The organism is Flavobacterium sp. B330r, from assembly GCF_056824325.1.
The window spans coordinates 5,421,113-5,651,798 of sequence record NZ_CP124860.1 but is presented as its reverse complement, the minus strand read 5'-3'; the positions used below and the strand labels follow the sequence as shown (position 1 = coordinate 5,651,798).

Annotated in this window: 164 protein-coding genes, 1 tRNA gene and 1 pseudogene (2 of these 166 cut by a window edge); 69 read left to right on the top strand and 97 right to left on the bottom strand. The window is 35.0% G+C overall.

What is annotated here, in order from left to right; all coding sequences use genetic code 11:
• The 11 genes from QLQ95_RS24550 to QLQ95_RS24500 all read left to right on the top strand — a co-directional run.
• A protein-coding gene (locus tag QLQ95_RS24550; RefSeq protein ID WP_482502071.1) for a fibronectin type III domain-containing protein crosses the window boundary here: on the top strand, window positions 1-1,261 show its end. The gene continues 4,208 nt to the left of window position 1, outside the view; the window shows 1,261 of its 5,469 coding nt (coding positions 4,209-5,469); its start codon lies beyond the left edge, outside the window; the stop codon is at window positions 1,259-1,261.
• A gap of 1 nt (window position 1,262) precedes the next feature.
• The gene (locus QLQ95_RS24545) at window positions 1,263-2,276 is read left to right on the top strand and encodes a hypothetical protein (protein ID WP_428239407.1); all 1,014 of its coding nucleotides are present in this window, start codon (window positions 1,263-1,265) and stop codon (window positions 2,274-2,276) included.
• A 756-nt stretch (window positions 2,277-3,032) separates the two neighbouring features.
• Window positions 3,033-3,869, top strand: a complete 837-nt coding sequence (locus QLQ95_RS24540) for a hypothetical protein (protein ID WP_482502069.1) — start codon at window positions 3,033-3,035, stop codon at window positions 3,867-3,869.
• A gap of 31 nt (window positions 3,870-3,900) precedes the next feature.
• Window positions 3,901-5,193: an IPT/TIG domain-containing protein gene (locus QLQ95_RS24535; RefSeq protein ID WP_482502067.1), complete on the top strand. Its 1,293-nt coding sequence runs from the start codon at window positions 3,901-3,903 to the stop codon at window positions 5,191-5,193.
• A gap of 80 nt (window positions 5,194-5,273) precedes the next feature.
• Entirely contained in the window at window positions 5,274-6,617 is a 1,344-nt protein-coding gene (locus QLQ95_RS24530; RefSeq protein ID WP_482502066.1) for a PKD domain-containing protein, read from the top strand.
• A gap of 7 nt (window positions 6,618-6,624) precedes the next feature.
• A complete protein-coding gene (locus tag QLQ95_RS24525) occupies window positions 6,625-9,081 on the top strand; it encodes a TonB-dependent receptor (RefSeq protein ID WP_482502065.1) in 2,457 nt (818 codons plus the stop codon).
• 90 nt (window positions 9,082-9,171) lie between these two features.
• Window positions 9,172-13,872 (top strand): hypothetical protein, encoded by a 4,701-nt coding sequence (locus QLQ95_RS24520; RefSeq protein ID WP_482502064.1) that lies wholly within the window; start codon window positions 9,172-9,174, stop codon window positions 13,870-13,872.
• A 151-nt stretch (window positions 13,873-14,023) separates the two neighbouring features.
• Window positions 14,024-15,421 carry a DHA2 family efflux MFS transporter permease subunit gene (locus QLQ95_RS24515; protein WP_482502063.1) on the top strand — a complete coding sequence of 466 codons (1,398 nt, stop codon included), beginning with the start codon at window positions 14,024-14,026 and terminating at the stop codon, window positions 15,419-15,421.
• Between the two features lie 119 nt (window positions 15,422-15,540).
• Complete coding sequence (locus QLQ95_RS24510; RefSeq protein ID WP_095931578.1) at window positions 15,541-16,119, top strand: Crp/Fnr family transcriptional regulator; 579 nt, start codon at window positions 15,541-15,543, stop codon at window positions 16,117-16,119.
• Between the two features lie 162 nt (window positions 16,120-16,281).
• Window positions 16,282-17,139 (top strand): SDR family oxidoreductase, encoded by an 858-nt coding sequence (locus tag QLQ95_RS24505; RefSeq protein WP_482502062.1) that lies wholly within the window; start codon window positions 16,282-16,284, stop codon window positions 17,137-17,139.
• A gap of 48 nt (window positions 17,140-17,187) precedes the next feature.
• On the top strand, window positions 17,188-18,195 hold the full coding sequence (locus tag QLQ95_RS24500; protein ID WP_482502061.1) for a VOC family protein: 1,008 nt from the start codon (window positions 17,188-17,190) through the stop codon (window positions 18,193-18,195).
• A 64-nt stretch (window positions 18,196-18,259) separates the two neighbouring features.
• Here the strand turns inward: QLQ95_RS24500 and QLQ95_RS24495 are convergent, their stop codons facing one another.
• The 5 genes from QLQ95_RS24495 to QLQ95_RS24475 all read right to left on the bottom strand — a co-directional run bounded on the left by QLQ95_RS24495 (window position 18,260) and on the right by QLQ95_RS24475 (window position 22,770).
• The gene (locus QLQ95_RS24495) at window positions 18,260-19,051 is read right to left on the bottom strand and encodes an SDR family NAD(P)-dependent oxidoreductase (RefSeq protein ID WP_482502060.1); all 792 of its coding nucleotides are present in this window, start codon (window positions 19,049-19,051) and stop codon (window positions 18,260-18,262) included.
• A gap of 50 nt (window positions 19,052-19,101) precedes the next feature.
• Window positions 19,102-19,683, bottom strand: a complete 582-nt coding sequence (locus QLQ95_RS24490) for a TetR/AcrR family transcriptional regulator (RefSeq protein ID WP_482502059.1) — start codon at window positions 19,681-19,683, stop codon at window positions 19,102-19,104.
• A 75-nt stretch (window positions 19,684-19,758) separates the two neighbouring features.
• Entirely contained in the window at window positions 19,759-20,745 is a 987-nt protein-coding gene (locus QLQ95_RS24485; RefSeq protein WP_482502058.1) for an SDR family NAD(P)-dependent oxidoreductase, read from the bottom strand.
• A 310-nt stretch (window positions 20,746-21,055) separates the two neighbouring features.
• Entirely contained in the window at window positions 21,056-21,880 is an 825-nt protein-coding gene (locus QLQ95_RS24480) for a hypothetical protein (RefSeq protein ID WP_482502057.1), read from the bottom strand.
• A gap of 89 nt (window positions 21,881-21,969) precedes the next feature.
• Complete coding sequence (locus QLQ95_RS24475; protein WP_482502056.1) at window positions 21,970-22,770, bottom strand: helix-turn-helix domain-containing protein; 801 nt, start codon at window positions 22,768-22,770, stop codon at window positions 21,970-21,972.
• Between the two features lie 826 nt (window positions 22,771-23,596).
• On the opposite strand from QLQ95_RS24475, the gene QLQ95_RS24470 reads away from it, so the two are divergent.
• From QLQ95_RS24470 to QLQ95_RS24425, 10 genes are all read left to right on the top strand, one after another.
• Window positions 23,597-24,514, top strand: a complete 918-nt coding sequence (locus QLQ95_RS24470) for a PorP/SprF family type IX secretion system membrane protein (protein ID WP_320491997.1) — start codon at window positions 23,597-23,599, stop codon at window positions 24,512-24,514.
• 12 nt (window positions 24,515-24,526) lie between these two features.
• On the top strand, window positions 24,527-26,470 hold the full coding sequence (locus QLQ95_RS24465; RefSeq protein ID WP_482502055.1) for an OmpA family protein: 1,944 nt from the start codon (window positions 24,527-24,529) through the stop codon (window positions 26,468-26,470).
• 628 nt (window positions 26,471-27,098) lie between these two features.
• Window positions 27,099-32,933 carry a collagen-like domain-containing protein gene (locus QLQ95_RS24460; RefSeq protein ID WP_482502054.1) on the top strand — a complete coding sequence of 1,945 codons (5,835 nt, stop codon included), beginning with the start codon at window positions 27,099-27,101 and terminating at the stop codon, window positions 32,931-32,933.
• Window positions 32,934-33,015: 82 nt separating this feature from the next.
• On the top strand, window positions 33,016-35,439 hold the full coding sequence (locus QLQ95_RS24455; protein WP_482502053.1) for a hypothetical protein: 2,424 nt from the start codon (window positions 33,016-33,018) through the stop codon (window positions 35,437-35,439).
• 86 nt (window positions 35,440-35,525) lie between these two features.
• Window positions 35,526-36,944 carry a DUF5106 domain-containing protein gene (locus QLQ95_RS24450; protein ID WP_482502052.1) on the top strand — a complete coding sequence of 473 codons (1,419 nt, stop codon included), beginning with the start codon at window positions 35,526-35,528 and terminating at the stop codon, window positions 36,942-36,944.
• Between the two features lie 123 nt (window positions 36,945-37,067).
• A complete protein-coding gene (locus QLQ95_RS24445; protein ID WP_482502051.1) occupies window positions 37,068-37,658 on the top strand; it encodes a hypothetical protein in 591 nt (196 codons plus the stop codon).
• 24 nt (window positions 37,659-37,682) lie between these two features.
• Window positions 37,683-38,435 (top strand): thioredoxin family protein, encoded by a 753-nt coding sequence (locus QLQ95_RS24440; RefSeq protein ID WP_482502050.1) that lies wholly within the window; start codon window positions 37,683-37,685, stop codon window positions 38,433-38,435.
• A gap of 292 nt (window positions 38,436-38,727) precedes the next feature.
• Complete coding sequence (locus QLQ95_RS24435; protein ID WP_482502049.1) at window positions 38,728-40,038, top strand: T9SS type B sorting domain-containing protein; 1,311 nt, start codon at window positions 38,728-38,730, stop codon at window positions 40,036-40,038.
• A gap of 19 nt (window positions 40,039-40,057) precedes the next feature.
• Window positions 40,058-40,975 (top strand): PorP/SprF family type IX secretion system membrane protein, encoded by a 918-nt coding sequence (locus QLQ95_RS24430; RefSeq protein ID WP_320495871.1) that lies wholly within the window; start codon window positions 40,058-40,060, stop codon window positions 40,973-40,975.
• Window positions 40,976-40,997: 22 nt separating this feature from the next.
• Window positions 40,998-42,974 carry an OmpA family protein gene (locus tag QLQ95_RS24425; RefSeq protein WP_482502048.1) on the top strand — a complete coding sequence of 659 codons (1,977 nt, stop codon included), beginning with the start codon at window positions 40,998-41,000 and terminating at the stop codon, window positions 42,972-42,974.
• Between the two features lie 67 nt (window positions 42,975-43,041).
• Here QLQ95_RS24425 and QLQ95_RS24420 read toward each other — a convergent pair whose 3' ends face one another.
• The 4 genes from QLQ95_RS24420 to QLQ95_RS24405 all read right to left on the bottom strand — a co-directional run bounded on the left by QLQ95_RS24420 (window position 43,042) and on the right by QLQ95_RS24405 (window position 47,987).
• Window positions 43,042-44,055 carry a helix-turn-helix domain-containing protein gene (locus QLQ95_RS24420; RefSeq protein ID WP_482502047.1) on the bottom strand — a complete coding sequence of 338 codons (1,014 nt, stop codon included), beginning with the start codon at window positions 44,053-44,055 and terminating at the stop codon, window positions 43,042-43,044.
• Between the two features lie 34 nt (window positions 44,056-44,089).
• Complete coding sequence (locus tag QLQ95_RS24415; protein WP_482502046.1) at window positions 44,090-45,070, bottom strand: helix-turn-helix domain-containing protein; 981 nt, start codon at window positions 45,068-45,070, stop codon at window positions 44,090-44,092.
• A 490-nt stretch (window positions 45,071-45,560) separates the two neighbouring features.
• A complete protein-coding gene (locus QLQ95_RS24410) occupies window positions 45,561-46,889 on the bottom strand; it encodes a sigma-54-dependent transcriptional regulator (RefSeq protein ID WP_320495865.1) in 1,329 nt (442 codons plus the stop codon).
• 6 nt (window positions 46,890-46,895) lie between these two features.
• Window positions 46,896-47,987, bottom strand: coding sequence for a sensor histidine kinase (locus QLQ95_RS24405; RefSeq protein ID WP_482502045.1), 1,092 nt, complete (start codon window positions 47,985-47,987; stop codon window positions 46,896-46,898).
• Between the two features lie 692 nt (window positions 47,988-48,679).
• On the opposite strand from QLQ95_RS24405, the gene QLQ95_RS24400 reads away from it, so the two are divergent.
• The 5 genes from QLQ95_RS24400 to QLQ95_RS24380 all read left to right on the top strand — a co-directional run bounded on the left by QLQ95_RS24400 (window position 48,680) and on the right by QLQ95_RS24380 (window position 60,118).
• A complete protein-coding gene (locus QLQ95_RS24400; protein ID WP_482502044.1) occupies window positions 48,680-53,716 on the top strand; it encodes a beta strand repeat-containing protein in 5,037 nt (1,678 codons plus the stop codon).
• A gap of 66 nt (window positions 53,717-53,782) precedes the next feature.
• Window positions 53,783-56,212: a hypothetical protein gene (locus QLQ95_RS24395; RefSeq protein ID WP_320494834.1), complete on the top strand. Its 2,430-nt coding sequence runs from the start codon at window positions 53,783-53,785 to the stop codon at window positions 56,210-56,212.
• Window positions 56,213-56,360: 148 nt separating this feature from the next.
• Window positions 56,361-57,719 carry a thioredoxin family protein gene (locus QLQ95_RS24390; RefSeq protein ID WP_482502043.1) on the top strand — a complete coding sequence of 453 codons (1,359 nt, stop codon included), beginning with the start codon at window positions 56,361-56,363 and terminating at the stop codon, window positions 57,717-57,719.
• Between the two features lie 79 nt (window positions 57,720-57,798).
• On the top strand, window positions 57,799-59,046 hold the full coding sequence (locus QLQ95_RS24385; protein WP_320494832.1) for a T9SS type B sorting domain-containing protein: 1,248 nt from the start codon (window positions 57,799-57,801) through the stop codon (window positions 59,044-59,046).
• A 154-nt stretch (window positions 59,047-59,200) separates the two neighbouring features.
• Window positions 59,201-60,118, top strand: a complete 918-nt coding sequence (locus tag QLQ95_RS24380; protein WP_482502042.1) for a PorP/SprF family type IX secretion system membrane protein — start codon at window positions 59,201-59,203, stop codon at window positions 60,116-60,118.
• Window positions 60,119-60,357: 239 nt separating this feature from the next.
• On the opposite strand, the gene hxlA is transcribed toward QLQ95_RS24380, so the two are convergent.
• The 3 genes from hxlA to QLQ95_RS24365 form a co-directional block, all read right to left on the bottom strand.
• On the bottom strand, window positions 60,358-60,999 hold the full coding sequence (hxlA, locus tag QLQ95_RS24375) for a 3-hexulose-6-phosphate synthase (protein ID WP_095931786.1): 642 nt from the start codon (window positions 60,997-60,999) through the stop codon (window positions 60,358-60,360).
• 34 nt (window positions 61,000-61,033) lie between these two features.
• The gene (gene hxlB, locus QLQ95_RS24370; RefSeq protein ID WP_095931787.1) at window positions 61,034-61,600 is read right to left on the bottom strand and encodes a 6-phospho-3-hexuloisomerase; all 567 of its coding nucleotides are present in this window, start codon (window positions 61,598-61,600) and stop codon (window positions 61,034-61,036) included.
• 624 nt (window positions 61,601-62,224) lie between these two features.
• Window positions 62,225-63,103, bottom strand: coding sequence for a helix-turn-helix domain-containing protein (locus QLQ95_RS24365; protein WP_428237096.1), 879 nt, complete (start codon window positions 63,101-63,103; stop codon window positions 62,225-62,227).
• Window positions 63,104-63,503: 400 nt separating this feature from the next.
• On the opposite strand from QLQ95_RS24365, the gene QLQ95_RS24360 reads away from it, so the two are divergent.
• Window positions 63,504-64,244 (top strand): trypsin-like serine protease, encoded by a 741-nt coding sequence (locus QLQ95_RS24360; RefSeq protein WP_428237097.1) that lies wholly within the window; start codon window positions 63,504-63,506, stop codon window positions 64,242-64,244.
• 63 nt (window positions 64,245-64,307) lie between these two features.
• Here QLQ95_RS24360 and QLQ95_RS24355 read toward each other — a convergent pair whose 3' ends face one another.
• Window positions 64,308-65,564: an MFS transporter gene (locus QLQ95_RS24355; RefSeq protein WP_095931790.1), complete on the bottom strand. Its 1,257-nt coding sequence runs from the start codon at window positions 65,562-65,564 to the stop codon at window positions 64,308-64,310.
• Between the two features lie 222 nt (window positions 65,565-65,786).
• Complete coding sequence (locus QLQ95_RS24350; protein ID WP_482502041.1) at window positions 65,787-68,414, bottom strand: glycoside hydrolase family 3 C-terminal domain-containing protein; 2,628 nt, start codon at window positions 68,412-68,414, stop codon at window positions 65,787-65,789.
• 765 nt (window positions 68,415-69,179) lie between these two features.
• Here QLQ95_RS24350 and QLQ95_RS24345 point away from each other — a divergent pair.
• The 8 genes from QLQ95_RS24345 (at window position 69,180) to QLQ95_RS24310 (ending at window position 85,227) form a co-directional block, all read left to right on the top strand.
• Window positions 69,180-70,910: a glycoside hydrolase family 43 protein gene (locus tag QLQ95_RS24345; RefSeq protein ID WP_482502040.1), complete on the top strand. Its 1,731-nt coding sequence runs from the start codon at window positions 69,180-69,182 to the stop codon at window positions 70,908-70,910.
• A 182-nt stretch (window positions 70,911-71,092) separates the two neighbouring features.
• Window positions 71,093-73,810, top strand: a complete 2,718-nt coding sequence (locus tag QLQ95_RS24340; RefSeq protein ID WP_482502039.1) for an alpha/beta hydrolase-fold protein — start codon at window positions 71,093-71,095, stop codon at window positions 73,808-73,810.
• A gap of 49 nt (window positions 73,811-73,859) precedes the next feature.
• The gene (locus tag QLQ95_RS24335) at window positions 73,860-75,440 is read left to right on the top strand and encodes a glycoside hydrolase family 43 protein (RefSeq protein WP_482502038.1); all 1,581 of its coding nucleotides are present in this window, start codon (window positions 73,860-73,862) and stop codon (window positions 75,438-75,440) included.
• Window positions 75,441-75,510: 70 nt separating this feature from the next.
• Complete coding sequence (locus QLQ95_RS24330) at window positions 75,511-77,454, top strand: glycoside hydrolase family 97 protein (RefSeq protein WP_482502037.1); 1,944 nt, start codon at window positions 75,511-75,513, stop codon at window positions 77,452-77,454.
• A 782-nt stretch (window positions 77,455-78,236) separates the two neighbouring features.
• Window positions 78,237-81,245 carry a SusC/RagA family TonB-linked outer membrane protein gene (locus QLQ95_RS24325; RefSeq protein ID WP_095931820.1) on the top strand — a complete coding sequence of 1,003 codons (3,009 nt, stop codon included), beginning with the start codon at window positions 78,237-78,239 and terminating at the stop codon, window positions 81,243-81,245.
• 13 nt (window positions 81,246-81,258) lie between these two features.
• Window positions 81,259-82,752, top strand: coding sequence for a RagB/SusD family nutrient uptake outer membrane protein (locus QLQ95_RS24320; protein WP_482502036.1), 1,494 nt, complete (start codon window positions 81,259-81,261; stop codon window positions 82,750-82,752).
• 129 nt (window positions 82,753-82,881) lie between these two features.
• On the top strand, window positions 82,882-83,844 hold the full coding sequence (locus QLQ95_RS24315; RefSeq protein WP_320494817.1) for a glycoside hydrolase family 43 protein: 963 nt from the start codon (window positions 82,882-82,884) through the stop codon (window positions 83,842-83,844).
• A gap of 87 nt (window positions 83,845-83,931) precedes the next feature.
• Window positions 83,932-85,227, top strand: coding sequence for a family 8 glycosyl hydrolase (locus QLQ95_RS24310; RefSeq protein ID WP_482502035.1), 1,296 nt, complete (start codon window positions 83,932-83,934; stop codon window positions 85,225-85,227).
• A gap of 138 nt (window positions 85,228-85,365) precedes the next feature.
• Here QLQ95_RS24310 and QLQ95_RS24305 read toward each other — a convergent pair whose 3' ends face one another.
• The 7 genes from QLQ95_RS24305 to QLQ95_RS24275 form a co-directional block, all read right to left on the bottom strand.
• Entirely contained in the window at window positions 85,366-87,177 is a 1,812-nt protein-coding gene (locus QLQ95_RS24305; protein ID WP_482502034.1) for a hypothetical protein, read from the bottom strand.
• A complete protein-coding gene (locus QLQ95_RS24300; protein ID WP_482502033.1) occupies window positions 87,170-92,935 on the bottom strand; it encodes a hypothetical protein in 5,766 nt (1,921 codons plus the stop codon). The genes QLQ95_RS24305 and QLQ95_RS24300 overlap by 8 nt, the downstream gene beginning before the upstream one ends.
• Before the next feature lie 8 nt (window positions 92,936-92,943).
• Window positions 92,944-96,351 carry a hypothetical protein gene (locus QLQ95_RS24295; RefSeq protein ID WP_482502032.1) on the bottom strand — a complete coding sequence of 1,136 codons (3,408 nt, stop codon included), beginning with the start codon at window positions 96,349-96,351 and terminating at the stop codon, window positions 92,944-92,946.
• On the bottom strand, window positions 96,348-99,398 hold the full coding sequence (locus QLQ95_RS24290; RefSeq protein ID WP_482502031.1) for a DUF6603 domain-containing protein: 3,051 nt from the start codon (window positions 99,396-99,398) through the stop codon (window positions 96,348-96,350). The genes QLQ95_RS24295 and QLQ95_RS24290 overlap by 4 nt, the downstream gene beginning before the upstream one ends.
• A 366-nt stretch (window positions 99,399-99,764) precedes the next feature.
• On the bottom strand, window positions 99,765-100,781 hold the full coding sequence (locus QLQ95_RS24285) for a M64 family metallopeptidase (protein ID WP_482502030.1): 1,017 nt from the start codon (window positions 100,779-100,781) through the stop codon (window positions 99,765-99,767).
• 766 nt (window positions 100,782-101,547) lie between these two features.
• Complete coding sequence (locus QLQ95_RS24280; protein ID WP_482502029.1) at window positions 101,548-101,871, bottom strand: nuclear transport factor 2 family protein; 324 nt, start codon at window positions 101,869-101,871, stop codon at window positions 101,548-101,550.
• 22 nt (window positions 101,872-101,893) lie between these two features.
• Window positions 101,894-102,676 (bottom strand): SDR family oxidoreductase, encoded by a 783-nt coding sequence (locus QLQ95_RS24275; RefSeq protein ID WP_482502028.1) that lies wholly within the window; start codon window positions 102,674-102,676, stop codon window positions 101,894-101,896.
• 135 nt (window positions 102,677-102,811) lie between these two features.
• On the opposite strand from QLQ95_RS24275, the gene QLQ95_RS24270 reads away from it, so the two are divergent.
• Window positions 102,812-103,177: a winged helix-turn-helix transcriptional regulator gene (locus tag QLQ95_RS24270; RefSeq protein WP_482502027.1), complete on the top strand. Its 366-nt coding sequence runs from the start codon at window positions 102,812-102,814 to the stop codon at window positions 103,175-103,177.
• A 150-nt stretch (window positions 103,178-103,327) separates the two neighbouring features.
• On the opposite strand, the gene QLQ95_RS24265 is transcribed toward QLQ95_RS24270, so the two are convergent.
• The 10 genes from QLQ95_RS24265 to QLQ95_RS24220 all read right to left on the bottom strand — a co-directional run bounded on the left by QLQ95_RS24265 (window position 103,328) and on the right by QLQ95_RS24220 (window position 111,026).
• Complete coding sequence (locus tag QLQ95_RS24265; RefSeq protein ID WP_095931660.1) at window positions 103,328-103,612, bottom strand: hypothetical protein; 285 nt, start codon at window positions 103,610-103,612, stop codon at window positions 103,328-103,330.
• 74 nt (window positions 103,613-103,686) lie between these two features.
• Window positions 103,687-104,082 (bottom strand): hypothetical protein, encoded by a 396-nt coding sequence (locus QLQ95_RS24260; RefSeq protein ID WP_482502026.1) that lies wholly within the window; start codon window positions 104,080-104,082, stop codon window positions 103,687-103,689.
• A gap of 116 nt (window positions 104,083-104,198) precedes the next feature.
• Window positions 104,199-104,753 carry a YceI family protein gene (locus QLQ95_RS24255; protein ID WP_482502025.1) on the bottom strand — a complete coding sequence of 185 codons (555 nt, stop codon included), beginning with the start codon at window positions 104,751-104,753 and terminating at the stop codon, window positions 104,199-104,201.
• 5 nt (window positions 104,754-104,758) lie between these two features.
• Window positions 104,759-105,172 carry a hypothetical protein gene (locus QLQ95_RS24250; RefSeq protein ID WP_095931657.1) on the bottom strand — a complete coding sequence of 138 codons (414 nt, stop codon included), beginning with the start codon at window positions 105,170-105,172 and terminating at the stop codon, window positions 104,759-104,761.
• 19 nt (window positions 105,173-105,191) lie between these two features.
• Window positions 105,192-106,034, bottom strand: coding sequence for a DUF5777 family beta-barrel protein (locus tag QLQ95_RS24245; protein ID WP_095931656.1), 843 nt, complete (start codon window positions 106,032-106,034; stop codon window positions 105,192-105,194).
• 23 nt (window positions 106,035-106,057) lie between these two features.
• Window positions 106,058-106,450: an OB-fold protein gene (locus QLQ95_RS24240; protein ID WP_095931655.1), complete on the bottom strand. Its 393-nt coding sequence runs from the start codon at window positions 106,448-106,450 to the stop codon at window positions 106,058-106,060.
• A 29-nt stretch (window positions 106,451-106,479) separates the two neighbouring features.
• Window positions 106,480-106,884 (bottom strand): winged helix-turn-helix transcriptional regulator, encoded by a 405-nt coding sequence (locus QLQ95_RS24235; protein ID WP_095931654.1) that lies wholly within the window; start codon window positions 106,882-106,884, stop codon window positions 106,480-106,482.
• Between the two features lie 141 nt (window positions 106,885-107,025).
• Window positions 107,026-109,476 (bottom strand): TonB-dependent receptor, encoded by a 2,451-nt coding sequence (locus QLQ95_RS24230; protein ID WP_482502024.1) that lies wholly within the window; start codon window positions 109,474-109,476, stop codon window positions 107,026-107,028.
• Window positions 109,477-109,560: 84 nt separating this feature from the next.
• Window positions 109,561-110,460 carry a FecR family protein gene (locus QLQ95_RS24225; protein ID WP_095931652.1) on the bottom strand — a complete coding sequence of 300 codons (900 nt, stop codon included), beginning with the start codon at window positions 110,458-110,460 and terminating at the stop codon, window positions 109,561-109,563.
• 50 nt (window positions 110,461-110,510) lie between these two features.
• Window positions 110,511-111,026: an RNA polymerase sigma factor gene (locus QLQ95_RS24220; protein WP_095931651.1), complete on the bottom strand. Its 516-nt coding sequence runs from the start codon at window positions 111,024-111,026 to the stop codon at window positions 110,511-110,513.
• Window positions 111,027-111,223: 197 nt separating this feature from the next.
• Here QLQ95_RS24220 and QLQ95_RS24215 point away from each other — a divergent pair, with 197 nt between their 5' ends.
• Window positions 111,224-112,246 (top strand): hypothetical protein, encoded by a 1,023-nt coding sequence (locus tag QLQ95_RS24215; RefSeq protein ID WP_482502023.1) that lies wholly within the window; start codon window positions 111,224-111,226, stop codon window positions 112,244-112,246.
• Between the two features lie 134 nt (window positions 112,247-112,380).
• Here the strand turns inward: QLQ95_RS24215 and QLQ95_RS24210 are convergent, their stop codons facing one another.
• The 15 genes from QLQ95_RS24210 to QLQ95_RS24140 all read right to left on the bottom strand — a co-directional run bounded on the left by QLQ95_RS24210 (window position 112,381) and on the right by QLQ95_RS24140 (window position 139,699).
• Window positions 112,381-113,487 carry a PepSY-associated TM helix domain-containing protein gene (locus QLQ95_RS24210; RefSeq protein ID WP_482502022.1) on the bottom strand — a complete coding sequence of 369 codons (1,107 nt, stop codon included), beginning with the start codon at window positions 113,485-113,487 and terminating at the stop codon, window positions 112,381-112,383.
• 43 nt (window positions 113,488-113,530) lie between these two features.
• Window positions 113,531-115,975 carry a TonB-dependent siderophore receptor gene (locus tag QLQ95_RS24205; protein ID WP_482502021.1) on the bottom strand — a complete coding sequence of 815 codons (2,445 nt, stop codon included), beginning with the start codon at window positions 115,973-115,975 and terminating at the stop codon, window positions 113,531-113,533.
• A gap of 759 nt (window positions 115,976-116,734) precedes the next feature.
• Window positions 116,735-117,529, bottom strand: coding sequence for a gluconate 5-dehydrogenase (locus tag QLQ95_RS24200; RefSeq protein WP_320494806.1), 795 nt, complete (start codon window positions 117,527-117,529; stop codon window positions 116,735-116,737).
• A 30-nt stretch (window positions 117,530-117,559) separates the two neighbouring features.
• Window positions 117,560-118,690, bottom strand: a complete 1,131-nt coding sequence (locus QLQ95_RS24195) for a DUF4861 family protein (RefSeq protein ID WP_482502020.1) — start codon at window positions 118,688-118,690, stop codon at window positions 117,560-117,562.
• Window positions 118,691-118,899: 209 nt separating this feature from the next.
• The gene (locus QLQ95_RS24190; RefSeq protein ID WP_320494804.1) at window positions 118,900-122,940 is read right to left on the bottom strand and encodes a hybrid sensor histidine kinase/response regulator transcription factor; all 4,041 of its coding nucleotides are present in this window, start codon (window positions 122,938-122,940) and stop codon (window positions 118,900-118,902) included.
• Window positions 122,941-123,037: 97 nt separating this feature from the next.
• Window positions 123,038-125,713 carry a DUF4962 domain-containing protein gene (locus QLQ95_RS24185; RefSeq protein WP_482502019.1) on the bottom strand — a complete coding sequence of 892 codons (2,676 nt, stop codon included), beginning with the start codon at window positions 125,711-125,713 and terminating at the stop codon, window positions 123,038-123,040.
• 19 nt (window positions 125,714-125,732) lie between these two features.
• Entirely contained in the window at window positions 125,733-127,109 is a 1,377-nt protein-coding gene (locus tag QLQ95_RS24180; RefSeq protein WP_482502018.1) for a sulfatase family protein, read from the bottom strand.
• A gap of 267 nt (window positions 127,110-127,376) precedes the next feature.
• Window positions 127,377-128,144, bottom strand: a complete 768-nt coding sequence (locus QLQ95_RS24175) for a hypothetical protein (RefSeq protein ID WP_320494801.1) — start codon at window positions 128,142-128,144, stop codon at window positions 127,377-127,379.
• A gap of 41 nt (window positions 128,145-128,185) precedes the next feature.
• Window positions 128,186-129,151 (bottom strand): ROK family protein, encoded by a 966-nt coding sequence (locus QLQ95_RS24170; protein ID WP_482502017.1) that lies wholly within the window; start codon window positions 129,149-129,151, stop codon window positions 128,186-128,188.
• 131 nt (window positions 129,152-129,282) lie between these two features.
• Complete coding sequence (locus QLQ95_RS24165; protein WP_482502016.1) at window positions 129,283-129,537, bottom strand: hypothetical protein; 255 nt, start codon at window positions 129,535-129,537, stop codon at window positions 129,283-129,285.
• A gap of 97 nt (window positions 129,538-129,634) precedes the next feature.
• Window positions 129,635-131,521: a RagB/SusD family nutrient uptake outer membrane protein gene (locus QLQ95_RS24160; protein ID WP_320494798.1), complete on the bottom strand. Its 1,887-nt coding sequence runs from the start codon at window positions 131,519-131,521 to the stop codon at window positions 129,635-129,637.
• 15 nt (window positions 131,522-131,536) lie between these two features.
• Window positions 131,537-134,689 carry a SusC/RagA family TonB-linked outer membrane protein gene (locus tag QLQ95_RS24155; RefSeq protein ID WP_482502015.1) on the bottom strand — a complete coding sequence of 1,051 codons (3,153 nt, stop codon included), beginning with the start codon at window positions 134,687-134,689 and terminating at the stop codon, window positions 131,537-131,539.
• Between the two features lie 756 nt (window positions 134,690-135,445).
• The gene (locus tag QLQ95_RS24150; RefSeq protein WP_482502014.1) at window positions 135,446-136,255 is read right to left on the bottom strand and encodes a heparin lyase I family protein; all 810 of its coding nucleotides are present in this window, start codon (window positions 136,253-136,255) and stop codon (window positions 135,446-135,448) included.
• Between the two features lie 144 nt (window positions 136,256-136,399).
• The gene (gene hepC / locus QLQ95_RS24145) at window positions 136,400-138,382 is read right to left on the bottom strand and encodes a heparin-sulfate lyase HepC (protein WP_482502013.1); all 1,983 of its coding nucleotides are present in this window, start codon (window positions 138,380-138,382) and stop codon (window positions 136,400-136,402) included.
• A 111-nt stretch (window positions 138,383-138,493) separates the two neighbouring features.
• A complete protein-coding gene (locus QLQ95_RS24140; RefSeq protein ID WP_482502012.1) occupies window positions 138,494-139,699 on the bottom strand; it encodes a glycoside hydrolase family 88 protein in 1,206 nt (401 codons plus the stop codon).
• A gap of 1,049 nt (window positions 139,700-140,748) precedes the next feature.
• Here QLQ95_RS24140 and QLQ95_RS24135 point away from each other — a divergent pair.
• On the top strand, window positions 140,749-142,905 hold the full coding sequence (locus QLQ95_RS24135) for an alpha-galactosidase (RefSeq protein ID WP_482502011.1): 2,157 nt from the start codon (window positions 140,749-140,751) through the stop codon (window positions 142,903-142,905).
• An 855-nt stretch (window positions 142,906-143,760) separates the two neighbouring features.
• On the opposite strand, the gene QLQ95_RS24130 is transcribed toward QLQ95_RS24135, so the two are convergent.
• Window positions 143,761-144,039, bottom strand: a complete 279-nt coding sequence (locus QLQ95_RS24130; RefSeq protein WP_113679293.1) for a type II toxin-antitoxin system RelE/ParE family toxin — start codon at window positions 144,037-144,039, stop codon at window positions 143,761-143,763.
• On the bottom strand, window positions 144,032-144,277 hold the full coding sequence (locus QLQ95_RS24125; protein ID WP_482502010.1) for a ribbon-helix-helix domain-containing protein: 246 nt from the start codon (window positions 144,275-144,277) through the stop codon (window positions 144,032-144,034). The genes QLQ95_RS24130 and QLQ95_RS24125 overlap by 8 nt, the downstream gene beginning before the upstream one ends.
• A 140-nt stretch (window positions 144,278-144,417) precedes the next feature.
• On the opposite strand from QLQ95_RS24125, the gene QLQ95_RS24120 reads away from it, so the two are divergent.
• Window positions 144,418-145,083: an IS6 family transposase gene (locus QLQ95_RS24120; RefSeq protein WP_482502009.1), complete on the top strand. Its 666-nt coding sequence runs from the start codon at window positions 144,418-144,420 to the stop codon at window positions 145,081-145,083.
• Between the two features lie 211 nt (window positions 145,084-145,294).
• Here the strand turns inward: QLQ95_RS24120 and QLQ95_RS24115 are convergent, their stop codons facing one another.
• The 6 genes from QLQ95_RS24115 to QLQ95_RS24090 all read right to left on the bottom strand — a co-directional run bounded on the left by QLQ95_RS24115 (window position 145,295) and on the right by QLQ95_RS24090 (window position 150,561).
• A complete protein-coding gene (locus QLQ95_RS24115) occupies window positions 145,295-145,723 on the bottom strand; it encodes a nuclear transport factor 2 family protein (RefSeq protein ID WP_482502008.1) in 429 nt (142 codons plus the stop codon).
• A 290-nt stretch (window positions 145,724-146,013) separates the two neighbouring features.
• Entirely contained in the window at window positions 146,014-146,595 is a 582-nt protein-coding gene (locus tag QLQ95_RS24110) for a Crp/Fnr family transcriptional regulator (RefSeq protein ID WP_482502007.1), read from the bottom strand.
• 47 nt (window positions 146,596-146,642) lie between these two features.
• Window positions 146,643-147,089: a nuclear transport factor 2 family protein gene (locus QLQ95_RS24105; RefSeq protein ID WP_482502006.1), complete on the bottom strand. Its 447-nt coding sequence runs from the start codon at window positions 147,087-147,089 to the stop codon at window positions 146,643-146,645.
• A gap of 11 nt (window positions 147,090-147,100) precedes the next feature.
• Window positions 147,101-147,940 (bottom strand): MBL fold metallo-hydrolase, encoded by an 840-nt coding sequence (locus QLQ95_RS24100; RefSeq protein WP_482502005.1) that lies wholly within the window; start codon window positions 147,938-147,940, stop codon window positions 147,101-147,103.
• A gap of 139 nt (window positions 147,941-148,079) precedes the next feature.
• Window positions 148,080-148,661, bottom strand: a complete 582-nt coding sequence (locus QLQ95_RS24095; RefSeq protein WP_482504073.1) for a Crp/Fnr family transcriptional regulator — start codon at window positions 148,659-148,661, stop codon at window positions 148,080-148,082.
• 391 nt (window positions 148,662-149,052) lie between these two features.
• Window positions 149,053-150,561, bottom strand: a complete 1,509-nt coding sequence (locus QLQ95_RS24090; RefSeq protein ID WP_482502004.1) for a PAS domain-containing sensor histidine kinase — start codon at window positions 150,559-150,561, stop codon at window positions 149,053-149,055.
• A 263-nt stretch (window positions 150,562-150,824) separates the two neighbouring features.
• Here QLQ95_RS24090 and QLQ95_RS24085 point away from each other — a divergent pair, with 263 nt between their 5' ends.
• The 7 genes from QLQ95_RS24085 (at window position 150,825) to QLQ95_RS24055 (ending at window position 157,083) form a co-directional block, all read left to right on the top strand.
• The gene (locus tag QLQ95_RS24085) at window positions 150,825-151,016 is read left to right on the top strand and encodes a cold-shock protein (protein ID WP_482502003.1); all 192 of its coding nucleotides are present in this window, start codon (window positions 150,825-150,827) and stop codon (window positions 151,014-151,016) included.
• Between the two features lie 1,058 nt (window positions 151,017-152,074).
• Complete coding sequence (locus QLQ95_RS24080) at window positions 152,075-152,650, top strand: porin family protein (RefSeq protein WP_482502002.1); 576 nt, start codon at window positions 152,075-152,077, stop codon at window positions 152,648-152,650.
• Between the two features lie 111 nt (window positions 152,651-152,761).
• Window positions 152,762-153,847, top strand: coding sequence for a sensor histidine kinase (locus tag QLQ95_RS24075; RefSeq protein ID WP_482502001.1), 1,086 nt, complete (start codon window positions 152,762-152,764; stop codon window positions 153,845-153,847).
• Window positions 153,828-154,595, top strand: a complete 768-nt coding sequence (locus QLQ95_RS24070) for a LytR/AlgR family response regulator transcription factor (RefSeq protein WP_482502000.1) — start codon at window positions 153,828-153,830, stop codon at window positions 154,593-154,595. The genes QLQ95_RS24075 and QLQ95_RS24070 overlap by 20 nt, the downstream gene beginning before the upstream one ends.
• A 34-nt stretch (window positions 154,596-154,629) precedes the next feature.
• Window positions 154,630-155,712, top strand: a complete 1,083-nt coding sequence (locus QLQ95_RS24065; protein WP_482501999.1) for an adenylate/guanylate cyclase domain-containing protein — start codon at window positions 154,630-154,632, stop codon at window positions 155,710-155,712.
• Window positions 155,713-155,904: 192 nt separating this feature from the next.
• On the top strand, window positions 155,905-156,354 hold the full coding sequence (locus QLQ95_RS24060) for a DUF2141 domain-containing protein (protein ID WP_482501998.1): 450 nt from the start codon (window positions 155,905-155,907) through the stop codon (window positions 156,352-156,354).
• Window positions 156,355-156,393: 39 nt separating this feature from the next.
• Window positions 156,394-157,083, top strand: a complete 690-nt coding sequence (locus QLQ95_RS24055; protein WP_482501997.1) for a DUF4397 domain-containing protein — start codon at window positions 156,394-156,396, stop codon at window positions 157,081-157,083.
• A gap of 497 nt (window positions 157,084-157,580) precedes the next feature.
• Here QLQ95_RS24055 and QLQ95_RS24050 read toward each other — a convergent pair whose 3' ends face one another.
• The 9 genes and pseudogenes from QLQ95_RS24050 to QLQ95_RS24010 all read right to left on the bottom strand — a co-directional run bounded on the left by QLQ95_RS24050 (window position 157,581) and on the right by QLQ95_RS24010 (window position 164,353).
• Window positions 157,581-158,753, bottom strand: coding sequence for an MFS transporter (locus QLQ95_RS24050; protein WP_482501996.1), 1,173 nt, complete (start codon window positions 158,751-158,753; stop codon window positions 157,581-157,583).
• 305 nt (window positions 158,754-159,058) lie between these two features.
• Window positions 159,059-159,640, bottom strand: coding sequence for a TetR/AcrR family transcriptional regulator (locus QLQ95_RS24045; RefSeq protein WP_482501995.1), 582 nt, complete (start codon window positions 159,638-159,640; stop codon window positions 159,059-159,061).
• Between the two features lie 247 nt (window positions 159,641-159,887).
• Entirely contained in the window at window positions 159,888-160,760 is an 873-nt protein-coding gene (locus QLQ95_RS24040) for an IS3 family transposase (protein WP_482501994.1), read from the bottom strand.
• Window positions 160,757-161,047, bottom strand: a complete 291-nt coding sequence (locus tag QLQ95_RS24035; protein WP_482501993.1) for a transposase — start codon at window positions 161,045-161,047, stop codon at window positions 160,757-160,759. The genes QLQ95_RS24040 and QLQ95_RS24035 overlap by 4 nt, the downstream gene beginning before the upstream one ends.
• Window positions 161,048-161,348: 301 nt before the next feature.
• A tRNA-Tyr gene (locus QLQ95_RS24030) sits at window positions 161,349-161,429 on the bottom strand.
• Window positions 161,430-161,867: 438 nt separating this feature from the next.
• Window positions 161,868-162,254: pseudogene (locus QLQ95_RS24025) on the bottom strand (TlpA family protein disulfide reductase); the annotation flags it as partial.
• A gap of 18 nt (window positions 162,255-162,272) precedes the next feature.
• Complete coding sequence (locus tag QLQ95_RS24020) at window positions 162,273-163,034, bottom strand: DUF4369 domain-containing protein (protein ID WP_095931646.1); 762 nt, start codon at window positions 163,032-163,034, stop codon at window positions 162,273-162,275.
• A gap of 262 nt (window positions 163,035-163,296) precedes the next feature.
• The gene (locus QLQ95_RS24015; protein ID WP_095931645.1) at window positions 163,297-163,737 is read right to left on the bottom strand and encodes a KTSC domain-containing protein; all 441 of its coding nucleotides are present in this window, start codon (window positions 163,735-163,737) and stop codon (window positions 163,297-163,299) included.
• Between the two features lie 370 nt (window positions 163,738-164,107).
• On the bottom strand, window positions 164,108-164,353 hold the full coding sequence (locus QLQ95_RS24010; RefSeq protein ID WP_095931666.1) for a hypothetical protein: 246 nt from the start codon (window positions 164,351-164,353) through the stop codon (window positions 164,108-164,110).
• An 87-nt stretch (window positions 164,354-164,440) separates the two neighbouring features.
• Between QLQ95_RS24010 and QLQ95_RS24005 the strand changes: the two genes are divergently transcribed.
• The 9 genes from QLQ95_RS24005 to QLQ95_RS23965 all read left to right on the top strand — a co-directional run bounded on the left by QLQ95_RS24005 (window position 164,441) and on the right by QLQ95_RS23965 (window position 173,121).
• Window positions 164,441-164,983 carry a hypothetical protein gene (locus QLQ95_RS24005; RefSeq protein ID WP_482501992.1) on the top strand — a complete coding sequence of 181 codons (543 nt, stop codon included), beginning with the start codon at window positions 164,441-164,443 and terminating at the stop codon, window positions 164,981-164,983.
• Complete coding sequence (locus QLQ95_RS24000) at window positions 164,983-165,129, top strand: hypothetical protein (protein WP_095931643.1); 147 nt, start codon at window positions 164,983-164,985, stop codon at window positions 165,127-165,129. The genes QLQ95_RS24005 and QLQ95_RS24000 overlap by 1 nt, the downstream gene beginning before the upstream one ends.
• A gap of 109 nt (window positions 165,130-165,238) precedes the next feature.
• A complete protein-coding gene (locus QLQ95_RS23995) occupies window positions 165,239-165,472 on the top strand; it encodes a hypothetical protein (protein WP_095931642.1) in 234 nt (77 codons plus the stop codon).
• Entirely contained in the window at window positions 165,444-165,842 is a 399-nt protein-coding gene (locus tag QLQ95_RS23990; protein WP_482501991.1) for a YchJ family protein, read from the top strand. Before QLQ95_RS23995 ends, QLQ95_RS23990 begins: the two co-directional genes overlap by 29 nt.
• 106 nt (window positions 165,843-165,948) lie before the next feature.
• Window positions 165,949-167,067, top strand: a complete 1,119-nt coding sequence (locus tag QLQ95_RS23985; RefSeq protein WP_320494708.1) for a vWA domain-containing protein — start codon at window positions 165,949-165,951, stop codon at window positions 167,065-167,067.
• Between the two features lie 192 nt (window positions 167,068-167,259).
• Window positions 167,260-168,723, top strand: coding sequence for an AAA family ATPase (locus tag QLQ95_RS23980; protein WP_482501990.1), 1,464 nt, complete (start codon window positions 167,260-167,262; stop codon window positions 168,721-168,723).
• Window positions 168,724-168,998: 275 nt separating this feature from the next.
• On the top strand, window positions 168,999-169,853 hold the full coding sequence (locus QLQ95_RS23975; protein ID WP_095931638.1) for an EamA family transporter: 855 nt from the start codon (window positions 168,999-169,001) through the stop codon (window positions 169,851-169,853).
• A gap of 454 nt (window positions 169,854-170,307) precedes the next feature.
• Complete coding sequence (locus tag QLQ95_RS23970) at window positions 170,308-171,594, top strand: Glu/Leu/Phe/Val family dehydrogenase (protein WP_172426956.1); 1,287 nt, start codon at window positions 170,308-170,310, stop codon at window positions 171,592-171,594.
• 303 nt (window positions 171,595-171,897) lie between these two features.
• Window positions 171,898-173,121, top strand: coding sequence for a sterol desaturase family protein (locus QLQ95_RS23965; protein WP_095931636.1), 1,224 nt, complete (start codon window positions 171,898-171,900; stop codon window positions 173,119-173,121).
• A gap of 271 nt (window positions 173,122-173,392) precedes the next feature.
• On the opposite strand, the gene QLQ95_RS23960 is transcribed toward QLQ95_RS23965, so the two are convergent.
• Entirely contained in the window at window positions 173,393-174,991 is a 1,599-nt protein-coding gene (locus QLQ95_RS23960) for a DUF6377 domain-containing protein (RefSeq protein ID WP_482501989.1), read from the bottom strand.
• Between the two features lie 482 nt (window positions 174,992-175,473).
• On the opposite strand from QLQ95_RS23960, the gene QLQ95_RS23955 reads away from it, so the two are divergent.
• The 6 genes from QLQ95_RS23955 (at window position 175,474) to QLQ95_RS23930 (ending at window position 185,250) form a co-directional block, all read left to right on the top strand.
• Window positions 175,474-175,995 (top strand): DUF5004 domain-containing protein, encoded by a 522-nt coding sequence (locus QLQ95_RS23955; RefSeq protein ID WP_095931634.1) that lies wholly within the window; start codon window positions 175,474-175,476, stop codon window positions 175,993-175,995.
• 8 nt (window positions 175,996-176,003) lie between these two features.
• Entirely contained in the window at window positions 176,004-177,086 is a 1,083-nt protein-coding gene (locus tag QLQ95_RS23950) for a hypothetical protein (protein WP_428238462.1), read from the top strand.
• A gap of 27 nt (window positions 177,087-177,113) precedes the next feature.
• On the top strand, window positions 177,114-180,128 hold the full coding sequence (locus QLQ95_RS23945) for a SusC/RagA family TonB-linked outer membrane protein (RefSeq protein WP_482501988.1): 3,015 nt from the start codon (window positions 177,114-177,116) through the stop codon (window positions 180,126-180,128).
• Between the two features lie 28 nt (window positions 180,129-180,156).
• Window positions 180,157-181,668, top strand: coding sequence for a RagB/SusD family nutrient uptake outer membrane protein (locus QLQ95_RS23940; RefSeq protein ID WP_482501987.1), 1,512 nt, complete (start codon window positions 180,157-180,159; stop codon window positions 181,666-181,668).
• 293 nt (window positions 181,669-181,961) lie between these two features.
• Window positions 181,962-183,206, top strand: coding sequence for a glycoside hydrolase family 99 protein (locus QLQ95_RS23935; RefSeq protein WP_320494703.1), 1,245 nt, complete (start codon window positions 181,962-181,964; stop codon window positions 183,204-183,206).
• A gap of 25 nt (window positions 183,207-183,231) precedes the next feature.
• Entirely contained in the window at window positions 183,232-185,250 is a 2,019-nt protein-coding gene (locus QLQ95_RS23930) for a glycoside hydrolase family 97 protein (protein ID WP_482501986.1), read from the top strand.
• 529 nt (window positions 185,251-185,779) lie between these two features.
• Here QLQ95_RS23930 and QLQ95_RS23925 read toward each other — a convergent pair.
• The gene (locus QLQ95_RS23925; RefSeq protein WP_095931665.1) at window positions 185,780-186,691 is read right to left on the bottom strand and encodes a hypothetical protein; all 912 of its coding nucleotides are present in this window, start codon (window positions 186,689-186,691) and stop codon (window positions 185,780-185,782) included.
• Window positions 186,692-186,865: 174 nt separating this feature from the next.
• Between QLQ95_RS23925 and QLQ95_RS23920 the strand changes: the two genes are divergently transcribed.
• The 3 genes from QLQ95_RS23920 (at window position 186,866) to QLQ95_RS23910 (ending at window position 190,172) form a co-directional block, all read left to right on the top strand.
• On the top strand, window positions 186,866-187,342 hold the full coding sequence (locus QLQ95_RS23920; RefSeq protein ID WP_095931628.1) for a MarR family winged helix-turn-helix transcriptional regulator: 477 nt from the start codon (window positions 186,866-186,868) through the stop codon (window positions 187,340-187,342).
• Window positions 187,343-187,402: 60 nt separating this feature from the next.
• Window positions 187,403-188,824, top strand: a complete 1,422-nt coding sequence (locus QLQ95_RS23915; RefSeq protein ID WP_482501985.1) for an MATE family efflux transporter — start codon at window positions 187,403-187,405, stop codon at window positions 188,822-188,824.
• A gap of 181 nt (window positions 188,825-189,005) precedes the next feature.
• Window positions 189,006-190,172, top strand: a complete 1,167-nt coding sequence (locus tag QLQ95_RS23910) for a hypothetical protein (protein WP_482501984.1) — start codon at window positions 189,006-189,008, stop codon at window positions 190,170-190,172.
• Between the two features lie 204 nt (window positions 190,173-190,376).
• On the opposite strand, the gene QLQ95_RS23905 is transcribed toward QLQ95_RS23910, so the two are convergent.
• Window positions 190,377-190,811, bottom strand: a complete 435-nt coding sequence (locus QLQ95_RS23905; protein WP_428238454.1) for a DUF6526 family protein — start codon at window positions 190,809-190,811, stop codon at window positions 190,377-190,379.
• A gap of 300 nt (window positions 190,812-191,111) precedes the next feature.
• On the bottom strand, window positions 191,112-191,597 hold the full coding sequence (locus QLQ95_RS23900; RefSeq protein WP_428238453.1) for a DNA-deoxyinosine glycosylase: 486 nt from the start codon (window positions 191,595-191,597) through the stop codon (window positions 191,112-191,114).
• Between the two features lie 161 nt (window positions 191,598-191,758).
• Here QLQ95_RS23900 and QLQ95_RS23895 point away from each other — a divergent pair, with 161 nt between their 5' ends.
• Entirely contained in the window at window positions 191,759-192,784 is a 1,026-nt protein-coding gene (locus QLQ95_RS23895) for a helix-turn-helix domain-containing protein (RefSeq protein ID WP_320494694.1), read from the top strand.
• A gap of 459 nt (window positions 192,785-193,243) precedes the next feature.
• Window positions 193,244-194,197 (top strand): bifunctional helix-turn-helix transcriptional regulator/GNAT family N-acetyltransferase, encoded by a 954-nt coding sequence (locus QLQ95_RS23890; protein WP_320494693.1) that lies wholly within the window; start codon window positions 193,244-193,246, stop codon window positions 194,195-194,197.
• 76 nt (window positions 194,198-194,273) lie between these two features.
• On the opposite strand, the gene QLQ95_RS23885 is transcribed toward QLQ95_RS23890, so the two are convergent.
• The 8 genes from QLQ95_RS23885 to QLQ95_RS23850 all read right to left on the bottom strand — a co-directional run bounded on the left by QLQ95_RS23885 (window position 194,274) and on the right by QLQ95_RS23850 (window position 204,906).
• Window positions 194,274-195,473, bottom strand: coding sequence for an NAD(P)/FAD-dependent oxidoreductase (locus QLQ95_RS23885; RefSeq protein ID WP_482501983.1), 1,200 nt, complete (start codon window positions 195,471-195,473; stop codon window positions 194,274-194,276).
• The gene (locus tag QLQ95_RS23880; protein ID WP_482501982.1) at window positions 195,470-195,985 is read right to left on the bottom strand and encodes a low affinity iron permease family protein; all 516 of its coding nucleotides are present in this window, start codon (window positions 195,983-195,985) and stop codon (window positions 195,470-195,472) included. The genes QLQ95_RS23885 and QLQ95_RS23880 overlap by 4 nt, the downstream gene beginning before the upstream one ends.
• A gap of 2 nt (window positions 195,986-195,987) precedes the next feature.
• On the bottom strand, window positions 195,988-198,807 hold the full coding sequence (locus QLQ95_RS23875; RefSeq protein ID WP_482501981.1) for an AsmA family protein: 2,820 nt from the start codon (window positions 198,805-198,807) through the stop codon (window positions 195,988-195,990).
• A gap of 169 nt (window positions 198,808-198,976) precedes the next feature.
• A complete protein-coding gene (locus tag QLQ95_RS23870) occupies window positions 198,977-199,771 on the bottom strand; it encodes an MlaD family protein (RefSeq protein ID WP_482501980.1) in 795 nt (264 codons plus the stop codon).
• A gap of 23 nt (window positions 199,772-199,794) precedes the next feature.
• Entirely contained in the window at window positions 199,795-200,571 is a 777-nt protein-coding gene (locus QLQ95_RS23865; protein WP_371611641.1) for an ABC transporter ATP-binding protein, read from the bottom strand.
• Between the two features lie 4 nt (window positions 200,572-200,575).
• Window positions 200,576-201,334, bottom strand: a complete 759-nt coding sequence (locus QLQ95_RS23860; RefSeq protein ID WP_095931616.1) for an MlaE family ABC transporter permease — start codon at window positions 201,332-201,334, stop codon at window positions 200,576-200,578.
• 265 nt (window positions 201,335-201,599) lie between these two features.
• Window positions 201,600-203,870 (bottom strand): glycosyltransferase, encoded by a 2,271-nt coding sequence (locus QLQ95_RS23855; protein ID WP_482501979.1) that lies wholly within the window; start codon window positions 203,868-203,870, stop codon window positions 201,600-201,602.
• Window positions 203,851-204,906, bottom strand: coding sequence for a glycoside hydrolase family 130 protein (locus tag QLQ95_RS23850; RefSeq protein ID WP_482501978.1), 1,056 nt, complete (start codon window positions 204,904-204,906; stop codon window positions 203,851-203,853). Before QLQ95_RS23850 ends, QLQ95_RS23855 begins: the two co-directional genes overlap by 20 nt.
• Window positions 204,907-205,179: 273 nt before the next feature.
• On the opposite strand from QLQ95_RS23850, the gene QLQ95_RS23845 reads away from it, so the two are divergent.
• Window positions 205,180-205,341 carry a DUF1328 family protein gene (locus QLQ95_RS23845; protein WP_008467744.1) on the top strand — a complete coding sequence of 54 codons (162 nt, stop codon included), beginning with the start codon at window positions 205,180-205,182 and terminating at the stop codon, window positions 205,339-205,341.
• Window positions 205,342-205,424: 83 nt separating this feature from the next.
• On the opposite strand, the gene QLQ95_RS23840 is transcribed toward QLQ95_RS23845, so the two are convergent.
• The 12 genes from QLQ95_RS23840 to QLQ95_RS23785 all read right to left on the bottom strand — a co-directional run bounded on the left by QLQ95_RS23840 (window position 205,425) and on the right by QLQ95_RS23785 (window position 218,262).
• Window positions 205,425-205,892: a DUF1440 domain-containing protein gene (locus QLQ95_RS23840; RefSeq protein WP_095931613.1), complete on the bottom strand. Its 468-nt coding sequence runs from the start codon at window positions 205,890-205,892 to the stop codon at window positions 205,425-205,427.
• Window positions 205,893-205,921: 29 nt separating this feature from the next.
• Window positions 205,922-206,428: a DinB family protein gene (locus QLQ95_RS23835; protein ID WP_482501977.1), complete on the bottom strand. Its 507-nt coding sequence runs from the start codon at window positions 206,426-206,428 to the stop codon at window positions 205,922-205,924.
• A 181-nt stretch (window positions 206,429-206,609) separates the two neighbouring features.
• The gene (locus QLQ95_RS23830; protein WP_095931611.1) at window positions 206,610-206,819 is read right to left on the bottom strand and encodes a hypothetical protein; all 210 of its coding nucleotides are present in this window, start codon (window positions 206,817-206,819) and stop codon (window positions 206,610-206,612) included.
• Window positions 206,820-206,832: 13 nt separating this feature from the next.
• Window positions 206,833-207,213, bottom strand: coding sequence for a DoxX family protein (locus QLQ95_RS23825; RefSeq protein ID WP_095931610.1), 381 nt, complete (start codon window positions 207,211-207,213; stop codon window positions 206,833-206,835).
• 496 nt (window positions 207,214-207,709) lie between these two features.
• Window positions 207,710-208,441 carry a GNAT family N-acetyltransferase gene (locus QLQ95_RS23820; RefSeq protein WP_482501976.1) on the bottom strand — a complete coding sequence of 244 codons (732 nt, stop codon included), beginning with the start codon at window positions 208,439-208,441 and terminating at the stop codon, window positions 207,710-207,712.
• Between the two features lie 74 nt (window positions 208,442-208,515).
• Window positions 208,516-209,121 (bottom strand): Crp/Fnr family transcriptional regulator, encoded by a 606-nt coding sequence (locus QLQ95_RS23815; RefSeq protein ID WP_482501975.1) that lies wholly within the window; start codon window positions 209,119-209,121, stop codon window positions 208,516-208,518.
• A 227-nt stretch (window positions 209,122-209,348) separates the two neighbouring features.
• Window positions 209,349-209,810: a hypothetical protein gene (locus tag QLQ95_RS23810; RefSeq protein WP_482501974.1), complete on the bottom strand. Its 462-nt coding sequence runs from the start codon at window positions 209,808-209,810 to the stop codon at window positions 209,349-209,351.
• A gap of 408 nt (window positions 209,811-210,218) precedes the next feature.
• The gene (locus QLQ95_RS23805; protein WP_095931606.1) at window positions 210,219-211,637 is read right to left on the bottom strand and encodes a TolC family protein; all 1,419 of its coding nucleotides are present in this window, start codon (window positions 211,635-211,637) and stop codon (window positions 210,219-210,221) included.
• A gap of 128 nt (window positions 211,638-211,765) precedes the next feature.
• Complete coding sequence (locus QLQ95_RS23800; protein WP_320494673.1) at window positions 211,766-214,930, bottom strand: efflux RND transporter permease subunit; 3,165 nt, start codon at window positions 214,928-214,930, stop codon at window positions 211,766-211,768.
• A 12-nt stretch (window positions 214,931-214,942) separates the two neighbouring features.
• Window positions 214,943-216,160 carry an efflux RND transporter periplasmic adaptor subunit gene (locus tag QLQ95_RS23795; RefSeq protein ID WP_320494672.1) on the bottom strand — a complete coding sequence of 406 codons (1,218 nt, stop codon included), beginning with the start codon at window positions 216,158-216,160 and terminating at the stop codon, window positions 214,943-214,945.
• Between the two features lie 249 nt (window positions 216,161-216,409).
• A complete protein-coding gene (locus tag QLQ95_RS23790; RefSeq protein WP_068842436.1) occupies window positions 216,410-217,003 on the bottom strand; it encodes a TetR/AcrR family transcriptional regulator in 594 nt (197 codons plus the stop codon).
• Between the two features lie 332 nt (window positions 217,004-217,335).
• Window positions 217,336-218,262: an SMP-30/gluconolactonase/LRE family protein gene (locus QLQ95_RS23785; protein WP_482501973.1), complete on the bottom strand. Its 927-nt coding sequence runs from the start codon at window positions 218,260-218,262 to the stop codon at window positions 217,336-217,338.
• Window positions 218,263-218,450: 188 nt separating this feature from the next.
• On the opposite strand from QLQ95_RS23785, the gene QLQ95_RS23780 reads away from it, so the two are divergent.
• Window positions 218,451-218,885, top strand: coding sequence for a cupin domain-containing protein (locus tag QLQ95_RS23780; RefSeq protein ID WP_320495846.1), 435 nt, complete (start codon window positions 218,451-218,453; stop codon window positions 218,883-218,885).
• Window positions 218,886-218,967: 82 nt separating this feature from the next.
• Here the strand turns inward: QLQ95_RS23780 and QLQ95_RS23775 are convergent, their stop codons facing one another.
• The 10 genes from QLQ95_RS23775 to QLQ95_RS23730 all read right to left on the bottom strand — a co-directional run bounded on the left by QLQ95_RS23775 (window position 218,968) and on the right by QLQ95_RS23730 (window position 229,835).
• Entirely contained in the window at window positions 218,968-219,312 is a 345-nt protein-coding gene (locus QLQ95_RS23775; RefSeq protein ID WP_482501972.1) for a cupin domain-containing protein, read from the bottom strand.
• A 20-nt stretch (window positions 219,313-219,332) separates the two neighbouring features.
• Window positions 219,333-219,755 (bottom strand): DoxX family protein, encoded by a 423-nt coding sequence (locus tag QLQ95_RS23770; RefSeq protein WP_482501971.1) that lies wholly within the window; start codon window positions 219,753-219,755, stop codon window positions 219,333-219,335.
• A 302-nt stretch (window positions 219,756-220,057) separates the two neighbouring features.
• On the bottom strand, window positions 220,058-220,852 hold the full coding sequence (locus QLQ95_RS23765) for a helix-turn-helix domain-containing protein (RefSeq protein ID WP_482501970.1): 795 nt from the start codon (window positions 220,850-220,852) through the stop codon (window positions 220,058-220,060).
• Between the two features lie 73 nt (window positions 220,853-220,925).
• The gene (locus QLQ95_RS23760; RefSeq protein ID WP_141248179.1) at window positions 220,926-221,261 is read right to left on the bottom strand and encodes a hypothetical protein; all 336 of its coding nucleotides are present in this window, start codon (window positions 221,259-221,261) and stop codon (window positions 220,926-220,928) included.
• Window positions 221,262-221,545: 284 nt separating this feature from the next.
• Window positions 221,546-221,968 carry a hypothetical protein gene (locus QLQ95_RS23755; RefSeq protein WP_482501969.1) on the bottom strand — a complete coding sequence of 141 codons (423 nt, stop codon included), beginning with the start codon at window positions 221,966-221,968 and terminating at the stop codon, window positions 221,546-221,548.
• A gap of 198 nt (window positions 221,969-222,166) precedes the next feature.
• Window positions 222,167-225,271 carry an efflux RND transporter permease subunit gene (locus QLQ95_RS23750; protein ID WP_482501968.1) on the bottom strand — a complete coding sequence of 1,035 codons (3,105 nt, stop codon included), beginning with the start codon at window positions 225,269-225,271 and terminating at the stop codon, window positions 222,167-222,169.
• 33 nt (window positions 225,272-225,304) lie between these two features.
• A complete protein-coding gene (locus QLQ95_RS23745; protein ID WP_482501967.1) occupies window positions 225,305-226,393 on the bottom strand; it encodes an efflux RND transporter periplasmic adaptor subunit in 1,089 nt (362 codons plus the stop codon).
• A gap of 25 nt (window positions 226,394-226,418) precedes the next feature.
• A complete protein-coding gene (locus QLQ95_RS23740; protein ID WP_482501966.1) occupies window positions 226,419-227,705 on the bottom strand; it encodes a TolC family protein in 1,287 nt (428 codons plus the stop codon).
• Window positions 227,706-227,802: 97 nt separating this feature from the next.
• Window positions 227,803-229,161, bottom strand: a complete 1,359-nt coding sequence (locus QLQ95_RS23735; RefSeq protein ID WP_482501965.1) for a sensor histidine kinase — start codon at window positions 229,159-229,161, stop codon at window positions 227,803-227,805.
• A complete protein-coding gene (locus QLQ95_RS23730; RefSeq protein ID WP_095931593.1) occupies window positions 229,158-229,835 on the bottom strand; it encodes a response regulator transcription factor in 678 nt (225 codons plus the stop codon). The genes QLQ95_RS23735 and QLQ95_RS23730 overlap by 4 nt, the downstream gene beginning before the upstream one ends.
• A 460-nt stretch (window positions 229,836-230,295) precedes the next feature.
• On the opposite strand from QLQ95_RS23730, the gene QLQ95_RS23725 reads away from it, so the two are divergent.
• Window positions 230,296-230,686, top strand: partial view of a type 1 glutamine amidotransferase domain-containing protein gene (locus QLQ95_RS23725; RefSeq protein WP_482501964.1) — the 5' portion only. The gene runs 158 nt beyond the window's last position; only the first 391 of its 549 coding nucleotides appear in the window; the start codon lies at window positions 230,296-230,298; the stop codon falls past the right edge of the window.

The window sequence follows — 230,686 nt, the reverse complement described above, 5'->3', positions numbered from 1 at the left end:
TAGGTTTGTTAAAGGAATGTCAGGAAAAGTCGGTGTTGTAATAAAAAATGCTACTAGCGACGTTATAACCCAATTAGATAATGGATTATTCAGATTAAAAGTTATTGTTAATAATACTGAACTGCCAACTCTGGAGATGTCATTTGAAGATGTTAATAGATTAGTATTAGCGGGAGCAGATGGAATTGATTATCCAATAAATGGTGTTAACCAGCGTATAAAACTAAGTGTAAGTCCAGGTTCAATGGGTTCTCCGAATCTTAGTACATACTCTGCGCAAATTTTTGGAGCTGCTAATGAACAATTATTAAAACGTCTTACTGATTTAGGTGTTGATCCTTCAAGATTAGAGAAAGTTATAACTGTATTAGGTAAAACAGTACAAAATGGAGAGAAATTAGCTCTAATGTTAGAGAAAGCTCCATTTAAAGATGACATTTATAAAATAAGAGCTTTTTTAAATGATTTAGAAGCTAGCACAGATTTACAGGATTTTGTAAAAAGAGGAGAGGATATTACGAAAGAATGGGACGTATTAGAGTCATACAGTATTTTTTCTCCAAAAAGTAAATTGTTTACGCAAAGTGGAGCTATTTTGAAACAATTAAAATCAGTTTTAAATAAAGGACATATTAGTGCAGATGATTTAAAAACAATACTTAATGTTAATAGTGGATTAGGAAAAAGAGCTACCGATTTGGTAAGCTTCCTTGATGATTTAGACTTTTTTGCATTATATAAAAAACAGGGAGGATTTGATGCAGTAATATCAGGTTTGAAAGCGAATTGGTTTAACGGAGCAGGAGCAGATGGTGCCAATTGGGTAATAGCACTATTGCGCAAGGAAGGCAAATTAGTTTTTGTTCCTGAAAAAACTAATTTTGAAGTTGTAGAGAATATTTTAGGAAACAAACGTAGATATGATGCTGTTGTAGATGATGCTGTATCAATTGGAGGTAGGAGTAGAAAAAAATACTTTGAGTTTAAGTCATATAGTAAAGTACCTCCTACTGATTTTGCTAAACAATTTTTGAATGATTTAAATAATGCTGATATTATAGATCTAAAACAATTACAATGGATGTTTGATGCAGCTAAAAATCCACCAGATTTTGTAACAAATATGAAAAATGCTATTGATAATTTGCCATTGACAGATGATATAGCTAAAAAATTCTTAAAGGATGTGGAAAATCCAACAGTATCTAAATTAAAAAAGTATTTAAAGGAAGATTTCGATGAAATATTTAAATTGAAGTAATATGAAAATAGTAGATAAAATTTATAATGTAAATAATGAGATCTGGGATATTAGTAACAATGTAATAATCAATAAAGATAGAAGTCTGGTAAATCTTAGTACAAAAAAAGTATTACCGTATGATGAGAATATTAAAAGATGTTTCTATAGTAATAATTTTTTATTCTTGTTAAGAGATAAAGACATCTCTATACTAGATGAAAACCTAAATTTATTAAAACAAATAAATCAAAATGCTGCAGTGGGTATAAGTGTTTTTGATAAGGACAACTATGCGGTTTGGTTTGAAAATGAAGAAGATGATGAATATTTTGATTTATATGTTAATGCTGAATTAGTAGGGAAAGGAGATTTTTTTTACGGTAAGTTTTTAAATAAACACTACAGTTACAGGTTAAAAGGTAGGAAAGATTTTCAATATTTTAGATTAACGGATTTACTAGATACAAAAACGTATTTTGAATTTAAATGCGAGCTAGGATACGAGCTAGTTTCAGATTTTTACATGTGGCAAGAGACTTTAGTTTTTATGTATTTTAAAGATTCTGATTTGAAGCTAGAGCAGCGAGATATAAAAACAGGTAGCGTGATTTGGAAAACAGATATCAAGGATTCATCGTTTGTTTTCGATAATACAAGAGGTTTAATGGTTAGCATATGGGGTAATAGTAGTAGGAATCCAGAGAGTGAAGACTATTATCAAATTATAGATATAGAAAAACAAACAGTAGAAATAGGAATTCCTCAAAAGAATTTTGATTTTATAAATGTAGAAAGTCATATGGGATCTGCCTTGTATAAAAATAAGCTCTATTTCTCGGAGAATCCTTTTTCTTATGCAAATGAAGAACCAAAACCTGTTTATGTAGGCTGTTTTGATATTGAAACTAAGATAGTTGATTTTTTGCAGGCAATTCCTGAAATGGCAGGGAGTCAGATAGCCCAAATCGTTTGTAATGACGAAAAATTGTATGTAAGAAGCTCTAATGGAGATTTAATAGTTTATGAGATTTAAAATGTTGACAAAATATAACGTTTTTATTTTTAGGTGTTTGTGGGTAAATGCTAACCATAAAACGTTTTATAGTTAGAGAGAGGGAATATCCTAATTATGACAACTACGACAAAACAGATTATGTGGAGTTTTATTATTGTCAAGAGAACTAAAAGTGTCTTGTTGGATTAATATAATGCTGAATTTGAAATACTGGAATTACTAAGAAATGAGACTAAAAAGTAAAAAGGATTTACTATTCTTTATTGATAACCCCATTAAATTATTTAATAAAGAAATCTATGTGGCAATTCATGCAGAAAGTAAATTCTTTAGATGAAGGTTTATTTGATTTTATTAAAATAGAATAGTTATGTACAGTAATGCAATTAAAATAGAAAAAGTGTCAAATTTCTTTCTAGATAATCAATTTAAATTATATTGGAAAGAAGGAGGCTTATTTTGATACAGAAAATTTTGAAGTTATATGGTTTGAAGCGCCATTAGAAGAAAGAAAGCATTTGTTTTTTACAGACGTTCCACAGGTCAACAATGAAGTACTAGGGGTTATGGATAGTGAAAATAATTTAAGGGTTTATGAAAGAAATTAAATCTGTTTTCTAATAATGCAAGCTCCTGCTAGTGCGAGCATGTTGCTCGTGAACGCAAAGGATATTTAAAATATAAAACGCCCATTGAAGACAAGAAAAAGCAGATTATATCCAACATTAATTAAAAATAAAAATAAAAACAAAAAATAAAAACAAAAACTAACAAATGAAAAAAAATCTTTTAACCCTAATAGTAATTCTAATTAGCATTGGTGGTTTTGCGCAAAAATTAAAAATTGATAAAGGAGAACTAAAACTAGACGAAAAAACAATAGGTTTTGTAGAAGGTAAAAAACCGCTTTTTACCATTTTTAGTTTAGATAAAAGTTATTCAATTACGGCAGAACTAAAGAAAGCTCCAAACGAAGATTCTATGGTATTGCCATGGATTGAAATTAAAGATGAAGCGACGGGGAAATCAAACGAATTAGAATTTAAGAACAAAAGCAGAAAATTCAGTGCCTTCAATTACGACCGTAGTATAGTCTATGAATTATTGGATAGAGGTATGGTAGGGGTAGAAGGTTTAAACAAAGAAGCAATTGAAAGTTTTATCAATGGTGAATCAGCAGGTATAGCCGCAAAGCGTTTGGGCGTTCAAGGCGAAATAGATAATGCTGGTAAAATTGCAGATACTTATCAGTTAGCGATCGATGATTATGGTACAATTTTTAGCGTTAAGGCACAAAATAAAGATATAGACGATAAAAGAATTGGGTTTATCAAAATGACATCGCCTTCTCAAAATGGAGATTTGAAATATGAAGTAATGGACCTAGATAATAATTTAGTAGGAACTTGGTTTGCCAGAGGCGGTATGTTCTCAGGATATGAAAAACTATTAAATCAGGAAGTCATTACATTCAACGGGAAAGTCTTCAAAGCGACTTTCGACAATAGAGGAAACCCTACAGGTTACAAAATGAGCAAAGATATAACAGCAATAAATATCGTGAGAGTTTTGGTTGGAAATGGATATACTTTAGGAAGTCAGTCTAAATAGAATTTTAAAAAAAATGTATAAAATAATTAAAATGAAAAAAACAGTCTTATTAGCCGCAGTATTGCAACTTTTTATGGTACTAGGCAGCTGTAGCTCAGATTCAGATAGTCCTTCAACTCCTGAACCGCCAATTGTTGTAATAAAAGCTGCAAAAGTAACATCATTCTCTAAAAACTTTGGAGAAGCAGGAGAAACCATTACAATCTATGGTGAAAATTTTTCTGATAAGATAACAGATATTAAAATTGCCTTTGATGGAGTTTCTGCTACAGTTGTTTCATCAACAGCTACTGAGATTGTATTCAAACTGCCGTCAACTGAAAAATTAGTTCCACAATTGTCTTTAACAATTGAGAATAGAACCATTACAAATGAAGTTAAGAATGCTTATCAAGGAAATATAGGCGTTTTACCTAAATCATCTACTACTGATTGGTTTACAATGGACAACGTTCTAAAAAATGAGAATAAAGTCTATAGTGTTCAAGTCGTTAGCGATAAAATAATGTACTATTCTATGGCAGACTACGGAGGAAGCGGAGTTTACAGAACTCTTGATGGAGGTATTACTTTTGTAGAATGGGGAAGAACTGGTTTTTCTGGAGCTTTTTCGGCTACTAAAAATGATGAAGGCTGGGCAGATACAGCATTTGGAATTCAAAAGGTACCAGTTGGAGGTTCTTCAACAATGGAATTTATCAGCGCAACAACAAAGGGTATTTATTACTCTGTTTATGTTGATGATGATATGAAAAAGGGAACTATAATTACTTCATACGGAGATGTTTATAGCACAGCTGATGGAGTTGAGTTTTCACAAGTCTATGATGCTCATTTTATTGATAAAGGTTTTGATTCAGGATCTATAATCAAATCTGATGAAATTGACAATGATCATATTTGGGCTATTGGTATGAAAGAAGTGGCAAATATATATTATCCTTTTATTTTATTTAAAAATAATGAAACTGAGGGGTGGAAGGAACATTATTTTGCAAGTGAACCAAATACTATAGCGGCAGAAGTATCTTTTGCAGATAAGGCAAATGGTTATTTTTTAATTAATAACTCTACCATTTACAAAACTACAGATGGCGGTGATACTTGGACTAAAATTTATAGTGGAGAGAAATTCACAAAATTGGTATTTAAAGATGCTAATACGGGTTGGGCAGTTTTAGAAAACAAAATTTACAAAACAGTAGATGGAGCTAAAACATGGACGCTTGATTATACAAATACGCAAGCTATCAAATCAATTGGCTATAAAAACAATATTGTTTGGGCTATTTCTATAGATAAAATTATCAAGCGTTATCTATAATTTTTAATCAATAGAATTCAAAATATAGAATAAAAAGCACTGCAGTTTTTTAATAGCTGCAGTGTTTTAAAATGCACTGAATGAAAAAAACTTTACTCTTATTCTTACTTTTCGTTATTACTTCTTGTTATCAGGAAACTGCTATAGTTATAGAAGGTGAGTTCACGACTTCGTATGTTGATCAGGATGAATCTATACCCGTTATTATTAAAATTGATAATAATATAACGGGTGCAGATACTTATGAATGGACATTTGAGGGCGGAAATCCTTCTGTTTCAAATTCTAAAAATCCAGGCGAGATTTTATACAGCAAGCAGGGAACTTATACCATCAAAGTAACAGCAAAAAATGTAGATGGTGAGAGTCGAGAATTTACTCAAACTGTTGTAATAAAAGAAGGAATTAATATTGAGTTTACGCATGAAATTGTAAAAAGCAATTACTCTCCTGTTGAGGTAATTTTAAAGAATGCTACTATTGGAGAAGGCTTGACTTTTAATTGGGAATTTCAAGACGGTTCGCTAGCTTCTTTTTCAGGGAAAACCCCTCCAAATGTTGTCTTTACAACTCCTGGAGAACACATAATAACTTTGACTGTATCAAATGGTTTTGAATCTGAAAAACAGACTAAAACCATTACTGTTGCTCCGTATTTGGTAAGTTTGTTTACCTATGAGCCAAAGTTTGAAGACGACGATTACGAAGCTCCTGTAACAATTAATTTTACAAACAAATCTGTCAGCGCAACCCATTACAAATGGACATTTGAAGGCGGGAATCCAGCTGTTTCTACAGAAGAGAATCCAACTGTTGTTTTTACAAGTGCAGGCGTTCATGAAGTTATTTTAGAAGCTTTTAATGATAAAACAAGTCAGATTTTCAAATCGACTATTACAGTTCTGCCCGATACAAACCTGCGAACATTTGCTAATATAAAATTAGGAATTAACACGGCACATAACGGCAATAATATTGGCGCAATGTTCTCGACAGTTATACGCGAAGTATATAAGGCAAACGAAATTAACGATGAGAATAGCAGTCTAGTAGATATCGTATTTCAAGGTTTAAACAGCAACTTTTCATACAACAGATTCATCTCTCCAGATCAGGCTAATAACTATGGGTTTTTAGCATTAAAAAATGCGCAAAGCACCATTTTTGTAAATTCTCAAAGCTTATGCAATTGTGGTTTAAATTTTACCGAAGCACAATTCGACAGTATGGTAAATGACACGCCTATAAAAACATTAAACATAAGTTATAGCGCTGGAGGAGCACAGGAATTTGGATTTGCTTATCCGAGAATCGTTTTATTTAAAACACAAGACGGCAGAAAAGGCGCCATTAAAATAAAAGAAATGGTAAAGAACGGTGCAAGTTCTTATATTTTATGCGACATCAAAGTTCAAAAACAATAACCGCTAAATGAAGATAAAGAATAATAAAATCTTGTTTTGGTTATGTATTGTTTTGGCCTGTTGTTTTTGCAGGAAAGGATATGCACAGGATGTAGATTTGGAGAATTTTTATAAACCTAATTTTAAGGTAACAGGGAATATTAATGCCAATATGATGTACTACAATTCAAATATGGAAAATTCACGTGAACCTTTCACTTATCTGTTTTCAGGGAGTTTGAATATTAGTGCTTTTAATTTTAGCGTTCCGTTGTTTTATAGTTTTACCAATCAAGGAGATAATTTAGGATATACTGCTCCATTTGATTTTAACAGATTAAGCATTATGCCTAAATACAAATGGGTAAAGGCTTATATTGGAAATGTGAGTATGACATTTTCACCTTATACATTAAGTGGTTATCCATTTAAAGGAGTCGGATTAGAACTGACGCCAAACAGTCCGTTTAAAGTGTCGTTAATGGGAGGACAGCTCCTTAAAGCCGTTTCGGCAGAAAATGCTTCAGGCGGAATTCCGATTTATCAGCGTTTTGGTTATGGAGCAAAAGTAGGTTTTGAGAAAGCGCAATATAAATTAGGTTGGATTGGTTTTTATGCCAAAGACGATGCCAGTTCATTAAACATGGTAAATGATAAAGGAGTTACACCAAAAGAAAACTTTGTAAACAGTTTGATTTTTAGCACTTCGGTAGTGAGAAATTTAAATTTAAATGTCGAGTATGCCTTATCTGTATTAACAGATGATACTAGAAATGAAAGTCTTTCGGGAGGAGCTTTTCGAGATAAGATATTTTCTGGTAAAGAAAGTACAAGTTATATGAACGCTTTCAATGTTAATTTCGATTATAATATTCAGAAAAGTACTGTCGGATTAACGTACGAGCGCATTGATCCTAATTACAATACCCTTGGAGCATTATATTTTAATAATGATTTAGAAAACATCGCGTTGCGTTTTGCGAGACCTTTTTATCAAGATAGAATTACAGTTTCGACCAGTTTAGGATTTCAAAAAGACGATTTAGAAAAAATAAAAAAACAAGATACAAAACGTGTTGTAGGGTCTATTAACATGAATTATAGAGTTACAGATCAAATCAATATTACGGGTAGTTATTCTAATTTTTCTACGTATACCAATAAAAAATTAGATCAGTTTGAACTGATAAATAATCCAAATGTTGTGCAGGCAGACACTTTAGATTACAGACAATTGTCTCAAAATGCTAATGTCAATATGTCTTATGCTTTCGGAAAAAAAAGAAATCAAAATTTAAACTTTAATTATAGTATTGCAGGTCAGGCCAACGAACAAGGAGGCGTGATTAGAAAAGGTCAGGCAAGCACGGTTCAAAATTATAACTTGGCGCATACGGTTAGTTTTCTTGCAACGAAAGTCTCTTTAAACAGTTCGCTTAATTATACCAAAAATGAAGTGAGCCGAAACAATAATTCATCTATGGGAGCTTCGGTTGGAGCTTCAAAAAAACTATTCAAAGACAAGCTAAATACAAACCTTGGATTTCTTTATAATAATTCGCAAGGAAATATGAATTCAAGCTCTGTATTTGGAATCAAGTTTAACAATAGTTACGTAATGTATCAAAGGCATAATTTTGGTTTAAACGTTATTTCGATGTTTAGAAGCAGCACGAATACTGACAAATTTAATGACTTAACGGCTACTTTAAATTACACCTGTTCGTTGGATAAAATAAAGCTTCCTGCCAAAAAAGAGCCTAAAAAAGAAAAAGAAGAGGTTTTAAATCCTATTCTAAAAATAAAGCATAAAGACAAAACGTACGAAGGAACGAGAGACGAAATTATACAGCAACTTCAGGATATGCAGACAGCGCTTCGTCCAATGCCAAAAGAAGATTCAGAAGAATTACAGCATCTGTTAACGCTTACCACTTTGACTCCAGATGATGATAGTTTCAAAGAAAAAGCATTGAATTATTTAAAAGCATACGACCTAAATAATGACATCTTAAATAAATACGACAATTACATTCATGAAACTGTAAAAAGTTTACAAGAAGAAATGGCTCGTAAAGACGAAGGATATGAGAATGATTATGTGATGGCTTTAGGAAGAGTAAACAAGCATAAAATGCATGGTGTAGATGAAAAAGACGTGACAGATAAAGTGAGTTATAATTCATATTTAAAACTGGTAGACAGAAAAAATAAAAAATTACAGCCTTTATTAGTTCATCGATGGATGCTTAATGAGATTGGAATACTTTCAAATACACCTGTAGATCAGCTTCGCGAAAATGAAAACCTTTCTGCTTTTAATAAAGAAGAGCTAGGGGATTTCTTTAAAATGATGAAAGAGAAAAAAGCAGATGCAGTAATAATCGAAGAAATAAAAATCAAACTAATTCCATTCTATCATGATTTAGCAGTTAAAAATGTTAAAGACGGAGAAGTCGATTTTAAGTTTTTAAAGAATAATTAATAGTCAAATAAACTCTTTTGCTGTTCGAAAGAGTAAAATATAAAAGAAGTCGGTATGCTTTATTTTTCAAAAAAACAGAATGATTTGCTTATGAAAAAAAATTACAAAATACATTTTGCGACACTGCTTATCTTGCTTTCGGTTGTTTTTTCTTATGGGCAGGAAATTCAGCCACCAAAAGAATTAAGTGCAGCTTCAAGTTCGATACAAAAGATCGAAGCCGCTGATCGTTGGGTAGATAAGTTTTCAAATCAAGATTTGGTAGAACTGCCTATTGGTATTCGTAATACGGTAAATAATATTCAATATTCTATCGGAATTACAAAAGCTACTTTTACGCCAGAGTATACAACGCTGACGGTTTTCTGTAGAGTAGATATTCCTCAGAAAGATAAAAAAACCGGACAGCCCATGCAGCTTTTCTTTGGAGCAGATAATGTTAAATTATCGCATCAAGGAGGTATTATGGGCGAAGCCAAATTGGTATTGCTAGGCAATGTTGATATTCCGTTTAATGAGGATAAATGGCAGGTTTCTTTGTACGGAGGTTTCGAAATGGCGACAGGAAACGTAAACGACCTAACGTATGTAAAGATCGATTGTGATGGTTTTAAAGAAATGAAGATTTCTGGCGCTGTTGAGTTTTCTAGAGATCTAATTTTGCCAATCGATCCGTTGACCAAAACGGTTGATGAAGCAAAAACTACAGTTCCAAAAACGTATTATAACGGAAAAACGGTTGCAATACCCAATAGAGTTAGAGGAGAATTTAGTTTTACAGCAGGTAGTTGGAATGATATTTTATTAAATGTAAGTCTTCAACCTTTTGTATTAAAAGACAAACGAAACGGAAAAGATTTTGATGGTAATTTCCAGTTTTTGGTAAGCAATGCAGTATTAGATTTAAGTGATTTAAAAAATGATCCTGTAGTTGTTTTTCCAGAGTATTATGCCAAAAATTCGCTTTTGGTTCCAAGTCAAGAATCGTGGAAGGGAGTTTTTGTCCAGACTTTTGATGTAGGTCTGCCCAAGGAATTTCAAACAACAGATACGGCATCAAGTAAAGAAAGACTTCATGTAGGCGCACAAAATCTTATTATAGATAAATTTGGAGTTTCGGGAACTTTCTATGCAGATAATGTTTTTCCTTTAGATCGAGGAATAACCAGTCAGGAAAAATCATGGGCTTATTCCTTAGACCATATTGATGTAACTATTGCGGCAAATACTTTTGTAAAAGCAAATTTAAAAGGACAGATTCTTTTACCCATTAGTAAAGCCACACCAGAGAAAAAAGAAACGACTACAACTCCTGCAACAAATGCGACAGCGAATACAGGAACGGCTGGCGCAACAGGAACCGATTCTGCTAAACCAAAACAAACCAATAGGGCTGGTTTAGAATACAACGGATTTATTTCTATGGAAGAGCAACAATTGGTTGTGATAACCAAAGATTCCATAGCTTTTGATATCTGGAAAGCAAAAGCATTATTGCTGCCCAATAGTTCTGTCGAGTTAAAATTAGTCAATGGGCGATTTTTGCCTAAAGCCAATCTAAACGGTTCGGTTTCTTTTGGAACCAATAAAGGAGCAACAGACGATAAAGATGTAGAAGGTAAGAAAACAGTAGACTTTAAAGGAATTACGTTTGAGAACCTGCAATTACAGACTGTTTCGCCTATTATTTCTGTTAGAAATATGGGATACAAAGGGACCGTTGGTTTTGGTAATTTCCCTGTTTCTATCGGAAACATTAACGTAGCCATTAATGGAGATGATTCCCGAATTGATTTTGATTTAGGAATTAATTTAATGGAAAGTATTGGAGCAGGAGCAACCGCAAGAATTGGAATAAAGGGTAAGATGTACGATGATGGGTATAGGCAAAGAAGCCGATACGCTGGTTTGGATCTTTCGGCTATCCATATAGATTGTAAGTTCAGCGGATTAACCATTAAAGGAGGGCTTATTCTAATGGAAAAAGACCCTGTATATGGAGATGGATTTAATGCAGATGTTGAAGTCGACGTTGTGGATGTTGTTAATGTAAAAGCAAAAGCAATTTTCGGACGTACTACTTTTAGATATTGGTATTTTGATGGAGCGGTTAAGTTTCCTCCAACACCAGGTGTTCCTTTTATGATTACAGGTTTTGGTGGAGGAGCCTATTACAAAATGCATCGAAATCAAGATATTGCTATTGGCGAATTTTCTCCTTCGGGACTAAGTTATACGCCAGACGAGAAAATAAGTTTAGGAATTAAGGCTTTAATCTATTTTCACGTAGGAGCAGAAACCATTTGCGATGGCGAAGCCGGATTTGAAATGGCATTTAACTCAAAAGGAGGAATAAACAGATTAGCTATTTTCGGTAAAGCCAATGTCATGGCTAAAATTCCAGGACTTAAAAATGTTACCGATTTAATGGGTAAAGTAGCTTCAAATGTTACCGCTAAGAAAAGCTTTTTAGGAATTACAGAAAATGATCTTAAAGGTTCTTTTGCGAGCAAATATATTCCAGAAGCTAAAGAAGCAATTCCAGGAGATTTGTCGGCAGCAGTAGGAATAAAAATGGCAGCAGCTGTCGAATTTGATTTTGAAAACAAATCGATGCACGCCACTACTGATGTATATATTAATACACCAGGAAATTTCCTTTCGGGAACTGGAGAAGGAGGAAGAGCCGTTTGGGGAGTTTTCCATAAAGATCCAAAAGATTGGTACATGTACATGGGAACACCAAAAGACCGATGCGGAATTAAAATTGGAGTTGCAGGTATGTATTTGCAAACGACAAGTTATTTTATGGCAGGAACGGTACTTCCGGGCAGTCCGGCGCCACCTCCACAAGTAGCTCAAATTTTGGGTGTAGAATTAAAAGAACTGGATTATATGCGTAACGAAAATGAATTGGCAAATGGAGGTGGTTTAGCCTTTGGAGCCAGTCTAGATTTCGATACAGGAGATTTAAGTTTCTTACTTTTTTACGCCCGTTTTCAGGCAGGAATGGGATTCGATATTATGCTTAAAGATTATCAGGAAGCTAGATGTTCCAACACAGGAAGCCGTGTAGGTATAAATGGTTGGTATGCCAACGGACAATCTTATGCTTATCTGCAAGGAGAACTTGGAATTAGAATTAAATTATCTTTCTTAAAACTAAAGGTTCCAATTATTTCTGGAGGAGCCGCAGTTTTATTACAAGCGAAATTACCAAATCCAGTTTGGATGCGCGGGTATGTGGCAGGAAATATGAATATTTTAGGAGGACTGATAAAAGGAAAATTCAGATTTAAATTTGAATTAGGCGAAGAATGCCAATTTGAAAATGCATCGCCACTAGGAGGTATTAAATTAATCACCGATGTGACTCCAAAACAAAGCTCTACAGATGTAGACGTTTTTGCTGTGCCACAAGCTGCATTTTCAATGAAAGTAAATGAAGCTTTTGTAATTCCTGAAGACGCAGGCGATGTGACTTATAAAGTTATATTAGAAAAATTCAAAGTATTTGATGGAACCAAAGAAATTCCAGGAGTTTTTGAATGGAGTAGTATGAAAGACAGAGTTAATTTTGTTTCAACAGATATTCTTCCTCCTCATAAAGAATTGAAAGTTCAAGTTGAGGTTAGTTTCCAAAAAATGGTAAATGGCGTATTCCAGCCTATAAAAGTAGACGGAAAAGTGGCCACAGAATTTGAAGAAAGAATATTTACAACAGGAGGCGCGCCAAACCATATTCCGCTTACCAATATTAAATACTCTTATCCAGTTGTAGATCAAAAGTATTTCCTTGAAGAAGAATATTCAAAAGGATATATCCAACTGAAGCGTGGTCAGGATTATTTGTTTGAAGATTCTAATTGGGAGACCAGTATTAAGATGGCGCAAGACGGAACTTCTAACTCAAAAGCAGTGGCATTTAACTATGATACTACTTCAAATGAAGTATATTATAACTTGCCCAATATCGATCAGGATAAGAAATATAATTTCTCTATCGTTAGTAATTTAAAGCAGAATACAACAAGAAATACGACATCGAATACAAAGACAAATACGATTAGTGATGAGGGTAATGATATACAAATAAAAGAAAATCAAGCCGATGCCATATCTAAAGCGGAGGGAAGCATTGATCGTTTAAACTATTCATTCAATACGAGTAAATACAAGACTTTTGCTTCTAAAATGAATGCAATTAATACTCAAAGCTACGATTTTGGAATTTTGTTTTCAGATGTTATTTATTTAACCAATGGTATTTCAAGTCAAGAGGCTTTTGACCTAGTAGAGCTTAGAGGAGTAACTTACAGTGACAATAAACCTGTAGTAACAGCAGAATCTAAATTAAATGATCAATATTATACAACAGACATTTATCCTTATTTGTATAAAGATTATCCTTTAAATGGTATTTTCTCAATAAAAAATAGAGATACTAGCGAATTTGGAGTTGTTCCTGCAAAGGCAATTCCGTTAAATGCTTCTTATATGACAAATTTAGAAAACGATGTTAATCAGTCTTGGACTAGAGCTAACTTCCCGTTTAGATACAATTTGCCATTTGTCTATAAGGAAGATTGGATCGATTTGAACAATCAAATAGTGAACAACTACATTAACGGAGAACCAGGTGTTGTGGCGCTTGCTCAGCGATTTATTAGTAGTTCTTACCAATTCATGCGATATGGAAATTATGAAATAGTAATGAAGTATAATCTGCCAGGAAATAAACAGGCAAATGAGTTTGTTTATAAGTATAAAAACATCAATACTTTTAGGTAAATTCTATAAAGGACTATAAGTGACTTTAAAAACCCGTTTGAAAATTCTCAAACGGGTTTTTATTTTAGACAACCAGATTTAACATTTAGGAGCGCTTTTTTTTATTAATTTACATAATCATACAAATCGAGCTTTTATCTAAAACTAAAAGATGCTGAATAATAAAGAAGAAAAGAAAGAACAAAACGCAGTATATATGCTCCCTTGGGTAACGGCAATTGCAATGTTTATGCAATCCTTAGATGGTACAATTCTTAATACTTCGCTGCCTTCAATAGCTAAAAACATGGGATATTCGGCCACCGAAATGGATTCGGTTATTGTAACCTACACACTCACATTAGCAATGTTTATTCCGCTTTCCGGATGGCTGGCAGATAAGTTTGGCACCAGAACCATGTTTATGATTGCCGTGTTTCTGTTTATCATGGGATCTTTGTTTTGCGCTCTTTCAGTTGATTTGAATACGCTTAACATGGCACGTGTTTTACAAGCGGTTGGTGCTTCCATGATGGTGCCAATTGCCCGATTGGCTATTTTGTATCAATACCCCAAAAACGAACTGCTTAAGACAATGAACTTTATAACCTTATTCGGATTGTTAGGAATGGTTGCGGGTCCAAGTTTAGGAGGTTTTCTCTCAGATAATTTCAGCTGGCATTGGATTTTTCTAATAAACATTCCCATTGGCCTCATCGGAATTTCGATGGCGTATCGCATTATGCCTAACTTTAAGCACGCAGTAGGAAGATTCGATTTTAGAGGATTGGTTTATTTCAGTTTGGCACTAATTTCTATCACTTTGGTTTTAGAACTTATTGGAAACGGACGACCACACATGATTGTGATTCTAAGTTTATTGATTCTCTTCGGACTGCTTTCGCTCTTTTATTATATTCATTATAAAAAAACTGAAAAACCCATAATCGATCTGCATCTTCTAAATATTAGAACCTTAAAAATAGGATTGATGGGAAGTTTAATTACCAGACTTGGAATTGGCGGACTGCCATTGCTTTTACCGCTTATGCTACAAACCAGTTTTGGTTACTCGGCATCGGTATCAGGATTATTGCTGTTGCCGTCTGCCTTGTCAAATGTTGCTGTTAAGCCTTTTATGGTAAATATTATAAAGTTTTTTGGCTACAGAACAGTACTGATAAGCAACACCATTTTGCTAGGAATTGTTTTAATTATTCTCGGATTTGTAACGAAAGAAACACCAATTGGATACTATATTTTACTGATGATATTCTACGGAATTTTCACCTCTATACAAATGTCTGCCATGAATACGATTACGCTTTCAGATTTAGATCAAGATACAGCGAGTGGCGGAAATACAATGTTGGTTATTATGCAACAGCTTTCAGTAAGTTTTGGAGTTTCTGTGGCGAGTCTTGCGCTTTCTTTATTTCAGGACGGAATTTTCAATTTAGACGCTTCAAAAGCATTTCAATATACTTTTATTGCATTGGCTGTTTTTACCATCTTTTCAAGCTTTACTTTTTCAAAATTAAGTAAAACAGATGGAGGAGGATATATGTAATTTTATTTTGCATAAATAAGTTTTTGAATTCAAAAAAATAACAACTTATCTAATCAATCTGACTTGTTTTGGATTAAGTTATTTGTTCTTCAAATGGCTTTTGTATAATTTTACATACTATGTATGAAATATTCCAAAAGTATCTAGAAGAAAAAACTGAACTGACTCCCACAGAATCGGAACGTATTCAATCATTTGCTATAATTAAAAAACTTCGTAAAAGACAATATCTGCTTCAAGAAGGAGATGTCTGGAAATACGATGCTTTTATTACAAAAGGCTGTGTTAGAACTTATACCGTTGATGAAAAAGGCAGTGAGCATGTAAATAGTTTCAGTATCGAAAATTGGTGGACAGGAGACCGCGAGAGTTTAATGATGCAGCAACCGTCTCGTTTTAATATCGATGCCATTGAAGATACCGAGCTTGTTCTTTTTACGCATGAGAATTTTGAATTGCTGTGCAGAGAAATTCCAGCATTTAATAATATGGTAAATGCTATTCTGCAAAGAAGTTTTATTGCTGCTCAAAATAGAATTCAGGCCTCACTTACTTTAACGGCCGAAGAAAAGTATTTAAACTTTATAAGCAAGTATCCAGGTTTTGCTTCGAGAATTCCTCAAACCATGATTGCTTCATATTTGGGTATGACACCAGAAACGTTAAGCCGTATTCGAAAACAAACCGCAAAGAAATAAATATACAAGGAGCTTTTAAAGCTCCTTTTTTTATGCCTTCTTCCAACTCTTGATCTATATCAAGTTTTTACTTATTTCTAATCAATGTGCAGGTTTTGCATTCATCGCAACTTTGTAATGTTCAAAAGAAACAAACATTATAAACATTTAAATATTGAAATCATGTCAAAAACAATTTTCATTACAGGAACAAGTACAGGCTTTGGAAAATTAACAGCTGTAACATTAGCAAACGCAGGTCATTCCGTAATTGCAGGAATGCGAAATACCAATGATAAAAATGCCGCTGTTGCGAAAGAATTGGAAGCAATAGAAAACATTGAAGTAGTAGATATCGATGTTACAGATGATGAATCAGTTACTAAAGCAATCGAAAAAGTATTGATTAAATACGGAAAAATTGACGTTTTAATCAATAATGCGGCGGTAAGCGGTTTTGGTTTGCTTGAAGGATATTCTATCGATCAGGTTCGTAAAATGTTTGATGTAAACGTTTACAGCGTACTTCGCATGTATCAGGCAGTGCTTCCTTCTATGAGAAAAGAAAGAAACGGACTCGTAATTAACATTACAACCGGAGCAAGCGCACACACACTTCCATTTATGGTTCCGTACATCGCATCAAAACTGGTGGTTGAAAGTTTTACAGAAGGATTGCAAGACGAACTTGCTGATTATGGAATTGAAAACGTAAGCATACAGCCTGGAGTTTATCCGACAGAAATGAATAACGGATCTAAAGCGGGTATTCATGCTGATAAAACACAAATTATAGAAGAATATGGAGATGCAGCAACCGAAAAATTCAACGCCTTAGGCACAGCATTATTTGGAAAAATGGCTCAGTTTGATATGAATCTGCAAACCATTGCTGATGGTATTCTAGAATTGTTAAGTATGAAAAAAGGGGAGAGACCGCTTCGTTTTCCGCTAGACGCGATTGCTCAAGGAACCGATAAAGAATTTATAGAAGCCCGCGCCAATATTAAAGCAAAATGGGTAGCAGCTTACACCAATTAATTTTCTTTTAAAACACATTTTAATAATTTACTTAGATTCAAAATAAACATGAAAACAATGCATATAAAATCAAATAAAAAAGTCCAAACTTCAGCAGCAGCAATGCTTAATTTATTAATACTCTTTTCTGCTTCAGAAAAAACAGCTGCACAAACTAGTGCAGGAATCGTCGGAATAGATCATGTCGGAATCAATGTTCCTGATCTTAATAAAGCCGTTACATTTTTTAATGATGTTTTGGGTTTTGCACCCGTAACTCAATTAGGACCAATTCCGCTTGACGCTGATTGGAAAAAACTAAATCACATTAACCCAAATACTGGAGCCGTTACCATAAAGATGATCAATGCAGGAAATGGAGCAAGTATAGAAGTGTTTGAGTATGCAGACAATAAAGGAAGCAAAACACACCCCAGTACAGATGATATTGGAGCATCTCATATTGCATTTTATGTAAAAGATATTAATGCATCTGTACAGTATTTAAAAAGTAAAGGCGTAAAAATAATAGGAGAACCTTTTACAATGCCTTCTGGTGATACAGCGGGAGAAACTTGGGTTTATTTTGAAACGCCCTGGGGATCTAAAATGGAATTGGTTTCGTATCCTAATGGAAAAGGTTATGAAAAAACGAATCCCAAAACGATATTATGGTCTCCAAAAAATGAAGCAGTGAAAAAAGTCCCTGCAGATGACTTCGATTCTAAAAAGAACACGGCAATAGTAGAAAACCATCTTAAAATCTGGAATGAAAAAGTGGAGGTGAAACGTAAAGCTTTATTAAATCAAGTGTATGCGACTAATGTAGAAATGGTCGACCGTCATTTTATTGCTGAAGGAATTGAGGATATCAGTAAATTTATTGTAGAGCTTCAAACTAAAAATCCTGATTTTAGATTTACAGCCAAATCTGTAGAAACCAATCATAATATAGTTCGTTTGTATTGGCAGTTTGGTTCAAAAACAAAACCATCTGTAGTAAGCGGTATGGACTTGTTTGTTATTGAAAATGGTAAAGTTCAGAAACTGTATGTTTTTGTTGATCAAAAAGAATAACTTTTAAATTGATTTTGAAAGTTTTAAAAAGCCAGACAATAAGTTCTGGCTTTTTAAATTTCTATTAAATGGTTTTTAAAACACCACCATCTGCTCTTAGAGAAGCTCCATTTGTTGCCAAAGAAAGAGGACTTGCAAGATAAGTGGCAAGCGATGCAATTTCAGTTGGATTTATAAAACGCTGCAATAAAGAATGCGGATTGGTTTGCTGTACAATGCTATTTTTCATTTGTTCCACTTCGATATTCTGCAGAGATGCTATGTGTTCTATAACAGCCGCAACTCCGTCAGAATAAGTTGGTCCGCCTAGAATGGTATTTACGGTTACCTCTGTTCCAATGGTTAGTTTAGATAAGCCATTACTCACAGCAGTCATTGCGGCTTTAGTCATTCCATAATGAATCATATTTCCGGGAATATTTACACCAGATTCACTGCTTATAAAAATAATTCTTCCTGATTTTTTCTCCAGCATCTGTGGTAGAAGTTTCTTAGAAAGACGAACAGAACTCATCACATTAATTTCAAATATTTTATGCCAATCTTCATCTTCAATTTCTTCGAAGTTTTTTAGATCAAATTGGCCAACATTATTAATTAGAATATCGATGTTATTTAATTGGCCAAGTAGCGCGTCTATTTCCTCTTTTTTGCTAAAATCTGCTGCAATTCCAGATATTTTACAGTTTGGAAATTCGGTTTTCAATTTTTGTACCGCCAGATTTGTTTTTTCTTCACCTCTTCCGTTAATAATTACTTCTGCTTTTTCATTTAATAATTGTTGTGCAATTGCAAAACCAATTCCTTGAGTTGATCCGCTGATGAAAGCTTTTTTGCCTTCTAATTTTAAATCCATTTTTTTATTATTTATTTTTGTAATGATTGATACATAAATAGTCAAAAAAATTAGCTGATGACAGCTAATTGCATTTCGATTTGATCTCTTAATATTTTCTTGTCAGGATACATTCTGCGGAGCGTATTAAGTCCGCACCAAAACGTGATGAGGTATTTTCCTAGAATATCAGGAGAAGTTTTAGATTGTATGTTTCCTTTTATTTGTTCAGTTTTTATGGTTGCTGTAAACATCTGTTCGACTTCTTTTAAAATCTGTACAGCATTTGCTTCTAGGTCTTCATCTATATAAGTCATTTCGACGACTGTATTAGCGATAATACATCCTTTAAAATGTTCATTTGTGTCAGCTTCTGCAATACTTCTAAAAAAATCTTTAATTAATTCTAAAGGCGAATTACTTCTAGCAAGTTCATTTTTAAAAGCATCAAAAGCTAGTCTGCGTTCTTCAATAGCTTTTTTAAAGACTTCTTTTTTTCCGCCTTTAAAAGTATTGTAGAAGCTTCCGGCTCCAGCTCCAGTTGCTTTTTGTAAATCACTTAAAGAGGTTGCACTATAACCTTTCTGCCAAAAAACTTCCTGAGCCTTTTTTATGATATTAGAATCTTCATAGATTGTGGGTCTGCCTCTCATTTTATTTTATTTTGTAATGATCGATACAAAATTATATAAAAATAATTATTCAGCCAATTTTTTTAATGTAATCCTTTAAGAAGATTTTTTAAGAACTAAAAACAACGCAGCTGCGATGCCTAATCCCATAATTGCGGTTTTGGCAAAATTAGAATCTGTTTTGGAAGGAATATTTCCGTAGACTCTTAAGGGTTCTTTTGAATTGGTAAGCACATTTCCAGGATTGCTCTCCTTATTTTGATTCAGTTTCATTTTTAAGCGGAGTGCTGTCGATGCGGTATTGCTAATTAATTTTGGAAATAATTTATAGGTATTAGTAATTGCCGCCGCTTTAAAATCAGGAAACAAATCTTTTTTAGGATGTTTGGCCAAATAAACCATTTTGGCAGCAGTTTCGCGTGGATCGGAAGCAATAAAAGGAATTTTTATATCAAAACCCGAATACTTAGCAGAATGAAGATTTCCCGTAGAATTTTGTAACTGAGGATACAGATTGCAAACATGAATATGTCTGTGGTTAGAGATTTCTCCCTGCAAACATTCCATCATGCCTTTAATACCGAATTTAGATGCAGAATATACGGCGCTGTAAGGAGCGGGCATAAAGCCACCAATTGATACATTATTAATTAAAATACCGTGATTCTGATTTTTAAAAATTTTGATTGCGTTGTAAGCTCCATGCATGTATCCGAATAAATTGGTTTTTATAACCTGCTGGTGAATTTCTAACGGAATTTCTTCAAACTTTCCGCTTGCCATCACTCCGGCATTATTGATCCAGATATCGATTTTACCGCTCATAGCGAGGGCTTCTGCGGCAACTTTCTCTACATCTTCAGCTATAGACGTATCTGCCGAAACACCCACAACAGGAACATTTAATGCTCGGCAAAATTCTACAACTTCATTAATACCTTTCCAACCTCTTGCTGCTAAGACTAAATTGCATCCTTCATGAGCAAAAGCTTCTGCAGCTGCACGGCCGACACCACTGCTAGCGCCTGTTATAACAACCGTTTTTCCTTTTAGATCATTGGTATATTTTTCTGCATTTTTCATATCCTAAATATTAAGTGCGTAAAAGCGCATTTTTACTGCGGTGAGTTAATCAAATTGCTTTTTTAGACAAGATAATAATGCGCTTTTCGTTTGTTCTGCTTGAACTATTTTTTAAGATATATTTTTTCTCAGATGTTCTTGTACTGAATATTCTATTTTTTTGATTTAAAAAAAGCATAGCAAGTAATTTAGCAACGAAATAGCTTTTCCGTCTAATTGAAATATAAAATTAGAGTAAAACTATTCGGGCGCTGTTATATAATTACGCTTGCTAATTGCTTAATTAAGAGATTGTAAGAAGTTTTTTGATTTATCTAATCCTTACAAATTTTAGATTGTCGGTTTTGGTTGTAATAGTTAGATCCGCTTTGTGCAAGATATATTTCCCTTTTAGATAGTTTTTTGTTTTCTGCTGCGAGTTATTGTTAGTTTTTAAAGTTAAAGAATCTTTTGTAAAGGAGTATTCTCCATTTACAATGCTATCTAGTCGATCTGTTTTATTAATTTGAAAATTATTCATCATTTCAAAATGCAACCTTTCTTTAGTTTGAAGATTTTCCCAAGTTCCGTAAAAATCGTCTTGTGACATGTATTTGGTTTTCATAATACTAAACATAATAAAGAGACCAATGAATACAGCAGGAATATAAACGAATTTTATTACGCTAATCTTGTTCATCCATTTGGGTCTGTCACTGTTTTGAAACAATGGAGGTTCTTCTAAAAAGTATTTTAGAAAAACTTTATAATCAGAAAATAGTACAAACAATGCCATTAGGGTTAATGTTATCGCAATCTCTTTTGCATTAATATCATAAGCAAAATCGGTTAGAAGAATATTAACCATAAAAGTTAGGAAAAGAATAATCCCTATTCTTGTCGTTTTTCTAAAAAAGAGAAGGAACGAGCTTATAATTTGAGTAACGGCAATAACAATTGGATACCAATTGCAGTAGCCATAATAAAACCAAGTAAGGCGAAAACCATCTAGAGAACCAATAGGCATATCGTACACGCTTGGCTGTGAAACGAATTGGGTTTTTAATATTTTACCGTAAGCATATAAGATTATAATGGTAGCTAGAAAGTATCTGCAAAAGGTGTGTAAAAAAAGATGGATTTTTTGCCAGTTCATATTTTTTGGGATTTTTTTGTTTTACATTATTTGGTACGGGGTAAAAGTATAGTATCCCAAAATCGCAGAATTGTACAAATGGAAACTGTTTAGACAAACAGCCAAATATTTTCTTTTTCTGTATCTATATTTTTGAAAAATATTTGTGGATTCCTGTTTGTGAGCTCTTTAAAGTTTCGAATAAAATGAGATTGATCGTAAAAATCATATTGAGACAACTCAGAAAAATTCTTGCTTTGCTTCTGTTTAAGAATTGAGTTTCTAAAACGATGAATTTTTCGGTACTCTGAAGGCGATTTGCCAATATGTTTTGTAAAAAGCTTATTCAAATATTGCCTGCTCATTTGATGTTTGAGAGCGATTTCTTCAATCTTTTCATCACTTTCAATATCGGTAAGTATTTTTTCAATTAAAGAAAAATCTTTGACTTGTAATTTAGAAAGCAGATAATCTTCAAGCTCCTGACTTTGTTTGTCTTTGGCCAAATTGAAAATTTCAATCATTTTAGCATTAAAGTCGGGCATAAAAGTAAAATCTAAAATAGTGCCTTCTGAAAAAATACTTTTTGAATCTGATAAAAACTGACTTATTCCTAATGGTTTAAAGTAAATCGTAACTTCATTTATAAGCTCTTTGTAATGAATTTTAATGGGTTTGGTATAACGAGAAACTACACAAGTCATGATATTTTTATCTGGCGATGATTTTATAATGACTTCGTTATTTTGTATTTCAACATCTAGATCTTCATTGGTGGTTAGAATGCAGAAATTATTAGGGAAAGTGAGATATTGTACAGAGCCCGAATTTTTATTTTTTGAAATAAAGTAATATCCTTCAATATATTTTTTTAAAATTTCATTTTTAGGCTGATAAAAATCCAGATTCATTTGTTCTCTTTGAGGTAATTGGTAAAGGTTTATTCTTTTGGAATAATATTGACAAAACTAAAGTAGCAAATTAAAACTTTGCGCTATCGTTGTCTGTTCTTTTTTTTTAAATATAAAATTTGACAAAATAATACGAGCTTTAAACTCTTCCAAAATGGAAATGCATTTATCAATTTGCACTATCGATAATTGGACACAAAAAGGGTTTCTTTTATGATCATAAATGGTAATGAAAAATTCGGATTCAGAAGAGCACATTATGGCAGTATGCAATTATCATTTTTGCAAACTTTTTTTTTTTGCATTTGTTTGTTTTGAGTGTAATAAAAAAGACTTATTAAATAATAAAAACAACGTTAAAATGTTGGTTTTCAATATATTTTATATATTTTTGTAAGGCATTTAGTATTTATTGGTGTTTTTAAAATATTGGAATTGCTTTTTTGACAGCCTGCTTATTATGCGAGATGCTTTTTTTCGCTATTTATAGTATTACAATTTTCTAAATAGTATAGAATTTAGCCAGCTAGTGCATATTAAAAACAATTGCAACATTTTTTTTCTTGCCCCGTTTTTTTTAGTATTCCTATTTTGAATCTGCTATCAGCCAGACCCTATAACAGCCTTACGATTAAAGCAGTGCACTTTAATATTCTCTACCGCATTTTTTCTCTCTGAAATTTAATTTTTAAAGACGGTTGCCCAAATTGGTCTTAAATGCTGATTTACATCTGCGATCTTAATAATTCGATTATTCCAGTAAAAATTTTATGGAGGCATCAGTTTTTGTAAGTTGACTGTCGTGTCCTTAAGTAAAATATAAAATATGAGTAAAAATATACTTTTCTGTATTGGTCTATTATCACATTATATTGTTTATGCACAGCAAGATGCGCAGTACACACAGTATATGTACAATACAATAGCCATAAATCCTGCCTATGCAGGTTCCCGTGGAGTATTCAGTGTATTTGGCCTTTACCGCACCCAATGGGTTGGTCTTGATGGAGCGCCAGAGACAAGCAGTTTCTCAATCAATACACCAATAAACAATAGCAGATTAGGCATTGGAGCTTCATTGGTCAATGATAAAATTGGCCCTACAAATGAAAACAACATCTCCGTGGATCTGTCTTACACCATTCAGACCTCTGCAGATTTTAAGCTGTCATTTGGCATCAAAGGAACGGCAAACATCTTCAATTTGGATGTAAACAAATTAAATCCTGCAGATCAGGGCGATCCCCAGTTTCAGGATTTAAACAGCAAATTCTCTCCAAACGTTGGAGCTGGAGTCTACTGGCATTCTGACAAAGCATATATTGGTCTGTCTGTTCCTAACTTTATTGAAACAAACCGTTACGACGATAATGATGTTGCAATTTATAAAGACAGAATCAATTACTACTTAATTGGAGGCTACGTATTCGATCTTGACAAATATCAGTATATAAAATTTAAACCCGCCATTTTAACCAAAATGGTTCAAGGGGCACCATTGCAAGTAGATGTATCTGCGAATTTTATGTTCTACGATAAATTTATGATTGGTGCAGCTTACAGATGGAGCGCTTCATTAAGTGCTATGGTTGGGTTTCAGATCACAGACGGACTTTACTTAGGGTATGGCTATGATCGGGAAACCACCAAATTGAACAATTACAATTCAGGCTCGCACGAGATCTTCCTGCGCTATGAATTCTTCTCAAACAAAGGCAAAATGACAACCCCTCGTTTCTTCTAAAAATAAGGCATCATGAAAAACTATACACTACTTTTCGCTGCAATCATAGGCGCTTTTTCATTCGGCAGCCATGCCCAGCAGGCAAAAATAAATGCTGCAGACAAAAAATATGACAGCTACGCCTATGTCGATGCAATAAAGACTTATGAAAAAGTTGCGGCCAAAGGCTACAAATCTGAAGACATGTTTAAAAAACTGGGAAATGCCTATTATTTCAATTCAGATTTCCAGAACGCGGCAAAATGGTACGGCGAATTATTTGCCATGAATCCAAATCCCGAGCCGGAATACTTTTTTAGATACGCACAATCTTTAAAATCAGCTGGAGATATCGCCAAAGCCAATAGGCTTTTGGAAGAATTCAATGCCGTATCAAAAAATGACAGCAGAGGAAAGCTCTACAGAGAAGACATGAACTATCTCGACCAGATTAAAGCAAATTCTGGGAGGTACCAGATAGAAGACGCTGGCATCAACAGCCAATACTCCGATTACGGGTCGTTTGTGTACAACAGCAAAATCTACTTTGCATCTGCACGGGATACGGGAAATTTTGTACAGCGCAAACACAAATGGACAGGAGAATATTTCACCAATATTTATAATGCTGATCTGGATCCCGCAACTGGGACCACATCAAAAGTAAATAAGTTTAAATCGGCTATTAATACCAAATTTCACGAAGCTTCTCCTGTTTTCACCAAAGACGGAAAAACAGTCTATTTTACCAGAAACAACTATATTGACGGCAAGAAAGGCAAGGACGAAAGCAGGGTCACTTTAATCAAGCTTTATAAAGCAGAACTGGGAAAAGACGGCAAATGGACTAATATTGCGGAACTTCCATTCAACAGCAATAATTACAGCACAGGCCATCCGGCTTTGAGCCCAGACGAAAAAACGCTGTATTTTGCTTCCGATATGCCGGGATCTTTTGGAGAGTCTGATCTGTATAAAGTAACTATAAATTCAAATGGCGGGTTTGGGCCTCCGCAAAATCTCGGAAACGCGATTAATACGGAAGGAAAAGAAACGTATCCTTACTTAACTTCTGAAAACGAGATTTATTTTGCGTCTGACGGGCATCCGGGTCTCGGAGGATTGGATGTTTTTGTGGCCAATATTGACAATAGCGGAAAAGTAAGCAACATTCAGAATGTCGGGGCAGATGTCAATTCTCCAAAAGATGACTTTGCGTATATTATTGATCCTGAAACGAGAAGAGGGTTTTTCACTTCCAATAAAGATGGAGGACAGGGTTCTGATGATATCTACAGGTTCTTAGAAACCAGAAGGCTAAAATGCATCCAACAGCTATACGGAATAATATCGGATGCCGAAACAGGACTTGCGCTTCCAGGAGCAAAAGTCACTCTGTATGATGACCAGATGAACCTTAAAAACTCTGCCACTGCAGACGGTTCCGGAATGTACACTTTTGATGTGGAATGCGGAAAAACCTATTTCGTAAGGGCAGAAAAGCCAGAATTTGCTACAAAAGAAGTAAATATAACTATAGACAAAACAAGCGGCAAGACCAATCTGCCGATTGCGCTTGAAAAATCAACCTGCAAGGTTACTGTGGGCGATGATTTGGGAAAATGCTTCGGAATCAAAATGATCTACTTTGATTTGGACAAGTCTAACATTAGAACCGAAGCGGCGTTGGATCTGGAAAAAATACTCGTTGTTTTAAACGATAATCCAAGCATGAAGCTGGATATCCGCTCGCATACAGACAGCAGAGCTTCTCACCAGTACAACGAAGCCTTATCTGACCGAAGAGCAAAATCGACCATTCAGTGGCTGATTAAAAACGGAATAGCGCCTAACCGATTAACCGGAAAAGGATATGGCGAAACAGAGCTTGTAAACAAATGTGCAGACGGTGTTCCATGCACAGAAGAAGAACATCAGGCAAACAGACGAAGCGAATTTATTATAACGGCTTTATAACTTTTCCATCGCCAATCGTACATTCATATAAGAGATAAAACTCCTATCATTTTTACGAAAATAAAAATGATCAATACCTCGAATGCAGACAAATGGTATTAGAAATAACTGTTTGTCAAGCATTGGCTTCAGAATCTATTTTGACTGTCTGATTCCAAGCATTTATTTTCTTAATGTTTTTTGAAAGAATTAGAAAAGTATATGCCGAAAACAGAAAAATAAATCTTGACTGTATTTAGAGTCAGGATTTTTTTTTATAAAAAAATGAAATACCCCTCAATCCAAGTTTAAAATTAAATTCCTCTTCCAATATTATCCAACTACTACATTTCCCAATCCCAATCCCATTCCTCACCTCTCATTCTCCATTTCTCAATTCATTAATAGCACATTATCTAATTATCACATTTCTAGTTCAATCATGAAAATTTCGAGGTAAGAAATTATGTCTTAAAATACAACTTTAAAAACTTCTAGTGGTAAAGCTTCAGTACAAATAAATAGATATTTGCACTGTGTTAATGACGCTTAGATACTGTAAATGATGAACTTATAAAAATACATCGCTTCTGTCTTAGATTTCATTACAACATGATAAAAAAATAGTAACCATTAATGATTAAATCATATGAAGAATAGATTACTTCCTTTACTATTTGTTTTGGGTAGTTATTCAGCCTACTCTCAGGTAGTTGTGGGTAAGAAAGATCCAACATCTATTTCAGCACAGTTAGAAGTATTTGCTAATAACCGAGGAGTATTAATTCCGCGTGTCGAATTATTAAGTTCTACGGATACTGTGACAATGGAAAAAGGAAATGTTAACAGTTTACTGGTTTTTAATACTGCGACTGCGGCAGACATTAAACCAGGTTATTACTATTGGTATATAGACAGATGGTGTAGAATTGCCATTTCTGGAGAAGCTGCTGGTATGGCAGGAGGTAATGGAGCTCCAGGTAATAAAGGAGAAGCAGGATATCCTGGTAAAGATGTAAGTATTTATACAGATAAAGATTCGGGCATCATTTATGTACAAAATGCGGATGGTACATGGACATCAATCAACGGTAAAAACGGAATCGATGGTAAAAATGGTATCGCAGGAGGAAACGGTCTGCCTGGTGATGCTGGTCTTGACGGAACAATCCAGATGTATGTTGATTATAAAACAGGAATTGTTTATGTAAGAGATCCAAAAGATAATACAAAATGGGTTCCATTAAATGGGAAAGAAGGAATTCCTGGAGTTCCTGGAAAACCAGGTGATGCAGGTTCTATTACTACACTTGATGCAATTGTAAAAGATTCTGAGGGTAATATTTATGCATATGTTGGAACCGATAATACAGTTGCTGGCCGAGATAAAGAATGGGCTGATAAGTCTTCAAACTGGGTAAAAATTAACGGTTTAAATGGTGCAACGGGAATTGCAGGAGCAACTGGAGCACCAGGAACAGCAGGATCAATTACCACGCTTGATGCTATTGTAAAAGATTCAAATGGCAATATCTATGCTTATGTGGGGACAGATAAAACGGTTGCTGGCCGAGATAAAGAATGGGCTGATAAGTCTTCAAACTGGGTAAAAATCAATGGTTTAAATGGCGCAACAGGAATTAAAGGGGATCCAGGTGACCCAGGAGTTCAAATTCCTACAGATACTTATGTTCTTGTAAATGAAAATGGTATTGTTTTTATCAAGGATCCTGCAACAGGAAAATGGATTTCTGTTAATGGTAAAAATGGAAACAATGGACAAGATGGAATGATAGGTATTAAAGGAGACCCAGGAGATCCTGGAGTTTCAATTCCAGAGGAAGCAACAATACTTGTAAATGATAAAGGCATTGTATATATCTTAAAGCCAGGGTCTAATCCAAAAGAATGGATTAAATTGACTGGAGATAAAGGGGAAACGGGAGCGGACGGTAAGTCGGCATTCGAGATCTGGAAAGAGCTTCCTGGAAACGACGGAAAAGACATGAACGAGTATGTTGCAGGCCTTAAAGGGGAAACGGGAGCGGACGGTAAGTCGGCATTCGAGATCTGGAAAGAGCTTCCTGGAAACGACGGAAAAGACATGAACGAATATGTTCAGGGCTTGAAAGGGGATACGGGAGCGGACGGTAAGTCGGCATTCGAGATCTGGAAAGAGCTTCCTGGAAACGACGGAAAAGACATGAACGAATATGTTCAGGGCTTGAAAGGAGACACGGGAGCGGACGGTAAGTCGGCGTTCGAGATCTGGAAAGAGCTTCCTGGAAACGACGGAAAAGACATGAACGAATATGTTCAGGGCTTGAAAGGGGATACGGGAGCGGACGGTAAGTCGGCGTTCGAGATCTGGAAAGAGCTTCCTGGCAATGACGGAAAAGACATGAACGAATATGTTCAGGGCTTGAAAGGAGACACGGGAGCGGACGGTAAGTCGGCATTCGAGATCTGGAAAGAGCTTCCTGGAAACGACGGAAAAGACATGAACGAATATGTTCAGGGCTTGAAAGGGGATACGGGAGCGGACGGTAAGTCGGCATTCGAGATCTGGAAAGAGCTTCCTGGAAACGACGGAAAAGACATGAACGAATATGTTCAGGGCTTGAAAGGAGACACGGGAGCGGACGGTAAGTCGGCGTTCGAGATCTGGAAAGAGCTTCCTGGAAACGACGGAAAAGACATGAACGAATATGTTCAGGGCTTGAAAGGGGATACGGGAGCGGACGGTAAGTCGGCGTTCGAGATCTGGAAAGAGCTTCCTGGAAACGACGGAAAAGACATGAACGAGTATGTTGCAGGTCTTAAAGGAGACACGGGAGCGGACGGTAAGTCGGCGTTCGAGATCTGGAAAGAGCTTCCTGGCAATGACGGAAAAGACATGAACGAATATGTTCAGGGCTTGAAAGGAGACACGGGAGCGGACGGTAAGTCGGCATTCGAGATCTGGAAAGAGCTTCCTGGAAACGACGGAAAAGACATGAACGAGTATGTTGCAGGTCTTAAAGGAGACACGGGAGCGGACGGTAAGTCGGCGTTCGAGATCTGGAAAGAGCTTCCTGGAAACGACGGAAAAGACATGAACGAGTATGTTGCAGGCCTTAAAGGAGACACGGGAGCGGACGGTAAGTCGGCGTTCGAGATCTGGAAAGAGCTTCCTGGCAATGACGGAAAAGACATGAACGAATATGTTCAGGGCTTGAAAGGAGACACGGGAGCGGACGGTAAGTCGGCATTCGAGATCTGGAAAGAGCTTCCTGGAAACGACGGAAAAGACATGAACGAGTATGTTGCAGGTCTTAAAGGAGACACGGGAGCGGACGGTAAGTCGGCGTTCGAGATCTGGAAAGAGCTTCCTGGAAACGACGGAAAAGACATGAACGAGTATGTTGCAGGTCTTAAAGGAGACACGGGAGCGGACGGTAAGTCGGCGTTCGAGATCTGGAAAGAGCTTCCTGGAAACGACGGAAAAGACATGAACGAATATGTTCAGGGCTTGAAAGGGGATACGGGAGCGGACGGTAAGTCGGCGTTCGAGATCTGGAAAGAGCTTCCTGGAAACGACGGAAAAGACATGAACGAGTATGTTGCAGGTCTTAAAGGAGACACGGGAGCGGACGGTAAGTCGGCGTTCGAGATCTGGAAAGAGCTTCCTGGCAATGACGGAAAAGACATGAACGAATATGTTCAGGGCTTGAAAGGGGATACGGGAGCGGACGGTAAGTCGGCATTCGAGATCTGGAAAGAGCTTCCTGGAAACGACGGAAAAGACATGAACGAATATGTTCAGGGCTTGAAAGGGGATACGGGAGCGGACGGTAAGTCGGCATTCGAGATCTGGAAAGAGCTTCCTGGAAACGACGGAAAAGACATGAACGAATATGTTCAGGGCTTGAAAGGAGACACGGGAGCGGACGGTAAGTCGGCGTTCGAGATCTGGAAAGAGCTTCCTGGAAACGACGGAAAAGACATGAACGAATATGTTCAGGGCTTGAAAGGGGATACGGGAGCGGACGGTAAGTCGGCGTTCGAGATCTGGAAAGAGCTTCCTGGAAACGACGGAAAAGACATGAACGAGTATGTTGCAGGTCTTAAAGGAGACACGGGAGCGGACGGTAAGTCGGCGTTCGAGATCTGGAAAGAGCTTCCTGGAAACGACGGAAAAGACATGAACGAGTATGTTGCAGGCCTTAAAGGGGACACGGGAGCGGACGGTAAGTCGGCGTTCGAGATCTGGAAAGAGCTTCCTGGCAATGACGGAAAAGACATGAACGAATATGTTCAGGGCTTGAAAGGAGACACGGGAGCGGACGGTAAGTCGGCGTTCGAGATCTGGAAAGAGCTTCCTGGAAACGACGGAAAAGACATGAACGAATATGTTCAGGGCTTGAAAGGGGATACGGGAGCGGACGGTAAGTCGGCGTTCGAGATCTGGAAAGAGCTTCCTGGAAACGACGGAAAAGACATGAACGAGTATGTTGCAGGTCTTAAAGGAGACACGGGAGCGGACGGTAAGTCGGCGTTCGAGATCTGGAAAGAGCTTCCTGGCAACGACGGAAAAGACATGAACGATTACATCGCAGGTCTTAAAGGAGACACGGGAGCGGACGGTAAGTCGGCATTCGAAATCTGGAAAGAGCTTCCTGGAAACGACGGAAAAGACATGAACGAGTATGTTGCAGGTCTTAAAGGAGACACGGGAGCGGACGGTAAGTCGGCGTTCGAGATCTGGAAAGAGCTTCCTGGCAATGACGGAAAAGACATGAACGAATATGTTCAGGGCTTGAAAGGGGATACGGGAGCGGACGGTAAGTCGGCGTTCGAGATCTGGAAAGAGCTTCCTGGAAACGACGGAAAAGACATGAACGAGTATGTTGCAGGCCTTAAAGGAGACACGGGAGCGGACGGTAAGTCGGCGTTCGAGATCTGGAAAGAGCTTCCTGGAAACGACGGAAAAGACATGAACGAATATGTTCAGGGCTTGAAAGGGGATACGGGAGCGGACGGTAAGTCGGCGTTCGAGATCTGGAAAGAGCTTCCTGGAAACGACGGAAAAGACATGAACGAGTATGTTGCAGGCCTTAAAGGGGACACGGGAGCGGACGGTAAGTCGGCGTTCGAGATCTGGAAAGAGCTTCCTGGAAACGACGGAAAAGACATGAACGAGTATGTTGCAGGTCTTAAAGGAGACACGGGAGCGGACGGTAAGTCGGCGTTCGAGATCTGGAAAGAGCTTCCTGGAAACGACGGAAAAGACATGAACGAATATGTTCAGGGCCTTAAAGGAGACACGGGAGCGGACGGTAAGTCGGCGTTCGAGATCTGGAAAGAGCTTCCTGGAAACGACGGAAAAGACATGAACGAATATGTTCAGGGCTTGAAAGGAGACACGGGAGCAGACGGAAAATCAGCGTTCGAGATCTGGAAAGAGCTTCCTGGAAACGACGGAAAAGACATGAACGAGTATGTTGCAGGCCTTAAAGGGGACACGGGAGCGGACGGTAAGTCGGCGTTCGAGATCTGGAAAGAGCTTCCTGGAAACGACGGAAAAGACATGAACGAGTATGTTGCAGGCCTTAAAGGAGACACGGGAGCGGACGGTAAGTCGGCATTCGAGATCTGGAAAGAGCTTCCTGGAAACGACGGAAAAGACATAAACGAGTATGTTGCAGGCCTTAAAGGAGATACAGGAACAGATGGCGTAATTTCATTTGTACCAGTGGTAACTACAGGACATGACATTGCTACTTATACAGATGTATCAGGAAATCCAGCTTCACTTAAAGAAACAGTAACGTCATTAAGCTATGTTGAAGCATCAAAATCTTTAATTTATAAGAATGAAAATGGTGTTGAAAATAGCCTTACTATGACTGATTTAGTGGGTGATGCAGAAACGCTAACAACATTAGCGCATAATCCTACTGCAAAAACACTGAATTACACTGCAGAAAATAAAGTTGTATCTACGATAAACCTTAAAGATATTACTACTACAACTTCAGATAAAGTTTTAGCAGTAACAGGTTTAGGAGCAACATTTACTGATGCTACTGTAAATATAGTGCCATCAGAAGTTGAAGGTGACGTATTAACGACAATTAAAGATGAACAAGGTGCAATAAATGTAGAATGGAAAGCACCAGCTAAAAACAATGTTATGGGAATTCATGTGACAAGTGACGATTATACGTTAACGCCAGATGATTACACTATTATTGCCAGAAAACTGACGAAAGATATTACAATTACTCTTCCAGTAGCATCAGAAAATAAAGGAAGAATATTGGTGATGAGTCAGTTAACAACTTCTTACACAGTTAAATTCAATACAAGTGTAATATACTCTGACGATTCAAGTTTATCTTACATAGCAGCTAGTGCATTTGGAGGTGAGACTAATGGTAGTTTGAAAATTACCTTGCAATCAGATGGTACTGATTGGTACGTAATAACATCTACATTATAATATTTAATAGTATAAAAACCGGTCATGCAAATGACCGGTATTTAATACTTCTTAATTAGAAATTTTAATAAAAATTACAACAATGAAAAGAATATTATTTACATTGCTAATGGCCTTTACTTTAATGCAGTCTTTTGCGCAGGTAAATGAGTCAGTAGTTATTGGAGGCTCGCAAAAAGGAGACCCCAATGCAACCTTAGAAGTTCTGTCTAAAAACGGTACGAAAGGTTTTATGCCACCTAAATTCACATCGGCCCAAATGACAACATTACAGCCAGCATTAGGAATTATAAATAAAGGTCTAACAGTATTTAATACAGATGAAAATTGTCTGCAGACCTGGAAAGGTAATGCTTGGTCAGAATGTGACGCAATTTCCTTAGCAAAGTTTACTTTCGATTGCTCTACTGCAACAATTATTAAAGGAAATTACTATGCAGGTGTACCTACTGGTACCAACAACTATATTGAAATTACAGCAACTGTGCTTAAGCCTGGTACTTATACTTTTTATACGGAAACAATAAATGGTGTACGATTCTCTTATACAGGAATTGTAGCAACAATGCCAACAGGACCAATAAAAATTCAGATTCCGGCATTTGGCACACCAATAGATGTTAGCCCGGGTGTTGCTTATAAGGTTTATGATCAGACAGGGAAAGAGGTGTGTAACGCTTCTAATTTTACTATACCAGTAACAGAAAATAATGCAGATTTTAACATTTCTTGTGATAACACACAGGCAGTCGGTACATTTACAGAAAACCAGCCTGTAAATCCAGTTACAAATGGAGTAAGTCTTCAATTAGATGTAACTGAATCAGGTTTTTATTCTTTGCACACTGATAAAGTAGGTGCTAATGGTTCAGATGAGGGCATGTGGTTTGAAGGTACAGGTTATGTATCAACTTCCTCTGCAGCTCGTATAACATTAACAGCAAAAGGTACTCCACAGTGGGGAGCAGATGGGAAACTTACTTTTACATTATATGATAAACATAATGTGGCTGTGGGATGTACTTTTACTGTTAGTTTGCAAAGTGTTAAAGGAGGTTTTACTCCTGATTGTACAGTAACAGGTACTTTAGTAAACGGGGTATTTGTAGAAACAAAAGCAGCATCTGCTTCAAACTATATCACATTAAAAGTTAATGTTACAAAACCTGGGCCTTGGAAAATTACTACAGATACAGTAAAAGGAGTATTTTTTAACGGTGTAGGTACATTTGATGAAACAGGACCAGACGAAATAACTTTAGTATCAAATGGTACTGCAGAAGCAGGAAGTGTTGGGTTATATACTTTTAAATTACTCGATGCTGCAAACAAAAATGCAGTTTTATGTACGCCAGCATCAAAAATCGAAATTCAGGCTAATCAGGCAACAATGGTTTGTAATATGCCATACGCTGTAATTAGCAGTACTATGAAAGTGAATACTACAGTTTCAGGAGCATCTGCAACGATTGCGATCCCGGTTGAGTTTTCTTCAACAGGACCTTATAATATTACTGCAACCTCTGCGGGCGTAACAATTAAGGCTTCTGGTACTATAACACAAATCGCTAGTCCTACAACTATTAACTTTCAGGCTATTGGCAAACCAAATCAGGCAAATAATGTTGATGGTATAGTTTTTACCTTAACGGATGCTCTAGGGACTTCTTGTCCTAGAAATATAATCATTATACCAACTAAGGGAAGTACGAAAGATTATCCTGCAAATACCTGCAAAGATGCTATGGCTGATAATGGAGGAGCAGGAATAGCGCCAAATGGAGAGTATTGGATAAAACCAACAAAATATACGGGTACAGCTATGAAAACGTTATGTGATATGACAAATGGTCAAACAATGGTATGGTCATATTCGGAGCAAACAGCAAAAAATATTTATATGACTAGTTCAGGAATTCCCGCTACTTATAGTTTTGATAGCGATATGCCAATTAATGATGTTAATTATGCAACCGAAACTATTAAGTATGAGAATTTTAGAATGTCAAAAACTGCTATGGCAGCAATTGGTGTAGATAATGGTACATTAAGCAGTTTAACTTCCACTGGTACAACTGCTAATACCAAATGGAGATTTAGAGTGGTGTCTACACTTGCTAACGCTTCAAAAATTGATGATGCAAATGCGCAAAATAATTATATTGAATACAATCCATATAATGGGTATGCATTTACTTCTAGTAATGGTCGTACTAATGGTTATCATTATTATACAGGTAAATTAAATGGTAAAGCAATCAGTTATTCTCCAGCTAGATATGATGGATTAAGTGCTAATACTTATTTTTATGGGGCTCCTACACACGAAACAATTTATGGATATACAGGAGCACCTTCTGGACAGCCAAATTATTTTGGAGGTTTTGGAACATCAGCAGAGGTAAGCGGACACTTCTTTAATTGTAACAACGGTCAGGTGACTTGCGGTACTGCAAATTTAGTTGTGAGCCCTGCGAATAAAGTAATTCAGGTATTCATTTTCTAATTGTAGGAAAATTGAAACTAAATTAATAAATTTACTGTCCTTGGATTCATTCAAGGGCAGTTTGTTTTTTTAAACAACTCTTTAGTATGAAAAAGTTTTACGTGAATATAATTTGGATTACAGTTCTTTTATTAACGCAAAATATTTTTGCACAGCGAACTATTACTTTAGAAACTGAGGGATTGGTTAAAGGAGATAGCTGTGCGCTGTATGGTTACAAAAATGGAATGCCAATAATTTTGCAAATGGCAGCTGTTAGTGAAGCCGGAAAAATAATTGTTACAGATACAAGTGCTGTAGTAACAGAGGGTATCTATATGTTAATACTGCCACCGGCTATAATTAAAGATGCTATACCGCTTTTACTCTCTAAAGAAGAAGAAAAAAGCCTTAGTATTCGATTTTATCAACACAATCAAACTCCTGTTTTTAAAAACAGCGATCAAAATAATGCTTATGTAGCATATGTGCAGGCTGCACAAAAGTTCTACGGTATACAACACAATCTTGAAGAAGAATTTTTAAACACAACGGATACTATACAAAGAAGAAAAATAAGAAATAAAGCACTTACAGAGCAACAGGTTTTATATGATTATGGCAGGCGAATTGCGAGTGCGTACAAAGGGTTACTAATTGACAAATTAATTAATTGTATCAACACACCACCCATTCCTGACATGGCTTGGAACGGAGAACACCTGATGTATACGATTCAAGAAGAAAAATATCAGAAAGCTGTAAGTTTTGTGCAGCAGCATTATTGGCAAGGAGTAGATTTTCGGGATGACACATTGATTAATACTCCTTATTTATCTGGTAAAATGACGCAGTATATGAGTCTTTTTAATTTAAAAGATAAAAAGAATATTACCTTGGCCATAGACAACATACTTGAGAAAGCAGCAGTAAATTCGAAAATGTATCATGTTATTGAAGAAGCATTGTTAAATCTTTATTTGACAAAAAACAGCAGTTTATTTGATGAAGAACTAGGAATTCGTATTCTTAAGAATGAGCAGAACCAATCTTTTACTCCTGATTGGAGAAAAGTCATTATAATTTCCCGAATTTCATTTATTGAAAAAAATAAAGTAGGAACAATTGCGACAGATATTCGATTAGAAGATCAAAATGGCAAAAAAATAACGCTGCTTAGCAATAAATCAAAATACACAATATTGTATTTTTTTAATCCGGATTGCTCCCATTGTATGGAAGTAACTCCTATCGTAAAAGAATGGTTGAGTAAAGATGCACCTAAGGATGTTTCATTAACAGCAGTTTATGTAGATAATGATGAGAAAGAATGGCGTAAATATTTAAAAGAAAACACTTTTCCAAAAAATTGGCAGAATCTCTGGGGTAGCACTGATTTTGTAAAAATTAGAACACAATATTGGATAGATAATATTCCCTCAATTTATCTTTTAGATGAAAACAAAAAAGTAATATTAAAAGATGTAAATTATAAACAGTTGATTAATTATTTTTCGAAAGAATAATTTTTTATTATTTGAAAATTCTATGATAAGAAAGAATATAACTGTTTTTGAATCAATTTAGGACTAAATAGATATATAGTTATGCGAACATTTCAAGTCATTATAATAATCGCTTTATGAATTGTGTTTCTCCCTGTAAGTAAGGCGCAATCAGCAATAGTAATAGAAAGCGAACAGCTTAAAGAAGGAAGTGTTTTTGTCTTTTACCGCTCTGTAAATGGTGCTTTAACAAAAGGAGATACTATTACTGCTAAAGCGCAGGGGCATTTAGAGCTGGTTTCTCAAATTCCATTTTTGCAGGGGCAATATTTTTTAGAAACCCCAAAAGAAGTTCACAAAGGGCTTATAGAACTGCTGATCGAAAAAAATGTGAATGATAAAATGACTGTTTCTATTGACTCGACATACAATAACGTTTTGTTTAAGGATAACCCAATAAATGGAGTTTATTCCGCTTATTCGGGGTCAATAAGAAATACAGAAGACCAGATTCAAAAATTATACAACAAAGGAACAGCAGCAAATATTACTGCTGCAGGCAAGGAACAAATCGATATTGAGATAAAAGGGCTGCAGAAACGGCAGCGCGATTTAGAGATAAGTTTGATAAATAGATACCCCAATACACTTTTGAGTACTATAATAGCAGCTAATATACTGCCTTTAATACCAGGCAGTATATTAGATAATTATAAGGCTGATCCTGATGCATAAATTTATAAAGAAACAACAGGATTTTTGCGTGAAAATTATTGGAAAGAGGTAGATTTTCAGAGTGGTATTTTGTTGAATACACAATTGCTGCCTTCAAAGACAAAAAAATATATTTCTTTTTTTGATAAAAATGATCCGCAGCTGGCTGCTGCTGTTACAGAGTTATTAGACAAAAGCGCTGTAAATCCTTTGGTTTACCAAGTAATCTCGGATGCTCTTTATAATAGTTTTAATGCAACTTCCTATAATAATAATGACGAAGATATTGCAGTTTTGATCCTGAAAAATGCCAAAGAGCAGATTTTTATTCCAGATTGGAAGAAGCAATCTATAGAACAGCAGATTTTAATTCATCAAAAGAATAAGGTAGGTTCAAAAGCAGCAAACTTAATATTAAAAGATGGAGCTGATGTAAAGTATGCACTTAATGATATCAAATCAAAATATACTATTTTGTTTTTCTATGACCCTGAGTGTTCACATTGTACTGAGTTGATGCCACAAATGAAAGGATGGTTTTATACAGACGGTCCTAAAGATGGAAAAGTAGCAGCCATTTATATCAATCAAAACGAACAAGAATGGAGAAAATATGTAAAAGAAAATACCTATCCTCCTAAATGGTTAAATTTATGGGATAAGAATGGGGAAAATAAACTACAGGAAAAATATTGGATACAAAGCCTACCGACCATTTATGTCCTGGATGAAAATAAAAATGTGATTTTAAAAAATGCCGGGTTTAAGCAATTAGTAAATTATTTCGATAAGAAGTAATGAGGTTTAAAGATTTGATTTTTTTGCAATCTAGATAATATAGAAAAACGAGGAAGCATTTACTTCCTCGTTTTTTGTTGCGCAAAAATTAATCAAAATGCTAGGCCATAAAAAAATCTATTTTAAAAAACAAAACACTTTGTAATACATGCTGTTATGTTTTTTTTCGATTAAATTCTCTATCAGTAAAATGACCTTATTTTAATACAACAAAGGCTTTTACGGGATAAGTGATTTTGGGTATTGATCTAATTTTGTCGTGTTATTTAATATAATCTGTAAAGTAAATAAAATGATGAAAAAAAATACTAATTTATATAGAATACCAGAAAAAAAAGACCCTGTAAAGGATCAAAAAAACAAAAGCGCTTTTTTGTATTATGCTAGTTTTTTTGCTATTGTATCTTCTTCAGGATATGCACAAGTTGTTAATTCCGGCGATGTGAAAATTGCTCCTAATACCATCATGGCTGTTTATATGGATTATGAAAATGCGCCAACGGGAGATTTTGTAAATGATGGAAACCTATATATTTTTCAAAACTGGAAGAATGACGGTTTAGTTACTTATACAGACAGTCAAAACGGTTCTACATTTTTTAATGGTTCAGACGATCAGTTTATAGAAGGAACTCAGGTTTCTAATTTTAAAAATACTTTTTTTGAAAATGTATCTTCTCTAGTGCCTTTTCATTTATCTGGTAAGATAGCTGTAGGAGGTAATTCAGAATTTAAAAAAGGCGTTGTACTTGCTGGTGATTATGGCGGTAAAGTAATTTTTAGAGAAAAAGCAACTCATACACTCACGAGCGATCTAAGTTTTGTAGACGGCCAGGTAGAAAAAGATGGTCTTGCTGCATTTGAATTCCCAGTTGGAGCAGGAAATTATTTTAGACCTTCTTATCATGCTGCAGGCACTAATGAAGGGGATATTTACACAACACAATACTTTAATAAGAATTCCAACCTTATCCATTCTCACGATCAGAGAGATGAAAAAATCCTAGAGATAAATAAGAATGAATATTGGGAAATAACTAAAGATCAGGGCGCAAACAAAATTATCTTGAGTTTAACAATGGATAATCGCACAACACCTGCAGAATACTTTAATGAAAGCGATACGTATCAGGTGGTAATAACACGCTGGGACAGCGCATCTGGTAAATGGATAAACGAAGGAGGAGATATTAGTGCTCCTCTAGCAGGAAAGCCTTATGAGAAATTATTAACAGCACAGGTAAGCGGCTACGGGCTTTTTACTATGGCTTTGGTAAAGAAACCAACACCAGAACCAGAAGATGTTGTTATATATAATGCAATTTCACCAAATGATGATGGTTTAAATGACAGCTTTGTGATCAAAGGAATTGATAGATTCCCTGATAACCAAGTGGAGATTTACAACAGATGGGGAGTTAAAGTTTATGATGCTAAGTCTTACAATGAAACCGATAACATGTTTAGAGGATATTCTGACGGACGTGCAACGATAAAGAGGGGCGATAAACTTCCAACAGGAACATATTTCTACATACTGAAATATAATACTGGTAACAAAGTAAAAGAGAGAACAGGTTATTTATATATCAATAACCAATAATTAAAAGAAGTAAGAACTAATGAAAAAGATTTCATATCTATTAATCTTGTTGTTTGTAGGGATTTTAGAAGTTTCTGCGCAACAGCAGTCGCAGTATACACAATACATGTATAATACGATGACAATAAATCCAGGTTATACGGGAACCCGCGGTATACCAAGCATATTTGGGTTGTATAGAACACAGTGGGTAGGACTGGACGGAGCTCCAAAAACAGCCAATTTTTCTATTGAATCTCCTATAACAGAAAACGGACAAGGTTTAGGGTTGTCTGTAATCAGTGATAAAATTGGACCATCACAAGAAACAACCGTAACGGCAAGTTATTCTTATCCAATACAACTTTCAGGAGATACGTTTTTGTCTTTGGGTATTAGCGCATCAGGCAATTTTATGCAGGTTGACTATAATAAGCTAAATGTATTGAATCCGGAAGATCCATATTTGTCAGGAAACTTAACTAAAAATTCTCCAAATTTTGGAGCAGGGGCTTACTTCCATTCAGAAAAATGGTATGCAGGTTTATCAGTGCCAATGATTTTGGAAACCAAATTCTATGATGACGTAAAAGTATCTGTGGCTTCTCAAAAAATGCACTTTTATGCAATGGGAGGTTATGTATTTGATTTAAATGATAATCTAAAATTCAAGCCGGCTGCAATGGTAAAGATGGTTAGCGGTGCGCCATTGGCAGTTGATTTGTCTGCAAACTTTTTATTCAATGAAAAATTAACTTTAGGAGCAGCCTACAGATGGGATGCAGCCGTAAGTGCTATGGCAGGATTTCAGGTAACATCAGGTTTGAATATTGGATACGCTTACGATTACGATACGCAGAAAATAGGAAACTACAATTCAGGGTCTCACGAAATTTTCCTTCGTTTCGACTTATTTTCTGGAACCAAATACAGATTGGTTACACCAAGATTCTTTTAATAACCAAAAACTAGGATAAAAAATGATATCTAATAAGATGAGAACTGTACTAACCGCAATTTGTATTTGCTTAATTCAAATAGGAGTGGTAAAGGCACAGGATAAAAAAATTGAAAAAGCAAATGAAACTTATAATAAGTTTGCTTTTATTGAGGCGGCCAAGCTGTATAAAAATCTGGTTGATAAAGGAAATTCTTCTTTAGAAGTTTATACAAAATTAGGTAACAGCTATTATTTTAACGGACAATATCCCGAAGCGGCAGAAGCTTATTCAAAAGTTTTTAATTCTGGACAATCTGTAGATCCAGAGTTTTATTTTAGATATGCTCAGGCTCTTAACAATACAAAAAAATACAATGAAGCGAGTGCTGTTGTAAAAAAATATTATGCTGTAACGGGTAAAAAGGACGGTAGTGAAAATTGGAAAGAGCAAAAATTAATGGCTGATATTCAAAAAGAGTCAGGACGTTATAGCTTTAAGCCTGTTACTATCAATACACCAGTTTCTGAGTTTGGAACTGCTTTTGATGGGAAAGATAAAGTAATATTTGCATCAGCAAAAGATACTGGAGTAGTAATCAAAAGAAAGCACAGCTGGAATGAAAAGTCATTTATGAAATTGTACTCGGCTAATATTACTGCAGATGGAGGATTAGAAGATGCGGCATTAATTAAAGGAGATGTAAATACCAAATACCATCAGAGTAGTGCAGCAGTAACAAAAGATGGTAAATACATGTATTTTACAAGAAACAATTTTATTGATGGAAAATTAGGAGCAGATAAAAATGGGACTAATTTTCTAAAAATATATGTTGCAGAAAATGTAAAGGGAGAGTGGAAAAATGTAAAAGAATTGCCTTATCCAATAAATAGTGACGGTTTTTCTTCAGCGCATCCAGCACTTAGCCCAGATGAATCGCAGCTGTATTTTGTATCTGATCGCAACAATAGTTTTGGCAACTCAGATTTGTATGTGGTAAGTTTAAAAAAAGGGAGCCTAGTAAGCAATGACGTTACTAGACTAAGTGATGAAATTAACACACCAGGACGCGAAACTTATCCTTATATGGATGGAAAAGGTGTTTTATATTTTGCTTCAGACGGTCATCCTGGATTAGGTGGACTTGATGTATTTGCTGCAATGAAAGACAGTGAAGGAAAATACCATGTCGTAAATCTGGGAGATGGAGTAAATACAAGTTCGGATGATTTTGCTTATGCTATTAATAATGAAAATAAAAAAGGTTATTTCTCTTCAAATAGAGCAGGGAATGATGACATTTATAGTTTCACAGAAAATAAACCTGTAATTTTTGATTTTGATATTAGATCACTGATTTTTGGAACAATTACAGAAAACGGTAAACCAGTTACTGGTTTTAATGTTCAAGTGTTTAATTCAAATGATGAAAGTATTGGAACAACTACAACTGACAATGAAGGGAATTACAAAATTGCTGTAGATCCATATCAAAATTACAGAGCATTGTATACAAAAACTTCTTATGCTGATAAAACAGAAAATACAGAACAATTAAAACCTTTAGAGAAAAAAGAAATTAGTTTCGAAATCACTAAAGAAATGGAAGTTGTTGTTGATGGTGAAAAAGTAAAAATTAAAGACGGAGATGATTTAACAGATAAATTGAAATTAAATCCTATTTATTTTGACTTGAATGGTTACAACATAAGACAATCATCTAAGAAAGAATTGAATAAAGTAGTAGCTTTAATGAAAGATCGTCCAAACATATCTATTAAAGTTAATTCATATACAGATAGTAGAGGAAGAGATGAATTTAATATGAAACTATCTGAGAATAGAGCGAAAGCTACAGTTGATTATATCGTTAATTCAGGTATTGAACAAGAAAGGATAAGTGGAGAAGGATTTGGAGAAACACATTTACTAAACCATTGTTCTAATGGCGTGATTTGTTCAGAGAAAGAACATGAATTAAATAGACGTTCAGAGTTTATTATAAACTTTAAATAATTTTCTTCTTTAAAAAAAGCTGTTGGTTAATAGAAATATTACCAGCAGCTTTTTTAATACTATTTTTTTAAGATTCATTTTTTATTGGGTCTAGGTGTTTTTTTACAAAATCATCAGTGGGTTTTCTTTTGAGCTGTTCAAAATATTTAGTGCAAAAATAGCTGAGTTTGGTATAATTAAGTTCATACATAACTGCAGTTAGAGTAGTATATTCTCCACTTCTAAGGAGCTTTTGGGCAAGATTTATTTTTTCTTCTATAAATAAATTTTTTGGCGTATTGTTGTAACGCGTTTTAAAAAGACTTTTGTATTTAGAAGCCGACATTCCTGCCATACTTGCTAAGAAAGTTAAGGAAGGAAATGGTCCGTATAAATTATTTAATAAATAGTTCTTCGTCTTCTCAATTGCCTCGTTTTCAATTTCGGTAAGAGGCACGCTTTTATTTTTTGTTTCGTAAAATTTATTAAAAAAATTGCCTAATATTTTTAAGGAAATACCTTTTATAAAAGAATCAAAAGCTAAGTCACGAACTGATTTCTGTTTTATAGATTGAATTAACAATATACTATTGCTGTCAATATTGCCATAGTGGTAGAATGTTTTTTTGTTTGTTTTGCTTTTTACAAAATAATTTTCTTTTTTTTCAAACTCCTGAATAAAATCATGCAAGAGTTTTTTGTCAATTAACAATCTTAAAGCAATTGTTCGTTCATTCACAGAAGGCTTGAAAGAACTTTCGATTTCATTGTCAAGTATCGCAAGATCCAATTGATTAAAAGAGCCTATTTCATAATCAATATTATTAATCTTAATAAGATTGATGTGCTCGCTTAAATCAAAATGAAAAATGAAAATTTCATTGTTAGATTTTTGCCGTGTTAGTTTGATAGGCACTTTTGCTGTTAAATCGGCATACACGACTGAAATACCCTCCATTACTTGAGAAAAATAAAAAAAGCCTTTGCCTATATCTTTGGGTACAATAATCAGTTTATCATCTAATAGCTCTATACCCAATTGTTTCACTAAATCATATTGCCATTCTGGAGTTAAAGTGTAGGAATGCGTAAATTTTCTCATAGACTATTTATTACGATTAATTATTGGCACTCCTTTACAATTGTTTGTAAAATGCTTTAGGAGACAACCCAAAATGTTCTTTAAATTTTGATGCGAAATAAGAGTTATTAGTAAAATTTAGTTCATCTGAAATCTGAGAAATCGTCAGCTGTTTGTTTTCAAGAAGTTCTTTACCAAGTAATAATTTGTTTTCCATGAAAAAAACATTGGCCGTATTTCCTGTTATTTTCTTAAATAAGGTTTTAAATTTTGATTCAGACATATTAGCCATCTTGGCCATCTGTGTTATACTTGGAAAATGATCTCTAATATGCTCAATTAAGTACATTTGTATCGCAATAATATGCTCTAAGTCTTCTTTGTTAACGGTTTGTGCGATGATTTTTTTTGTAGCTAATTTTTTTAGGTAATTTGAAATTAATAAATGGACAGTGCCTTTTAAATGCAGATCGAAAATAGATCCCCCAACTGGCAGCTTTCTCAAATCATTTAAAATATGATAGCTTTCGCTGGTCATTCTGTCAAACCGAATTATCGTATTTTCTTTTGGATCAAGGAGAGAGTCGATATTCTGAATTGCAATACCATTCTTTTGAGTAAAAGCCTTTAACATGCTTTTTTTGATAAAAAAACATAAGGCAAAAGTTTTACTCCCTTTCTTGACATTATATTCTGAGTCCAACGATCCATCAATAACCGCTAGATTGTAATTCCATCTGCCGACATTGTACATAAAGTGGTCTGTGTTTACGGTAGCTTCCCCTTCTGTTAAGTTGTAATAAAATCCAACAAAATCTTGATTCAAATTTTGTTGTATTAACTGGTAGTTTCTTTTATATTCTACATTGATGTAATAGGCTAGAATACCATCGCCACAGTCTAAAAAATATCGTGTTCCCGTTTGGGAATCCTCAGGGAGTCTGATAAAGTTACCTTCAATTTTTCCTCCAATTTGTGCAGTATAATGCTCTACCCAAGAAAGATCTGCATCGTAATAATGTTTAATTATTTTCATGGAAATGTGGATTTGTGTTATAAAGTTAAGATTTTTTAAGAAATTAAATGTCTTTTTTGTTTTATAAGTTATTGATGATTAGTGATGTTGTAATTGTTAATAACTTGTAAAACACCAAGCAGTATGCGGTAAAATTTGCAATTAGCCAATCTGTTTTACAACGCTGTTTGGTTCTTTATTTCTAATAAAAACACTGCACTTATAATTTTTGGAAGTACTAAAGATATAAACTTGAATTTACTGGAGAATCTATTCTCAATTTCTTTAACATGCTGGCAATATGTAATCGAAATGAAGTTTAATATTGGTTTCACCTTAGACTGTTTTTTAATTAATTTGATTTATTTTAATACATTTTAGGCTTTTTGGGGCAAACAGTATGCCTCTTTTTATATTAATTTGTAAATCAGTAAATTGTATTATCGTTAGTTTTAAAACGTTTAAATTGCCTAGGGTAGATTATGAACGGGTGAGGAGTATGTACCCGTTTTTAAAGAACTTTTTGGGTTAAAGTCTTTCTGTCAATTTGCAGGATTTGTGCTGCTTTTGTTTTGTTATTATTTACGGCGGCTAAGACTTTTAATATTTGCTCTTTTTCATATTCTTTTAAAGACTTAAAAACTGTATCTGAAGAATGGATATGATATTTTAAATTTTCTGGAATATGATCCAAAGTGATCGTATCATCGCTCATAATAACCAATCTATGAATCACATTTTCAAGTTCTCTTATATTTCCTGGCCAATTGTATCTCATTAGAATTTCAATTGCTTTTTCATTTATTTGAACGTTTAATTTATTATATTCATGAGAGTACTTTTCTATAAAAAGATGAATTAATGTCAATAAATCTTCTTTTCGATCTCGTAAAGGAACAGTTCTAATAGAAATAACATTTATTCTATAATATAAATCTTCTCTGAAAGTACCTTTTACAACCATATCTTCCAGATTGCTGTTTGTGGCACATAAAATCCTTACGTCTATTTTTTCTGGTTTTGTTGCGCCAACTCGTAGAATTTCTTTTTCCTGAATAACGCGCAATAGTTTAATCTGTACAGACAAAGGAGCGTCTCCAATTTCATCTAAAAAAATAGTGCCTCCGGAGGCAGATTGAAATAAGCCTACTCGGTTTTCTGAAGCTCCTGTAAAAGAACCTTTTATATGTCCAAATAATTCAGATTCTATTAGGTTTTCGTGTATTCCTCCGCAGTTTACTACAATAAAGGGCTGGTCTGCAAGTTTGCTGGTAAAATGGATCGCTCTTGCAATCATTTCTTTTCCAGTACCGCTTTCTCCTTCTATAAGAACATTTGCCTTTGTATCTTTTACGCGTTTTATTATTTCAATTAAATCTCTAAAATGACTCGAATTTCCATGGAGACCTGCGTACGATTTTTCATTATTTAGGTCTGGAAAATTAGTTGAAATTTTAGAAATACTCGCCCCTTTCTTAAGTGAATCTAAAATGGTTTTATGAAGTTCTTCACTTGTAAAAGGTTTTGTTAAATAATCTAATGCGCCCGATTTCATTGCGTTTACAACATTATACACAGATGGAATTCCAGATATTACAAGCTTTGGTATTGCTGGAAAGTGCTCTTCTGCATATTTTAATAGTTCAATTCCGTTTATATTGGGCATATTGAGGTCGCTGATCAGTAAGTGTATATCTGAGCTTTTTAAGACTTCAATAGCTTCATTTACAGAAGAGGCTTTGTAAGTTCGATAATGGAAAGATTTTAATTGTCTTTGAATTAAATCCAGCATATCATTATTGTCGTCGACAACCAGTATATTCTCTTTTTTAAAAGTCATTTTGTTTTAAGATAAAGGGATGCGAATGATAAAAATCGATCCATTTGGAAAATTGTTTTGAAGAGTAATCTCTCCATTGTGATTTTTTATGATGCCATGAACGACGCTTAAACCAAGTCCGCAGCCATAATTGACAGGTTTGGTTGAAAAAAAAGGTTCAAATATTTTTTCTTTTATAGCATCTGGAATCCCTGTTCCTTGATCCTCTATTTTTAGATAAAGATTAGTTTCGTCATGATCTACTATTATCTTAATAGTGCTTTTTTCTGGCGACGCATAAATAGCATTTATAAGCAGATTAAATAATACTTGGGTAATTTGAACCGAATCGACCTTTGCTATTATAGTGTCATCCTCAAAGATCAATTCATGTTTAATTGCTTTTTTCTGAAAATTAGATTTTAGAAAAGACAAGGCAAAAACGATAATAGGCTTTAATTCTTGTAATTCTAATTTTTGAGGCATTTCGCAAGAAAAGAACATGAGTTTTTTGACAATCTCCCGAGAATAAATAACCGAATTAATAACAATATCAATATCCGCACTAATTTCTGGATCGGAATTTTGCTCTTTTATAAGTTCTGCAAAACCTAAAATATTACCTAATGGGGTATTTAGCTCATGTGCTATTCCTGCAGTCATTTCGCCAAGCAAGGAAAGACGTTCCATATGTTCTATGGTTCTTCTTAATAGTGCTTTTCTTTCCAGTGTCTGAAACTTTTCAATATAATTTCCGATTTCTATTGCAATAGTATCTAGAAGTTTCTGTTCATCTTCATTAAAATCATCCTGTGTATATTTTGCAGAGGGATAATGAACTTTAATATATCCAGGATTCATATCCTTGATTTTTAGTGCGCTACATTGAAAAATGCTAGAGTTTTTTTTCTCAGATGTTGAAAGATGGTAATCTAAAATATGAATTTCTACGACGGCATCAAGATTGTAACGCCACGCCTTTTTTGTGCTAAAAATAATCTCATAGAGCGTTTGAATATGTATAGAGTTAGATTTGGAAATAATCTTAGAAATTTCATAAAGACAAGTAAGTTCTTTAATTTTTTCTTTAAGATTTTCTTCTGTAAACTGTAAATTCATTGTAAGAAATTATTTGTTTTTTATTGTAAAATGGTCCCAAAAATAAATAAATATTTTTGACTATATAATAAAAGAAAGTTAATTGTTAATTGTTTGAAAATAAGGTAGATGATGTTTTGATTATGGTCTTATAGTATTACTTTTTTAACTTTTAAGGGTATGTTTTGACGATACTTTTTTGTAAAAAAAAATACAAATGTTCAAAAGGAAAAAGATTAGAATTTAAAATGCAGGAATGTATTATTTTGATAATCTAAAAAAATGAATAATACTGGTTTCAAATATTTTTGTTGTAAAGAAATAATTTGAAAACAAAATACTCGATGGCTAATATTTTTTTTTATGATGTTATAAGATTTGAAGATTATCAACAACAGAAAAATAGAGTAGAAAAACCATAAATATATATATAGGTTTTTTTCTATTAAAAAAAAATAAAAATTTAACAGTCAGCATATTAGTATTTTACTACCTTTATAATTCTTTTAATTAAAGAGGAATAGTTTTACAAAATCATTGGTTTCTAATCAGCTCTAAAATTCCTCATTTAATTTATTTCAAGCCATTTGAATCAAATACATATCGCTAGATAGATTTGTCCATTTTACCCCATGTCTTTATTATTCTCAAATTATTTGCCTTAAATCTTTTATTTCTATTATAAATAAATTGATAACCCTAATGTTTGACTTATGAAGAATAAATTACTCTCATTAATTTTATTTTTAGGTAGTTATGCAGCTTATTCTCAGGTTGGTATTGGAACTCTAATGCCAAATACTTCTTCACAATTAGAAGTTGTCGCTGCTGATAAAGGTGTGTTAATTCCTAGAGTTAATTTAAAAAACTCTACAGACGGTACTACAATTGCTAATGGCAATGTAAATAGTTTATTAGTCTTTAATGCAGCAACAATTTCAGATATTACACCAGGATATTACTATTGGTATGATAATAAATGGAATAGAATTGTAATATCAAGCGAAGTAGCCTCAAATCCTGGAACAGTTATTTTCAATCCTATTAATCAACAATTTACTTACATTGATTCTTCAGGAAATTCGCAAGTTATCGATATAAGTGCAATCGTAAAAGCAAATGAGACAGTAACCTCACTTGTGAATAATGGCGCTGGTTCTTATACCTATACTAACGAAGCGGGTACAGCTGTGAATATAGACATTGTTGGTGATGTTACAACTAATTTCAGCACAATTGTAAACAATCCAGCCGTAACAAATATCATTCAGGATATCGTCAACAAAACAGAAGGGAATGTTACTTTTGACTCTACCACAAACCAGTTTAGTTATGTTGATGCTTCGGGGAATACGCAAATTATCGATATAAGTGCAATCGTGAAAGCAAATGAGACGGTCACCACACTTGTTAATAATGGCGCTGGCTCTTATACCTATACCAACGAAGCGGGTACAGCTGTGAATATAGACATTGTTGGCGATGTTACAACTAATTTCAGCACAATTGTAAACAATCCAGCCGTAACAAATATCATTCAGGATATCGTCAACAAAACAGAAGGGAATGTCACTTTTGACTCTACAACAAACCAGTTTAGTTATGTTGATGCTTCGGGGAATACGCAAGTTATCGATATAAGCACAATCGTGAAAGCAAATGAGACAGTCACCACACTTGTTAATAATGGCGCTGGCTCTTATACCTATACCAACGAAGCGGGTACAGCTGTGAATATAGATATTGTTGGCGATGTTACAACTAATTTCAGCACTATTGTAAACAATCCGGCTGTCACAAATATCATTCAGGATATCGTCAACAAAACAGAAGGGAATGTCACTTTTGACTCTACAACAAACCAGTTTAGTTATGTTGATGCTTCGGGGAATACGCAAATTATAGATATAAGTACTATTGTAAAAGCTAATGAAACAATAACTACTTTGGATAAAGATGCGGCAAATAATGGTCAATATACGTATACAAGCGAAAATGCCACTACAACTACAATTGATATAGTGGGTGATGTAATAAACAATGCAAGTACGATCTTAAATAATTCTACTTTTATTACTCAATTGACTAATATTATCAAAACAAATGAAACGCTAACAAGTCTGACATATGATGGTGTAGCGAATACTTTAACTTATATAGATGAAAAATCTACGCCATACACCATTAATTTATTGGATTTAGTAGGTGACGCAGAAACCCAAACAACATTAGTTTACGATCAAACAGCAAAAACCTTAACATATAATGGTGAAAGTGGAACTCCAACAGTAATTAATTTGGTTGATTTAGTTGGTGATGCAGAAACAGTTACAACAATAACTCCTATTGTAACAACAGGAAATAGTATAGCTACATACAATAACGAAGCAGGAACATCAATTGATATTAAAGAAACAGTGACAACTCAAAGTCAAGATCCAGCAACGGGAGCGATAACTTTTACTAATGAAACTGGGACAGCCCTAACATCAAATGTCATTAGTTCTGATTCTGCTAATATAATTACTGCTGGTAGCGATGGAGGTGCTTTATTGACTCCTACAGCAATTACAAATTTAACGACAGTTTCTAATGCTTCAGCGGTAAATAATTTAACTACAACAGTAAATGGAATAACCAGTACAGGTGCTCCAATCATTAACAGCAACGAAACGGCATTAACGGGTGCAACTTTAACTACAACTGTAAATGGAGTTGCCAGTACTGCATTAGATTTGACTCCAGCTATTACAGCTGGTACAACCAATGCTCTGAGTCTGGCAGGCAATACTTTGACCTCAAATGTAAATGGAGTTTCTACAACTTCAGATGCTGTTAGCGGTGTTTCAAATGCTTCAGCCATAAATACTGCAACAGTAACAGTAAATGGAATAACCAGTACAGGTGCTCCAATCATTAACAGCAACGAAACGGCATTAACGGGTGCAACTTTAACTACAACTGTAAATGGAGTTGCCAGTACTGCATTAGACTTAACTCCGGCAATTACAGCTGGTACAACCAATACTCTGAGTCTGGCGGGCAATACTCTGACCTCTAATGTAAATGGGGTTTCTGCAACTTCAGATGCTGTAAGCGGTGTTTCTAATACATCGGCAGTAAATGATTTAACTACAACAGTAAATGGAGTAGCAGGAACTGCTGTGCCAATTATCAACAGCAACGAGACCTCGTTGACAGGAGCAACTTTAACTACAACTGTAAATGGAGTTGCAAGTACTGCACTAGATTTGACTCCAGCTATTACAGCTGGTACAACCAATACTCTGAGTCTGGCGGGCAATACTCTAACCTCTAATGTAAATGGGGTTTCTACAGCTTCAGATGCTGTAAGCGGTGTTTCAAATGCTTCAGCCATAAATACTGCAACAGTAACAGTAAATGGAATAACCAGTACAGGTGCTCCAATCATTAACAGCAATGAAACTTCATTAACGGGTGCAACTTTAACGACAACTGTAAATGGAATTGCCAGTACTGCACTAGATTTGACTCCCGCAATTAAAGCAAGTGAAACCATAACAACCATAACTCCAATTGTTAATTCAGGGAGTGTAATTGCTACATATACTAATGAAGCAGGCGGACCCTCTGTTGATATTCAACAAACAGTAACAAAACAAACTCAGGATATAGGGACAGGGATTATAAACTTTATCAATGAAGAAGGCTTATCTGTTGATTCACATGTTATAAGTGCAGATCCAGATAATATAATTACTGTTGGATCTGATGGAGGAGCTTTATTAACTCCAACTACATTAACAGCCGCAACTACGAATACTTTGACTGCAACAAATGGAGAACTTATCTCTACAGTAAACGGAGTAGCAACAACTCCTGCTGTTCCTGTATTAATCACTGCAGATAACGGATTAACATCTACAAACGGTAATGTGCAATTGGGTGGAAATCTTATTGTTCCCACTACAATTAGTACAGACTTTGCAAATACGCTAGCCATAACGGGTTTAATGCATGGAAACCCCATGGATGAAATTTTAGTTACCGATCCGGGTGGTGGAATTATTAGAACTATTAAACCTGTTGAGCTAAACATGAATGATTGGAGCATTAATGGAAATATGGGAATACAGTCTCAATTTAATTTCTTGGGTACTCTTGATGATGCTAATTTAGTTTTTAAAAGAAATAACACCCCAGCTGGAAGAATTGAGACAGACAATACCGCTTTTGGAGTTAATGCATTAAATACTGTTTCCACAGGAGTTCGAAATGTTGCCATAGGAACATCTGTACTTTCCGTCAATACTATAGGGGAATCTAATACTGCGTTAGGAAATTACGCCCTATTTAGCAATACAACAGGATCTAATAATACAGCATCTGGAACCTTTGCTTTATCTGTTAATACAACGGGTAATTTTAACACCGCAACTGGGCTTCTTGCCATGCAGGAAAATGCTACAGGAAATCATAATACTACAGTAGGGTATGCTGCACTTGCAAGTAATCAAACAGGAAGTAATAATACAGCAGTAGGTTCTGTTGCAGGTGGTATTGGCGGATTTAATGGATCAAACAATACATTTATTGGTAATAATTCTAATCCAACAAATGGTAACCCTGTAAATAATTCGACAGCTATTGGAAATAATTCAAAAGTAGCTACGAGCAATAGTTTGGTTTTAGGAGGTATTGCAGCCGATGCTGTAAATGTTGGAATAGGTATTGATGCCCCAACAAACACTTTACACGTAAAACCCTTAACTGGTATAAATCCTGTTCGCTTCGAAGGTTTGCAACCAAGTATTTCAGGAACTGATAATATTGTCGTAGCAGATGCAACTGGCATATTAAGAACGGTAACGCCAAGTTCATTAATTCCCGCTACTACTGTTTCAAACTCATCAGCATTAAATAGCTTGAGTACCACAGTAAATGGAGTAACAGGAACCTCAGTAAATATTATAAACAGTAATACTACATCACTTACAGGAGCTAGTTTGACTACAACAGTAAACGGAATAGCTAGTACTCCACTAGACTTAACTCCTGCCATTAAGGCTAATGAAACTATAACAACAGTAAATCCAATTGTAACTACTGGAAACATTATCGCGACCTATATCAATGAGGCAGGGGGTACACCTGTTGAAGTGAAAGAAACAGTTACGACATTAAGTTATAACAGTACTTTAAATACCTTGAATTATGTAGGTGAAGGTACCTCTACTGCTATAGACTTAGTTGATTTAGTTAATAATACGATTGTAAAGTCAGATATAACTACTACAACTCCTGCTACAGTTTTAGCGGTAACAGGTACAGGAGCATCTTTGGCTGCAGCGACGGTTGATATAGTTCCTTCAACTATTGAAGGTGATGTGTTAACAACGACGGCGACAGGCGTAGAATGGAAAGCTCCTGCTAAACCAAATGTTTTAGGCATTAAAATTACTTCTGGAGATTACACATTAGTTGATGATGACTATACAATTATTGCCAAAAATTTAACGAGTGACATTACGCTTACACTTCCAGATGCTACAACAAACACAGGCAGGATCTTAGTATTTAACCAAAATACAGTATCATCAGGAGGAACAGCTGTGGTAGTTAATTTTAATGTTCCAGTAGTGTATTCTGATACAGCTTCTTATCCATACATTGCATCAAGTGTGTTTGGCGGAGCTACAGGTGGAAGCTTAAAAATTACTTTGCAGTCAGACGGAACAAATTGGTATGTAATAAATTATACAATGTAATAATTATACATAATCAATATAAAATATTATATCAAAGCTTATTAAATAATGATAAAAATAAGGACTATGAAAAGAATAATTTTTACTCTACTATTGATTTTTAGTTTTATTAATACTTTCAGCCAAATAAATGAGCCATTGGTAATTGGTGGCCAACAAAAAGGAGATCCGAATGCAACCTTAGAAATACTTTCCAAAAACGGGACTAAAGGTTTTATGCCTCCTCGCTTAAGCCAGATTCAAATTAATGCATTACAAACATCATTGACAGCTGATAATAACGGATTAACAGTTTATAATACAGATGAAAAGTGTCTGCAATCATGGAAAGGAGATACTTGGACGGAATGTAATCCGGTACTTATTGCCAAGTTTACATTTGACTGTGTTAATGCAAAAGCCGTAGGGAATTATTATAAAGCTACACCTGTTACTAATGATGAGTATTTAGAACTTCCTGTTATTGCGACCAAAGCAGGATCTTATACTTTTGTAGCTGAAACACAAAATGGTGTTCGGTTTTTTATATCTTCAATTATTAGTACAGCAAGTCCAACAACTCAGATTATTAAAATTCCAGCTTTTGGCACCCCAACTTCAACGGGCAATTTCAATTATAATTTATTAGATCAATCTGGTTCGGCTGTATGTACTTTTCCAATTACAGTAACTGAAAATAATGCTGAATTTAATATAAATTGTAGTGAATCAGAAGTTATAGGTGATTTTAATGAAGGAAAACAAGTAACTATCAAAGATCAGATAATTCTAAAAGTAAATGTTACTAAAGCAGGTAATTATACTTTTAAAACAGCTTTAAAAAACGGAATTTCATTTTTATCAACTGGTTTTTTTACTTATCCAGGGGAACAAATTGTTACCCTGCGCCCAAGTGGTAGTCCAACATGGAATTCTCCTGATGGTATTATATCTTTTGATATTTTAGATAAGGATGGTATTTCTTATGGTTGCACGATAAATGTTCCTGTAACAAGTGCTGCCGCTGGATTTGATATAGTGAATTGTACTAATGATGTAACTGTTGAGGGTGATTATTCAGTAGGGAAACAAACAACGTCTCTTAATTACATTGAACTAAAATTAAATGTAACAAAACCTGGTCCGTATGCGATCGAAACGGAAGATAAAAATGGTCTATCTTTTAGGGTCTCAGGCACATTTGAAAAAACAGGATTGCAGACGATACAAATACCAGCAAGCGGAACGCCAGACATAGTAGGCACAATTGTATTTAATCAATTTAAAGAATTGGTTTCTGGAACAATACTTTGCCCCACTGTTTCCGTAGTGGTTCAGGATGTTATTGGATGTTTTGCTGTCGTTTCTTCTCCAACAGGTAATCAAATAGGTACTTGGACAGCTAATGTACCGTTAACAGGTGCACAATATTCAGTAACCTTAACCGCAATTTCGATAGGTCCTTATACATTACAAGCAACAGGATCAGGTATTACATTGTCGGCTTCAGGAACTATTGCTGCACCTGGTACACAAAACATGACAATTACGTTTAATGCAGCTGGAATACCTGAAACATCTGGGACAGTCCCTCTAGTTATTAAAGGAAGTTGTGGAGATGTAACAACAATCAATTTAACAATTGGAGTTGGCCCCGGTGATCAGACTAATCCTGGTAAAAGTTGTAAAGATATTTTATTGGCAACGTCAAATACAGCAAAGGATGGAGAATATTGGATAAATCCGCTTACTCCTGGACCATCCGGAGCAGGTTCAGCATATAAAACATTATGTGATATGACAGGTGGAGGTTACACCTTGATATATTCATTTTCTGAAGACGTAAACTGGAATAAATATACATGGACAGGATATGTTGAATATTACGGCGACTATACCAATTTAAATGTAAGTACCTATCGAACAAGTTCAGGGAGTTATAGTCAAAATGGATACGAGTATTTAACAACTGGAGGTGTTATAAAATATGACGAATTCAGAATCCCTACGGCACATATGCTTGCTATAAATACAGGTGCAGGCGAGTATAAATTACGAGTGGCTTCAAATGCAGGTAAAGGCAATATTGCTGATGCAAGAGGCAACGCCAATTATGTAACATTCTCAACAGTTTCAGGGGCAGATCCAAAAGTGAATGCAACTATAGCGCGTGGTGTTAACGGTGAAGGAATGATAGCTGGGGTTCCGTTTACAATGACAGCGAGTGCAAATAATACGAAAGGTGCAGGAACATATAATGGTGTATCTGGACATTCGTTTCAATTAGTACAAAGTACAGAAGCAATGAGAATTAATTGGTTTGGGAATCCAAACGTAGCAAATGCAAATGTGTGGGTTAATTTATTTGGTTACTTCGATGGAGATAATGACACAAATAGAGGAGCTCAATTAAACGATCATTTTCAAAAATGCGTTAATGGTGCCAATATTTGTAAGTCTGATGGGAACCAGGTTAGAACAGGTAATAATTATGTAATGCAATATTTTTTAAGATAGAGTAATCAGATCATTTTTGAAATAGCGCGACGATTAAATATTGTCTTTCTTTCTTTCTTTTTTTGTTCTTAAATGATTTAAGTAAATCGTAACAATTTTTATTATGTACATAATTAGGTTTATTATATGGTTAGAAATATTAATTGCTATGACAATTACAACTAGTGCGCAATCATCAGTAGTTTTAGAAAGTACCCAATTAAAAAAAGGAGATACATGTATCTTTTACGGATATCTAAATGGTAATATAACAAGAGGAGATACTATTTTGATACAAACTGCAGGCAGATTAGAACTGTCAAGCAAAACACCGTTACCACAAGGGCAATACATTTTACAAACACCTAAACAAATTTATAATGGAATGATAGAATTGTTAATTGAAAAAAGTAATAGTAATGTTTTAAAAATATCTCATGATTCATTATACAATTCCATTTCATTTAAAGATAATCCTGTAAATGGAGTATATTCTGCTTACTTGGGCTCGGTTAGAGCTACAGAAAATCAGATCCAAAAATTATATGCTAAAGTTAATTTAACTACCCCTCTAGAAAATAGAGAGAAAATTAGCAGAGAGATCAAAGAACATCAAAAGCGGTTATATGATTTAGAAAATAGCATTATAAAAAGATATCCAAACACACTTTTATCTGCTATTGTCTCTTGTAATAATTTGCCACTAATGTCTGGAAGTATTTTAGATAATTATATGTCTGATTCTAATTCGGCACTATACAAGCAAACTACAAAATTTCTACGTGATAATTATTTTAAAGGGGTCGATTTTCATAGTGATGTTTTGTTGAATACTTCTTTAGTGCCATTCAAAATAAAAAAATATATTTCGCTATTTGATAAAAATGATCCCGAATTAGATGATGTAGTAAAAGAATTATTGCAAAAAAGTGCTGTAAATCCTTTAATGTATCAGGTTGTTTCAGATGCTTTATATACAATTTTTCATCAATCGCTTTATACTAATAACAATGAAAATATTATGATCGATATTTTAAAAAATGCTGAACAACAATCCTTTGTTCCAGATTGGAAAAAGCAATCTATAACGCAGCAAATTTTAATTTATCAAAAAAATAAAGTAGGGACTCAAGCAGCAAATCTCAATTTAAAGGATTTTGGAGACAAAGAATATCTATTAAATAATGTAAAATCAAAATACACTATTTTATATTTCTATGATCCAGAATGTTCAAATTGCTCTGAAATTACGCCAAAAATGAAGGGGTGGTTTTATGTTGATGGTCCTAAAAATGCAACAATACTCGCAATTTATATTAATCAAGATGAACAAGAATGGAGTAACTATATAAGGGAAAATACTTATCCGCCCAGATGGATCAATTTATGGGACAAGAATGAATCTGATAAAATGCGTGAAAAATATTGGATAGAGAGTCTCCCTGCAATTTATGTATTGGACGAAAATAAAAAAGTGATTTTGAAGAATGTCAATTTTAAGCAATTAATAAAATATTTTTCTAAATAAAGATTTCTATCATGAGATACTAAGAGGACAAAGAATATAGAATAATTAAACTTTTGTTGGTAATTTAAATTAAAAAGAGATGACCAAAATTTATATAAAAGTAACTATTGTATCAATATTGATTATTGGTAAACTATCGGCGCAAACTATCAATACGGGAGATTTATCTATTGCACCAAATACGGAATTTTCAACCTTATTTAACTTTGATAACAAAACCAATGGTGACTTACTAATTGATGGTGATTTTATTGCTTACGCAAATTTTAATAATGACGGACTAGTTACTTACACTAATTCTAGTAACGGAAAAACTTATTTTATAGGAACGCAAAAACAACTAATTTCAGGAACGCAAACAGCACATTTTCAGAATGTTATTTTTGAAAACACATCAGAATTAGTTCCTTTTCATTTGAATACAATTATTAATATTGGTAAAAATGTCGAATTTAAAAAAGGTATTATAGATGCTGATAGTTATAACGGTAAAATGGTTTTCGAACAAAATGCTTTTCATACAGATGCTAGTAATCTGAGTTTTGTAGATGGAAAAGTAGAAAATGTTGGGAATCTCGACTTTGAGTTTCCTGTTGGAGATCAATTTTATTTCAGACCTTCTTACCATGATAAGGGAGCGAATGCAAACAATGTCTATACAACTCAGTATTTTTTTGAAAATGCGGGGAGCCTTCATCCATACACCAATAAAGAAGATACAATTCTGTCTATCGATGAGGCGGAGTATTGGAATTTAACACAAGACCAAGGAGCAGAAAAAATTATCTTAAGCTTGACCCTTGATACGCATACAACTCCTGCTTCTTTTTTTGTAGAAAATCCTGATACTGAATTAGGAATAGTTCGTTGGGATGATACTACATTAAAGTGGGTAAACGAAGGAGGAACGACCACAGATCTTCTTACAGGAGCAGATTATTCTAAATTGGTTACTACTCAAGTAGGAGGTTATGGACTTTTTACAATTGCGATTGTAAAAAAAACAATTACTCCAGATTCAGATCTAATTATTTACAATGCTGTATCACCTAATGGTGACGGGATTAATGACAGCTTTTATATAAAAGGAATTAATAAATATCCAGACAACCGTGTAGAGATATACAATCGCTGGGGAGTAAAAGTATATGATGCCACATCCTATAATGAAAACGATGTGATGTTTAAAGGATATTCTGACGGACGAAGTACAGTAAAGAGAGGGGAAGGATTACCGGCAGGCACCTATTTTTATGTTCTAAAATACAACAAAAACAATACAATCATTGAAAATACAGGTTACTTATATATTGCAAATGATAAATAAGATTTTAGATTAAAAAGGCTAATAATTTTAATGCCAATGTAGAGGAATCTATATCTAAGTTAATTATTCACCAGCTACAAGATTAATTTTTAGATACATTTTTTACTGCTTATTTATTGTTAGTTTTTAAGTAATGATCATAAATATTCTTGCTATGAAAATAAAACTACATTTTTTTGCCATTGTGCTTATAACCATTACAGGCTATGCACAGCAAGATGCACAATATACGCAGTACATGTATAACACTATTAATATAAATCCTGCCTATGCGGGATCACGTGGTGTTTTGAGTATTTTTGGACTCTATCGAACGCAGTGGGTTGGTCTTGATGGAGCACCCGAAACAAGCAGTTTTTCTATTAATACTCCAATTAACAACAGTAGACTTGGTGTTGGACTTTCTTTAGTCAATGATAAAATTGGTCCTACAAACGAGAACAATATATCGGCAGATATTTCTTATACTATACAAACTTCATCCGATTTTAAACTTTCTTTTGGAATTAAAGGAACGGCTAATATCTTTAATCTCGATATCAACAAGCTGAATCCTGAGGATCAGGGAGATCCACAATTTCAGGATCTAGACAATAAGTTTTCTCCTAATGTTGGAGCCGGTGTTTACTGGCATTCAAATCAAGCTTATATTGGATTTTCAGTTCCTAATTTTATTGAAACCAATCGATATGATGATAATGATGTCGCAATCTATAAAGACAAGATTAATTACTATTTAATGGGAGGTTATGTCTTTAATCTGGATAGATACCAGTATTACAAATTCAAACCTGCCGTACTGGCAAAAATGGTGCAAGGAGCACCTCTTCAAGTTGATATTTCTGCCAATTTCATGTTTATTGATCGATTTGTTGTTGGTGTTGCATACAGATGGAGTGCTTCATTAAGTGCCATGGTGGGATTTCAAATCACAGATGCACTGTATTTGGGGTACGGATATGACCGCGAAACCACACACCTGAATAATTACAATTCAGGATCACACGAGATATTTTTGCGTTATGAATTCTTCAAAAACAATGGAAAAATGACAACTCCTCGTTTCTTCTAAAAGTATTATTAAGAATTATACAATCTTCTGCTTCATAATTTTTTGAGTCTATTCGTAAGAGAATTCACTAGATCTGTATCAGAGATGAACTGCAGACTGTATTGTACTGCGCATGCTAATACCCAGACGAACGATTCCAATGTAGAATGTGTTTTTCATAATGGATATAGTAACTAAAGTATTATTTTGCACAAAAAATAATAAGGCTGTAGCAAATAACTCAGCCTTATTAAAATCAATTATTGAGCAGTTACACTGCTGATTGCCTCTTTTAGTGCTTTCGCAGCAGCGGCTGGATCTTCAGCACCATATATAGCTCCCCCTGCTACAGCTACATCTGCACCGGCAGCTACAACATCTTTTATCGTATCGATGTTAACGCCACCTGCTACAGAAAAAGGAACTTTTGCTTCTCTTCCTTCAGCAATAAGAGTTTGTACGGAATATCCAGGTAATGCCTGTTCATCAAGACCAGCATGTAATTCAACAAAAGCTACTCCAAATTCAGTTACTTCTTTTGCTCTCTGGACTCTGTTTTTAACACCGATAGTATCCACTACAACCTGTTTTCCATATTTCTTTGCTGCTTCTACAGCACCTTTTATGGTTGCATCATCTACAGTACCCATAACGGTAACTAGATCTGCACCAGCTTTAAAAGCTATTTCTGCTTCCAATGCACCAGTATCTGCAGTTTTCATATCCGCAAAAACTAGTTTGTCAGGGAAGGCAGCTTTCATGGCTGTTACAACTTTAAGGCCTTCAGCTTTAATAAGGGGCGTACCTAATTCTATAATATCTACATAAGGTGCTACTTTGCCTGCAAGTTCTAATGCTGCCTCTGTAGTAAGTAAATCAATTGCGACTTGTAATTTGGTCATCTCAAAATGTTTAAAAAATTAATAATAAAAAAGGTTATTCCAGGTTAGCATGTTTAGGCCAGAGGTCTTCCTTGGTTAAACCGGATTCCTGCCAGAGGCTCATAAAAATACTCTCAAGTATAAACAGTGTAAATTGTTCAAAAAGACTTCCTGCGTATTGTTTGGAAACTGATATGCCGAAATCCGTTTTTGTTGCAGCATTGACTAGCAGTATATTATCTGATAATTCTGCCAGTCTGCTTTTTGCATCGGCTGTTATTGCTATAACTTTTGCCTTTTGTGCTTTTGCTTTTTCGACGGCTGAAAGCACAGATGAGGTAGTTCCAGATCCAGAAGCTACCAGCAGAAGATCTCCTTCAAGAATTGCAGGTGTTATAATTTCTCCAACAACATATACATGGTAGCCTAAGTGCATAAATCGCATTGCTGCCATTTTTAATGCCAGTCCGCTTCTTCCGGCTGCCATGATAAAGATTCGTTTTGCAGCTTTAATTTCGTGAATCAGAGCATCTATTTGCTGTTGATTAATCTGGTCCGCTAATTTTAGATTTTCGTTTAAAATAGTCTCTAGGTTTTCCTTTGTAGAATTTTTTTTATTCATCTGTTTGCTTTTAAGTATCGGGACCAGCCTGTTTTTTGCAAAATTGTTAACGGGACAGGATTGTTTTAGTGATGATTTTTGAATTTATTATGGATTTTTTAATCCCAATCAAATTGAATTAAACAGCGTTATTTCTGGATTTTTTTTAAGTTTTTATAGAACTTTAATAAATTCTGATTGCTGATGCAAAGATAAATCAGCAGAGAGGGGAGGGTGTTATACATATGAGACGACGCGGTATAAATTTGCGCCAATTTTATCTATTAATGGATCTAGATGATTTTAACTTTCCAGAGTAGAATAAAAGAATAGATCAATCTCAGAAATATTTTTTTCTGAATTTTGAGCATCGGCCATTTTTCCATTAAAGAAATAGATTCAAGATATAAATATTGTAGAATGCTTAATTAAAAAAGGACGTGATTATATTATTCAGTTTGAGCACTTGAATATCTTCTTTGATTTTTTTTAATCTCGCTGTATTTTTTAATGTATTAAAAAGAAATAATCATGAATGTTTTTGCAGCAAAACGGTTTTGACTGTTTATTTTTCAGCAGCAGCGAATTGTTATTTGAACTCAACAGATGTTACATTAATAAGTTTACGGAAATAAAAAAATAGTACTATGCGTTGTAAATTTGTGCCAGTTCGTTTTGAAGTTCTGTCGGTGTTTCTTTGAGTTTTGATTTCACAAATTTATTTAATGCTGACGGAGAACTAAAACCAAGATCAAATGCAATTTCTTTATGCGAAAGATCAGAAAACAGCAGCTGTCTTTTTATTTCTTTTAGGATTCGATTATGTATGGCGTTAATTGCTGTTTCTGCGCAGTGTTTTTTCGTGATATCATTAAGTTTTTTTGGAGAAATGCCAAGTTCTGATGCGTAATATTGTACTGTGCGCTGGCTTTTAAATTGTTCATTTAGGAGTTTTTTAAAACCTATATAAAGATGCTGATTGGTCTTTTGGTGCAATACGGGATGCTGGCCATGAACCGATTCAATAAGTCCCAGTAGCAATATCTTAATGTAAAAACGAGCCTGCTCTTTTCTCACAAGACTCGGATTGTTATAAATAACTCGGATGTGTTCAATAAGTGATAATGCCTGTATGAACTCTTCCTTAGAAAGCGCGCTGCAGTTCAGATTTGCCGATAGGTTTACATTATAAGGGCTTAATTCATTTTTCAATATATCAGAGCAGAACAATATTTCTTCAAATAATATTATTTTGCCTTTCAGGTCACTGCTGGGGTTTGATATAAAGTTAATCTGGCCAGGGAAAACAATTGATATTTTTTCAGATTTTAAATTAAAAACTTTTTCTTCAATTTGGATGTCAATTTTTCCAGCCTCAACTATTAAGATGTAAAAATGGTCATTTTTATGCGGTTTTAGATATTCGCTGATATTGAGATCGCTTATTTCAAAAACTCGAAAAGACAGATTTGTATCCTCCTGCTTCTGGATGTTCTGTGTAAGCTTAAACCGTTTTAAATCCATTTGTTAAATATATGTATCGTAATGTCATGTTTTTTCTTTTTGTCCCATCATCTTTAGACAATAGACAGCGACAATAAGAGTAATCTGCAAATTTAAGCAAAACTATTATGATGTTTTTTTTAAAATGCAATTCTAAGATTTAAACAAGTAAAAGAATCTTTTGATTTGCTTCATTTTTAAGTGTTTAAAGATGTATGTGCCAGTTTTGAGATTTTGCAAAGAAAATAGTATTATGATATCCCTAGTCTTTGTAACGTAAACCGTTAATTGTTTTAGATGCTAGATATACTTGCATCTCTTCTGTCATTTATAACATTTGTTTTTTTACATTTGAAACTCAGCATAAACGAAAAGGAAGTTTTTGCATTGGCTGATAGGGAACTCTAAATTTGGTAGTATTATGAAATTTAAACTTTTTTTTGCTATTGCGATTTTGTGGATAGTAGGTTGCTATGGACAGGAGATTTCTTCAAATAAAGTATTTAAAGAAATAGCTCTGGTAAATGGGATAGAATTTATAAACCCGAAATATGACCAGCCAAAATTCAGTTGTGGGTTTCTTATAAAATATAACAATGAAACATTTGCTGTAACAGCAAAACATATACTTAAGATTATTAAGCCCGAAAAAATGACAACCCTGTTATTGGAGAACTATATTAAAAAATGGGTATTGTACCCATTGAACAATAAGTCCGAAATTGTAATTTGTGATAAATTATTAAATGAAGACAAGTCTGAGTTATTGGAAGCCAAATCTACTTACGACAATGACTGGCTGGTATTTTCCATAAAACAAAACTCTTCCAACATTATACCTTTGGAAATAAGAAACACTCCTTTAGTTCAGGGAGAAAAATTATATGTTGTGGGCTGGACTAGAACGATGGAAAATGGACCTCAAAGGGTATATGAATTTGAATATTATAAAACAATTTCAAATCGCATTTTATTAAAAGATATTCTTGTGCCAGAGAAATTCGGAGGACTTAGCGGGGCTCCATTAGTAGATGAAAATGGTTTGCTTGTTGGAATTGTCTCAAATGGGACAGTTGATCCAGATTCAAATAAGAAGTTTTTCTCTCCATGCTCAGTAACGAATTTAGTAACTTTTATGGAAAATAGAAAGCATAATAAATAATAAGGCTTTCATGTAAAGTTATTTTATTTAATATCCCAATTTGCCTCTTTTTTAGATTGAAAGCTAATTCTCATCAGTCATATCAATAGTTTTTGGATGCAGGCTTACGAGTTGTAAAACAATTGCAGTAAAAACTACAAATAAGAGTAGTACAAAAACGTGTCTCATTCCTCCATTATCAGCGGCTTTTCCTAAAAACTCTGTAATAACAGCTCCGGCCGAAATACCTGCAAAATTCATAATTCCATATCCCGTAGCCCTGTAGCGTGGAGCAACAAACTGGCAAAGAATGGGCATATTGTTGGTGTCGTATATTCCAAATCCAAGTCCAAAAAGGATAGCCCCAAAAACAATAGCGGTTATGTCACAGCAATAGCCAAATAAAAATAATGCCGGGATGGTAAGAAACAATCCAATAGCGCTGGTGTAAATTCTTCCTTTAAGATGTTTCATCACCCATCTGTCTGAAATGGCACCTCCAATTAAAACGCCAAAAAAGGAAGACATCGAAATGGTTACCGTTGCAATTGGCCCCGCCAGAGACATGTCCAAATGTAAAGTTTCGGTAAATAAAGTGGGTAACCAGTTTTTGGCCGCCCAGCCCGGTAAACTTGGTGCGGAGAAATAAAAGAGCAAAACCCAAAAGGAGATATTACCGAATAGTATTCCCAATCCTTTGAACATTTGCCTGAATTCAATGCTGATAGAGGACTTTTTTGTGGTATCTAAGAAGTACGTTTTCTTTTCTTGTATAAAAAATATTAATATTAAGCTGTAAAGCACACCAAATAAACCTACGGAGTGAAAGCTGAAATGCCAGGAAAAATATTTAGAAATAGTGGCCCCAAAACCACCGAGGGCCTGTCCTAAATAAATTCCGGTGGTATGAATCGCAATTGCAAAAGAGCGTGTTTTTTCCTGATGATAATCGGCTATTAAGGATAAGGCGGCCGGAATGTAAAAGGCTTCACTAAAACCCATAATGCCGCGCAAAATATAAATCTGATTGAAAGTTGTGGCATAACCCATCGCCATAGTCACCCCAGACCAAATAAAAAGACTGCCTATTATGATTCTTTTTCGGTTAAACCGATCGGCTATAATTCCAGAAACAGGGCTCATAAGCGCATAAATCCAAAGGAAAACGGCCATCAAAAGGCCGAAATTTTCAGCTTTAGCTAATTCAGGAATGTCATCCATCATCGCTGATTTCATGGTGGAGAGCATTTGTCGGTCTAAATAATTCAATAAAGCAACAAACCATAGCAGGCCAACAACAATCCAGGGATAGGATTTTTTTTCATTCAATTTTGCAATCATTCTCTTTTTTCAAAATAAAGGCCGAATATACGAATTCAAACGTAACAGGAAAGAATTGTTTTTTCATCTTATTTGTTTGTTTAATCTATTCGTAAAGTGGCTTATTATATCCCGATTTTGCTAAATTCTTTATTTTCAATAGGCAATGTGCCACGATTTTACCACAGAAATTTAGTTCGGTTTAAAAAAAATTGAAAAACAGTATAAAGAGGAAATGATTAATTATTTTTCTATTTCTAAAGTTTGAGTTATGATATTGTTTTTTGACTGATTTTTTTCATCTGGCTGAAAACCTCCAACTGAAATTCTAATTTTACCTTCATATGATTTTAAAGTTCCACTTTCTGTTACATAAGAAAGGTCTTCTGGAGAAAGATTAAAATTGATAACTGTACTCTGGCCAGGCTTTAAATTAAATCTTTCAAATCCTTTGAGGCTCTTTAAAGGAGATTTTATTGATGTATCTTGATTTATTAGATACAGCTGTGCAACTTCTTCTCCTTCCATTTTTCCAGTATTGGTTACTTTAACAGAAATAGTGGCTGACTGCCCTTTCTTTATTTTTGCAGGAGCTTTTACTCCGCTGTATTTAAACTCAGTATAGCTTAAACCATAACCAAATCCGTATAAAGGAGTGCCTTTAAAGTAACGATATGTTTTATTATCCATTTTATAATCAACAAAAGGGGGTAAATCAGAATCGCTTTTGTAAAAGGTCACCGGAAGTCTTCCTGCAGGATTGTAATCTCCAAAAACGACATCAGCAGAGGCAGTTCCAGCAGATTGTCCCCCGTACCATATATTAAGTATAGCCGGAATGTTTTCTGCTTCCCAAGGCACAGCTATTGCACTGCCAGTCATCATGAGAAAAACTACTGATTTTCCAGACGATTGAAGCGCTTTTAGAAGCCTAGTCTGTACTTCTGGAAGTAGGATAGAAGTGCGGTCTCCTCCTTTAAACCCTGGCATATCTACTGGCATTTCTTCTCCTTCAAGCTGAGGAGAAATACCTCCAGCGAAAATGAAGGCCTCTGCATTTTTATGGCGCTCAATTAGATTAGCAAAATCAGTTTTTATAAAATTTCCTGTTTGCAGAGATACTTCGGCTTTTCCTTCACCTTGCCAGTATTCTAGCACTAATTTGTAAACAGAATCTTTTTTGGTTTGCAGTTTGTAGGTTTTTGCTCCCCATCTGTTTTTTTTCCAGGTGTCGATAACTTCTTTTCCGTCAATAATAAACCTATAACCGTCATCTGCAGCGACTTCAAAAGTTATAGAACCATCTTCATCTGCTTTAAAATTGGTAGTGTAACGTGCTGAAAAATGATTTGCTTTGATGTTTTTGGTAACCATTTCTCCTTCTTGCCAGAAATTATTTATTTCAGATTCAGTTCTTGTAGTTTCAGGTTCACCAGACAATGTATTGTTATTAAAATATTCAGCTTTAAAGCCTTGTTTTCCTTCATAAGAATAACGGCTCTTTAGATCTTTATAAACCAGTAATGTATCATTTGTAAAGTTGATGGCCTTTTCATAAACTACTTCAGTTTCAGGACCTACTTTTTCTTTAATGCCTTGTAAAACCGTTGTTAGTTGGGTTGGAGTTCCATTGTAATTTCCAAGTATAGAAATTGAATTATCTGCATTTGGCCCCAAAACAACAATCTTTTTCAGCTTTTTGTTCAATGGAAGCGTATTTTTTTCATTTTTGAGCAGTACTATAGATTGTCTAGCCATTTTTAAAGCATGGTCTTTATGCTCTTTTGATTCTAGAACAGAATTTGGAGTCTGTGCATATTTTACCATTGCCACAGGATCAAACATGCCCAATCTGAAACGAATCATAAAAAGGCGTTTTACAGAAACATCAATCTGTTTTTCAGTGATTTGCCCATTTTTAACCGCTTGAACAAGTGATTTATAAGCATCTGTTCCACAGTCAATATCTGTACCATGAAGCACTGCATCGGCTGAAGCGGATGCCGCATCAGGATGCGTTTTATGGTTTTTAAAAAAATCGTCAATTGCCCAGCAGTCAGATGTGACATAACCAGTAAATTTCCATTCATTTCTTAAAATGTCATTCATTAAAATATCGCTGGCACAGCAAGGCTGTGTCCTAAACGCATTATAGGCACACATTACCCCAGCTACTTTGGATCCGGTTACTAATTTTTTGAAGGCCGGCAGGTAGGTATCCCAAAGTTCATAAGGAGTGACATCAACATCAAAAGTATGTCGCAGAGATTCTGGTCCGCTATGCACAGCATAGTGTTTTGCGCAAGCTGCGGCTTTCAAGTATTTGGGGTCATCACCCTGAAGACCTTTTACAAAAGCATCACCTAATGCAGCTGTTAAATAGGGATCTTCTCCGTATGTTTCTTGTCCGCGCCCCCATCTTGGGTCTCGAAAAATATTGATATTAGGAGTCCAGTAGGTCAGTCCTAAATAGCGTTCATTAGTTCGTTTAAGCTCAACCGCCTTATTATAAATAGCCCTTCCTTCCAAGGCAGAGTAATCCGCCATTTTAAAAAGTGAATTTTTATCAAAAGTTGCGGCCATTGCAATAGCCTGCGGAAAAACTGTCGTTTTAAAGGGAGTTCTTGCAACACCATGTAGCGTTTCATTCCACCAATCATAAGCTGGAATTCCTAGTCTTGGTATTGCGGGCGCAGCATTTAGCATTTGTGCTACTTTTTCTTCTAATGTTAGTTGGCTGACTAAGTTTTCAACCCGTTCTTCAAAAGTGAGACTGGTATTTTGAAAAGGAAATTTTACTATGTTATTTTGGGCAGAACACAAAAATGAGAATAGTATAAGAATCTGATATTTTATTTTTTTTCTTTTCATAATAATGATTTTTTGTTTGAAGCGCTAAAATAATTTTTAAATTAAAACAAACACAACCGATTGCATAAAGAAAAGAAAAATATATGTAATATGGAATTTTTATTTTGTCTAAAAAGATATTTTTATGATTTATCAATATTTTTTTATGACAAATATTGTGTTTTTGTTGAGTATTTATTGATTTATATTGTAAAATGGAAAATAATATTTCGTAGAGGTTTATTTCCTCTTAAAATTATATATATTCTATAGTAAATGGAAGAAAATAGACGTGTAACGATTTACGATATTGCAGAGTAGCTACATTTACGATTTCACGGGCTTATTCGCGAATCTTCGAAAATTGATCTTCCAAAAAACTGCCATGCATTGTATGTAACAGCAGTTTTCTTTTTTTTATAAAACTAAATTTATTCTTCAAATTGTAATCTTTAAATACATAAATAGCTTTTAGTAATTTTTAAATAAGAAATCAAGTAGGTGTTTTTTTATGTTTTCTTTAGGAATATAAGATAAACATATTCTTTTTGGCAAATATGTCTACAATGGTGTAGATGTATTTAATTAAAATTCAATTTTTAAGGCTTAATGATACGATAATTTCTTTTTTTTGGCTTTATTTTTCTATACTATGCAATTAAATATCACACAACCGATTGCGTTTGAATAATATTTTTTTATATTTGTTAAAAATACACTTATAAAATGTTAACCAATTTTTGCTTAAAAGTGTATCAGCTTAAAAGAAACCAAAAACAATGAACAATGATTACAAGAAAATTACCTTTTTTATTCATAATAGGATTTTTATGTGTTTTCTCATTAACAGCTCAGGAGAAAAATTCAAAGAAAAAAACAAACAAACAGGCTCCAGTATTTTCGAATGTGGTATATCAGGGAGATGACCAGATATATAAAAACAATCCATTAAAAGAAGATGAGTTTTATTCTCCAGTTCTGCAGGGATGTTATCCCGATCCAGCCATTACAAGAAAAGGAGACGATTATTATATGGTATGTTCTTCATTTGCCATGTTTCCAGGAGTGCCAATTTTTCATTCTAAAGATTTAGTAAACTGGACTGATTTAGGTGGGGTATTGAATAATGTTTCAGAGTTTAACCCCCACGATACAGGCATCAGTGCTGGGGTTTATGCGCCTGGAATTACTTACAACCCTCACAATGATACTTTCTATATGATTGTAACAGCATTTACAGGAAATATGGGCAATATTATTGTAAAAACTAAAGATCCGAAAAAAGGTTGGGGAAGTCCAATTAAATTGGCTTTTAACGGAATTGATCCGTCTATTTTCTTTGATGATGATGGCAAAGGTTATGTGGTGCACAATGATGCGCCAGATAAAGGAAAAGAATTATACGAGGGGCATCGTGTGATTAAAGTTTGGGAATACGATCTAGAGAAAGATCAGGTTATTTCTGGTACAGATAAAATTATAGTGGATGGTGGAGTTGATCTTTCTAAGAAACCCATATGGATAGAAGCTCCTCATTTATATAAAAAAGACAATCATTATTATTTAATGTGTGCCGAAGGAGGTACAGGAGGAAATCATAGTGAGGTTATTTTTATTAGTGATAGTCCAAAAGGCCCTTTTAAGCCAGCATCCAATAATCCGATTCTTACTCAAAGATATTTCCCTCAAAATAGGCCCGATAAAGTAGATTGGGCAGGGCATGCTGATTTAGTACTTGGTCCTGATAATAAATATTATGGCGTATTTTTAGGAATTCGCCCCAATGAAAAAGACAGAGTAAATGCTGGACGAGAAACGTTTATGTTGCCCGTAGACTGGTCGGGGACTTTTCCTGTTTTTGAAAATGGCCTAGTTCCAATGGGACCAAAATTGAAGATGCCAAATGGTGTATTAAATAAAACTGGTAAAGATGGTTTTTTTCCTAATGGCAATTTTACATTTACAGAGAGTTTTACCTCAGAAAAGCTAGATTACAGATGGATAGGATTGAGAGGCCCAAGAGAGCATTTTATTTCTATTGTTAAAACAGGATTGCAGATTAGTCCCTTTTCTGTCAATATCAAAGAATTAAAGCCAACTTCGACATTATTCTACAGACAGCAGCACAATAATTTTTCTTTTGAAACCACATTAGAGTATAAACCTAACTCTGAAAAAGATTTGGCAGGAATAGTATGTCTTCAAAATGAACACTTTAATTATGTTTTTGGAGTAACTAAAAAAGAAAAAGATACTTATGTTCTACTGGAAAGAACAGAAAATGGCCAATCAGAAATTATAGCTAGTACAAAAATTGAGATTAAGGGTGTAATGAACTTGAAAGTAAAAGCAATAGGAGATAATTATCAGTTTAGCTACGCTTTAAATGGTGCCGATTTTCAAAATCTGGGAAGCACAGTCTCAGGAGATATCCTTTCGACAAATGTAGCGGGAGGATTTACAGGAGCTTTGGTAGGTTTATATGCTACTGCATCCAATAATGCAATTCCGAAATAAAACACAAAAACAGCAGCAGGATCACTGGATTGAGCTCAAATGCATGGATCCGAAAAAACATCTTTGATGCAGTAATTGATTTTGACAAAGAAAGGGCATCAGAAACTGATTCTTGGATACCAAAGAATCGGGGAAGCAGTAGATTTAAACTTATTTAATAAAAGCAGATTTAACAAGATATCATGAAATCAATACTTAAGTTTTTCGCAGTTACAGTTCTTTTTTTTACAGGATATAATGGATATTCTCAAGACCCAAATTTTCATATCTATTTGAGTTTTGGACAGTCAAATATGGAGGGCGCTGCGCCAATAGAAGCTGAACACAAGATAAATGTAGATCCTCGTTTTCAGGTTTTAGAAGCGGTAAACTGCCCAGAATTAAATCGCGAGATGGGCCAATGGTACACAGCGATACCGCCGTTATGCCGATGTAAAACCGGATTAACACTAACAGATTTTTTTGGAAGAACAATGGTTGCCAATCTTCCTAAAAATATAAAAGTAGGAGTGGTAAATGTTGCAGTTGGAGGTTGTAAAATTGAGCTTTTTGATAAAGATAATTTCGAAAACTACATGAAAACAGCGCCAGACTGGATGCTCGGAATGATCAAAGAATATAATGGAAGTCCTTATGCGAGACTTGTTGAAATGGCAAAAATTGCGCAGAAAAAAGGCGTTATAAAAGGAATATTATTACACCAGGGAGAATCAAATACTGGGGATACACTTTGGCCAAAAAAGGTCAAAATTGTATACGATAATTTGATGAAAGATTTGAATTTAGACCCTAAGAAAGTGCCTTTACTTTCTGGAGAGACCGTTCATGAAGATCAAAACGGCAAATGTGCGAGCATGAATAAAATTATTGCAACACTGCCTCAGACCATTCCAACGTCTTATGTAATTTCATCAAAAGGTTGTGCAGTGGCTTCAGATTTGCTCCATTTTAATGCAGCAGGCTATAGAGAATTAGGAAATCGCTATGCAGAAAAAATGCTTTCGTTATTAGGGTATAAATCAGATAATTCGAAAGAGCCTTTTATAGTTCAGGCGCCTATAGGTTTTGATCAGTTGAATCCAGCAGTTCCAGCTGGAAAAGTAGAAACGGTAAGTTATAATTCGAAGACGGTTGAAACAGTTAGGAAAGCAACTATTTACACGCCACCGGGATTTGCTAAAAATAAAAAATATCCAGTTTTATACCTTTTACACGGAATTGGAGGAGACGAAAAAGAATGGTTGAAGGGAGGAAGTCCGCAGATTATATTGGACAATCTTTATGCAGAAGGAAAACTCCAGCCAATGATTGTTGTAATGCCAAACGGAAGAGCCATGAAAGAGGACAGCGCTTCTGGAAATATAATGGCACCAGATAAAGTACAGGCATTTGCAGATTTTGAAAAAGATCTATTAAATGATTTAATTCCTTTTGTTGAAAAAAAATACTATGTCTTCAAGGACAAAGAACATCGTGCCATTGCAGGATTATCTATGGGAGGGGGACAGTCTCTGAATTTCGGTTTAGGGAATTTGGACAAGTTTGCATGGATCGGCGGATTTTCGTCGGCTCCTAATACTAAGAAAACAGAAGAGTTAGTTCCCAATCCTGAAGAAACTAAAAAGAAACTGAAACTACTTTGGATTTCTTGCGGAGATAATGATTGGCTGATTGAAAACAGTAGACGCCCCCACGATTATTTATTTAAAAATAATGTGCCGCACATTTATTATCTGGAGCCTGGAGTTCACGATTTTAAAGTATGGAAAAACAGTTTATACATGTTTTCGCAGTTATTGTTTAAACCCGTTGATGAATCAAGTTTTGCAAAATATACCGTTTTAGGAACGACAGCCCAAACGAATATTCGTAATGCTAAGTATCCTCAGATATTGCCTGATAACAGGGTAATCTTTAAAGTCAGCGCGCCTGAAGCTTTGAAAGTGCAGATAGATCTGGGACGAAAGTACGATATGCAGAAAGACGGACAGGGCGTTTGGAGTGTTACAACCGATGTGATAAATGGAGGATTTAACTATTACTCCCTTTTAATTGACGGTGTGGCAGTTGCAGATCCGTCAAGTGAAACCTTTTATGGAATGGGCCGCATGGCAAGCGGAATAGAAATTCCTAAAAGAGATGGAGATTTTTATGACTTGAAAAACGTTCCGCATGGTGAGGTAAGAACAATGAAATACTTTTCGAGAGCAACTAATTCATGGCGCGAAATGTATGTCTATACACCGCCAGGATATGAAACCGCATCTGAAAAATTTCCTGTTTTATATCTTCTGCATGGAGGAGGCGAAGACCAGAGAGGATGGAGCGCTCAAGGAAAGGCTAATTTAATTTTAGATAATCTGATTGCAGAAAATAAAGCAAAGAAAATGCTGATTGTAATGCTTGATGGAAATATGGGAAATGCAGGCGGTATTGCTGGTTTTAGCGAAGAAACATTAAAAGCATTTGAAAACGAATTAAAAAACGGAGCTATACCTTTTGTAGAAAGTAATTTTAAAGTTGCAACCGATAGTAAAAATAGAGCTTTAGCAGGTTTGTCAATGGGAGGACTGCAGACACTTTATGCAGGAATTAAAAATTCGGAACTGTTCTCAAGTCTCGGCGTATTCAGTTCAGGCTGGTGGGCAAATAACCCAAAATTAGCCGATCCTCAATATGAGTTTATAAAAAGTAATGCACAGTCTATTAATAGTAATCTAATAAAATTGTGGATTTCGATGGGAGGAAAGGAAGACATCGCCTACGAGAATTGTCAGGTAATGATGAAAAAGTTTGATCAGCTCGGTCTTAAATATAGCTATAGCGAATATTCTGGTGGACACACATGGCCAGTGTGGAGACATGATTTATTGCTGTATTCGCAGTTGTTATTCAATTAGTTTAATATTCCTTTCAGATATTTTTTTAGAAATACCGAAAAAAGAAATTATGATAAAAATACAAGATTTTATATATGCTATTTTAGCCATTACAATGAATATTTTTGCAAGTCAGGCTCAAAAGGACAAAGCTCAAAATCCCATTATTTTTGCAGATGTGCCAGATTTATCCATAATCAGAGTAAACGACACATATTATATGAGTAGTACAACGATGCATATGAATCCTGGTGTTCCTATTATGAAATCTAAAGATTTAGTGAATTGGCATCTTGTAAATTACGCTTACCAAACTTTAGAAGATAATGATGATCGATTGAATTTAGATCATGGAAAAAATGACTACGGTAGAGGTTCTTGGGCAAGCAGTCTGCGCTATCATAACGATGTATATTATGTGAGTACTTTTTCGGGAACAACAGGCAAAACGTATATTTTTTCTACAAAAGATATTGAAAAAGGACCTTGGAGAAGAATTGTGTTAAACAATTCGTACCATGATCATTCGCTTTTCTTTGATGATAATGGTAAAGTTTACCTTGTCTGGGGAGGCGGAAAGATTCAAATAGTTGAACTAAAAGAAGATTTATCAGAAGTAAAGGAAGAGACTAAAAAAGTTTTAATAGAAAATGCCAATGAACCTGCGAAAAGCGATATAATGCTGCCAGCTGAAGGATCACAGCTTTTTAAAATTAAAGGAAAATATTATTTATTTAATATCTGCTGGCCCAAAAACGGCATGCGCACCGTAATCATACATAGAGCAGATTCGATTGCAGCACATTGGGAAGGAAAGATTGGACTGCAGGATTTAGGTGTAGCGCAAGGCGGACTTATTGATACTCCAGACGGCAGATGGTTTTCTTATTTATTTAGAGATGCAGGAGGTGTTGGCCGTATTCCGTATTTGGTTCCTGTAAAATGGGAAAACGGTTGGCCGATATTGGGAGAAAATGGTAAAGTGCCAGAAAATCTAGATCTTCCTGTTGATAAAAGCCTGATTACCAGAATTGTAAACTCAGATGAATTTACCCGTAAAAATGGAGAGCATGATTTGCCGCTGGTTTGGCAATGGAATCATAATCCAGATAATAAGTTTTGGTCTGTAAAAGAAAGAAAAGGTTACTTAAGATTAAAAACATCCAGAATAAACAGCAGTTTTACGCAGGTAAAAAACATTCTGACACAAAGAACTTTTGGGCCTGTATGTTCGGGATCTACTATGTTGGAACTTTCAAATATGAAAGAAGGAGATTTTGCAGGACTTTCGTTGCTGCAAAAAGATTTTGGTCTCGTTGGAGTAAAAGTCGAGAAGGGCAAGAAAAAAATCATCATGATAAATGCTGAAAATGGAAATCCAAAAGAAATAGAAAGCGTTTTATTAAATCAGGACAAGATCTATTTTAAAGCCGAATGCAATTTTAAAGATCAAGTAGACCAAGGGAAGTTTTATTACAGTTTAGATGGTAAAAAATGGATTAGTATCGGGAAACCAATAAAGATGCCGTACACAATTCCTCATTTTATGGGCTATCGATTTGGGCTGTTTAATTACGCTTCTAAAACAATTGGAGGTTACGCAGATTTTGATTATTTCCGATTGAATGATAAAATTTCAGAAACAAAGTAAACTGTATCTGTATACTTATATAAAAAAAAACACTTTAAAAATTCCTTTATCAAAAGATAAATCTATAATTATGAATCTTAAAAGTTTAATAATCTTCTGTTTAGTTGGATTTTTGAAACTAAATGCTCAGCCGACGATAAAAAGTCCAGACGGAAAACTCATAGTTTCGGTTTCTATAAGTAATGGAATTCCATTCTACACCGTTACATACAATGAAAAGAGTTTTATAGAAAAATCTCCTTTAGGATTAAAAACAAATGCAGGAGATTTTAGCTCAGGCTTGTCTTTAAAGGCGGATGTGAAACAAAATAAAATAGACGAGACTTATCAATTGCAGAACATAAAACAAAGCAGCGTTCATTATATAGCAAACGAAGCCGTTTTTTCATTCACAAAAGAGGGTTCAACAGTCCTTAATGTGGTTTTTAGAGTCAGCAACAACAATGTGGCATTTAAATATAAATTATATCCACAGAAAGAAACACTTTCGGGTGTAGTTCAAGAAGAGGTCTCAGGGTTTTTATTGCCAAAAGGAACTACTACATTTCTTTGTCCGCAAAGTAATCCAATGACAGGATTTGCTCGGACCGCTCCTAGTTACGAGACTTCCTATACACTAGATGATGCAGTCGGAAAAAATGGATTAGGAAATGGATATACATTTCCATGTCTATTTAAGGTAAATAACAGCGGATGGGTCTTAATTTCTGAAACAGGTGTAGATAGCGGTTATTGTGCAAGCAGATTAATTGGACATGAAAATGGGTTATATACAATTGGATTTCCGATGCCGGGAGAGAATAACGGAAACGGAACAACAGCACCAGGAATATCACTTACGGGAGAAACACCGTGGCGCACTATCACAATAGGAGAAACACTTGCGCCTATTGTCGAGACTACAGTTCCGTTTGATTTGGTTAAACCAAAATATGAAGCATCTAAAGAATATCGATATACAAAAGGCACTTGGAGCTGGATTATAAAAATGGATGATAATACCACTTTTCCTGTACAAAAGCAGTATATCGATTTTAGTGCCTCGATGGGATATGAAACTGTTTTGGTTGATGCGCTTTGGGATACGCAGATAGGTCGTGATAAAATAGCAGAATTAGCGGCATACGGCACGCAGAAAGGTGTAGGGCTCTATTTGTGGTACAATTCAAATGGGTATTGGAATGATGCTCCGCAGGGACCGAGGGGATTAATGGATAATGCCGCTATCCGACGTAGAGAAATGGCATGGATGAATAGCATTGGGATTAAAGGCATTAAAGTTGACTTTTTTGGAGGTGATAAGCAGGTAACGATGAAATTATATGAAGATATTTTAACAGATGCGAATGATTTTGGAATTATGGTCATTTTTCATGGCTGTACCTTACCAAGAGGTTGGGAACGAATGTATCCTAATTTTGCGTCTAGCGAAGCGGTTTTGGCAAGTGAGAATCTGCATTTTGGGCAGCAAAGCTGTGATAATGAAGCTGTAAATGCAGCAACGCATACTTTTATTAGAAATACGGTTGGAAGCATGGATTTTGGAGGAAGCGCTTTAAATAAATTCTACAACAGTGATAACATTGCCAATAAAGGTTCAAAAAGAATGACTTCTGATGTGTTTGCTTTGGCTACTTCAGTGCTTTTTCAAAGCGGCGTGCAGCATTTTGCCTTAGCGCCAAATAATTTGCATGACGCTCCAGATTGGGCTATAAAATTTATGAAAGAAGTGTCTACAGTCTGGGATGAGGTTCGTTTTTTGGATGGATATCCAGGCAGATATGTATTGCTGGCCAGAAGGAAAGGAGCAAAGTGGTATATCGCTGGAATTAATGCTGAAAATAAAACCCTTAGAACAAAACTAAAATTAGACATGTTTTCTTCTGGGACAGCGGTAAATTCTTATACAGATGATGATCAGCTCAATGGAAAAGTAAATGCACTTAAAATAAATAAAAACAAAGAAGTAGAAATAAAAATACCTCGCAATGGAGGGATTGTAATAATCAATTAAAACAACTTGAATAGTACTATTAAAATCAGTTAATCTGATTTGTTTGATCAAAAGTCAGTGCCCTAAAAAGTTAGATACTATTTGGGGTATTTTTAATGAAGAAACCAAACAAGACTTTAGACGGATAGAACTTATACCAAAAAGGATTTCTAGAGTTATTTGCGATAAACGTAAAAGGCTTATCAAAAAATTACAGCTCGATGCAGATTATGGCATTAATCGCATCGGGCTTTTTTGTTTTTTGTAGCGCTACAAATAGCCTTAAGTAGGTTTTGTTATTTTTAACAACCGATTGTTGTTTTTGTTTTCCTTGCCGTTTTTGTTGCTTTTTCTTTATAAGATAAATTGTAAAAGAATGCTTTTTAACTCATTTTAGTACTATATTACTTATTTTATAATCCTATTTATATTAAAATATTAGATTTTTCTTATATTATATTTTTTGTAGAAAATTGGTCAGTTAGCTACTGAATTATTATAATTTATTTGAAATTTATTTTCAAAATAAATTATTCTTATTTTTTTAAGCTTAAAAATATTTTTAATGTTTTTATTTTAGTTTTTTTTTGTGTTTATTTTAAATAAAATACAATGCAACCGATTGTTTTATTGATTGTTTTTTTATATTTGTTACCAAAATATTACAATTTTCGGAAATCAATTTTTTCAAAAATGAAAAGATTTCAAAATAAATAACCAAATAAAAATACCATCAATGAACTTTTATTACAAGTAACTTAAACAAACCATTAACTATTTAAACCAAACAAAAAACTATTAAAATGAACTTAAAACTTAAAATTGCACTAATCGGACTGCTGATCGTGGGCAGTCATAGTATAATGGCACAATCAAAGACCATTCATGGCGTGATTACCGACCCATCAGGATTTCCGTTACCTGGTGCCGGTATTAATGTAGAAGGAACGCAGAATAGCGCATCAACCGATTTTGACGGTAAATACTCTTTAAAAGGAGTTAATCCAACCGATAAAGTAACTTTTTCTTATGTGGGCTTAGTATCACAGACTATTACTGTGGGCGAAAGAAGCTCAATCAATGTAACTCTTGTTCAATCTACACAAAATTTAAATGAAGTTGTAGTAGCCTATGGTACTCAAAAGAGAACTAAGGTTACTGGTGCAGTTTCTACGGTAAGCTCAAAAGATATTGCCGCTGTACCTATTACAAATGCTGAATCTGCACTACAAGGACGTGCGGCAGGGGTTACCGTTGTAAATGGTGCACCAGGCTCTAATCCTACAGTTAGTATTCGTGGTCTGGCTACCATGGGAAACAGTGCTCCGCTTTATGTAATTGACGGAGTTTTAACTGGAAATCTTTCTGGCTTAAGCCCTAATGACATTGAGAGCATCTCTGTTTTAAAAGACGCTTCGACTACAGCTTTATACGGTTCTAAAGCTTTTAATGGTGTTATTATGGTGACTACCAAAAAAGGTAAAAAAGGACCAGGTCAGTTAAGCTTTGGCACTTACGTTGGAGGGCAGGAAGTGACAAAAAGATATAATGTTTTAAATACACAGCAATACCTTCAATACGCTAAAGATTTAGGAAGTGATTTAACGGCTAGAGCAGCTGAGTTTGGAAACATAAATACCAACTGGCAAGACCAGATTTTTCAAACAGGACTTATGCAGGATTACAATTTGAGTTTTTCAAATGGTACAGAGAATTCTACAAGCCGCTATTCTGCTGAATATATGAAACAGGAGGGAGCCATTGTTAATACAGGTTTCGAACGTTATTCTTTTAGAGCTAATAATACGCAAGATATTGGTAAATTAAAAATAGGAAGCAATATTGGGGTTTCTTTTAGTACTATTAATCCAGAACGTACTGCAGGAGGAAGAACATTATTAGAACATGCTATAAAAATGGCACCTTATTTACCAATATATAATCAAGATAATTTAGGCGGTTACCAAGGACCGAGCGCTATTGATGGCAATGACGCAGAAAATCCTGTTCGTGTAGCTAATTTAGGATATCAGAAAATAAACAACTTATCTATAATTGGAAACATTTATGCTGAATTAGAAATTTACAAGGGTTTGAAATTCAGATCACAAGTTTCTTTAGATTATTATACAGGTAAAGATCACACTTTCATTCCGAGTTTTCAGGATGGTTCTTACCACAAGCAGGCGTTTTCTTCAACAAACGAAACAAATTCTCAAGGGCAGACGATCGTTTTTGATAATAGTTTGACTTATAAAACTACGATCGCAAACAAACATAATCTGGAAGTTTTAGGAGTTATTACTAAAATTGATGGGAAATCGCAAAGTGTTGCAGCTGGCAGCCGTTACTATATTTCAAATGAAATTGATCAGTTGAGATATAATGAAGGAAGTTTAGGATCTGCAAATTATGAAGAAAAAAACTTAGGGTATATTGTTCGTATTAACTATGACTACGATGACAAATACATGCTGGCAGTTTCAGGACGTAGAGATGCATCTTCTCGTTTTGGATCAAATAATCGTTGGGGTAATTTTTATTCTGTTGCTGCGGGTTGGAATATAGCGAAAGAAAATTTCATGCAAAATTCTATTTTCAGCACATTAAAACTTAGAGCTAGTACAGGAACAACAGGAAATGACAGAATAGAAAATTACCAATACAGCGCTACTTTAATAGCAAATTACAATTATCCAATTGGAGGAGCGAATGCACCTGGAGTTTCTTTGGGAGTGGCAGCTAATCCAGACTTAAAATGGGAATCAAAATTAGATAGAAATATTGGTCTTGATTTTGGATTTTTTGATGAAAAGCTAACGGGTTCATTTGAATATTTCAACAATAAGAGTAGCGATATTCTTTTTGCAGTTCCCCTTGCAGCTTCTGTTGGATCTGCAGGCGGTGGAACGCAGATTCAAAATATTGCTGACGTAAAAGTAAGCGGTTTTGAAGTTTCGATTGGTTACAACGACAGAAAAGGAGACTTTACATGGTCTGCTGTGGCAAATTTAGGTACTAGTAAAAATGAGGTAGTGAGTTTAGCTCCAGGGGTATCGAGCGTTTTAGGCGGACCTTCACCAAGAGCAGGTTTAGAGAATTTTTCAAGATTAGAAGTAGGTCAGCCGCTATTTTACTTTTATGGATATCAGACCAATGGAATTTATCAAAATCAAGCAGAAGTAGACGCTGTTTTTGGCCCAGGACAGACATCTATAAAACCGGGTGATATTAAAATTGTTGATCGTGATGGAAATAAAGTGATCAATTCAGATGATAAAACAAACATCGGAAATCCGTATCCTGATTTTACCTATGGTTTGAACCTTAGCGCAGCGTACAAAAACTTTGATTTCAATTGCTTTATAACGGGTGTGGCAGGTAATGATATCTACAATGCAAATACTTTTGATTTAAAAGGAATGAACCGTTTGTTTAATGCCAGCACAGATGTTTTAGATAGAGCAAATGTTGTCAATGGTGTTGTTACCAATCCTTCTGCAACATTGCCAAGAGCTCAAGGTGCAGATATTAACTGGTCTTCTGCAAACCAGCGTTATATAGAAGATGGTTCTTTTACGAGATTAAAAAACATCGCTTTAGGATATACACTATCTGGTGATGCTTTTAAAAGCTATTTCTCAAAAGCAAGATTCTATGTAAGCGGACAGAACCTTATTACCATTACAAATTACTCAGGTCTAGATCCAGAAATTGCACGTGCAGATGCTAATGCGAACTCAGCAGGTATTGATTTAGGAAGGTATCCACAGCCAAAATCGGTGATTTTTGGAATTGATGTTACATTTTAATATTTAAAAGACGATGAAAAAAATTAAATATATACTTATAGTATTGTCTGGAGTTTTAACCATAACTTCATGTGACACGGGCGAATTAGAATTAAGCAATCCCAATGCTTTATCGCCTGAAACTTTCTTTAAAACTGAGGCACAGGTGCAGTCTGCTGTAAATGCTTCTTATGCAAATCTTCAGACCAGAGGGCTTTATGGAAGAAATCTTTTCTTTGCGATGGATCTTATGGGGCATGACGCTTTAGGGAACCCGCAGTTAGAGGGGAACAAAAAACCTTTTCAGGATTTTTCTTTTAACGGAGGAAATGATATTATTCAATATTACTGGGAATCTTGTTATACGGGAATATCCAGAGCGAATTTTGTGCTAGATAACGAGCAGAAAATTAATGATCTTCCAGCTTCTATTTTATCTCAGGAAAAAAAGAACAAATATTTAGGAGAAGCTCATTTCTTAAGAGCTTACTATTACTTTCTATTAGTAAAACGTTTTGGCGATTTGCCAATTTATAAAACAAATACTATTGTTGGAAATGCAAGAAGCCCTAAAGCAGAGGCTTATGCTTTGATTGAAGAGGATCTTGTATTTGCATCTCAAAATCTTTTGCCAAGAGCATCAGAATCAGCAGGAAGAGCCAATAAAGAAGCCGCTTATGCACAATTGGGTAAAGTATTGCTATATCAAAAGAAATATACTGAAGCTTTAGCAGCGTTTAATAATGTGACAGGTTTCAGTCTGGAAGATAAAGGGAATTTTTACAACAACTTTATGGAAGAAACGGAACATGGTAAAGAATCGATTTTTGAAATTGAGTTTGATGAAAAAAATGGAACTGGCGATCAATGGGGTGCTGTTGGTGATAGTGGAGGAACAGGCTTTGAGGAGTCAACACTAAGAGGTCAGGAATATGGAAATCTTAGCTGGTATAATGTTTATCCATCAGACGATCTTTTAGATTCGTATGAAGCAGGTGATAACCGTTTTGGAGATACTTTTTATGTGCCAGGATCGTCTTATTTAAAAGGAACCAAAGTAATGGTAGCAGGTAATTTTACAACCTCTGCAGGTATTAGAAGAGCAGGCTGGAAAAAATATCAAAACTATTACAATAGAGAAGATGAAGCAACAAGATCAAGCATCAACTTTAAAGTAATGCGTTATGCCGATGTGCTGCTTATGAAAGCAGAATGTGAAAACCAAAGAGATGGCGGTTCGCAGACAGCGGCAATAGAATATATCAAACAGGTGCGCGACAGAGCCAACCTGACCACTAATATTGCTCCAACAAAAGAGGCTGTTTTTGCAGCAATTGTTCACGAACGTCAAGTAGAATTTGCCGGAGAACAATCTCGTTTTGATGATATTATAAGATGGGGTATAGCAAACACTGTATTACAAGGAACAGGTTTTACTGCTGGTAAAAGCGAGTTATGGCCAATACCAAACAGAGAAACCTCGTCTAATCCTAAAATAAAGCCTAGTGATAATAATCCTGGTTATTAAGGCTTTAAATTTTGGTTAGTTTAAGTTAAGTTAGTTTTTATAAACAGCGCATTTATTGCGCTGTTTATTGTTTAGAGAAATACTATCGAAGAAAAATCAAATGGCATTTTGAATTAATTGAATCAAAAAATGAAAAATATAAGTAAAATTTTATTGGTGATCATTTCTTGTTTTTTTACAGTAAACATAGAAGCACAAAACCCTATTATTAAGGACATCTTTACAGCAGATCCTGCTCCTCTTGTACATAAGGGAATCTTGTATTTATATACAGGACACGATGTAGCAACTCAAGAGGATACTAATTATAAAATGGCTGACTGGCATGTATTTTCGACAACAAACATGAAAGACTGGAAAGATCACGGAGCGCTACTTTCGCCTAGCACATTTTCATGGGCAACGGGCGATGCTTATGCAGCTCAATGCATCGAGAGAGACGGAAAGTTTTATTGGTTTGTTTCGACATTTCATAAAAAAGATGAGGTAAGCCAAGGCGGTGCAGCAATTGGTGTTGCGGTTTCAGATAGTCCTACAGGCCCTTTTAAAGATGCAATTGGAAAAGCCCTTATAATAAACGAAATGACAACCGATATGACGTACGGTTGGGATGATATTGACCCGACTGTGTTTGTGGATGACGACGGGCAAGCCTATATGTTCTGGGGCAATGGAAGCTGTAAATGGGTTAAACTTAAAAAGAATATGATAGAGCTAGATGGATCTATTACCACTTTTAAACCTAAAAATTACATTGAAGGTCCTTGGGTTTATAAAAGAAAAGGACTTTATTATTTAGTATATGCCAGTGAAGGTACAAAACCTGAAATGATAGAATACTGCACCGCTAAAAATATTACGGGTCCATGGAATTATCAAGGAATTATTCAGGAAAATGTTCAGAATAGTTTTACCACACATCCTGGCATTATAGATTATAAAGGAAAATCATACTTCTTTTATCATAACGGAAGTCTGCCAACAGGCGGCAGCTACAGACGTTCCATCTGTGTAGATTACATGCATTATAATAAAGATGGCACTATTCAGAAAATAATACAAACTGCAGAAGGAGTAAGCAAAATCAAGTAAAAAGCAGATTTAATTTTTCTAATGAAACGAAAGATTTCAAAGCGCAATTTTTTTTCAATTAACTAGTAAAATAATAAAAATAGAAACATGGTTATAGCTAAAGATTTTACAAATAAATACCTGATTAGAACCCGACTTCTACTATTGATTTTTGCAGTGATGGTTCCGTTTTTAGTTATTAGTCAAAATAAAAAGAAAGCGGATAAATCAGCATTAAAAAGACCGCAATACCGTAATCTTTTTAAAGAAGCAGGTTATAGCCAGATTGAAATAGACAAGAAACTGGCCAAAGCCTATTATGATGTTTTTGAAGGGCCAGATAAAGTTTATTTTGAAGAAGGGGATGCTTTAGGATACGTTTCTGATATCAAAAATAAAGATGCTCGTACAGAAGGAATGTCATACGGAATGATGGTTGCGGTTCAGCTCAATAAAAAAGATGTTTTCGATCGTCTATGGAGATGGTCGGTAAAATACATGCAGCATCAAGATGGACCAAGAGAAGGTTACTTTGCTTGGAGCGTAAATCCAGAGACTAAAAAACAAAATTCTCCAGGTTCTGCTTCAGACGGAGAATTGTATTATATAACGAGTCTTCTTTTCGCTTCTAATAAATGGGGCAATGATACCGGAATAGACTACTACAAAGAAGCCAGAAGAATATTAGATGCTATGTGGAAAAAAGACGGAACGGGTAATGTGCATAATATTATTAATACAGAACATAAGCAAATTTCTTTTGTACCAGAAGGAGGAGGCTACAATTGGACAGATCCTTCTTATCATGTTCCTGCCTTTTATGAAATATGGGCCTTGTATGCCAAAGACGGACATGAGCAGTTTTATAAAGAATGTGCGGATGTTTCGCGTAACTTTTTGCATAAAGCCTGCCATCCTGTTACGGGGCTAAATTCAGATTATACAGAATTTAATGGAGAACCACATCCGACACCTTGGATGCCTCCGGGATTTCGTTATGATTCTTGGCGCGTTGCTATGAACATTGCCATGGATTATACTTGGTACGGAAAAGATAAAGAATGGCAGGAAGACTATGCGAAGCGTTTTCAAAATTTCTTAAGATCTAAAGGATTAGATACTTATGAAGATCAGTTCAATCTAGATGGTTCTACTCCTGAATTTATTCTTCAGGCGGGTCCGGTGAAAAAACTGAGGCATTCAATCGGGTTAGTAGGAACAGCAGCTACAGCATCATTAGTAAATAAAGACAAAGCAAGTATCGATTTTGTTCGTGCGGTTTGGAATGCCAAGCTAGAGCCTTACGAAGACGGTTATTTTGATCCCTATTATGATGGATTAATGTATCTTTTCAGTTTAATGCATCTGAGTGGGAATTACCAAATTATAGCTCCAAAAGGTTAATCAATTTTTAAATCTAAAAAATAGGATTATGGCAGATTTAGCGGTACGGCAAATTATCATTTTTTAATTCCTATGCTAATCTGCCATAACGTTTTTATGGTAAAAAACTGAGGCAGCTTCAAAACGGTGATCACTCAATTAATCCTTGACATCTTTGATTTGATCAAAAGCCAGATTACTGCTGCCTTCGCCTCTTCCGATTTTCTTTTTCATGCCAAGCCATACAAATACCTCTCCGTTCAGCCAACGCGTGCGCTGAAAGGATTGCGATACTTTTACACCTGCTCTTGGTATTTCTTCCTCATGAATGTAATAGGGTAATGGTTTTGGAATTTCGTCCAAACCTTCGCGTAGAATACTGGATTGTGGCTTGATTTTTTTTGGCGTTTCCTGATCTTTTTCTATGATTCTTAATAAAGAGGCACGTTGTAATTGGGTTTCCCTATTATCATTTTTTTTGTGTACGGGAACAAATGGTATCCAGTTTTCTGGAACATTGCTCATAGCCTGATAACTGATTTTGGCTGAATAGGGCAATGTTGAAATTGGGGTATTTTTGTTTACGATGTTTTCATGAAATTGACGCACACGCAATGCCGCTTCGCTTCCTTTTTCGCCAATACCTGCTGGAGACGGAATAACGGTTTCTATTCCCCAGACCATATTCGATATTTCATCCCTTATCAATACAATTTCTTCGATAGGATCACTTTCATGTACTTTCATTGCAGTTGGGGAGAGAAATAGTGTATTATTTTGTTTTTCTGAATGTAATTTATACATACTCCAACTCGTATTCTCTTTGCCTATTTCTTCAGTTGGTTTAATCCAGATCGTTTCTCCAAAGTTGTTTTTCACTGTGAGGCCTTCAATATTGGCTAAAGAACCAATTGGAAGTGTGTATGGTACTAAGAACCAGTCGTTAGCAAAAACCAATCCGAATTCCATTAATAATAGTTTTGAAAGTTCTGTTGTTGAGGGTTTTATATCTCCAAGGTCGGTTTTAGAATCTTCAAATTGCCACCATCTTCGATCCGGCATGCCTTCAAATGCGATATGTGAAGGTATAAAGGTATCTGTGAATTTGTTGAGAGGTTCTCCTGTATTATTCGTTTTTTGTTCTTTAATATCAAATACATACCAATCTGGATGTCCTTGATAATATTCTGCAGCAGACAATTTTTTTTCTGTTTTTTCAGCTGTTGCGCTACACTCAAATTGATATTCTAATTTATTAGGCAGCCAAGCAGTATTCTTTTCATCATTCGGCTGAAGATATATTTTAGCGTACCAGTCCTTAAAGTCATTTGCGAGATCATTGTCAAGTACTGTTTGATGTCCAGGATCGCTTAAAACAATACCGTCAGATGCAGGTGTGCCCAAAAGAATCTTTTCATATAGCGCATAACCATCCATTGCTCTTCCGCTTATAGCGGCATATTGTTGCCACACATTTTTATGAGCATAAATAGAGGCATTATCACGATTATTTGGTGGCATGGTAAAACCATAATTTTCGATATAAATATCTCGATAGTTTAGAGCATATTTTTTTAACAATTGCAACCAGTATCTGCCCATTTGCAGCCTAATATCAATGCTTATTTTTTTTTCTTCTCTTTTAAAAGCAATCTTCTTCTGTTCTGTTTTTGCTTCGAGAGGGACATTGTTTTCAAAATTTTGAATGGCATTAGCGGCCGCTTTGTACTTTTGTAAATGCGAGCTGGTAATATGAATTTTTGCAAATACAGGAGAACCTGCATCATCGGCTTTAAATTCTCCCATTTGCCATTGTTTGGTAAGCATCCATAATGCATCTCTTACTTCGGCTTTTAGTGCACGGTCAAAATTATGGGCGCGTGGCCTTCCTTCAAGTCTATTCCACATCATTACGGTAGGGAATAGCTTTAGCTCAAGCGCTTCTTTGATATTTTTAATAGGATTAACCATTGTTTATTTTTTTATAAATATTATTATTTTGAGCCAGATTGATAGAAGCGGTAATCCAATGCATGCTTACAGCCATTATGGTCGCTGGAAGAAACTGCCCATATCTTGAACCTTCTATTTGGGCAGGTTCTACAGCACGTTTTTTAGCCATCTCTAGAGTTTCCTCCATAGATTCAATGATATCGTTCCATTTCCAATTTCCGGTTATCTGCGGAGGCGTTACCAAAAACATTGTTTGCGGAGGTTCGCTATTAGGTTGATCATAATGAAAAGCGATTCCGGTTGTTTCTTCATTCGCAGGAATTACTTCTGTCCATTCATCTATTACAATACCGCATTGTGGTTTGGTGTTATCATAATCTTTTGAAAAATGTGCAGTATAGAGCAACTTATCATTTTTGATGTTAAAGATGTATTTACCATTTTCATCTTTTTCGGTGGCGGTATCCTCTCTAAATTTTACAGCCAGCCAGCGATCATTTGATTGATAAGGAAATTGTAGGGCAGTAAGGTTCACTTCGACTGTTGGTTTGAATGCATCGGTGAGAAAAACAATGTTTTCCCAATGATGCGCTTTATCTCGCACTCTGGCAACTCCTCCCAGCCAGTCTTCAACTGGAAATAGACTGTTTTCGGTTGCTTTAATAAAAGTTAATAATTCATCTTTATCAGTAAGAGCGTTATTAAATTCGGCGGCAGAAGTGCTATTTAGCGTAAAGCGTGGCAATAGTAAAGCTTCATCTCCCAATATTGTTTTTGCAGCTTTTATAAGGCCAGTAATTTTATCGGCATTAACAACTGTTGCATCAGCCTCGGCTATTAAGGCTTTACTATTGATTATTTTTTTCTCAATATATTTTTGAAGGTTGCTTAGCGAAACTACAATATCTTCTTTCAATAAAGCCAATTGCAATAACTCTGTGTTAGTATTGTTACTTTCGGTCACGGTGTCAAAAGCGACGGTATCGAATAGGCTTACCTCTTTAATGGTTGTATTTACATCTGATAAAAAATCAATAACTGTGGTTTTGTTATTTGTTTTTAATGCTTTAATGTTATTCAATAAACTAATAAAATCGGCTTTCTTAGTATCAAATGCAGTTTTATAAGCAGCCAATGGTAAAACTGGAAAAGTAGAAACAGATGAAATTTGCTGCTCTGCTTTTTGAAGTAATTCTATTTTTTCGTCAGGATCGGCTGTTGTAGTATAAGCCGACATTATGAGTTCTGCTTCAATTAATTTTTTATTCCATCTTTCTATCAGAATATCTAGTTTGGTAAATACATTTTGATAAATAACAGCCACGCCACTATGAATAAAGCCAATTCCTGTTTGCACGTTATCAAAAAGGGCTGTTTTTAAATACTGCGTAGAAATATCTTTTACCAAGGTGTCAAAATGGACAAAATCATTTGCATACAGCTCTAGGTAGTTATCATAGGTTGATTTTAAAGTATTAATGGTTGAAGGAACACCTATAGAATTAATACTATTTTCAAATGCAGTCAGGATCGTAGCTTTGTTAGCAGGATTTGGGTCAGCAAGATAGTTTTTCAGATCAGATTTTAATTGTATAATGATGTTGTCTTTAATAGATGGGTCAGTTATGAGTGTTCCAATATCATTAGAAAGTTGTGCCGAAATGCTGGTAAACGAATGTGTGTTGGTGCTAATATTTTCTAAACTTGTTTTGACACTATCAAAATCAATAGCTATTAAATTTTCTACCGTTGTCTTCAATCTCGCATCATCGAGATTAGTAGGTGTTGCAGATTCTGTTGATAACAGCACCTGAGTAGGAGTTATCGCTTTAGATCCGATCAATATTTTGCGTAAGCTTTTTATTAGGGCAGCCAATTCAAAGAAAGAAACATTCGCTTTATTTGTTGTATTTACAGCTTCGGTATAATTTATTTTGATGGTTGTTTTTGGATGATTTGATTTGGTGTAGCGTACGAAATTCAATATTCGATCATCCAATTCGGTCATTGATTGCTCCGTATCTGTGTTTAATACGTATAAAAGATCAATTGCTTCCAGTCCCAATTCTTTTTGAGAAACGGTGATTGGAATATCGGCCTGAAGAGGCGTACTGTAGACTACATTACAGATCACATTTTCTGGTGCGGGTAAATTTTCGATAAGCCATTTGTTAACAGCAGGTTCGGCTTTTGCTCGAGCTATTGCACCTGAAATTACGGTTGCATCACTATCGAATTGAATAGCCATTCGATGTGTAAGGGTTACACCGCTTCTAGGGGTGTTGATAATGTCAATATCCGGCGGATAATCTCCTTTGCTAAATGCATTTGCGTTTCCGGATGCTCTTTCAAAATTTCCCTGCACTACCTGATAAACTTGTTCTGCCATTACAAGATCGGATATCGCATCGTTGATATCGATAATGTAGTCGAGTTCTTCTTTTATTGCCTTAGCCTGATCTGGAGTGGCCGTGGGTAAATTAAAAGTTGATGCCAAACCAAAAGGATATACTTTAACAGAGGCTTCTCTGACATAATTAATGAACTTTAATCCATCAAGAACATTGTTTGCCGCTATCATTTCTTCATTTTCTTCTGGTTTTGATTTAGTGTCTATAAGATTATCTGCCACCAACGGAAAGACTTTTCTTAAAGGCAAAATAAATTTATCTACTTCACCTTTGCCAAGACTGTATTTGTCATGCAAACCTCTTTCAAATTGGTAGCCAAGTAATGCCGCAAGAGGCTGACCATTACGCATTCCTTCTAAAAAATTAGCAGCTACACGCACTCTGTTTGATGTGAGGTTTATGGCAAAAGGATTGTCGCTGCCGGCATCTTTGTTGCTATCATAAGCGTTGCGCAAAATAGCAGCGGTGGCGGCCTGGTCTAAGGAAGGCGCGTGTATGAAACCAAGATTTTTGCTGTCTGATTGGAGCGGAGTACTGTTTTCTTTATTGAATATTTCATTCAGTTCAGGTGTAAGGGCTTCGGTTGTAAGTGTTCTATTTTGTGGCTCGACATCCAGCAACAAGCCATAAGCGCCAAGATAAATGCCTTTTGAGGTTTTAGTATTTTTGCTGTTTCTTAAACGTTGTTCCGTAAGTTTGTATTGTACCAAACCCGTTTTCCATGCATCAATGCGATAGCTGCAGCAGTCTAGATGTTCGGTTAATAAACGTTCTAATCTTGCGGTTGGTGTTTTCTCCAGTATTTTCAGAGCATCAATTGTTTCCTTCAATTGTTCCGTCTCTGCCAGATTGTGTAAAATATTGGGTTTCTGGATATAATCTATTAATTTCGTTGTAGCATCTCCAGTGATAGTAGGATAGGTACTGAATAAATGTTCGTATTTACTTTTTCCAATACCTTTGGCTTCTACATGTAAAAAATCAGGATCTTTAAATACTTTCCTGCTGGCAATGAGATTGTTTGTTGCCAACACATTTGCCGCTGCATTGGATTGTGATTGGGTAAGCGCGTGTTTTAAAAGTAAATAGAGTAGTGCTGTCGGGGCTTCTTGATCACCAAAATCATCTCTGCGTACGTTATCGCCTGCTGTTGCAACCAGCCATTCGATATAATTCAATCCGTTTGCACTATAGGGACGGATAGCAGATGTTTCGGAATCGGGTACATCATCAATAAATGGGCCGCTCAACAGATTAGGACGACTCAGAAAGAATTTTTCAAGTATAGGAACGGTGTCAATTCCAAGCTCATTTAAAATTTGCTTTGCTTTTTCCTGCATTTTCTTTTCAAATTTTGGTGTTAAAAGAAAATGATGCTGCAGATTTAGCTGATTATGCATTTGATTTTTCGACTGTGCATAGCGCTGATGAAACTCAACTGAATTGGCATTCAATGCTAGAATTTTTAATAATAGCTTGTGGGCATCATCTGTTGTTTTGCCTATGTGTGCGACATCTATTAATAATTCATCCCAAGTGCTGTCCATTTTCATCAGCCATCTGTGAAGTCTTGGCAGAAATGGTGTTCTAATGTTGTTGGATAAGTCTGTGTTATTGTCTCTTCCTAAGAAATTTAATTTGGAATAGACAGTTATCGGCAGAATTCCGTAAGGCTGTTTTCCGATTCGTATGGCCGGTATAGGACCTCGTCCTGAAACGAAACCAGAGAAGAATGCTTTGGTAGCTTCGATATCCCTGTCGGTGAATAATGGATCCATCATTTCATCCATAAAATAGCCCAACGTTGCTGGAAAAAGTGCCGTATTCATAGCGTAAGCTTCTAACTGATCTTTACCATTGGCATTTTTTACATTTTTTAATATGGCAGGATCTATTCCAAGGCAATCAGCCAGTTTTTCGCCATCTGATTTTTTATCTGGTGTATCTGCCGAAACAAAATCTTCAGTATTGCTAAAAAACGAATCAAAACTATCATCGCCATTATCAGTCCAAGTGTATGCAGCAGGTGCGTCTTCAGTGTTATTTGTAGGTGCTCCCTGTTTTATTAGTTCAAGACCATTTTTGCTGTAAAAATGATCCGTAAATAAGGTTTCCAGTTGTTCTTGGCCATCAGCTTCATCAGAGGTGAATCTTATGCCTGTAACAAATAATTTTTTAAAACCGGTTTGCGCTTCCTCAGGTGTAAGGTCTATTTTTGTTGCCATTCCAGCCTGTTCTGCTTTTTCAAAATCTACCATCCAGCTCAATTCGTCATTGAGAATAAGATTTTTATCATCATCTTTCTTAAGCTGGTCATCTCCTGTTAAAGAGGGATCCACACTTACAGCCAAATGATCTTTGACAGGGTTATTAAACAGGATTGTTTTTTTTACATTTCCATCAAAGGTGGTTACTACAAACTTATTAGGAAGTCCCATTGTTTTAGCTGACTGTGTCCAGGAACCATTTTTAGCGGTATAATCAGGAAGATCGATTTCAGAAATTATGATTTTACTGCTGTCTTGTTCTTCAGGTATTTCATCACTAATATTTTCCGGAATATAGTTTTCTTGTATTGATGTTGCTGTGGCAGAGTTTGTTGCCGCGGTTAAAATTTCTTTTGCCTTATCAATTTTTACAGTGTCGCCTTTGGCAAACCAAAATGCTGACCAATATTTTGTTGCGGCATCTTTTTCAGCCGAGCTTAAGGAAAGAGAAGAGTTTACCACAAAAATTTTATATTCCGCGCTAGGCCTTACAGTTTTACTATTGGCAGGTTTATACTCTTTTATGATATAAGCAGAACGCCCCGTACCATGGCTATTTACCAAGCTTCTCCAGGCCGCTTTTTCATCTGCTTTTATGCCGCCTGCTTTCCACATTTCTATCCAAAAGGCTTTTGCATTTTTCAATTCAGATTCAGATAATAGCTCTTCTTTGCTATTGATATTACAATCATCGGGATAAACTCGTAACCAAAGCTGTTTTTGATTGCCAGTTGATTTGAATCTTGTTTCTAAACGTAACGGAAACATCAGAATGGGAATGTTGTCGTTTAATTCTGTGATCTTTTTTATAGGATCAAGTTGTGCTAAAAAAGCATTCGTTATCTGTTCGTAGTTGGCCTTAATCGATTTTTTTGAATCTCTTAGTTCTCCAATATCTTTTATTATTTGGTTTCTTTGTTTTTCATTGAATAACTTCTTTGATTCGCGTTCTTGTTCATTAAGACTTTTTAGTTCTTCCTTTTCGTCAGCATTTAGTTTCTCCAATGCAGCTTGCGCCTTTTGAATTTCAATGTTCACCGCAGCCGATTGTTTTCGGTTACTGTTTTGTGCGTCCTGTATGTTTTTTAGATCACTCATAATTAAAGTTATTTGGGTAACATTCGGCTAGCATGTACTCCAACAAGTACTGGAACCTGATAAAGGATATAGGCAAGTTCTGCGGCATTGGTGTCAGGAGACCATCTTGCTTGCACATCATCTGGGTGTTCTATATTTTCCTGATCATTAGCATTGGGTGTTTTTAAGGTCACTGTTTTATTCATTTCAATACAACTTCCGTCAGCCGTTTGAATATCTTTCCAAGAAAGGTTGTTCCAGTTTACAATTTTTTCCACTCCTGCCGCATTCTTCGCTTTTTCAATGTCTAGTCCAAAGCGCAGTTCACCTGGTCTTTCTTTTATGACAAAAAACCAGCCTGGATCATCCGTTATTGAAGTTGGATTTAATTTACCTCTTGCTTCCTCGTCATCAAGATCAAATCCAAAAAAGTAAATATCAGGTTCTACTTTTGCTTCAAACAAGGGCGTTTTGATAATAGATTGTGGTGGATTTTTTTCCTCCTCTGCCGAAAGTTTTGCAAAAATCCTTTCTTCACTTACACTTCTGGGTTTTGGAGCGGGCTGGTCTGGTATAATAGTTTGATCAGGTCCCCAATCTGCTTTATGTGCATATATTACTGCTGTTGGGTATTTTTTCAGTAATTCTCCTCTTATCACCAATACCAATTGTGTTTTTCCGCTTATTAGCGCCCTTTGGTTATGCTGACCCAGTTCATTTTTCAATGGAGAGTCTGCTTGCGAAGGAAAAACTTTTGCAGTATTAATTTTTGACCATTCGTGTATTTTGGGAATATCTCTTAATTTTTCTCTTAATTCTTGTGCTGAGGTTTCCGATTCAGGTTGTGGAGGCAAGAAGCTTTGTACGTCCCAGAATTGTCTAAAATAGGAACCTCTTTGATCGGTTGGATATTCTCTCCACAATAATTCTCTTGACATTTCATGATTAATGCCGACCATATAAGATTCAATAAACTTTTGGTTGTTTTCTAAAAGTGTAATGCTATTCTGTTCGATAAGGTTGATATTTGGCAGAAACAATTCTGAAGACATTTCGCTCAATGGCTTATACATCGGGATATCGATCTCCGGATATACCATTACTGGCGCAAATTGTTCTACCATATTGGTGGCTATACGAGCCGGGATAGTAATACTGTGATGGGTTCTTTTAGGAATAGTAATAACGGGATTTAGTGAGCTTACCACTGAAGTAGTTAAGTCTTTTAAATCCACAGGTTTTCGTATAGGATCTGGAAACTTAATACTTATCAATGTAAAAGCATCTTTTAAAGCAGTTTTAAATTTAATGGCTTCTTCACTGTCTGTACTGCCAGTTGTTGGTGTATAAGTGCTTCCGGGTAATGTTATGACAAAGCCTGGACTAACAGGATAATGGTCTACTGCAGCAGGCGTTTGACTGTCTTGTGTTACAGCAGTGGCTGCCATAACATCGTTGTTCCATTTTTTTAATTTTAGATAGAACCATACCAATGCAGCTCCTATAAGTCCCAATACCACAGATCCGCTTAACGATGCGGCGAATAGTAGCATGAATAAGAATAGCAATATCAATAATAACAGAGGCAAAAACTTGAACCACTTGTATTTTTTTAAGAGCTCTACAATCAATTGCGGAATATCTGTTGGGGCCATCTCCTCGGCCAGATCGGTGAGGTTTATTGCGCCTTCGGGATCTGTTTTTGGCGGTGTAACAACAACTTCGCCGTTGTTTATTCTATCTATTAAATTATAAGGCGTAACAGTATCAGAAAAGTTTAGTTTCTTCATAAAACCGCCTCGAGTTCTTGTAATGCTGCGAAATTTGCCCGAAGTCATTACAGCTGGTATCGTACTTTCTGATATGGTTTGATAGACAGTAAGGTTTTTGTAGATAATCCTTTTTTGAACGGGTGACGTAAACATAAACGCTTTTTCGGTAATCAGGGGCGTCAGATGTTTGTTATAATATTTTAAAGATACTTGCAATGCGAGTTGTGCAAATCTGAACTTGTTGTTAATCTCTGTAACACGACCTACTTGCTCCCAAGCCGCTTGCATATATTCTTCTTGATTTTTCTGAATAACTTTAGTTCCTATCCCCGCAGCTGTCCTGAATCTCGGATCAAGGTTTAGCTCATGTATCCAGTTTTTATTGTTGGGAAGGTCTGTACTATCGCTGGTTTTCAATAAACGTTGCTGTAGTGCGTGCCATGTGCCATATAATGGAGAAGTGATTACTGGATCTGGATCACCTTTTGTAGGATCATCTTCTGAAATAATTCCAGCATCAAAATTTACCTGCTCCATAGTATTTGCTGCAATGCTATAATCATCAGAAAGATTTATTCTTGCGGCCATAGCCTTGGTAAATTGATGCGGATAGGGATGTTCATCCCATTCATCATATTTTTTTGCAATTGCTTTATCGGCGGGCTTCATCGAATCGAAAGGAACTCTTAGTGCGCCACCGAGTTTTAAAATATGATGGAGTTCAGGGTCATTTATCGGAGGAAGATTAGAGCCTGGATGTATCACGTCTATATCTCTTACTCCAATACTTTTATCAGCAAGCTTTGGCTGTAATAGGTTTACTAAATATTCGAAGTCACCCATATTACCTGTTTTGAAATGCCAGCGATGGTAATACGGAAATTCGGAAACGTTGCTGTCATCCCATGCACATTTACTTGCTACTAAAGTTGAAGGAATTTCGTAGTCTAATCCAGCAAGTCTCCCGCTTTCAAAAGTGGGAATAAGAAAAGCATAGTATCCAATATTGGGTTCCAGTTTTCTTGGACAAATAATTCTAGAGTAGGCATTATCAGGATTTTTATTAATTAAATCATTAATAGCATCAGTAATAGTGTCTGAATTTGCAGTGTTTGCGACTGCTCCATTAGAAAGATCGGTATTTACGTGTACATGTGCCCATGCCCAAAGTTCTGATGATTTCGGGAAAATATCAGCAGTGTTTTTTCCGCTTTTCAATTTAAAGAAAGGCAGCGGTTTATCTTTCATATTCTGTCCATCCTCAAATTCATCTTCTTTTAGTACGACGAGTGTGAGCCAAGGACGAAGTCTATTCTCAAAAGGTCTTGCGGGCGTGTATCGCCATGGAAAATCTTCTTCGTAAAATTCGATATAAGGTAAATAATTAGGTTCAAAATTTGTGATCCAGTTTCTGGGCTCTGTTTTTACAATTGCCTTACTATCTATACCTACAATGTCACCAGGTCCATAAAGTTGAATTTCTTTAGCTGGTAATATTCTGTTGTCTTCCGTTTTTCCATCTACTTTTATTGCTTCAATTTCGAGTGCTACTTTTATAGAGGCACGCAAAAGCACAGAACTATCATTGTCGAATTTAATGATGTTGTTAGATAATCCTTGGCGTAACCATGGTAAAAAAGAGTAGTTTGCTAATGTTTCGCTCATGATGATTGTAATTCATAATTAGGAATAATTTGAAGCTCCTTTTTCAGTCCTGGCTGTCTGGCAATTTGCTCCTCCATATAGGTCTGCGCCATAATCTCACTTTCAAATGTTGCGTGCGCAGTGTGTGCCTTATTGTTTGATTTTAAGGCTACCGTATAACCTTCTTCTTTTATAGAAATTTTTTCTGCAAAAGGCTGCATTTTATTCAAATGAGATTTAGATAAAGTAGACTTAGATACACTGTTTCCTTTTAGGAAATGATTGAACAAGATGCCGATTTCCATAAAGAATCTTCCTTTTCTAAATGGTTTTATAGGCTCTTTATCGATAATGGTAATTTCATACGCGACATTTTTTCGTACAAATTTTCCATTTTTGATAATTGTATTACTCAATGATATTTGAACGCCGTTTGGCATTTTTTCGAAAGAAGGCTTAGACAGTTTTTCTGAATCGGTAAGGTTTTGATATTGTGCTCGGGCGAAGTTGTCGTTTACTTCTGTGATTTTTAGTTCATTGTCATCACTAGTTGCTTTTTTAATAGTGATTTTTTGTACGTCGTTCACTTTTTGACTTCCTACTTTATCAATTTTTACCTGTAATGGCAGTATTTTTTGTTGTACTACCAGTGATCCTGCAGGATGTAACACAAGAGGCGCTGTTGCTGACTCTTCCATTTTTCGAAGTGATACTAAAAGATTTTTGTTATTTGATAGTATGGTACTCCAGTATTCTCTTTTCTGTAAATCGTCGAGGAATTTTTGATAGATAGCCACTTCTGGTATGGCTGTGTTTTTTTCTTCTCCCCAAGTAACATCAAAGTCAGCAGATATTTCGAAAAATAAGATGGAAACACTACCAGTACCTTTTGCTCTCCATGGAGTTGGTCCTTCAAGAGACATTCTTACCCTTACACTTAATATATCAATACCGGCAGCACTAAGTTTGAAGCTGGCCGATACTTGAATAATAAAATAGAATGGGCTGAACTGGAACAAGGCATCAAAACCAATACTTCCTTCTATGATACAGGCTCTAAGATCAAATTTAATCTCTGCTTTAGCACCAAACTGTACCGTGTTGGATGTTACTGCCTGATAACATTCTACCCGTATCAAGGCAATGTCTGTATTTAGGATCGTGAGAGAAAGGCGTTTCATGGTGGGTAATGAAAGCGGGGGAGGTGTGTATGACGGATGAAAACCTCCTACACTCAATAAAAAATCAGGTTCATCGCCCCATTTCAAACGCACTGCCATATCGCCTTCCAGAGTCATAGTAAGAATAAATGATTCATAAAGACTCGCATCGAAGGTTAACATTTTCTTGTCAAAATCGATAGTTCCCACAAATAGAACCTGTATTTGAACCAATGGTGTTTGCTCCGTTGGCAATGCTATTTTAAGTACTCCCAGAATAGCAATATTTCCAGGTATTTCAATAATAATACCTAGTGAAAGTGTAATCAAAGTTGGCGTTCCCCAGCCTATTTTTCCCATCGGACCAATTAGAAATCTTTCTTCATAGGGAGGGAATATCGATTTTAGGTCACTAATAATTCTTGGCGCGTTGGCAATTACATTTTGCGGAAACATGATACTGTTTACTGCTCCAGTACGCACGGCATTTCTTAATGGATCCAACAGCATGGTTCTATTCAATCCCAATAATCCGCCAACAGCATTCAATGTGAAGCCATAACCTAGTTGAAATGGAGGAAAGAATTCTGCCGTGATAATAATAAGCATTGAAAAACCTTTACTGCCATCTGGCATCTTTGTCGTAATCAAGCCTATTGCTTTTGCAGAAATAAATCCTGCAATTGTCAGTTCTAGTACACCAGCGTATTCTTCTTTTTCAAAATCAAAAAATAAGTAACCGCCGCCAATGACTGCTCCAGCATTTACAGAAAGACCCAGTCCATTTGGTGGCTTAAAGCCAAAACCCAGATCAAATGGCCCCATATTTCCACGGTTATTTTCGGGGAAACTTAAATTGGTGCTCACTCCAATATTTTCTACAACCACTGTAAGCGGACCCAATTCGCCTTTAAAGTCAGCACTTACCGATATAGGTATTTTTCGGTCTTCTATTTTTATTTCGATGGTGATACCGCTAATTTCAATAGGTCCCAATGAAATGTGGATGGGCAATTGAATCTGTATTCCTGCACTTCCTTTAAAGTAAATGCCATTTTTAGTGGAGTATCCTACAGTAAGATCGAGAGGAACTTCTATAGGATCCAACGGCAGTACAGAAGAAATAAATCCATCTCCGCCACCTAAATCTATTACCACACGTGAATCTTTAACGGCAATTTCAATAGTAAAATCATTGCCTTGCTGGTTTACTTGAGCTTTACCAGTTAATTCTATGGCTCCTATTTCGAGTCTGGAAGATTCTGGCGCACCTAATTGTACCAGATGTTCTGGGCCCGATATTCGAAAAGTTACTTCAATACTACCATTAATAGCAGAGGCAGCAGTAAGATCAAATAAAGTTATGGCCGTCTTGGGTCTTATTTCTACCCCTGTGGTTTTATCTATTTTAAGTCCGCCCTTAATGATTAAGGAAAAATTTTCATTGATTACAATTTCTGTTTCAGCACTTCCAATAAAAAATGGCGATACAGCCAGCCCTGCGTTATTTGGAGTGCTGTCTGTGGCAATTGGATACACCTCCAGTCCAGCTTTAACCGTATCAAGATCAAAAAATGGTACATACAAGGCATCACCACTTAAACTATATTGTGAAGTAATATCTCCAGTAGGCATATAAACGCCAGTTTGTATTTCTAGCGCATTTAGTAAATGTTCAATATTTTCTATTAATAATTTACCATCATAAGTTGGTGTACCCCATCCGTAAACAATTTCTGGTATGCGATGTGGTTCCTGTAGAAAAATGATTAATCTTTCCCATTCAATACGATATTGTTTGTAGGCAATATGGGCAGGCAATGCCGCTGGTTGGTAACTATTATCAAAAATACCAATGAAGAGGAAGAAAGCAGAAATTTTTGGATGTTCATACTGCAGATGCCGCATGATCGTATAATCAAGAAGCTGTCTAGGAAACTTTGTGCCAAAATCAGATAATGTTGCGCCAAGACCAAGATTATCTTTGATGGAATCAAAATCGGTTATGACATTTTTTAGCGATCCGATAAGCGATCCGTAATCGGAAGTATTATTAAGATTAATGGAAGAAAAGCTATTGATAAATTTAAGAGGAGACGAAGAAAGGTCTGTACTTTCAGGAACATTCCAACCCAAGTTGCGAAGGAAATATAAAGTGGTTTGAGGAGACTTTACAGGATTGCCTATATCATTGAGCACACCATTGATGGCTTGTCCTAGCTCTTCAATTAATAACTCAAATGTACTTTTATCAGCCGCCATTTTTTAATTATTTTAAGGTCTTGGGTAAAAAGTTCGATACAAAGCTTCTAGCAGTGTTGGATCTATCTTTTCTATAATTGCATATTTACATACATAACAAAAATCATTATCATAACTTGTACTTTTCATTCTGCACGATCCTGCAGGAATATATACACCACAGCCTTCTCTGGCGCCCCCTTCATATAAACCTATAATTCGTTGCGGATAGCGAATACCATTTCTTACCGATACAGGTGGATACTTCGTAGATCCGTCAAAACCAATATTGGCGCATACGGTACCTGCAGGTCGCTCCCATAGCGGTTTGAGGTTGGTTTGCATATAAGTAAAGGCATCGGTGCCGATTAATTTTTCTGAGCTGCCGGGATAAGCGTCTTTGTACCATTTGGCCTTGCTGGGGTCAAATGCATTCGTAACAGTATCAAGCACATCTCTCCGTGTTACAGCATTAGGACGCACATCAGTACCATCAAAATGGCCTGCTGTAGTTGCGATGGCTGGTGTATTTATTTCAGAATATTCATCTATAAGTCTAAAGTGCGAATGGCCTAATTCATGCATGCTCACGGCAGCAAGATTATTATAATTATTTCTTGGAGTGCCCGGATTATGGTCTATACCCGCAGCAGAAGTTGATAATCCTTGAAAACCAGGCTGATCGCCCAAACAGACCATTGCAAAATCGGGATGCCCGCCTCCACCATATTTATCATCATTTACCAATACAATAACTAATGCATGGTCTTTTCCTGTAGAGGAAGAGACACCACTTGGAGGAGCAGCCCAACATTGCGGTATTAAATTATCTGCCGCAGCTTCAGAAGGTAAAGTAAGCGTAGCAATAAAATCCATTATTAATGTTTGATCACCAGTTTTAGGTCCTATAAGTCTGGCCATTGGCGTTCCGTTTATCAGATAACCATAAGTTAGTCCCAATGCATTTGATTTTTGTATCATAGTGCCAATAGCCGCTCCAGCTGTGCCAGGATTGTCTGGAACTGTTATCCCATTAGCGTCGACAGGCACGGCACATGAAATACCCGAGCTCGGTGATGGTGTAAATGCTTTAAAAATATTAAAGTGTTCTTTAACTCCTCTAAGATTAAAAGGAGCCTTTCTAAAAAATCGGATCACAATTTCATTTATTGTTCTATCAAAAAGAGCTCTATCAGCTGCACTAAAGCCATCGCCTAAAAAAAGAAGATTTTTTTTGTCCTTTGTTGGACCATTATAGATAATGGTTTCAAGTGTTATACCTGCAGGGATAGGAGTTGGCATATTAGTTTCTTTTTATTAATAAGTAAATTGAAAATCATATATCCGTGTCATTTATTCAATCAAAAAAATTACAATGAAAATGCAAAATTGATTTTCGTTGTTAGGAATGATATTTGAGAAACATCATTTGTTTTAACTATAATTTTTCAAAAAAAAACACTGAAATTGTATATACAAAAAATGGATTATTTAAAAAGAAGGCTTGATAAAATTTTGTATATGAGGCAGTTATAGAAGTAAAATTTTTGCTAAGATAAAAAAAAAAGAAAGACCTTCATTTTTTTTAACAATTGATTACTTACCGTATAATAAAAACTTCTGCAATAAGTGTGAGAAGTATTAGACATATAAAAGAGAAAAAACTGCGAATCCCAAGATTTGCAGGTTTTTCTCTTTTATACTTTTTATACACACTATTATAAATTGATAATTAATTGACAATTGTGAGAAAAAAGATGTTTCTTCAATTTCATGTTTTTCTCAAAATTGCCCTTTAATTACTCCCTTTCTCTATTTATCCAGTCACTTTTAAATGTTGAATTTGCCCGTCAACAATATCAAAATGAAATTGTAGTGTAATGGGGCTTCCTGGAAATGTTCCTGCACACTCTGCAGTTAAGACACTTGCGATTCCATTTTCAACATATTGAAGAGGTTTCATCACTGATTTGTATTTTCTATTTGATTCGTCTATCCAATGCTGGATGTCCAGTCTTCCGGTATGCGTTTTGCCTTCATCAAATACAACAGCATTTTCGGAAAAACAATCGGAATAGGCAGTGCTGTCGAAGCTGTTCTGTGCATTGACTAAATCTTTTATCACTTTAGGCAAGTTCATCTTTATAATTTTTTAAAGGTTATTAGATCGTCGGCACTGTGCCACCATCGATCACAAATTCAGTCCCTGTTAAATATTTAGCTCTTGGTGAAACAAGAAATCCAACGAGTTCTGCCACTTCTTCGGGTTCAGCTGGCCTGCCATAAGGTATTCCGCCCAATGCATCCATAACGCTTTGCTGCGCCTCTTCTATTGTACTGTTTGCATTTCTTGCAATCTCACCAAGAAAAGCTTTTGTCGCCCCTGTATTGATCCATCCTGGTGAAACAGTCAGTACACGCACGCCTTTTGAAGATATTTCTTTAGATAAGCCTTTGCTGTAATTAATAAGTCCAGCTTTTGCTGCAGCATAGGGGAGAGTGGAATCATACAAAGGCAATTTACCCTGAATTGAAGCTATGTGAATAATAACACCTTGTTTTTGATCTATCATTTGAGGGATAAAACCTCTGTCCAGTCGAACAGGAGCAAGCAGATTAGCCTGCAGGGTTGATACCCAGTCAGAATCAGTAAGTACGCTGAAGCCGCCTGCGGGTGTGGTTGAAGAACCAAGATTGTTCACAAGAATATCCAGTCTTCCGTAAGTCGACAATATTTCGCTGACAACTTTTTGTGTTCCTTTAGCTTTACTCAAATCCAAAGCAATGAAATGCAGTTTGGTGTTTTCTTTTTCTGGCGCGTTTCGTGCGGTAATAATAACTGTTGCACCACCTTGCAGCAGTCTTTCTGCAATTGCCATTCCAGTTCCTTTTGTGCCTCCTGTTACTAGGGCAATTTTGCCTGATAATTCATTTTGATAATCCATCTTATATTCGATTTAAATTTCTTTAGTACAAATTTGAGAAGTATGCAACTTTCTCACAAGTACGGAGTTACGATTCAGATAGGGATAAATTTTTCCCCTATTGTATAAATCGGAACATAGGTTTACTTTTGTTATATGTATGAAAGAAAAATAATCCCGAACCTAAATTGCGGACTTGACCTGATAGGGGAAGTTTTGTATGGCAAATGGAAAATACGTTTGCTTTGGTTTATAAATGAAGGTCATAAAAGGCCAAGTGAACTGCAGCGTAAAATTCCAGATGCTTCACGCAGGGTTCTAAATATTCAGCTGAAGGAGTTAGAGGATCATGAATTGGTCTCAAAGGTCATTTATCCTGTTGTACCTCCTAAAGTAGAATACAGCCTGACAGATTTTGGAAAAACATTAATTCCTGTAATTTCAGCTATTGGCAATTGGGGAGATGAACATGAAGCACGTTTAAAAAATGTGATTTTGAAACGCTTAGAATCAAATCACTGATTTAACAAAAACTCGTCATCACTAATATATTCGAATCATAAAGGTTTAAGCCTTTAGTCGCAAAAAAAAGGTATCAAATTCACTTACTATGTATTTCAAGGATAAAATTTTGAGTTTTAGCAACCAATTTTTAATTGCTTTCTTGAAAAGTTAATTCCATAAAATTTTATTATTTATTGCAATAAGACCTTTTATTGTAATTAAACTTTGATCAGTATCTGAATTAAGAAAAATGTAGCCTTCAGAGTTCATCAAGACTAAAACATCCAACAGTTTTGCCTGGTTTTCTCTTTCAGAAGCAATATTGTTAGTAAATTTTGAAACATTAGACACTGTTGTTACAAGCTTTGTTAGCTCTTCAAAAGTAAAGCCTATGCTATATTTCCTAGCTAGTATCCGAAGAATTTTTAGAAAAAAAACAGAAGATAGTTCCATAAATAATTCCTTTAATACTATATACGAAAATTGATTCTTTTTAGATTATTCTTATTACTCCAGTTAAATTCAATTTATACTTTTGGATAAAAATGTCTAAGAATTTGATTTGGCGTTTTAATGACTTCTTTACCGATTGCGTCAAACCATTTTACTTCTTTTGTTACTTCTGCACAGCATTCGTTTTTTGAGTTAAAAAAGCAACTTTTAATATTGATTTTATCCTCTATATAACAATGCTTCATTTCAACTAAAAAATGTTCTGTAAACATCAGGTTTTTATGGATGATTAATTCATGATTTCCTTCCTGTAAACCTAAATGCATATAATTAAGCTTTTCTTTGGAAAAGCCGTTATAAAACAAAAAATGGTATAACAATCGGATCGTATACGAGATATATGCGGTATCTTCCATAACCATGTAATCATTTACATCTTCTCCGGTAACAATATAATTTTTACAGATCATTTTAATGCGATTTAAGGTTAAAAAAAGAGACCGGCGTAATAAGTTTACCGGCCTCGAGAACATTAGTCATGCTTAAAACTCTTGTAAATCTGAACAAATCCGATTCTTAAAAAGGGTTATTTAACTAATAAGAAATTGTAATTAATCTTTATTTTGTCGGCAATTTTCTTTCTGACAAGACTTGGTATTTCAATATCAAAATCTTCTGGTTTTGCTTCAAATGTGCCAATAGCATTAACTCCATTTGTAGTTTTGGAAATTTTTACAATCACAGAGACTGGTTTTGTTTTTCCGTGAATAGTAAGATCTCCTTTTAATGTGAAATTTTTAGGAGAACTTATAATTTTTGAACTATCAAAATCTTCAATTTTGCCTTTGAAAGTCGCTTTTGGAAATTTTTCAGATTCCATATAATTTTCATTAAAGTGCTCTTCCATCAGCGCTACTTTAAACCGAAAACCTTTTATAAGCACCAAACTGGCAAAATCTCCTGTAGTCTGATCCAGAACAGCTGACACTGATTTGCTTTCGGCAGCAACTTCTTCGTAAGAAGGCATTGATGCCTGAAACTTTATATTTCCTGTTTTTGTAATCAGTTTTTGTGCAAACCCGTCGTTATTCGCAATTATAATAAGCAGTAGCGCAAAGAAATTAATAAATGATTTTTTCATAATAATTAATTTTCTTTTAGACCATCGGTGTTCCATTTTACTATTAGATCAATATTAGCCTGAGCCATTCTTCCACCTTGAGGCATAAGTCCCTGCTGGCCGCTTTGAAGCTGGATTCTGCCTAATAAACCAGCATTTTCTACTGCTGCTTTTACTTGCGCATAAGTAGTTAATGGTCTAAAAGATGCCGATCTTCCGCTGGAGTGGCAGCTTATGCAATTGGCATCAATAATAGATTTTACATCTTTGCTATAAGTAGCCGCAGTAGGAGTTGTCGGGTCAGTTGGATTCGTTGGTGTAGTTGGGGTTGTGGGTGTAGTCGGAGTTGTTGGTGTTCCTTCGATATCTTGAACGGTGTCAGAATCACTGCAGCTTGCAAATGCCGCGAGTAAAATGGTAAGTACGATTGTTTTTTTCATGATTTATTGTTTTTAATTGTTAGAAAACTCTGTATAGATTAAAGCCAAAGAAGAAATCCCCTTTACCCCAGTCGCCAGAGGCATTGGTAAGATATCCGCTCTCACTCATAGATTGTGAATTGGTAAAGATTAATTGAAAAACGTGTCCGCCTGTTTCCACATCAAGACCTACAGACAACGGATTTTTATAAAAGTCAGGTTTATCAAAATTGTGCATATATTCTAAATTGACAGATAATCTTTTCGTGATTTTATAGCGTCCACCACCACCAAAAGAAAACTGATTGTCTCTTTCGATATCAGGATTGTAAAGGTTTTTGTGTATAAAGGACGGTACTAATTCTAATGAGAATTTTTCACTGATTTTTCTAGATAGTAAAACCTGTTGTACATACGTCATACGATGTTTAAACTCTAAACCAGGATATTGGTCTTTTTCTAAAAAAGTATTGATATCTGCAACACTGTACCCAACAATGTCCAGCGGAAAATTATCGTTTTGTCTTGCTACCCGGTATTTCAATCCGGTTTCATACATTTTATTTAAAGTATGTCTCGAAAGGCTGACCGATAACCAATCTGTAACACCGTAGATTCCTCCGAGTTTTGTGGTTGCATTGTCAAGTCCAAAAAAACTGTCAAAACCATCTTTTACAGTGCCAAAACGATGCGAAACCACAAAATAAAATTCTTTTTTAGCAGGCATTTTTGTGGTCTGTAAGGTTACCAGCTGTAAAGCTTTAAATGTAGCTGTAGAATAGCTTTCTTCTGTTTGTGTAGAATCAAGACTCTTCAATAAATCATCCTGAGAGTAAGCCAGTGTAACTAAAAACAGGCAGAACGGAACTAAAATTTTCTTCATAAATTAATTATTAATTTTTTGGTTTATTTAACTGTGCATTGGTCTATTTTGACTTCCATAAACAATTCGTCATATCCAATGCATTTGCCTTTAATTGTGGTTTTATTATTGATCATTTTGTCTTTTAGTTTTTCTTTGAAAAGACAGAAAACACTATTTTCAAGTATCAGTGAAGAATCGGTTTCTTTGGTTGCAAGGCCCGTTATTTCAATAGTTTTGTTGAGGTATATTGAATCTGCATTTTTTGGGTCTTCGTTATAATCTTCAAGCAGTTTTTTTGCCGTTAAACTAAAATCTGGCGTTTCTGATTCTATATTTCGGGCTTCTTTAAAGATAATTCCATAATAAAAGTAGACGCCGGCAGAAACCATCAGGAGTAATATTGAAGCTACAATTGCTGTTTTTTTTCTTTTCATATTTGGTTTGTATTGGTAATAGATAATAATCAGTCAGCGATTTTGTTAATTTGATAGCTTTCGTCCCGTATTTTTTTTCGATGCTGTAGGCCAAAATCCCGTAATGATTTGATAATAGGCTCAAGTGATGAACTGTAATCGGTTAATTGATATTCGGTTTTAGCGCGGCTTTGACCATCTATTTTCTTTTCAACAAATCCGTTTAGTTCCATTTCTTTAAGTTCATCAGCTAAAACTTTGGATGTGATTTTCTGCACTTCTTTTTGAATTTCAGAAAACCGTTTGTTACCTTCCATAAGCGTAAGGACTATTGAGATTCTCCATTTTCCGTTAATAATGTAAAGAGCATCCATGATGGGTACTATTTCAGATTTGCATTTTGATGCAAATCTGATCTGCCGTTTATTAGATGTTGAATTTTCTGATGTATTCATATTTTAAAACTGTCTCAAATCAAATGATGATTCTATAGTGAAACAGCCTTAGTAAAGATTACCCTACCAAAGAATTGTGATTTTTTGAAAAAAAAATAAAAATGTATAATGAGAGCCTAAAAAACTCTTGTAGAAACGATATTAAAATGAAATTCTAAAACTCAGATTTGGAGTTCTTTGGAGTGAAAAAGTATCCACTTCTTCTATAGAATTTGTTAAAGAATTTATTCTATAATATTCGCTGATTTCATTTCTTCTGTTTAGTATATTTAGGATTGAGATTCCTATTTTGTATTGAATCCCATCTGCGGTTTCCCACTTGTACGTTGAGGAAAGATTAACCTGAGAAAACATATTTAGATTACTGTCGTTTGGTTTATTGTAAACCAGTACAGGATCAGAAAGATCAATTTGAGATAAATTTGGAGATGTTTTTGGTCTTCCAGAAGTCCATTTTGTTCCTAAAGCAATCTTGAAATTGTTTTTCTCATAAATTGCGGCCCAAGACAAAGAGTGTGTCAGCTCAAAGTTGTTGGGAAAACGAGGGTATTCATAATTCGGAAAATTATAATTGTTTTCATTGTAAGTATAACTTAACCACGTAAGAAAGTGGTTTATTTTTTTCTGAACTAGGATTTCTGTTCCCCAAATTTCATAATTGCCTGTGGTTCTAATAAATTCAAGCTGATTCTGAAAACCTTGGCTGGAGGTTGTTATTCCGGTTACTTTTTTATAAAAGTTTTCGATGTCCAAAAGCCAGTTGTTCTTTTGATAGAACAAGTTTAAAGATAACTGTCTGCTTCTTTGAATAGGAATTGTGCCGTTATTCGAGATAATCCAGCGTCTTTTTTCGATGCCAAAATAATCTTTCTGCAAATCAATAATCTGCTGGGAGTTTTGACTTTTGAGTTCGCCGAGAAGTTCTAAAGTTACACTTTTACTAAGTCCGTAAGCCAATTGGATTCTAGGCTCTACGATATATTTTTTGAATTTTTCAATATAATTAAGCCGCATTCCACCTTTAAAATATACTCGGGAAATGGTATCATTGTATTTACCTTCTACAATTAAAGCATGAGTTCGTAATACGTCTTTTACTTTACGATAAAAATCAGGATTAGTTACCTGCTCTAAATTAGTAATGCCAATTTCATTAAATTGATATCCGTCGCTGAAACTAAATTTAGAGTTTAGGATATGATTATTTTCTAAATTAACGCCATTGTTGTTTACGGTATTTTCCTGAATAACAGTCTGGTTTTCGTAAATTGATTTTTGATCGGCTAGAAGTTCGTACGAAGAATTATAAACATTAATTTTGGTTGTGTTAAATTTATTCCAGTTTCTTTTCCATAACAAATTCGCACCGTAGTTCTGTTGGCGTAAAACATTGGTTTGCGATTTGTTTATATTGTATGAAGCAGCACTTTTAGTAACTTCCAGATTATCCTTTATCGTTATTAAATCAAGTGTGATTTGATCTTTGATCCCTATTTTTTGCGCGTATTTTACTGTAGCGTCATAAAAGCCAAATTTTTTATCACTTTTATAATTAAGATTTTGGTTCTGCGAAAAATCGGTAATGGTAGTATTTTGAAATACTTTATTGAAATATTCTTTATAAGTAGGAGTTTCTACAAAATCGGTAATCGATTTACGTGCCGAAATTTCGATATAACTTTTTTTAGAAAGATTATACTTTCCATAAACATCAGCATTAATCATGTTGATTCCCGCGCTAAAAGAATTTTTTTCTGCTTTTTCTGGAGTAGAAGAAATCGAGACTACACTTGAAACGCTTTCTCCATAAAAGGCAGAACTTCCGTTTTTATAGATGGAAATGGTATGCCCAAGATTTGGATTAAAAACGGATATCAAACCAAAAAAATGCCCTGTTTGAAACATACGTATTCCATTCCACAAAAATAAATTCTGATCGTGTGTACCACCGCGAACGTTGATACTTGATACACTTTCATCCAAACTGTTTACACCTGGAATCTGCTGCATAGTCTGCAGCGCATCGGGTTCAATAAGGCCGGGAAGTATACCAAATTTTTTCGGCTTAATTTCAAGAGATCCATCAGTGTTTTTAGAAATCCCCGAAGCCAAAATAGCATTGGTTTTAATTTCGTGCAATTCTGTAATTTCAGGGTCTAGCAGGATTTGAATGCAATCTTTAACCTTTGTATTTCCTGCCGTAATTCTCTTTGAGGCAAAACCAATATGACTAATTATAAAATTGTTTTTATCCTCTTTATTAAACTCAAAATAACCTTCAGAATCAGTTGTATAGTGAGTTTTATTATTTAAACTAACATTGGCATTTTCAATAGGCTTTTTATCTATGGAAGATAAAACATAGCCACAAATCATTTTAGAAATAGTATCCTTTTTATAGATATTGATGAATTTATTGCCTATATTTTCAAAAGACAAATGTGTTCTTCTTTCGAGATATTCCAATTTTTGTTCTAATGAAAATGATTTCTTGGGAGGATTTAATTCGAGACCTTCAATATTATCTTCGGTATAATTAAAGTTTACGCCATGTTGTTCTTCAATATCAATTATTATTTTTTTAAAAGGCATAACCTTTCCTTTGTCTTGAGCAAAAATATTCAGGACAAGAAAAAAGAGAAAAAACAAAAAATGAAATTGTTTGGGGCGGAACATTTATTTTTCGTTAAAAATTATTTTGTTGTTAGAAACTTTTCTAGCTTCTAAATGATAAGTCGTACTAATAATCTGCAAAGCTGTATTGAGATCTTTTGCAGGCAGTTTTCCTGTAAACAGAGAGATAGTATCTTTGGCGTTTAAATCGATTTTAATATTGTATTGCCTTTCAACTTCATCTAAAATAGTTCGTATGTTTTCTTTATAGAAACAGATTTGGTTATCCATCCATTCTGGCTGTGATGAATTTACAGTGCTTTTTGCCTCTTTTCCATTTTCAAATCGAACACTTTGTCCGTGAGTTAATAAAACTTGAATGTTGTTATAATTTACTTTGACACGGCCTTCATAACACACAACATCAAACCTGTTCTTTCTGGCTTTAACGTTAAATTGCGTTCCTAAAACCGTTACTTTTCCAAGATTGGTCTGCACTTCAAATTTTCTGCCTTTTGCAACTTTAAAATAAGCTTCTCCTTTAAGTTCCAAATGTCTGTTGTTGTTCCAATTCCACTTTTTATAGTGTATTTCAGAACCTGAATTTAAAACCACTTCAGAATTATCGGGTAATGAAAAAGCGGTCTTTTTTCCAAAATTGGCAGTTTCTGTTTGAGGCACAAAAACTTTCATCGCAAACGTAATTCCAAGAGCGAGAACGAATATGGCGGCAGCTCTAAACATCCATTTTTTATATAAAGGAATTACTTTTGGCGCTGTTTTTTTCTGGCTTAAAATATTCGATAACATAGCATTTTCATCCAAATCGCCTGTTTCTAGATGAGCGGTATAGTTTTTTATCTTTTGGTATTTTTCAAAATCGGGGCTTGCCTCAAATGCGGCCAATTCATCCGGAGATAATTCGTCGTTGAGCCATTTTGCCAATAAGCGATCTTTTTTCATTTTATCGTATTATTTAATTAAAACAATTAGAATTAAATTTACCCTACTTTTTATAAGTCAATTTCTTTACGTAAGCTTAACAGGGCCAAATGGATGCGTTTTTCTACTGCCTTTACGCTAATGTTGAGCTCTAAGGCAATTTCACTGTATTTTTTGCCATCAATTCTGTGCATCAAAAAGGCAGTGCGTTGTTTTTCGTTTAAGTTTTCGATGGCTTTTAAAAGTTTAGCCTGAAATTGTTTTTCTTCCAGAAGATATTCCGGACTCTCATTGGTCTTATCCAAACCAGTGAAGTTTTTTTCATATTTCAAAACCACTTTCTGGTGTGCAATCTGGTTGAGACTGCTGTTATTGGCAATGGTGTAAAGGTATGATTTTGCTTTTTCTAAAGGTACAGAAGCGCAGTTCTGCCAAAGCTTTACAAATGCTTCTTGGGTTATATCTTCTGCTTGTTCTGCGTTTCCAAATTTGTAAAAAAGAAAATTCCGAAGTGCTTTTACATGACTTTTGAAGAAAGACGAAAAAATGATTTCATCACAAGTATTAGATTGGTTTTGATCTGGCATTTAGAGTTTCAATTTTTTCAGCGTAAAAGTATTTGTTTTTAATTTAAGTAGGGTAAAAGTAGAGATGATTGTTTTATAGAAGAATAAAATGCTATTGGTTTTTGATAATTTAGTATAGATGAAAATTATCAAGCCTTGCTGTAGGTTATTAAAAAACAGTTTGTTTTAAAATTTATTACCTTTGTAAAAATATAAATATGTTCCTTTTGAAAAAATATTTATCAATTGCAGTTTTCCTATTTTTACTGTTTTCCTGTCAAAGTGAAGTAGACGAGCAAAACAATAATTCGCAGGGAACCATTACTACTGTTTCTCCGCTTACAACTTATTTGCAAAGGGTTGCTATGGTTAGAACTGTACAGGATAATATGATTGACGGATCTAGTTATTGTACTATAAAACTCCCTTATACCGTTACAGTAAATAATGAGCAGATTGCGGTAAACGCAACTTCCGATTATCAAAAAGTTTTGGATAATATCAACGCAAGCAATTATGATGATGATATTGTAAAAATAGATTTTCCTGTAACGATGGTATATTATAATTACATCGAAAAACTGATTCCAAATCAGGCAGATTTTGATTCTTTAATCGATTATTGGAATCTCTATCCAGATCTTTTATCCAAAATCAACGGTCTGAATATCAATTATCCCATAACAATCAACAGCTATAACAGCCTCAATCAAGCAGCGAGTTCTCAATTAATAGTAAGCGATCAGGCCTTTTTTAATTTTATAAAAAATTTAAATGAAAGCCAGTATATCTCTCTAAAATATCCTATCACAATTGCAGATTACAATAATCAGACAAAAACGATTTCAAATAATGAGGATTTCGAAAACGCTATTAAATATGCCATAGATTATTGCCCAGAAAATAACCTTGTGACACTAGATTTTGCTGCAACTATTACAAAAGGTTCTTGGGAAATACCCTATTTTTACGATGGTGCCGTAAAGACTTCAAATTACAGCGACTATACATTTGTATTTAAAACCGATCAATCTGTAGTTGCCACCAAAAGTGGAGTTTCAGAAACGGGACAGTGGGAAAGTTCTGTTCAAAATGGTGTCAGAGAAGTTAAAGTAATTTTCAATACAGGAGTGCTTTCTAAATTAAATTTCAACTGGAAGCTGTTTGAATTTAATAATTCTCAGATACGATTACGAGATATAAATGCAACAACTAATTATCTCTATTTTCAAAAAAAGTAAATCTCCAAGTCCACTTTTTTGTTTTACTTAGAGATTTATAAATTGCTAACTATGTTTGTTTTAAATAAGCGAAACGCCTTTTTTAAGTATCTCAATTCTATGTTTCTATGTGTTTAAAAATAACACCTAGAACATCACTTTTTTTTCTTTCTTCCCAACCAGATAAGAAGTCCTGTAATGGGTAATGTTGCCGCAAATAAACAAACAATAAAAGCTAGAATTTTGGTTGGATAGCCATAAATGCTTCCGGTATGAATTGGGTAAATTAAGCGTCGTACTTTATCGCCATTGCTAAAGGATTCATAAGGTCTTATTTTCAGAAGTTTACCTGTGTATTTGTCAAAATAAGCCATACTTGAAATATTCGGAATAGATTTTTCAAGATTCAATTTAATAACCATAATACTGTTTATGGTATCAGATGGGATTCTAATCTGCGTATCTCCTTTGTATTTATAAATGTTTTCTGTTTTTGAAAGTATGTTTTGATAGAAAAAAGTTTTATCCAGTTTTGGATCCACTTTTGTCGGATTTTCAACTTTAGCCGAAGGTTTTTTTGCTGTTCCATCTGCCAGTAAATAGATACCGATTTCAAACCATTTGAAAGACCAGGTTAATCCGGTCAAGGATATAATCAGAAGAAATAGAAAGCTGTAGAAACCAAAATTAGAATGAAAATCCCAATTGACTCTTTTAAAAGAAGCATTCCATTTTATGGTCAATCTCTGCTTTAAGTTTTTTATTTTTTTTGGCCACCATAAAATTAGCCCCGAAAGCAGCATAAAAACAAAAATAAGACAGCTGCAGCCTGTAATAAATTTTCCAACTTCTCCTAGGATCAAATGACGATGCAGATCTAGTACTACCGAGAAAAACCTGCTTTTTTTAGGAATGGTTGCCAGTACTTTTCCTGTATACGGATCTACGGAGAAAATTTGATCTTTTTTATCGGCATCTGTTCCTGAAATAATTACTGTTCTTGCTGGATCTCGATACGTTTGAATTCGGTCTAATGCTGTAATTGCATATTGTTTTTCAATAGAATTAACGTAAAGGTCAACAGGTATTTTTTTTGTTCCGATGGCAGAAACTTCATAGAATTCAGTATTTATAAAAGAATCAATTTCTTCTTCAAAAACTAAAATGCTTCCGGTAAGGGCTACAATAAATCCAATAAGCCCGGACGTTAGTCCGAGCCATAAATGTAAAACTCCAATGTTTTTTTTAAATGTCTTATTCATGTAAAGAGGCAGTAAAAAATATTTTCAATATAATTAAAGCTTTTTAAAAGGAGTAACCAAGAGTTAAAAGCCAATTTGAAGGAGCGCCAGGGAACAAACGGATATAATCATACCCTCCAACCCAATAGGTTTTGTTTAGAATATTATTCGCGTTCAGCTGAATTTTAAATTTATTGATATTGTAATAAAAAGCAGCATTAAACAAGGTATATCCAGGAAGAGTTTCTGTAGTAGTCTGGCTCATAGTACGCGTTGTTGCAAAATTAGATCCCATTGCAATTCCAAAATCTTTTAAAGCGCCATTAGTAAAATTATAACGAGTCCAGATGTTACCTTGTTGTCTTGGAGTATTTGCTTTTTGTCTTCCAACTTCAACTTCAATCGGACTTTCTGTAATATAAGCTTCATTATAACTGTAAGCGGCAGAAATACTCCAGTTGCGAGTAATATTTCCATTCAAATCAATTTCGATACCTTTCGATTCCTCCTCACCAATAGATCTCATTAAATCGGGATTTGACGGATCATTAGCAGGATATAACGTGTTTTTTTGCTGTATTTTGAATAACGCAACAGTCACAAAAAGTTTTTCTTTGAACCAAGAAGATTTCCCTCCAAATTCAACCATATTACTCTCTAACGGATTAAATGGACCTCCCGAATTTGGATTTGCCAGAGTAGACGCCGTTTGAGGATTATATCCCTGAACATAAGTTCCGTAGAGGTTAATGTTTGGGTTAAGTGTATAAGTAAGGCCAAAACGAGGTAAAAACGAATGCTGTTTTACTTTTGTTTCTGTGGCTTTTTTGTAATTTACTTTATCTGAATATTCGTCGTAACGGATACCAATTAAAGCCTGAAAAGCGCCAAATTTAATATGGTCTTGAATATAAATTCCGTACAATGAATAATAGGTTGGATCTACCTGGCGAGCCACATAAAAATATTTGCTCATATCTTTTAATTGCTGCGATGCAAATGGATTGCTCAAATCAAAATGAGCTACGTTTGGCACTGGATTTCCTTTCGGATCCAACAAATAATTGGCTTTATTTGCAGGATTATAAGTCGCGATAAAGCCATTATTGGCCGCATTTCTATAACCACTTGCAGTTAATTGTGAACCTCCTACAGGAACCTCCTCTTGAGCATAATCAAATCCTGCAATTAAATTATGGTCTAAAGCTCCCGTTTTAGCCTCATATTTGAAGAAAGTGGAAAGATTATCAATATAACGCTTGCGTTTACGTTGAAAAACCTGCATTTCAATTGCGGTTGGAATTGTCGATCCGTCTCCAGCAGAAGCATATTTATTGGCACCACGGTGCTCTAAGAGATCCTCATTATAGCCCGTTCTGATATACGATCCTGAAAAAGATAAGCGATCTGAAAACTGGTGGTTTAAAGAAGTGGTAACGATATAGGTTTCCTCCTTTAAATAATCGTTTGTTGAGTTTAACGAATTTGAAGTTTTTGTGGAATAGAGGTTGTCTTCGTAAGTAGACTGTCCGCGATCTAGATTTCCATTTGAGCTACTGTAGATTAAATCAAAATTCACGCTTGTTTTATCATTCGGAAGAAAAGAAAGGGAAGGAGCTACCACAATATTCTTATCATATTGCAGATCTCTGAATGAGTTGGCATTTTCATAACCTAAATTCAAACGGTATAAAAGTGATTTATCTTCGGTTAATGGCCCAGTAAAATCGGCTAAAGCTCTTAAAGTATTAAAACTTCCAGTAGAAAAACTCACACTGTTTGCGGCTTGGTCTAATGGTTTTTTGGTTACACGATTTAAAACTCCTCCAGGAGAAGCGTTCCCAAATAGAGCAGAGGATGGTCCTTTTAAAACTTCAACACGCTCCAGATAGTTTGCTAGAGGCTGTTTCCAAAATCCGGTGGATGTTCGCATGCCATTTAGTAATTGCGTATTGCTTCCTCCGTTTATTCTAAAACCTCTAATGGAGATATCGTCATAAAAAGTAAATTGGCTTACACCGCTGAAATTTTTCACGACTTCGCCCACACGAATTGCTCCCTGATCGGCTATTAATTCTTTAGTAGCATACGAAACTGCTTGCGGTAAATCCTTCAAAGCGATTTCTGTTTTAGCTCCGATAAAAGATTTGGTATTTCTATAGGATTTTTCTTTTCGTCCAGTAATTTCTACAGTTTGCAACGTATTGATGTTTTCTTTTAAAGTAATGGAAATATCAAGATTTTCATTTTCATGAAGTTCAACGTTTTTTTGTTCTGCTGTAAACCCCATCGCAGAGAAGTAGATGATATAGTTTCCAGGAGAAAGATTTGTAATTTCAAAATTTCCCTTGTCATCAGAAACAGCATTCTTTTTAGGACTTTTAATTGATATAGAAGCGTAAGAGACGACTTCGTTATTTTCGGAAATAATTTTCCCGGTAATTTTGGCATCTTGCGCCAGACCAATATTTATAAAGGCGAGCAGCAGTAAAGAGAAATTTAACTTCATGGCGGTTATTTATTTTACGCTGCAAATTTATGTTTATTTAGATTTAATACAAATAATATTATTTAAATATATATTTATAATGGTTTTAAAGGGTATTACCAATCTGATTTTTATCATCTCTAATGTTCAAATTTTTATCAGCTTTTAGAAGAGAATAGTAACGGGGAATAAAAAGTTTTTTAATTGTTAACTTTTTTGTTTTTAATGTTTTAAGTTGTTTTTTAATGAAGGTGTTCCTTATTCTATTTTTAAATTTTTAAAGAAATTATTTTTCGAATTTTTAGAAAGTAAATGTTCAGATAGTGGCTAAAAGAAGTTACCTGTAGGTAAGTGAATTTATTTTTGAAAGAGTGTACTCCTTTAAAAGACATAGTGTTTAAAATGTATTTCTTACTAGAGTTGAACGGGCAATGAAGAAAGTGCACCGATTCTGCACCTTTAATTTTGTGAGCTTTTAAAAATATTGAAAATAGGCTTAAAACGAAAAAACCTGCAAATCGTTGAATTTGCAGGTCTTCAGACATTTTTTATGGCTTTTTGAAAAGATTGAAAACTTTAAGTTTTGTGCCTTTTCGGCCTTTCCGTGGGGAGAGCTTAATTTGAATAAATAGAGTACCATTTGAAGAGTTATACGCCACGATTCTGCCACAAAACTTTAGAATGGTGAATCATTAAAAAATACCTTAGCTTTTGTGGCAAAATTGGAGGCATCTCCAACGTTACTTTTATCAAGATAATTTAATTTTAATCTCGGAAAATTTATTCTTCGTTAGATGGTTTTCCTATGGTCGCCAAAATTCCACCATCAACATATACAATATGCCCGTTTACAAAATCACTTGCTTTTGAACTTAAAAATATGGCAGCACCTTGCAAATCTTCAGGATCTCCCCAACGGCCAGCAGGTGTTCTTCCCATAATAAATTCGTTGAAAGGATGCCCGTTTACACGAATGGGAGCCGTCTGGCTTGTAGCGAAATATCCTGGACCAATTCCGTTAGTCTGAATATTAAATTTCGCCCATTCTGTAGCCATGTTTTTGGTCAGCATTTTTAGACCGCCTTTTGCCGAGGCGTAAGCACTTACAGAATCTCTTCCTAATTCGCTCATCATCGAACACATGTTTATGATTTTTCCTGCTCTGCGTTCAATCATTCCTTTAGCCACATTTTTTGAAACAATAAAAGGCCCTGTTAAATCCACTTTTATTACAGCTTCAAAATCGGCAACTTCCATTTCAATTATAGGAGTCCTTTTGATAATTCCTGCGTTATTGATCAAAATATCGATTGGACCAACTTCAGATTCTATTTTGTTGATTGCATTAATCACGGCAGTCTCATCGGTTACATCGAACAGATATCCGTAAGCTTCGATTCCTTCAGCTTTGTATTCAGCTATGGCGTTATCAACTGCTTCCTGCGACGAATGATCGTTTACCACAATTTTTGCACCTGCATGCCCAAGACCTTTGGCCATTGCCATTCCCAGACCATGAACTCCTCCTGTAATAAGTGCTGTTTTTCCCTTTAAATCGAATAAATTAATTGACATTTTTTTAGTTTTTGGTTATTAGTAAATTTTTTATTTTATGCTGATAATCAATGGGCTTTGAAGCTCCTGATTAAAATGATCTAAATAATCCTGCCATTGTTTTGAACTGGTAATTTGACCTGCTTTATCCCAAGCTGCTCCTGAATAATATACAATTGGTTCATTATTTTTAACTGAGGTCTTAGATAGGAGCTGTTCCTTATCAACCCACATATTACTTACTGGTGTTGTTAGAATAGAACCAACAGCTGTAGTTCCGTCTTTATCAAAAGTTGGTTCCCAATAAGCCATAATTCCCTGCTGTTCATTTAATGCAATCACACCTGCTTTTTCACGTTTTATGATTCCAACTACAACAGGCATTGGTTTGTTATCTTCGAAAGTAAAGATGTTTTCGATTCGGTTTAATTGAGAACCGGCATCAATCGAAATAATTTTGGTATTTTTTACTTTAATGCCGCCAGCGTTCCAGGAATCGTAATTCAATTGAAAAGTAGAGCGTAGAGGACCGTTGTCTAAAATTTTCCAATAATGATAATTACCAGAATAACGAATCGTATCCTTTACGAACGGAGCCATATTTCCAGCGCCCAATGTAAAACCTACATGATAATAATCTAATCCGTCTCCGTGATCAATATGATAGTCATCACGTTTATAGCGGTCGTTCACTACTAATTTATTGGTTCTTTTTACCCAGACATCATAGCCATAAGCGTCTCCTTCGGTTTTTTCTAATGCTTTTCCATAAGTACGAAAAGCAATTTTATCATTTTCCCACGCAAAATCATCTTTACGTTCCGGTACATAGCGCGCATAAGTTTTAGACGTAAATATTTCAGGTTTTCCTTTTTGAATAATTAGTGTAAGTGAAGATTTTGCCTTAAGATCAACTTGTATTAATAAATTTTGAACAGCGGTATTACCGCGATGTTCTAACTGAAAAGGAATCTGTTTTTTTGTTTTAAAATCAATTACGATAAAATTTGAAGTATCTATTTTAGGATACGAGGAAAGTACTGTCTGCCATTTTACAGCGACCAAAGTTTCTTTTATGTCTAAAACCGAATTGTTTTGAATTGTTACTGTGGCTTTTGTCTGCCCAGTAGAAATTAGAGGCAGGAAGAAAGTGAATAAAAGGAATGTTTTTATTAATTTCATAAATGTGTTTTTTTATAATTTCCGAAATGACATAGTTCTAGCTTCTCGATTCTAAATGAGTTTGTTATTTAGACGAGTTTTTTAATTCTCAGAGTTGAATTTGTAATTGATCTTTAGTCGTTTAAAGACTTTATTTTAGCTGGTTTTGTTAAGAATAGCGATTGCAGTTTTTCATTATATAGTTATTTGTTGTGTTGTTTCTAGTTTAGTTAACCTTTCGATTCGTCTAGACTGGCTAAATATTCGCTTGGCATGCAGCCATAATGCTGTTTGAATGCAGTAGAGAAATACGACGGCGAGTTAAAACCACACATATAAGTGATTTGTGCAATCGTATAACGTTTACTCTGCATCAGTTCAACCGCTTTTTTAAAGCGGATTCTTTTAATGAAGTCCATTGCTGATTCGCCTGTTATAGCTTTCAATTTCAAATAAAGATTCGATCTGCTCATGCCGATTTCTTTACTGAACTGATCTACCGAAAATTCAGAATCAGCCAGATGATCTTCTACAATTTGAATGGCTTGCTTTAAAAATTCTTCGTCAAGGGTATTAAATGCAATATTCTCAGGTACCATTTCTTTACCAACAGAATAATACTCTTTTAATCGTTTGCGAGAACGGAGCAGATTTGTAATTTTTGCCGCCAGTAACGGAGTCGAAAATGGTTTTGTAATATAATCGTCGGCACCCATTTCAATACCTTTTAGCTGCTGGCTGGTTTCATTTCTTGCTGTCAAAAGCATTAACGGAATATGAGAGGTATTAATGTTCTGCTTCACTTTTTTACAAAAATGCAAACCATCGAGTTCCGGCATCATGACATCGCTGATAATAAGATCAAACGGCTGAATTTCTAGAAGATCCAACGCCATTTGTCCGTTGTAAGCTGTTGTAACTTCATATATTTTGCTGAAATATTCCTGCAGATAATCTAATATCTCCTTGTTATCATCTACAATAAGCAGTTTAATGGGCTGATCTCTTTCTGTTATTTCATTTTCTTCTTCTAATGCGGTGTCTTCGTCAAGTTCATTATCTGAAATTATAGACAATTCGTAAAGTGAACTTTCGACTTGCTGATCATTCCTGTAAACCTGATCTGAAATCGGAATGGTTACGGTAAAAGTACTTCCTTCCTCCACGGTGCTTTCTGCCATAATTTCGCCATGATGCAATTCTACTAAACGTTTTGTAAAAGCCAAACCAACACCGGAACCCAAATTCATTTCGCGATTGTTTACCTGATAAAAACGATCAAATACTTTGGATAGATCTGCTTCGCTAATTCCGACCCCCGTGTCAGCGACCTTTATTTGTACCGTATCATTATTCTTTAGTAGTTCAACATGAATGCTTTGACCTGTTTTAGTATATTTGAAGGCATTAGATAAAAGATTAAATAAGATTTTTTCCATAGCATCTTTATCAAAATAAAATAGAAGCTGCGGTTCTGCCGAATGATAGGAATATTGAATACCATTTTTCTCTGAAAGCGGTTTGAAGGATTCAAAAATTTCTTTTGTAAAACTTACAATATCGCCTTTGCCCACTTTAAGCTGTCGCGTTCCCATTTCAGTTTTTCTAAATTCAAAAAGCTGATCCACCAAATTGTAAAGCCTTTTGGCATTGATAAACATTAATTCGTGTTTCTTTTTTGAAACTTTATCTGCAGAAGGCATTTTTAATAATTCTTCCAGTGGAGCTAAAATCAGCGTTAAAGGCGTTCTTAATTCATGAGAAACATTGGTAAAAAAATCCATTTTTACCTGATTGATATAGCTTACTCTCTCTTTGTCAATTCGTTCCAGCTTTAACTGCTGAACAGCTTTTATTCTTTCTCTTATAATTCTAAAACCAATGTATGCAGCAGTACCGACTATTGCTAGTAATAATAATGAAAACCAGATTGTTTTATACCAAGGCGGGAGAATCCCGATTTTTAAGCTTCTAACGGTGCTCATTTCACCATTAGGCCCAATGGCTTTAATTTGAAAGTTATAATTTCCTGCGGGTAAATTACTGTAGCTGACCTTTAATTCATCTGTACGCTGCCAGTCTTTATCAATTCCTTCTAATTTATAGTAATAGTAAGTTCTGTTAGAAGAAATATAATTGAACGTATTGAAAAAGATAGTGAACTGCTTGTATTCTGGTCCAATTTCTATTTCATCCGTCTGGTCAATATGCTCTTCCAAAATACCTGTTTCATCGCCCACTGCAACAGTTTTATTTAAAACTTCTAAAGCGGTAAAACTTAGTTTTAGCGGAAGCGCCTTCTGTTTAACCATTGATGGATAGAAATACGAAATCCCTTTTATGCCGCCAAAAAGCAGCATCCCGTCTTTTGCTTTATAAAAAGCATAATCATTGAATTGTTTGTTCTGTAAACCATCACTTTCATCAAAAGCCTGAACTGAATCTTTGTCGGGATTAAATTTAATTAAGCCGTTGTTGGTTGAAATCCAAAGGTTACCGTCGTCATCTGGAATTATGCCGTAAATTGTTTCTTTAACGAAATCTTTTCTGGTTTTAAAACTGATAAAAGATTCCTGGTTTTCATCATATAAACGCAGACCTTCTCTTGTTCCAATCCAGATACGGTGTTTTTGATCTTCTGTAATACAATTTACAATGTCATCACTTAATTTTCCGTGCCCGATGTTTCCAAATAAAAAGGTTTCAGGATAGAAAAGGGTTACTCCGTTTGTGGTTCCAATCCAGATCCGATGCTTGCTGTCTTCAAACAAAAATGTAATATCGTCTGATGTTGGCCGTTTTCCAGCTTTATCTAAATGAATGTGTGTAAAGGTTTTGGTCTCAGGATGAAACTGATCTAAACCCGATCTTGTTCCAACCCAGATTCGTTTTTTAGAATCTTTTAAGATGCTGTAAACCAAATTTCCTGCAATACTGCCGGGATCATTTTCATTATGCAGGAATCGCTGTACAAGGCCGCCGTTCGGATTCAGTAGATTCAATCCGCCGTTGTGCGTACCAATCAATACATTTCCATTATCATCAAATTCGATGGCTTTAATATTATTAGAACTTAAACTGTTTGGATTATTTTCGCTGTTAGAAAAATAGGTAATCGTATTGGCATTTTTATTCCAGTAATTCAGTCCTTTATCGTTGCTTCCAATCCAGAAATTGCCTTTTGCATCCTGTTTAATAACACCAATTACTTCATCGTTTAAAGACGGTTTTCCTGAGTTTTGACTTAAAAGATTGAACTTAATGTCGTTTTTATGATAATAATTTAAACCTCCGTAGTACGTTCCAAGCCAAATTCCGTTTTGTTTGTCTTTAAAAAAGCATCGGACAGAGTTTTGGCTAATTGTATAAGGCTGTGATATTTGATGGTAATAATTGGTGAATGAATTGTTTTTTTGATTAAAAATACTAAGCCCTTTAAAAGTTCCCAGCCAGATATTGCCTTCTGTATCTTTTCCGACACATCTTACATTATTATCAGCAATGCTGCTAGTTGCAGTATTGTGAAGCAAAGAAACAATCTGACCATTTTGAGAGTTGTACTGAATTAGACCATCGCCTTCAGTAGCCACCCATAATTTCTTTCCATCAGTATAAACATCATTGATATAAGGTTTTTTTGCTCCTAAATCAATTTTAGTTAATTGATGTGTATTGGTGTTTAATTTAAAAAGACCAACATCTGTACCTAATATAATTTGCTGCTGCCAAATTCCAATGTCGGCTATTTTTTTAATTTCATGAGAAGAAGCGTTGAATTTGATTGTAGCAAAATTTGAAGTTTGGGGAAGCAATACGAATACGTCTCCTGTTATAGAACTTGCCCAAATTCTATGCTCTTTATCTTCGGTTATAGAAGAGATATACCATTCGCCAATACTACGGGGAAGCGGGTAATTTGTAAAGCTGTCTGTATTATAATTGTAAACACTGATGCCTTGATTGCCGCCAACCCATAACTGCCCTTTATGGTCTGTAAAAAGACTTCTGATATAATAAGACTGCAGACTGTTTTTGACATTCTTTAATGGTCGATATACTTTAAAACCTTTACTGTCATAACGGTTTAATCCGTCCTGAGTTCCAATCCAGATAAAACCCAGTGAATCCTGCTGAATAGCAAAAACAGAACTTTGCGACAAGCCCTTATCGACCGAAATATTTCGGAAATATCGATCCTGAACTTGTGCATAGCTTTTGGCTGCGAAAAGAAGAATGCAGAAAAAGGCAGTAATAGCAGTCTTTTTTTTCATGAAGTGATATTGTAATTATTTTTTGTTTTTTTTTTAAATTTCTTCTATTAAAGAAATTAAACTCTAATTTAAAGAAAAAGTAAGCATCTTATAGCTTTTAATTTTTATCATATTTGGCAGTGTCTGGCAGTTCATCTACGGCTTCTTGTTTGTTTACTTTGTTTTTCTCCATTTCTAACAATACCGAACTTCCTTTAATTTTAGGCGAATATGCTTTTCCTTCAAATTTAACAGGCAGATTTCCATAGCTGAATAATGATTTTATAAATTTTCCCGAAACTTGTAAAGCTGCTGCTTTTTCTCCGTCTAACTGCGCCTGAATTTCCCATTCTCCAACTTGTAAATGTGATACACCATTGCTGTTTGAGAGGGTTTTGATGACTTCTGTTTTGCCATCTTTAATTTGAATAATGGTTAAAAACCTGAATTTTTGTTTTGGTTCAGAAGTGATTCCGGCATGCCATTGATCTTTAAATTCTTTTATCTGGCCTTCGTCATTGGTGACTTTATTCCAATTAACTGCAGGTTCAAAAAACTGATTATGTACCGACATTTTTAAAGATGTATCTGCAAAGACGCTTGCGTTTACATTTCCTAAATCGGTTTGTACAGTAAAGTTTTGCTGTTTGGCATTTATAGCATTTTCTCCTTTGATGCTGTAATAAGGACAATGAAATTGAGTGGTCCATTTTACGGGAGTTTTAGCTTCTAATTCGTCGTATAAAACAATATAACCGCCTTCTAATTGCAGCATGCGTCTGCGATACAAAGTTACACCAGATTCTCCATAACCGTTTTCCTTACTAGGTACAACATTAATTTGCTTGAATCTGTCTAACCAAAAATCACTTTTTATTTCTCCGTAAGCATTACTGGCATCTCCCAAGGCATATTGAATGTGTTTTCCTGAGATAGCTCTCGGAATCCATCCGTAGCCTTCTTCACCCAATTTCTGATTCAAACTATCGGCTAAAATTGTGTTGTAAGCTTTTGATGATCTATAATATAAAAGGTTGTGTTTGTCGCTGAAATTGCTGTAATAACCTGTTCCTCCAAAGATTACTTTTCCTTTGTAATTGATAGTAAAAGCATTCTGAGACGCATGACCATGACCCGAAGAACCAAACGGACTGCTGGATAAATAACTGCTTAGTGTTTTATCGGCTTTGGCCAAATCTTCGTGCATGGCAACAACACCAATATCACCAAATTTGCGGGTTTTTGGCAAGTTCTCAGGTGAAGTTACAGGTAGATTTCTATTGGGTTTATAGTTTAATAATCTGAAAAACAGGAAATCATCTGTGCCGTGATAATAAGATGGATAGTCTCTTTTTATTTCGTTTACATACCAGTTTAAGTATGGATTATTCATTTTATAAGTCAGTGCATCGGCAAACCAGGCTTCACCTTTTACGATGTACGGAATATTCTCCCACATATCGCCAAGTGCGGTACTTGCAGCTCCGTTTGGATGTGTGTACAGCATATAATAAGGCAGGTTCTGCATCCACGGAAGTTTAAAATAATCGACTCCGCTAAAATCGCCAAACATTTGCGATAAGTAAATGATGGATTTAAAGTTAACTCTGAAATAGCCATTTCCTTCGTGCCAGCCGCCATCTGATGTGCCTAAAACCGGAAAACGTGCCGACCAGACTTCGTACATATAAGTAAACCACTCTTTGGCTTCGGGAACATCATTGATTACGGCAACAGTCGCAATTGCAAGATTTCGCAGCGTAATCTGCCAGACGTGATTATCGCTTACATGCAGTTCAAAACGATTAGGTAAATGATTATAAACACGTTTAGCTCTAATCGTAATTATATTTTTAAAAATTTCTTTTTCCTCTGGAGTTAAAAATTGATATCCGGCATCATAAAACCAGCCCATGGCTTCAAGCACGGCGCCGCTTGTAAAATCATCTCCTGTTGCCAGTCCATCTGGATTCATGGCAGCAAGATTTAAGGCTCTGCGCTTGGCATCCTGAATAAAACGTTCGTCTTTAGTAAGCTGATAGGCAATGCATAAATTACGAACCGGATTACCAACAGCATCACCAAAACCATGATACATTCTTTCTAAAATGATCTTTTTTTCTAATTTATTTTTGCCCGTAGTATCAATTACTCTTTGTGGTTTTTCGGTTGGAAGCGGAGCCAGCATTAATTTTTCCGCGAAAGCGATAAACTTTTTGGCTTCGGGATTATCAAGGTTGTTTTTATAGAAATCTTCGCCAATACGGTTCATATCCCATAAAAGCGGATGCGATCCTTCGTTGCGTTTTAAAACTTCGTTTATGGGCGGTGATACTTTTTCGCTGGCATATTTAGCATCAATAACAAAATCGTAAACAGCAGACCATGTCCATTGACTGCTGCCTTTTAATGCATACCCGTATTTCCAGTACCATTTTCCGGGCTTCAAAGCAGCATGAAGCGGATAAACAGCCCAGCGCTGTTCTGTGCTGGCAATTAAATTTTTACTGAAATTGGTATCGCATGCAAGCATTATTTTATAGCGGACATTGCCAATATTTGGATCTTCGGGAACTTCACTGCCGCTTTCCATTGGTTTAACCATGTCTTTTCCATTTGTAGCGGGCCAAAGCAGGGCAGGAGCATTGGTAGGAACCGTAATTCCATTTACTGGATAAGGCCATTCTCGAACTCTTGAATGCAGTTTTTCTGCCGTTAATTTTATAGCAGCAGATTGCTGGCTGAAAACTGAAACAGCGGTGAATGATAAAAATAAAGCAGTTATATTTTTCATAAATTATTCTTTAACCAAATTATAATCCAGACGAGAAAGGATCTCGGTTCTTTTTACACCATTGTTTTAAATAACGGCGCATGGCAGTTAGTTCTTTTTTATGTGATGGATTTACCGCCAGATTGGTAATTTCTCCTGAATCTTTCGTAAGATCGAAAAGCTGTTCTTTTAAATCTCCTTTGTTATATACGATATATTTATAATCTTTTGTAATTACGGCACGTCCGCTAATATTTAAGAGTTCTTCGTTATCGGCAAAATCGGTTTCAATTACCAGCGTATCACGAAGATTTTGATTTGGGTTTTCTATTTTTTTACTGATGTCAATTCCTTTTAAATAAGACGGTTTAGGCACTCCTGTAAATCCGCATATTGTGGGAATAATATCTGTGCCGTTGCAAACAAGCATATCGTCGGTTCGAGGTTTCCACTGACCAATTTTTGAAATGATAAAAGGTATTTTGGCCGACTCTTCGTATAATATCTGCTTTTGGTTCCAGCTGTGTCCCGCATAACCATCGCCGTGATCTGCAGTAAAAATAATAATGGTATTTTTTTCGATATTGTATTTTTTTAAAGAAGCCAGAACCATTTCGATATAACTGTCAACTTTTTCGACCAGACGATTGTAAGCCCAGCGGTACTGGCGCCATTGATCTGGTGTCCAGTTAACGGTAGGATAGGTTCTGAAACTTACTTTTTGCTGTTCGCGAACAATTTTGGGCTCGTATTCGGGAATTTTCCAGTTGGCTGGCAGTGGTGGACATTGATCTGCTGGAGGTGTTTTTTCCAGAATATCCATTTTTAAATCTTCACCGCGCGCCCATTCGCAAATGTCATGCGGATTTAAAAAAGACGCCACTAATAAAAATGGGTTGCTTTTGTTTTCTTTGATAAAACGAGCGCAGAATGAAGGTGTTGCAGCATCATTATAATCTTGAAAATTGGTGTTTTCGATATATTCAAAACCATGCTGGCTTTTTTTCGAAGTAGGAACCGGTAAATGCCATTTGCCAACATAACCGGTTTTGTAACCTCCGTTTTGGAAAATTTTTCCCATCATTAATAAATCTTCCGGCCATTGACCATCTTTTTCAGGAGCATTGCCTATAAAACCATTTTCAAAAGGCATTTTTCCGCTCATGATAGAAGCGCGTGATGGCGTGCACAAAGGCTGTGCACAGTAGGCTTTGGTAAACCGAACTCCGTTTTGAGCCAATTTATCCATTGCGGGTGTATTCAGATTTTTGTTTCCTGCAATACTCATGGCATCAGCGGTCTGCTGATCGGTCATGATGATTAAGATATTAGGACGGTCAGCATCTTGAGCATTCCCAAAAAACGGAATATTCAATACCACGAAAAGCCATATGAAAAATATGTTTTTTTGAAACATGATCTTTATGATTATTATTTGTTTTGTAAATGCTGAAATACAAAACGAATTTAATGATCAATGTTATAAGAGGGTTTTGATTTTGTGTAAAATGATATTAATTTTAGTTAAAACACTTTTAGCTCTGTTTATGTGTTTTATTTTTAGAGGTTTAATCAAAAGATAGTCAATTAAACTTATCGTGTTGGCGCTTTGTGAGTTTGTTTATTAAATTAAGCTTAAAATCCCAATCTCTAAAAACAGCTGTTAGGTTAGGACCAGTTGTTTTTAGAGATAATATGTACTTAAAAAACTCATGTTATTTTTTTCTTTTCCATAAAAATAGATTCCAATTAGGAGCTTACTATTGTCGGGAATTTTATCTTTAATTCCATTGTCATTGCTAGACCACTTACTTTTTTTAATAATTTCAATCAATTTTTGATCAATTTGATTTCCGAAACCACTAATATCCGAAACATTTTTAATTCTCAAATTTGCATCGAAAGTAATTTCATAAATTCCATATTCTTTATTAGGTTCAATACCTCTAAATTGCTCTAAATCGGTACCAATATTTTTACTTTCGCTATAATTTTTTTCACGGTAATTTATCTTTTCTGTAAAAGTTATTTTTTTTGACTTAAAAGTTTTTAATATTTCTAATTCTCTTTTTTGTTTTTTAAGATTAGTTTTATCGAGATACAATAATCCTGAACACATTCCTATGATATATTTTCCATCCTTATTTTTTCGGGCATAAACAATTAATTCCGTATTTACAGGAATAAATAGTGAACAAGAACTCCCTGCATTTTGATCGCTTCTTCCTGCAACATAAAGCGCTTTTATTTTTTCACCTTTAAAAAGTTCATTAATTATAAAATCTGTTTTATAAAGTTCTTCTGAATTTTCATTTTTATAATTCTTTTTGATTTTAATTTTAGCAACAAAATCAGATTCTATATATTTTTCTGTTATTTTATTTTCATTACAAACACAAGCAAGTACTGAACAGGAAAATAGTAATAAAACAATTTGTGATATTTTTTTCATTATTTGTGATTTACAATTTGTGTCAACATCTCTTCAAATCCTTATTTAGTTGCGTAATCTAATGTTTTTAATTTTTGAAAGGCATTGGCACAAGCACCAAGTAAACCTGCTTTATTTCCAAGAGTTGCTGCTACAATTTCGGTATTAGAGAAAGAAACTGGAATTGCAGTCTTTTTTACCCGCTTTGTTAATTCATCAATGTAAAACTGACCCGCTTCGCTAATTCCTCCTCCAATAATTACTTTTTGCGGGCTGAATATATTCACATAATTTACAATTCCGGCTGCTAAATAGTCAAAATGATGCTGCATCGTTATTACAGCATATTCTTCGCCGGCAAGATATTTTTCGATAATAATTTTCCCGTCGATATTTTCTTCTGCAGATTTATTTTGAAATTTGTAATATTTAATTAATGCGGTTACAGAAGCATAGCTTTCTAAACATCCCATTCCGCCGCAGGCACATTGTAGTCCATTCTGCTGGATTATGGTATGTCCTAATTCGGCACCGCGATTCTGGTAACCTCCAAATAGTTTTTTATTGATCATTATGGCACCGCCTATTCCTGTGCCAATAGTTAGAAAAATAGCGTCATCGCTGTCTTTTGCCGCTCCGTAAATTACTTCGGCTAGTCCCATTAAGTTGGCATCATTATCAATTACGATATTATATCCAGTTATGTCGTTTAAAATTTTCCCTAAGGGCAGTTGTTCAAATCCAGGTAAGTTTACTCCTCCGCCCACAATTACGTCATTTTCTATAAGACCAGGAAAGCCAATTCCTATACCAACAATAGGTTCATTTAACTGCTGTGTACATTGGGTGATAGCGCTCACAATTAAGTTTATTATTTCTTCTTCGGTTTTTACTTCGCTGAGAGATACTAAAAAAGAAAACAGAATTTCTCCAAGTTCATTAACAACACCACATTTCAGTGAAGTACCTCCAATATCTATTCCAATTGCATAGGAATTAGATATTTGTGTATCATTTAAGGTATTCATAATCTTTGCTTTATTTTATTATTTTCGTTTCTTCTAGAAACAATTAATGCAGAACGGCAAGTTCTGCATTAATGTCCAAAAACCAAGTAATTTTATAAAAAAAATAATGGGTTATTTTAACCTAATCTGTATTATGACTTAGGTTTGTTTATAGATTTGGCAAAATCTCGCCATATTTGAAATTTTTCTAGAGTTAATATTGATTTTTCTTTAGTTGTTATGTCTTTTTTCCAAGCTTCAACTTTCTCTTGTCTTTGATCATAAAAAAGTGCTGGATCGTCTTTAATTGCTTTTTGTCCTTTGCCATTTTCTGCAGTCAAATCGTGCATTTTCTGTCTATTAGCGTTGCTTAATTTCATTACAGTAAATATAGAATCTCTTAACACTTTCATATCTTTAGGTGTCTTGCGCAAACGTAAATGTGGAAATAAAGATTAAACCCAATGCTAATACTATCTTTTTCATAATATTAGCTTTTAGTTTTTAATATTTAGGATTTTGTCGTGTAATGCTCTTATTTACATCCGTTTCATTTTGAGGGTAAGGATATAATTCATGTTTCCCTGCCACAAAATTGGTGATAGAAGGGAAGAAGTAAGTAGATCGAATCGCTTTTACGGCAGTATTTGTTTCGGCTAACTTAGTTTCTAAAATTCCCCATCTAATTAAATCGGCTCTGCGCATTCCTTCTCCGGAAAGTTCCCAGGCTCTTTCCTGTTGTATTGCTTTAAGGAAGTTATCCTTATTTAATCCAGAAGCAAGATTGATTGCCGCAACTGCGGGTTTTGCTAATAATTGTGCAGTAGCAGTTGCTCCAGACCCTTTTCCGTCTGTGCTTGTAATGGTTACTGTTGGTACAGAAGTATAACCATCACCAGAGCGTAACATTCCAATGGTATTTACTCCTCCGCCTGACAGCGTTATTACTGCAGCAGCGGCATCTGTACCGCCGCCGCCTGTAATTTGTATCACTACATTTGCTGCCGAAGTGTATCCTGTACCTTTATTTCCTAAAGTTATGCCAATTCTGCTTCCTGCAACATCTGCACCAAAACCTCTTTTTCTTACCTGATTTATAGCATCGTAAGCAATCGCATTTGGTCCTTCATTTAATTCATTCTCTACTTCGGCACGCATTAAAAGCAAATCAGAGTAACGCATAACTACCCAGTTAATATGTGTATAAACTCTTTCGGCAGTTGCATTCGTTTGATATTCTCTGCTCCATTTTCCAATTGTCCATCTTTCGTCCTGATTGGTGGTTAAAAGCGGTAATTTATTGCCAAGATTATTAATAGAATATGTAGCAATCGAAAAATCCCTGCGCTGATCGGCCGCATTAAAGCTGTTATAAAATGGTTTCGGCACTAGACATCTTGAAATATTCGAAGGATAAACTCCGTTTGCTGTCGCAGGACCATTAAAATTTCCAACCCAAGATGCGTTTCCTAAAGTTCCTGCTGGATTGTAAAAAGCAATCTGGAAAATATTTTCGGTTGGTTCTAAAACGTGCTGGCATTGGTTTTTGAACACTTTAGAATAAGATGGATTTAGTTTGTAAGGATTTTGAGCCATTACATCATTAATCTCTTTCTGTGCCAGTTTATAATATTCTTTGTAATCTGTAGGACGTTTTATAGTTCCGTCTGCCTGTAAAGAATAACCTCCTGCAAATAATGCCACTCTTGCGAGCATGGCTTTTGCTCCCCATTTATTGATACGTTCATCTGTAGGTGTTTGTTCTGGCAGAAGAAGAGCAGCTTCCTGCATGTCTTTTATAATTTGACTGTAAATTTCGTAACGGTCTACCAGACCAACTTGCAGATTATCTCCTGATTGAGAACTTTTTGTTTTGAAAGGCACATCACCCCATAGACGTACTAACTCAGAATAGTAGAATCCGCGGAGAAATTTGGCTTCGCCCAGCATCCTATTTAACTGATCTTTCTGAGTTTGAGTCCCATTGGTAAACAGATCCATTTGAGGAATTCTTTCGATTACTACATTCGCTCTGTCAACTCCTTCGTAAAGTTTACTCCACGCGGTGTAAAAAGTGGTAGTTTGAGAAATTCCCTGATAATGTGCTATTGTTCTCCAGTCATCAGCTCCAATTCCTGTCATTTGTTCAATATCGGTATCGGCATCAAAAATTAGAGAAATATTCCATCCATAACTATCAAGTGATGACATGGATTCGTAAACACCAAGTGTTGCCATATAGGCTTCATCTACATTTGAGAAAAAGTTGGCAGTTGTAAAATAGGAGTAAGGCGTTACTTCTAGTTCTTTATCACAGGAATTTAAAGGTAATAGAAGACAAGTAATGCTCGCTGCTATAATTGCTCTGCGGGAAAATATATATTTTTTCATCTTATTAAAATTAAATTATAGTGAAATATTTAAACCTGTAACAAAAGATTTACTTCTAGGATATGCACTGAAATCTACACCTCGTGTTATGGCATTGTTGTAGACACTTACTTCAGGATCATATCCAGAATATTTAGTAAAGACATATAAATTATAGGCAGTAAAATAAATTCTCAAATTAGAAATTTTAGATTTTTTCAGCCATTCTTTAGGAAGCGTATACCCTAAACTTATATTGTTGATTCTTAAAAATGAACCATCTTCAATGATATCGCTGTACAAACGTCCGGTAGTATTACCGTTGAAAGCAGGATTTGTTTTACCAGAATTTAGCGCAGTCAGTTCATCAGGATCAGTTACTCGCTGTCCTGAAGCATTAATAGTTGTCCATCTGTCTGCATAAATTGCCAGTGTATTCAGGTTATCTAAATTCAGTCTTGAGTTGTTTAATACGTTTGCATTATAAATATCGTTTCCTACCGTAAAATCAAGAAATACACTCAAATCTAGTCCTTTATAAGTAAAAGTATTGTTGAAACCTCCTGTGTATTTTGGATTTGCATCGCCAATAGCTGTTCTGTCCAAATCGTTTATTACGCCGTCAGGAGTTCCATTTGCTCCGCTTATATCTTTAAATTTTATAAATCCAGGCTGTACTACAATATTATCGCTTACAACCCCAGTTTTTAATGTATAGGCTTTTGTTGCTGGATTATAATCAAAATCATTTACCTGATACAGTCCGTCACTAACATAGCCGTACATGGTGCCAACTGGTTTTCCTACTTGTAAGATATAGTCGTTTTTATCTGTGTAACTATTTGTAATCAAAGAGTTTTCTCCTTGGCTTAAAGCCAATACTTTTGTTTTATTGAAAGCAATATTAAAAGTACTATTCCATATAAAATTGTCTGTTTTTACATTGGTTGTATTCAGTGTAAATTCGATACCGCGATTAGAGGTAGCTCCAATATTCTGAAACTGTTTTTTAAAACCTGAACTTGCAGGTACACGAGTATTATATAGCAGGTCTTTAGATTTATTTTCGTATATCTCAGTTGTTAAAGATATTCTTTGATTAAAAAATCCTAGATCAAGACCTAAATTTGTCGATTTAGTAGCTTCCCATTTTAAATATGGATTTGGCAGATTATTTTGAAATGCTGTAATCTGAGTTTGATTATTTAAAGGATAAGAACCTGAATTAAAAATTCCTAAAGCCGCATAATTTGCGATTCTATTATTTCCGGCTTCACCATAACTGGCTCTAAATTTAAAATCGGAGAAAACAGGCAGCTTTTTCATAAAGTCTTCTTCAATAACTCTCCATGCGGCAGATACGGCAGGAAAATATCCCCATTGATTTTCAGTTCCGAATTTTGTAGATCCGTCAGCTCTAATACTGGCAGAAAACAGATATTTATTTTTATAGGAGTAGTTTGTTTTTGCGAAAAAAGACAACAAAGCATCATCTTCTGAAAAAGTTGTCGGAATTCCTGCAATTGTGCCTAATTGTAATTTATCCCAGCCTAAATTAACTTCGGGAAAGGCTGAAGCAGTTGTAGTAACTCCTTCGGAATAGTTATAAATATATTCCTGCCCGGCCGTTGCATCAAATTTATGGATTTTATTAAAGGTTTTACTGTACGTTAAAACGTTGTTATAGTTTAATCGTGTTGCAATATTATGTGTAATGCCGCCAAATGCACCGCCGCTTCTAATAGCTAGAATGCCTCTTGAATCATTAAAGAATTTATTTTTAATGCTGTTGTCCGTATAACTAACCAGTCCGCGGTAAATTAAATTTGGAGTAATATTGTATTGCAGCTGTAAACTCATATTAATAGATCTGGTAACCGCTTCTCTTTTTTGACTGTCAATTGTAATAAGCGGACTTTGAAATGTTGGCGAATCCTGATTGTCTAGAGGGTCTACGGTGAGTGTCTTTAAATCTTCGTCTGATCCTATCTTTCCAATTGTAGGTCTGTACTGAAGTAAATTCTGCAGCATGCTTAATCTCGCATTTCCTCCATCGCCTGTAGATAAGCCTGTTACTTTTTGATTGGAGTAATTGACAATAGCATTAACAGTAACCTTTTTACTTATTGTATTAGTAACGTTTAATTTTGCAATATTTTTGACAGAAGCGCTTCCAAGCATAATTCCCTGATCATTATTAACCGAATAAAAAGCGTTGTATTTCGTATCATTTTCGCCTCCGCTGATACTTATTTTATGGTATTGGCTTTCTACAGCATTTCCAAAAACCTCATCCTGCCAGTCAATTCCTTTTCTGTTTTTGTAAAGACCTTCCAATTCATCATAAGTACCAAAAGTATTAGTGAATTTCTGCAATCTCGCATCATCTGTTGCTGCTTCATACAGTAGCTGCGTGTATTGATACGGATTCATTACAGGAAGTGTTTTTGCTATTGTTTTAATACCCCCGTAGGTATCATAACTTAGGGTAAGTTTTCCTCCTTTTGCTTTTTTAGTGGTTACCAGAACTACTCCATTAGCACCTTGTGCACCATAGATAGCGGTTGAAGCAGCGTCTTTTAACACATCCATTGATTCAACATCCATTGGATCCAGAAAACTTAATCCGCCGGTTTGGGCTACACCGTCAACTACATAAAGCGGTTCGTTACTTTGTGTGATAGAACCTCCGCCTCTAATTCTAAGAGTTGGCTCAGCTCCGGGAGTTCCATCAGACATTGTTACCTGCATACCCGCAATACGTCCCTGCAAAGCCTGCGCCACATTTTGTACCGGAATTTTTGCCAATTCCTGGCCTTTAACAGAAGAGATGGCTCCAGTAAGATCTTTTCTGGTTTTGGTGCCATAACCTACTACAACTACCTCGTCAAGATTATTAGTGTCATCTATTAATTTGGTATTGATACTTGTTCTGTTTTTAACCTGCTCTTCTTTCGTTTTTGTTCCGATATAAGAAAATACCAAAACAGCATCAGCTTTAACTGTGATTTGATAGTCACCATCCATAGAAGTAATGGTGCTGTTTTTAGTTCCTTTTTCAGAAACTGTTGCTCCCGGCATTGGAATATTTTGTGCATCTGTAACTTTACCTTTAACAGTAATGTTATCCTGCCCGTACATCATTTTGCAAGTTGCCAGCAGCAAAAATAAAAATATAGTCCTTTTCATAATTTATTCGTTTAGCCGAAATAAGCTTGAGACTTATTTCGCATTGATGTTATCTAAGTTGAGTTTTTGTCCTGTTAAATAAAATTCATTACTATTTTGCTGCTCTATATTAAATGATTTTTAAAAAGCAAAAATGAGTTGTGAAGAAAATTATAACAATTTATTAATTTGAAAATAGGACAGTGGGATTTTCTGCTTTGAGAAAAAAAATAAATTGTGTAATAGTCGGGTGGTTTCTTTTTGCTTGGTCATGTTTTTTTGATTTTAATTAAAACAAATATATTAATCGACTATAAAGTTCAGTTTTGAATGCGTCCAAAATGCTATTGATTTTGATTAATACAACGTTTTCGTTAATTGTAAACATTGGTAATATCAGTGTTTTATACTATTTCTTTTAAAACTAAATTTTAAAGAAAGCGCCGTAAATAGTAATCAGTTTTAAAATATACAGTATTGAGTATAGGTTAGTCAAAAGAAAGTAAATTGTTAACTAAAATATTGATTTTTAACAGCAAAAAAACTGAGCTTATTTTTCTCATACAGATAAAACTTGTTAAAGAATAAATTGCATAACCAATCAGTGATAATTGAATCAAACAAAATAACTTTAGCGTTTAGTAATGTCAATTAAAAATATACTTTTTCAATTGGATATTTTCTGAAGAGTAATTTAAAAATGTCAAAAAAAGAGTAAGAATGTTTTATAAAGAAAAAGGCAGCCTAAAAGCTGCCTATTTTTGAACTTGTGCATTACTATTTTAAAGGAAGTCTGATGATGCGGATATCATCATGAAAAGCGATGCGTGTTAGTACATTATCGCTGGTAATTACGCTTCCATCGGCATTTTTCCCAGCTTCGCGATAAACACCCCATTTTAAGTAACCTACATTTCCCACAGCGGGGCTGCCTGTGAATGTGATAAAATTATTTCGTTCCAGAACCAGATTATAATCGGATTGATCTGGAAGCTTAACGTATATTTTCATGTATCCTGTCTCATCCATTGCCCATTTCACTTCAATTCGAAACTTAATCCATTGATTAATATAAGGACGATAATCAGTAATCAGATTATCCTGATACTGATAATCTCTGGCAACGACAGCATTTCGTTTAGTAAGAATTCTTAAAGGCAGTAATTGATTATCAGACATTTTCAGCTGGAAAACATTATCTCCATAGGCTGGGTTCGCGCTATTCCACTGCTGCCAATCTTTTAATAATATACTAACCTCGTATCGATGTTCGTCTCCAGGGATATAGCGGTATTTAGCTAATGTAACTGCATCAGATTCACTGCGGTAGGAACCGTCTGAAAAATAACCGTTGTCTCCAAGGGTAACTTTATGCGCAATAGCATATTTACCAGTACTGCCGGGTGAAGTCACAGAAACGGCATCAGCGGCGGGTGCATGAGTGCCGGTTATACCTGTAACTCCTGAAGTAACCTCGCCAGATTCGTAATTTATGTTAAGAATGGTATCGTTTACAGCTGGTTTTAAAACAGGTTCTAAATCGTTATTTTGTTCCTTACTGCATGCTATGCCGGCTGTTATTGCCAAACCGAGAAAAGCCAGTTTAAGGATGATGTTTTTTTTCATATAACTTTACATTAAAAAATTAAATAACGGATGGATTCTTAATGACTGTGTTTTCTTCTCTTAATGAATAATTAAGAAAAGAAAACACAGCTGACATTTTGATTTTTATTGTTCTAATGTTGTTTGAACAGCATTGGTTTTACCATCGATAGTGATACTTAAATTGATGTTTCCTTTCTCAAAATCATTTCCCGGGTTTGGTTTGATGGTAATTTTCGGAGCCTTATTTCCATCATACGGATAAACGATACTGATAAATTGTTGTGATGCGTTGTCGTTTTTTGGTTTTTCGAATACAAATGCCGGTCTCGATGTTTCTTTTGCATAAGAATACGAAACTTTTCCTTCTTCTTCGTTTAATACCACTTTGTCGCTGTTTAAGGATTGAATCAAAAGATTATTTCCATCTTCGTATGTGGTGTAAACACTGTTATTTGCTTTATCAAAAACCGGTTTGCTGTCTTCTTTTAACTGAAAATGCACGCCTAAGTTTCCTGTAGCTGTACCAATTGCTTTATCAATAATTAAAAAGTATTTTCCGTTGATAAAAAGTACGCTTCTTTGGTGGTTCAAATTGCTATAGCTAGGATTTGTGTACGTTAAAACATCAAGGTTTTTACTGGTTTTCCATTTGTTTTGACGGGCTTCGGTAATAACCATATCTTTATTATCCAGTGTCAATGTGCTGTGTACTCTTGTCTGGCGAAACCAGTTTCTCATTTTGGTCACTTCGGCATCACCGCTATATATATAACAGCCTGTATCTGGTGTAAAATTGCGCCCTTTTACCCAAAGTTCAAAAGTTCCGTTATCCGGCTGTGCATGAAACTCTGCAGGCGGACCGGCTTTTAAAACCATTATTGTTGATTTATTATCCCATCCGTTTCTAAAGGTATATAAGCCTCCATTAGGAAATGCATTGGAAAGATAGTCAGGTAATTTTCCTGTGGCTCCCTCTGTAGCATAATATTCTATAAGCCCATCATTAGGAAACATCTTTGACCAGCTTGAAAATTGTTTTATCCTTACTGCTTTATCAACCACCCAGGTATCACCAAACATAGGATAGTTATAGTTAGGAAAAGAGATATTAGCGGTAACTAAAACCATTTTTTCAATGGTTTTGATATAGGATTCAGGAAATTCCTTTTCTAATCCCGCCATTTTTGCAGCATTATATGCTTTAGTAAAAATTTCGATACAGCCCACATGATAAGTGGGAGAAAGTTCCCATTGTACTCCGTCGGCAAATACCTGTAGTTTTATTTCGCGGTTAAGGATTTCGATACCGCTTTTGCGCCATTGTTCAGCTTGTTTAAATTCAGGAAAAAATGCTCCTGCACCCAAAACACGTTGTGCTTCAAATAATAAATGATTACCTTCTTTACTGTAATGCTTTGGAATATAATCGGTTTGTTTGTTGAAACTGTTTAAAAATTCCATCAAAAATGCTGGTGTAAAGTTGGGAGATACTACAAACAAATTAAATATAGCCGGATAACTTTGTATACGTTCTGATACTTCCAGCGGACGCCATGCTATGCTGTCGTTTTCTGCAGAACGTCCTAAAAAGTTTTTCTTTTCCCAGTCTCTAAATTGCAGCACCCATTCCTTGGCGTATTTTTCATCTCCGCTGCTCCTATATGCTAATGCCATAGAATGCCACCAGGTTAAACGGTGCAGCTGCCAACGGATTTCATTGTCTTTTATTGGCCAAAGATCCCAATTGATATCGGCTCCATAATCAAAAAAGCCATATCCTTTATGCGGCTGAAATTGATGCAGTAAGGCATTGTCTGCTTTTTCCTGATTGGCTTTTCCGATGTCTTTTCCTTTAAATCGTGCTTCATCACCGATATTAAAATCAGGATGTTTTACGGTTTTACGATTACGGTAATAAACCAAAAGTTCTTTTGCAGCATCATTGTATTTGGCTTGATTAAAAAGCTGGTTTACTTTTTCTAACCCCGGATAATTGAGGTTTACAGCATCAAAGCTTTCTTTATTTACTACAGTTTCCTGCGCATTGCTAGAACAAAATGTTAGCAGCATAAAAAATAGAGCGGTAGTTCTTTTTAAATTTATCATTTGTTTTTATAATAAATAAGAAGCTGTTTAATGGATCTTTTAGAGATCAAAAATAACTTCCTAAATTCTTTATTAATGCGTTAAATTTTTCAAATTGATTAAAGATGCTGCTTATATCTGGATTTTTTTGATTGCAGCATATCTTTTTAAAGCTTCCAGATAATAATAATCAGCATAATCAAGCGGTGTATCAATTTCTGAATTGTATAAAAAAGCACCAACACTATGTTTTAGCAGAAAATAATGATTCTCACCTGGTTTAGCCAAATAAGCATCTGAAGATAATGATTTCAATAGTACTTCAGCATAGTCAGCATATTTTTGACCGTCTTTTACTTGTGTACTCAAATCTAATAAGGCAGAAGCAATAACTGCTGCAGCCGAAGCATCTCTTGGTGCCAGCTCATCGGTTTCTAATGCATTGTGGACATCATAATCCCATACCGGTATTTTATCCTTTGGTGTTCTGGGATGGTTCATTATAAATTTCGCAATATTTTCGGCTTGTTGCAAAAACTTTGGATTTTTGCTGTTTTCATAACATACCGTATAGCCATATAAACCCCAGGCCTGACCACGTGCCCACGCTGATTCGTCTGTTAATCCCTGGTGAGTAGCTTTACGCAGAACTTTTCCAGTTACAGGATCATAATCTACTACATGGTAAGAACTGAAGTCTTTTCTGAAGTGATTTTTCATAGTTGTTAACGCGTGAGTATCTGCTGCATTTTTATATTCGGGTTTATTAAATTGCTTCGCTCCCCAATATAAATACTCCAAATTCATCATATTATCAATAATTACAGGATAATGCCACCATGGAAAATCCCAAGAGCGAATCACTCCAATTTTAGGATTAAATCGGGTGTAAAGATGGGATGCTCCATCGCTCAAAGCAGGCAGATAGCTTTCGTCCTTTGTAATTCTATACGCATTTCCATAAGAACAATACAACATGAAACCAACGTCATGGGTATTTTTAATATTTCGAATAGAATCCAGCGCGAGTGTGAATTTTTTAGCTTCATCGGCCAGTATTTTGTCGCCTGTAAGTTCATAGCCGTACCAAAGACTTCCGGGAAAGAAACCAGTAGTCCAATCGGTTAAACCGGCTAAGCGCACTGTTCCGTTGGGATTTACCGAACGCGGATTTTTCCCGGGTTTGTATGTTTGTGCTGCTTTGTCTAATTGAAATTGAATGACTTCGATTGTTTTTTTAAACCAAAGCAAAGACGGATCATCATTTTGAATAGGCTTTGCAAAAGTGTTAAAAGTAATAGTGGAGAGGACTAGAAATAGATTGAAGGTTTTTTTCATAGTTAATTCGTTTATATCTGTATTCTTTTTGTTTTTCGAATATTTTATAAAGCGAAGTTAAACTGGAGATCTAAAACGGTCTTTCAAATTCTATCATAAATGTTTTGAATTTGTGTAAAGACGTTTTTTTAAGGCTAAAACTGGCCGTAAATCAATTTTGATGCAGATATAGAATTGTGATCTGAAAGATTTTCAATTATTGAATTTGAAACAACAGAATATCTCCTTTCTGCATTGTGAAAATTTCTTTAGAATTAATTTTGATTTAAGCAGATATTATTACTATTTGTAAATATTACCATTTTTTGCCAAATTCTAAAATTAGCAGTTTTTGCTGGTGATTCCGTGGGTTGTTAACATTAAACTTACGTAACAATAATCGTCTGTTAAGAATTTCTTAAAATTTGAATCTGCAAAGAGAACTCTAAGCGAAATTGAAGTTGTGCATATGCTTAGAAAGAATCAAATGATTAGACTAGAGATATTTATTTTTAAATCATTCTGTAAATTGGCGAGGTAATTTTTAAATTAATTAATTCTTATATTGGATTCTGACAAATCCGACGTGAACCATATTATCCCCAATTAAATAGCTATTTAGACAAAACGGAAAGATTTTTAATCAAATTTAAAAGCTTTGTTTTGCATTCACTCATACCTTCGTTTTTTTTAAATGCCCCCTGATAAGAAAAAGTATAAGGATTAAATGATAAAATAGATAGTTCAAATGCAAGAAATAATAAATGAATATCAAGCTAAACCATAATTACTATTGTTCATTTAAAACTTAGAAATGAATTACAGTTGGCTTAGCTAGATTTTGATACTGTCTTGATTGCTAATGGTTATCACGATTTAACATTATGAATTTAATAGAAGAAATAAGTAGATCTAAATACTTGAGTTTTTTTTTATCCAGCTAAACAGCAAAAAAAATATTAACCGAGAGGCCATGGGAAAAGCTGATTTTAATATCAAAGTTCCCCAGCTTTTTAATTTAAAATCCACATATAATGCATTCTAAGTTTTTTAAAACCTGTTTTGTCGTGATGATACTTTTTACCGGCAAAGCTACCAGCCAGGAAATCATTACAGTATCCACTGAAAATACAGTTCTTGTACTGCAAACAGACAAAGACAGCTCTTTAATAACCACATACCTTGGGAAAAAATTAAAAAATACAGATGAATATGCGGTCATCAACTCGCTGGATAAGTTTAAGGTAGGTAATGATGATTTGTTTAACAAGCGGGAAGCCTACGTAGCATCCGGCTCGCTTAACCTGATGGAGCCTGCCTTGTCTGTAACCCATAGCGATGGGAATAAATCCGTAGTGTTGCAGTATGTAAACCATGAAGTAAAAAAAATTGACGACAACCAGACATTGACTACTATTGTATTGAAAGATACGAGGTACAAATTCCAAGTCACATTATTTTACAAGGCCTATTATAAAGAAGATGTAATTGAACAATGGTCGGAAATAGAGCATAAGGAAAAGGGTAATGTTGTGTTGAATAAATATGCTTCTGCCAACCTTACACTCCAAGGCAAAAAGTTTTTCCTTAAAAATCACTACAGTGGCTGGGGACGTGAGATGCTCTCAGAAGAACAGCAGCTATTGCATGGTATCCGCACACTCGATTCAAAGTTGGGCACACGCAGCAACCTGTTGCATTCATCCTCCTTCATGATATCCATCGACAAGCCTGCGGGCGAAACAGAAGGTGAAGTAATTGCCGGTTCATTGGAATGGTGCGGTAACTTTAAAATTGATTTTGAAACCTTTGATGAATACTACTTGCGGGTAACTCCAGGGATCAATAACTTTTCATCAAACTACACATTAAAACCATCTGAGAAGTTCACTACACCACGTTTTGTATACACTTATTCTGATAAAGGTAAAGGCAGAGCCAGCCGTAATCTGCAACGCTGGGCCAGAAACTATCAATTGGCGCAAGGCAGCGGCCAACGCCAAACCATATTAAACAATTGGGAAACCACTTATTTTGATTTCAATGACGAAAAGCTGAGCGAACTCACTAAAGACACAAAGAAACTAGGGGTAGATGTTTTTCTGCTAGACGACGGATGGTTTGGTAATAAATATCCCCGTAACGGAGCTTCAACAGGGCTTGGTGACTGGCAGTATAATAAACAAAAACTCAAGAATGGTATCAGCTCTGTAGGCAAGGAAGCTACTGCGCATGGTGTAAAGTTTGGTATATGGATAGAACCCGAAATGGTGAATCCTAAAAGCGAATTGTATGAAAAAAATCCTAACTGGATCATCAGGCAACCAGGTATAAAAGAATTTTATATGCGTAACCAACTTGTGCTTGATCTTACTAATCCAGCGGTTCAGGATTTTGTATACAATACTGTAGAGCAATTGTTCAAAGAAGTGCCTGAATTGGCGTTCATCAAATGGGATTGTAATTCGCTTATCTATAATGCCCACTCACCATTTTTAAAAAACCAGGATCACTTTTATATTGAATATGTTCGTGGTTTAAACAAAGTCTTGGAAAGAGTAAGGACCAAATATCCAAAAACACCCATGATGCTTTGTGCAGGCGGCGGCTCAAGAGTTGATTATGCTGCCCTGCAGTACTTCACAGAGTTTTGGCCAAGTGATAATACCAATCCGTTCGACAGAATATTTATGCAATGGGAATATTCGTATTATTTTCCTTCTATTGCTGTGGACAATCATGTTACGGATATGGGTAAACAACCCATTAAGTTTAAAACAGATGTTGCCATGATGGGCAAGCTGGGTTTCGATATTCGGGTAAATGAATTAGATACTACGGATTTACTTTATGCACAAAATGCAGTGAAGCTGTATAATGGAATTAAAGATATCATCTGGCATGGTGATCAATATAGGCTGCAAAACCCGGATGAGGAAAAAGTAGCGTCGATGGCTTATGTAAAAGAGAATCAAGAGGAAGCAATTGTGTTCAACTATTATGTAGCCACTACATTCAATACCACAATTGGACTGCCTATTAAAATGCAGGGGCTCGATCCAAAAAAACAATACAGAATTGAAGAAGTAAATCTTTATCCCGGAACAGAGTCACCCATTGACAGCTCCAAGATTTATTCGGGAGATTTCCTAATGAAGGTTGGTTTTAATCCTGAAGCCAATGCTAGAAGAACCAGTGTAATCTTACGGGTGAAGGCTTTGAATTAAGTTGGTTTTTTAGTCATAAAATAAGCTGCGTGCTACAACTGATAATTTATCCAAACCAAGTGATTTGCATATAATATTATTGTTAGAGTTTAATATTATTTTTTGGGAGCTCTTCCCGCTATTCGTTCCAATCTTTTGTGCTGAACCCCGGTACAAAAGGATTTCACTGCTATCGGGGCTAGGGCTGCTGGAGCAGCCCCGTCCTTTAGACCAATAAAAATAAGAAGGTTATATAAAAAATGGCGTCAATTGTCTTCAATTGACGCCATTTGGCTGTAGTGACCTCGACGGGACAAATTTCTATAAATTTTATGGAAGATTTAAAGAGATTGGCTTACTGGAAGTACGGCTGTCTTTCTTTGGCTTTATGAATTTGGTTTGGATGTCCTGCTGGGGATTGATGCCGATTTATAACTAATTACTGTAAATCTCGTATTGGCTTAGCTATTGAAAATGTAATTTTTATTGAAAAAAATTAGTCGGAGAGCTGCAGTTTCGAACTTAAACTTCTTAGGTCTTGATTTTGCTGAAATTTTCATTTTTCAAAAGTCCATGTGCCACGATTTTGCCACAAAACTTAGACTGGTGAAATATCACTAACAACCGCCTTAGTTTTTTGTGGCAAAAAAGATATCCACTCCAAAACCTAAGTGCACCGATTCTGCACCCGAACTTTAATTGTCGCTTTTTTAATATTTAACTAATTGATATTCAGTGATATTATTCTGGATAATTTGATTGTAAAGATACAAATATTTTTTATTATTGATAAATTTAAATTTAGATGCTTCTCAGATGGAAAGTCTTTTGAAAATTACTTACCTTCTTGTTGGAAAAAAGGTACCAACTAAAGATCTAAAAGTCTTGCCTCCCAATAATGGTAATAATCTCTATTCGCTCATCTCCATTTATTCGGTAGTAAATAGTATCGACACCGCAAACACAATAACGATATCCTTTTTTGATGTGGTCGGCAGATGGAAATAATAATGGATTTTGTTCTATTTTGTCAAAACAATCGTAAAACATATTGAAATAGTGATCGGCCTGATCCATTCCGAACTTACCGACACCATAGTAATAAATTCTTTTTAAATCTTCTTTGGCTTCGCTACTTAAATAATAGCTATACATTTCCTATATCCTTTTTAAACTCCGCTAACATTTCTTCTTTAGTTTGTTTTTTTACAAAACCGCTTTTTTCTCCCCTATCTAATTTAGCTCTTACAAAGTCATAAAACTCTTCTTGTGAACGTGCTTTTTTTATTAAAAAGTTAATGGCTTCACTTTTACTGCTAAACTCTTCTGCATTAACCTGATTTTTTAACCATTCTTCATTAGGAGCAGTTAATGATATACTTTGTCGTGTCATAAAGATAAAAATTATTTTGGTGTAAATTTACACCAAAATTTCGAAAATAGAAAGAGATTCGCTAAAAAACTTAAATACAAAAACCGGTTCTGTCGCATCTGTTTAATAACTATTATCTTTAGACGTTCAAAATATATTTTATGAATGCGAAAGGTCATTGTTATCCGAAAGCCATTATTTTGCAGGCTGTTTATTTCAAATTGAAATTTACATTGAGTTACAGGGATATTGAGGAAATAATGAAAATGCGTGGAATAGCAGTTGATCATGCGACGATTCAACGTTGGGTATTTAAATTTACTCCAATAGTTGAATCTCAGATGAAAAAAGGAAAGAGCAGAGTAGGCACCAGTTGGCGAATGGATGAAACGTATATAAAAGTAAAAGGTATCTGGTGTTATTTGTATCGGGCTGTTGATAAATGTGGTAATACTGTGGATTTTCTTTTGACCAGAAGAAGACAGAGGATGAGTGCACAGTCATTTCTGATAAAAGCGATAAAAAATAATTACCGGCCAACAGTAATAAATATAGACAAAAGCGGCTCTAACACCAGCGCAATACGGGTTTACAACAAACATTCATTTTCGAATATAAAGATTAGGCAATGTAAATATCTCAACAATATTGTGGAACAGGACCATCGTTTCATAAAGTGGCGGATACAAAACGGTTTGGGTTTTAAAAGTTTTGCGTCTGCCAGAAGAACCTTGGCAGAAATTGAAGTTGTGCACATGTTAAGAAAGAATCAGATGCTTAACCCAGGAACAAGTATGTTCAAATCATTTTGTAAATTGGCTGCATAATTTTCGGGTTTCTGATTTCTTGCGGATTTACATGGCAGATGCGACAGAACCAAAGATAACCATGCTTATCAATTACATTTAAAAACACCGCATTTTCAAAAATATAAAACAACCACACTTAAAATGGTCAAATCATTAAAGCTGGTAGACATAGATACAATTGTAGCATAAAAACCGTTGAAATTCATCAACGGTTTTTACTTGAGATTTACTATTCAGCGAAACTTCCACCGCTCATTGCTTTTTGAAAAGCTTCTGGATTCCAGTATTCACGATAATTTACAATAAGGCCGTCACGAAAGGTTACAAAAGTAGCATAACTCATTTCATACGGATTTCCACTGCCTATTACCACTCCTGATGCGCTCCATTCTGCAATGGCAGCATTGGCATCATCAGTGCCGTAGATTTTCAGCTTTGGAATTGATTTTACGTCTATAAAACCAGGATAATCTTTCAAATAATTATAAAGAGCCTCACGACCTTCAAATTTTGCAGGGGAACCTTCAGGAGCAAAAGGGAATTCTGCTACCACATCTTCTGCACAAAGTTCTGACCAGCCTTTCATGTCTTTGGCTAAAAATGTATCTAAACTGTTACGAAGGAGTTGAGTTGCTGAGGTGTTTTTTGAATTTTCCATTTTTTATTTTCAATTTTATTGTTATTATTTTATTCATTTCTATAGGGCAAAGTTGCACCGGAAATAAGCCTTAAAACAATGAGATTTGATAAAAAAAACCGTTGACATTTGTCAACGGTTTTATAGAATAGATATATTTTGTGCAGTATAAGTATAAAAAACAAACCCGAATTTCACAAATCGACACCAATTTCAATAGTTGATTTAATTTGCGAAATTAATTTGGCAAACTAAATTAGTGAAATTCGTGCTTAAAATTAATTTATAAAAGACAGTTTTAAACTGAATATTTATTTCGTTGCTTGTTTTCTAATTCTGCTTAAGGTTTCTTTGGTAATACCCAAAAAAGAGGCAATAATGTGTTGCGGAAAACGCTGGATAAATTGTGGGTGATTGCCGGCAAACTCTTCATAACGTTTTTCTGCCGTGCTGCTAATAGTAGAGTTTAATCTTCGTTGGTTTGCAATGGAATTTCGCTCATCCATTAAAAAGACCATTTTTGCCATTGCCGGAATTTTCTCTATCAGATCCAGCATTTCAGCTCGTGTTAAAATTAGTAATTCGGTATCTTCACAAGCTTCAATATTGTATTTTGAAGAAGTGAGCATAGCAGAGCTTTCCCGGTCGTTAGCCCAGTAATTTTCAATCAGCAGCTGTACAATATGTTCAATTCCTTTTTCATCCACACTATATTGGCGCATAGCACCCTTTACAATAAAACCCGCATATTTACACACATCACCCTCTTGCAGGAAATATTGTTTTTTTCTTAATTTTTTGGGTTGAAAAGTCGCGGTAATCAAGGCTTTCTCTTCGTTGGTAAGCTGCAAAGCTGAATATTGCTCGATATAGGCTGTTAATTTGTCGTGCATTAGTTAGATCATTCATTAAAATGATGCAAGGTATAAAAAAAACGACTTTATTTTATAGCATCATTTACAGTCTGGCTGTCTACAAACTGCTCAAAACTGATAATTTTATGTTCTTTCAATTTCCAAATGTGAGCCACCCTGGCAGTGAATGATTTGCCTGTAATTTTGTATGTGCCGGTATATGTGCCAAAAGCAACAACTTTATCATCACTCGCAACGTAATCTTCCGGAGTAAATTTATAATCGATCCATTCACTTCCTAATCGGGTAAATACATTTTTAGTAATGTTTTCCAAGCCAATGTAAGTTCCCGCATAAGGAAAACCTTTGGCTTCTGTCCAGGAAATATCTTTGGTAACGTGTTTAGCTAAGTTTTGGCCATTCTCTTCCGAAGTTTTTCCTTCATAGGTACTTTTTACAATTTCCAGATTTGTCATGTCATTTTTATTTAAAGAGCAGCCTGACAATACGATTAGCATTATCAGGCTGATCATGATTTTTAGTCTTACCATTTCATTTCTCCCGTGTTTACTTTGGCACCAATCTGAAGGGCCGTGTCGAAAGTAAGTATTGGATATTTTGCTTTTATCGCTTTAATTAAGCTTTCTGAAGTTTTGTTGGTTTTTAAAGCCTCTTCGTAAAACAGGATATAGCTTTTTGTGTGTTTTACTGCCTCGATATCAAAGGAACTTTGAGAATCAGCATGAGCAGGAATTACAATTTGGGGATGTAAGGCTTCAATTTTGTCCAGAACATCAATCCATTGTTTTCGTGCCGCTGGTGTCTGCGCATCTGCCATCCAAAGGTTGAAGGTTGTTCCAAAAACATTTATACCGCCCACTACAGCTTTTATCGATGGAATCCATACAAATGTTTTTGAAGGAAATTCTTCCAGACCTATAATTTCTAGTTTTTGGCCTTCCAGGTCAATACTGTTTGCTTTTAAAACCTGAGGCAGAACAATATTAGAAGTAATGGCTTTTCCTAATCGTTCTCCCCAAACATCTAATTTTTTTTGAGCAGTTGCTTTAATAGATTCGACTGTTGCAGGCGAGGCATAAGCGGTAACTTCAGGGAAATATTTTTTGAATACTTCCAGTCCGAAATAGAAATCCGGATCTGTATGTGAAATATAAATAGTGGTTAGTTTTCTGCCTGATTTTTTAATTTGTCGGGCTACTTTTTCAGCATCTTCCAGCGTGAACTGTGCATCAATTAAAACAGCATCTGTTTTTCCTGAGATTATCACTGAAGCCACACCAAAACTATTTTCGGATGCGTTAAAAACTTCCAGCTTTAAATTATTGGCCTGGATAGTTTTGAAATTTTGTGCTTGTGTTTCCATATTCGATAAAATTAAAATTGTTAACAATAGTTTTGAGATAAGGTGTTTCATTTTTGGCTGCGTTTTAAATTACCACCGCAAAAATGAAACAGAATACTGTCTCGAAACATTAAACTAGTTTAATAAATAGTAGAATAATTTATTTTTTGAGTGTGATTTTCTTTCTGATATTACTCAAGAAAACATTTGTAATGCCAAGATAAGCAGCTATTTGAATGTTGGAAAGACGTTGGATAAGCTGCGGATATTTTGTCGAGAATTCAATATAACGCTGGTCTGCTGTTTTACTGAGATTATCAATCATTCTTCTTTGAAGGGCAACGTGCGTTTTTTGTGTCATTACCCGAAATAATTTCTCAATTTTAGGCAGATTAGCGTATGCAAACTCTTTATCTTTTTTAGAAATAACAAGCACTTGGCTATCCTCAAGAGCTTCTATGAAAAGTTGTGACGGTGTTTCGGCAGTAAAACTGTCAATATCAGTTATCCACCAATTTTCGATAGCAAAATAGAGTATTTGTTCAAAACCATTTTTGTCAATATGATACACACGCAAAAGCCCTTTAGTGACAAAACCTTCAAATTTGCAGACTTCTCCTTCTTTTAATAAAAACTCCTTTTTGCTGATTTCTTTTTTCTCAAATAAATTGACAAATGCTTCTAATTCATTTTGGGAAAGTGAAATATGTTTCAGAATATTTTCTTTGAGAAGCTCTTTCATTTTTATTAGGTTTTTCTTCATTTGGCTTTAGAATACTGCCATAACGAAATTACGAAATTTTTAATAGTCTTATGTTTTGCGGTCATTATGATTTCAAGCTATTATCCTTGAGGCTTTAATTTTAAAGTGCATCTGATTCAGGCAGGCTTCGCATTTTTGGGCCTGCAAATCATTTAAAGCAGTCTTTATTTACGGTGCAGCTTTATTACAGGTACAGTTGTGATCACTGATTTTTTTTTAAGCATAACTTATTTTTTTAAAATTAAAATGATAAACCCGCCCGATACAATTAAGTACAGGGCGGGGTGTCCATAAACATAATCTTCCATTTTATGTCTACTTAAAAACTTGTCAGTGTATAAGAATCTTTCGATTTAGTTATTAGTGTAAACTAAATATAATTATCGGGCTGTTTTAAAGGAAGGGTCACTGTAAATTCAGCGCCGTTGTCTTTCTCCCCCAAGGCAGTAATTGAACCATGATGTCTTTTGGCTATTTTTCGGCACAGGGCAAGACCAAGCCCGTTTCCTTCGAACTCGTCTTTGGAGTGCAGCCTTTCAAAGGCATCAAATATCCTCTCGGCAAAAACAGGATCCAGTCCAATGCCGTTGTCCTTTATTTTTATTTCCAGCACCTCAATGCCTTCCTTATTTATAACAGCCGAGGTGATGATCACCCTGGGCGGCTCATCGGCTTTTGAGAATTTAAGGGCGTTATGGATCAGGTTATAAAAAAGCTGGTGGATCAGTATCGGCGCGCCCTCAATCTGGGGAAGCTCACTTATGATAAGTATGGCCTGTTTTTCATTAATTATCAGCTCCAGATCGCTTTTAATATTCTCTATCATCTGGTCCAGATTGATCTTCTTTACAGGCTGTGATCTTTTATCCAGTGTTGAGTAGGCAAGGATTCCCTCAATGATCCTCTGCATTCTCTGGGCAGACTGGTCTATTTTGCCCAGGTACTTTTCTGCATTTTCATTAAAAAGGCTTTCAGATTCATTTCTTAGAAGACTGCTGAAGGTTTTTATTTTACGCACAGGCTCTTTCAGATCATGGCTGACCACACCCGCAAAATGCAGCAGGTCATCATTGGAGCGCTGAAGCTCCTGCGTGTTTTCTGCCACCTGTTTTTTAAGCTCCTCTTCAAAGGCTTTCTGCTCCTGGATATCGCGGATTATCCCGATAATGCTGATAGGGTTCTCATTTTCGTCCTTGATGATCCTGCCGTCTATCTTTACCCAGCGCAGAGAGCTGTCATCATTTACAATTCTGGCCTCATAGGACATTTTCCCTGTCATCTGCGCCTGCTGGTGCGCTTTTTCGCGAAGGATTCTATCCTCGGGATGCAGTCTGGCAATAAGCTGCTCGTTGGTAACTTCTCCCTTAATGGACCATATGGCGTTGAAATTTCCGGAAGTTTTTATTTTTTTGCTTGGAAGGTCTATCTCATAGGTTCCCATCCCTGAGGAGTCAACTGCCATCCTTAGTTTCTCATCGGAGCTTTTAATATCTTCTCTGGCCTGGTGCAGGTCTGTTACCTCTGCGGCTGTATGCATGACCCCGTAAATCTGCTTTTCTGAATTATAAAGGGGTATAAAGCTGTAATTGTAATATCGGGATTCTGCCATATCGTCAATAAGCAGGTCTATTTTCTTGTCTTTGGCATGAAAGGGGATACCGGTTTGGAGCACAGTTAATGCCTGATCCAAAATCTGCTGTTTTTGGTTCTGCGGCAGCACCACAGGAAAATTTTCCCCAATAACAGTGTCGCTTTTTTCCCAGATTTGCAGCATTGCCGTGTTGGCCAATGCTATCTGGAGTTCATTTCCGGTATAGACGGCTGTGGGCAGAGGGGTGTTGTCCACAATGTCTTTCAAAAGCGTTACATTATCGTACATCGTGCGGGTGGTTTGTATGGACACGAAAGTATCTTTTATTTAATGGCAGTGTGTTATGTAAATATAAAAGAATGTTTCATAATTCCAATAGAATATTTTTTAACTGCCCGGTTTCAGGCGGGCTTATTGCTGCATCAAATAAATGAGCAGAACAGATTATTGAAGTAAACCGCAGCGCGGCTGATTATTAAAATAAAATAAAAAACTCAAATTGAGCCAGTTCTAATAAATAAAACTACCTTTACATCCTTAAATACATTAAAATGCAAGAAGGTACAGTAAAATTTTTCAATGAAGAAAAAGGGTTCGGATTTATAACTCCAAATAACGGAGGAGCCGAAGTTTTTGTTCATGCTTCAGGTCTATCAGAAAACATCCGCCAGGACGATGCAGTACGATATGACGTAGAAGAAGGCCGTAAAGGTCCAAACGCAGTAAACGTAGTTGTAGCATAATATACTCTTCACAGTTAACTTTTTAAAGGCATCTGCTCAGGCAGGTGCCTTTTTTGTTTTATTGATAGGGTAAGTTTACTGTCTTCTTATAGAATAATATTATTTTTTAGGAGCTTTTTCCCGCTATTCGTTCAACCCAAGCGATAGCGAACCGGCGAAGTAATCTTTTGTGCCGAACGACGGCACAAAAGGATTTTCACTGCACACGAGCGAAGCGAACTGGCGAAGCAATCGGGTCTAGGACTCCTGCAGATCCCTTTTTTGTCTTGGAGAACAGCACATTCAAACCCAATTTCGGTACTTTTAATTACTACTCAATTTTGGTCTTTATTAATTACCATATACTATGACTCCGTTACAAAGCTGTTATTACTTCCAGCCAAAACAGTAAATAGGTTTTTCCGCTGCAGAATCAGAAAATCGATGAGGAATCTAAAGACAGAAACCGGCCTTTTAGTTTAGCTGATACTCACCTTTTTTAGACTGATGAAATAAGACACAGCATACTGCGGCTCATTATTAATAAATTAGTAAGACTACAATAAAAAAAGGCGCCATTTATCTTTAATTGGCGCTTTTTGGAAGTGTGATAACAGGAACGGGACAAATTTATGGACAATTGCTTACTGCATGTAGGGTCTGTCTGTGTATATCTGAAATATTTTGGTTTAAATGTCCGTTGCAGATTGATACTAGAATGAACATCCTTTTATTTTTGATTTTGACACAAAATGCACTCTGAAATTTACTTAATGTTAAAACATAATACCTTATTTTTTAGCAAAAAAGCACAAATTCCAAAATAAATTTATGGATCGAAATCCCTTAGGACACTTATAAGTTAACGGACTGCCGAAGTCATTGATTTTGCAGGATTTCTAGTTTTTTTAAAATGACTGAAATTCCCATAGGAACCCTATTGCGGAAGTGTGACCGTTTCACATTGAATTTTGTCCGTTTGGTTCAAATTTTTAAAGGATCTGCCGCTAATGCCTTTTATGTTTGCACCATCAAATTAACAAAGGCATTCTGCCTGATAACATTTAAACTTATAAATCATGAAAAATTTATTTTTGCTCTGCATTGTTCTGGTATCCTCAAGCTCTTTCAGCCAGAGCTTTTTTGATAAACTTCATTTTGGTTTGAAGGCCGGTGGTAATTACAGCGGTTTTTACAATGCAGATTTTGAAACTGAAGGGCTTGCTGGATTTCATGCAGGGGCAATAATCGCCTACGAGATTAATAAAAACTTTTCGATACAGGAAGAAATTTTATTCTCTACCCAAGGAGCTAAATTAAAAGGAGGATTCTCTGACGGCAAAGATCTTAAACTGTCTTACGTTTCAGTGCCCATTGTAGTAAAATACAAAACTGACTTTGGATTGTATTTCGAAGCTGGTCCCCAAATTGGAATTTTAGCATCAGAAGACTTTAAAGAAATAACCAATGATGATTTTGCTGAAAAAATTGACGGCGGTCTGACAGGTGGCATTGGCTATCAATTTTCTAATGGTTTTGGAATAGGAGCCAGGTATTATATGGGATTAACCGATATTAGTAAAAGTAAGTCAGCGGCCATTAACACCAATTTTCAAAACCACATGTCACAGGTCAGCCTTTTCTACATTTTTTAGATAAGAGAAGTAGCTTAGTTATAAAAAAACATATAAATACCCCTGCGGCTGCAGGCGGTATTTTTTGTACTTTTCCCACACTTGAAAACTGCAAACTTAAAGACCCTGCCAATGCCCAAAAAACGTAAATCCATAATCACCAACAATATTGCAAAGTCCTTCACGCCTTTGATTCTGAAGGAAATTTATAAAATAAATCTGTTTTTGACATTTTTAATGGCATCTCTTGCTATGTTTTTTCTGATCATGTTTAAGAGTTCGCCTCTTTTGGTGTTTTTCATGACTTTAAAAAGCGGTTTTTATATTTTTCTGGTTTCATTCTCCCTCTCGGCTGTTTTGGAATTCTGTGCCTTAAAATTTCAAAATGATTTATACAGGTTCAGGCTTTGGCGCTATACCGCCAGCTTTGGCATAGCAGTTGCACTGCAGATGCTGCTCTGGCCTTTTTTTGCTTATATGGCCCATGTTGTGTGGAGTCCCTATAATATCAAATTGATTTTGACCTTTTTAGTAGAAGCGGTTTTTATATCTATTTTAATACTGCTGCTGCAGGATTTTGCCATTCTCAGGCTTGCCAAAACACAAACCGAGCTGGAGAATGCCAGATTGCAGCTGCGCATGGCAGAAGCGGAAAACCTCCTTTTAAAACAGCAGATACATCCCCATTTTTTATTTAATTCCCTCAATACATTAAAAGCCCTTTATAAAAAAGATCTTGCCCTTGGAGAGCATTATCTGATCCAGCTCGCCGGATTTCTGCGCGCAGCGGTATCGCTCAACGACAGCATGGTAAATACACTGGAAGAGGAACTGGGATTTTGCAAAAATTATCTTGAAATGCAGAAAATGCGCTTTGGAGCGGCTTTAGAATGGGAGATTGAAATAAGGGACCAGGAAATGCTTGAAGGTTATCTGCCTACTTTTTCTCTGCAGCCACTGGCTGAAAATGCCATTAAACACAATCGATTTACAAAACAGCATCCACTTCGCATTATCATAGAGCAGAAAGGAGAGTACATATCGGTATCCAATACAATGAATGTCCGTCTGCCGGGTGAAACTTCTTTAAAAAGCGGCCTGGCCAATCTGGCTGACCGCTATCAAATTTGTTCGGGAAATGAAATTATTATTAATAACGATGGCATTACTTTTTCTGTAAGCTTTAAAATTGGCACCAATGAGGATCGTAATTATTGAAGATGAAACACTGGTAGCGGAAGAACTGGCTGCGAGTTTGAAAAACACCAGTTCCGAAATTGAAATAACTGCAATTTTAGGATCTGTAAAAGAAGCTGTTTCCTATTTCAGAGAGCAGGAGCATCCGCAGCCCGATCTTATTTTTAGCGACATACAGCTGGGAGACGGCCTTAGCTTTGAAATTATAGAAGCCGTTTCCCTGGAAGTGCCGGTAATTTTTTGCACTGCTTTTAACGAATATGCTCTTGATGCTTTTAAAGCCAATGGCATCGAATACATACTCAAACCCTTTAGCTATGAGGAATTAGGCACTGCTCTTGCTAAATTTCAAAAAATGCAAAAAATAATGAGCGGCCAATTATCACTGCAGTACCAAAAAGCGATGCAGATGCTTTCCAATGTGCAGCAGCAGAACAGCAGTACATTGATGGTAAAATACCGAGACCGTCTTTTACCATTTGCTTTTGATAAAATAGCCCTTTTTTATGTGGAAAGCAATACAACTGTAATGCTGGCGCATAACGGTAAAAGGTATATATTAAATGACTCCTTAGACGATATTGAAAAAAAAACCGGTCAGATCTTCTTCCGAATGAACAGGCAGTTTCTGGTAAACCGAAATGCGATAGAAGATGTTACAGATTATTTTCCACGCAAACTTAAAGTAAATTTGTTTTTTCAATTTCATAAAGACATTTTTGTAAGCAGGGAAAAAAGATCCAAAATGCTTGCCTGGATAGCAGGCTGATTCTAGCTTTAAGATTACTAAAAAAAAATAAACAATGAAAATGAGTACTCATAGACGAGATTACTACCTGCGTGAAATAGTTTCCGTTGCCTTATTATGGTTTCTGGGCGGGCTGCTTTTTGTTTATGTTAAATTCAATGACATTCCCGATAATGCCATTGCAGATGCTTATCCTGTAATGCCTGATATGACCAAAGAATGGATCTATAAGTTTTCTGTTTTGAGCTGTCTCGGTATTGGACTTATCATGGGGCTTTTCCATACAATGATTTATCCAAAGATGATTCGCACCCGAAATATTTTACTCACTATCATGCTGCGTATGGCTGTGTTTGCTGCGCTCACTACAGCAGTAATTCTGATTTTTCTTCAGTTTTCCTGTATCCCTTCCCATGCCTGGAAAAACACTACACTGCCCAGCGGATCAGGTGTGAGCGTAATGGTATCGATGGTTTTAATGGAAATGCTTGTCGGTCTGGTGGTCACCCTGCGGACTAATCTGGGTAAAAACTATTTTAGGAATTTTATTCGTAATGCCTATTTTACCCCAACACTGGAAAACAGAATCTTTATGTTTATGGATCTCAGGGACTCTACGCTTTTGGTCGAGAAAATGGGCAGTACCGCTTTTAGCAGCTTTATTCAGGACTGCTTTAAAGACCTCTCTTCTGCCGCACTGGATCTGGGCGGCGAAATTTATCAATTTGTAGGCGACGAAGCTGTAATAACCTGGCCTGTTAAAAACCAGACACAATTTAAAGAGGCTGTTGATCTGCATTTCTCCCTGATAGAAAAGCTCGAAAAAAAACGAGCATATTACATCGGTAAACACAGCCATTTCCCAGAATTCTGGAGTTCCATACACTCAGGGATGGTATCAGCGGCGCTGGTGGGACATTACAAAAAAGAAATTGCCTATCACGGGGGTGTACTGAACCTCTGTTCAAGGCTTCAAAAAGTATGCAGGGATTATAATACCAATTTAGTAGTCTCTGAAAACTTTTACAAAGAGCTGCCCTGTAAGAGCTCTTTTAAATGTTCGGCTGTCAGCGATATTGTACTTAAAGGAATCTCAGAAAAACAGCTGGTATATAAAATCGATTTGGATTTTACTTAGTCTTTACATTGTTTTTTCACCCTGAAAAAACAAAATGTACTCTGCTTAAAACGATCATTTTTTCCTAAAACAAACTGCTTTTTCCAGGCATAACGCTTCATGCTCAAAATTGTCCGTTTGAACTTATTTTTTACGGTTTTTAAATACCTGCTTTTCCACCTTCGTCAAGCAATCTTAAAATTAAAAACTATTATGAGTAAGACAAAAAACAATTATTATGCTGCCTGGCTGATTATCGTGCTGGCAGTTTTTTCTGCCGCTGATTCCTACGGGCAGAATACCCAGGTAATGGTTTCAGGCATTAGGTCTGAAAAAGGCCAGATCATTCTCAATGTATTTAAAGATGACCAATCCTACAACAAAGAGAAAGTACTTAAGAAATTGGTATTTGAAAAAAAAGCAATCACTTCAGGCCTTATGGACATTGCCTGTGATCTGGCTCCCGGTACTTATGGCATTACCCTAATTGATGATGAGAATAAAGACGCTGAATTAAACAAAAGTTTCATTGGCATTCCTAAGGAAGGTTTTGGTTTTTCCAATTTTTTTATGGAAAAAATGAAAAAACCGGCCTTTGATGACTTTAAGATTGTCGTCAAAGGTCAGGACAACAAAATCAGCATCAAGGTAAAATATATGTAATAAAATAAAAAAAAGAAGTAAAACCCAAAATTAAAAATTATGAAAATTAAAACAATCCGTAAAGCAATAGCCGTAAATATAATGGCAGCTGCTGCTCTTGTATTTTTATACTCCTGTGATAACAATCAAATAGATCCTTTTGGCTCTGCAAGACTTAAAGTGGTAAACGCTGCTCCAAACTCAGGCTCTCAAAAATTTGTCATGGCCAACATTCCCTATATTAGTGATCTGGAATATTTAGAGCATTCGGTATCCTATCATGATGTATCTTCAGGAAACAAACTGGTGAGCCAATTCAGGGATCAAAGTGATAATGAACTTTATGGCACAGAGGAACTGAACCTGAGCGATGATAAAAGATACACTGTCTACCTGACAGGAGAATCAAGAGATGATGCAGAAGTGAGGTTGTATGAGGACAATATGACTGCTCCTGCCAGCGGGAAAGCCAAAGTGAAATTTATTCATTTAAGCGCCGGTGCACCTGCCAGTATTGATTTTGTTGATGCGCAGGGCAACAGCCTTTCAACAAATCTGGGAAGATACAGCCAAAGCAGCTATATCGAAGTTAATGCCGGTTCTTTAGCTGTTCAGGTGCATGGTACGGGAGCTGCGGAAACTTTGGCAGCACTGGGAGAAACTGATTTTTCTGCCGGGAAAATTTATACTGTTTTTATAGCAGGATCCCCAGCATCAGGCTATAGAATTGAACAGCTTTCACACAACTAAAGAGTCCTGAAAATAGAGGATGTGAGTACGAAAATCATTAAATCTTCCGTTATTGGCCTGAAGAAAAAACCTTAAAAGATGAATGGAGTCCTCCAGCAGTTATCAAAAGTTAAATTGATTTTATAGCTCTGTGGCTCCGTTTTATTTCAAACATTAAACTAAATGTTTCCAGTAACCACTTATTTAATCAAAAAAAATCATCTCAGTTCTACGTGAAAACAAGGCAAAGCTCCAGAATAAATAATTTTGGAGCTTTTATAATTAGTATACAACCGAATTATACTTTCTAAAAGTTTCGAACCTAAACTCGTCACCTTTTGATTTTATTGAGCTTCTACTTTTCAAAAACTACATGCGCCACGATTCTGCCACAAAGTTTAGACCGGGGAAATATCTTTAAAAACTGTCTTAATTTTTTTTTGGCAAAAAAGGTATCCACTCCAAAAAAATTTCGGTATTCAAAGACCGAAATTTTAAATACTATTTTTTACAAATCTTTAAAGGTTCTCAGCTGTAATAGCTCTATCGAGCCAGGCTCTCCAGAAAATTACCATAACAGCCAGTGCACCGAAACCCAGACCAGTCCATGGCGTAACTGATATACCGTAATGATTAATAAACCATCCACCTATAGCAGTGCCTAGTGAAACACCAAGATTTCCAAACGAAGTCTGAAGACTGTTTGCGAATTCTTTTGCATCGGATGCGGCCGATACCATATGGCCGACGCCAATTAGGAAACATGGTCCATACATAATACCCCAAAATCCCACCACAACTGATATGCTGAGCACTGAACTGCCGGTATATTGAAATGCAAATGGAAGCAGAAATGTACCTGCAAGGAAAAATAGGGTAGTCCAGAACATATATCTTCCCAGTAAACGACCTGCCAGAAAGTTAGATATCACACCCATTATTCCAAACAAAAGCAGCATATAGCTAATCTGCTGTGTACTTAAACCTTTTTCCTTCGAAAGATAATCGGCAAAATAACTGTAGGAACAAAACCAGGCAGTTATAAGAAGCAGGTTCAAAGCAGTCCCGGCAATAAACCTGGGTCTTTTGAGTATGCTCAATTGGTTTTTAAAAGACTTCACCTCCTTATTAGGCATAGACGGCAGAAACTTATAAATGATGATCAGTGTTATCAAAATGAGCAGACCCTGAATAACATAACTCCACTGCCAGGTGTAAATACTTGCGATAAATGTGGTGAATGGGATAAGTGTTACCTGTGCAAGGGCTATGCCTCCAATTATGATACTGGTTAAGCGCATCTGCATTTGAGCAGATGTATCTTTTGTTGCAGCAGCAATTACCATTGAAAAGAATGCTGGATGCAAAATCGTGGGCAGTATTCGAAGTATCATTAGAAGCCAGAAAGGAGGGCTGAAAATGGAAAAGAAATTAGAAATTAGGAAAAGTCCCAAGGCATACATCATAATTTTCTTTTTGTCAAATTTTGATACGTATAAAACCATGAAAGGTCCTGTAAGGGCAATAGTTAAAGCAAATATACTCAAGAGGTACCCTGCGGTTCCAATATTTATTTTGTAGTAATCAGCTATCTGCGGCAAGATGCCAATTATGCCAAATTCTGTGCTTATAATTCCGATAACGCCCAGACATCCGATGTACGCTATTCTTTTATTTAAAATTGAGTTCATATTAAACTGTTCGGTTTAAAAAAGGTTAAAAAAAATATTACTTATTAATTCTGTTCGAAAGTTTCTAGTTCATTTTAATCGTAGTGATTAAAGTTTTTAAAATGTCGTAGCGACACCTTCGATTTTTATATAATGTACAATTTAGCTTATAAGAGTGGCGAAATCTGTACTTATTATTTCGATAACGTCCATGCATCCCAAGTATGCAATTCTTTTGTTTAAATTTATTTCATATTAAACTGATCGGTTTAAAAAAGGTTAAAAAAATATTTTATTATAATTAATTTCGTTCCAAGGTCACGTATTTAGACTTTAACCATTACGATTAAAGTCTCTATCATATCGTAGATATATTTTCGATTTTTATTTAATGCATAATTCTTGAACATTGAACTAGACGAACTGGCAAAGAAATCAGCAGTCAATTTTGTGTCTAAATCAACTTTAATGCTTCCTTGGCTCTGCCCAAGCTTTAATGTTTCAAAATAGATGTGTTCTATCTTTTTCTCATTTGCAGCAAGCAGACGTCTGACTTCCTGGTCAGTTAATGCCAGTTCAAATGCAATTTTAACAGCCAGACATATTCTGTCTTCCTTTATGCTTTGATCTACTGCCAGCTTTAATAATGCTCTTAAAGTTTCAACTGCATTAGTCTGGCCAGGATTTAAAATACCTTCATATTCTGATACTTTAGATTTCATATACTTGGTCAGGCATTTAATAAGCAGTGCTTTTTTATCTCCATAAGTTGGATAAATACTGCTTCGATTAATTCCTAAGTGCGTCTCCAAGTCAGTGATGGAAGTCACATGATATCCCTGCGTCCAGAAAAGTTCCAGCGCAATATCCAATTTCTGTTCATAATCAAATTCCTTTGTTCTTGCCATAATGATGCAAATATAATAATAAACTGGTCAGTTTATTATGAGTTACAGATTATTTTTTAATTCTTGTTTTCTTGGAGTTAGTAATGAATTAGATCAATTTTCAAGCTCGGTAGAAAAACAAAAAAAGGAATAGTAATGTTTCGAACTTGAGCCTTCAAATTGTTTTAATACAATATTATCAGTTCTTGTTAAATCTAAATGCATCGATTTTGCACCCAGTTTAACTCTAGCATCATAAGAAAAGCTATTATTTAATTGCCTGCTGATTCTGAAACTCTTCGATGGTTAAGTTTCCGAGTGCAGAATGTCTTCTGCAGGTGTTGTAAAAGTTCTCGATATAATCGGTTATTGATTTTTCTGCTTTCTCTTTAGTCTTATATTTACTTTGGTATACCAGTTCTACCTTTAATGTCTTGAAGAAGCTTTCTGCTATCGCGTTATCATAGCAGTTTCCTTTTCGGCTCATGCTTTGGGTTATTTTATTTGTAGCTAATAAAGCAATAAACTCACGGCAGGCATATTGCTTTCCTTGGTCTGAGTGAAAGAGTAGTTCCTGATTGTTCTGCAATGGACGATTTAAAAGAGCTTTCGTTAAAGAGGTGATGCTTGTATCTTTTGCTCTCATTGTTTCGCTGATTGACCAGCCGATCACTTTACGGTCAAAAAGGTCTATCACCACAGTGAGATAGATCCAGCCTTCATCTGTTTCGATGTAGGTTATATCAGAAACCCAGATTTCGTTTCTTCTGGTTGCCTTAAAAATCTGTTCTAATCTGTTTTCTGCTGATCTGTTATTACGGGGTGGGCTTGTAGTCTTTTTATATTTAGATTTTGCAATGCTTCTTAGATGGTTTTCCTTCATAATCTGCCCGACAAATTTTCTGGAAACTTTTATCCCAATGGAATCTAATTCTTTAGCAATTCTCGGGCTTCCGTATCGGCTTTGGCTCCAGTGGTAAATTCTTATAATTTCTTTTATTATATGGGCTTTCCGCACTGACTTTGCAGTGGGTGTTCTTTTCCTCCATCGGAAGAAACTGCTTTTGTGAATCTGAAAAATACGGCACATCTTCTCGACAGGAAATATTTCAGCATTTTCTCTGATGAATTCATATTTCACCCGCCGCTCTTGGAGAAGATATTTTGAGCCTTTTTTAGGATGTCCCTTTCAATTTCTAATTCTCTTATCTGTTTCCGAAGCTTCTGCAGCTCATTTTTATGGGTAATTTCAGCTGAAGATTTCTTTATGGTAAATCTGCCTTCTTGGTAAAGCTTTTTCCAGTGCTGAAGGGTACTTGTACTGATGTTGAGTTCTCTTGCTACGTCACAGACTCTTCCGCAGTGGATGCTCATGGAAGCGGCCAGAATCTTGAAGCTTAAAGTAAAGGTTCTCCTCGTATTTTTCATGCTGTTAAAATTAGCAGGAATAAAATTAGCTGCCAGTCAGAAATTTTAGGCAATATATCCTTCATTTTTTACTACTTCAGATAAACACTTCCTAAGCTTTTAGTCGCAAATAAGGTATCAACTCCACGCCGGAAAGTGCACCGATTCTGCACCTTTAATTTTGTGAGGATTTATAAATATTGAAAACAGGCCTAAAATAAAAAAAACCTGCAAATCCTTGAATTTGCAGGTCTTCAGACATTTTTTGTGGCTTTTTAAAAAGAATGAAAACTTTAAGTTTTCCGCCTTTTAGGCCTTTCCGTGGGGAGAGCAGGATTCGAACCTGCGAAGTTCACACAGCAGATTTACAGTCTGCCCTCGTTGGCCGCTTGAGTATCTCCCCGATCTCAGCTTGTTGTGCTTAGTTGTTCTTAGCGGTGGCAAAGATAGGAACTCTTTCTACATTTCCAAACAAAAAAATGACTTAATTTTAAGTTATTTTAAAGTTATTTTTTAATTCATTGGAATTGAATAAAATAAAAAACTCCCAAAATATATTTTTTTTTAATTATTTCATAAAGTAAGATTATTTTTATAGTAATTCTGTAGTTTTTACTTTGAATTTAATCTTAAATAAAGTCGTGAGATATTGCTTTTATTGACAAGTTAAAAGAATATCGACTAAAAAATATCCGTTTAATATGGTTTTGCATTTGGCTTAATTCTATTTTTTTTAAATTCAGTTTTTAATTCTTTTTGATAAAACTCCGTTTTTGAATTTCTGACAGAGCAAAAAAAAATCTCCACAAGGGAGATTTTTTTATTTTTATAAGAGATAGAATTATTTTGCTAACAATTCTAAGATTTTTGCTTTTAATTCAGCGCCTCTTAAATCTTGGGCTACCACTTTTCCTGATGCATCAAGAATAAAAGTAGCAGGAATTGCTTCTACATTGTATTGTTTTGCAATTGGCTCTTCCCAGAATTTTAAGTTAGATACTTGAGTCCAAGTTAATCCATCTTTTGCTATGGCTTCTTTCCATTTTGCAGCATCTTTATCTAAAGATACTCCAACGATGTTTAATCCTTTAGAATGAAGTTCTTTGTATAAAGCCACAACATGAGGATTCTCTTGTCTGCATGGTCCGCACCATGAAGCCCAGAAATCTACAATAGTTACTTTACCTAAACTTTCTTTAAGCGATATTACTTTTCCTTCTGGATTTGGAGCCGAAAAATCAGCTCTTCATTTAGCGCTGCCTACCGCTGGAGCTGTAGCACCAACAGATGGCATTTTTGCTTGACCTAATTTAGTTTTGATTTCTTTTCCTGGAGCAGTATTTTTTAAAGACTCATCCAAAGTGCTGTATAAGCTCTCTAATTTTTTTGTATCAGCTGTTGGATCATTCAATAAACTTTGAATAATTAAAGCTGTAATAAAAGATTTTGGGTGATTTTCAGCGTAAGCTAAATATTTCTTTTTGCTGCCTTCTTGAACTTCTTTTTGTAGTTCCATGTATTGTTTCATCAAGCCATTGATAGTTGCTGTATCTTGAGCTTGTTGAGCTTGCTGCATTTTAGTATTGTTCTTTTTCTGGAAATCCATTAAACTTTTTTGAGTTTTGTTCATGTCTTCCATAAAAGTCACGTACTCATCATTGTTATAAGTTCCAGAAACTTTAGATTTATGGATACTATCTTTGTCAATAGCAATTTTAATTTCTCCTGTTTCTAGGATAAATGGGATAGGTCCGTTAGCACCTTGTAATATTAATGTATGGAAAGCTGGCTCAGTAACTTTTCCTTTTATTTCAAATTTTCCGTTTTCAACTTTTACTGTATCAAGAGAAACAGGCATTCTTGTAGCAGGATCTGCACCTTGTAAAATGATTGTTTTTCCGTTTTCAATCCCTGTAGCAGTACCTGTAATAAGGTATTCTCCATCTTTAACTTTGCTGCAAGAAATGATAGCTGCAGAAGCCGTAAGTACAAAAAGTATTTTTTTCATTATAAAAAATTAATTAGTTAATTGATTTGTGCAACAAAAGTATCTAAAATTATAAAACTTACAGAATTTTGCAACCTAAAATTTTGTTATAGTTTTTTTTGGCTTAAAACCCATTAAATCAGCGTGTTTATTGGCTCGATTTGATCAAATACTCTTAATAAGATGGTTATTTGAGCGACCCGTGTGCAAATATTTGAACTTAAGGCATAAAAAAAGCACTCTTTTAATAGAGTGCTTTTTTGTAAAATATAGTAGTATAAAACTATTCTTGATTTGTTTTCTTTCTCCAAGTAAAAGAGTTTAAGATATGTCTTTTAGCAAATCTTGCAGGAGAATCTGCATTTACCATTTTCACGTAAGTTGCTTTTGGTACGCTAATGTACTCGTAAACGCTTCCGTTAGAAAAGTCAATAATTAAACGACCTTCAACAAATTTATAATCTGTGATAGAACAAGTTGAAATTGTTTCTGTATACTCAGGTAAATTAAGTTTGATAGTATCAGGGTGAATACTTACTAAAAAGTGGTAAGCTTCGATAATCGTTTTACTTTTTTCTTCAGCTTCTTTTAAACCAGCTTCATTTCCCACAAATTTATCAGGATGAGATTCTTTCATCGCATTACGATAAATTGTCTTTAAATCTTTTAACTCTGCAGTTTTTTCTACGTTTAGTAACTTGCGGTATTCAACTATTTTTTTCATAAATAAAAGGTAACTACTTGTCTATTAGTTTGAAATCGTTTTGTTTTAGTTCAAATCGACAAATTTTTTGCAAAGGTACACTTTTTTTTAACTTTTCAGTTTTGATCGAAAAAATATTGATAAAAGTTAACCGTAAGTTTATTTAGTCGTAAAGGTCGTAAGGATTTTTTTTTAACCGCAAAGTGCGCAAAGAGTTACGCAAAGAACGCTGAGAAATATATTTAAGAATAGATAAAAAACCAAAGTTCGCAAAGCTTTGTATAAATAAAACTTTGCGAACTTTGCGTAAACCTTCGCGTACTTTGCGGTAAAACTTAACCGTTCCAACAAAACTTGAAACCTGAAACCTGAAACCTGAAACAAAATAAACCTATTCCGGTTTATGATTCGCTTTATCGAAGTTTCTTGATTTTTTAGGATATTTATCGTAGCTGATGTCGCTTGGATTTTCAATAACAGATTTTATCGTAATCCAATCTCCAACCTCAAATTTGGCTTGAACCATTTTATAGTCTAAAAGATATTCTCCACAGAAATAATTATTATTTTCATCTTTTTCGATAATGCCTGTAAAAACTCCTTTTTGAGGCATTTTTTGTTCTAAATCTTTAGACATGATTTTTTTGTTTTGAATTAAAGGAGCAAAGGTAAGCAATTTAGGTTTGGTTTGGGGAGTTCGCTGTAATCTGAGTATATTTGCACAATGCAAAAGAACTTTAAACCACATCCCAATTCTTTTAAAAATACGTTTTGTGCTTTTAATGAAGTACTTCCAAATTCAATTCAAGGATTGAAAAAGCAATTTGAAAGCAAAGCGGGAAGTGCCTATTATTATACGGAAGAAGGAATGTACCGTGTTTCGAATCATTGGGGTAGATTGGCCAATAGCAAATGGCGTTTAATTGTCCGAAATCCAGAAACGGAATCGAAAACTAAAATTGGTTTTGCAAAATGGGAAGAGTTTTATCCAGATAATGCCGAAGAAAAATTATATTACATAAAAGCTGATTTCGAAAATAATCTTGCCAATTATGAGCACAAAAATAATCCCGCTTATGATGGAAAAGCAGTTTTAAGAACAAGTTTTGAAACCACAAAAAGATTAAAACAGATTAGAAACTTACAGCAGCTAACCAATTGGGCAAAACATTTTGATTATGACGATATTGATGAATTGCGAAAACAGATCATCAGCGAATTGATTTTTACTGAAAAAACGCTAGAACAAATTAAGAGAGAGATGTAATGGGAAGAAATAATGAAAGAAACATCAAAAAACATAACGATAAATTGCACAAAGCTCAGGCAAAAGCCAAACAAGCTGAAATTGCACGTAAAGAAAAATTAAAAGAAATCGTTAAGAAATTCAACGAAAGTAAAAACGAAGAGTAGATAATAGTTTCAAGTTTCAGGTTTCAGGTTCCAAGTTATCGTTGGAACCTGAAACCTGAAACTTGAAACCTGAAACCTGAAACTTGAAACCTGAAACAAAAAAAAAACAATGAATAGTAAATTCGAAGAATTAAAAGCAAACGTACAGGAAATCATTGATTTGATTGCGGCGAAAAACGACAGAGAAGCAAACAACAAATTATTGGAAGTGAGCGAAACATTGGATGAAATGATTGATTTTGCTGAAGAAGACGAAGAAGTTCGCGAAATAACTCGTTATCAAGTTTTATTAAATCAGCTTCACGTTAAAATTAATGGGGAAGAACCAGTCGATGGAGAGTAAAAATTGCTTCTGTGACACAGGGTTGCTTTTTGAAAATTGCTGCGGATTATATCTGAATGATAATCAAAAAGCACCTTCGGCATTAACTTTAATGCGGTCAAGATATTCGGCCTATGCAACTCATAATGCCGATTATCTTATGGAAACGACTTATATTTCAGAAAGAAAATATTATTCGAAACCTGAAATTTTAAGATGGGCCGTTTCTAATAAATGGCAGAAATTGGAAATTTTGAGTTCTTCTGAAAACACAGTTGAATTCAAAGCTTACTTTTTAGATTCAGATAATAAACCTCAAACGCATTACGAATTTTCGACTTTTAAATTCGAAAATGGTGCATGGTATTATGTAGACGGAAAGTTTGAATAATTATTATATCTAACACTGTTAGTTGAGATTTTTGTTTAAATATTTTAACTAAAAATTAATAAACGATTCGTTTTTCATAATTCTAAAAAGATGTAATTTTAGATTTATGAAAAACGAATTTAAAAAAGGCTTTTATTTTAAGACTTACGAAGCTCCTTTTCAGTCTCCGTTTGACAAACTTTTTACGATTTTTAAAGAGTTAATCACCCATACTTCGGGCGATTTTGATGAAGCCATAAACTGGCTTCGGGAACTGGACAAAGAATACAAACTTACCGATGAAAATTATACTATTGACGATTTTATCGAAGATCTGAAGAAGAAAGGATACATTCGAGATGAAGTAAAAGGCGATGGAAGTTCTGGTTTTGGAATAACTGCAAAAACAGAAAGAGCAATAAGACAGCAAGCTTTGGATCAGATTTTTGGAAACCTGAAAAAATCGGGGAGCGGAAATCATAAAACAAAATACGCGGGAAGTGGCGATGAACACACAGGAGAATTCCGTGAGTATAATTTTGGCGATGGCTTAGAAAGAATTTCTTTAACTGAAAGTCTTCGAAATGCTCAAGTTAATAATGGTGTCGAAAGTTTTATGCTGACTGAAAATGATTTGGTAGTAGAAGATGCTCAATACAAAGCGCAGATGAGTACTGTTCTGATGATTGATATTAGCCACAGTATGATTTTATACGGAGAAGACCGAATTACTCCTGCAAAAAAAGTAGCCATGGCTTTGGCAGAATTAATTACAACAAGATACCCAAAAGATACGTTAGATATTTTGGTCTTCGGTAATGATGCTTGGACGATTCCGATTAAAGATTTGCCTTATTTGCAAGTTGGGCCTTATCATACCAATACAGTTGCGGGTTTGCAATTGGCAATGGATATTCTTCGCAGAAAGCGTAACACCAACAAGCAGATTTTTATGATTACCGATGGAAAGCCAAGCTGCGTTCGCGAACGTGATGGTTCTTATTATATGAATAGCAACGGTTTGGATGAATATATTGTCGATAAATGTTACACGCAAGCGCAACAGGCAAGAAAACTCCACATCCCAATTACGACTTTTATGATTGCCCGAGATCCGTATTTGCAGCGATTTGTGAATCAGTTTACAGAAGCCAATCAAGGAAAAGCATTTTATACCGGAATTAAAGGTCTTGGCGAAATGATTTTTGAGGACTATGAAGCAAATAGGAAGAAGAGGATTAAATAGAGTTGCTAAGATACTAAGGCTCTGAGATACTAAGGTTCTGAGATGCTAAGATACTAAGGTTTCTTTGCGCCTGAATATACGTTCCGTATTCATTCCGTATATCGTAGAGACGCACGGCAGTGCGTCTACCACACACCAATGACACAATATATTGTGATAAAAAAATAAATAAACAATCTATATTTCAACACAATGGAAATAAATACTATAAAGACATTAGGTCAATTAAAAGCCACTGGATATAAAACTACAAGCATAAAAGAAGAATTGCGTAATAATCTTCGTGAGAAAATCAAATCGGGGAAACCTGTTTTTGAAGGTGTTCACGGATTTGAAAATACGGTAATTCCAGAATTAGAACGCGCGATTTTATCTCGTCATAACATTAATTTACTAGGACTTCGCGGACAAGCAAAAACGCGTTTGGCGCGCAAAATGGTCGAATTATTAGATGAATATATTCCGTTTGTGGAAGGTTCAGAAATTAATGACGATCCATTAAACCCAATTTCTCGTTTTGCGAAGGATTTAATTGCAGAAAAAGGAGACGAAACTCCGATTTCATGGTTGCATAGAAACGATCGTTTCTTCGAAAAACTAGCAACTCCAGACGTAACGGTAGCCGATTTAATTGGAGATGTCGATCCGATAAAAGCGGCTAATTTAAAATTGTCTTATGCAGACGATCGCGTAATTCACTTCGGAATGATTCCGAGAGCGAATCGCTGTATTTTTGTAATCAACGAATTACCCGATTTACAGGCAAGAATTCAAGTGGCATTATTTAATATTTTGCAAGAAGGCGATATTCAAATTAGAGGATTCAAATTAAGAATGCCTTTAGACATGCAATTTGTTTTCACTGCAAACCCTGAAGATTATACCAATAGAGGAAGTATTGTAACACCTTTAAAAGATAGAATTGGTTCTCAGATCCTGACGCATTATCCTGAGAGTATCGAAATTGCGAGAACAATTACAGAGCAGGAATCTAAATTAGATCAAAATCAGACCGATGCGGTTTATGTTCCAAGTTTGGCAAGAGATATTTTGGAACAAATTAGTTTTGAAGCTCGTGAAAGCGAATATATTGACAACAAAAGCGGTGTAAGTGCTAGAATGAGTATTACGGCTTTCGAAAACTTAATTAGTACAGCAGAGCGTCGAGCTTTGATTTCTGGTGTTGATAAAACCTCAATTCGTTTATCCGATTTTATCGGAATTATTCCAGCCATAACAGGAAAAGTCGAATTGGTTTACGAAGGAGAGCAGGAGGGAGCCGATGTTGTGGCAGAAAGTTTAATTGGTTCTGCCATTCGAACATTATTTCCAGAATATTTCCCAAAAATAGAAAAATTAGAAAAGCCTGATGAAAAAACACCATATTCAGATCTTGTAGAATGGTTTTTTGCCGAGAGCGGTTTCGAGTTGTTAGATGATGCTTCTGATAAAGATTATAAAAACATTCTAGATGAAGTAACTCCATTAGATGAATTATTGAAAAAATACCAGCCGCAATTGGTAAAAGAAGATGTCTATTTTATGAAAGAATTCATCCTTTGGGGATTGGTAGAATATAAAAAACTGAGTAAAGATCGTTTTGCAAAAGGAAGTCAGTTTAGAGATATTTACGGGAGCTATATCAGTAAATTCTAAGAAAGGAATATTTGAATTTAACGCTTAAGTTTGTTTTTAATCGTTAATCATTTGTTATATTAATCTGTATAATATCTGCTAAAATCTTTTAAATCTGCGTGAAAATTCTATGCGCAAAAAATTGTTTCTCGCAGATTTAAAAAGATTTTAGCAGATCAATTTAGATTTTGTTTAATTCAACGGTTTAAGATTTAATCTGGTCTAGCTGGTTTTTTAAAACCGGCTGGGCTTTTTTATTTGACAATAGTTTACTTTTACAATCCAAATATAAATTTATGTTATTTCTTATTTTAAGCATTCTATGCAGTGTTACAGTTGGCGTTATATTCAAAATTTCAAGGAAATATAATGCTAATCCTTCTCAGATAATTTCATTCAACTATATTGCAGCAATTGCACTTTGTTATTTTACTTTTGGTCCAGATCTTAATGCATTAGATCATAATGCCCCATTAGAAATTTACACTTCAGTGGGAATTTTACTTCCAATCTTATTTTTGTTTTTGGCACTTTCTATAAAATATATGGGAATTGCAAAAACAGATGCAGCCCAAAGATTGTCTTTATTTATTCCGATTTTGGCAGCTTGGTTGCTCTTTAATGAAGGATTTAATACTTATAAGGTTATTGGAGTTTTAATTGGTTTTGCGGCACTTTTATTAATTTTAAAAAAGCCCTCAAACCATACAGAAAACAAATGGATTTATCCAGCTGCAGTTTTGTTTGGTTTTGGAATTATTGATATTCTTTTTAAGAAAATAGCTTTGTATACGGTCGTTCCTTATACCACATCGTTATTCTTTGTTTTTCTAATTGCTTTTGCTGTTTCTATTTTAATCGTATTGTATAAGCTGTTTGTAACCAAAGAAAATTTTGTTTTAAAAAGTATTCCTTTTGGGATATTAGTTGGCGTTTTCAACTTCGGAAATATATTATTCTATTTAAAAGCTCACAAAGCATTTGCAGAAAATCCATCAACAGTTTTTGCTGGGATGAATATGGGCGTAATTATTTTAGGAACTCTTATTGGTGCTTTTTTCTTCAAAGAAAAATTATCTAAAATCAATGTTTTAGGTCTAGTTTTGGCTTTGGTCGCTGTCATTTTTATTGTTTTGTCGCAATTAAAGTAATTTTTTTTAATCGGTAACCCTTTTATTTTCAATTGATTTAATGTTTAAATTTTAATTAACGAAAATAAACTCGACTAATTCTATAGAATTTATAAATATATTTTTGTAGCTTTGTCTCAACAATGAAAAACTATAGCCGAAATATTATGACGTCTTTTCCATGCAGCTTTGCGATGTGCTGTATGATGAATCACGTTTTGAAATGGCGTTAATAGAGAAAGTACTTGTTAGTTATTTTTTTTTTTTAGCCTTTCATTGCACCATGAAAGGCTTTTTTTTGAATCATTAAAAAATCAAGATATGAGAACCAACAGAAATATGAAAATTTTGATGCGCCGTTGCCTGATAAAAATTCCGTGTTGCATTTAGTTTGAAGATTAAAAGAGAAAGTAAATCTTCTTACCAAAGAAGATCATAAACATAAAAAGTAACCCAAACCTAAAAACTATATATTATGAGCTCAGAAATTATAAAACATAATCCGTTTCAATCCATGATTGATCGCTTTAATATCGCTGCTGATATTTTAAAATTGGATGATTCTATCAAACAAAAATTGCAGCGCCCAGAAAAACAAATCACAGTAAATTTTTCTATTACTTTAGATAATGGAAACGTTCAGAACTTCGAAGGATACCGTGTAATTCACAACACCGCTTTAGGACCTTCAAAAGGCGGAATTCGTTACGACACCGCTGTAAATCTGGATGAAGTAAAAGCACTTGCCGCCTGGATGACCTGGAAATCTGCTGTAACTGGAATTCCATTTGGTGGAGCAAAAGGCGGCATTATTTGCGATCCGAGAAAGCATTCTAAAACAGAATTAGAAAAAATTACAAGAGCTTATACCAAAACTTTGGCTGATATTTTCGGACCAGAGAAAGATGTTCCTGCGCCAGATATGGGGACAGGACCAGACGAAATGGGCTGGCTAATGGATGAGTTTTCACTGTTGCACGGAAGACCAATTCATGCGGTTGTAACAGGAAAACATCTTCATTCCGGCGGATCTTTAGGCAGAGTAGAGGCAACAGGAAGAGGAGTAAGTATTATTACACTTCTAGCACTTGAGAAACTAAAAATAAGACCGGCAAGAGCTACTGCAGCTATTCAAGGATTTGGAAACGTTGGTCTACATTCTGCGTTATTTCTACATGAAAAAGGAGTGAAGGTTGTAGCCGTAAGCGATGTTTCTGAAGCATTTTATAATCCGAACGGGATTAATATTCCAGAATTGATTTTATACTATAACTTAAATAATAAAACCATAAAAGGCTATCCAAATTCGGTTGCCATAAAACACGAAGATTTATTGCTTCTAGATGTCGATGTATTGATTCCTGCGGCAAAAGAAGATGTTATTACGAAGCATAATGCAGGAGAGATTCAAGCCAGAATTATTGTTGAAGGTGCCAATGGACCTGTTTCTTCAGATGCAGATCAGATTCTGCATGATAAAAATATATTAGTTGTTCCTGATATTTTGGCCAATGCGGGCGGTGTTACCGTTTCTTATTTTGAATGGCTTCAGAATTCGCTTTTGGAGTCATGGAGAATCCATCAGATAAACAAACGTTTGGAGGATATTTTAGAAAAAGGTTTTGATACTGTTTTTAGAGTTGCAGTAAAACATAGTGTAACGCCTCGTATTGCGGCTTATATAATCGCTTTGAAAAAAGTGGCCGAAACGCAGTCAGTTAAAGAAGTTGCCTTGGAAGCGCCTTTATTTAAACAGAATTAAAAATCAGGTTTACTTCGTAAAAGATCATTTTCATTAATTACGTTTTTAGCGCTCTTAAAAACGTAATTAATGGAAGTGTCTTTTTCGTTTGAACTATTAAAAAGAGAAGAAAATTATTAAACACATAGAAACATAGTATTTACAAGCCTGTAAAAAGGCGTTTCACTAATAACAATACACATAGCTATGTTTTAAAGCTAGCTTTTTTGTAATCTCAAGCAGAAGTAATAAAAATCTATGTTTCTATGTGTTAAAATAAAATTACTCAATACATAATTTTTAGAATCGAAAAGTATCAAATAAATGAAAAATATCAATTTTCTAGCATTTGCCATGCCGGCCTTTTTTCTTTTTTTGTTTTTGGAATATAAGCTTGCTCAACGCAGAAAAAAGCCTGAAATTTTTAACTATGAAAGTTCTGTTTCCAATATTTCCATCGGAATTGCAGAGCGTTTGATTAACTTATTTGTTGCAGCCAGTTTTTATCAGCTGTATTATTTAATTTATGATGATTATAGACTTTTTGATATTCCGAGTAATGCCTTGGTTTGGTTTGCCCTTATTCTTGCCACCGATTTTGTCTGGTATTGGTATCATCGCTTAGGACATGAAGTCAATTTTTTCTGGGCAGCGCATATTGTACATCATCACAGCGAAGAGTTTAATTTTACTGCGGCAGCGAGAATTACTACTTTTCAGGCTATAATTCGAACGGGATTTTGGTGCGTTTTGCCATTTGTTGGTTTTCATCCCAGTATGGTAATTACCATGCTTATTGTTCATGGCGCTTATTCTTTCTTTACCCATACACAGCTTATTGGCAAAATAAAATGGTTGGAATATGTTTTTGTAACCCCTTCTGTTCATGGAGTTCATCATGCTTCTGACGAAAAGTATTTGGACAAAAATTACGGTGATATGTTCACCTTTTGGGATCGCCTTTTTGGAACTTTCCAAACCGAAGAGGAAAAACCCAAATATGGATTGACGCATCCGCTAAAAAGCTATAGTTTCTTGTGGCAGCATTTTCATTATTATTTCGAAATTTACGAATTATGGAAACGCTCAAGCGGATTCAAAGCGAGATGGAATGCTGTTTTTGGAAGCCCAGCAGATATGGATCAGGATATTCGTCCCATTCTGGAAAAGCGTTTTTTGCAGGATAAAGCAGCTCCCAATCAGAGACTTCGATTTAAAAATTATCTTTATATACAATTAGGAATCTGTACTTTGATTCTAACGGTTTTTACTTATTATTTTGATTATTTAGAATTGTATGATAAAGTGTTTGTACTTTCTTTGGTAATTATCACTTTAATCAATTGCGGTGCTTTATTAGAACAACGAAAATGGATTTACTACCTAGAATATACTCGTCTGGCGATGCTTTCGACTTATTTTTTATATGAAGAAGGTTTGCTGGTATTTTTCTTTGTTCCAATTGCAATAATGATTTTTGCAGAGCAATTGTTTTCATTGAGTAAGATTTATCAGAATACCATTTTACAATTGGAAACTTCAGAATAGAAAATGACAATTTTAGAGTATAGTCCCAGAGGGACTAAATATTTATAGAAAAGATATTTGTTATACAAAAGAGCTCCAGCGGAGCGACATATTTATTAATATTTAAATTTATATGTCGCTCCGCTGGAGCTTTTTTTGATGGCCGTTTAAAATTGTATTCTATAAATATGGCGCTCCTCCCGAGCTGTGGTATTAGTTATCGTTCGAGTATAGCAAAAAAAACTTAGAACCTTAGTATCTCAGCATCTCAGAACCTTAGTAACTCATCAACTTAGATTGTCTTAATCTCCATAATCTTCTGCTCAAAAGTATCTTTAAAATCAGATTTGCTTTTAATTCTGGTTTTGTACGTATAAATTGTAGCTACAGAAAGTTCTAAGAATTCTGCCATTTGACTGCTGTCTTGAATGCCCAATCTATACAAGGCAAAAATTCGCAATTCGGTATTTAAAAGTTCACCTTTTTTGACAATGCATTTATGATCGTTTGGGAATAAATTATTGAAATCGGTTACAAATGTCGGAAACAATTTCAAGAAGATTTCGTCAAACTGATGAAACAGATTTTCGCGTTCTTCCTTTACATTATAGCGCTTTAAACTCGCGATAACTTCATCTGTTTTTTTGGTAATGATTTTATGCAACGTACTTTTCTGAATATGGTCTATTTTATTAATGAAAGCCGATGTAGCTTTAATAAAATAGGTAATATATTCTTCTTTGATGGCATTGGCTTCGCTTAAACTCACATTCATTTCCTGCAATTGCAGGTACGAATCGGCCATGATTTTTCTTGCTTTATTTTTTTCTTTTAATTGTTTGAAAATGATGCCTAGGAAAACGAAAATAATAACCGTAAGGATCGTCAAGAGAATAATAATCTTCTCCAGTTTATCATTTTTATCCTTTACATTATTCAGCTGTGCTTTTTCTATAATTGGGAGAATCGACGAAATCTCAATCTTTCGATGTCTTGCATTATAAAATGTTGCATCATCCATGGCGATGTTGATGTATTCGTTTGCTTTATCCAAATAGCCCATTTTAAAAAGTTCATTGGCCAAATTTCGAAGCGCAACGGTTTCTTTCGTAGCATTTTTTACATCGGCAATTGCGGCAAGAGCTAAATATTGAATCGCTTTTTTGGTATAACCCCGTTCCGAAAAGATATATCCAAGACTCGAAGTGGCGATTCCGTAATAATCAGGAGGCAGATTGTAGTTGTTGATCCAGTAGCTGAAAGCAAATTCGGCCCCGCGCCAGTCTTGCTGTTTCAATCGTTTTAAACTTTCTGCAGCCCAATATTCGTTGGTATTGGTTCCAATTAATTCTAAAGCTTTCTTTAAGAAATGATTTCCCTGCTGTACATAATGAATATTAAAGCGCTGATCACGGTTATAATCAGCTAAATCATAATAAGCACGAGCTTTAATGTTATAATATTCAAATTTGTTTCTTTGATCCAATTTAGTATCGTCAATAACATTTAGCGTGTCAATGGCTTCTTTAAAAAGCCCAGAAGATAAAAGCACAAAACCTTCCTTGATTCGGCTTTTAGATAAATACTTCGGATCTTTTAGGATTTTGGCTTTGATTTTAGATTGCTCTAAATAGTAGTAAGCAGAGTCATATTTAAAAGATTTGTATTCATCAAACAAAGACATATAACAATTGTACAATTCTTCATTATTCTGACTAAGCGTAAATTTAGATACATTTTTCTTTAAAGCTTCTATTTTTCGATATTTCTGTTTCAGGTAAATCTCTTTTTTCAAGAGTACCTGATCTAATTCTTCTAAATAAGGATTCGTCTCTTTCGCAGTAAGAGAAAAACCTGCAAGGAAGAAAAGCAGCATCAATATTCTTTGCATGATTTGGTTTTGGTTTAGGGAAAAGTGGATTGATAGATATAGTGAATTAATTCGATTTAAAATTAAGAATAAGTTTGAGATTAAGCTAAACCTGTTTTTCAAGAATCTTGTAAAATGTTTAATAACATAGCTTTAAAAGGTGATTTTCGGAGTGAAAATGAGCTGCAAATGTTAAAAACAGGTAATTTATTTGCAATTATACAATAAAAACTGGTTATATATGTACATAGTGAAAAAAATATGCTTATTATTTTACATATTGTCATTTTTACCATATAAAAACGGCTTATTTTTATCTCAACAGCGTCTTGATTTTTTACTCTTGTAAAAATATATAAAATATTGATTATTAGTAATGTAATGTTTTTTGTGTTTGAATTTTATCTTGATTTTTTTCAGATTTTTTTTTTAGGATTTATTTAACGTCTAGTTTCGCTGTATCCTTTTGAAGGGGATAACAAACTAACGAAAACCAAAAATTTATGAAATGTAAAAGTCTTTATTGGCTAGCTTTTATGATGTGTTTATTTGCTATCGGATGCGATAACACAGATGACGGAAGCTACGTAGAACCGATTACCCTTTATGAAAAAGTAAATGGAAATTGGGGATTAACAAATCTGAAAATGGTTGATGAAGTTGCGAAAGCAAATAAGATCGAACCAAACGAAGAAAACTTGAGCACTTATTTCAACTACGAAGATTTTAAAATCAAATTTAACGTAGATGGAAATAACAATCCTACAAGTTACGAAGTAACTGGAGATGTTCCTCCATTATTTGCTCCTAAGGGGTATTGGGCACTTAGCTCAGCGTTTCAATCTACTACTGGTGTTGGAACAAAAATCTATCTGTACAGCGACGCACAGAAAACGCAAAAAACAGATGAACTTAGATTGATTTCAGTTCCAGGTAAAAGCAAAGAAATGCAGATTCAATTGGCGCATTCTTCTGGTGGTGTAGATTTCGTGTCTTATGTGTTTAAATTAAATGCTATTAATTAAAAAGTAATATGAAAAAGTTTATATATACAATTTTACTTGCCTTGTTGATGGCTCCTAATTTTATTCAGGCACAAGAAGCTGCTGGAGCCGTAGGTCCAATATCATCATTTCCTGTTGTTTACAAATATGATGAAAAAGTTACATGGTACTTTGATATGTCGGCATCAACATTTGCTGAAACAGAAGATTTATATATCTGGATCTGGTCTCCATCTGAACCAGATGCTGGACACTGGGAAAACTCATCAGATTTTGCAAAACTGAAATATGAAGGAAATAGAATCTGGAGTTTTACGCTAACTCCAACACTTTATTTTTCTAAAACTCCAGAAGAAATAGCGAAGAGTGATGGATTCTGGTTTCGTTTGAAAAACAAAAATGGATCTAAACAAAGTGATGTTGCCAATGTGGCTTATATTGATTTTTCATCTTTCTATACTTCAGGTGAATTATTTAGATCATATCCATCAAAACCATTAATTGATAAACCGGTAAGTATTGTTTTTAATGCAAATCTTAATCCTGCATTTGCAGGCACTCCAAGTGTACATATGCATGGAGGTTTGAATGACTGGGCTATTCAGCAAATGTATGAAGCTGCAAAACCAGAAATTGCCGAAAAAACAAAATTAAAAGATTTGGGTAATGGTTTTTATAAAATGGATTTTGTTCCTAAGCAGTATTTCAATGCTCCGGATGATTTTGTAATGGAAAAGATAAATTTTCTGATGGTAGCAGAGAATTGGACAGCAAATTCTGGAGATCAGGTTATTTACGCAGGAGAATTTGTTCCGCCGCCACCGCCAAGTTTTGCTTTCTTTCCATCGCAAATCAGTCAAAAAGATTTTCTTGGAATGTCAAGAAAAAATAACGAGGCAGGTGTAAACAAATTAATCTACACGATTACAGCTGGTACAAAAACAATTTCGGGTGAGTTTACTGGAGGAACTGCAGAAATTAAAGGTTTTGTCAATCTGGTTTCAGAACTTAATGGAGTTCCAAGCTTAAGCGAGATCCATGTTTTGGTAAAAGACAATAAAGACAAAACGATTTCGGATACGACCATTCCGCTAAAAACTTTAGATAAATAATCACTATTAAATTAAAACACCAATCTAATGAATAGTAAAAATACAAAAAGCGTCCTGCATCAAATGTGGACTGCTAAGGCAGCGGTATTGATGATTTTTATGCTTTTTCTTACTGCCAATTCTTTCGCGCAGACGAAAAAGATATCAGGAACTGTTTATGACAATACAGGGAATGTATTGCCAGGAGCTTCTATCATTGAAGTAGGAACTAAAAACGGAACTACAACAGATTTTGATGGTAAATTTAGCCTTAATGTAGCCGTAGGAAGTGCAATCGAAGTTTCGTTTATCGGCTCAACAACACAAAAAGTCCAGATTACAGCCAATACTTCTAATTACGAAGTGCGACTGCAAAATGACGGATATGCATTGGCAGAAGTGCAAGTAGTTTCTGTAGGTTACGGAAAAGTGAAAAAATCAGATTTGACTGGAGCAATTTCTACAGTTGGAGCAGATGAATTGCTAAAAGGAACTATTGGTTCTACAGAGCAGGTTTTGCAAGGAAAAGTGGCAGGATTAAGCATTATTCGTCCTTCTGGAGATCCAGCTGCAGCTTCTACAATTCGTCTTCGTGGAGGAACTTCTTTAACAGCAAGTAACAGCCCGTTAATTGTGGTAGATGGTATTGCAGGAGTTGATATAAACGTCGTTCAACCTTCAGATATTAAATCGGTTGATGTTCTTAAAGATGCTTCGGCAACAGCAATTTACGGTTCTCGTGGAGCAAACGGAGTAATCATGATTACTACAAAATCTGGAACAAAAGGTGTTTCTGTTGTTTATAACGGACAAACGGGTATCGGTTATGTAAATAATAACTTAGATCTTCTTTCGGCAAATCAGTGGAGAGGATATGTACGCCAGAATCAAATTGCAGATGCAGTAGATTATGGTGGAAGTACAAACTGGCAAAAAGCAATCGAGCAGACTTCGATTTCTCAATCGCACACGTTAAGCATCAATTCTGGTAAAGCAGACAGCGGTTTTAGAACTTCACTTTCGTACTTAAATAATGAAGGAGTTATTAAAAAATCTGGATTAGAAAGATTAAGCGGTAATGTTAGCGCTTACCAATTTCTTGGAGACAATAAAGAAGTGAAATTTGATATGGGATTATTTGCAAACATTGACAAATGGCACCCAATAGACTATAGAATTTTTGAAAGAGCTTATAACTTAAATCCAACGATTCCTGTTTACGATTCAGAAGGAAATTTCAGTGCAGTAGTAGGAAATATTTATCAGAATCCGGTTGAGATTTTAACAAACAGAACTTTTGATAATGAAAGACACAGACTTTTAGGGTACTTTAAAACAGATGTGAAATTCTTGAATGACTTTACTGCTACAGCAAATATTTCGCTAGAGCACAATGCAGTAAAAGCGGGTACTTACAAACCATCTTATGCGGTTATGGAAGGACAGACAGAAGGCGGTTTTGCACAAAGAACTTATGCAGAATATACAAATGCACAAGGAGAGCTTTATGTAAATTACAGCAAAGTTATAGACAAACATAACATTGGCGCTTTGGCTGGATATTCTTATCTAGAAAATATCTATCAAGGTTTTGGAGCACAAAGAGGTGGTTTTGTTACAGATGCATTTAGTTACAATAATTTAGGTGCAGGTTACAACTATCGTTTAACCGACGTGTATTCATACAAAGGAAAATCGAACCTAGTGTCTTTTTATGCTCGTGCTAATTACGGTTATGATGGTAAATATTTATTGACAGCGACCGTAAGACGTGATGGATCAAGCCGTTTTGGAGAAAACAATAAGTGGGGAACTTTCCCATCTGCTTCTGCAGCTTGGAGAATTTCTAACGAAGAATTTATGGAATCTTCAAAAGGTTGGTTAGACAATTTAAAATTGAGAGTTGGTTATGGAGTTACAGGAAATCAAGATGGAATTGGAGAGTATAAATCACTTTCTATTTTGGGAGTTGGAAGCGACAGTTATTACGATCCAGTTACTAAAACTTGGAGTTTGGCTTATTCTCCAAAACAAAACCCAAATCCTGATTTGAAATGGGAATCTACAGAGCAAATTAACGTTGGTTTTGACTTTGGTCTTTTCAATAGAATTACAGGATCATTCGAATATTATTCTAAAACAACAAAAGATTTATTATATACTTACGAAGTGCCTCAACCACCATATTTAGTGGGAACAATGTTGGCAAACGTTGGAGAAATGTCAAACAAAGGGGTAGAGTTAACTTTGAATGCTGATATTATCAGAGGAGATAAATTCAACTGGAATGCTAATTTGACTCTTGGACACAATGTTCAGAAAATTGAAAAACTTTCGAACCCAACTTATAAAACAGATGTTATCTACAGTGGATCTCTTCATGGTTTAGCAGGGATGTCTGGACAATATTCTCAAATTATTGCTGAAGGATATCCTGTTGGTACTTTCTGGGGATTCAAAAACGCAGGTTTAGATCCTAACGGAAAAATTCAGTATTACAATGCAGCTGGACAAGTTGTTGATGAAAGCGCTTTGGTTGATGCAGACAAAACAAATTTAGGAAACATTCAGCCAGATTTAACTTTAGGTATCGGAATGAATTTTACTTACGGAAACTTTGATCTTGGATTTTCTGGATACGGAATGTTTGGACAAAAAGCATTAAATGCGACAAACATGATGTTAAACGATCCGAACAGATTGCCAGCTTTTAATGTGCCAGATTCTTTCTTGAGTAGCGGTATTACTTCGTCTCCAAAATATTCTGATTACTGGATCGAAGATGCTTCTTTCTTCAGACTTCAGACATTGACTTTTGGTTATACTTTACCATTGAAATACAAAAAATCTAAATTTAGAATGTATGTAATGGGCGAAAACTTATTTGTAATCACAGGCTACAAAGGTGTAGATCCAGAGATTGGTTTAAATGCTCAGGACGGAATTAATCAGACTGGAGTAATGGATCAAACTGGTTTGGCAGCTCCTGGAATTGACAGATACAATAATTATCCTCGACCAACTACAATTTCTGTTGGATTAAATTTTACGCTGAATAACTAAGCGAATTGATAACCATAAAATATTAACAATGAAAATCAAAATAACAGCAGCAATACTTTTAAGCATGCTTTTTACGGTATCCTGTACTGATTTGGACGAACAGTTGTATGATCAGGTAGAAGATGGAAATTTCGGAAATACAACCAAAGAGATTGATGCGCTGGTAGGTGGAGCTTATTCTTCGTTAAGAGGATTCTCTGATGCAATCTCAAATAATTTTCCAACTTGTGAGTATGTTTTCTTTTTGAATGAAGTAGTTTCAGATGAAGCAACAATTCCGACAAGAGGAACAAACTGGTACGATGGCGGACAATATCAAGACGCGCAAAAGCATACTTGGAAATCGGACAATAGAATGATTCTTTCGGCTTGGCGTTACAATTATACTGGAATTGCTAAGATTAATGCAATCATTTATCAAATCGATAAATCATCTCTTAGTGATAAATCAAAAGAACCAATTTATGCAGAATTAAAAGCGCTTAGAGCCTATTACTACTACAATCTTTTAGATTTATTCGGAAATGTGCCAATTGTAACCGATTTTGAAGATACAGCTCTTCCAACCAATTCAACACGAAAAGAGGTTTATGATTTTGTTGAAAAAGAATTGACAGACGCTATTCCGCATTTAAATCCAAATGCGGTGTATTCTAAAATGACTAGAAATGTTGCGTATTCTATTTTGGCTAGATTATATCTTAATTCAGAAGCGTTTATCGGTCAGCCACGTTGGCAAGATTGTATCAATATGTGCCAAAAGGTTACTGGATACAGTTTAACACCAGATTTCTTTTCGAATTTCGTGACAGAAAATCAGACTTCGACAGAAATTATTTTCGCTATTCCTTACGATTCAAAAGCTGGAACAGTTGGAAACTACATGAACTCAATGTCTTGTCATTATAATCAAAAATTAGCTATTTCTGCCATTCCAAACAATTATCCTTGGAGTGCAAACGGAATGTGCGCACAGCCTGGAGTTTATTCTGCATTTGCAGACACAGACAAGAGAAAAAAATGTATGCTAGAAGGCGATCAGATCAATCTTGCGGCAGGAACTGTAATTATGATGGATAATGGAGAACCACTTACCTATACAGAGAACCTAACAAGTCTGGAAGATGCAAAAGAGAATGAAGGAGTTCGTTTACATAAATATGAAATGAAAGCAGGAGAGCAATGGGAGCGTGATCACGATTTTGTATTAATTCGTTATGCAGAAATCTTAATGATGCAAGCAGAATGTTACGTTCGTTTAGGCTCGCCAGATTTAGCAAGACCATTTGTACAGCAAGTAGCATCTCGTGCAGGTGAAGAATTGCCAGCAACCATTGACCTTGCATTTATAAATCAAGAATTGTTGAAAGAATTTACATTCGAAGGAAGAAGAAGAACAGACAATATTCGTTTTGGAACATTCTTCGAACCATGGTGGTCAAAAGGGACAACAGAAAAATACAGAGCAATTTTCCCAATCCCAAGTACTGTTTTAACCACAAACAAAAACCTTAAACAAAATCCTGGGTATCCAAATTAGGTTACTAGAATGTCAGTCTTCCATGTTGGTTAGTCGTGGAAGGCTGACATGTTTTTAATTTTTTTTAGTAACAGATTCTAAAGATTAGAAACCGAATTAGAGGATTGAAAAAAGATTTTGTTTCACGCAGATTTTGCGGATTAAAGCAGATTTGGTTTTAAATGTAAAAAAAATAATCTGCGCATATCTGCTTAAATCTTTTTAAATCTGCGTGAAATAAATTAATCACAATAAAATCCTTTTTAATCTTTTAATCTGTGGCAAAATATAAAAATAACAAACAGTACATCAATATGAAAAGATATATCACATCGTTGGTTTTTGGTTTGATGAGCATTGCGATGATTGCCGGTTGCAGCAGCGATGACAAAGGCTCAGACAAACCTGTAGAACCAGAGAAAACAGACCCTGTTGCGATTGAGAAAACCAACAGCACTAAAATTTATATGCATTACATGCCGTGGTTTGAAACCAACGAAAGTAGTGCCGATAAAAAATGGGGATATCATTGGACAATGGCCAATAAAAATCCGAACAACGTAGGAGCAAACGGAAGAAGAGAAATTGCATCGTACTATTATCCGCTGATTGGACCTTATCACTCAGGCGATAAAAATGTGATCGAAAATCATTTATTGTTGATGAAATATTCAGGAATTGATGGAATTCTTATTGATTGGTACGGCACTTACGATGTAAACGATTACGGAATGATCAAAGAGAATACAGATCAATTAATCGAAATGCTTGATAAAGTAGGTTTAGAATATGCTATTGTATACGAAGACCGATTTTTGACCAATGTGGTTAATGCAGGAAAAGCAATTTCGGTAACTGGTGCAGCAAAAACAGATTTGGCTTATGTAGAGAAGAATTATTTTTCGGATGCCAATTATATCAAGATTAATGGTAAACCGCTGTTAATGAATTTTGGACCAATTGTGCTACAGACCCCCGCTGAATGGACAAACGTCTTTAATACTTTAACAGCAAAACCCACTTTCTTGACACTTTGGGACCACTCTTCAATGGCAGGAGAAAATGCTTCTGGCGAATATGCGTGGGTATACAAAGACAATAGTTACTTAACTAATTTTTACACCAATACCAAACCAAAATTGGGTGTAGCAATGGGTAGCGCTTATCCTGGTTTTAAAGATTTTTACGCTCAAGGCGGAGGCGGAGCAGCGATTGGATGGACGATTGAACATAACAATGGAGCAACATTGGATGAAACTCTTGCCTTAGCTAAAAATGCCAATGTAAATTATCTGCAGCTGATTACATGGAATGATTTCGGAGAAGGAACCATGATTGAACCAACAGTTGAATTTGGATATTCTTTCATTGAAAAAATCAAAGCTTTTGCTGGAGTAAAAAATACAGAAAGCGTATTTCCAGAGATCAGCAAATTGTATGATTTACGCGTACAGAAAAAAGGAAATGTCGAAGCCCAGAAAAAACTCGATCAGGTGTTTAATTATTTTGTTTCTATGCAGCCTGCAAAAGCAAAACAAACATTAAGCGAAATAAAATAGAGCTGTAATTAATACAATTTAAATAATGAAAAACAGAAAATATAGATACTGTCTAATAGCTTTTGCCACAATGCTCGTTATGGCTTGCAGTACTAAAAAAACGTATAAAATCAGTTCTCCTGAAAAGATCTCTGAATTAACTTTTGAATTAACGCCTTCTGGACAGCCTCAATATAGTTTTTCTTCTAACGGAAAATCGGTTATTGAGCCTTCTCTTATGGGATTTGAATTTCAGGGTTTAGCTAAAATGACAGATGGATTTGAAGTTGTTTCGACCGAAGAAAAATCGGCAGATGAAACTTGGGAACAGCCTTGGGGCGAATTCAAAAAAGTTAGAGATCATCATAACGAACTGATTGTTCACTTAAAAGAAGCAAAAGGCGAGGAGCGTTTGGTCGATATTATTTTTAGAGTTTTTGATGATGGAGTAGGATTTCGTTATGAATTTCCAAAACAGCCTCATTTAGGAAAAGTGAAAATCTCTAACGAAGTAACACAATTTACTTTTAAAGATAATAATGAAGTTTGGTGGATTCCAGTTCACCGCGAAAACAGTTATTACGAAAGCGAATACCGTAAAACGTTAATGAGTAAAACTGATACCATCAATACTCCAGCAACTTTTGAAACCAAAGACAAATTATATGTCGCTATTCACGAAGCGAACCTAACAGATTTTGCTTCAATGACGCTTTTAAAAACCACAGACAAGCAATATAAAAGTGATTTGGTGCCGTGGGCAGATGGTGTAAAAGTATACGCAGAAACACCTTTTAAAACACCTTGGAGAACTATTGTGGTTGGGAAGAATCCTGGGCAAGTAGCAACTTCGACCATTATGCTGAATCTTAATGAGCCTTCAAAAATTGAAGATTTATCTTGGATCACACCTTCAAAATACATTGGAATCTGGTGGGGAATGCACTTAGAAAAATATACTTGGGGACAAGGCCCAAAACACGGTGCAACAACCAAAAACACAAAAGAATATATTGATTTTGCTGCGAAAAATGGTTTTGACGGAGTTTTGGTTGAAGGATGGAATGAAGGATGGGATGGTGACTGGACTGCAGATGGTTCTGCATTTAGTTTTGTAAAAGCGTATCCAGACTTTAATTTGGAAGAAATTACCAAATACGCGGCCGTAAAAAATGTTCGTTTAATTGGACATCACGAAACGGCTGGTGCTACTAAAAACTATGAGAACCAGTTAGAAGAGGCTTTCAAACTGTATCAAAAAATGGGAGTGAATTCGGTTAAAACGGGTTATGTAAATAAATATTTGGATAAAAAAGAATGGCATGACAGCCAGTACGGAGCACGTCATTACAGAAAAGTAATCGAAACGGCGGCTAAATATCATATCATGATCGATAACCACGAACCAATGAAAGGAACGGGGTTACAGCGTACGTATCCAAACTTTATGTCACAAGAAGGCGGAAGAGGACAAGAATATAATGCATGGTCTGTAGATGGAGGAAATACGCCAGAGCATTTAACAACTTTGCCTTTTACCAGAATGCTTTCTGGACCGTTTGATTACACACCAGGGAATTTCAATTTTGATTATAAAACACCTTCTGGAGCAAAAGTGCAAACCACTTTGGCCAATCAATTGGCCTTGTACGTGATTATTTTCAGTCCGTTGCAAATGGCATCTGATTTACCTGAAAACTATGAAGGAAAACCAGAATTTCAATTCGTAAAAGATGTGCCTTGCACTTGGTCGGATACTAAAGTTTTAGATTCTAAAATTGGAGAATACACTACAATTGCCCGTAAAGATTGGGACGAGAAAAACTGGTATTTGGGTTCGATCACAAATAGAAATGCAAGAGACTTAAAAGTAGCGCTTTCGTTTTTAGACAAAAACAAAGAATACGAAGCAGAAATTTATGCAGATGGAGAAGGAGCAAATTATAAAACCAATCCGTATCCAGTTACAATCTCTAAGCAAAAAGTAAACAGCAAAACTGTTTTAAATATCAAATTGGCAGCTGGAGGAGGAACAGCAGTAAAATTCACTCCAATCGAAAAATAGTTTTTTTAAGATTCTAAGATGCTGAGAATCTAAGTTTCTAAGCTTCTGAGATTCTAAATTTATAAAGTTTTATTTTGAGTTAAGTAAGTTTAAGTTTGGTAATAAACCCGATAGCTGGAGAGTTATCGGGTTTATTTTTTTGTTTCTAGTTTCTAGTTTCAAGTTTCAGGTTTGATAAGCTTTGAGTATAATTTTTAACGCAGAGAGCGCAAAGATTTTCGCAAAGTTCGCAGAGTTTTTTTGAGGTGGGTTTTTGAGAATGCAAAGTTCGCAAAGCTTTTTGATGAAATTTTAATCTCGCAAAGACGCAAAGTCGCAAAGAATATAAAAAACTTTGCGACTTTGCGTCTTTGCGAGAATATTTCGTTCAGCTAAAAAAAACTTTGCGCTCTTTGCGGTAAAATTATGTTCATAGCTTTTTTCCACAAAGCTTTGAAATAAAAACTTTGCGAACTTTGCGTAATCCTTAGCGCTCTTTGCGGTTAAAAAAACTTAGCACCTTAGAATCTTAGCATCTGAGAGAGAACCTTTATCTAGTAACTTTAACATGCTTACCGAAAGTGTAAACCGCTGTAAGCGTTGGCCCGTTATATCCCCATTTTAAGAAACCATTTAATCGGTCTTGAACCGTATCTATTCTAAAGTTCAAGCCAGTATAACCTGCAGTAAGACTAAAGTTATCTACAACATTATATAAAACCGATAAATTGTAGCTTATGATTCGGCCATCGGTTTCATCAATTTTTACGGCAAGATAATTTACGTTGGCATATAAACCCCAGCGTTTTCCAAGAACAAATTCACCCCAAATTCCAACATCTGGCAGTGGCGCAGTAAAATCAAAAGTATCACGATATTCGACACTTTGCGTATTAGCTTCTAATTTTAATCCTAAATCTGCGAAAAGAACATGCGCCCCAATCAATAGACCAGCTTGATATTTAGGTTTAGATAAAATAGCATACCCATAAGCAATTCTAGCAATCTGTACATTAAAAGTACCTTGAACCCTTCCGTCCAATGGGTAAGTATGATCTCCGAAATTAATATCTCTTTGCAGTGTTTTTGTTGCAGTTCTGTCTAATACAAAATATTCAAAACCTAATCGAGATCTTTTGGATATGCGCCAATCAAATGTTCCTAAAAAGGATACAGTCGATTTAGAAAATCCTAAATCATTTTCAAGATCAATCTCAGTTCCTATATTTCCGTTGTTGCCTTCAACTTTAACTTGAGTATTATTTACAGGAAAAAAAGCGCCAGCAGTAACTTTAAAACGTCTATTGTGCCAGGGCAGATCATCTAAAGAACTATCTTGAAAATCGTCTTTTTCAGTTTTAAAAGTTGTTAAGCTATCCTCTTTACTGGCTTCAGCAACAGTTTGAGCGTTTAACGGAATCCAAAGGAGCATCATTACCAAAAAAATAAATAATTGTTTCATCAGATTAATTTTTAAGTTTTTATTAGGCAATATTTAACATTTAAAGTTAGTAAAAATAATCGTTCATTTTTCTTTTTTTAGCCGAATTATTTTAGTGAATGAATTGTATATCAGTAAAATAAGGATTTGTTTTAAAAATAGTTGACATGTCAATCTTTTTTGTAATTTTGCATCATGGAAAAAAAACATGCCGATAAAGAAAGTTTTTCAAATTTTTGGAAAGAAGAAATATCAGATAGTTTCTTCTTTCAGATTCATCGTATCAAACGCGCAATTTTCAGGCGTACCAATGCGTTAATGAATGAAGCTGGAATTACCTTACAGCTAGAACAGTTGCCATTGTTGATGATTTTGCATCATAAAAGTCTTTCGCAGAGAGAATTGTCAGATAAAACAATGCGAGACAAATCATCTATTTTAAGAAGTATATCAGCACTTGAAAAAAAGAATCTTGTTGAGGTTGTAAAAGATAAAATAGACAAACGTAAAAATATTGTAAGTCTTACTGATGAAGGAATTTCGTTAGCAAAAAGCATTCGCTCGCTGATGAAAAGGGCAGAAGAAGAAGTAATGTCTGTTTTTTCTCCAAAAGAAAGAATTGAAGCGTTGAATGCGGTACGATCTTATGCAGACAAGCTAGAAACTCTTTAATTTTTTTTGAACTTTAAAAGTTGATATGTCAACTGATTTTTGAATAATTATTTTGAATAAATGAAAAAAAATGAATTATTAGAAGGGCCAATCCTTTCTTCATTATTAAAATTAGCCGTTCCGATTATGATTGCTAATTTATTACAAGCAGCATATCAGTTGGTAGATGCTTTTTGGGTTGGGCGTCTGGGCGGTGATGCCGTTGCCGCGGTCTCGATAAGCACGCCTGTAATATTTTTAACCATTGCTTTAGGAACTGGATTGGCTATTGCGGGTTCTATTTTAATTGCTCAATATTTTGGAGCAGGAAATCAGAAAATGGTCAACCACGTGGCAGCACAGACTTTGTCTATGGTGATTATTGTATCTGTTTTCTTGTCGATTATAGGCTATATTTTGAGTCCGTATTTTTTATATCTGTTGAAGGTAGAGCCTGCAGTTTACGTAGATGCTTTAGGTTTTATGCGAGTGGCTTTTGTGGGGCTTGTTTTTAGTTTCGGATTTATGATTTTCCAATCGATTATGCGTGGAGTTGGGCGTGTAACACTTCCTGTTTATATTGTTTTAGGAACTGTTATATTGAACTTTGCCTTAGATCCGCTGTTTATTTACGGATGGAAATTTATTCCAGCTTTAGGCGTAAAAGGGGCGGCTTTGGCAACTTTATTTACACAGCTTTTGGCTATTATAATTGGATTTGCAATTTTGTTTAGAGGAAAACACGGAATCCATCTCCGCATTGCCGATTTTAAACCTGATTATAAACATATCAAAAGAGCGTTTGAAATTGGTTTTCCGTCTTCAATTGAGCAGTCAATGCGTGCTTTAGGAATGATGGCAATCACATTTTTGATTGTTCGTTTTGGTACATTGACAGTTGCTTCTTATGGTGCGGGTTCCAACTTGATTCAGCTCATTCTAATTCCAGCTTTGGGTTTGTCAATGGCGATTGCAACTCTTGTTGGGCAAAATATTGGAGCTGGAAATGTTGATCGTGCAGCTGAAATTTCAAAATTAGGAGCTTATCTGGGTTTCGGATTATTGACTGGTCTCGGAATCATTGCTTTTATTTTTGCGCCGTATTTAATCGCCTTTTTTGTTCCGAATGATCAAGCCGTTATTGAAGGTGGAACAGAGTTATTGAGAATTACTTGTCTCTCTTGGGGATTTTTAGGCATACAGCTTTGTTTAACTGGTGTTTTTCGTGCTGTTGGAAATACAAAATTGCCTATGATTCTAACTTTGGTTTCACAATGGGTAATCCAGTTTCCGCTGGCTTTTATTTTGTCTCATAATACTTCTTTAGGTAAAATTGGAATCTGGTGGGCTTTCCCCATTGCTTCTGTTGTGACGGCTTTAATTACTGTTGTCATATACATAAAAGGCGATTGGAAGAAAGAAAGACTTACAGGTAAAACCAATAAACTGATTGATAAAGTGGAAAGCGAAATAGTGAAGGAAGGGTTTGATATTTCGAAATAAAAGGGACTAAGGTTCTGAGATACTAAGTTTCTAAGGTTTTTTGAAGACGCACTGATGTGCGTCTTTTTTTAATTTTTCTTACATTTTTATGTTAACGAAGAAACAAATTTTCAGTATCTTTCAAACTTTGCAGCTAAAAACTTAGCACTTTAGCATCTCAGAACCTTAGCACCTTTTAAAAATGACCAAAAATCTAAAACGTTATTTCATAAAATCAGTTATTATATTAGCCTTAATTCATTTAGCTTACTTTTTATACGGTTATTTTACTTTTAAGGGACTAAAGAATATTAACATCTACACCGAATTTTACCGATTCAAGTTTTACGATGACATTTCAATTTCGCACTTTTTTGTAAGTGGTTTGTTTTTGCTTTTCTTTTTGTTTTTTCTGATTCGAAATCATTCTAGAGAAGGCTATAAAGGAGGGAATCTGTTTAAAATCGCGGGTTGTTTACTTTTTATTTCATTTCTGACTTTTTCGTTTTTTATTAGCTATAGTTTCGGAATGAATGCTAAACTGAAATCAGAATTGTCTGAAAAGGATTTTAATAATGACAAAAAACTGATCAATGTCTTAAATCCGTTTTTATACGCATACACTTCTTATAGTTCTGATAAACTATTTATTTATGAGAATATTTTATACCCAAAACCTTATCCCGTAATTAAGGAAGATGATACAATTGTACCTGGTGAATTTCCGATTATAGAAACCAATTATTATAGCATTGACACCATAAAAGCTTTAACGAGTACTTTTGATAAAACGAAAAGTAAGGCGGATAGTATTTTTGATATTATCGGTTTTGATAAAGAAGAATTGCACAAAAGAGTGATCTCAAAAAGAATTGTGGGAGATAGCACAGAAATTATTTTTAAGAGTGTTTCCGTGCATCCAGAACATGATGAGGATATTTGTATTTTCTTAGAAAATAAGTCTCTATTTAATCCTGTAAAAGGAGATTCTGTAGATAAGCAAAAATATAAAGTAGCTGTAGATCGCTATAAATTGCTATACAATGCTAAGAAAGATTCATTAACGTATACTTTTCAAAGATTAGATACGCTTTTAAGAAAATACAATATAGAAACAAATTTGATTCCGAAGTTGCTGACTCAAGATGTATACCACTACAGAGATAATAAAGATGAACCGCTTAATGGAATTAGAAATAATTTTGATAGAAAAGCTTTAGCAGAAAAATTTAAAACTTTAAATAAGTTGTTTTACGAGCCAAATTATTTGCATCCCAATATCGCTGCAGTCTATTTTGCTGTAATTGTTGCAGTTGGCGTATTGCTGTTTCTGTTTTATCTTATTTTCAATAAAAAGAGAGTTCAATAACAATTACAATATCAAATTTCAATGTCAATGTCAAAAATCAATGTCAAAAATCAATGTCAAAAATCAATGGCAATGGCAAAATTCAATAATTAATTTTAAAAATTAAAATTGATATTGTTATTGAACTTTGCTATTGTAATTGCTATTGTAATTGCCATTGTAATTGCCATTGAATTTTGCCATTGAATTTTGCCATTGATATTGCTAAACTCTATGATAATCTGCTTTCCAGTGCACAATTGCTTTTTTGATTGCATCGCCTGTTAAGCTGTTTTTTAAAGTATCTTCAACAAGCGGAACCAATTCGTTATCTGGCGCAAAGCGTAAAGCAAAAATCTGATCGTCTGTAAGTTTGTATTCAAATTCTTCGAATCTTTTGCCTGTTAGAGTAAAATAGCGGTAGCGCATTTCTAAGCGTACAATTCGGTTTTGCAGTGTTAAAGCATAATGCTGGCGCAGCATATAAGCGAGTGCAAAAAGAAATACAAAAGCCACGCTGATAAATGTCCATATTAAATGATCTTCCGTCGTAATGGCCAAATAAATACTGGCAATCAAGAACAAAATTAAAATGGGATAATATATAAAATGATGCGGAGTATAAAACCGTATATGATTATAATATGTCTGGATTTTCATGTTTTTATCTTTTAATGGTAGCCTATAAAAACAAAACTACTCTATATTTCTATAGAGTAGCTTTTTCCCAAAAATAAACTAACATAACCAATGTTCTCTTTATAGACTAAACTTTTTACAGTTTGCTTTGTCAATTTTAATAAGAAGAAAGCCTTTCCATTTCGTTCATTAAATCTTCACTATGGCTTATTTTTCTTTGATGTAAAATTAGATCGAGAGCAGATGATTTTTGTTATACTTTAAACAGAAAAAGTTACATGATTTCAATATTTGCATTTTAATTGTATAAAATACAGGTCTTTATAATAAGGTTTTAATGATGTTCCATTCGTATAATTTATCCTGAAAAGTCTTGCCAGCATTGGCCGGACTAGTTGATGGAAGTGTGAATGTTTTGTATTCTTTTGTTAAGTGAACATATTTTTTAAAAAACGAAGCTGCTTTTTGTCCGTTAAAAAGAATACTTTCTATTTGAGGATGAGTTGCCAAGAAATCTTCAAAGTCATTTGCTATTTCGTTTTTGATGGCACTGTCCAAACTTCCAACTCGATCACAAAATTGTAAGACATCCCAAAGCGCAATATTGTTTTTGATTAATAAGTTTTTTCGCATTTCGTAATCAGTAGAAAACTCTTCTTCTAGAATCTGAAACATAAACTTCCAAAAGTTATTCTGATTATGACCATAATACTGATTTAGCTCTAAAGATTTTATTCCAGGCATCGTGCCTAAAATGAGAATTTTAGAAGTTGGAGAACTAATAGGGGCAAAGGAGAAACTTTTCATGCTGGAATAAATAGATATGTTAAAATAAACATTTATAAGGAATTATAAAACAAAACCGAAAAATTATATAACATTTTTGGCGTGTCTTTAAACGAACTTTGAATTTCAGATTTCTAGAAAATAATCTGTTTGGCAAATTATAATTTTAAATCCGGCAAACCATGAAAATAGTTACTATAAATACAGAAAAAACTCAAAATATATTTGATGAACTTCAGACTAGTTTTGGCGGAAAAGTGAATTTTGATTTAGACGAATATGCACTTGAAGTAGAAAATAGTTTTGCAGAAGGTTCTATTATTGGAGCTTCCTTTAATGATAATATCTCCTATGTTCAGTTTGATATGACATTTTCTGCAGATGTGAGATTGGATTTTTTAAATGTAAAATCATCGCCTATTTATTTTGCTTATTGTTCTAAAGGAAACCTTTCGCACAGTTTTGGATTAAATGGTGAGGAACGAAAATTAAAAACTTTTCAAACCGCAATTGTAACCTCTAAACAAAACCAGGATAATGTGCTGTTTTTTGAAAAAGGTAAAAAGACAAAGCTCACATTAATTATTGTTGGTACTCAGATTGATGTTGCAAGTCAAACTCATTCTTTGAATCAGCAGGTAAAAGATACTTTTTTTGAAAATAATCAAGTAACAGATTTCTTTTATATTGGTTCGTATAATTTGCAGATTGCAGAAAAAATAGAGCAACTTAATTCCATCACACAAAAAGGAATTGTGAGAAATTTGCTGAAAGAAGGCATCATGAGAATTATTTTGGCAATGGAAATCCAGCAGCATTCAGATGATTTGCACGCTTTCGCAAATGAATCAAACGGATTGACATTAAGAGAAATGGAAGAGATAAAAGAACTTTCAGAGTTTATAAAAACAAGTCCAGAAGAGGCATTTTCTATTAAGGCCTTAAGTAAAAAATCTGGTTTGTCTCCAAATAAACTTCAAGAAGGTTTCAAAATGATCCACAATCGCACGGTCAACGATTATATCACGCACATGCGCGTTCTAAAAGCCGAAATTCTAATTAGAACATCTGATTTAAATATTTCAGAAATTGTATACTGCATTGGTTTCACCAGCAGAAGCTATTTCTCTAAAATATTCAAACAAAAATTCAACTGTAGCCCAAAAGAATATAAGTTTAATTTGAATTCGTTGGCTATTACGGCCTAGCGGCCGGAGTTGCTAAGTTTCTGAGATGCTAAGATTCTAAGTTTTTTTTGAGAAAACTTATATTTCACCATCTTAAAAATAAATACTCTCGTTAGCTTAAAAGCATAATATATTTAAGTTGCTAAGGTTCTGAGTTGCTAAGGTTCTAAGCTTTTTTAAGGAAAATTTAGACCCTTAGAATCTTAGCAACTTAGCCTCTCAAAAAAAAGTACTGTCGCTAGCTCTAAAGCACAATATATTTTAAGTTGCTAAGGTTCTGAGTTGCTAAGATTCTAAGGTTTTTTTAAGGAAAACTTAGACACTTAGAATCTTAATAACTTAGCCTCTCAAAAAATACACACTAAGGTTCTAAGATTCTATAGTTTTCAAAAAAAACTTAGAATCTTAGAACCTTAGTTTCTTAGTATCTAAAAAAAAAAGATATATTTGCATAACTAGTTATATAATTAATTATTTGTTATGGAATTTTTTGATAAAGTTGGAAAAGCGGCATTAGGAAGCCGTTTGCGTTTAATGACTGCTGTTGTTACAGATGATGCTGCGAAAATATATGAATTGTATGGGGTTGAATTTGTACCGAAATGGTTTCCTGTATTTTATACCTTGGCAGAAGAACGCGAAATTACCATTACTGAAATTGCTAATGAAATTGGACATTCTCAGCCTTCTGTCAGCAAAATTATTCAGGAAATGATTGGTGCTGGATTGATTGAAGAAAGCGCAAAAACAGAGGATAAGCGCAAGAATAATGTCGCACTTACCGAAAAAGGAATTTTGATTTCGAAGAAAATCAAACAGCAGCTAGAAGATATTGATGTTGCGATTGAAGATATAATTGCCGAAAGCAAGCATAATCTGTGGGCTGCACTGGAAGAATGGGAGTTTTTACTGGAGCAAAAATCTCTGATTAAAAGAGTTCGTGAACAAAAGAAAAAGAGAGAAAGTAAAGACGTGAAAATAGTTGATTATAAGCCAGAATATCAGGAAGCTTTTAGGGCATTGAATGTAGAATGGATTTCAACTTATTTCGAAATGGAAGAAGCCGATTATAAAGCGCTCGATAATCCTGAAGAATATATTCTAAAAAGAGGAGGGAAAATTCTTGTGGCTCTTTATGAGAATGAACCTGTAGGTGTCTGTGCTTTAATTAAAATAAATAATTCTGAATATGATTTTGAGATGGCAAAAATGGCCGTTTCTCCAAAAGCACAAGGAAAAAGCATTGGCTGGCTTTTAGGTAAAGCTATCGCAGAAAAAGCAAAAGAATTGGGAGCAAAAAAAATATATTTAGAAAGCAACACCATCTTAAAACCCGCAATAAATCTCTATTATAAATTGGGTTTCGAAAAAGTTTTCGGCCTGGAAACTCCGTATAAAAGATGTAATATTCAGATGGAGTTGGTACTTGGTTAAGTTACTGAGGTTCTAAGATGCTAAGACTCTAAGAAAAAAACTTAGCAACTTAGTATCTTAGAACCTTAGCATCTTTCTATCTTCCAAATCTATAATAATCTAAATCTGTATTTTTTTTATTATTAAGTGAATCTAAGATTGAATTCATTCCAATGACGCTAAAAGTGATTCCGTTACCTCCGAAACCCAAAATGTAATGTTCGTTTTTTCTCGGATTAGGTTTTCCGAAATAGGGAAGACCGTCTTTGGTTTCTCCAAAAGTGCCTGCCCAGGAATAATCAATTTTAAAATTTAAATCAGGAAATCTTTTAAAGAATTGTTTTAAAAGATACGTTTCTTTTTTAGGAAGCAATTTATCTCGTTTCGCTGCGTCTTTAAAATCCTCATCTCCGCCGCCCATTATGATGCGATTATCATCTGTAGTTCTAATGTAATGATAAGGAGAGGCTGTATCCCAAAAAATCGTGTTTTTAAAATTCTCTGGAAGATCAGACTGACTTTCAGAAGTGATAACATAAGTACTTTTTAAATCAACTACTTTTTCTTTTAGCGTTTCTGTACTTTCGTAACCTGTACAATGTATAATATGATCTGCTGTGATAGAAAATTTAGTGTCAGTGGTTGCAATAATTTTGCCTTTTTGATGCTGAATAGAAGCAATATTAGTTCGGTCAAAAATCTGCATTCCTTTTTCATGGCAATGAAATAGAAGATCGGTTGCCAGTTTAAACGGATCCATAACAGCAGCGGTTTTAGATTCTACACCAGCAATTGCATTCAATCCCATTTTTTGCAATTCGGATCTGCTTAACCAGCTGATTTCGAAACCATGCTGCTTTCTAGCTTTAAATTCATTTTTTAAAAAAGGAACATCTTTTTTTAGAGTAGTAAAATAGACGCTTTTTTTAAACTCAAAACCACAATCGCATCCCACAGTATCAATTATATTTCGAAGATCGAAAATGGCTTTTTTTCCATTTTGATAGCTGTCTATGGCACATCTAGCGCCGCGAAGTTTTATGAGCTGATGCAAAGGAACATCAATTTCGTACTGCAATAAGGCTGTACTGCCAGAAGTGCTTCCGCCGCAGACATCCCTGCGGTCGACAAGAACAATTTTTTTTCCTTCGTTTAATAATTTGTAAGCTGTTAAAGCTCCTGTTATGCCGCCGCCAATAATCAAAATGTCGGTGTGGATATCAGAATCTATGGAAGGATAACTTTGTTTTATGGCATTTTTTAATGGCCAATACGTTTCAGTAGAGCTCAATTTCATTTTTTGGTTATTTTTTTAGAGGTGTTTTTGGTAGTCTTTTTAATAGTATCTGGTTTATTTTTTTTCTCTTTTTTGCGACTATGAACTTCTTCTGCTTCGGCAATAGAATGTGATGTTCTAATCGTTTTATCTTTTTTGGCCAACTGGCTTAAATGATGGTAATATTTCTGAATAATCTTCATCTCTTCCTCGGTCATATTTTCGACATCAACAAGACTATTACTCGATAAATCATTGGATGCCACTAGCTCGTTTAATTTTAACTGAATGGCAAGGGAATCTTTATTTTGTGCTTTTTGAATCAAGAAAACCATTAAAAAAGTGATAATAGTTGTGCCGGTATTGATTACCAATTGCCAGGTTTCAGAATAGTCGAAAATTGGCCCTGAAATAGCCCAACCAATAACAAGAAAAAGAGCTCCAATAAAAGCGGGTGTGCTTCCAGCGGCTTTAGAAACTTTTGAAGCAAACTTCTCGAATGAACTGTTTTTATGCTGAGATTTTGAATTCATTTCTATTTTGTTTTGGATTTGCTAACTTTTTCTTTTCGAATTACCTTATTGTTTTTTTCATCGTAAACAGCCGGATTAATTTCTTGTCCTGTTTTACTGAATATTTTAATTTTTGGAGCGTCGTGTGTTCCAGTAATTACAATTGGAAAACCTATAATTCCGAAAAGCGGAAGTCCTAAACGCATTCTTAAATCCAGAAGTCCATCAAAGCTTGTAGTTCCTTTAATAGTTGGCCTAAAACTAGCTACGCTAAAGGTAAATGGCTCAATATTTATAAGATTCTTATCTATAGTCGATTTGATTTCAATTCCCTTCATGTCAGGATTGTTCAAACCATTTTGTCCTGTTTTAGAACTAATTCCATCAAAAAGTTTCAGACCCTTAATTTGAACATCACGTAAATTAATGGTTCCCCCGCCGTGCATAGATTCGTAAATTGGCCCCATATTTCCGTTCAAATCTCCTTTTACTTTATAGTCAACAGAGATTATTCCGTGCGCTTTTTCAGCGGCGGTAACCATATCATGAAACATCGGGATTTCTTTGTAAGCTCGCTGAACATCAAAGTCTTTTGCTGTAAAATGAGCATCAAAATGTGCAGAGGTCGGAGACTCGTCTTTATACAATGCATTAATCCCTAAAACACAGTCAATGATATTAAAGGTAATATTTTCTAAGTAAAATCCTTCTTTTTTTATACCTATTTTTCCATTCAGTTTGTTAAATATCAATTTATTGTATTCTATTTTGTCTGCATTTGCATTTAAAGTGACATTTAGGTTTTCTGGAATAATGACCACGCCACTCATTTTCGGATGATCTTCTTTAGCATATTCGACTTCTAGGTTTCGGTCTTTATTTTCGCCTTCTTCAAGCGCCATAAATTCATCTACATTAATCAGTTTTGATTTTAAGTTGAAATTGCCGCTCAAAGTCCCTTTTGATTCTAGGAAATAATTGATGGTATTGATCAGATAACCGTTGATGTCAAAGTCTGATTTTCCATATGAAGCATTGAATTTTTCGAACCACATTTTTTCATTCTGAAAACGGAAATTCCCTTGTTTGATATAGAAAGCTTTTGGAAACAATTCTGAAGTGGCTTTTATGTTTTTTAGCAGCAATGTTCCTCTGTTGTCCAGTTTATCGTACTGACCCGTTGTAGCATAACTTTGTTTTCCTTTTAACGAAAGATCTGCTTTGGCGTAGCCTGTTAAATCCAAACCTTTTTGGGAGAAAACCTGATAGATTCTGCCTACATTCAATTCTCCTTTAATTTTTGCATTATAAGCCAAATCGCTAAAATCGGATAAAGTGGCATTGACATAAACCGGATTTCCTTCAAAAACAAATGAAAAAGGTGCTACAGCAACGATTAAATCCTGATAGGTTCCCGCTTTATTCAGCATATTGGCTATAAAAGTGATGTTGGTAATAGGATTGGGATAATATTTTGTTTTAAGCCAGCCGTTTCGCAAAGAAATGCCTCCAATCGTTTTAGGAAATAATTTTTTAGTGGTGCTAAAAACGCCTCGAGCCTTAATATCGGTTTTCAAGATTCCTTTCAAATCCATATTTTCTAATCCTAAAGCAGCATCAACAACAGCAAGGTCTAATGCGCCCTTCACGCTTGCATTAATCGACATTTCGCTTAAACCTTTGCTGTGCAGATAGGCATTAAAATAATCTTTTTCGCCCACTTTAAATTTTAATGTTCTCAAATTAACCAGCAATTGTTCGGTATCTAAAGATGGAAGCATAGCATTTAGATCCATTTGAAAATCGGTTAAGGGAACTGGAGCATTTTTATAATTTACTGAGCCTTCATTAATTTTTAAATTGAAAGCTAAGTTTGGTTTTTGTTTTTTCTGAACGTTATAATCTCCTTTAAAAGTCAGCAGTAAATCGCTTCGTCCCGAAATCTCTGTTCTTTCCAGCCATGTTAAATATTCGGGGGGCATTACAGACAATAAATCTTTTACCGTTGTATCTTCTGAAGCCGCTTTAATATTGATTTTGTAGCCATCTCTTAAAATGGAAAAAAGACCAGTAAACTTTAAGGGCAGTTTATTGATATGAAGTTCATTTTTCTGAAGAATAAAGGAAAGGGCGTGTGTATTGATTCGGGTAATTAAATCGGCGCTGACTTTTTTCTTTCTTAAGTAGCCAGTTCGATCATAATAGAAATCCAGTTCATCAATTTTAGCATCTGTTGCTAGGTCAAAAATATCTTCGCTCAAATTTCCTTTTCCGATATAATTAAAGCCTTTTGCATCAACTAAAATCTTTGCCGAACGGTCGTTATATTTTACGTGGCAGTTTTGTAAATCGATGCGTTCCAATCGTATTGCTGTTCCTTCTTCTGGAGCATTTGGATCTTCTTTTTTGTTTCGATCTTCGGGTGCCACATAAATATTATAATTGGCCTGACCTTTTTGGTTGACCATTACATTTATTAAAGCATCTGAAACATAGAGTTTGTTGATTTTAACTTCGTTGTCAAAAAGCAGCCTTTTGATATCAATTCCAAATGCAACCTGATCGGCTCTTAATAAAGTATCATTGCTGAAAGGTTTAGAACCCGTTAAAGATAAATCGTCTAGCGAAACAGTCAATGATGGAAAATGTGTAAAAAAGGAAAGTTTAGATTTTGTAAATTCCAATTTCGTATCCAGACGTTCGTTCGCAATTTTCTTCACTTCCGAAGCAATTTTTCCAGGAAAAAGCAGCGGAATAATAAACAGCAAAAACAAAATTACCGCAATCGTAATTCCAGTAATTTTTAAAACTTTTAAGGCGGTATGTTTGAATTGACTTGGCATATAGTTTTAATTGTGAATTGTAAATTGTGAATTGTGAAATGCTGGGTTTTTATAATGTTTGTCCTCCTGAGCGAAGTCGAAGGATCGTGTTTTACAGTGCGTATCCTTCGACTTCGCTCAGGAAGACATAAAATGAGAATTGGAATTTGGCATTTTAAAAATTTGGAATTTAATTTTTAGTTTCTGCCTTTTTAGCCTCTTCCTGCTTTTGCTTTTCTTCTTTCTCTTTTTGTTCCTTTTCTTTAGCAGCTTTTTCTTCTTTCTCTTTTTTAGCTTCTTCTTGCTTCTCCTTTTTCTCTTTTTCTTTTTTCTTGTAGTAGCCTCTAAAAAGGAAATTGCTTTTTGCCGCTTCCATATTTTCACTGAAACCTTTTGTACCTGTTTCTAGATTAGAAAGCGTATTAGAAACGCTGTTGGCCATTTTATCATCTTTAACCAATCTTGCCAAAGCGCCGTTTCCGTTGTTCATGCTGTGACTAAAAATGGCTATTTCGTCTGAAATCACGCCAATATTGTCTACGCTTTTCTTCACGCTTTTCATAATATCGTGCATTTCAATTCCGTCAACAGAAGCAATCTGCCCGTTGTCTTCAATCTCTTTTTGAGATTTAGCGCCTGGAGAAATAGTCAAAACTTTATCGCCCATTAAACCATCTGACCCAATACTGGCCGTGGCATCCGTTTTAATGAATTTTCGAACTTCTTCTTTCATGACCAAAACAACTCTTACGGTCGAGTCATTTTTTAACTGAATTTGTTCTACTGTTCCAACATTAATCCCAGAAAAGCGAACATTATTTCCGACTTCTAAACCGCTTACCGTTTTAAACTGAGAGCTAATATGAAAGGTTGAACCAAAAAGATTTTGCTGTTTTCCGATAAAATATACGGCCATTATAAAAAGCAGTAAACCTATCGTTACAAACATTCCTAATTTCCAAGTATATCCAGATTCCTTTTCCATGATTTCTATTATTTTATTTTGCTTTATTCAAAAAATGAGCGTACCCATTCGTCTTCGTCTTTTTCTAATTCTTCGTATGTTCCTTCGGCATGAATTACACCTTCTTTTAAAACTACAATTCGATCGGCTGTCATTTTTGCGCAGGCCATATCGTGAGTAATAATGATGGAAGAAGTTTTTTGTTTGTGTTTAATATCCAAGATCAATTCGCTGATTTCTCTTGAAGTTATCGTGTCCAAACCCGTTGTGGGTTCGTCGTACAAAATAATTTCTGGTTTTAAGATTAGCGTGCGCGCTAGACCAATTCTTTTTTTCATACCGCCTGAAAGTTCAGAAGGCATTTTGTCTACGGCATCGGCAAGTCCTACACTTTCTAATGCTTCCATTACTTCATTATCGACTTCTTCTTGGCTTAAATCGCGTTTGTGTTTGGTCAAGGTAAAAGCGAGATTTTCTCTAACGGACATCGAATCGTAAAGTGCCCCGCTTTGGAACAAAAAACCGATTCGGACTCTAATTTCATTCAGCTCGCTTTTTGAAATATTAAGGACATTTTCATCAAAAACTTTAATTTCGCCTTTGTCTGGTTCAATCAATCCAACGATACATTTTATCGTAACTGATTTTCCCGAGCCTGAACGTCCTAAAACCACTAAATCTTCGCCTTTATTCAAAGTGAGATTTACGCCTTTTAAAACGGCATTATCTTTTCCAAAAGTTTTATGAAGATCTTTAATCTCGATAATCGGAGTTTTATCTTTCTCTTTTGTTTTGGGTTCTTTATGTAGTTTTTCTTTCATCATTTTAAAAGAATAAATCGGTTATTTGTACAGCAACCATATCTATAATAAAAATGCTCAACGACGCTGTTACAACAGCAGAATTGGCAGCCTGACCCACACTTTCTGTTCCGTTAGAAGCATTAAAACCTTTATAACAGCCAATCATTCCGATAAAAAATCCAAAGAAGAAAGTTTTAATAGTGGCTGGAAACAGATCTAGAAATTCTAAGGATTGAATGATCTGGGTTAAAAATCGATAGAAGTTGACATCGCCATGAATGTTAATGCCTACATAACCACCAATGATTCCGACAGCATCGGCAAAAAACACTAAAAGCGGAACCATTAAAGTACAGGCTAGCACTCTCGTTACCACTAAATAGTTATACGGATTAACGGCAGAAACTTCCATAGCATCAATCTGTTCTGTTACTTTCATTGATCCTAGTTCGGCTCCAATTCCAGATGAAATTTTTCCAGCACAAATCAACGCAGTAATTACAGGTGCAATTTCTCTTATCAGCGAAAGCGCCACCATTCCAGGAAGCCAAGATTCTGCACCAAATTTTACCAACGTTGGACGCGATTGCAGTGTAAGTACCAATCCCATTATAAAACCGGTAATTGCGACCAATGGCAGAGATTTATATCCTATAACATAACATTGTTTTAGAAACTCCTTGGTCTCATATGGCGGAATAAAAACCTCCTTAAAAAACCTTTTGGCGAATAAGGTGGTCTCTCCAATTTCGGCGAATGTATTTTTAATTGCAAGGATCAAAATGTTTTGGTTTTAAGGTGAATGATGTGAAATGAAAATCAATTATTTAACAGTTTTTTCAAATCATTAAATTATAGAGGAAAGTTAGCTCAATACTTGTTAAAATATATTACACAACTTTTCATCAGCCTTATATAATTTTCATAAGCTCACAATAATTAAAACACTTTGACGTTAGTGTCCGCAAACAAAAAATCCCTTTCATTAAGAAAGGGATTTTCAGGGTTTAAAAAATGAAGTATTTGGTTAGCTCCAGTATTTTTTCTTATAAATTTATAGCAATGCCGCTTCGTGATTTTTGTATCGGAATAACACGCGATTGTGACATGGCTAGTTTTTCCATTAGTAATCTTGCGGTTAAATAGCAAACAGTAGATTCTGCACCTTGGTTTAAGTTTACATTGTGTTTCTCAAGTCCGTCATAACCGCCGCCGCTTACAGGATTATACATAATCTGATTTAAATGATTTTTACCTAAAAACCAATTAAAGGCCGCTTTCATTTTCTTTTTATATTCTGGTGTTTTAAAGGCATTATAAAATGCATTTAAAGTTTGAATTGTGTAAGTAACATCAATTGGCTGTTCACCGTATTGATCAGGCTCTGACCCTTTATGATGCCAACTTTGGTTAGAAATGGCTTTAAAGTTTCCGTCGACAAATGTTTTAGAAATTAAGAAGTCTAATGAATCTAGTGCTACTTTTTTATACACCGGTTTATTGGTAATTAAATAAGCATACAGCATTGATTCTGGTAGAGTTCCGTTTCCGTAAGTCAGATAATTTTCAAACCATTGCCAATCTTCTGTTGCGGTGTCTTCATAGTTGGCCAAAAGTTTAGCATTCAGTTTATTGATAATTGCTGCAACGTATAAATTAGGAACTGTAGTATGGTACAAATACAAACCTTTTGTTGCAAAACCAATAGAACGTGGCGACTGAATAGTTTCAGTCCATTTTAAAGAGTTCAATAAACATTTTGTTGCTTTTTTTGTAATAGCTTCAGGAAGAATGTCTGACATTGAAACAACGGTTCCCAGCGCCCAAATAGCTCTTGCATTTGAGTCTTCTAAATTTACTTCGGCATTTTGCTCAATATGTTCGCGGTTTTCCTGATCGACATAATTGATAAAGTCTCCTTTTGGCTTTTGACAGCGTTGAATGAAATCTAAATAGATTAAAATATAAGCTAGATCGTCTTTGTCCAGTGTTTGTTTGTAATGCATACAGAAAGCGATTAAAGCTCTGGCATTATCATCTAAAGTATATCCTGAATCTAGATCTGGAATAGAAATTTTACTGAACTGAATAATTCCTAATTCTGTCGTTAGTTTTTTGATATGTTTTAACTGAATAGGAGGATAGCTGTATTTTATTTCTGACGGATTTTTGATCAGGTTTTTGTATGTATTCATATGAGTTATTGCAGCATTTTCCCAAGAAGAAGCGCGCATTTTTGTAAAAGAATTGATGCCCATTTCATGTCTCAAATTCTCATCTCCAATCAATTTAATTGCCGCCTCGGCAAATTGATCGACATTTCCAATATCAACTAAAATACCAGAATCTGGAGTTAATACTTCTTTGGTATGCGGAATTTTAGAAGCCACAATCGGACATGCACAGCTCATGGCATAGGCAAACGTGCCGCTTACCGCCTGATTCGGGTCTTTGGATGTAAACATGTAAATATCTGTTGCTTGTAGATATTCTAAAAGTGCATCGGTATCTAAATATTGATTGACAAAACGAACATTATCCTGAAGATTCAATTCTTTTACTAAACCTTCTAATTTGTCTCTATAAGTATCGACACCATCTTTTATTAAATTGGGGTGTGTTTTTCCGATTATCAGATATAAAGCGTTTGACGCCTTTTCGATAATTTTTGGTAAGGCCTGTAGGCCTGTTTCTATATTTTTACCTTCGCCCAAAAGGCCGAAAGTTGAAAGTACTAATCTGTCCTGAATATTCAATTTTTCTTTTGCCTTTTCCGGAGTTTCATATATTACAATATGGGTTCCGTGGGGTACGCAAGTAATTATTTCTTCATCAATAGCATAGTCGTTAATTAGTATTTCTTTAGATTTATTAGTCATTACAAAAACCGAATTGCTGTAGCTCAACAATAGCCTTACAAATGTTCTCAATTCGTCATTTGGGTTCGGAATAACACTGTGAAAAGTATACGTAACAGGGGCTTTAATAACATTTAAAAAATCTAGAAGATCATCTCCGTAATTTCCTGAAAACAAACCAAATTCATGCTGAATATGAACTAGTTTCACAGCTTCATCCTTATTGATTTCTTCTGCTACTTTAGTATATTCTGTTTTATTTTTTGTGTTTAAGGTATAAGCCTGTGTCGGATACTCCTTTGGTTCATTAACCAGTTCGCAAATTTCACATTTTATAGATTTACCGTAAACATCTGTAATTCCTTTTATGGTATCTTGTGTATAAGTTGCTATGCCGCATTGCGTTGGCGGAAAAGTAGATAAAAAAACTATTTTTGATTTATTTGATATTGTCTTCATGAGAATTCTTTTTTAGCTCGGTTAATAACTCGTTCAGGTTCAAGGAGGCTACCGCAATTTTATCATCGGCAGCGCCATAGTAAATATATAGTTGGCCGTCAAAAATGGCTGTTCCTGTCGGGAAAACCACATAATTGACATAACCATGTCTTTCATAATATTCAGAAGGAGTAATAATGGGTTTTGGCAGTCTTGCTATAACTTTTGAAGGATCTTCTAAATACAGTAAAACAGCGGCGGCATGATAAACCAATCCTTTTTCTCTTCTTTCGGCAGCATGATAAATTAAAAGCCAGCCATCTGCTGTTTCTATTGGCGGGGCTCCTGGACCGATATGACTTGTTTCGTGATCATATTTAGGTTCCATTACAATGTAATCTGGAAGATTTTTTAAATAGTTTTTCCAAAAATCTTCTGTTAATTCTGATTTCTTTTCAAACGAAAAAATTTGAATAGATGGAAATATGCGATGCAAGGCAACAAATTTTCCATTGAATTTTTTCGGAAAAAGAACTACATTTTTATCCCAAACAAACAGATTCTCTTTAATAGTTTCTGTCAGCGGATAATTTCTTTCGGTATTAAAAGCCAAAATCTTAGCGATACTTGGATTCTGTAAATGCTTACGAATCAAATTTGTAAATTCGTGAAGCATGAATTTTGGCGTTATAATTCCTTTCTTTTTAAAAACTTTTAAATCTTTTGAAACTGCCAATGCAGCACAGGCGTTAATTCCGTCATAAGTGACATAAGTCATGTAAAACCTATCGTCAATTTTGGTAATTCTCGGATCTTCGACACCATGAATTTCATAAATATATTCTGGTACAAAAGTGGGCTGTGTATTTCTTTCGACTAAAGTGGTTGGTCCTTCAAAACGGCAGTAACCAATGGTCGAAAAGTTTCCTCTTTTTGCAGCTCTGTAAAACATGTGAACAGTATTTCCATCTTGATAAATCGCAGGGTTTAAAACACCTAATTCTTCAAAAGTTCGATCTGTTTTTTCTAAAATGACACCATGTTTTTTAGCTTCCATCACTATGGTTAAAAATTTTATCTAAAATTACTTTAGTATAGAAGCGGCAATTAATCCAATCGATCAAAAAATTAACTCAAAAGCATAAACATGGTAATTCTGTAAGGCTTGCAAATAATAGTGAAAGTGCTGTGTACTCTGGCTTTAGTTTAATTTTATAGGGATAACAATTAAGCGTATAGAGTTAATAAGATTTGTAGGAATAAAAGAACTTTGAAATACACAAAAAAGGCTTATAAAATAGTCATATTAAGAACTTAAAAAATCAATACTATGTTACGTTGGACAGTTATATTTATTATTCTTGCTATTATAGCTGGAATTTTTGGTTTTGGTGGTATTGCTGCCGGAGCTGCAAGCATTGCAAAAGTTTTATTCTTCATTTTTTTAGTCCTGTTTATCATTTCATTAATTACAGGAAGAAGAAAGGTTTAATTTTCTTTATAAAGGTTCAGAGTAGCAAGGTTCAAAGTTTTTGACTTTTGCACCTTTGAGCCTTTGTCACTTTGTACCTTTTTCTAATACCATTTAGCGTAATATTTTCTCGTTATAAAAGCAATCGGAATCCCGACACAGCAAATTACAATAAGAATAGAAAGCAAAAGCGGAAAATCTAAATTTTTCTCGGGTAAAACAGGAAAGACAATGGGCAGAACAACAAGATTCATGATTACCCAAATAAAGAACCCGTATGAGACTCCCGACAATAATGTATTTATTTTAAAAAATGGGATGTAAGGGAAAATCTTAAAATAAAACCAAGCAAAAATAAAAGCAATTAAGAAATGAAGTCCCAAGCCCACAAAAGTCATTTCTGTCCCTGCTGTGTACGCTTCTTTTTTAAAAATACCGCTTGCAATAGACTGTAAAATTTTTTCTGCTGTTGTTTTATGTAATATTCCTGCATAAATCAAAATAGCGGCAGTGATGTCTAATGTTCCTGCAACTAAACCAGATGAAACAATGGTTCTAACTTTTGATCTCATAAAAATAGTTTTAGTTAAATACTGCTCTATTATTTTTTAATGTATTCGTAAATCGATTTTAACTGATGTGTATGTCTCTGCGCATGTACAATGGCAAAACGAAGCCATTCGTAAATTGTGAAATGTTCAAATCCAGGTATTTTAGCGTCCAGACAAGTAAGCGTTAAATCGTATGTTTCTGCCGCTTCAAACAAATCATTTTGTATTTTTTTGATAGAAGCTAACAAAGTGCCTTTTTCATATTCGATATCTGGGGGCTTTATATTTTCGGGTGATTGGTATTTGGTAGCGAAGTCTAAAAATATAGCATCTAGAGCTTTTACGTTTTCATCAGGTTCTCTAGTTGTTTTTTCTGTTTTTCCTGCAAAAAGCATAGTCAGACCAGAGCAGGCCAGAGTAATATGCTGTGTGGTTTGACCAGCAGTCCAGCTCCCTTCAAACGGAACAATATTGATTTCTTCTTTTGAAAAAGAGGAAACTAAATCATGCAATTTAGTGTAGGTTTCCAGTATGGTATTTTGAATAGCGCTCTTCATTTTTTTTAATTTTAGAAATAGAGAATTCGACAGTTCATGTTTACCGATTGGTTTATTATAAAACCTCAGTACATTATCTGTGAAATTTAATTTATAGAATTAGGGAAACTGGTACTCCTTCAAATATACAATAAAAAATATTAAAATACTATAAATCAAGTATTTGAGAAGTGTTAATTTTTTAAGGAAGGGCTTCGCAGAAGTAACCGTGTGAATTTAAAATATCGATAATTTTTGTATTCGAAAAATCGGATGCATGAATACGGAGGATTTTGTCGCAATCTTCTAAATCGAAGTTGATCGAGCTGTCTGGATAATGCTCAAGAAGCTTCTCAATGATGATCAAACATTGAGCAGCTTCTTGAACATTTGTTTTAAAAACTTCAATCATAAAGTTTTGGTTGTTAGAGTGCTATGTTTTTATAACGATGTATTCTATGATATGTTACATACGATACAATTAAAACGGCAAAAACGATTAGAGGGAAGAATCCTTGAAAACCGATTCCGTCTACTGCAAAATGACTTATCGAAGCAAAAATAAAATCGAAAGCAAATCCTGCATAAGCCCATTCTTTTATACGTCCCGGAACTTGTGGAATAATTAAAGCTAAAACTCCGAGAATTTTAAATACAACTAATGCATTTCCAAAATACTCTGGATATCCTAGATGTTTGATTCCTTCCTTGGCCAATTCAGTTTGAGAGGTTAAAGCTGGCATAACGCCTTCAAATAAAAAGATTAAAATAGTAGTAGTCCAAAAAATAATTTTTGTTGTCTTCATTGGGTATTTGTTTTAAATGGTTATTAGTTAATGTATTACAAATGTACTATTCTTATTTTTTCATGAAATACCTATTTATGACTATTTTGGGGGCATTTGGGACAAGATTTTGATTTTAGATTTTAGAATGTAGATTTTAGATTTTAGAGTATAGAATATAGAATATAGAATATGGATTTTAGATTGAAAATAGTTCTCGCAAAGGCGCAAAGGCGCAAAGTTGTAAAGGTTTTAAGTGTCTTCCTGAGCGAAGTCGAAGGATCGCATGCTGAATCTATTTAGTGTGCTTAACTGTACGAGTGCTTCGATTTCGCCCAGCATGACATTAAACATGAAGAATTATAATTAAAAAACCTTTGTCAAAGTTTCAATGAAAATAACTCACACAAAGACGCGAAGCCGCAAAGAAAAATAACTTAAAAAAGTAAACTTTGCGACTTCGCGTCTTTGCGAGAGAATTAATTTGCTGATAAATTGGAATTTTAAAATTTGGAATTTAACTCAGTTGGTAATTCGTAATAGTAAACAAATCCTCAAAACCTAATCTGGTATAAATGCCTTTTCCTAAAGCAGAAGCTTGTAGTTGTGCATATTTACAATTGGCATCAATAGCTTCGTTGATGGCGAATTTCATGATTTCTTCTGCAAAACCTCTTTTGCGCATTTCTGGAATAATACCAACGCCGTGAATACCCATTGTTTTTCCTGTTTGAAAAAGTGTTAGTGTTCCAATCGCTTTTCCTTCAAAATGAACCAAATAAAATTTGACATTTTCATAATTATGAACCAGTGTTTCTTTACTAATGACATAACTAAAAGATAGCGGATAAATATCTGACCAGGTTTTGGCATCTTCTTCATTTAGAACTCTTTTGAAAGTAAGCTTACTTTGAAGCGGAAATTTTTGACCTAATTTTAAAGCCATTGCCACAAGATGAATACGGATATTAAAGCCGTTTTTTTCAAAAAATGATTTTGAATTGCTGCCAAAAATATCCCAGTATGGAATAACCAAACCAGGATTTTTCTCCATGATTTCCATAATCTGCGTAAAGCTTTCTTCGGTAATATCTTCTCGAAACCATAATCTATTGGGCCAGCCTGAATTTTTTATTTGACTGAATTGGAACGGATCATTTTTATGATAGGAAAGGAGAGGAGTTGCAACAGTTTTCCAAAGTGTGGTAAGATTGTCAATATTATCTTTGATGAGATCTTTATTTTTCATTTTTTTTGGATATCGAATTAAATCTAAAACAAAGATAAAACGAGCTTTCCTGAAAAACCTTTACATATGTTGATTTACAAATCTTTTTCTAGACTTTTTCTAATTCGGCTTAACTGCGTTGGAGTAATGCCTAAATGCGATGCAATGTGCAATAGCGGAACACGATCTGCCATGTCAGGATGTTTTTCAAGAAGTGTGATATATCTTTCTGTGGCATTTTGCATAACGAGTGCGACTTCTCTTTGTTCTTTTTCGATAATCCAATGCCTTTCTAAGTGAGCGATATAGAAGTTTTTAAGATCGTCATTTTCGTTAATATACTCAATGTATTTTTTATAATTGATATTGATTACAATGGAATCTTCTAAAGCTTCGATAGTAAAATTGGAAGGTGTTTGAAGCATCAATGAAACTTTAGAACCCGCAAGATAATTTTCAAGAAAAAGGTTTTTGTTATAGAAATTTCCTTCTTCATCGGTTATAAAAGTTCGCAAAACTCCTTTTGCAATAAAATGAAGATTTTTAGCAATTTCTCCATTTCGTAATAATGCTTCTCCTTTTTTAAGTGTTTGAAAACTGGTTATACTTTCAATTAGTTTCCAAGATTTTTCGGAAATAGGATAATAGCTTTCAATAGTCTGTTTTAGATTATTTAGGTATGTTTCTTTATTGAAAGTCATTTTTTTTTAGGGTTTGCAGCGAAGGCGTTAGGACACAAAGTTTTTGTTGCCACGAATTTCACAAATTTCCACGAATTATTTTTATAAATGTTTTCGAATAAAAAAGAAACCAGTGAAAATTAATGGCCAGCATAAAAAAATCGTTGAGACTTTGTAGCAAATAAAAAAAACCGCTAAAAAACAAAAAGCTTTATAGCGGTTTCTCAAAAGAATAGTAATTATTTGCATTAATCAGCATAATGATAAATGCTTCTTTTAACTGTATTATCTATTTTTTCTAGCGTTACTTCGGTTACGCCACCTGCATAATTCATCGTAATCGCTACTTTGTCTTTAGTGATTTCATAATCAATAGACATTAATCCATCTTTATTTACTTCAATAGATTTTTTTTCTGTTGGAATAGTAGTTAAATAGTACTCTGACTCATCTACTTCTTTGTTTTTAATGATATTTTGATAAACCTGATTAATATCTGTATCCTTTAGAATACATTCTCTTCCAGATCCCATTTCAACTTCTATATCCTTACAATCTCCTTCTTCTGGACTTTCCTCTTTTATTTCTTTTTTGGCTACGGTAACAGTATCAGCAGGGGTTTTAGCTGATTCTAATTCTTGCTCTGAACTGTTTTGTTTGCAACTTGTAAATAGTAAAGCTAAAAGCGCAAAAAATGCTATTTTCTTCATTAGTTTAAATTTGTTTAATTGATATTTTCTGCCACGAAGGCGCTAAAACACTAAGTTTTATTTTTCAAAAGTAAGAAAATAAGTTAAGATTTATTATTTTTTTGAGAAAGAGAAATCGCACGAAATGAGGCAAGAGGATTTAATTGCTGTTTAGAGCTTGTAGAGAAGATTTATCATTTCTAGCTATTACTTTTCATCTCCTTTAACGGCACTCAAAAGGACACAAAATAAGATAAAAATCCGTTTAATCTCCAATCCCGAAAGCATTGAGACTACAAGAAACTTAAAAAAACTTTGAGCCCTAGCGCCTTCGCGGCAAATTTAAAAACAAAAAACGCCATGAAACCCAAAGGTTCCACAGCGTTTTCATCTCAAAAAATAAATAATTAACGGGTAATGTAACAGGTATTATTTCCAGCCTCCGCCTAGAGCGCGGTACAAATCTGTATTGGCTGTAAGTTGTTGTCTTTTAATATCAGCAAGTTCTAGTTCACTTTGCAATAAATTGGCCTGCGCAGTTAAAACTTCAAGATATTCTGCCATACCATTTTTGAATAAAAGGTTGGCATTTTTAATTGCTTGCTGCAATGTTTTTACTTTTTCTTTCAAGAAAGTTTCCTGTTGTTGTAATTTCTCTACTTTAACCAAAGCATCCGAAACTTCGCTTACAGCAACCAAAACTGATTGTCTAAAACTTAAAACCGCTTTTTCTCTTTCCGCGACAGCGATATTATATTGTGTTCTCACTCTTTTGTTATTTAAAAGAGGTTGAGTTAACCCGCCTGCAACAGTTCCGAATAATGAAGCTGGAATGTTGAACCAATTGCTGGTTTCGAAAGAGTTTAAGCCGCCTTGAGCCGTAATTCTGAGAGCTGGGTATAAATCCGCTTTCGTGATACCGACATTTGCATTAGCTGCTTTAAGAGCCAATTCGGCACTTTTTACATCAGGTCTTCTGCTTACTAAGGCAGATGGAACTCCGATTGCTGTATTGTGTTTTACTTCAATTGCACTTAATTGAATAGATCTTTCTTTAGAATTTGGAAAAGAACCTGTTAAAACACTCAAAGCGTTTTCCTGAATCGCAATATTTTGTTCCAATAACGGAATCAATTGCGCTGAGTTTAATTTTTGTGCTTCCGATTGTTGAATCGCCAAAGTGGTTACCTGACCCGCATCGTATTTTAATTTGATAATATTCGTTGTACTATCATTTAAACGAAGGTTTTGTCTGGCAATATCCAATTGTGCATCTAGCATCAAAAGATTATAATATCCTCTAGAAACATTAGCAACAATATTGGTCTGCAATGCTTTTTTTACTTCTTCAGATTGAAGATATCCTGCGTAAGCCCCTTTCTTTTGGTTTCTGATCTTTCCCCAAATATCAGCTTCCCAAGAAAGAGAAGCTCCAGCAGAATAGTCGTCAATATGTTTAGCTCCAATTGCCTGATTTAAGTTCAATCCCGTAAAACTATTGTCTGACGGATTGCTTGTACTTGCGTTTACAAATAAGTTAACCTGAGGTACATTTCCCCATTTTGACTGTGTAAAACGGTATTGCGCAATTTCGATGTTCTTTTCGGCAATCTGAAGGTCGTTGTTTCTCGCAACGGCACTGTCAATTAATTTTATAATATCTTTTTCTGTAAAGAAATTTTTCCACTCCACATCGGCAATACTGGTTGTATCACTCGAAACCGATGCATTCCTGAAATTCTCAGGAAATGCATCTTTTGGAGTTTCAATATCCTTTGAGACTTTACAGGATATTAAAGTCGTGATCAGAATGGCGAAGGTCACGATTTTGGTTATATGATTTTTCATTAGTGTTTTTATTAAATTTCTGTACAAGTATCTTTTCTAGTTTCTAGATCTCTTGAGATTCTGTACGATATATATCCGATGCCAAATATGATGGCGACAAGAATGGTTGTTATATAGTTTTCCATTTATTATTTTTCTTCGTTATGAATTACAGCGATTGGTTTTCCGCTCACTTTTTCTTGTAAATGCTGGAAGATGATGAATAAAACAGGAATAATAAATAATCCTAGAATTACTCCCGAAAGCATCCCTCCAGCTGCCCCAATACTAATGGAGTGGTTACCTTGTGCAGATGGGCCTTTGGCACTCATCATTGGAACTAAACCTACCACAAAAGCAAGAGACGTCATGATAATTGGTCGCAAACGTAATTTTGCTGCCATGATTGAAGCTGCTACTAAACCTTGTCCTGATCTTCTTCGCTGCGCCGCAAATTCCACAATCAAGATGGCATTTTTGGCGAGAAGCCCGATCAGCATGACAAGAGCAACTTGTACGTAAATATTGTTTTCAATTCCAGTTAGACCAATAGCAACGAATACTCCAAAAATACCTGCAGGGATCGATAAGATAACGGCTAGAGGAAGGATATAACTCTCATACTGTGCAGCAAGTAAGAAATAAATGAATATCAAACACAGTAAGAAAATTGTAGCCGATTGCCCTCCGGAAGAAATCTCCTCACGAGTCTGGCCCGAGAATTCAAACCCGTAACCTGCAGGTAATTGTTGTGCTGCTACTTCTTCAATTGCTTTAATGGCGTCTCCAGAACTAAATCCAGGTTTCGGAATCGCATTAATAGAAATTGAGTTAAATAAATTGTATCTAGAAGCGGTTTCTGAACCATAAATACGAGTTAGTTTAACTAATGTATTTATCGGCACCATTTCGCCTGTTTTGTTTTTTACAAAAACTCTGTCAATTGCTGTTGGATCTGCTCTGTCTTCGATATCGGCCTGAACAACCACACGGTAGTATTTACCAAATCGGTTAAAGTCAGATGCCTGTGCGCTACCAAAGTAAGCCTGCATCGTTTGTAAAATGTCTTTTACATTAACACCCAATTGATTCGCTTTTTCGTCGTTAACTTCCAATTGCAATTGTGGATAATCTGCTTTGAAAGAAGTAAAGGCAACTGCAATTTCCGGACGTTTCATTAACTCACCGATAAAGTTTTGAGAAATACCGCTGAATTTATCGAGTTTTCCTCCTGTTTTATCCTGAAGAACTAAATCTAAAGCCTCAACGTTACTAAATCCAGGAACAGTTGGGAAACTGAATACGAAGAAACTTCCGCCAGAAATAGCTCCCAGTTTACCGCGAACCTGATTCATGATTTCGTCAATGTTTTTTACTTCTCCACGTTCTTCGTTTGGTTTAAGCAATACGAAAACTACTGCAGAAGATGGACTTGTAGAATTGGTCAATAAGTTGAAACCTGAAATTGCGGTTACAAATCGTGAAGCGTCTAATGCTTTTAAAGTATTCTCAGCTTCAGTCATTACTTTTTGAGTTCCGTCCAATGATGTTCCAGATGGCGTATTTACTGCAATCGCAATAAATCCTTGATCTTCTGTTGGAATAAACCCTTGAGGAGTTGTTTTTACCATTACCACTGTTGCCAATGTAATTAAAGCCAATCCGCCTAAACTCAACCATTTTCTTCTGATTAAGAATTTAAGTCCGCCTGTGTAACGGTTTGTCAACGATTCAAAACTGCTATTGAAAGCGCTAAAGAATTTCTCTTTAAATCCTTTTTTCACATAAGGCGCGTCGTGATCGTGAGCTCCGTGATTATCTTTTAAGAATAATGCGGCAAGCGCGGGGCTCAATGTTAAAGCATTTACAGCCGAAATTACAATTGCAATCGCCATCGTAAAAGCAAACTGACGATAGAAAACTCCTGTTGAGCCTTCCATAAAACCAACCGGCAGGAATACAGCAGCCATTACCAGCGTAATCGAGATAATAGCACCCGTTATTTCGTGCATTGCTTCATGGGTTGCGATTTTTGGAGACAAACGTTTGTGCTCCATTTTCGCATGCACCGCTTCGACTACCACAATGGCATCATCGACCACAATACCAATCGCCAGAATTAATGCGAAAAGTGTTAAAAGGTTGATCGAAAATCCGAATAACTGCATGAAGAAGAACGTTCCTAAAATTGCTACAGGTACAGCAATGGCCGGGATTAATGTTGATCTAAAATCTTGCAAGAAGATAAATACCACAATAAATACCAGTATAAAAGCTTCTATTAACGTATGTTCAACCTGTTCGATAGATTGGTCAAGAGATACTTTTGTACTATAGAAAATATTGTGTTTGATTCCTTTTGGAAAATCTTTAGAAGCCTTTTCCATCATTTTGTTAATGGCAATCTGAATATCATTTGAGTTAGATCCAGCTAACTGAATAACCCCAATTACAATTCCTTTTTTACCATTTAAACGAGTTAAACTATTGTAAGAGTACGCACCCAATTCAACTCTCGCTACATCTTTTAAGCGAAGTACTGAGCCATCTGCATTAGAACGTATAGCAATATTTTCATAATCTTCTGGTTTAGTTAATTTCCCTTTATATTTAATAACGTATTCAAAAACTTCTTTGCTTCGCTCTCCAAATTTCCCTGGAGCCGCTTCCAAACTTTTGTCTTGAATAGCACCCATAACCTCACTTGGAGTTACTTTATAAGTTGACATTTGTGTTGGATTCAACCAAACACGCATAGAGTAATCTTTTACACCACCAAAAATACTGGCAGAACCTACACCTGGAATACGTTTTAGTTCCGGAATAATATTAATCTGCGCATAGTTGGCCACAAACGTCTGATCGTATTTTGCTTCATCATCAGTGTACATACCAATTGCCATGATGAAACTGTTTTGCTGTTTCGCCGTTACAATACCTTGTTGTACAACCTCTGCAGGAAGCTGGCTTGTTGCCTGCGCAACACGGTTTTGTACGTTTACCGCAGCTTGATCGGCATCTGTACCCAGTTTAAAGAAAACTGTAATAGCCAAAGTACCGTCGTTACTAGCTGTAGAACTCATATAAGTCATGTTTTCTACACCATTTATAGATTCTTCGATAGAAGGTGCCACAGAACGTAAAACCGTTTCTGCGTTGGCTCCCGGATATACCGCCGTTACCAAAACCGATGGTGGCGCAATATCAGGAAACTGTTGTAAAGGCAGTTTAGTTAAACCCAATACTCCCAGAATCACCAATAAAATGGAAATTACGGTTGCCAGTACAGGTCTTTGTATAAATATTTTGAACATTATTTCTTCTGATTATTTTTTGTTAGTTACTTCGGCAACTTTAGTTGATTTTTCAGGCTGAATCGCTTGCCCGTCCTGAAGTTTGTCAATACCGCTTAACACGATTTGGTCGCCGGTTTTTACACCTTCTTTAATTAAATAATTGGTACCGCTTTTACCCACAACAATGATTGGCATTTTAGTCACTTTGTTGTCTTTGCCTACAGTGAAAACAAATACTTTGTCTTGCATTTCAACTGTAGCTGACTGCGGTACTAAAATCGCATCGTCATGGTTTAATCCTAAACGGATTCTTCCTGTGTTTCCAGAACGTAACGTTCCGTTTGCATTTGGGAAAGTTGCTCTAATTGTGATGGCTCCTGTAGTTTTATCAAACTGACCGTCAACCATATCAATTTTTCCGGTTTGAGGATAAGCGTTGTTATCAGCTAAAATCAAAGTCACTGGAGGTAATTTTTTGATTTTATCACCAAGAGAACTTCCTTTATATTGCTCTTTAAAGTTGATGAAATCAGTTTCGCCTAAAGAGAAATAAGCAAATACTTCGTGAACGTCTGATAAAGTTGTTAAAGCCTCAACATCAGAAGCAGAAACTAAACTTCCTTGTTTTTTAGGCAGTCTTCCTATGTAGCCGCTTACAGGAGCAGTTACGTTGGTATATCCTAAATTGATTTTAGCAGAACCTACCATTGCTTTTGCCTGTTCGATATTGGCAGAAGCAATTTTTTGTGAAGCTTTAGCTGTTTTTAATTGATAATCAGAAACTACTTTGTTTTGCACTAGCGGAGTCAATTTGTCAACTTCTAAATTAGCGTTGATTAAAGCCGCTTCTGCTGCGTGAAGACTTGCTAAAGCATTGTTTAACTGCTCGCGAAACGGACGCTCATTGATTTTAAATAAAGTTTGTCCTTTACTTACATAAGCACCTTCGTCAACAAAAATTCTGTCTAGGTTTCCGCTTACTTGAGGACGAATCTCAACATCAACAGTTCCTTGTATAGAAGCAGGATATTCAGCATCAGTAGTGGTATTGGCACTTGTGATTGCTAAAACTGGTAAAACCGGTGGAGGTGGAGCAGTAGGCGCTTGATTTTTGTCGCCACAGCTGCTTAATACTAAGGCCAGAATAAAACTGGTTATAATTACATTTTTCATTTTCATAGTGGTTTTAATTGGTTGAACATTTTCTCGGATTAATTCTTTGGGCATTCTGGCATTCTCGGGATTCATATTTAATTGAATTAAATTATCTAACATTGTTAAGTAAAAGTGCGCAAATTTCCATACAGTAAGCCTTTCCAATTCTATTACAAAATCAGTATTAAATTATCTAACGATGTTAAGTAAAAGTCTAAAAAAAGAGCTTTTATTACCTTTATTAAATTTTCTAACAGTGTTAAGCGAAAGTTATAAAAAAAAAGGATTTTATGTTATCCCGTTTAAATCATTTTACACTGTTAAGTAAAATTGGAAAATTTTTTATTGTATAGATTTTATGATACCACCAATGGCATCCTTCAAAATCTGAGCATTTATTGTTTCTAAAATATCGCTTTTGTTAATGATGTTGATGGCGATTAAACCATGAATAACAGAAAAGAAAGTAAAATATTTTTGTTTAATGATATCTTGACTCGGATTGCTGTCTTTCATTACTTCAGCAATAACCTGAGTGAATAATTTGTAAGGTCCCTCTTGAGCCGAACATCGCTGTGCGCAACAAGTCATTTGAACACCAAACATCAGTTGATACATTTCAGTATTAGTAAAAGCGAAGTCCCAGTAAGTCATCCACATGGCTTCTAATTGATCTTCGGGTTTTTCAAACTTATCAATTGCAATTTGCAATTCTTTTGTCAGTTTGATAAAGCCTTTGCCAGTCAGTTCTTCTAAAATTGCTTCTTTATTTGAGAAATATTCATAAATAATAGGAGCAGTATATTCGATTCTGTCGGCAATTTTACGCATACTCAAACCATTCCAGCCTTCTTCTTTTACGATATCATAAGCAGCGCCAAGGATATTATTCCTTGTCTCTTCTTTTTGTCTTAAAATTCGATCTTTGCTAGCCATTGTATTCAAGTATTAAATCGTTTAACACTGTTAGGCAAATGTATGGCGGATTTTTGAATTTCAAAATATTTTTATCATAATATTTTCTTATTGTTCCATAGATGGATTAGGAAGCCTTGAATTTATTGAGGTTTTCACTTTTAATATTTTTTAGAAGCAGGACATTTTTCGTTTTTAAGAACGTTTTGTCCCGCTCTACATTATATTTTTTGTGGTGAACCCCACCACAAAAAGATGCCATTTCGATCGGGGCTAGGAGAGAACATAAATTTTTTCATTAGAACTTTGTCAAACTTTGTGAAAAATCGATAATAAAATCGATGATTTATCAATTATTTCATTCCTCGAACGTTCATTTCTATCTTATAAATACTTTTACTGGCAGTAATAAATAATGTTTTGAATTTTTTTCCTCCAAAACAAACATTAGCTGTCCAAGGTTCAGGAATATCAATATGAGATATTTTTTCTCCTTGCGGGTTGAATATGGTAACCCCGTTTCCGCATAAGTAAATATTTCCCGATTCGTCTATAGTCATTCCATCTGAACCTGATTCAGTAAACAGCGTTTTTTTACCTAAGGAGCCATTACTTTCGATTGTATAAGAGTACGTTTTATTTGCTCCTATATCTGCTACGTATAAGGTTTTTCCATCCGAACTTCCAATAATTCCATTTGGTTTTACAAGATTATTCTCAACGTTTATAATTTTGGATTTATCTGGAGATAAATAGTAAACGCATTCTTTCTCTATTTCTTTGGAGGTATGTGTCCAGTAATCCCTTTGGTAAAAAGGGTCGGTGAAATAGATACCGCCTTTTGGGTCAACCCAAAGATCATTAGGACCATTCAGTCTTTTTCCTTCAAAGTTGTTTATCAATACAGTATAATTTTTGTTTTTGTCTATTTTCCAAAGTTCATTTTTTTCATCGGCGCAAGCCAAAAGATTGCCTATGTGATCAAAATACAAACCATTAGCTCTTCCTGCATTTTCCATAAAAACAGAAAGTTTACCATTAACCGACCATTTCATAATTCTATTATTAGGCTGATCCGTAAAATAAATATTTCCTTTTTTATCCGAAGCAGGTCCTTCTGTAAAACTGAATTGATTTGATAGTTTTGTGAGAACTGCGCCTTTTGCTATTATGGAATGACTTTTTTCTTTTGATGTCTGAGCGTATATAAAATTTGTAAAAGTTAAAGTAATAAGAATTAAAAAGTATGATTTTATTTTAAGTTGGAATGGGTTCATCATAAATAGATTTAAAAGTTGCTTTTGAAGCGTTTTTAAAAGTAATTTTTATTTTTGATATTCTGCAAAGTCGGGAGCAAATTTGCCCATAGTTGAAAATTTTTTGGAGAATATGATTTTAAAGACAAAAATTAGAATTTTATTTTAATCTCAATTTATCAAAAGCATTTTCGTAACATTACAACAAAAAAATGAAAACGCTAACTATCCTAAAAACCACAATTGCAGTTTTATTTTTCCAGCAGACTTTTTCTCAGGAAATCAAAAAAGAAACTACAGCACCACAATACACAATAGAAAACTGTGTCAATCATTTTGATATAAACAAAGCCACCAAAACGAAAGTAGGTTATCAATATTGGTTTGCTAATAAAGATTTTACTCAGGAAAATACTTTGAAAATGAGCATTGTCGAGCCAGGAAAATCGACGCACGCGCCACATCATCATCCTGAAGAAGAATTTTTCTATATCTTAGAAGGAACCGCCGAATTCTTTTTGGACGGAAAAACCGTTACAGCTGGTCCAAATACTAGTTTCTATTGTCCGCCAAATGCTGAGCACGGAATTAGTAATGCAGGGAAAACAGATTTGAAATATTTGGTCATTAAAAAGGATTTGAGGTAAAAATCTTTTGTAATGTCTTGTAAGAGCTGCGCAAATGTCTCTGACCTTACGCAGCTGTTCGGGAGGCTATTGAATATTTTATTTACTTCAATACCACAACTTCTTCAGGAATCATAAACAAAAGCGTACAGCCAGTTCTAGAAAATACAGAATGTGTGCTTCCTGGAGGCATGTACAAATAATCGCCAGCTTTTAATTCGTCTTTTCCAGAGCGTACTTTGCCTTCTAGAACATAAATTTCCTCGCCAGCGGGATGCACGTGATTTGGGTACGACGCGCCGGGCTCAAATTTTAAAAGAAAAGTAGGTAGACGGTTAGTAACTACATCAAAGCGTAATACTTTAGCATAAATTCCGTCTGTTTTTACACCTTCTTCTTGAAGTGGTTTCCACTCTAATTCATTGCTTTTTGTGATTTTAGTTTCCATATATATTCAAATTTAATTAGTTAATTTTTCAAAAGATATTCATCCAAACTCCATCGGTATTTGTCGGTGGTTGCTAAGAGAAAAGCGCCCATAGAAAAGACAAATACAGAATAATCAAGAGGATCTTTTATTCCGAAAGAATAAGTCATTGCCAGCGCAAATAGAAAAGTTAATACAGAAGCGCCAAGAGCAGTTTTTCTAGTCTGATACCCAATCAGCAATAAAACAGCAAATAAGGTCTCAAGAAAAGTGCTGATAATTGCAATTGACGGAATAAAACTTTTAGGTAAAAAAGAATTTACTTGTTCGGCGTACGCCAGAAAATTTTCCCATCCCGAAGATTGTTTTCCAAGCAAACTCAACCGACTCGAAACCGCAGACAAAAATCCAATTGCCATTGCGATTCGTAAAAGCAAAATGGCATAATCCTGATATCTTTTCATAAACTATTTTATTAGTAATTAATCAGATACAAAGATCAGGCAGCAGCTCTTTTTAAAGAATAGAGAATCTTGGAAAAAGCATGTAATTATGCTTTAAGTCAAAAAGTCTTTTGACTACTATAACGCACTATTTGTCATTTCGACGAAGGAGAAATCTTCGCAAGTGGCTCCGTCTCTAAAAGCCAATCTTTGTAGAGCTTCTCACGAAGATTTCTCCTTCGTCGAAATGACATAAAAATGAGAAAAAACTTTGCGACTCTGCGAGCAATTTTCGCAATGAAAGGAAAAAGCTTGGAAAATGGCTACACTTGCACTACTTTCTCCTTATAAGATTTAGGAGAAATATTTGTGTGTTTTTTAAAGAAGTTTGAAAAATAGAAAGGATCATTAAAACCTAAAGCATAAGCGGTTTCTTTTACCGATAATTTCTCATAAGTAAACAAACGTTTTGCTTCAGAAATTATCAGTCCAAAAATGATATTTTGTGCAGTTTTATTGCAATACAGTTTAGAGAGTTCGTTTAGTTTGGCTTCGGTTGTGCCGATTAAATTGGCGATTTCATTTACCGAAAGATTTTTATCAAAATTCCCTCGAATAGCTTCCAGAAAATGGAGAAACAGAGCGTCTGGTTTGTAGATTTCTTCTCCCAATTTTATTTTAGAACGGTTGATTTCGATTAAAATCAATTGAATTCTAGAATGAATAGAGATGAGGTATTGATACGGTTTTTGGGCAATTTCCTGCTGAATAAGCTGTAAAGCATCGACAACCAATTTGTCGTCATCTACTTTTATCACTTCATTCATTGCAAAATGGCAGAACAAACTGTTGTGGAAAATGAGCTCGATGTCGTTATCATTTTTGCAGAAAAAATCATAGGTAAATTCGAGAACAAATCCGGTTGCGTTGCTGCTGTTTTTTATGAAATGAATTTGACCAGACGTTATCGTTAAGACCGAATTTTTTGTGATTAGATATTCGTTTTCATCTACCGAAAGCGCTATTTCGCCAGATGTACAAAAAAGAAGGACATATTTTAATACACGCCGAGGATGTTTTAAATCTTCTGCCTGTTCAAACGTCTTTATATCAATCATTTATTTTTTATTTAATCGCAATCCCGATAGCTAAAATAGTATTTTGAGAATTTATTTTACTTCTTTCGTAATATCAATCTGCGTGCCTTTCAAAATAATTAGAAGCCATTTCTACAATTGTCTCTTTTGTGGTAAAACTGTATTGTACTCCGTGATTAAGTGTATAGGAATCTCCAAGCTCTGGATGATGTTGTGTTCCATCTATATGAAATGAATCTAGAACTGACAGCCAGAGATTACGCTGCTGGTCTCTAAAATAGAATTGGTCTCTATCTGAAACGACTAAGATTGTCCCATTGTCATTGTCGAGAATCGAAGTATTGTTGCTGTCCTCATAGTCCCCCATAATAGTAATATTCGTGTTGTATTTTTTGGACGTTAACTCTGTGATTTTTTTTGTTAGTGGCATAAGAGTTGGAATTTGATTTGTCTTTGAAACAGTAAAATTAAAATTACACATTTTACTAATAGTATTCTAAAAAGTTTTTTTAAAAGTTAAAAGTTTTGAATAAAAAGAGTAGTTTTCAAAAAAAGCAAATAAAAAGGACAGAAACCAATGAGGTGCTGTCCTTGAGTAAATTGCAAAAAAAATAGAATGTGATATTTCTAAGAATGTGTAAAGTAATTTGTAATCTGCCAAAAAGAAAATATAATAAAAGTCATTCGTTTACAACATCATCTTTCATAATCTCTTTACTGACAATTTTGTCTATTAATATGAATAATAATAGGATTTCTGCCGTCTAAATCTCTTTTTCCTCGACCTGATAAACCAATGGTTATTGTATCTGGTTTTTTAGATTTCATTTCTTGTGGACTTACATACGTATACATTCCGTATCCATGTCCAGAAACAATCCAGCCTTCGGTATTTTTTAAATCGGTGACATCAAAATCTTCTGATCGTTCTGTGTAAACGGGACCAAACTCTTTTATCAATTTTAGTGCTTTACGCTCTAAATTGGAAATTTCATTTGCTTGTTCAAAAATGATATACGTTCCGTTTTTAAACAAAACCCAATCCTGAAATTTCGGATTGATACTAAGTCTGACATGATGGAGTAACTCCGTTTCTGTTATTTCGCCAGCTTCTTTATGGTCAGATTTCTGTTTCATAAAAAGAAAATTTAAAAAAGAATACTATGGTTTTAAATCACTTAATTGATGTTTTTAAAATGTGTTTTTTAAATAATGCGCCCTTAAAAGTTTTAATTGTATCATTTTAGGGTCTTTTTACGATGCGTTGTATTTCAATAAAAGCACCTTATAAACCAAATGTCTAAAGGTGCTTTTTCAATTTATATAGAAGTAAGATTAAGATGCTGTGTTACTTGGATCTTTTTTGCGGTAAAACCAATAGAATACTTGCGGTAAAACAGTAAGCGATAAAATCATACAGGTTATTAATCCGCCCACGATCATAATAGCTAGTGGTTTTTGCACTTCAGAACCCATTCCGGTGGATAACGCAGCAGGTAATAATCCTAATGATCCCATAAGGGCAATCATCACAATAGGACGAATTCTGCTGTGAATTCCTTCTGAAATAGCATCTCTTAAATGCATTCCGTTTCGCATATTTTCCCTAATCATTCCAATGAGGACAATACTGTCGATCGCGCTCACCCCAAAGAGAATAATAAATCCAATTCCCGCTGAGATTCCGAAGACGGTTCCCGTTACCCAAAGCGACAGGAATCCGCCAATAAAGGCATAAGGCATTGCAGTTACAGCAATCATGGTGTCTTTGAAATTACCAAAGTTGAAATACAGCAGGCATAAAATTAAAACCAAAACCACAGGAATAATCATTGCCAATTGTTTGGTTGCTCTTTCTTTACTCTCAAATTCTCCTGCCCATTTCATGACATTTTCCTTAGGAAGTTTGACTTCGGCAGCAACTTTTTTCTGTGCTTCATCAATCGTACTCCCAAGGTCTCGTCCTTCAATACTAAATCCTACGGCGATGTAACGGCTGTTTCCTTCGCGATAAATAAAGGTCGGACCTGTTTTATAATCTACCGTTGCAATTTCTTTTAAAGGCACTTTTTTACCATTTAAGGTCGGAATAAGAATGCCTTCAATTTTTTCTTTAGAATCACGATATTCTTTTTCAAAACGTAAGGTGATATCAAATATCTTTTCGTCGTCATAAAATTTGGTTGCTGCTTGTCCGCCAATTGTCATTCTAATTACGGCTTGCGCATCGGCAGTGGTAACTGCGTAACGCGCCATTTTTTCGTCGTCAAGCTGAATTCTTAACTCGGGCAATCCAATGTTTTTGTAGACATTAATATCTTCAATTCCTTTTACGTCTTTAATCGAGTTGGCGACTTTTGCAGCCATTTCTTCCAATTGAAAAAGATCACTTCCAAAAATCTTAATCGCGAGCGGACTTTTAACTCCTGCAACATATTCTTCCACATTATCCTGAATTGGCTGACTGAAACCAAAGGCAATTCCAGGATATACATCGAGTACTTTTTTGATTTCGGCTATTAATTCTTCTTTAGAAATATCGTGTTTCCATTCGTCTTTATGTTTTAATTCGATATGGAATTCGATATTAAAAAATCCTGTTGGATCTGTTCCGTCGTTTGGTCTTCCGGTTTGTGTCAATATAAATTTTACTTCTTCAAACTTCCTAATCTTGGCTTTCATTTCCTTAGTCAATCGAACCGATTCATCAAGATTGATACTATTTGGCAATGTCGCTCTTACATAAATAGCACCTTCATTCAGTTTCGGTATAAACTCTGATCCGTAAAAAGCAAACTTTGCACAGCAAACTGCTAATAAAGCTAAAAAGGCATAGAAAGTAGCTTTACGATGTTTGGTACTCCATTGAAACAGTTTAAAAAGGTTTTCTCTAAAGAAACGCGAAATCATATTTTCTTTCTCTACAATGTTTTTGGTCAGCATGACTTTACACATTGCAGGAACGTAGGTAAGCGATAAAAGCAATGATCCTAATAGCGCATAACTTAGTGTAAAGGCTAGGGGAGAGAACATTTTTCCTTCTACTTTCGTGAAAGAGAAAATAGGCATCAAGGCCACAATCAAAATGATTAAGGCAAAGAAAATATACGTGGCAACACTGCCCACACTTTTCTTGATCAATCCCATTTTACTCATGCTGTTAAAGCGTTCCATACCCACTTTATGCGCTTTCTTTTCGAGGGAAACAAAGACTTGTTCGACAATAACGAGCGTTCCTTCGAGCAGTAATCCAAAGTCTAAAGCTCCCATCGAAATTAAATTGGCAGGCAATCCCTGAATTCTCAGCATTACAATAGCAAACAAAAATGAAAGCGGAATTACAGATGCCACAATCAGCGAAGTTCTCCAGTTGTAAAGGAAAATAAACACGATTAGCGATACCAGTAAAATACCTTCAACAAGGTTTTTAGTAACCGTTTTTACGGTTGTATTCACCAATTCGGTACGATCGATAAATGGAACTATTTTTACATTATCGGGTAAAACTCTTTCGTTCAGTTCGGTCAAACGTTCTTTAAGTCTTTTGATCACTTCACCCGGATTTTCTCCGCGAAGCATTACGACAATTCCTTCAACAACATCATCATTTTCATCTAAACCGACTTGTCCTAATCTTGGTTTTGCTGAGATCGAAACTTCGGCTACGTGTTTTACTAAAACGGGAGCTCCGCCTTTGGTTTCAATTAAAATATTGCCAATATCTTCGACTTTATTGATTAATCCAACGCCACGAACAACATAAGCCTGATCGCCACGCTGAATAACATCTCCGCCCACATTGATATTACTTTTCGAAACGGCTTCGTAAACATCTAAAGCCGAAAGATTGTAATTTTCTAACTGTGTTGGATTAATTTTGATTTCGAACATTTTTTCTTCACCACCAAAACTTACCACATCGGCAACTCCGGGAACGGCAACCAATTCTCTCTCAATAACCCAATCCTGAATGGCCTGAATTTCTTTGATAGGCAAATCACTTTTAATAACATATCTAAAGATCTCACCCGTTGCACCAGAAGGCGGATCGATTTCTGCATCTGCTCCTTCGGGAAGATCGAGTCCGCCCATACGGTTTGAGGCGTATTGCTGTGCGTAAAAATCTTCAACGCCATCATCAAATAATACGGTTACAACCGATAAACCGAAAAGCGAAATAGAACGTACTTCGGCTTTTTTCGGAATCGTATTCATTTGTTTGGAAATAGGAAGTGTGATGAATTTCTCCACTTCTTCGGCACTTCTTCCCGGCCATTGTGTAATAATTCTTGCCCTTGTATTGGTTACATCGGGAAAGGCTTCAATTGGTGTGTGAATATAACTCACGATACCGGCGACTAGTAATATGGCTGTCAGGAAAAAAACGATGAGCGAGTTTTTTAGCGAGAAAGCAACTAATCCTTGTACAAATTTTTTCATGTCTTGTATTGTATTTATCCGTTTTGGGGATAATTAGTTTTTTAATCTTTCGTGAATCAAAAGCTGATTTTTGGTGATCACCATTTCGCCTTCGTTAACTCCGTCTTTAAAATAAACCCAGTTGTTGTTTTTAATAACTGGATTAATTTCTCTAGTTTCTATCGTACAATCGTTTTTATAAATTAAAATATGATTACGGTTGTTGTCAAAAATCACCGCTTTTGCAGGAACAGCTTCTAGCATATCTCCGCCAAGACTTTTGTCGATTGTGATATCTGCAGTCATTCCTGGTTTAAGTTTCAGGTTTTTGTTTTCCATTACAATTCTGGCTTTCAAAACATGTTCGTCGGCATCAAAAACTTTGGACATCATTTTTATTTTTCCTTTAAAAATTTCTCCGGGATATGCTGGTGTTGTAACATCTACAGGCATATTTTCGGAAACATTTTTTAAATTACTCGTATATACATTTACCAAAACCCAGATTTCTTTTAAGTCAGAAATCGTAAAAAGCGGTTCACTGCCGTCTGTAATCTGCATTCCTGGACTTATGTTTTTGTCTACTATATAACCTTCTGTCGGCGCTTTAATTAGAAAAACAGATCTTTCGCTGCTAGCGCTAAACATGGCTAGATTGGCTCTTACATTTTCAAGGGAAGATTTTAAAACATCTAGTTCGCTTTGGGCTTGCAGTAAATCTTTTTGTGATGAAATTCCATCTTCAAACATTGACTTTGCAGCTTGCAAATTGCGTTGTGCAACAGTGATCTGCGATTGAAGCGATTTGCTTTCAGACTGCATGCTGTTTAATTCGGTACTTTTTATCTCGGCCAAAACTTGTCCTTTTCGAACATAATCGCCCAATGAAAAAGTGGTTTTGGTAATAATTCCTTCTACAAGGCTATTAAACTGAACAACATGATCGCCGTTATAAGTAATGTTTCCCGTAAGGTTTATAGATTCGCTCACAGAACGTTTTTGAATTGGTTCGATGGTGATTTTTTCTTTTAAATCTTTATCGATGCAAAACTTTTCTTCTTTCGTTTCTTTAACTTCTTCTTTTTTGCCACATCCGTAAACGAGCATTAACCCCAATAGTGGGAGTACAATATATTTCTTCATTTGTTTTTGTTTTTGAAAATTAGATTTAGTTGATTTCCTGACCTGAGATATAGCGCAGTTCTTCCAGATTTTTATTCAGGTCCATTTTAGAATTCAGCAGGATTGATTTGTTATCTAGATAAGCATCAACAAAATCAAGATATTCGAGCATGCTGGTATTTTTTTGAAGGAAGTTTTTGCGATATGCTTCCAAAAGTTTATCCAAATCTCCTTCATAATCAGCTTCAACGCTGTCGTACAGTTTTTTGGTAACCAATAAATCTTCATAAGATTGCAGTACTTCAGATTGTATACTGATGGTTTTCTCTTCTGCCAATAATTTTCCCTGATCAAAAGCCAGTTTTGCAGCTTTTATATTTCCTTGGTTTCGATTAAAAAACGGAAGATCAAGAGAGAAACCAACTCCCACAAAATCATTCATTAAACTCGCTCCACGGTCATAACTCACACCAAGTGTAACATCTGGTGTTCGCATGGCTTTTTCGTATTTGTACTTGTTGTTGTTATAATCGTTTCCGAGCTTAAGCACTTTCATATCAGGTCGGTTTTCTACAGCCGAAGCCATCAGATTGCCTAAGTTTATGTTGTCTATGTTTTTGTTATCAGGAACAAAACCTTCATCGGTAAGTTTGATATAATTTGTTGGCGGAAGATTCATTAAAACCTTAAGCTCTTTCTGCAACGAATTATTTTCCTTTTGCAAATCGGCTATTTCTTTTAAGAATTGAAGTTCAGTTGCTTTTAGCCTAAAGTATTCGCCTTTGCCCACATTTCCTTGTCTGACCTGATTTCCGTAAGCTTTCAGTAAAGTTTGCATCGATGAAAGCTGTTTTTTATAAATCGCTTCTTGTGCTTGATTGTATTGCAGTTCGGTAAGATTGCTTCTGAATTCGATTTTCAGATTACGTAAAAAAGTTTTGAAATATTCTTTGGCGATGTCAACACCCACTTTTTCCATCGCAATCATCTTTTTGCGTTTTCCGGCTGTTTGAATCAGTTGTTCCAGTTCTGCATTGACTTGTGAAGTTTTTCCAAAATTTCCCCATAACGGAGGCAATTGCTGTGCAGTCGCATTGTTCCAAAGATTGATTTCGCCGATAGTCAGCGTAGGGTTGGGCCATAATTTTGCCTGAATCACTTGTGCATCGGCAATATCGATGTTCAGTTTTTCGGAAATAAGAGAAATATTCTTTTCCAAAAACAAAGCCTCGGCCTGTGTTCTGGACAGCACAATTGTATCGTTTATGGCAGCAATCTGCGCCATACCTTTGTGCGATACAATAACGAGTAAGGTTAAAAGTAAACGTTTCAAATTAAGTAGTTTTAATGATGTCGCAAAGTTATTGGCGACATATTAGCCCTTAATTTGAGGTGTGTTATAAGACGGTTAGAGCAACATTAGAAAACGATTAGAGTCGCAGAAATAGTAGCGTTACCGTTGTTCCTTGGTCTTTTTTGGATACAATATTAAAGTCGATATTGTTTTGTTTGAAAATAATATTGGATAGTGAAAGTCCGACACCGCTTCCTTTTATATCTTTTACATTTTTGCCTCTGTAAAAGGTTTGTTTAATGAAAGTTAAGTCGTCTTCGCTAATTCCGGTTCCGCGGTCCTCAATGACTATTTTAAGCTGATTGTTCTGCTCCAGCAGACTTATTTTTATAGGGTTTCCGTTAGAATATTTTACGGCATTTTCTATAATGTTGTATAAAGCGATTTTGATTTCGTTGCTATTTCCTTTTATCGAAAGGAGTTTATCATTTGCCACTTCCAAAACGATTTGTATCGGAGCATTTTTTAGATCGTAAATAGCAGGCAATTGATCGTTAATGTCCCAAACCAATTCATCAACTCTGAAAATTTCGTTGAGTTCTGTATTGTTTCGCAAGCCAGAAAGCATCATCAAAGTATTCATGGTGTCTTCGATCTGATAGACATTTTCTAATACTTTTTGAGACATTTCTTTGTATTCGGCACTCGATCTGTCTTTTTGGGCAAACACTTCTAAGTTTCCAGAAATGGCCGTTAAAGGCGTTTTAAACTCATGCGAAACATAATTGATAAAGTTTTTTTGAATGATAAAAGTATCCGATAAACGGGTAAATAAATTATTATATGTTTCTACTAACTCCTGAATATCATCTTTGGAATTTGGAGAAACAATCTGACGATCGAGTGACGAAGCCTGAATTTCGTTTACCTGATCAATAATGTTTTTTATAGGACTGTAAGCGAGATTAGAAAGCACACGACTCACAATATAAATCGTAATCAATCCGATGATTAAAACCATTATCATAATGATTTGCAATCTGTCGGTCATGGTTTTAAACTCGACGTCATTTTTCTTTACGAAAACCACAAAATCACCTTGATTGTCATGGTAATAGCTTCCGAAATAAAAATGATGTTTAGATTTGAAACTAAGCTTTCTGTTTTTCCGAATATAATCTAGTCTTTCAGCATTGATATTGTTGTCGATCGTTTTATCGCCATATACAATCTGATTTTTATTGTCGTATACACGCGTAATGATTTCCAGCGAATTTTCCCTGAATTGCTGACCAATTAACAAATGCTGATTTTCGGGCAGTTCGTCTTTTTCGAGATAGAAAATCCCCGTCAGTAAACATGTTTTTTGAAGTTCGTTATATACAATCTTTTCCGAATAGCTGTAGAAAGAAAAATACGTGATAAAGGAAGCAATGACAAAGACAACGCTAAACGTAAGAGATGATATTAGGGTAAATCTATTGCGTATTTTCATGACTCTTCTTTAAGCATATATCCTGTTCCTTTTATGGTATGGATAAATTTATGGTTTTGCTCAATTTTGTTTCGTAAATAAGAAATATAAACATCGACAACATTGGTGTTGTTATCGTAATTAATGCCCCATACAGCGTTTAATATTTGCGTTCTCGGAATTACTTTGTTTCTGTTTTCTAATAAATACAACAGCAGTTTATATTCTCTTGGTGATAAATCGATTAGTTTATGGTTTTCTGTAACCTTATGTTCCGCTGGATTTATAGTCAAACTTCCAAGAGTATATAAGGTTTCTTCTTTGTCATAATTAAATTTTGTTCTTCGAGTAAGCGCATTAACTCTCGAAATTAATTCCTTAAAATGAAACGGTTTTACCAAATAATCATCGGCACCAGAATCTAATGCATTTACTTTATCGTCGGTATCGCTCAAAGCACTTAACATTAAAACTGGCGTATGATTTTTTTTGAAACGCATTAGTTTCACCAACTGAATCCCGTCAATTCCTGGAAGCATAATATCCATTAAAATAATATCCCAAATATCCTGCTGAATGAGGTCCCTGGCAATCTCGCCCGTTTCGGCCAGATGCACAGTAAAGTTGTTTTCCTCCAAACCTTTTACTATAAATTCGCTAATGCGTTTATCATCTTCAATGAGTAAAACATTCATAAATGGTATATTATAATGGTTGCTGTTTTGACTAAAACGGAAATGTTTTAATCATCTGATAAGTTGTTTTCAAAAAAATAGGATTATCAAAAATAGCAATTATTTTTTTTTGAATCCTATAAGTGCGGGTAAGTTATTGAAGTTTTTAATTGTAAACGCATTATTTGTCATTTCGACTGAAGGGAGAAATCACACGCGTATATCGACAAAGATTGGAAATACTTTGCGGAGTTTCTACTGTTATTTCTCCTTACGTCGAAATGACAAAAACACGGTATAAAATAGTAAACCAAATCTACTTGAATCTTACATAATTTTAGTTTAATTTTTAATAAAAATTTGATTTCCAATTAATTAACTTTTATTAAAGAAAGCTTTAACAGCGTCTATTTCTACTGGGGGTTTGAAATAACTAATTTTAACTTAAATCAAAATTAATAACATTTTAAATAGTATAATTATGAAAAAGAATATCGCCATATTAGCAACGAACGGATTTGAAGAATCAGAATTAGCATCACCTAAAGCCTATCTGGAAGAGCAAGGTTGGAATGCAGATATCGTCAGTTTGAAATCTGGAACGATCAAATCTTGGAAAGACGGAAATTGGAGCAAAGAATATAATGTTGATGTCGTATTAGATCAGGCAAATGAAGCAGATTACGATGCTTTGGTTATTCCAGGAGGAGTAATTAATCCTGATTTATTGAGAAGAGAAGAAGCAGCAGTAAATTTTGTACGTTCCTTTTTTGAAAGTAAAAAACCAGTAGCCGCTATTTGCCACGGACCTCAAATTCTGGTAGATGCTGACGTTTTAGAAGGTCGAAAAGTAACTTCGTTTTTCTCTATTA

Coding starts and splice junctions, on each gene's coding strand:
- QLQ95_RS24045 (WP_482501995.1), bottom strand. CDS start 159,640: ATGGCAAGAACAAAGGAATTTGATTATGAACAGAAATTGGATATTGCG.
- QLQ95_RS24425 (WP_482502048.1), top strand. CDS start 40,998: ATGATATCTAATAAGATGAGAACTGTACTAACCGCAATTTGTATTTGC.
- QLQ95_RS24270 (WP_482502027.1), top strand. CDS start 102,812: ATGTATGAAAGAAAAATAATCCCGAACCTAAATTGCGGACTTGACCTG.
- hepC (WP_482502013.1), bottom strand. CDS start 138,382: ATGATAAATTTAAAAAGAACTACCGCTCTATTTTTTATGCTGCTAACA.
- QLQ95_RS24125 (WP_482502010.1), bottom strand. CDS start 144,277: ATGACACGACAAAGTATATCATTAACTGCTCCTAATGAAGAATGGTTA.
- QLQ95_RS23890 (WP_320494693.1), top strand. CDS start 193,244: ATGGAATTTTTTGATAAAGTTGGAAAAGCGGCATTAGGAAGCCGTTTG.
- QLQ95_RS23920 (WP_095931628.1), top strand. CDS start 186,866: ATGGAAAAAAAACATGCCGATAAAGAAAGTTTTTCAAATTTTTGGAAA.
- QLQ95_RS23980 (WP_482501990.1), top strand. CDS start 167,260: ATGGAAATAAATACTATAAAGACATTAGGTCAATTAAAAGCCACTGGA.
- QLQ95_RS23990 (WP_482501991.1), top strand. CDS start 165,444: ATGGGGAAGAACCAGTCGATGGAGAGTAAAAATTGCTTCTGTGACACA.
- QLQ95_RS24360 (WP_428237097.1), top strand. CDS start 63,504: ATGAAATTTAAACTTTTTTTTGCTATTGCGATTTTGTGGATAGTAGGT.
- QLQ95_RS24365 (WP_428237096.1), bottom strand. CDS start 63,103: ATGGATTTAAAACGGTTTAAGCTTACACAGAACATCCAGAAGCAGGAG.
- QLQ95_RS23875 (WP_482501981.1), bottom strand. CDS start 198,807: ATGCCAAGTCAATTCAAACATACCGCCTTAAAAGTTTTAAAAATTACT.
- QLQ95_RS24005 (WP_482501992.1), top strand. CDS start 164,441: ATGCAAAAGAACTTTAAACCACATCCCAATTCTTTTAAAAATACGTTT.
- QLQ95_RS23910 (WP_482501984.1), top strand. CDS start 189,006: ATGACCAAAAATCTAAAACGTTATTTCATAAAATCAGTTATTATATTA.
- QLQ95_RS23885 (WP_482501983.1), bottom strand. CDS start 195,473: ATGAAATTGAGCTCTACTGAAACGTATTGGCCATTAAAAAATGCCATA.
- QLQ95_RS23915 (WP_482501985.1), top strand. CDS start 187,403: ATGAAAAAAAATGAATTATTAGAAGGGCCAATCCTTTCTTCATTATTA.
- QLQ95_RS24395 (WP_320494834.1), top strand. CDS start 53,783: ATGAAAAGAATAATTTTTACTCTACTATTGATTTTTAGTTTTATTAAT.
- QLQ95_RS23940 (WP_482501987.1), top strand. CDS start 180,157: ATGAAAATCAAAATAACAGCAGCAATACTTTTAAGCATGCTTTTTACG.
- QLQ95_RS24220 (WP_095931651.1), bottom strand. CDS start 111,026: ATGCCAGATCAAAACCAATCTAATACTTGTGATGAAATCATTTTTTCG.
- QLQ95_RS24180 (WP_482502018.1), bottom strand. CDS start 127,109: ATGTTTCAAAAAAACATATTTTTCATATGGCTTTTCGTGGTATTGAAT.
- QLQ95_RS23745 (WP_482501967.1), bottom strand. CDS start 226,393: ATGAAGAAATATATTGTACTCCCACTATTGGGGTTAATGCTCGTTTAC.
- QLQ95_RS24160 (WP_320494798.1), bottom strand. CDS start 131,521: ATGAAAAAATATATATTTTCCCGCAGAGCAATTATAGCAGCGAGCATT.
- QLQ95_RS24355 (WP_095931790.1), bottom strand. CDS start 65,564: ATGATTGCAAAATTGAATGAAAAAAAATCCTATCCCTGGATTGTTGTT.
- QLQ95_RS24210 (WP_482502022.1), bottom strand. CDS start 113,487: ATGAATAAGACATTTAAAAAAAACATTGGAGTTTTACATTTATGGCTC.
- QLQ95_RS24480 (WP_482502057.1), bottom strand. CDS start 21,880: ATGAACTGGCAAAAAATCCATCTTTTTTTACACACCTTTTGCAGATAC.
- QLQ95_RS24275 (WP_482502028.1), bottom strand. CDS start 102,676: ATGGATTATCAAAATGAATTATCAGGCAAAATTGCCCTAGTAACAGGA.
- QLQ95_RS24225 (WP_095931652.1), bottom strand. CDS start 110,460: ATGAAAAAAGATCGCTTATTGGCAAAATGGCTCAACGACGAATTATCT.
- QLQ95_RS24185 (WP_482502019.1), bottom strand. CDS start 125,713: ATGAAAAATATAACTGCTTTATTTTTATCATTCACCGCTGTTTCAGTT.
- QLQ95_RS24055 (WP_482501997.1), top strand. CDS start 156,394: ATGAAAATTAAAACAATCCGTAAAGCAATAGCCGTAAATATAATGGCA.
- QLQ95_RS23855 (WP_482501979.1), bottom strand. CDS start 203,870: ATGAAGACAATATCAAATAAATCAAAAATAGTTTTTTTATCTACTTTT.
- QLQ95_RS23870 (WP_482501980.1), bottom strand. CDS start 199,771: ATGGAAAAGGAATCTGGATATACTTGGAAATTAGGAATGTTTGTAACG.
- QLQ95_RS24490 (WP_482502059.1), bottom strand. CDS start 19,683: ATGAGAGGCAGACCCACAATCTATGAAGATTCTAATATCATAAAAAAG.
- QLQ95_RS23735 (WP_482501965.1), bottom strand. CDS start 229,161: ATGAAAATACGCAATAGATTTACCCTAATATCATCTCTTACGTTTAGC.
- QLQ95_RS23830 (WP_095931611.1), bottom strand. CDS start 206,819: ATGATTGAAGTTTTTAAAACAAATGTTCAAGAAGCTGCTCAATGTTTG.
- QLQ95_RS24205 (WP_482502021.1), bottom strand. CDS start 115,975: ATGAAGTTAAATTTCTCTTTACTGCTGCTCGCCTTTATAAATATTGGT.
- QLQ95_RS23965 (WP_095931636.1), top strand. CDS start 171,898: ATGAAAAATATCAATTTTCTAGCATTTGCCATGCCGGCCTTTTTTCTT.
- QLQ95_RS23795 (WP_320494672.1), bottom strand. CDS start 216,160: ATGAATCCCGAGAATGCCAGAATGCCCAAAGAATTAATCCGAGAAAAT.
- QLQ95_RS24495 (WP_482502060.1), bottom strand. CDS start 19,051: ATGGATTTAAAATTAGAAGGCAAAAAAGCTTTCATCAGCGGATCAACT.
- QLQ95_RS23835 (WP_482501977.1), bottom strand. CDS start 206,428: ATGAAGAGCGCTATTCAAAATACCATACTGGAAACCTACACTAAATTG.
- QLQ95_RS24475 (WP_482502056.1), bottom strand. CDS start 22,770: ATGAATCTGGATTTTTATCAGCCTAAAAATGAAATTTTAAAAAAATAT.
- QLQ95_RS24320 (WP_482502036.1), top strand. CDS start 81,259: ATGAAAAAAATTAAATATATACTTATAGTATTGTCTGGAGTTTTAACC.
- QLQ95_RS24400 (WP_482502044.1), top strand. CDS start 48,680: ATGAAGAATAAATTACTCTCATTAATTTTATTTTTAGGTAGTTATGCA.
- QLQ95_RS23950 (WP_428238462.1), top strand. CDS start 176,004: ATGAAAAAGTTTATATATACAATTTTACTTGCCTTGTTGATGGCTCCT.
- QLQ95_RS23930 (WP_482501986.1), top strand. CDS start 183,232: ATGAAAAACAGAAAATATAGATACTGTCTAATAGCTTTTGCCACAATG.
- QLQ95_RS23985 (WP_320494708.1), top strand. CDS start 165,949: ATGAAAAACGAATTTAAAAAAGGCTTTTATTTTAAGACTTACGAAGCT.
- QLQ95_RS24520 (WP_482502064.1), top strand. CDS start 9,172: ATGAAAAAAAATTACAAAATACATTTTGCGACACTGCTTATCTTGCTT.
- QLQ95_RS23790 (WP_068842436.1), bottom strand. CDS start 217,003: ATGGCTAGCAAAGATCGAATTTTAAGACAAAAAGAAGAGACAAGGAAT.
- QLQ95_RS23765 (WP_482501970.1), bottom strand. CDS start 220,852: ATGATTGATATAAAGACGTTTGAACAGGCAGAAGATTTAAAACATCCT.
- QLQ95_RS23800 (WP_320494673.1), bottom strand. CDS start 214,930: ATGTTCAAAATATTTATACAAAGACCTGTACTGGCAACCGTAATTTCC.
- QLQ95_RS23815 (WP_482501975.1), bottom strand. CDS start 209,121: ATGACTTTCAATAAAGAAACATACCTAAATAATCTAAAACAGACTATT.
- QLQ95_RS24420 (WP_482502047.1), bottom strand. CDS start 44,055: ATGAGAAAATTTACGCATTCCTACACTTTAACTCCAGAATGGCAATAT.
- QLQ95_RS24085 (WP_482502003.1), top strand. CDS start 150,825: ATGCAAGAAGGTACAGTAAAATTTTTCAATGAAGAAAAAGGGTTCGGA.
- QLQ95_RS24170 (WP_482502017.1), bottom strand. CDS start 129,151: ATGAATACCTTAAATGATACACAAATATCTAATTCCTATGCAATTGGA.
- QLQ95_RS24465 (WP_482502055.1), top strand. CDS start 24,527: ATGAAAAACTATACACTACTTTTCGCTGCAATCATAGGCGCTTTTTCA.
- QLQ95_RS24015 (WP_095931645.1), bottom strand. CDS start 163,737: ATGAAAAAAATAGTTGAATACCGCAAGTTACTAAACGTAGAAAAAACT.
- QLQ95_RS23840 (WP_095931613.1), bottom strand. CDS start 205,892: ATGAGATCAAAAGTTAGAACCATTGTTTCATCTGGTTTAGTTGCAGGA.
- QLQ95_RS23945 (WP_482501988.1), top strand. CDS start 177,114: ATGAATAGTAAAAATACAAAAAGCGTCCTGCATCAAATGTGGACTGCT.
- QLQ95_RS24035 (WP_482501993.1), bottom strand. CDS start 161,047: ATGAAAAATACGAGGAGAACCTTTACTTTAAGCTTCAAGATTCTGGCC.
- QLQ95_RS24175 (WP_320494801.1), bottom strand. CDS start 128,144: ATGAAAAAAATATCACAAATTGTTTTATTACTATTTTCCTGTTCAGTA.
- QLQ95_RS23895 (WP_320494694.1), top strand. CDS start 191,759: ATGAAAATAGTTACTATAAATACAGAAAAAACTCAAAATATATTTGAT.
- QLQ95_RS24325 (WP_095931820.1), top strand. CDS start 78,237: ATGAACTTAAAACTTAAAATTGCACTAATCGGACTGCTGATCGTGGGC.
- QLQ95_RS24050 (WP_482501996.1), bottom strand. CDS start 158,753: ATGAACTCAATTTTAAATAAAAGAATAGCGTACATCGGATGTCTGGGC.
- QLQ95_RS24215 (WP_482502023.1), top strand. CDS start 111,224: ATGTTCCTTTTGAAAAAATATTTATCAATTGCAGTTTTCCTATTTTTA.
- QLQ95_RS23850 (WP_482501978.1), bottom strand. CDS start 204,906: ATGGAAGCTAAAAAACATGGTGTCATTTTAGAAAAAACAGATCGAACT.
- QLQ95_RS24130 (WP_113679293.1), bottom strand. CDS start 144,039: ATGTATAGCTATTATTTAAGTAGCGAAGCCAAAGAAGATTTAAAAAGA.
- QLQ95_RS23820 (WP_482501976.1), bottom strand. CDS start 208,441: ATGAAAAATAAAGATCTCATCAAAGATAATATTGACAATCTTACCACA.
- QLQ95_RS24280 (WP_482502029.1), bottom strand. CDS start 101,871: ATGAACTTGCCTAAAGTGATAAAAGATTTAGTCAATGCACAGAACAGC.
- QLQ95_RS24535 (WP_482502067.1), top strand. CDS start 3,901: ATGAAAAAAACAGTCTTATTAGCCGCAGTATTGCAACTTTTTATGGTA.
- QLQ95_RS24340 (WP_482502039.1), top strand. CDS start 71,093: ATGAAATCAATACTTAAGTTTTTCGCAGTTACAGTTCTTTTTTTTACA.
- QLQ95_RS24090 (WP_482502004.1), bottom strand. CDS start 150,561: ATGTACGATAATGTAACGCTTTTGAAAGACATTGTGGACAACACCCCT.
- QLQ95_RS24245 (WP_095931656.1), bottom strand. CDS start 106,034: ATGAAGAAAATTTTAGTTCCGTTCTGCCTGTTTTTAGTTACACTGGCT.
- QLQ95_RS24135 (WP_482502011.1), top strand. CDS start 140,749: ATGATACTTTTTACCGGCAAAGCTACCAGCCAGGAAATCATTACAGTA.
- QLQ95_RS24295 (WP_482502032.1), bottom strand. CDS start 96,351: ATGAGCGAAACATTAGCAAACTACTCTTTTTTACCATGGTTACGCCAA.
- QLQ95_RS24100 (WP_482502005.1), bottom strand. CDS start 147,940: ATGGAAACACAAGCACAAAATTTCAAAACTATCCAGGCCAATAATTTA.
- QLQ95_RS24310 (WP_482502035.1), top strand. CDS start 83,932: ATGGTTATAGCTAAAGATTTTACAAATAAATACCTGATTAGAACCCGA.
- QLQ95_RS24105 (WP_482502006.1), bottom strand. CDS start 147,089: ATGATCAGCCTGATAATGCTAATCGTATTGTCAGGCTGCTCTTTAAAT.
- QLQ95_RS24390 (WP_482502043.1), top strand. CDS start 56,361: ATGACAATTACAACTAGTGCGCAATCATCAGTAGTTTTAGAAAGTACC.
- QLQ95_RS24540 (WP_482502069.1), top strand. CDS start 3,033: ATGAAAAAAAATCTTTTAACCCTAATAGTAATTCTAATTAGCATTGGT.
- QLQ95_RS24020 (WP_095931646.1), bottom strand. CDS start 163,034: ATGAAAAAAATACTTTTTGTACTTACGGCTTCTGCAGCTATCATTTCT.
- QLQ95_RS24250 (WP_095931657.1), bottom strand. CDS start 105,172: ATGAAAAAAACAATCGTACTTACCATTTTACTCGCGGCATTTGCAAGC.
- QLQ95_RS23995 (WP_095931642.1), top strand. CDS start 165,239: ATGAATAGTAAATTCGAAGAATTAAAAGCAAACGTACAGGAAATCATT.
- QLQ95_RS24530 (WP_482502066.1), top strand. CDS start 5,274: ATGAAAAAAACTTTACTCTTATTCTTACTTTTCGTTATTACTTCTTGT.
- QLQ95_RS23825 (WP_095931610.1), bottom strand. CDS start 207,213: ATGAAGACAACAAAAATTATTTTTTGGACTACTACTATTTTAATCTTT.
- QLQ95_RS24450 (WP_482502052.1), top strand. CDS start 35,526: ATGAAAAAGTTTTACGTGAATATAATTTGGATTACAGTTCTTTTATTA.
- QLQ95_RS24140 (WP_482502012.1), bottom strand. CDS start 139,699: ATGAAAAAAACCTTCAATCTATTTCTAGTCCTCTCCACTATTACTTTT.
- QLQ95_RS24435 (WP_482502049.1), top strand. CDS start 38,728: ATGATGAAAAAAAATACTAATTTATATAGAATACCAGAAAAAAAAGAC.
- QLQ95_RS24095 (WP_482504073.1), bottom strand. CDS start 148,661: ATGAAAGAGCTTCTCAAAGAAAATATTCTGAAACATATTTCACTTTCC.
- QLQ95_RS24515 (WP_482502063.1), top strand. CDS start 14,024: ATGCTGAATAATAAAGAAGAAAAGAAAGAACAAAACGCAGTATATATG.
- QLQ95_RS24255 (WP_482502025.1), bottom strand. CDS start 104,753: ATGAAAAAATCATTTATTAATTTCTTTGCGCTACTGCTTATTATAATT.
- hxlB (WP_095931787.1), bottom strand. CDS start 61,600: ATGAATAAAAAAAATTCTACAAAGGAAAACCTAGAGACTATTTTAAAC.
- QLQ95_RS24120 (WP_482502009.1), top strand. CDS start 144,418: ATGAATGCGAAAGGTCATTGTTATCCGAAAGCCATTATTTTGCAGGCT.
- QLQ95_RS24470 (WP_320491997.1), top strand. CDS start 23,597: ATGAGTAAAAATATACTTTTCTGTATTGGTCTATTATCACATTATATT.
- QLQ95_RS24065 (WP_482501999.1), top strand. CDS start 154,630: ATGAAAATGAGTACTCATAGACGAGATTACTACCTGCGTGAAATAGTT.
- QLQ95_RS23810 (WP_482501974.1), bottom strand. CDS start 209,810: ATGAAGAAAATAGCATTTTTTGCGCTTTTAGCTTTACTATTTACAAGT.
- QLQ95_RS24545 (WP_428239407.1), top strand. CDS start 1,263: ATGAAAATAGTAGATAAAATTTATAATGTAAATAATGAGATCTGGGAT.
- QLQ95_RS24415 (WP_482502046.1), bottom strand. CDS start 45,070: ATGAAAATAATTAAACATTATTACGATGCAGATCTTTCTTGGGTAGAG.
- QLQ95_RS23805 (WP_095931606.1), bottom strand. CDS start 211,637: ATGAAAAATCATATAACCAAAATCGTGACCTTCGCCATTCTGATCACG.
- QLQ95_RS24405 (WP_482502045.1), bottom strand. CDS start 47,987: ATGAATTTACAGTTTACAGAAGAAAATCTTAAAGAAAAAATTAAAGAA.
- QLQ95_RS24075 (WP_482502001.1), top strand. CDS start 152,762: ATGCCCAAAAAACGTAAATCCATAATCACCAACAATATTGCAAAGTCC.
- QLQ95_RS23960 (WP_482501989.1), bottom strand. CDS start 174,991: ATGCAAAGAATATTGATGCTGCTTTTCTTCCTTGCAGGTTTTTCTCTT.
- QLQ95_RS24200 (WP_320494806.1), bottom strand. CDS start 117,529: ATGTCAATTAATTTATTCGATTTAAAGGGAAAAACAGCACTTATTACA.
- hxlA (WP_095931786.1), bottom strand. CDS start 60,999: ATGACCAAATTACAAGTCGCAATTGATTTACTTACTACAGAGGCAGCA.
- QLQ95_RS24380 (WP_482502042.1), top strand. CDS start 59,201: ATGAAAATAAAACTACATTTTTTTGCCATTGTGCTTATAACCATTACA.
- QLQ95_RS24115 (WP_482502008.1), bottom strand. CDS start 145,723: ATGGAAAATTCAAAAAACACCTCAGCAACTCAACTCCTTCGTAACAGT.
- QLQ95_RS24260 (WP_482502026.1), bottom strand. CDS start 104,082: ATGATCTGTAAAAATTATATTGTTACCGGAGAAGATGTAAATGATTAC.
- QLQ95_RS23785 (WP_482501973.1), bottom strand. CDS start 218,262: ATGATGAACCCATTCCAACTTAAAATAAAATCATACTTTTTAATTCTT.
- QLQ95_RS23900 (WP_428238453.1), bottom strand. CDS start 191,597: ATGAAAAGTTTCTCCTTTGCCCCTATTAGTTCTCCAACTTCTAAAATT.
- QLQ95_RS24430 (WP_320495871.1), top strand. CDS start 40,058: ATGAAAAAGATTTCATATCTATTAATCTTGTTGTTTGTAGGGATTTTA.
- QLQ95_RS23865 (WP_371611641.1), bottom strand. CDS start 200,571: ATGAAAGAAAAACTACATAAAGAACCCAAAACAAAAGAGAAAGATAAA.
- QLQ95_RS24350 (WP_482502041.1), bottom strand. CDS start 68,414: ATGAAAAGAAAAAAAATAAAATATCAGATTCTTATACTATTCTCATTT.
- QLQ95_RS24070 (WP_482502000.1), top strand. CDS start 153,828: ATGAGGATCGTAATTATTGAAGATGAAACACTGGTAGCGGAAGAACTG.
- QLQ95_RS24460 (WP_482502054.1), top strand. CDS start 27,099: ATGAAGAATAGATTACTTCCTTTACTATTTGTTTTGGGTAGTTATTCA.
- QLQ95_RS24455 (WP_482502053.1), top strand. CDS start 33,016: ATGAAAAGAATATTATTTACATTGCTAATGGCCTTTACTTTAATGCAG.
- QLQ95_RS24485 (WP_482502058.1), bottom strand. CDS start 20,745: ATGAAAAATGCAGAAAAATATACCAATGATCTAAAAGGAAAAACGGTT.
- QLQ95_RS23880 (WP_482501982.1), bottom strand. CDS start 195,985: ATGAATTCAAAATCTCAGCATAAAAACAGTTCATTCGAGAAGTTTGCT.
- QLQ95_RS23970 (WP_172426956.1), top strand. CDS start 170,308: ATGAGCTCAGAAATTATAAAACATAATCCGTTTCAATCCATGATTGAT.
- QLQ95_RS24110 (WP_482502007.1), bottom strand. CDS start 146,595: ATGCACGACAAATTAACAGCCTATATCGAGCAATATTCAGCTTTGCAG.
- QLQ95_RS23755 (WP_482501969.1), bottom strand. CDS start 221,968: ATGAAACAGAAATCTGACCATAAAGAAGCTGGCGAAATAACAGAAACG.
- QLQ95_RS23955 (WP_095931634.1), top strand. CDS start 175,474: ATGAAATGTAAAAGTCTTTATTGGCTAGCTTTTATGATGTGTTTATTT.
- QLQ95_RS24505 (WP_482502062.1), top strand. CDS start 16,282: ATGTCAAAAACAATTTTCATTACAGGAACAAGTACAGGCTTTGGAAAA.
- QLQ95_RS24305 (WP_482502034.1), bottom strand. CDS start 87,177: ATGGTTAATCCTATTAAAAATATCAAAGAAGCGCTTGAGCTAAAGCTA.
- QLQ95_RS24010 (WP_095931666.1), bottom strand. CDS start 164,353: ATGTCTAAAGATTTAGAACAAAAAATGCCTCAAAAAGGAGTTTTTACA.
- QLQ95_RS24060 (WP_482501998.1), top strand. CDS start 155,905: ATGAGTAAGACAAAAAACAATTATTATGCTGCCTGGCTGATTATCGTG.
- QLQ95_RS23770 (WP_482501971.1), bottom strand. CDS start 219,755: ATGAAAAGATATCAGGATTATGCCATTTTGCTTTTACGAATCGCAATG.
- QLQ95_RS24510 (WP_095931578.1), top strand. CDS start 15,541: ATGTATGAAATATTCCAAAAGTATCTAGAAGAAAAAACTGAACTGACT.
- QLQ95_RS23760 (WP_141248179.1), bottom strand. CDS start 221,261: ATGCCACTAACAAAAAAAATCACAGAGTTAACGTCCAAAAAATACAAC.
- QLQ95_RS23750 (WP_482501968.1), bottom strand. CDS start 225,271: ATGAAAAAATTTGTACAAGGATTAGTTGCTTTCTCGCTAAAAAACTCG.
- QLQ95_RS23775 (WP_482501972.1), bottom strand. CDS start 219,312: ATGGAAACTAAAATCACAAAAAGCAATGAATTAGAGTGGAAACCACTT.
- QLQ95_RS24190 (WP_320494804.1), bottom strand. CDS start 122,940: ATGAAAAAAAAGACTGCTATTACTGCCTTTTTCTGCATTCTTCTTTTC.
- QLQ95_RS24335 (WP_482502038.1), top strand. CDS start 73,860: ATGATAAAAATACAAGATTTTATATATGCTATTTTAGCCATTACAATG.
- QLQ95_RS24345 (WP_482502040.1), top strand. CDS start 69,180: ATGATTACAAGAAAATTACCTTTTTTATTCATAATAGGATTTTTATGT.
- QLQ95_RS24385 (WP_320494832.1), top strand. CDS start 57,799: ATGACCAAAATTTATATAAAAGTAACTATTGTATCAATATTGATTATT.
- QLQ95_RS24240 (WP_095931655.1), bottom strand. CDS start 106,450: ATGAAAAGAAAAAAAACAGCAATTGTAGCTTCAATATTACTCCTGATG.
- QLQ95_RS24265 (WP_095931660.1), bottom strand. CDS start 103,612: ATGGAACTATCTTCTGTTTTTTTTCTAAAAATTCTTCGGATACTAGCT.
- QLQ95_RS23780 (WP_320495846.1), top strand. CDS start 218,451: ATGAAAACGCTAACTATCCTAAAAACCACAATTGCAGTTTTATTTTTC.
- QLQ95_RS24000 (WP_095931643.1), top strand. CDS start 164,983: ATGGGAAGAAATAATGAAAGAAACATCAAAAAACATAACGATAAATTG.
- QLQ95_RS24500 (WP_482502061.1), top strand. CDS start 17,188: ATGAAAACAATGCATATAAAATCAAATAAAAAAGTCCAAACTTCAGCA.
- QLQ95_RS23905 (WP_428238454.1), bottom strand. CDS start 190,811: ATGAAAATCCAGACATATTATAATCATATACGGTTTTATACTCCGCAT.
- QLQ95_RS23925 (WP_095931665.1), bottom strand. CDS start 186,691: ATGAAACAATTATTTATTTTTTTGGTAATGATGCTCCTTTGGATTCCG.
- QLQ95_RS24300 (WP_482502033.1), bottom strand. CDS start 92,935: ATGAGTGATCTAAAAAACATACAGGACGCACAAAACAGTAACCGAAAA.
- QLQ95_RS24195 (WP_482502020.1), bottom strand. CDS start 118,690: ATGAAATTAATAAAAACATTCCTTTTATTCACTTTCTTCCTGCCTCTA.
- QLQ95_RS24290 (WP_482502031.1), bottom strand. CDS start 99,398: ATGCGGCATCTGCAGTATGAACATCCAAAAATTTCTGCTTTCTTCCTC.
- QLQ95_RS24080 (WP_482502002.1), top strand. CDS start 152,075: ATGAAAAATTTATTTTTGCTCTGCATTGTTCTGGTATCCTCAAGCTCT.
- QLQ95_RS24230 (WP_482502024.1), bottom strand. CDS start 109,476: ATGCCTTTTAAAAAAATAATAATTGATATTGAAGAACAACATGGCGTA.
- QLQ95_RS23975 (WP_095931638.1), top strand. CDS start 168,999: ATGTTATTTCTTATTTTAAGCATTCTATGCAGTGTTACAGTTGGCGTT.
- QLQ95_RS23730 (WP_095931593.1), bottom strand. CDS start 229,835: ATGAATGTTTTACTCATTGAAGATGATAAACGCATTAGCGAATTTATA.
- QLQ95_RS24410 (WP_320495865.1), bottom strand. CDS start 46,889: ATGACTTTTAAAAAAGAGAATATACTGGTTGTCGACGACAATAATGAT.
- QLQ95_RS23845 (WP_008467744.1), top strand. CDS start 205,180: ATGTTACGTTGGACAGTTATATTTATTATTCTTGCTATTATAGCTGGA.
- QLQ95_RS24315 (WP_320494817.1), top strand. CDS start 82,882: ATGAAAAATATAAGTAAAATTTTATTGGTGATCATTTCTTGTTTTTTT.
- QLQ95_RS23935 (WP_320494703.1), top strand. CDS start 181,962: ATGAAAAGATATATCACATCGTTGGTTTTTGGTTTGATGAGCATTGCG.
- QLQ95_RS24525 (WP_482502065.1), top strand. CDS start 6,625: ATGAAGATAAAGAATAATAAAATCTTGTTTTGGTTATGTATTGTTTTG.
- QLQ95_RS24235 (WP_095931654.1), bottom strand. CDS start 106,884: ATGAATACATCAGAAAATTCAACATCTAATAAACGGCAGATCAGATTT.
- QLQ95_RS24330 (WP_482502037.1), top strand. CDS start 75,511: ATGAATCTTAAAAGTTTAATAATCTTCTGTTTAGTTGGATTTTTGAAA.
- QLQ95_RS24155 (WP_482502015.1), bottom strand. CDS start 134,689: ATGAAAAGGACTATATTTTTATTTTTGCTGCTGGCAACTTGCAAAATG.